The 229,950-nt window shown below is 69.5% G+C and carries 221 protein-coding genes and 6 pseudogenes (2 of these 227 only partly in view); 139 read left to right on the forward strand and 88 right to left on the reverse strand.

What is annotated here, in order from left to right; genetic code table 11:
- Positions 1–1,781, forward strand: the 3' portion of a protein-coding gene (glgX, locus tag BLU81_RS02430) for a glycogen debranching protein GlgX (RefSeq protein WP_231954055.1). It extends 343 nt beyond the left edge of the window; 1,781 of the gene's 2,124 nt are visible here — the last part of the coding sequence; the start codon falls outside the window, past its left edge; its stop codon occupies positions 1,779–1,781.
- Here the strand turns inward: glgX and BLU81_RS02435 are convergent.
- Positions 1,778–2,137, reverse strand: a complete 360-nt coding sequence (locus BLU81_RS02435) for a MerR family transcriptional regulator (protein ID WP_092541206.1) — start codon at positions 2,135–2,137, stop codon at positions 1,778–1,780. The two genes, glgX and BLU81_RS02435, sit on opposite strands and share 4 nt — an antisense overlap.
- 76 nt (positions 2,138–2,213) lie before the next feature.
- On the opposite strand from BLU81_RS02435, the gene BLU81_RS02440 reads away from it, so the two are divergent.
- The 5 genes from BLU81_RS02440 (at position 2,214) to BLU81_RS02460 (ending at position 6,370) form a co-directional block, all read left to right on the forward strand.
- A complete protein-coding gene (locus tag BLU81_RS02440) occupies positions 2,214–3,248 on the forward strand; it encodes a glycoside hydrolase family 32 protein (RefSeq protein WP_092541208.1) in 1,035 nt (344 codons plus the stop codon).
- A 23-nt stretch (positions 3,249–3,271) separates the two neighbouring features.
- A complete protein-coding gene (locus BLU81_RS02445) occupies positions 3,272–3,646 on the forward strand; it encodes a ChaB family protein (protein ID WP_092541210.1) in 375 nt (124 codons plus the stop codon).
- Complete coding sequence (locus BLU81_RS02450; RefSeq protein WP_092541212.1) at positions 3,639–4,055, forward strand: DUF1810 domain-containing protein; 417 nt, start codon at positions 3,639–3,641, stop codon at positions 4,053–4,055. Before BLU81_RS02445 ends, BLU81_RS02450 begins: the two co-directional genes overlap by 8 nt.
- Positions 4,056–4,093: 38 nt before the next feature.
- Positions 4,094–5,566 carry a D-alanyl-D-alanine carboxypeptidase/D-alanyl-D-alanine endopeptidase gene (gene dacB / locus BLU81_RS02455; protein ID WP_092541214.1) on the forward strand — a complete coding sequence of 491 codons (1,473 nt, stop codon included), beginning with the start codon at positions 4,094–4,096 and terminating at the stop codon, positions 5,564–5,566.
- Positions 5,567–5,656: 90 nt separating this feature from the next.
- Positions 5,657–6,370, forward strand: coding sequence for a copper homeostasis protein CutC (locus BLU81_RS02460; protein WP_092541216.1), 714 nt, complete (start codon positions 5,657–5,659; stop codon positions 6,368–6,370).
- A 32-nt stretch (positions 6,371–6,402) separates the two neighbouring features.
- On the opposite strand, the gene BLU81_RS02465 is transcribed toward BLU81_RS02460, so the two are convergent.
- Complete coding sequence (locus BLU81_RS02465; protein ID WP_092541218.1) at positions 6,403–7,056, reverse strand: HNH endonuclease family protein; 654 nt, start codon at positions 7,054–7,056, stop codon at positions 6,403–6,405.
- A gap of 365 nt (positions 7,057–7,421) precedes the next feature.
- Here BLU81_RS02465 and BLU81_RS02470 point away from each other — a divergent pair, with 365 nt between their 5' ends.
- From BLU81_RS02470 to BLU81_RS02480, 3 genes are read left to right on the forward strand one after another with little or no spacing between them, the layout of a single operon-like run.
- The gene (locus BLU81_RS02470) at positions 7,422–7,925 is read left to right on the forward strand and encodes a Panacea domain-containing protein (RefSeq protein ID WP_092541220.1); all 504 of its coding nucleotides are present in this window, start codon (positions 7,422–7,424) and stop codon (positions 7,923–7,925) included.
- Between the two features lie 7 nt (positions 7,926–7,932).
- Complete coding sequence (locus BLU81_RS02475) at positions 7,933–8,391, forward strand: hypothetical protein (protein ID WP_092541222.1); 459 nt, start codon at positions 7,933–7,935, stop codon at positions 8,389–8,391.
- A gap of 22 nt (positions 8,392–8,413) precedes the next feature.
- The gene (locus tag BLU81_RS02480; protein ID WP_092541224.1) at positions 8,414–9,379 is read left to right on the forward strand and encodes an aldo/keto reductase; all 966 of its coding nucleotides are present in this window, start codon (positions 8,414–8,416) and stop codon (positions 9,377–9,379) included.
- Here the strand turns inward: BLU81_RS02480 and BLU81_RS02485 are convergent.
- Positions 9,376–9,891 (reverse strand): GGDEF domain-containing protein, encoded by a 516-nt coding sequence (locus BLU81_RS02485; RefSeq protein ID WP_157751124.1) that lies wholly within the window; start codon positions 9,889–9,891, stop codon positions 9,376–9,378. The two genes, BLU81_RS02480 and BLU81_RS02485, sit on opposite strands and share 4 nt — an antisense overlap.
- Before the next feature lie 94 nt (positions 9,892–9,985).
- Between BLU81_RS02485 and BLU81_RS02490 the strand changes: the two genes are divergently transcribed.
- Positions 9,986–11,167 carry an acyl-CoA dehydrogenase family protein gene (locus BLU81_RS02490; protein ID WP_092541228.1) on the forward strand — a complete coding sequence of 394 codons (1,182 nt, stop codon included), beginning with the start codon at positions 9,986–9,988 and terminating at the stop codon, positions 11,165–11,167.
- Between the two features lie 128 nt (positions 11,168–11,295).
- Here the strand turns inward: BLU81_RS02490 and BLU81_RS02495 are convergent, their stop codons facing one another.
- The 14 genes from BLU81_RS02495 to BLU81_RS02560 form a co-directional block, all read right to left on the reverse strand.
- A complete protein-coding gene (locus BLU81_RS02495; protein WP_092541230.1) occupies positions 11,296–13,455 on the reverse strand; it encodes an MMPL family transporter in 2,160 nt (719 codons plus the stop codon).
- 120 nt (positions 13,456–13,575) lie between these two features.
- A complete protein-coding gene (locus BLU81_RS02500; protein ID WP_092541232.1) occupies positions 13,576–14,724 on the reverse strand; it encodes a sensor histidine kinase in 1,149 nt (382 codons plus the stop codon).
- Positions 14,717–15,400 (reverse strand): response regulator, encoded by a 684-nt coding sequence (locus tag BLU81_RS02505; RefSeq protein ID WP_092541234.1) that lies wholly within the window; start codon positions 15,398–15,400, stop codon positions 14,717–14,719. The genes BLU81_RS02500 and BLU81_RS02505 overlap by 8 nt, the downstream gene beginning before the upstream one ends.
- Positions 15,401–15,629: 229 nt before the next feature.
- Positions 15,630–16,286, reverse strand: a complete 657-nt coding sequence (locus BLU81_RS02510; RefSeq protein ID WP_092541236.1) for a GNAT family N-acetyltransferase — start codon at positions 16,284–16,286, stop codon at positions 15,630–15,632.
- A gap of 81 nt (positions 16,287–16,367) precedes the next feature.
- On the reverse strand, positions 16,368–19,448 hold the full coding sequence (locus BLU81_RS02515; RefSeq protein ID WP_092541238.1) for a putative bifunctional diguanylate cyclase/phosphodiesterase: 3,081 nt from the start codon (positions 19,446–19,448) through the stop codon (positions 16,368–16,370).
- A gap of 81 nt (positions 19,449–19,529) precedes the next feature.
- Positions 19,530–20,438 (reverse strand): 5'-3' exonuclease, encoded by a 909-nt coding sequence (locus tag BLU81_RS02520; protein WP_092541240.1) that lies wholly within the window; start codon positions 20,436–20,438, stop codon positions 19,530–19,532.
- Between the two features lie 21 nt (positions 20,439–20,459).
- Positions 20,460–20,930 carry an anthrone oxygenase family protein gene (locus BLU81_RS02525; RefSeq protein WP_092541242.1) on the reverse strand — a complete coding sequence of 157 codons (471 nt, stop codon included), beginning with the start codon at positions 20,928–20,930 and terminating at the stop codon, positions 20,460–20,462.
- Positions 20,931–21,025: 95 nt separating this feature from the next.
- The gene (metK, locus tag BLU81_RS02530) at positions 21,026–22,156 is read right to left on the reverse strand and encodes a methionine adenosyltransferase (RefSeq protein ID WP_092541244.1); all 1,131 of its coding nucleotides are present in this window, start codon (positions 22,154–22,156) and stop codon (positions 21,026–21,028) included.
- Positions 22,156–23,643, reverse strand: a complete 1,488-nt coding sequence (locus tag BLU81_RS02535; RefSeq protein ID WP_092541246.1) for a multicopper oxidase family protein — start codon at positions 23,641–23,643, stop codon at positions 22,156–22,158. Before BLU81_RS02535 ends, metK begins: the two co-directional genes overlap by 1 nt.
- Positions 23,640–24,398: a thioesterase II family protein gene (locus BLU81_RS02540; protein ID WP_092541248.1), complete on the reverse strand. Its 759-nt coding sequence runs from the start codon at positions 24,396–24,398 to the stop codon at positions 23,640–23,642. Before BLU81_RS02540 ends, BLU81_RS02535 begins: the two co-directional genes overlap by 4 nt.
- A gap of 11 nt (positions 24,399–24,409) precedes the next feature.
- Positions 24,410–25,225 (reverse strand): alpha/beta fold hydrolase, encoded by an 816-nt coding sequence (locus BLU81_RS02545; RefSeq protein WP_197686101.1) that lies wholly within the window; start codon positions 25,223–25,225, stop codon positions 24,410–24,412.
- Entirely contained in the window at positions 25,222–25,713 is a 492-nt protein-coding gene (locus BLU81_RS02550) for an SRPBCC family protein (protein WP_197686102.1), read from the reverse strand. Before BLU81_RS02550 ends, BLU81_RS02545 begins: the two co-directional genes overlap by 4 nt.
- Before the next feature lies 1 nt (position 25,714).
- Positions 25,715–27,226 carry a flavin-containing monooxygenase gene (locus BLU81_RS02555; protein ID WP_092541250.1) on the reverse strand — a complete coding sequence of 504 codons (1,512 nt, stop codon included), beginning with the start codon at positions 27,224–27,226 and terminating at the stop codon, positions 25,715–25,717.
- A 10-nt stretch (positions 27,227–27,236) separates the two neighbouring features.
- A complete protein-coding gene (locus BLU81_RS02560; RefSeq protein WP_092541251.1) occupies positions 27,237–28,121 on the reverse strand; it encodes a class I SAM-dependent methyltransferase in 885 nt (294 codons plus the stop codon).
- A 161-nt stretch (positions 28,122–28,282) separates the two neighbouring features.
- Here BLU81_RS02560 and BLU81_RS02565 point away from each other — a divergent pair, with 161 nt between their 5' ends.
- The 4 genes from BLU81_RS02565 to BLU81_RS02580 all read left to right on the forward strand — a co-directional run bounded on the left by BLU81_RS02565 (position 28,283) and on the right by BLU81_RS02580 (position 31,535).
- On the forward strand, positions 28,283–28,537 hold the full coding sequence (locus tag BLU81_RS02565; RefSeq protein WP_092541252.1) for a hypothetical protein: 255 nt from the start codon (positions 28,283–28,285) through the stop codon (positions 28,535–28,537).
- 2 nt (positions 28,538–28,539) lie between these two features.
- Complete coding sequence (locus BLU81_RS02570; RefSeq protein WP_092541253.1) at positions 28,540–29,526, forward strand: 3-oxoacyl-ACP synthase III family protein; 987 nt, start codon at positions 28,540–28,542, stop codon at positions 29,524–29,526.
- A complete protein-coding gene (locus BLU81_RS02575) occupies positions 29,523–30,263 on the forward strand; it encodes a 3-oxoacyl-ACP reductase family protein (protein ID WP_092541254.1) in 741 nt (246 codons plus the stop codon). The genes BLU81_RS02570 and BLU81_RS02575 overlap by 4 nt, the downstream gene beginning before the upstream one ends.
- A 129-nt stretch (positions 30,264–30,392) precedes the next feature.
- On the forward strand, positions 30,393–31,535 hold the full coding sequence (locus BLU81_RS02580; RefSeq protein WP_092541255.1) for an ATP-binding protein: 1,143 nt from the start codon (positions 30,393–30,395) through the stop codon (positions 31,533–31,535).
- Between the two features lie 193 nt (positions 31,536–31,728).
- On the opposite strand, the gene BLU81_RS02585 is transcribed toward BLU81_RS02580, so the two are convergent.
- Entirely contained in the window at positions 31,729–35,091 is a 3,363-nt protein-coding gene (locus BLU81_RS02585; RefSeq protein ID WP_092541256.1) for a BTAD domain-containing putative transcriptional regulator, read from the reverse strand.
- A gap of 282 nt (positions 35,092–35,373) precedes the next feature.
- Here BLU81_RS02585 and BLU81_RS02590 point away from each other — a divergent pair, with 282 nt between their 5' ends.
- The 14 genes from BLU81_RS02590 (at position 35,374) to BLU81_RS02655 (ending at position 47,337) form a co-directional block, all read left to right on the forward strand.
- A complete protein-coding gene (locus BLU81_RS02590; RefSeq protein ID WP_092541257.1) occupies positions 35,374–36,597 on the forward strand; it encodes an aminotransferase class I/II-fold pyridoxal phosphate-dependent enzyme in 1,224 nt (407 codons plus the stop codon).
- The gene (locus tag BLU81_RS02595) at positions 36,594–37,826 is read left to right on the forward strand and encodes a beta-ketoacyl-[acyl-carrier-protein] synthase family protein (protein WP_197686103.1); all 1,233 of its coding nucleotides are present in this window, start codon (positions 36,594–36,596) and stop codon (positions 37,824–37,826) included. Before BLU81_RS02590 ends, BLU81_RS02595 begins: the two co-directional genes overlap by 4 nt.
- Complete coding sequence (locus tag BLU81_RS02600) at positions 37,823–38,650, forward strand: MaoC/PaaZ C-terminal domain-containing protein (RefSeq protein ID WP_092541258.1); 828 nt, start codon at positions 37,823–37,825, stop codon at positions 38,648–38,650. The genes BLU81_RS02595 and BLU81_RS02600 overlap by 4 nt, the downstream gene beginning before the upstream one ends.
- Entirely contained in the window at positions 38,643–40,115 is a 1,473-nt protein-coding gene (locus tag BLU81_RS02605; protein ID WP_092556503.1) for an AMP-binding protein, read from the forward strand. The genes BLU81_RS02600 and BLU81_RS02605 overlap by 8 nt, the downstream gene beginning before the upstream one ends.
- The gene (locus tag BLU81_RS02610) at positions 40,112–40,375 is read left to right on the forward strand and encodes an acyl carrier protein (RefSeq protein WP_092541259.1); all 264 of its coding nucleotides are present in this window, start codon (positions 40,112–40,114) and stop codon (positions 40,373–40,375) included. The genes BLU81_RS02605 and BLU81_RS02610 overlap by 4 nt, the downstream gene beginning before the upstream one ends.
- 4 nt (positions 40,376–40,379) lie before the next feature.
- Entirely contained in the window at positions 40,380–41,375 is a 996-nt protein-coding gene (locus BLU81_RS02615) for a hypothetical protein (protein ID WP_092541260.1), read from the forward strand.
- On the forward strand, positions 41,368–42,171 hold the full coding sequence (gene trpA, locus BLU81_RS02620; RefSeq protein ID WP_092541261.1) for a tryptophan synthase subunit alpha: 804 nt from the start codon (positions 41,368–41,370) through the stop codon (positions 42,169–42,171). The genes BLU81_RS02615 and trpA overlap by 8 nt, the downstream gene beginning before the upstream one ends.
- Positions 42,168–42,542, forward strand: coding sequence for an ectoine synthase (locus BLU81_RS02625; protein WP_092541262.1), 375 nt, complete (start codon positions 42,168–42,170; stop codon positions 42,540–42,542). Before trpA ends, BLU81_RS02625 begins: the two co-directional genes overlap by 4 nt.
- Positions 42,543–42,563: 21 nt before the next feature.
- Entirely contained in the window at positions 42,564–43,703 is a 1,140-nt protein-coding gene (locus BLU81_RS02630) for an acyl-CoA dehydrogenase family protein (RefSeq protein ID WP_092541263.1), read from the forward strand.
- Positions 43,700–44,392 (forward strand): phosphoribosylanthranilate isomerase, encoded by a 693-nt coding sequence (locus BLU81_RS02635; RefSeq protein WP_197686104.1) that lies wholly within the window; start codon positions 43,700–43,702, stop codon positions 44,390–44,392. Before BLU81_RS02630 ends, BLU81_RS02635 begins: the two co-directional genes overlap by 4 nt.
- Positions 44,393–44,395: 3 nt before the next feature.
- Positions 44,396–45,082, forward strand: a complete 687-nt coding sequence (locus tag BLU81_RS02640) for a beta/alpha barrel domain-containing protein (RefSeq protein ID WP_092541264.1) — start codon at positions 44,396–44,398, stop codon at positions 45,080–45,082.
- Positions 45,083–45,255: 173 nt separating this feature from the next.
- Positions 45,256–45,912, forward strand: coding sequence for a hemerythrin domain-containing protein (locus BLU81_RS02645; RefSeq protein ID WP_157751126.1), 657 nt, complete (start codon positions 45,256–45,258; stop codon positions 45,910–45,912).
- 45 nt (positions 45,913–45,957) lie between these two features.
- The gene (locus BLU81_RS02650; RefSeq protein ID WP_092541266.1) at positions 45,958–46,722 is read left to right on the forward strand and encodes an ATP-binding cassette domain-containing protein; all 765 of its coding nucleotides are present in this window, start codon (positions 45,958–45,960) and stop codon (positions 46,720–46,722) included.
- A gap of 21 nt (positions 46,723–46,743) precedes the next feature.
- The gene (locus BLU81_RS02655) at positions 46,744–47,337 is read left to right on the forward strand and encodes an anthrone oxygenase family protein (RefSeq protein ID WP_092541267.1); all 594 of its coding nucleotides are present in this window, start codon (positions 46,744–46,746) and stop codon (positions 47,335–47,337) included.
- On the opposite strand, the gene BLU81_RS02660 is transcribed toward BLU81_RS02655, so the two are convergent.
- Both BLU81_RS02660 and BLU81_RS02665 read right to left on the reverse strand, forming a co-directional pair.
- Positions 47,292–47,981 carry a 4'-phosphopantetheinyl transferase family protein gene (locus BLU81_RS02660; protein WP_172890485.1) on the reverse strand — a complete coding sequence of 230 codons (690 nt, stop codon included), beginning with the start codon at positions 47,979–47,981 and terminating at the stop codon, positions 47,292–47,294. The two genes, BLU81_RS02655 and BLU81_RS02660, sit on opposite strands and share 46 nt — an antisense overlap.
- 2 nt (positions 47,982–47,983) lie before the next feature.
- Positions 47,984–48,481, reverse strand: a complete 498-nt coding sequence (locus tag BLU81_RS02665; protein WP_092541268.1) for an anthrone oxygenase family protein — start codon at positions 48,479–48,481, stop codon at positions 47,984–47,986.
- Between the two features lie 137 nt (positions 48,482–48,618).
- Here BLU81_RS02665 and BLU81_RS02670 point away from each other — a divergent pair.
- Together BLU81_RS02670 and BLU81_RS02675 are read left to right on the forward strand one after the other, a co-directional pair.
- Positions 48,619–49,539: pseudogene (locus BLU81_RS02670) on the forward strand (AraC family transcriptional regulator); the annotation flags it as partial.
- 226 nt (positions 49,540–49,765) lie between these two features.
- A complete protein-coding gene (locus tag BLU81_RS02675) occupies positions 49,766–50,149 on the forward strand; it encodes an HPF/RaiA family ribosome-associated protein (protein WP_092541270.1) in 384 nt (127 codons plus the stop codon).
- Positions 50,150–50,313: 164 nt separating this feature from the next.
- Here the strand turns inward: BLU81_RS02675 and BLU81_RS02680 are convergent, their stop codons facing one another.
- On the reverse strand, positions 50,314–50,952 hold the full coding sequence (locus BLU81_RS02680) for a class I SAM-dependent methyltransferase (RefSeq protein ID WP_092541271.1): 639 nt from the start codon (positions 50,950–50,952) through the stop codon (positions 50,314–50,316).
- A gap of 86 nt (positions 50,953–51,038) precedes the next feature.
- Here BLU81_RS02680 and BLU81_RS02685 point away from each other — a divergent pair, with 86 nt between their 5' ends.
- Positions 51,039–52,181 carry an acyl-CoA dehydrogenase family protein gene (locus BLU81_RS02685; RefSeq protein ID WP_092541272.1) on the forward strand — a complete coding sequence of 381 codons (1,143 nt, stop codon included), beginning with the start codon at positions 51,039–51,041 and terminating at the stop codon, positions 52,179–52,181.
- A gap of 53 nt (positions 52,182–52,234) precedes the next feature.
- The gene (locus BLU81_RS02690; RefSeq protein ID WP_092541273.1) at positions 52,235–52,690 is read left to right on the forward strand and encodes an Lrp/AsnC family transcriptional regulator; all 456 of its coding nucleotides are present in this window, start codon (positions 52,235–52,237) and stop codon (positions 52,688–52,690) included.
- A gap of 7 nt (positions 52,691–52,697) precedes the next feature.
- Here the strand turns inward: BLU81_RS02690 and BLU81_RS02695 are convergent, their stop codons facing one another.
- Positions 52,698–53,462 (reverse strand): phytanoyl-CoA dioxygenase family protein, encoded by a 765-nt coding sequence (locus BLU81_RS02695; RefSeq protein ID WP_092541274.1) that lies wholly within the window; start codon positions 53,460–53,462, stop codon positions 52,698–52,700.
- Between the two features lie 715 nt (positions 53,463–54,177).
- Between BLU81_RS02695 and BLU81_RS02700 the strand changes: the two genes are divergently transcribed.
- A complete protein-coding gene (locus BLU81_RS02700; RefSeq protein ID WP_092556509.1) occupies positions 54,178–55,074 on the forward strand; it encodes an AraC family transcriptional regulator in 897 nt (298 codons plus the stop codon).
- Between the two features lie 365 nt (positions 55,075–55,439).
- Here BLU81_RS02700 and BLU81_RS02705 read toward each other — a convergent pair whose 3' ends face one another.
- Positions 55,440–56,645, reverse strand: a complete 1,206-nt coding sequence (locus BLU81_RS02705) for a pyridoxal phosphate-dependent aminotransferase (RefSeq protein WP_092541275.1) — start codon at positions 56,643–56,645, stop codon at positions 55,440–55,442.
- A gap of 107 nt (positions 56,646–56,752) precedes the next feature.
- Positions 56,753–57,424: a class I SAM-dependent methyltransferase gene (locus tag BLU81_RS02710; protein ID WP_231954058.1), complete on the reverse strand. Its 672-nt coding sequence runs from the start codon at positions 57,422–57,424 to the stop codon at positions 56,753–56,755.
- 144 nt (positions 57,425–57,568) lie between these two features.
- Between BLU81_RS02710 and BLU81_RS02715 the strand changes: the two genes are divergently transcribed.
- Positions 57,569–57,760, forward strand: coding sequence for a CsbD family protein (locus tag BLU81_RS02715; RefSeq protein WP_092541277.1), 192 nt, complete (start codon positions 57,569–57,571; stop codon positions 57,758–57,760).
- 112 nt (positions 57,761–57,872) lie between these two features.
- Here BLU81_RS02715 and BLU81_RS02720 read toward each other — a convergent pair whose 3' ends face one another.
- Positions 57,873–59,225, reverse strand: a complete 1,353-nt coding sequence (locus BLU81_RS02720) for a KamA family radical SAM protein (RefSeq protein ID WP_092541278.1) — start codon at positions 59,223–59,225, stop codon at positions 57,873–57,875.
- A 163-nt stretch (positions 59,226–59,388) separates the two neighbouring features.
- Between BLU81_RS02720 and BLU81_RS02725 the strand changes: the two genes are divergently transcribed.
- The 4 genes from BLU81_RS02725 to BLU81_RS02740 all read left to right on the forward strand — a co-directional run bounded on the left by BLU81_RS02725 (position 59,389) and on the right by BLU81_RS02740 (position 64,459).
- The gene (locus tag BLU81_RS02725) at positions 59,389–60,927 is read left to right on the forward strand and encodes an amidohydrolase (protein WP_092556511.1); all 1,539 of its coding nucleotides are present in this window, start codon (positions 59,389–59,391) and stop codon (positions 60,925–60,927) included.
- Positions 60,928–61,491: 564 nt separating this feature from the next.
- Positions 61,492–63,099 (forward strand): apolipoprotein N-acyltransferase, encoded by a 1,608-nt coding sequence (gene lnt, locus BLU81_RS02730; protein ID WP_092556513.1) that lies wholly within the window; start codon positions 61,492–61,494, stop codon positions 63,097–63,099.
- Positions 63,096–63,884, forward strand: coding sequence for a polyprenol monophosphomannose synthase (locus BLU81_RS02735; protein ID WP_092541280.1), 789 nt, complete (start codon positions 63,096–63,098; stop codon positions 63,882–63,884). Before lnt ends, BLU81_RS02735 begins: the two co-directional genes overlap by 4 nt.
- A 62-nt stretch (positions 63,885–63,946) precedes the next feature.
- Positions 63,947–64,459 carry an FxsA family protein gene (locus BLU81_RS02740; protein WP_092541282.1) on the forward strand — a complete coding sequence of 171 codons (513 nt, stop codon included), beginning with the start codon at positions 63,947–63,949 and terminating at the stop codon, positions 64,457–64,459.
- 285 nt (positions 64,460–64,744) lie between these two features.
- Here the strand turns inward: BLU81_RS02740 and BLU81_RS02745 are convergent, their stop codons facing one another.
- From BLU81_RS02745 to BLU81_RS02760, 4 genes are all read right to left on the reverse strand, one after another.
- Complete coding sequence (locus BLU81_RS02745) at positions 64,745–65,083, reverse strand: RNA polymerase-binding protein RbpA (RefSeq protein ID WP_045741810.1); 339 nt, start codon at positions 65,081–65,083, stop codon at positions 64,745–64,747.
- A 613-nt stretch (positions 65,084–65,696) separates the two neighbouring features.
- Positions 65,697–66,824, reverse strand: coding sequence for a coiled-coil domain-containing protein (locus tag BLU81_RS02750; RefSeq protein ID WP_092541284.1), 1,128 nt, complete (start codon positions 66,822–66,824; stop codon positions 65,697–65,699).
- A gap of 68 nt (positions 66,825–66,892) precedes the next feature.
- Positions 66,893–67,624 (reverse strand): hypothetical protein, encoded by a 732-nt coding sequence (locus tag BLU81_RS02755; RefSeq protein ID WP_157751128.1) that lies wholly within the window; start codon positions 67,622–67,624, stop codon positions 66,893–66,895.
- A 279-nt stretch (positions 67,625–67,903) separates the two neighbouring features.
- Entirely contained in the window at positions 67,904–68,479 is a 576-nt protein-coding gene (locus tag BLU81_RS02760; protein WP_269460979.1) for an ADP-ribosyltransferase, read from the reverse strand.
- 108 nt (positions 68,480–68,587) lie between these two features.
- On the opposite strand from BLU81_RS02760, the gene BLU81_RS02765 reads away from it, so the two are divergent.
- Positions 68,588–69,391: an SDR family oxidoreductase gene (locus BLU81_RS02765; RefSeq protein ID WP_092541288.1), complete on the forward strand. Its 804-nt coding sequence runs from the start codon at positions 68,588–68,590 to the stop codon at positions 69,389–69,391.
- Here the strand turns inward: BLU81_RS02765 and BLU81_RS02770 are convergent.
- Positions 69,381–69,779, reverse strand: coding sequence for a DoxX family protein (locus tag BLU81_RS02770; RefSeq protein ID WP_092541290.1), 399 nt, complete (start codon positions 69,777–69,779; stop codon positions 69,381–69,383). The genes BLU81_RS02765 and BLU81_RS02770 overlap by 11 nt on opposite strands.
- 19 nt (positions 69,780–69,798) lie before the next feature.
- Positions 69,799–71,010, reverse strand: a complete 1,212-nt coding sequence (locus BLU81_RS02775) for an SGNH/GDSL hydrolase family protein (protein WP_197686105.1) — start codon at positions 71,008–71,010, stop codon at positions 69,799–69,801.
- Positions 71,011–71,164: 154 nt separating this feature from the next.
- Here BLU81_RS02775 and BLU81_RS02780 point away from each other — a divergent pair, with 154 nt between their 5' ends.
- Positions 71,165–71,698, forward strand: a complete 534-nt coding sequence (locus BLU81_RS02780) for a hypothetical protein (protein ID WP_092556519.1) — start codon at positions 71,165–71,167, stop codon at positions 71,696–71,698.
- Positions 71,699–71,909: 211 nt separating this feature from the next.
- Here BLU81_RS02780 and BLU81_RS02785 read toward each other — a convergent pair whose 3' ends face one another.
- Genes BLU81_RS02785 through BLU81_RS02795 form a run of 3 tightly spaced genes read right to left on the reverse strand, consistent with a single transcriptional unit; the run spans position 71,910 to position 75,401 of the window.
- Positions 71,910–73,973 carry a sensor histidine kinase gene (locus tag BLU81_RS02785; RefSeq protein WP_092541292.1) on the reverse strand — a complete coding sequence of 688 codons (2,064 nt, stop codon included), beginning with the start codon at positions 73,971–73,973 and terminating at the stop codon, positions 71,910–71,912.
- 25 nt (positions 73,974–73,998) lie between these two features.
- Positions 73,999–74,664: a cache domain-containing protein gene (locus tag BLU81_RS02790; protein ID WP_157751130.1), complete on the reverse strand. Its 666-nt coding sequence runs from the start codon at positions 74,662–74,664 to the stop codon at positions 73,999–74,001.
- A gap of 11 nt (positions 74,665–74,675) precedes the next feature.
- Positions 74,676–75,401, reverse strand: a complete 726-nt coding sequence (locus BLU81_RS02795; protein WP_092541296.1) for a FadR/GntR family transcriptional regulator — start codon at positions 75,399–75,401, stop codon at positions 74,676–74,678.
- A gap of 107 nt (positions 75,402–75,508) precedes the next feature.
- On the opposite strand from BLU81_RS02795, the gene BLU81_RS02800 reads away from it, so the two are divergent.
- The 14 genes from BLU81_RS02800 (at position 75,509) to BLU81_RS02865 (ending at position 93,736) form a co-directional block, all read left to right on the forward strand.
- Complete coding sequence (locus tag BLU81_RS02800) at positions 75,509–76,528, forward strand: ABC transporter ATP-binding protein (RefSeq protein ID WP_231954060.1); 1,020 nt, start codon at positions 75,509–75,511, stop codon at positions 76,526–76,528.
- A 13-nt stretch (positions 76,529–76,541) separates the two neighbouring features.
- Positions 76,542–77,738 (forward strand): ABC transporter substrate-binding protein, encoded by a 1,197-nt coding sequence (locus tag BLU81_RS02805; protein WP_092541300.1) that lies wholly within the window; start codon positions 76,542–76,544, stop codon positions 77,736–77,738.
- An 8-nt stretch (positions 77,739–77,746) separates the two neighbouring features.
- Positions 77,747–78,604: an ABC transporter permease gene (locus tag BLU81_RS02810; RefSeq protein WP_231954065.1), complete on the forward strand. Its 858-nt coding sequence runs from the start codon at positions 77,747–77,749 to the stop codon at positions 78,602–78,604.
- Positions 78,601–79,416, forward strand: coding sequence for an ABC transporter permease (locus BLU81_RS02815; RefSeq protein WP_197686106.1), 816 nt, complete (start codon positions 78,601–78,603; stop codon positions 79,414–79,416). The genes BLU81_RS02810 and BLU81_RS02815 overlap by 4 nt, the downstream gene beginning before the upstream one ends.
- Positions 79,417–79,453: 37 nt before the next feature.
- Entirely contained in the window at positions 79,454–81,451 is a 1,998-nt protein-coding gene (locus BLU81_RS02820) for a hypothetical protein (RefSeq protein ID WP_092541301.1), read from the forward strand.
- A gap of 156 nt (positions 81,452–81,607) precedes the next feature.
- Positions 81,608–84,517 (forward strand): M36 family metallopeptidase, encoded by a 2,910-nt coding sequence (locus BLU81_RS02825; protein WP_092541303.1) that lies wholly within the window; start codon positions 81,608–81,610, stop codon positions 84,515–84,517.
- Positions 84,518–84,747: 230 nt separating this feature from the next.
- On the forward strand, positions 84,748–86,223 hold the full coding sequence (locus tag BLU81_RS02830) for a sensor histidine kinase (RefSeq protein ID WP_092541305.1): 1,476 nt from the start codon (positions 84,748–84,750) through the stop codon (positions 86,221–86,223).
- A gap of 361 nt (positions 86,224–86,584) precedes the next feature.
- Positions 86,585–87,199 (forward strand): PilZ domain-containing protein, encoded by a 615-nt coding sequence (locus BLU81_RS02835; RefSeq protein WP_092541307.1) that lies wholly within the window; start codon positions 86,585–86,587, stop codon positions 87,197–87,199.
- Between the two features lie 221 nt (positions 87,200–87,420).
- The gene (locus BLU81_RS02840) at positions 87,421–89,640 is read left to right on the forward strand and encodes a putative bifunctional diguanylate cyclase/phosphodiesterase (RefSeq protein ID WP_231954067.1); all 2,220 of its coding nucleotides are present in this window, start codon (positions 87,421–87,423) and stop codon (positions 89,638–89,640) included.
- Between the two features lie 194 nt (positions 89,641–89,834).
- On the forward strand, positions 89,835–90,770 hold the full coding sequence (locus BLU81_RS50185) for a hypothetical protein (protein ID WP_092541309.1): 936 nt from the start codon (positions 89,835–89,837) through the stop codon (positions 90,768–90,770).
- The gene (locus BLU81_RS02850; RefSeq protein WP_197686107.1) at positions 90,767–92,380 is read left to right on the forward strand and encodes a M16 family metallopeptidase; all 1,614 of its coding nucleotides are present in this window, start codon (positions 90,767–90,769) and stop codon (positions 92,378–92,380) included. Before BLU81_RS50185 ends, BLU81_RS02850 begins: the two co-directional genes overlap by 4 nt.
- A complete protein-coding gene (locus tag BLU81_RS02855) occupies positions 92,377–92,781 on the forward strand; it encodes a RidA family protein (RefSeq protein ID WP_092541311.1) in 405 nt (134 codons plus the stop codon). Before BLU81_RS02850 ends, BLU81_RS02855 begins: the two co-directional genes overlap by 4 nt.
- Positions 92,782–92,785: 4 nt before the next feature.
- Positions 92,786–93,073, forward strand: coding sequence for a hypothetical protein (locus tag BLU81_RS02860; protein ID WP_092541313.1), 288 nt, complete (start codon positions 92,786–92,788; stop codon positions 93,071–93,073).
- A gap of 60 nt (positions 93,074–93,133) precedes the next feature.
- Positions 93,134–93,736, forward strand: coding sequence for a dihydrofolate reductase family protein (locus tag BLU81_RS02865; RefSeq protein ID WP_092541315.1), 603 nt, complete (start codon positions 93,134–93,136; stop codon positions 93,734–93,736).
- Between the two features lies 1 nt (position 93,737).
- On the opposite strand, the gene BLU81_RS02870 is transcribed toward BLU81_RS02865, so the two are convergent.
- On the reverse strand, positions 93,738–94,223 hold the full coding sequence (locus tag BLU81_RS02870; RefSeq protein ID WP_092541317.1) for a hypothetical protein: 486 nt from the start codon (positions 94,221–94,223) through the stop codon (positions 93,738–93,740).
- Positions 94,224–94,369: 146 nt separating this feature from the next.
- Between BLU81_RS02870 and BLU81_RS02875 the strand changes: the two genes are divergently transcribed.
- Genes BLU81_RS02875 through BLU81_RS02890 form a run of 4 tightly spaced genes read left to right on the forward strand, consistent with a single transcriptional unit; the run spans position 94,370 to position 97,516 of the window.
- Positions 94,370–95,278: a helix-turn-helix domain-containing protein gene (locus tag BLU81_RS02875; RefSeq protein ID WP_092541318.1), complete on the forward strand. Its 909-nt coding sequence runs from the start codon at positions 94,370–94,372 to the stop codon at positions 95,276–95,278.
- Positions 95,279–95,338: 60 nt separating this feature from the next.
- Positions 95,339–95,989, forward strand: a complete 651-nt coding sequence (locus tag BLU81_RS02880) for a hypothetical protein (RefSeq protein ID WP_092541320.1) — start codon at positions 95,339–95,341, stop codon at positions 95,987–95,989.
- A gap of 31 nt (positions 95,990–96,020) precedes the next feature.
- On the forward strand, positions 96,021–96,539 hold the full coding sequence (locus tag BLU81_RS02885) for an RNA polymerase sigma factor (protein WP_092541322.1): 519 nt from the start codon (positions 96,021–96,023) through the stop codon (positions 96,537–96,539).
- Positions 96,536–97,516, forward strand: a complete 981-nt coding sequence (locus BLU81_RS02890; RefSeq protein ID WP_092541324.1) for a CU044_5270 family protein — start codon at positions 96,536–96,538, stop codon at positions 97,514–97,516. The genes BLU81_RS02885 and BLU81_RS02890 overlap by 4 nt, the downstream gene beginning before the upstream one ends.
- 75 nt (positions 97,517–97,591) lie before the next feature.
- Here BLU81_RS02890 and ctaD read toward each other — a convergent pair whose 3' ends face one another.
- Positions 97,592–99,349, reverse strand: a complete 1,758-nt coding sequence (ctaD, locus tag BLU81_RS02895; RefSeq protein ID WP_092541326.1) for an aa3-type cytochrome oxidase subunit I — start codon at positions 99,347–99,349, stop codon at positions 97,592–97,594.
- A 125-nt stretch (positions 99,350–99,474) separates the two neighbouring features.
- On the opposite strand from ctaD, the gene BLU81_RS02900 reads away from it, so the two are divergent.
- Entirely contained in the window at positions 99,475–99,729 is a 255-nt protein-coding gene (locus BLU81_RS02900; protein ID WP_157751132.1) for a DUF3040 domain-containing protein, read from the forward strand.
- Here BLU81_RS02900 and BLU81_RS02905 read toward each other — a convergent pair.
- Positions 99,671–100,840 carry a helix-turn-helix domain-containing protein gene (locus BLU81_RS02905; protein ID WP_157751134.1) on the reverse strand — a complete coding sequence of 390 codons (1,170 nt, stop codon included), beginning with the start codon at positions 100,838–100,840 and terminating at the stop codon, positions 99,671–99,673. The genes BLU81_RS02900 and BLU81_RS02905 overlap by 59 nt on opposite strands.
- Positions 100,841–100,929: 89 nt before the next feature.
- On the opposite strand from BLU81_RS02905, the gene BLU81_RS02910 reads away from it, so the two are divergent.
- A complete protein-coding gene (locus BLU81_RS02910; protein ID WP_092541332.1) occupies positions 100,930–103,575 on the forward strand; it encodes an ATP-binding protein in 2,646 nt (881 codons plus the stop codon).
- A 5-nt stretch (positions 103,576–103,580) separates the two neighbouring features.
- Here the strand turns inward: BLU81_RS02910 and BLU81_RS02915 are convergent, their stop codons facing one another.
- The 3 genes from BLU81_RS02915 to BLU81_RS02925 all read right to left on the reverse strand — a co-directional run bounded on the left by BLU81_RS02915 (position 103,581) and on the right by BLU81_RS02925 (position 107,761).
- Complete coding sequence (locus BLU81_RS02915; RefSeq protein ID WP_092541334.1) at positions 103,581–104,372, reverse strand: alpha/beta hydrolase; 792 nt, start codon at positions 104,370–104,372, stop codon at positions 103,581–103,583.
- Positions 104,373–104,440: 68 nt separating this feature from the next.
- The gene (locus tag BLU81_RS02920; protein WP_092541336.1) at positions 104,441–106,237 is read right to left on the reverse strand and encodes an ATP-binding protein; all 1,797 of its coding nucleotides are present in this window, start codon (positions 106,235–106,237) and stop codon (positions 104,441–104,443) included.
- Between the two features lie 54 nt (positions 106,238–106,291).
- Positions 106,292–107,761: an MFS transporter gene (locus tag BLU81_RS02925; RefSeq protein WP_092541338.1), complete on the reverse strand. Its 1,470-nt coding sequence runs from the start codon at positions 107,759–107,761 to the stop codon at positions 106,292–106,294.
- A 138-nt stretch (positions 107,762–107,899) separates the two neighbouring features.
- Here BLU81_RS02925 and BLU81_RS51380 point away from each other — a divergent pair, with 138 nt between their 5' ends.
- The 3 genes from BLU81_RS51380 (at position 107,900) to pip (ending at position 110,826) form a co-directional block, all read left to right on the forward strand.
- On the forward strand, positions 107,900–108,499 hold the full coding sequence (locus tag BLU81_RS51380; RefSeq protein WP_269460980.1) for a TetR/AcrR family transcriptional regulator: 600 nt from the start codon (positions 107,900–107,902) through the stop codon (positions 108,497–108,499).
- A gap of 118 nt (positions 108,500–108,617) precedes the next feature.
- On the forward strand, positions 108,618–109,775 hold the full coding sequence (locus tag BLU81_RS02935) for an endonuclease (RefSeq protein ID WP_231954076.1): 1,158 nt from the start codon (positions 108,618–108,620) through the stop codon (positions 109,773–109,775).
- Between the two features lie 115 nt (positions 109,776–109,890).
- Complete coding sequence (gene pip / locus BLU81_RS02940; protein WP_092541342.1) at positions 109,891–110,826, forward strand: prolyl aminopeptidase; 936 nt, start codon at positions 109,891–109,893, stop codon at positions 110,824–110,826.
- Here the strand turns inward: pip and BLU81_RS02945 are convergent.
- Together BLU81_RS02945 and BLU81_RS02950 are read right to left on the reverse strand one after the other, a co-directional pair.
- Positions 110,753–112,528: a HAMP domain-containing sensor histidine kinase gene (locus BLU81_RS02945; protein WP_092541344.1), complete on the reverse strand. Its 1,776-nt coding sequence runs from the start codon at positions 112,526–112,528 to the stop codon at positions 110,753–110,755. The genes pip and BLU81_RS02945 overlap by 74 nt on opposite strands.
- Entirely contained in the window at positions 112,525–113,202 is a 678-nt protein-coding gene (locus BLU81_RS02950; RefSeq protein WP_092541346.1) for a response regulator transcription factor, read from the reverse strand. Before BLU81_RS02950 ends, BLU81_RS02945 begins: the two co-directional genes overlap by 4 nt.
- Before the next feature lie 101 nt (positions 113,203–113,303).
- On the opposite strand from BLU81_RS02950, the gene BLU81_RS02955 reads away from it, so the two are divergent.
- From BLU81_RS02955 to BLU81_RS02975, 5 genes are all read left to right on the forward strand, one after another.
- On the forward strand, positions 113,304–114,326 hold the full coding sequence (locus tag BLU81_RS02955; RefSeq protein WP_092541348.1) for an HlyD family efflux transporter periplasmic adaptor subunit: 1,023 nt from the start codon (positions 113,304–113,306) through the stop codon (positions 114,324–114,326).
- A complete protein-coding gene (locus BLU81_RS02960; protein WP_092541350.1) occupies positions 114,323–115,003 on the forward strand; it encodes an ABC transporter ATP-binding protein in 681 nt (226 codons plus the stop codon). The genes BLU81_RS02955 and BLU81_RS02960 overlap by 4 nt, the downstream gene beginning before the upstream one ends.
- Entirely contained in the window at positions 115,000–116,178 is a 1,179-nt protein-coding gene (locus BLU81_RS02965) for an ABC transporter permease (protein ID WP_092541352.1), read from the forward strand. The genes BLU81_RS02960 and BLU81_RS02965 overlap by 4 nt, the downstream gene beginning before the upstream one ends.
- 12 nt (positions 116,179–116,190) lie before the next feature.
- Positions 116,191–116,751, forward strand: coding sequence for a hypothetical protein (locus BLU81_RS02970; protein ID WP_092541354.1), 561 nt, complete (start codon positions 116,191–116,193; stop codon positions 116,749–116,751).
- A gap of 186 nt (positions 116,752–116,937) precedes the next feature.
- On the forward strand, positions 116,938–119,001 hold the full coding sequence (locus tag BLU81_RS02975) for a transglycosylase domain-containing protein (RefSeq protein ID WP_092541356.1): 2,064 nt from the start codon (positions 116,938–116,940) through the stop codon (positions 118,999–119,001).
- Positions 119,002–119,004: 3 nt separating this feature from the next.
- Here the strand turns inward: BLU81_RS02975 and BLU81_RS02980 are convergent, their stop codons facing one another.
- The 5 genes from BLU81_RS02980 to BLU81_RS03000 form a co-directional block, all read right to left on the reverse strand.
- Entirely contained in the window at positions 119,005–120,384 is a 1,380-nt protein-coding gene (locus BLU81_RS02980) for an MFS transporter (RefSeq protein ID WP_092541358.1), read from the reverse strand.
- A gap of 69 nt (positions 120,385–120,453) precedes the next feature.
- Positions 120,454–120,942 carry a MarR family winged helix-turn-helix transcriptional regulator gene (locus BLU81_RS02985; RefSeq protein WP_092541360.1) on the reverse strand — a complete coding sequence of 163 codons (489 nt, stop codon included), beginning with the start codon at positions 120,940–120,942 and terminating at the stop codon, positions 120,454–120,456.
- 95 nt (positions 120,943–121,037) lie between these two features.
- On the reverse strand, positions 121,038–121,520 hold the full coding sequence (locus BLU81_RS47555) for a hypothetical protein (protein WP_157751136.1): 483 nt from the start codon (positions 121,518–121,520) through the stop codon (positions 121,038–121,040).
- On the reverse strand, positions 121,517–122,176 hold the full coding sequence (locus tag BLU81_RS02995) for a hypothetical protein (RefSeq protein ID WP_157751138.1): 660 nt from the start codon (positions 122,174–122,176) through the stop codon (positions 121,517–121,519). The genes BLU81_RS47555 and BLU81_RS02995 overlap by 4 nt, the downstream gene beginning before the upstream one ends.
- Positions 122,177–122,245: 69 nt before the next feature.
- The gene (locus BLU81_RS03000; protein WP_092541366.1) at positions 122,246–122,887 is read right to left on the reverse strand and encodes a hypothetical protein; all 642 of its coding nucleotides are present in this window, start codon (positions 122,885–122,887) and stop codon (positions 122,246–122,248) included.
- Between the two features lie 410 nt (positions 122,888–123,297).
- Here BLU81_RS03000 and BLU81_RS03005 point away from each other — a divergent pair.
- The 5 genes and pseudogenes from BLU81_RS03005 to BLU81_RS51385 form a co-directional block, all read left to right on the forward strand.
- A pseudogene (locus tag BLU81_RS03005) lies at positions 123,298–123,657 on the forward strand (ATP-binding cassette domain-containing protein); the annotation flags it as partial.
- 10 nt (positions 123,658–123,667) lie between these two features.
- Positions 123,668–124,660: a hypothetical protein gene (locus tag BLU81_RS03010; RefSeq protein WP_092541368.1), complete on the forward strand. Its 993-nt coding sequence runs from the start codon at positions 123,668–123,670 to the stop codon at positions 124,658–124,660.
- Positions 124,642–124,914, forward strand: a complete 273-nt coding sequence (locus BLU81_RS03015) for a hypothetical protein (protein ID WP_092541370.1) — start codon at positions 124,642–124,644, stop codon at positions 124,912–124,914. The genes BLU81_RS03010 and BLU81_RS03015 overlap by 19 nt, the downstream gene beginning before the upstream one ends.
- On the forward strand, positions 124,911–125,375 hold the full coding sequence (gene rraA, locus BLU81_RS03020) for a ribonuclease E activity regulator RraA (RefSeq protein ID WP_092541372.1): 465 nt from the start codon (positions 124,911–124,913) through the stop codon (positions 125,373–125,375). Before BLU81_RS03015 ends, rraA begins: the two co-directional genes overlap by 4 nt.
- A gap of 94 nt (positions 125,376–125,469) precedes the next feature.
- Entirely contained in the window at positions 125,470–128,673 is a 3,204-nt protein-coding gene (locus tag BLU81_RS51385; RefSeq protein ID WP_269460981.1) for a DUF4132 domain-containing protein, read from the forward strand.
- On the opposite strand, the gene BLU81_RS51390 is transcribed toward BLU81_RS51385, so the two are convergent.
- The gene (locus tag BLU81_RS51390; RefSeq protein ID WP_092541374.1) at positions 128,663–130,126 is read right to left on the reverse strand and encodes a GGDEF domain-containing protein; all 1,464 of its coding nucleotides are present in this window, start codon (positions 130,124–130,126) and stop codon (positions 128,663–128,665) included. The genes BLU81_RS51385 and BLU81_RS51390 overlap by 11 nt on opposite strands.
- A 102-nt stretch (positions 130,127–130,228) precedes the next feature.
- On the opposite strand from BLU81_RS51390, the gene BLU81_RS03035 reads away from it, so the two are divergent.
- Complete coding sequence (locus tag BLU81_RS03035) at positions 130,229–131,839, forward strand: ATP-binding protein (RefSeq protein ID WP_231954079.1); 1,611 nt, start codon at positions 130,229–130,231, stop codon at positions 131,837–131,839.
- On the opposite strand, the gene BLU81_RS03040 is transcribed toward BLU81_RS03035, so the two are convergent.
- From BLU81_RS03040 to BLU81_RS51395, 4 genes are read right to left on the reverse strand one after another with little or no spacing between them, the layout of a single operon-like run.
- Complete coding sequence (locus tag BLU81_RS03040) at positions 131,823–132,395, reverse strand: alpha/beta fold hydrolase (RefSeq protein WP_092541378.1); 573 nt, start codon at positions 132,393–132,395, stop codon at positions 131,823–131,825. The genes BLU81_RS03035 and BLU81_RS03040 overlap by 17 nt on opposite strands.
- A 51-nt stretch (positions 132,396–132,446) precedes the next feature.
- Positions 132,447–132,764 (reverse strand): hypothetical protein, encoded by a 318-nt coding sequence (locus tag BLU81_RS03045; protein ID WP_157751140.1) that lies wholly within the window; start codon positions 132,762–132,764, stop codon positions 132,447–132,449.
- Positions 132,765–132,773: 9 nt separating this feature from the next.
- Positions 132,774–132,926: a hypothetical protein gene (locus BLU81_RS50205; protein WP_231954080.1), complete on the reverse strand. Its 153-nt coding sequence runs from the start codon at positions 132,924–132,926 to the stop codon at positions 132,774–132,776.
- Positions 132,927–132,936: 10 nt separating this feature from the next.
- The gene (locus BLU81_RS51395) at positions 132,937–133,062 is read right to left on the reverse strand and encodes a hypothetical protein (protein WP_269460982.1); all 126 of its coding nucleotides are present in this window, start codon (positions 133,060–133,062) and stop codon (positions 132,937–132,939) included.
- A gap of 319 nt (positions 133,063–133,381) precedes the next feature.
- On the opposite strand from BLU81_RS51395, the gene BLU81_RS03055 reads away from it, so the two are divergent.
- Together BLU81_RS03055 and BLU81_RS03060 are read left to right on the forward strand one after the other, a co-directional pair.
- Positions 133,382–136,045, forward strand: a complete 2,664-nt coding sequence (locus tag BLU81_RS03055) for an EAL domain-containing protein (protein WP_092541382.1) — start codon at positions 133,382–133,384, stop codon at positions 136,043–136,045.
- A gap of 13 nt (positions 136,046–136,058) precedes the next feature.
- Positions 136,059–136,373: a GNAT family N-acetyltransferase gene (locus BLU81_RS03060; protein WP_331717477.1), complete on the forward strand. Its 315-nt coding sequence runs from the start codon at positions 136,059–136,061 to the stop codon at positions 136,371–136,373.
- Here the strand turns inward: BLU81_RS03060 and BLU81_RS03065 are convergent.
- Positions 136,366–136,866 (reverse strand): hypothetical protein, encoded by a 501-nt coding sequence (locus BLU81_RS03065; RefSeq protein WP_092541386.1) that lies wholly within the window; start codon positions 136,864–136,866, stop codon positions 136,366–136,368. The two genes, BLU81_RS03060 and BLU81_RS03065, sit on opposite strands and share 8 nt — an antisense overlap.
- Positions 136,867–137,027: 161 nt before the next feature.
- Between BLU81_RS03065 and BLU81_RS03070 the strand changes: the two genes are divergently transcribed.
- Positions 137,028–138,539, forward strand: a complete 1,512-nt coding sequence (locus BLU81_RS03070; RefSeq protein WP_092541388.1) for a diguanylate cyclase domain-containing protein — start codon at positions 137,028–137,030, stop codon at positions 138,537–138,539.
- Here the strand turns inward: BLU81_RS03070 and BLU81_RS03075 are convergent.
- Both BLU81_RS03075 and BLU81_RS03080 read right to left on the reverse strand, forming a co-directional pair.
- On the reverse strand, positions 138,536–138,973 hold the full coding sequence (locus tag BLU81_RS03075; RefSeq protein ID WP_157751142.1) for an FCD domain-containing protein: 438 nt from the start codon (positions 138,971–138,973) through the stop codon (positions 138,536–138,538). The genes BLU81_RS03070 and BLU81_RS03075 overlap by 4 nt on opposite strands.
- 26 nt (positions 138,974–138,999) lie before the next feature.
- Entirely contained in the window at positions 139,000–139,731 is a 732-nt protein-coding gene (locus tag BLU81_RS03080; RefSeq protein WP_092556531.1) for a GntR family transcriptional regulator, read from the reverse strand.
- 252 nt (positions 139,732–139,983) lie between these two features.
- Here BLU81_RS03080 and BLU81_RS03085 point away from each other — a divergent pair, with 252 nt between their 5' ends.
- The 10 genes from BLU81_RS03085 (at position 139,984) to BLU81_RS03130 (ending at position 155,305) form a co-directional block, all read left to right on the forward strand.
- Positions 139,984–140,859: a TIM barrel protein gene (locus BLU81_RS03085; protein ID WP_092541392.1), complete on the forward strand. Its 876-nt coding sequence runs from the start codon at positions 139,984–139,986 to the stop codon at positions 140,857–140,859.
- Entirely contained in the window at positions 140,859–141,902 is a 1,044-nt protein-coding gene (locus BLU81_RS03090) for a Gfo/Idh/MocA family protein (protein ID WP_092541394.1), read from the forward strand. The genes BLU81_RS03085 and BLU81_RS03090 overlap by 1 nt, the downstream gene beginning before the upstream one ends.
- Before the next feature lie 66 nt (positions 141,903–141,968).
- The gene (locus BLU81_RS03095; protein WP_092541396.1) at positions 141,969–143,618 is read left to right on the forward strand and encodes a hypothetical protein; all 1,650 of its coding nucleotides are present in this window, start codon (positions 141,969–141,971) and stop codon (positions 143,616–143,618) included.
- 139 nt (positions 143,619–143,757) lie between these two features.
- Positions 143,758–145,044: an ABC transporter substrate-binding protein gene (locus BLU81_RS03100; RefSeq protein WP_092541398.1), complete on the forward strand. Its 1,287-nt coding sequence runs from the start codon at positions 143,758–143,760 to the stop codon at positions 145,042–145,044.
- Positions 145,045–145,106: 62 nt separating this feature from the next.
- Positions 145,107–146,012, forward strand: a complete 906-nt coding sequence (locus tag BLU81_RS03105) for a carbohydrate ABC transporter permease (protein WP_092541400.1) — start codon at positions 145,107–145,109, stop codon at positions 146,010–146,012.
- A gap of 1 nt (position 146,013) precedes the next feature.
- Positions 146,014–146,892 carry a carbohydrate ABC transporter permease gene (locus tag BLU81_RS03110; protein ID WP_092541402.1) on the forward strand — a complete coding sequence of 293 codons (879 nt, stop codon included), beginning with the start codon at positions 146,014–146,016 and terminating at the stop codon, positions 146,890–146,892.
- 11 nt (positions 146,893–146,903) lie between these two features.
- Positions 146,904–148,595, forward strand: a complete 1,692-nt coding sequence (locus BLU81_RS03115) for a phosphatase PAP2 family protein (RefSeq protein ID WP_092541404.1) — start codon at positions 146,904–146,906, stop codon at positions 148,593–148,595.
- The gene (locus BLU81_RS03120; protein WP_092541406.1) at positions 148,592–149,791 is read left to right on the forward strand and encodes a Gfo/Idh/MocA family protein; all 1,200 of its coding nucleotides are present in this window, start codon (positions 148,592–148,594) and stop codon (positions 149,789–149,791) included. The genes BLU81_RS03115 and BLU81_RS03120 overlap by 4 nt, the downstream gene beginning before the upstream one ends.
- A 4-nt stretch (positions 149,792–149,795) precedes the next feature.
- The gene (locus BLU81_RS03125; RefSeq protein ID WP_092541408.1) at positions 149,796–154,253 is read left to right on the forward strand and encodes a glycoside hydrolase family 38 N-terminal domain-containing protein; all 4,458 of its coding nucleotides are present in this window, start codon (positions 149,796–149,798) and stop codon (positions 154,251–154,253) included.
- A 236-nt stretch (positions 154,254–154,489) separates the two neighbouring features.
- Positions 154,490–155,305: a hypothetical protein gene (locus BLU81_RS03130; protein ID WP_197686109.1), complete on the forward strand. Its 816-nt coding sequence runs from the start codon at positions 154,490–154,492 to the stop codon at positions 155,303–155,305.
- Between the two features lie 25 nt (positions 155,306–155,330).
- Here BLU81_RS03130 and BLU81_RS51400 read toward each other — a convergent pair whose 3' ends face one another.
- Positions 155,331–155,453, reverse strand: a complete 123-nt coding sequence (locus tag BLU81_RS51400) for a hypothetical protein (RefSeq protein WP_269460983.1) — start codon at positions 155,451–155,453, stop codon at positions 155,331–155,333.
- A 411-nt stretch (positions 155,454–155,864) separates the two neighbouring features.
- On the opposite strand from BLU81_RS51400, the gene BLU81_RS03135 reads away from it, so the two are divergent.
- The 3 genes from BLU81_RS03135 (at position 155,865) to BLU81_RS03145 (ending at position 158,088) form a co-directional block, all read left to right on the forward strand.
- A complete protein-coding gene (locus BLU81_RS03135; protein ID WP_092541410.1) occupies positions 155,865–156,776 on the forward strand; it encodes an SPFH domain-containing protein in 912 nt (303 codons plus the stop codon).
- Between the two features lie 50 nt (positions 156,777–156,826).
- The gene (locus tag BLU81_RS50210) at positions 156,827–157,162 is read left to right on the forward strand and encodes a hypothetical protein (RefSeq protein ID WP_172890468.1); all 336 of its coding nucleotides are present in this window, start codon (positions 156,827–156,829) and stop codon (positions 157,160–157,162) included.
- Between the two features lie 77 nt (positions 157,163–157,239).
- Entirely contained in the window at positions 157,240–158,088 is an 849-nt protein-coding gene (locus tag BLU81_RS03145; RefSeq protein WP_092541412.1) for a GOLPH3/VPS74 family protein, read from the forward strand.
- Positions 158,089–158,379: 291 nt separating this feature from the next.
- Here BLU81_RS03145 and BLU81_RS51910 read toward each other — a convergent pair whose 3' ends face one another.
- Positions 158,380–158,682, reverse strand: coding sequence for a GNAT family N-acetyltransferase (locus BLU81_RS51910; protein ID WP_092541414.1), 303 nt, complete (start codon positions 158,680–158,682; stop codon positions 158,380–158,382).
- Between the two features lie 330 nt (positions 158,683–159,012).
- On the opposite strand from BLU81_RS51910, the gene BLU81_RS03160 reads away from it, so the two are divergent.
- On the forward strand, positions 159,013–159,432 hold the full coding sequence (locus BLU81_RS03160) for a hypothetical protein (RefSeq protein WP_092541416.1): 420 nt from the start codon (positions 159,013–159,015) through the stop codon (positions 159,430–159,432).
- Positions 159,433–159,545: 113 nt separating this feature from the next.
- Here BLU81_RS03160 and BLU81_RS03165 read toward each other — a convergent pair whose 3' ends face one another.
- Positions 159,546–159,860 (reverse strand): hypothetical protein, encoded by a 315-nt coding sequence (locus BLU81_RS03165; protein WP_092541418.1) that lies wholly within the window; start codon positions 159,858–159,860, stop codon positions 159,546–159,548.
- 105 nt (positions 159,861–159,965) lie between these two features.
- On the opposite strand from BLU81_RS03165, the pseudogene BLU81_RS51915 reads away from it, so the two are divergent.
- A pseudogene (locus BLU81_RS51915) lies at positions 159,966–160,184 on the forward strand (helix-turn-helix domain-containing protein); the annotation flags it as partial.
- 10 nt (positions 160,185–160,194) lie between these two features.
- Here BLU81_RS51915 and BLU81_RS50215 read toward each other — a convergent pair.
- From BLU81_RS50215 to BLU81_RS03200, 7 genes and pseudogenes are all read right to left on the reverse strand, one after another.
- On the reverse strand, positions 160,195–160,539 hold the full coding sequence (locus BLU81_RS50215) for a hypothetical protein (protein ID WP_231954081.1): 345 nt from the start codon (positions 160,537–160,539) through the stop codon (positions 160,195–160,197).
- A gap of 146 nt (positions 160,540–160,685) precedes the next feature.
- Positions 160,686–161,504, reverse strand: a pseudogene (locus BLU81_RS03175) (IS5 family transposase); the annotation flags it as partial.
- Positions 161,501–161,701, reverse strand: coding sequence for a hypothetical protein (locus BLU81_RS03180; protein WP_092541424.1), 201 nt, complete (start codon positions 161,699–161,701; stop codon positions 161,501–161,503). The pseudogene BLU81_RS03175 and the gene BLU81_RS03180, both read right to left, overlap by 4 nt.
- Positions 161,698–162,102 carry a hypothetical protein gene (locus tag BLU81_RS03185; RefSeq protein ID WP_092541426.1) on the reverse strand — a complete coding sequence of 135 codons (405 nt, stop codon included), beginning with the start codon at positions 162,100–162,102 and terminating at the stop codon, positions 161,698–161,700. The genes BLU81_RS03180 and BLU81_RS03185 overlap by 4 nt, the downstream gene beginning before the upstream one ends.
- Before the next feature lie 10 nt (positions 162,103–162,112).
- On the reverse strand, positions 162,113–162,493 hold the full coding sequence (locus tag BLU81_RS03190; RefSeq protein WP_307833792.1) for a DUF6192 family protein: 381 nt from the start codon (positions 162,491–162,493) through the stop codon (positions 162,113–162,115).
- A complete protein-coding gene (locus BLU81_RS03195; RefSeq protein WP_092541430.1) occupies positions 162,445–163,605 on the reverse strand; it encodes a serine hydrolase domain-containing protein in 1,161 nt (386 codons plus the stop codon). Before BLU81_RS03195 ends, BLU81_RS03190 begins: the two co-directional genes overlap by 49 nt.
- Before the next feature lie 179 nt (positions 163,606–163,784).
- On the reverse strand, positions 163,785–164,120 hold the full coding sequence (locus BLU81_RS03200) for a hypothetical protein (RefSeq protein ID WP_092541432.1): 336 nt from the start codon (positions 164,118–164,120) through the stop codon (positions 163,785–163,787).
- Between the two features lie 152 nt (positions 164,121–164,272).
- Here BLU81_RS03200 and BLU81_RS03205 point away from each other — a divergent pair, with 152 nt between their 5' ends.
- The 4 genes from BLU81_RS03205 to BLU81_RS03220 are packed head-to-tail and all read left to right on the forward strand — an operon-like array spanning position 164,273 to position 167,092.
- Positions 164,273–164,683: a hypothetical protein gene (locus BLU81_RS03205; RefSeq protein ID WP_092541434.1), complete on the forward strand. Its 411-nt coding sequence runs from the start codon at positions 164,273–164,275 to the stop codon at positions 164,681–164,683.
- A 9-nt stretch (positions 164,684–164,692) separates the two neighbouring features.
- On the forward strand, positions 164,693–165,733 hold the full coding sequence (locus tag BLU81_RS03210) for a hypothetical protein (protein WP_092541436.1): 1,041 nt from the start codon (positions 164,693–164,695) through the stop codon (positions 165,731–165,733).
- 22 nt (positions 165,734–165,755) lie between these two features.
- Entirely contained in the window at positions 165,756–166,292 is a 537-nt protein-coding gene (locus BLU81_RS03215) for a hypothetical protein (RefSeq protein WP_157751150.1), read from the forward strand.
- 53 nt (positions 166,293–166,345) lie between these two features.
- Positions 166,346–167,092, forward strand: a complete 747-nt coding sequence (locus tag BLU81_RS03220; protein ID WP_157751153.1) for a hypothetical protein — start codon at positions 166,346–166,348, stop codon at positions 167,090–167,092.
- On the opposite strand, the gene BLU81_RS03225 is transcribed toward BLU81_RS03220, so the two are convergent.
- On the reverse strand, positions 167,093–167,704 hold the full coding sequence (locus tag BLU81_RS03225) for a TetR/AcrR family transcriptional regulator (RefSeq protein ID WP_092541442.1): 612 nt from the start codon (positions 167,702–167,704) through the stop codon (positions 167,093–167,095).
- A 41-nt stretch (positions 167,705–167,745) separates the two neighbouring features.
- Here BLU81_RS03225 and BLU81_RS03230 point away from each other — a divergent pair, with 41 nt between their 5' ends.
- On the forward strand, positions 167,746–168,615 hold the full coding sequence (locus BLU81_RS03230) for an alpha/beta hydrolase family esterase (RefSeq protein ID WP_231954082.1): 870 nt from the start codon (positions 167,746–167,748) through the stop codon (positions 168,613–168,615).
- 16 nt (positions 168,616–168,631) lie between these two features.
- Positions 168,632–168,853 (forward strand): helix-turn-helix transcriptional regulator, encoded by a 222-nt coding sequence (locus BLU81_RS03235; protein WP_231954083.1) that lies wholly within the window; start codon positions 168,632–168,634, stop codon positions 168,851–168,853.
- Between the two features lie 12 nt (positions 168,854–168,865).
- On the opposite strand, the gene BLU81_RS03240 is transcribed toward BLU81_RS03235, so the two are convergent.
- From BLU81_RS03240 to BLU81_RS03250, 3 genes are all read right to left on the reverse strand, one after another.
- Complete coding sequence (locus BLU81_RS03240; protein ID WP_157751154.1) at positions 168,866–169,396, reverse strand: hypothetical protein; 531 nt, start codon at positions 169,394–169,396, stop codon at positions 168,866–168,868.
- 117 nt (positions 169,397–169,513) lie between these two features.
- Positions 169,514–170,437 (reverse strand): cation diffusion facilitator family transporter, encoded by a 924-nt coding sequence (locus tag BLU81_RS03245; RefSeq protein WP_092541445.1) that lies wholly within the window; start codon positions 170,435–170,437, stop codon positions 169,514–169,516.
- Between the two features lie 363 nt (positions 170,438–170,800).
- On the reverse strand, positions 170,801–171,451 hold the full coding sequence (locus BLU81_RS03250; RefSeq protein WP_092541447.1) for a hypothetical protein: 651 nt from the start codon (positions 171,449–171,451) through the stop codon (positions 170,801–170,803).
- A 187-nt stretch (positions 171,452–171,638) separates the two neighbouring features.
- Between BLU81_RS03250 and BLU81_RS03255 the strand changes: the two genes are divergently transcribed.
- From BLU81_RS03255 to BLU81_RS03275, 5 genes are all read left to right on the forward strand, one after another.
- Positions 171,639–172,310: a TetR/AcrR family transcriptional regulator gene (locus tag BLU81_RS03255; protein WP_092541449.1), complete on the forward strand. Its 672-nt coding sequence runs from the start codon at positions 171,639–171,641 to the stop codon at positions 172,308–172,310.
- Positions 172,311–172,481: 171 nt separating this feature from the next.
- The gene (locus tag BLU81_RS03260) at positions 172,482–173,084 is read left to right on the forward strand and encodes a DUF6230 family protein (protein ID WP_092541451.1); all 603 of its coding nucleotides are present in this window, start codon (positions 172,482–172,484) and stop codon (positions 173,082–173,084) included.
- A complete protein-coding gene (locus tag BLU81_RS03265; protein WP_092541453.1) occupies positions 173,074–173,493 on the forward strand; it encodes a DUF6114 domain-containing protein in 420 nt (139 codons plus the stop codon). Before BLU81_RS03260 ends, BLU81_RS03265 begins: the two co-directional genes overlap by 11 nt.
- Positions 173,494–173,664: 171 nt before the next feature.
- Positions 173,665–174,039, forward strand: coding sequence for a hypothetical protein (locus BLU81_RS03270; RefSeq protein WP_092556537.1), 375 nt, complete (start codon positions 173,665–173,667; stop codon positions 174,037–174,039).
- Between the two features lie 163 nt (positions 174,040–174,202).
- On the forward strand, positions 174,203–174,634 hold the full coding sequence (locus tag BLU81_RS03275; RefSeq protein WP_231954089.1) for a roadblock/LC7 domain-containing protein: 432 nt from the start codon (positions 174,203–174,205) through the stop codon (positions 174,632–174,634).
- Here the strand turns inward: BLU81_RS03275 and BLU81_RS03280 are convergent.
- Positions 174,631–175,617: a phosphatidylinositol-specific phospholipase C gene (locus BLU81_RS03280; protein WP_092541457.1), complete on the reverse strand. Its 987-nt coding sequence runs from the start codon at positions 175,615–175,617 to the stop codon at positions 174,631–174,633. The two genes, BLU81_RS03275 and BLU81_RS03280, sit on opposite strands and share 4 nt — an antisense overlap.
- A gap of 148 nt (positions 175,618–175,765) precedes the next feature.
- On the opposite strand from BLU81_RS03280, the gene BLU81_RS03285 reads away from it, so the two are divergent.
- Together BLU81_RS03285 and BLU81_RS03290 are read left to right on the forward strand one after the other, a co-directional pair.
- Positions 175,766–178,030, forward strand: a complete 2,265-nt coding sequence (locus BLU81_RS03285; RefSeq protein WP_092541459.1) for a M4 family metallopeptidase — start codon at positions 175,766–175,768, stop codon at positions 178,028–178,030.
- Between the two features lie 211 nt (positions 178,031–178,241).
- The gene (locus tag BLU81_RS03290; protein ID WP_092541461.1) at positions 178,242–179,075 is read left to right on the forward strand and encodes a hypothetical protein; all 834 of its coding nucleotides are present in this window, start codon (positions 178,242–178,244) and stop codon (positions 179,073–179,075) included.
- 59 nt (positions 179,076–179,134) lie between these two features.
- Here BLU81_RS03290 and BLU81_RS03295 read toward each other — a convergent pair whose 3' ends face one another.
- On the reverse strand, positions 179,135–180,655 hold the full coding sequence (locus BLU81_RS03295; protein WP_157751155.1) for an MFS transporter: 1,521 nt from the start codon (positions 180,653–180,655) through the stop codon (positions 179,135–179,137).
- Between the two features lie 576 nt (positions 180,656–181,231).
- On the opposite strand from BLU81_RS03295, the gene BLU81_RS03300 reads away from it, so the two are divergent.
- Positions 181,232–182,173 carry a S1 family peptidase gene (locus tag BLU81_RS03300; protein WP_157751156.1) on the forward strand — a complete coding sequence of 314 codons (942 nt, stop codon included), beginning with the start codon at positions 181,232–181,234 and terminating at the stop codon, positions 182,171–182,173.
- An 82-nt stretch (positions 182,174–182,255) separates the two neighbouring features.
- The gene (locus tag BLU81_RS03305; RefSeq protein WP_092541468.1) at positions 182,256–182,819 is read left to right on the forward strand and encodes a VanZ family protein; all 564 of its coding nucleotides are present in this window, start codon (positions 182,256–182,258) and stop codon (positions 182,817–182,819) included.
- 171 nt (positions 182,820–182,990) lie between these two features.
- Here BLU81_RS03305 and BLU81_RS03310 read toward each other — a convergent pair whose 3' ends face one another.
- Positions 182,991–183,896, reverse strand: a complete 906-nt coding sequence (locus BLU81_RS03310; protein ID WP_092541470.1) for an NADP-dependent oxidoreductase — start codon at positions 183,894–183,896, stop codon at positions 182,991–182,993.
- A gap of 230 nt (positions 183,897–184,126) precedes the next feature.
- Between BLU81_RS03310 and BLU81_RS03315 the strand changes: the two genes are divergently transcribed.
- The 5 genes from BLU81_RS03315 (at position 184,127) to BLU81_RS03335 (ending at position 189,991) form a co-directional block, all read left to right on the forward strand.
- Positions 184,127–184,594, forward strand: coding sequence for a MarR family winged helix-turn-helix transcriptional regulator (locus BLU81_RS03315; RefSeq protein ID WP_231954091.1), 468 nt, complete (start codon positions 184,127–184,129; stop codon positions 184,592–184,594).
- Positions 184,595–184,791: 197 nt separating this feature from the next.
- Positions 184,792–185,904 (forward strand): RCC1 domain-containing protein, encoded by a 1,113-nt coding sequence (locus BLU81_RS03320; protein ID WP_231954092.1) that lies wholly within the window; start codon positions 184,792–184,794, stop codon positions 185,902–185,904.
- A gap of 117 nt (positions 185,905–186,021) precedes the next feature.
- The gene (locus tag BLU81_RS03325; protein WP_092541474.1) at positions 186,022–186,597 is read left to right on the forward strand and encodes a PadR family transcriptional regulator; all 576 of its coding nucleotides are present in this window, start codon (positions 186,022–186,024) and stop codon (positions 186,595–186,597) included.
- On the forward strand, positions 186,594–187,313 hold the full coding sequence (locus tag BLU81_RS03330; RefSeq protein ID WP_092541476.1) for an ABC transporter ATP-binding protein: 720 nt from the start codon (positions 186,594–186,596) through the stop codon (positions 187,311–187,313). The genes BLU81_RS03325 and BLU81_RS03330 overlap by 4 nt, the downstream gene beginning before the upstream one ends.
- Positions 187,314–187,315: 2 nt before the next feature.
- A complete protein-coding gene (locus BLU81_RS03335) occupies positions 187,316–189,991 on the forward strand; it encodes an ABC transporter permease (RefSeq protein WP_092541478.1) in 2,676 nt (891 codons plus the stop codon).
- Here BLU81_RS03335 and BLU81_RS03340 read toward each other — a convergent pair.
- Positions 189,984–190,280, reverse strand: a complete 297-nt coding sequence (locus tag BLU81_RS03340; RefSeq protein WP_092541480.1) for a hypothetical protein — start codon at positions 190,278–190,280, stop codon at positions 189,984–189,986. The genes BLU81_RS03335 and BLU81_RS03340 overlap by 8 nt on opposite strands.
- Positions 190,281–190,450: 170 nt before the next feature.
- On the opposite strand from BLU81_RS03340, the gene BLU81_RS03345 reads away from it, so the two are divergent.
- The gene (locus BLU81_RS03345; protein WP_157751160.1) at positions 190,451–191,590 is read left to right on the forward strand and encodes an Ig-like domain-containing protein; all 1,140 of its coding nucleotides are present in this window, start codon (positions 190,451–190,453) and stop codon (positions 191,588–191,590) included.
- Positions 191,591–191,755: 165 nt separating this feature from the next.
- Here BLU81_RS03345 and BLU81_RS03350 read toward each other — a convergent pair whose 3' ends face one another.
- Positions 191,756–192,913: a cytochrome P450 gene (locus BLU81_RS03350; protein WP_092541484.1), complete on the reverse strand. Its 1,158-nt coding sequence runs from the start codon at positions 192,911–192,913 to the stop codon at positions 191,756–191,758.
- 190 nt (positions 192,914–193,103) lie between these two features.
- Between BLU81_RS03350 and BLU81_RS03355 the strand changes: the two genes are divergently transcribed.
- Positions 193,104–194,087 carry an SEC-C domain-containing protein gene (locus BLU81_RS03355; protein WP_092541486.1) on the forward strand — a complete coding sequence of 328 codons (984 nt, stop codon included), beginning with the start codon at positions 193,104–193,106 and terminating at the stop codon, positions 194,085–194,087.
- 69 nt (positions 194,088–194,156) lie between these two features.
- Here BLU81_RS03355 and BLU81_RS03360 read toward each other — a convergent pair whose 3' ends face one another.
- Positions 194,157–194,531 (reverse strand): hypothetical protein, encoded by a 375-nt coding sequence (locus BLU81_RS03360; protein ID WP_092541488.1) that lies wholly within the window; start codon positions 194,529–194,531, stop codon positions 194,157–194,159.
- Positions 194,532–194,649: 118 nt separating this feature from the next.
- On the reverse strand, positions 194,650–195,186 hold the full coding sequence (locus BLU81_RS03365; protein WP_157751162.1) for a hypothetical protein: 537 nt from the start codon (positions 195,184–195,186) through the stop codon (positions 194,650–194,652).
- A gap of 271 nt (positions 195,187–195,457) precedes the next feature.
- Between BLU81_RS03365 and BLU81_RS03370 the strand changes: the two genes are divergently transcribed.
- The 4 genes and pseudogenes from BLU81_RS03370 to BLU81_RS50230 all read left to right on the forward strand — a co-directional run bounded on the left by BLU81_RS03370 (position 195,458) and on the right by BLU81_RS50230 (position 197,139).
- Positions 195,458–195,859, forward strand: coding sequence for a hypothetical protein (locus tag BLU81_RS03370; protein WP_231954093.1), 402 nt, complete (start codon positions 195,458–195,460; stop codon positions 195,857–195,859).
- A gap of 137 nt (positions 195,860–195,996) precedes the next feature.
- Positions 195,997–196,239 (forward strand): hypothetical protein, encoded by a 243-nt coding sequence (locus tag BLU81_RS50220; protein WP_231954094.1) that lies wholly within the window; start codon positions 195,997–195,999, stop codon positions 196,237–196,239.
- A 1-nt stretch (position 196,240) separates the two neighbouring features.
- Positions 196,241–196,743, forward strand: a pseudogene (locus BLU81_RS50225) (diguanylate cyclase domain-containing protein).
- Between the two features lie 51 nt (positions 196,744–196,794).
- Complete coding sequence (locus BLU81_RS50230; protein WP_231954095.1) at positions 196,795–197,139, forward strand: EAL domain-containing protein; 345 nt, start codon at positions 196,795–196,797, stop codon at positions 197,137–197,139.
- Positions 197,140–197,200: 61 nt separating this feature from the next.
- Here BLU81_RS50230 and BLU81_RS03380 read toward each other — a convergent pair whose 3' ends face one another.
- Positions 197,201–198,067, reverse strand: coding sequence for a hypothetical protein (locus BLU81_RS03380; protein ID WP_231954096.1), 867 nt, complete (start codon positions 198,065–198,067; stop codon positions 197,201–197,203).
- 156 nt (positions 198,068–198,223) lie between these two features.
- Positions 198,224–198,541, reverse strand: coding sequence for a hypothetical protein (locus BLU81_RS03385; RefSeq protein ID WP_092541497.1), 318 nt, complete (start codon positions 198,539–198,541; stop codon positions 198,224–198,226).
- Positions 198,542–198,806: 265 nt separating this feature from the next.
- Here BLU81_RS03385 and BLU81_RS03390 point away from each other — a divergent pair, with 265 nt between their 5' ends.
- A complete protein-coding gene (locus tag BLU81_RS03390) occupies positions 198,807–199,748 on the forward strand; it encodes an alpha/beta hydrolase (protein WP_092541499.1) in 942 nt (313 codons plus the stop codon).
- Here the strand turns inward: BLU81_RS03390 and BLU81_RS03395 are convergent.
- Positions 199,736–200,461 (reverse strand): alpha/beta fold hydrolase, encoded by a 726-nt coding sequence (locus tag BLU81_RS03395; protein ID WP_092541501.1) that lies wholly within the window; start codon positions 200,459–200,461, stop codon positions 199,736–199,738. The genes BLU81_RS03390 and BLU81_RS03395 overlap by 13 nt on opposite strands.
- A 145-nt stretch (positions 200,462–200,606) precedes the next feature.
- On the opposite strand from BLU81_RS03395, the gene BLU81_RS03400 reads away from it, so the two are divergent.
- Genes BLU81_RS03400 through BLU81_RS03415 form a run of 4 tightly spaced genes read left to right on the forward strand, consistent with a single transcriptional unit; the run spans position 200,607 to position 204,008 of the window.
- Positions 200,607–201,506, forward strand: a complete 900-nt coding sequence (locus BLU81_RS03400; RefSeq protein WP_231954097.1) for an ABC transporter ATP-binding protein — start codon at positions 200,607–200,609, stop codon at positions 201,504–201,506.
- Positions 201,503–202,237: an ABC transporter permease subunit gene (locus BLU81_RS03405; RefSeq protein ID WP_092541503.1), complete on the forward strand. Its 735-nt coding sequence runs from the start codon at positions 201,503–201,505 to the stop codon at positions 202,235–202,237. The genes BLU81_RS03400 and BLU81_RS03405 overlap by 4 nt, the downstream gene beginning before the upstream one ends.
- Positions 202,238–202,240: 3 nt before the next feature.
- Positions 202,241–203,365: a sensor histidine kinase gene (locus BLU81_RS03410; RefSeq protein WP_092541505.1), complete on the forward strand. Its 1,125-nt coding sequence runs from the start codon at positions 202,241–202,243 to the stop codon at positions 203,363–203,365.
- Positions 203,358–204,008 carry a response regulator gene (locus BLU81_RS03415; RefSeq protein WP_092541507.1) on the forward strand — a complete coding sequence of 217 codons (651 nt, stop codon included), beginning with the start codon at positions 203,358–203,360 and terminating at the stop codon, positions 204,006–204,008. Before BLU81_RS03410 ends, BLU81_RS03415 begins: the two co-directional genes overlap by 8 nt.
- Here BLU81_RS03415 and BLU81_RS03420 read toward each other — a convergent pair whose 3' ends face one another.
- Positions 204,009–204,980 carry an aldo/keto reductase gene (locus tag BLU81_RS03420; RefSeq protein WP_092556543.1) on the reverse strand — a complete coding sequence of 324 codons (972 nt, stop codon included), beginning with the start codon at positions 204,978–204,980 and terminating at the stop codon, positions 204,009–204,011. It lies immediately after the preceding gene.
- Positions 204,981–205,044: 64 nt separating this feature from the next.
- Between BLU81_RS03420 and BLU81_RS03425 the strand changes: the two genes are divergently transcribed.
- Positions 205,045–206,037 (forward strand): ArsR/SmtB family transcription factor, encoded by a 993-nt coding sequence (locus BLU81_RS03425; protein ID WP_157751164.1) that lies wholly within the window; start codon positions 205,045–205,047, stop codon positions 206,035–206,037.
- On the opposite strand, the gene BLU81_RS03430 is transcribed toward BLU81_RS03425, so the two are convergent.
- A complete protein-coding gene (locus BLU81_RS03430) occupies positions 205,997–206,848 on the reverse strand; it encodes a sugar nucleotide-binding protein (RefSeq protein ID WP_092556547.1) in 852 nt (283 codons plus the stop codon). The genes BLU81_RS03425 and BLU81_RS03430 overlap by 41 nt on opposite strands.
- A gap of 5 nt (positions 206,849–206,853) precedes the next feature.
- Positions 206,854–207,492, reverse strand: coding sequence for a formylglycine-generating enzyme family protein (locus BLU81_RS03435; protein ID WP_092541509.1), 639 nt, complete (start codon positions 207,490–207,492; stop codon positions 206,854–206,856).
- Between the two features lie 129 nt (positions 207,493–207,621).
- Between BLU81_RS03435 and BLU81_RS03440 the strand changes: the two genes are divergently transcribed.
- From BLU81_RS03440 to BLU81_RS03455, 4 genes are all read left to right on the forward strand, one after another.
- Complete coding sequence (locus BLU81_RS03440) at positions 207,622–208,197, forward strand: hypothetical protein (protein WP_092541511.1); 576 nt, start codon at positions 207,622–207,624, stop codon at positions 208,195–208,197.
- 119 nt (positions 208,198–208,316) lie between these two features.
- A complete protein-coding gene (locus BLU81_RS03445) occupies positions 208,317–209,933 on the forward strand; it encodes a lysyl oxidase family protein (protein WP_092541513.1) in 1,617 nt (538 codons plus the stop codon).
- Between the two features lie 100 nt (positions 209,934–210,033).
- Positions 210,034–211,731, forward strand: a complete 1,698-nt coding sequence (locus BLU81_RS03450) for an ABC transporter ATP-binding protein (protein ID WP_197686110.1) — start codon at positions 210,034–210,036, stop codon at positions 211,729–211,731.
- On the forward strand, positions 211,728–213,455 hold the full coding sequence (locus BLU81_RS03455; protein ID WP_092541515.1) for an ABC transporter ATP-binding protein: 1,728 nt from the start codon (positions 211,728–211,730) through the stop codon (positions 213,453–213,455). The genes BLU81_RS03450 and BLU81_RS03455 overlap by 4 nt, the downstream gene beginning before the upstream one ends.
- On the opposite strand, the gene BLU81_RS03460 is transcribed toward BLU81_RS03455, so the two are convergent.
- On the reverse strand, positions 213,452–214,039 hold the full coding sequence (locus BLU81_RS03460; RefSeq protein WP_157751166.1) for a hypothetical protein: 588 nt from the start codon (positions 214,037–214,039) through the stop codon (positions 213,452–213,454). The two genes, BLU81_RS03455 and BLU81_RS03460, sit on opposite strands and share 4 nt — an antisense overlap.
- 33 nt (positions 214,040–214,072) lie before the next feature.
- Here BLU81_RS03460 and BLU81_RS03465 point away from each other — a divergent pair, with 33 nt between their 5' ends.
- From BLU81_RS03465 to BLU81_RS03475, 3 genes are all read left to right on the forward strand, one after another.
- Complete coding sequence (locus BLU81_RS03465) at positions 214,073–214,480, forward strand: DUF4440 domain-containing protein (protein WP_092556551.1); 408 nt, start codon at positions 214,073–214,075, stop codon at positions 214,478–214,480.
- 324 nt (positions 214,481–214,804) lie between these two features.
- A complete protein-coding gene (locus BLU81_RS03470) occupies positions 214,805–215,434 on the forward strand; it encodes a hypothetical protein (RefSeq protein ID WP_092541519.1) in 630 nt (209 codons plus the stop codon).
- Position 215,435: 1 nt separating this feature from the next.
- Positions 215,436–216,338, forward strand: a complete 903-nt coding sequence (locus BLU81_RS03475; RefSeq protein ID WP_092541521.1) for a hypothetical protein — start codon at positions 215,436–215,438, stop codon at positions 216,336–216,338.
- Here BLU81_RS03475 and BLU81_RS03480 read toward each other — a convergent pair.
- Together BLU81_RS03480 and BLU81_RS03485 are read right to left on the reverse strand one after the other, a co-directional pair.
- Positions 216,335–216,829 carry a DUF6650 family protein gene (locus BLU81_RS03480; protein ID WP_092541523.1) on the reverse strand — a complete coding sequence of 165 codons (495 nt, stop codon included), beginning with the start codon at positions 216,827–216,829 and terminating at the stop codon, positions 216,335–216,337. The genes BLU81_RS03475 and BLU81_RS03480 overlap by 4 nt on opposite strands.
- Positions 216,830–216,848: 19 nt before the next feature.
- Positions 216,849–217,439: a hypothetical protein gene (locus BLU81_RS03485; protein ID WP_157751168.1), complete on the reverse strand. Its 591-nt coding sequence runs from the start codon at positions 217,437–217,439 to the stop codon at positions 216,849–216,851.
- Between the two features lie 97 nt (positions 217,440–217,536).
- On the opposite strand from BLU81_RS03485, the gene BLU81_RS03490 reads away from it, so the two are divergent.
- Positions 217,537–217,710: a hypothetical protein gene (locus tag BLU81_RS03490; protein ID WP_157751170.1), complete on the forward strand. Its 174-nt coding sequence runs from the start codon at positions 217,537–217,539 to the stop codon at positions 217,708–217,710.
- 321 nt (positions 217,711–218,031) lie between these two features.
- Here BLU81_RS03490 and BLU81_RS03495 read toward each other — a convergent pair.
- Positions 218,032–218,842: pseudogene (locus BLU81_RS03495) on the reverse strand (IS5 family transposase).
- Between the two features lie 448 nt (positions 218,843–219,290).
- Here BLU81_RS03495 and BLU81_RS03500 point away from each other — a divergent pair.
- Genes BLU81_RS03500 through BLU81_RS03530 form a run of 7 tightly spaced genes read left to right on the forward strand, consistent with a single transcriptional unit; the run spans position 219,291 to position 226,570 of the window.
- Positions 219,291–219,608 (forward strand): hypothetical protein, encoded by a 318-nt coding sequence (locus BLU81_RS03500; protein WP_092541529.1) that lies wholly within the window; start codon positions 219,291–219,293, stop codon positions 219,606–219,608.
- Positions 219,609–220,709 (forward strand): aKG-HExxH-type peptide beta-hydroxylase, encoded by a 1,101-nt coding sequence (locus BLU81_RS03505; protein ID WP_092541531.1) that lies wholly within the window; start codon positions 219,609–219,611, stop codon positions 220,707–220,709. It begins immediately after the preceding gene.
- Positions 220,699–221,856, forward strand: a complete 1,158-nt coding sequence (locus BLU81_RS03510) for a hypothetical protein (protein ID WP_092541533.1) — start codon at positions 220,699–220,701, stop codon at positions 221,854–221,856. Before BLU81_RS03505 ends, BLU81_RS03510 begins: the two co-directional genes overlap by 11 nt.
- Positions 221,853–223,037, forward strand: a complete 1,185-nt coding sequence (locus BLU81_RS03515) for a radical SAM protein (RefSeq protein WP_092541535.1) — start codon at positions 221,853–221,855, stop codon at positions 223,035–223,037. The genes BLU81_RS03510 and BLU81_RS03515 overlap by 4 nt, the downstream gene beginning before the upstream one ends.
- The gene (locus BLU81_RS03520) at positions 223,034–224,212 is read left to right on the forward strand and encodes an aKG-HExxH-type peptide beta-hydroxylase (RefSeq protein ID WP_092541537.1); all 1,179 of its coding nucleotides are present in this window, start codon (positions 223,034–223,036) and stop codon (positions 224,210–224,212) included. Before BLU81_RS03515 ends, BLU81_RS03520 begins: the two co-directional genes overlap by 4 nt.
- On the forward strand, positions 224,202–225,515 hold the full coding sequence (locus tag BLU81_RS03525; RefSeq protein ID WP_197686111.1) for a YcaO-like family protein: 1,314 nt from the start codon (positions 224,202–224,204) through the stop codon (positions 225,513–225,515). Before BLU81_RS03520 ends, BLU81_RS03525 begins: the two co-directional genes overlap by 11 nt.
- 11 nt (positions 225,516–225,526) lie before the next feature.
- Positions 225,527–226,570, forward strand: a complete 1,044-nt coding sequence (locus BLU81_RS03530) for a TfuA-like protein (protein ID WP_197686112.1) — start codon at positions 225,527–225,529, stop codon at positions 226,568–226,570.
- Between the two features lie 692 nt (positions 226,571–227,262).
- Here BLU81_RS03530 and BLU81_RS03535 read toward each other — a convergent pair.
- Positions 227,263–228,411, reverse strand: coding sequence for an IS630 family transposase (locus BLU81_RS03535; protein ID WP_092541541.1), 1,149 nt, complete (start codon positions 228,409–228,411; stop codon positions 227,263–227,265).
- Between the two features lie 638 nt (positions 228,412–229,049).
- On the reverse strand, positions 229,050–229,950 hold the 3' portion of the coding sequence (locus BLU81_RS03540) for an NACHT domain-containing protein (RefSeq protein ID WP_157751172.1). The gene runs 1,082 nt beyond the window's last position; 901 of the gene's 1,983 nt are visible here — the last part of the coding sequence; its start codon lies beyond the right edge, outside the window; it ends in the stop codon at positions 229,050–229,052.

A 229,950-nucleotide genomic window follows, 5' to 3' on the forward strand; every position in this document is an offset into this window, starting at 1 on the left:
TCTCGTACGACTTCGGTGATCCGGAGTCCTTCAACGACCTCGATTCGGCGCCGTTCTCGCCGCGTTCCGTCGTCATCAATCCGTATTTCGACTGGGGCAACGACCGGCCGCTGAAGATCCCGATGTGGGAGACGGTGATCTACGAGGCGCACGTCAAAGGCATGACGATCCAACACCCGGACATTCCCGATGACGTACGGGGAACGTACTCCGGCCTGGCTCATCCCGCGATGATCAAGTATTTGAAGGAACTCGGGATCACCGCCGTCGAGTTGATGCCGGTGCACCAGTTCGTCCACGACAGTGGGCTGATCGAGCGCGGGCTGACCAACTACTGGGGCTACAACACGATCGGCTTCTTCGCCCCGCACAACGGCTATTCCTCGTTCGGCGGCACCGGCGGGCAGGTGCAGGAGTTCAAGGCCATGGTGAAAGCCCTGCACGCGGCGGACATCGAGGTCATTCTCGACGTGGTCTACAACCACACCGCCGAAGGCAACCACCTGGGGCCGACGCTGTCGTTCCGGGGTATCGACAATCCGGCCTACTACCGGCTGGTCGACGAGGACAAGCGCTACTACTACGACACCACCGGCACCGGTAACAGCCTCAACGTGCGCCATCACGAGTCCCTGCGGCTGATCATGGATTCGCTGCGGTACTGGGTGACCGAGATGCACGTCGACGGTTTCCGGTTCGACCTGGCCGCCGCCCTGGCCCGTGAATTCCACGAGGTGGACCGGTTGGCCGCCTTCTTCGACCTGGTCAATCAGGACCCGGTGGTCTCCCAGGTCAAGCTGATCGCCGAACCGTGGGATGTCGGCGACGGCGGTTACCAGGTCGGTGGCTTCCCGCCGAACTGGACCGAGTGGAACGGCAAATACCGCGACTCGGTGCGCGATTTCTGGCGTGGTGAACCGTCCAGTCTGGGCGAGTTCGCGTCCCGTTTCACCGGCAGTTCCGACCTCTATCAGGACGACGGCCGGCGGCCCATCGCGTCGATCAACTTCGTGACCGCGCACGATGGTTTCACCCTGCACGATCTGGTGTCGTACAACGAGAAACGTAACGACGCCAACGGTGAGGGGAACCGCGACGGCGAGTCCCACAACCGGTCGTGGAACTGCGGTGTCGAAGGCGAGACCGAGGATCCGGACGTCATCGTGCTGCGGGAGCGCCAGAAACGGAACTTCCTGGCCACGCTGCTGCTCAGCCAGGGCGTCCCGATGATCGCGCACGGTGACGAACTGGGCCGCACCCAGCACGGCAACAACAACGTCTACTGCCAGGACGGCGACATCTCCTGGGTCGACTGGATCGACGCACGCAACGAGGACGTGCTCACCGGCTTCACCCGCCGGCTGCTGAAACTGCGTGCCGACCACCCGATCTTCCGGCGCCGGCGGTTCTTCACCGGCGACCCGGCCGGCGACTCGAAACTGCCCGACATCGCCTGGCTGCGCCGCGACGGCGGGATCATGACCGACGCGGACTGGAACACCCGCAGCGGCATGACGATGACCGTCTTCCTCAACGGCCACGGCATTCCGGAACGCGGCGCCCTCGGCGAGGAGATCAAGGACGATTCGTTCCTGCTGCTGTTCAACCCGCTCGACGAGGACGTGGCCTTCACCCTGCCCGACCGCGATTACGGCCGGACCTGGGAGATCGCCGCCAACACCGCCGACCCGCTGCTGGCGGTCCGCCGCAAAACCGCCCGCGCCGGTACGTCAGTGCATGTCACCCGGCACAGCCTGGTCGTCATGCGCTGCCGTTACTAGCTCAACGACCGGTACCACGCGATCTTCTCGCGCACCCGCCGCTGCTCGTGCCGCAGCTGCTCGACCTTGGCGTCGATCTCCCGATCGTGCTCCTCGAGCAGCTCGGCACGGCGGCCGGCCGCGTCGTCCCCGTCGTCGGCCAGCAGTTCGGCGAACCGCCGCAACCGGGCGATCGGCATGCCCGAGTCCCGCAGGCACCGCAGCAGCCCCAGCCGGGACAGGTCGTCGTCGGAGAACACCCGCCGGCCACCCGAGGTGCGCCGGATGCCGTGCATCAGACCGATCTTCTCGTAGTAGCGGATCGTGTCGATGCTGACGCCGAGCCGCTCCGCCGTCTCCCCCGGTGTGTAAGGCACGACGCCAGATTAGCCGCTCACCATATCGGCATTCGTCCCTACTGGTGCGGCATCGCGGTCGATGGGAGGCTGAGGCATGGAACTAGCGCCACGGCCCCGTCTGCACTTCACCCCGCGTACCGGGCGTGTCGGTGACCTCTTCGGTGTGCTCGCGGTGGACGGGCGTCATCACGTCTTCTACGAACTCGACATCGCCGGTGAGGGCACCGCCTGGGGCTGGGCGATCTCCGACGACCTGGTCATCTGGACCGAGCAGGGTGTCGTCCCGGCTCCCGGCGACGCCCGCTGCGGCACGGTGGTGGCCGGGCCGGTCATCTTCTACACCCGCGGCGACGGCCAGATCACCCGGGCCGTGCCCGAGCCCGGTTTCGCCGGCTGGCGGCAGGACGTGCCCGGCCCGCTGATCACCACCCCACCGTCCGGCGTCACCGACATGTGCGACCCGGCCGTCTGGTGGGCCGGCAGCGGCTGGCGGATGCTGCTCAGCGGCCGGTTGCGCGACGGTTCCGCGGCGGTCCTGCAATACCACTCGGCCGACCTGCTGAACTGGTCGTACGACGGGGTCCTCATCGCCAAGGAACAGGCCACCTGGGGTTGCCCGCGGCTGTTCCCACTGGACGGCTCCTGGGTCCTGATGGTGACCACCGGCGACGAGGTGGCGTACGGGATCGGCGACTACGACGGCCTGCACTTCACCGCCCGCACCTGGGGCACCTTCGGCCGCGGCTCACTCGGGCCCGCCGTCACCTTCGTCGACGCGGCCGGCCGGCGCTGCCTGCTCGCCCGCCTCGGCGACGACCTGGCCTGGTCCGGCGCGCTCAGCCTGCCGTGGGTCCTCTCGGTCCGCGACGAGCGGCTGATCGTCACCCCGCACCCCAACCTGGACCCGTACCTGATCAGCGGCGCCACCGGCCTGACCGCCGCCGGGGGCGAGGTCCGCGACCACGGCGACCTGATCCTGCGGATGCCCACCGGCGGCGAGACCACCCTGTTCACCGACGCCGACATCGTCGAGGTGACCGTCGAGGGCGTGAGCGGCCTCGGTGTGGCCCGCCGTACCAGCCCCGCCGCGCCCGGCGTCCGGTTCGCGCGCTTCGGCGGTTTGAGCTGACCGGTGCCGGGAATCCCGCGGGTATGCCCGGACGCGACGAGCTACCCGACACCCTGAAAAGGTCCCCGGCGAAGGCGCAGCGCACCTTCGTCAAGACCCACGACTCGGCGGTCGAACAGTACGGCGAGGGCGAACGCGCCCACCGCACCGCGCTGTCGGCGGTCAAGCACTCGTTCGAGAAGGTCGGCGATCACTGGGAGCCCAAGCCGGAGAAGGGGCCCAGCGACGACGGCGGAGACGACGCCAAAGGCGGTGTGGACGCCAACGCGACCAAGGAACACCTGATGGACGTGGCGCGCAAGCTGGACGTCGCCGGCCGGTCGACGATGACAAAACCGGAACTGGTGGAAGCCGTTCAGAAAGCCAACGACCGGGAGACCCGAAAAGCCCGTGAATGACCTCGATCGATTCGTACGGGCCCAGGACGGCGTCTTCGACCGCGCTCTCGCCGAATTGACGGCCGGGCGTAAACGTACCCACTGGATGTGGTTCGTCTTTCCGCAGTTGGACGGGCTGGGCGCCAGCGCCAACGCGCAGCGGTACGGCATCCGGGACCTCGCCGAGGCGCGCGACTATCTGGCTCATCCGGTCCTCGGGCCCCGTCTGACACAGTGCGCCGAGGCGTTGCTGGCGCACCGGGGGCTCACCGCCGGGGAGATCCTGGGGTACCCCGACGATCTGAAGCTGCGTTCGTCGATGACCCTGTTCGCGCGTGCCGCCGCCGAGCCGGGGGTGTTCGAGCAGGTCCTGGCGATGTACTACGACGACAAGGACGAGCTGACACTCCACCTGCTGGGCCGGCGATAAACGACGGCGCGCGAGAATTCCGGTGGTAGAAAGTCCTGATGCGTCTTGGCCGGGTTCTCGTGGCGGTGCTCGCCGGAACGCTGCTCGTCGTGCCCGCGCCCGCCGTGGCGGCGACCGGCACCCCGAGCGCGGCGCTCGGGAGCGAGCTCGACCGGATCCTCGCGGCTGACGGGCTGGCCGGGGCCACCGTCGCCGTGGACGTGCGGGACGCCGGCAGCGGGGCAGTGCTCTACCAGCGCAATCCCGAGGTTAGGGTGCTGCCGGCCTCCAACCAGAAACTGCTCACCGCAGCGGCCGCGCTGGAGGTGCTCGGGCCCGGATACCGGTTCCGGACCGCCGTCCGGGCCCTCGGGGGAGACCTCTACCTGCAGGGGCGGGGTGACCCGACGATGACCTACCAGCGGTACGACCAGCTCGCCGCGGCCGTCGCACGGGCGGGAACCCGGCGGTTCGCGGGGCGGCTGATCGCTGACGACACCTGGTTCGACCGGGTGCCGCTGGGGCTCGACTGGTCCTGGTCCGACGAGACCTATGACTACACGGCTCCGATCTCGGGGCTCACGTTCGCCGCGAACACCCGGTTCGACACGGCCGCGGTCGAGGTCCGGTACAAGGGCGTGGCCGGTAAGCGGCCGGTGGTGACGGTCTGGCCGCCGACGAAGAGCGTTCGAGTGGGCAACCGGGCCGTCACCCGGGGAAGCGGGGACTCGGTCGACGCGGTGCGGGTGCACGGCACCAGGAACGTCACCGTGAGTGGTGCGGTGGCCGCCGGACGGTCCGGCACGACCATGGTCGCCGTGCCCGACCCGACCGCCACAGCGGCCGGCATCTTTCGGGCGGCGTTGCGGCGACACGGCGTGCGGGTTGCCGGGCGTACCAGCAAGGGGGTGGTCCCCGGGAAAGCCCGCAACGTGGCCGCTCTCGCCTCGCCACCGCTGACCGAGATCCTCCGGCCCCTCCTGAAACTCTCCAACAACGGGCACGCTGAGATCCTGGTCAAAGCCATGTCGCGGGCCACCGTCCCGGCAAAACCGGGCAACTGGCCGGCCGGGCTGACCGCCGCCACCGCCGCCCTCAGGCGTCTCGGCGTCGACACCCGGCTGCTGACGATGAGTGACGGATCCGGGCTGAGCCGGCGGAACTGGATGACCGTCCGTCAAGTGACCACGCTGCTGCGGGCGGCGCGCGGCCGCACCTGGTTTCCGGCCTTCCGCACGGCTCTGCCGGTCGCCGGCAACCCGGACCTGATGATCGGCGGTACGCTCCGTAACCGGATGCGCGGCACCCCGGCCGCCGGGAACGTGCGGGCCAAGACCGGCTCGCTGACCGGCGTCAACGCGCTCTCCGGCTACCTCACCGACGTGGGCGGCCGCGATCTGGTCTTCGCCGCGATCATCAACGGTTCCGTCACCAGCGCCACCGGCACTCTCGACAGCGTCGCCGTCACCCTCGCGGCGAGCCGGACGGCCGCTACCGTCGTGCCGTCCGCCCGGACACCGGCCCGCCTCTGACGTGCGGCGCTGGCCCTACGCTCAGGACATGTCGACGCCCCCTGCCTGCTCCACATCCGTTGTTCCCGCCCTGACGGCGGGAAGGCTTCGATGATCGCCTTCGAACTGGCCGTCCAGGACGACCACGGCATCGACGTCGCCGCTCGCCTCGGTGTGGACCGTGTCGAACTGTGCAGTGCTCTGCCGCTCGGCGGTGTCACCCCGTCGCTCGGGCTGATCGAGGCCGCGGCCGGTGCCGTCCCGGTGCACGTGCTGGTCCGGCCCCGGCCCGGCGGTTTCGCGTACAGCGCTGCCGAAGTCGTCACGACGATTCGCGACGTGCGCCACGCGATCGCCGCAGGTGCCGCCGGAGTGGTGATCGGTGGCCTGCGGGACGGGCGCGTCGACGCGGATCTCGTCGAACGGGCGGTGTCCGCCGCCGACGGTGCCACCGTGACGTTCCACCGGGCGTTCGACATGCTGGCCGATCCGGTGCAGGCAGTCGAGGAGTTGATCGGGCTCGGGGTCCACCGCATTCTCACCGCCGGATGTCCGACGGTGGTCGCCGACGGTCTGCCCGGTCTGCGGCGGCTGGTCGACGCCGCGGCCGGCCGACTGGAGATCCAGGCCGGTGGCGGAGTGCGGCCGGAACTCATTCCGGCGCTGGTCGCCACCGGGGTTCCGGCCGTGCACGCCTCGGCGAAAGTCATCGTTCAGGACAGTGGCGGGCTCACCCTGGGTAGCGCCGCGAAGGGATCGGAAACCGGGCGGGAAACCACCGGCGAACAGATCGTGCTGCGGATCATCGAGGCGTTACGGGGATAGGGCGCCGCGTCCTGCGGCGCCCCATCACTTCGTCAGCTGGAGCAGGTGCTGAGGGACGTCTGGAGCGCGGTCTTCTCGGCCGACTGCAGAGTCAGTGCCCAGTAGTACTTCACCGCGATCCACATCTTGGCGTACGTGCAGCGGTACGAAGTGACCGACGGCTGCCACGTCGACGGGTCCTGGTCGCTCTTCGACTGATTCACGTTGTCGGTGACCGCGATCAGCTGCGGGCGGGTCAGGTCGTTGGCGAACGTCTGCCGTTTCGCGGTGGTCCAGGCGCTGGCGCCGGAACGCCACGCCTCGGCCAGCGGCACCACGTGGTCGATGTCGACGTCACTCGCGGCGGTCCAGGTGGCACCGTCGTACGGCGAGAACCAGGACCCGGAGGTCGCGGCACACGCCGAACTGGTGACCACGCTCGTACCGTCCCGCTTCAGGACGGTCTCGCGCGTGTTGCAGGTGCCACTGATCGTGATCCAGTGCGGGAAGAGGTCGCGATCGTACGTGCTGGCGTTCGCCTCGGCGGCCACCGTCAGCGAGTTCAGGTAGGTCTGGGCGGTGGCCTTCGTCGGGATGCCGGTGGGTGCGGCCTGGGCGGGGGAGACCAGCAGGCCGAGCGAGAGCAGGCCGGCGGTGAGCCCGGCGACCAGCGATCGGGGAGAGAGGGGACGGGGGAAGAGGCGCATGACGGCTCCTTAGGTCGTCCGATTCGGACAACACAGATCTACGGCAGCCAAACGTCTCAAGATGATGACACCCGTGAATTTCTCGTGTCCGAACAAACAAGAACAAACCGCCCGCAGAAACACTTCGTTAACAGAACCCGACCGGGTGATCGTCGGCTCAGGCGAGAAGAGTCGACAACCGGACATCGGCGTCACACGGGCGGGGACTCCCGCCTTCGGTACGGCGACGCGACACTGTCGGCCGAGAAAGTGAATCGCATCGACCAGTCGGCGTGCCGCTGAGCAAGGGACGGAAAATGTCATACCGCATCGCTGGACTGCTGGCACGGAATCCTAAACGAATGCGCAGGTCAGGAGGTTTTCCCGTGGCTACCGCACATGACGTCGCCGCATACATCCTGTCCAGACTCGGCCCGACTTCGGCGATGAAACTGCAGAAACTCGTCTACTACAGCCAGTCCTGGCATCTTGTCTGGGACGACCGGCCGTTGTTCCCCGAGCGCATCGAAGCTTGGGCGAACGGCCCAGTGGTGCCCGACCTCTATGACCGGCACCGTGGCCAGTTCGAGGTGACGGTCATCGAGGGTGGCGATCCGGATCGGCTCAGTCCTGGCGAGCGGGAGACCGTCGATATCGTTCTCGGTGCCTACGGCGGTTTGGACGGGCGGAAGCTCTCCCACCTCACCCACGCGGAGAGCCCGTGGCGGGACGCCCGCCACGGGCTCGCGCCGACGGCTCGATCCAACGCCATGATCACCGAGGCTGCCCTGGTCGAGTACTACGGGGCACTCGATGCCGCTGAGGATGCCACCTCCGTCGGCGACCTGAGATGGGAAGGCTGGGACAGCCCGGCACCGACTGCCATCTGATCCGCACATGGGGCTCAAGAAGGTCCGTACGCAGGCGTCCAAGCAACTCTCCGGCGGACAGAGGATTCCCCGCACCGGCGCTGACGACCGTACGGTCGACGACCGGTACCCGTTGTTCTCTTTCCGGTACGCCGACCGTTCTCACTGCGGTTCGTGGTCGTGGTTGAAAGTCGGCGACCACCTGCAGTTGCACGACTTTCTGTGCGAGATGAGCAGGCTGTCCTGGCGGGAGATTCGTGCGCAGATGTCGGGCGGGCATCGGAAACACCATAGCCAGGGCATCGTGACGTTGGAGAAGGCTCAGCAGCGAATCCTTCAGCTGCATCTGGACGAAGTGATCGGCGACGAGCTGTTCCGGTTCCGTCTCGAAGGCGCCGTTCGCCTCTGGGGATTCCTGGACGAGGCGGTCTTTCATGTCCTGTGGTGGGACGCCGGCCATCAGGTTTATGTGCCCCGGAGACGGTAGGGGGTGTCGATAGGGTTCGTGGATGGACTATGTGCGGCTGGGTGGGACCGGGGTCAAGGTTTCGCGGATCTGTCTCGGGATGATGACCTATGGGTCGCAAGGCTGGCGGGACTGGGTGATCGACGAGCAGGCGGCGGCGCCGATCGTGCGGCGGGCCGTGGAGCAGGGGATCACCTTCTTCGACACCGCTGACATGTATTCGGTCGGTGGCAGTGAGGAGATCACTGGGCGGTTGTTGCGGTCGTTCTTCGCCGGCCGTGGTGACTATGTGCTGGCTACCAAGGTGTTCTTCCCGGTCGGTGACGGGCCGAACGATCGAGGGCTGTCCCGTAAACACATCATGGCGTCGATCGACGCGTCGTTGCGGCGGCTCGGTACCGACCATGTGGATCTCTATCAGATTCACCGCTGGGATCGGGAGACACCGATCGAGGAGACCATGGAGGCGTTGCACGACGTGGTCAAGGCCGGCAAGGCGCGCTATCTCGGCGCGTCCAGCATGCACGCCTGGCAGTTCGCGAAAGCGCAGTTCACCGCGGAACGGCACGGGTGGACGAAGTTCGTGTCGATGCAGCCGCAGTACAACCTCGCCTACCGGGAGGAGGAGCGGGAGATGCTGCCGTTCTGTCAGGACTCGGGGGTCGGGGTGATCCCGTGGAGTCCTCTCGCTCGCGGGGTGCTGGCACGCGGTCGGGCCGCCGAGTCGGTGCGGGCGCGGACCGACCAGATGATGGCCCGGCTGTCGAACGAGGAGGACTTCGCGGTCGCCGACGTGGTCGCGGACGTAGCGAAAGCCCGGGACACGTCGCCGGCCCGGGTGGCACTCGCCTGGCTGCTGTCGAAGCCGGTGGTGACCGCCCCGATCATCGGCGCGTCGAAGCAGTCGCATGTCGACGACGCGGTGGCCGCTGTCGATCTGAAACTGACCGACGCGGAGATCGCCGCGCTGGAGGCGCCGTACCGGCCACACGCGCTGATCGGCTTCTAAGCGGCGGCGGAGAGACCGGGATCGGGGGAGTCCTGCCAGATCGCCCAGCGGGTGTCGGGGCCGAGGGATTTCGCCTTGTGCATGGCGAGTTCGGCGCGGTGCATCAGTTCGTCGTGGGTGCGGGCGGCGGGTCCGGAGACGGTCACTCCGATGGCGGCGGCGAGCGTGACGAGACGGCCGTCGATCAGGATCGGGCCGAGTTCGGCGGCCAGGCGCCCGCTCACCTCGTACGCCGCCTCCGGGGTGTTGATCTCCGGCAGCAGGACCGCGAAACCAGCGCCGTCCAGCCGGGCCGGGAGGGCGCCCGGCGGCAGGCAGCGGCGCAGCACCGACGCGAACTCCACCAGCAGCCGGTCGTCGACGTCGCCGTTCAAGTCGATGACCAGCACCGCGGTCCGCCGGCCGCGAGCAAGACCGCGAGCGAGGGCCCGGTGCGAGTGGCGTTCGAAGCGAGCCCGGATCGCCAGCCGGGTGAGCCGGTCGGTGCGCCGGAGCAGGCAGATCAGGCGCACGAGGCCTCCAACGACGATCGACAGGGCGGAACGCCGGTGCAGATCGGGCGCGCACGGCCCGACTTGAGAAACCGGCGAAACATAGGATCGGCGGATGGCCGTACCCCAGACCCACGACGCGGCGATCGCCGCCGCCCATCAGCTCGCCGACCTGCTCGAACCGGGCGACATCCAGCGGGACCGCGACGGCGCGGACGTGATCCCGCACGAGGCGCTCGCGGCTCTCGACGCCTCCGGGCTGCTCGGTGTCACCGTGCCGGCCGCGGACGGCGGCCCGGGATTGGGACCGCGCACGCTCGCCGAGGTGACCCGGATTCTGGCGATGGCGGATCCGGCGATCGCCCAGATCCCGCAGGGCCATTTCCTGATGGTCGACGTGCTCGCGGTGCACGGCGGTGCCGAGGCGCGCAAGCGGATCCTCACCGACGTGCTGGCCGGACGGCGGTTGGGCAACGGTCTCGCCGAGCGCGGCGGCAAACACGCGCAGGACCTGACGACGCGGATCACCGGCGGTCGGTTGGACGGTGTCAAGTACTACACGACAGGTGCCCTGACCAGCGCCTGGATCGCGGTCAGCGCTCTCGACGAGAACAACCGGCTGGTTCTGGCCCTGGTACCGCGAGACGCCGAGGGCGTCGCAGTGGGTACCGACTGGGACATGATCGGGCAGCGGGCGACGATCTCCGGCACCGCCACTTTCACGAGTGTGCCGGTGGAGCCGGGGCTGCGGATCGACTACGCGGGCGTCTTCGAGGTGCCGCAGCAACTCGGCGCGCGGGCCCAGCTGGTGCACACTGCGATCGAGGTGGGCATCGCCGGGGCCGCGCTGCGCGACGCCCGCCGGTATCTTCGGGACAAGGCGCGACCGTCGTCCGAGGCGGTGCGGCGCGGTGCCACGGCGGCCACCGACGACCCGCACGTGCGGCACCGTTACGGCCGTCTCGCGACGAAGGTTCGTGCTGCTGAGGCCCTACTCGACTCGGCCGCCCGTACCCTCGCGGAAGTGGGTTTGATCCCCGCCGGCCCGGACGCCGCGGCGCGTGGCTCCCTCGCGGTGGCCGCCGCGAAGGCGTTCGGCACCGAGGTCGCGCTGGAGGCCGGCTCGGAGCTGTTCACCCTCTGCGGCACCAGCTCGGCCGCCGCGAAATACGACCTGGACCGGCATTGGCGCAACGCCCGAACCCACAGCGTCCACGACCCGATCGACTACAAATACGCCCACATCGCAGCCTTCGAACTCGCCGACGAACAACCCCCCAACCACGGACAACTCTGACGTACGCCCGACAAAACGGTCCCGTGACCTCCGCGCAAGGAGGTCCCGGGCCCGGCCCGACGGCGCGACCGCCGGGCCGAATGCGATGGCCCGGGTGGACGCGAACCGCGTCCACCCGGGGGAGAAGGTCAGAACCGGGTGCCGACCGGTTCGGGGGCCGCCGGGACGGGTTCGGCGGCCACCGGCTGGGCGGGGCCTTCGACCGACAGGTTCGGGGTGAGCTTGTCGGCCCAGCGGGGGTACCACCAGTTGCGGTCGCCGACCAGGCGCATCAGGGCCGGGATCAGGGTCAGGCGGACCACGAAGGCGTCGATCAGGACCGCGATGCCCAGGCCGATGCCGATCGCGGAGACGATGCGCTGCGGGGTGAAGCCGAAGGATGCGAAGACGAAGAGCATGATGCCGGCGGCGGCGCCGATGACCTGCGCGGTCTCGGCGAGGCCGGTGCGGATCGAGTGCCGGTTGTCGTGGGTGTGGGCGTGCTCCTCGTGCATCCGGCTGACCAGGAACACCTGGTAGTCCATCGACAGGCCGAACATGACGCCGACGATGATGACCGGGACGAAGTACATGATCGGAGCGGCGCCGCCGACACCCAGCAACTCGGTGCCCCAGCCGAACTGGAAGATCGCGGTGATCGCGCCGAGACCGACGAGCAGGGTGGCCAGGTTGGTGAGGGCGCCCATCAGCGGGACCACGATGCTGCGGAAGGCGATCGCCAGCAGCAGGAAGCCGAGCAGAGCGACCAGTCCGAGGTAGAGCGGCAGTTTGCCGAGCAGGGCGTCGGACAGGTCGATACTGGTGGCGGTGGTGCCGCCGACGTACACCTGAAGGTTGCTGCCGGTCTCCGCACCGGGGATGACGTCGTCGCGCAACTGCTGGACCAGGTCGGCGGTCTGTTCGGTCTGGGCGCTGGTGCCGGGCACGACCGTGGCGAGCATGACGGTGGCGCCGGTCTCGGCGGGCGCTGCGCTGACCGCGGCCACGTTCGCCACCGCGGGCAGGTCCTTGACCAGCCGCTGGAACGCGGTTGCGGAGGCGGCGTCCGGCGTCCGGGCGACGAGCAGCAGCGTGGCGTCGTAGCCGGCGCCGAAGGCCGGAGTCATCATGTCGTAGTAGGCGCGGGTGGCGGTGCCCGCCGGATCCGAACTGGCGTCCGAGTCACCGACACGCAGCGACAACACCGGCGCGGCCAGGGTGCCGATCACCAGCAGCGCGCCCGCGGCGGCCAGTACCGGGGACCGGTCGATCAGGGCGGCCCAGCGGCCCGCGAGCCGAGGGCGGTGGGTGGCCGGCAGGTGGCCCTCGGCGATGGCGGCGCGCTGCCTGCGGGACAGGACCCTGGTGCCGAGCATCGCCAGCAGGGCCGGGAGCAGGGTGAGCGCGGTCAGGACGGTGAACAGCACGGACACCGCGGCGGCCTGAGCCATGCCGGTGAGGATGCTGAGGTCGACCACGAACATGCCGAGCAGCGCGACGATGACCGTGATCCCGGCGAAGACGACCGCCCGGCCGGAGGTGTTGACAGCGGTGGCGACACTCTCCCGGACGGTGGCGCCGGCCAGCAGGGCCTTGCGGTACCGGTTGACGATGAACAGCGCGTAGTCGATGCCGACACCCAGGCCGATCAGGGCGCCCATGGTGAGGCTGGTGGCGGACAGGTCGACGACGTGCGCGCCGAGCACGACCACCAGCAGGGAGGCACCGACGCCGACCAGGCCGGTCAGGATCGGCAGCACCGCCGCCCACATCGACCGGAACATCAACAACAGGATGATCAGCGCGGCGAGCACACCGATGGCCTCGGTCCCGTGGGACGGCTCGGGCTGTTCGCTGAACGCGGTGCCGCCGCCCTCCACGTCCAGGCCGTCCTTGTCGTAGCCGCGGGCGGCGTCGGCGACCGCGGTGGCGTCGGCGTCCGCGGTGAGCACGACCCGGGCGTACGCGGTGTTCGCGGCCTTGTTCGTCTGGCCCTCGCTCACCGCCTGAACGCCGGGCATGGCCTTGATCTCGGCGAGCATCGCGGTGACCGTGGTCCGCACCGAAGCGGCGTCGACAGCCGTGCCGGTGGTCTTCCAGACGATCGTTCCGGAGGTCGCGGACTCGCCGTCGCCGCCTTCACCGAGAATCGCGTAGGCGGTGGACGACTCGCTGTCGGGCAGTTCCACAGCGTCGGAGAAGGCCGTTCCCTTGACTCCGGCGAGACCGGCCAGGGCGAGCAGACCGACGATCCAGATCCACAGGACGGCTTTGCGCCGGCTGGTGCACCAGTGTGCGAGAGCGGACAAGGGACTACCTCTTTCCACGAGTGGCTGACCCGTAAAGAGTCGCGTTTCCGCTGCTCCAGGTCGTCCACCCAGCGCGGTGGTCGGTTACCGCATCCGATGTACCGCCGCTGCGGTACCCGCTCAGGAGCGCTCCAGCGGAAGATCGGCCTCGACGACGAACCGGCCGTCGCCGTCCATCCGCGCGGTCAGGGTTCCGCCCACCGCGCCGGCGCGTTCCCGCATGCCGATCAGGCCGTGCCCGGTGCCGGCGCCCCGGTGACCGGGCCGGGCCGGGTTGACCACGGCGATCCGCAGCCGGGTGTCGTCGTAGGCGAGATACACCTCGGCGTGCCGCACGGTGCCGTGTTTCCCGGCGTTGGTCAGGGCCTCCTGCACGATCCGGTACGCGGAGACGTCCGCCGACCCGGTCAGCGGCCGGGGCGTCCCGTCCCGGTGCACGGTCACGTCGAAACCGGACGCGCGGAACGAACCGACCAGCCCGTCGAGATCGGTCAGAGTCGGTGTCGGCTGCCGGCTCTGCGGTGTCTCGTCGTCGGAACGCAGCAACCCGACCGTGCAGCGCAACTCGTCCAGGGCGACCCGGCTGGTCTCGCGGATCCCGGCCAGCGCCAGTTGGGCCCGGTCCGGATGTGACCGCATCAGATGATGGGCGACCCCGGCCTGGGCGTTGACCAGAGTGATGTGGTGGGCGACCACATCGTGCAGGTCCCGGGCGATCCGGACCCGCTCCTCCCGGACCTGCCGCCGAGCTTCCTGCTCACGGGTGAGTTCGGCCTGGACCGCCCGCTGCCGGACCTCGGCCAGCAACTCCCGCCGGTTGCGGCTCGCGTCCCCGACGGCGGCGGCGATCACGGCGTAGTTGAGCGGCAGCAGGTTCTCCAGGGCCCACACACTGCCGGGCTGCCAGGGCACCGCGGACGCGGTCATCGCCGCCGCCGCACCGAGCGCCGCGGCCACCACGATCCGGCGCGGCCGCAACGTCGCCAGGGTGTAGAGGGCGACGATGCCGGCCGCGTCGGCGACCACCACGTGCCCGGCGGTCAGCGGCAGCAGACTCCCGGCGAGGATCGTCACCACGGTCACCGCCAGGGGGTACCGCAGCCGGAAGAACAACGACATCGTCCCGTGCAACGCGATGATCAGCTGCCACGTGGTCGGCGCGACCAGCGTCCCGTCCTGATGCGAGATCTGCGCCATCATCACCAGCGTGGTGAACAGCGGCGGAACCCAGATCCGCCAGGCACCCCGCCCTGGCGAGGTGTCACCCACCGGCCAGGCCGTTCTCGTACGCGAACACCACGAGCTGGGCCCGATCCCGTGAACCGGTCTTCATCATCGCCCGGTTGACATGGGTCTTCGCGGTCGAACTGCTGATGAACAGCCGCACCCCGATCTCGTCGTTGGACAGTCCGGCCGCGACGAGCACGGTGATCTCCCGCTCCCGGGGTGTCAGATCGGCCAGCGCCTCCGGCCGATGCGAGGACGCCGCCTGCGCCTGCGGGCCCGGCGCCGGTGACTGGGCCAGGAACCGCTCGATCAGCGCGGTGGTGGCGCTGGGGGAGAGCAGCGACTCACCGGCGGCGACCGTCCGTACCGCCTGCAGCAGATCCTCCGGGTTGACGCCCTTGCCCAGGAAACCGCTGGCCCCGGCGTGCAACGCGGAGACCACGAACTCGTCGGTCTCGAACGTGGTCAGGATCAGCACCCGCACCCCGGCCAGATCGTCGTCGCCGGTGATGCGCCGGGTCGCCTCGATGCCGTCCATCTCCGGCATCCGGATGTCCATCAGCACCAGATCGGCCCTGGTCCGCCGGGCCAGATCGACCGCCTCGGCACCGTTGGCCGCCTCACCGACCACCTCGATGTCCGGCTCGGCGTCCAGCAGCAGCCGGAACGTGGCACGCAGCAGCGCCTGGTCGTCGGCGAGGAGGATGCGGATCGTCACAGGGTCAGTCTCCGGTTCGGCCGCGCGCGGGTAAGCATCATGCGAGGCCATCGTGGCAGCTCGACGGGCCTCCGGTCGTCAGCTCAGCGCGGTGATCGCCGTACCGCACCCGCGGTATCTTTCAACCATTCTTCGGTACGGACAGCAGAACGGTCCCGTGCCCACCGCGCGAGGTGGTCACGGGACCGGGCCTACGGCGCGACTGCCGGGCCGAATGCGGTGGTGCGGGTCAGATCCGGTACGACGCGAACGTCACGTCGGCGTTGTGGGTGAAACCGAGCCGCCCGTACAACCGGATGGCGTTGTCGTTGTCGTGCACCGCGTGCAGGAACGGCAGTTCACCGCGGGCCAGGATGCCGGCCGCCACCGCGAGGGTGAGCCGGGCGGCGAGGCCCTTGCCGCGCCACGCCGGGTCGGTGCAGACCGCGCTCACCTCGGTCCAGCCGGGCATCCGGAACCGTTCGCCGGCCATCGCGACCAGCCGGCCGTCCGGGTCCCGGATGCCGAGGTAACGGCCCAGGTCGACGGTGCGTTTCAGGAACGGGCCGGGCTGGGCGCGCGCGACCAGCTCCAGCATCTCGGGCACGTCCTTCTCGGTGAGCGGGACGGCCTCGGGGTCCTGGACACCGGACATGCTCTGGCCGATCATCTGCACGCCGTGCGTCACCGTCTCGGCCCGCCAGCCGGCGAGAGGGGTGATCGACGGGCCGGTGAGCACGGCGAAGTCGGTGAGCGTGGCCAGGTCACGCCAGGCGGACGGGTCGGCCGGGTCGCTCAGCGCGGCGAACGGGGCGATCTCGGGCAGGTATCGGGCGGCGTTGCCCGCGGCCTCGGCGAAACACGCCTGCGGCCCGGTGAGGGCGGCCCACACGGGGTTGTTCAGCACCCCTTGGAGACTGCCCTCTCCCGGCCGCCCGCGCCAGTGGATAACCGTCGAACCACCCGCTCACCGCGCTGTCGGATATCGTCACACCACCTGGCGCTGCGGCTGTTCCTGCTGCTCGGCGGGGTACGGCTCGTACTGCTCGGTCATGGCCGGCACGTCACCGGGCCACAGCGGCTTGGCGAAGTGGTAACCCTGGCCGTAGCGGCAGCCCATCGCGTCCAGCGCGGCCCGCTGGCCGGCCTCCTCGATACCCTCGGCCACCACGGCCAGGTCGAGGTTGTGCGACAGGGTGACGATCGCGTCGACGAGCGCGTGCTGCTGACGGCTGTGCAGGATGTCGTCGATGAACGACTTGTCCAGCTTCAGCACGTCCACCGGCATCTGCCGCAGGTAACTCAGCGACGAGTAACCGGTGCCGAAGTCGTCGATCGCGATCCGCACACCCATCGCCCGCAGCGCCTTCAGGTCGGCGAGCACCTTGTCGGCGTCCTTGAGCACCAGACTCTCGGTGATCTCCAGCAGCAGCCACTCCGGCCGGGCCCCACTGGCGGCCAGCGCCGAACGGACCTGGTCGCCGAAGTCGGCACTGCGGAACTGGCGCACCGACACGTTGACACTGACGTACCGCAGCGTGGTGTCCGGGTTTTCGGTCTTCCACTGCGTGAACTGCCGCAGCGCCTCCCGCAGCACCCAGTCGCCGATGCCGACGATCGCACCGCTCTCCTCGGCGGCCTCCACGAAGTGGTACGGCCCGAGCAGCCCCCGCGACGGGTGCTGCCAGCGGACCAGCGCCTCCACTCCGGTGATCTTCTGGTCGATGAGTTCCACGATCGGCTGGAACTGGAGCACGAACTGCTCCTGCTCGATCGCCTCGTACAGGGCCGTGCGCATCTCCAGGCGCTGCATCATCGCGGTGTGCAGGTCGCTCTGGTAGCGCTGCCAGCCGCCCTTGCCGTTGCCCTTGGCCAGGTAGAGCGCCAGATCGGCGTGCCGCAGCAGCTCGGTGGCGTTGTCGGCGTCGCGGTTGGTGGCGATGCCGACGCTGGACCGGGCACTGATCACGTGCGTGCCCCCGGCACCGTCGGACACCTCGACCGGCTCGGCGAGGGCCTCCACCAGTGCGGCGGCCACCCGTTCGGCGGCGTCCACCGAGTTGCTCTGCTCGACCAGGACGGCGAACTCGTCGCCACCCATCCGGGCCGCGGTGCTGCCGGCGCCGATGATCTCGGTGATCCGTTCGGCCACGTGCAGCAGCAGCTGGTCGCCGACCATGTGGCCGAGGGTGTCGTTCACCTCCTTGAAGTCGTCCAGGTCGACGAAGAGCACTCCCAAGGTGGCGCCGTCCCGTTCGGCCACGCAGAACGCCTGTTCCAGCCGGTCCCGGAACAGCACCCGGTTGGCCAGCCCGGTCAGCGCGTCGTGGAACGCCTGGTGGGTGAGGTCCTTCTCCAGCCCGCGCCGTTCGGTCACGTCCCGTAGCGTCACGACCAGTCCGGCCACCGTCGGGTCGTCGCGCAGGTCCCGCAGGTCGCATTCGATCTCGACGGTGCGGCCACCGGCCCGGATCGCGGTCAGCTCGATGTCGTCCATGTCGCCGGCCCCGGCCTGGACCCGGAACAGCACCTCGCGCAGCGCCTCCTGCGAACTGCCGGCGATCAGCGCCGACATCTCCGAGCCGGTCGGGTCGGTCCCGAACAGCGACTCCGCCGACGGGGTGGCGTAGCGGATCACCCCGTCGGCGCCGACGATCAGGATCACGTCGGCGGCACTCTGGATCAGCGTCCGGAACCAGGCCTCACCCTCGGCGCGGCTCACCTCGGCGGTCAGCGCGATCCGCTCCAGCACCACGGCGATCTGCGTGCCGAGGGTCTGGAACGCGGGCAGCAGCAGGCGCAGCACCCGGTCCGGGGCGCCGATCGCCAGGCGGGCGACCCGGTCCCCGGTGAGCGGGTGGGTGGCGTAGAGGACGTTGAGGTAGCCACCGGACCGCAGGCCGTCGGGCAGTTCGGCGGTGGGGATCAGCCGGATCGACGACCGGGCCGTCCCACCGGCGTCCGCCGGTTCCGGCAGGTGCAGGTGGAACTGCTGGCCGGGCGGCATCAGCCGGGCGATGCCGTCGCTGACCGCCTTGAACACCTCGCGCTCGTTCGTCGTCGCGAACAGCAGCGCGCTCGCCTCCCGCAGCGCCCGTTCCAGGCTGCTGGCCTGCCGCTGCGACCGCGCCAGGTCGGCGACCCGGGCCAGGACCATCAGGAACATCAGCGCCGCGGAACCGGCGATCACCGGGGCGTCGACCACCCCGCCGCGGGCGATCTCCACCTCCCGGCCCTGGGCGTACTCCAGAGCCAGGACGGCCGGCGCGATCAGGGCGGCCGAGCTGAGCCAGAACAGCCGGTGGCTGTCCATGCTCGTGTCGGTGCTCTGGACGGGTTCGGACAGCTCCCGCATCGCCGGGCGCAGCGCGGCGTAACCCATCGCCGAGTAGAAGACGATCCAGCCCAGGTCGACCGGGCCGCCCAGGTTCCACGCCTGGTTGAGCTGCGACTGTCCGTAGAAGACGTCGGAGACCAGCAGGCCGACCATGGCCACCCCGAGCGGGCCGACCGAACCGATCTGCTTGCCCGAGCCGGTGAACATCCGCAGGATCACGGCCAGCACCAGCACGTCACCGAGCGGATAGCCGATCGAGACCAGCTTCTCCAGCGTCGACAGGTGCTCGGCCCGGGTGAACGGGGCGATCCAGTACACCCAGGCCAGCAGGCCCAGGCCGACCGTCGGGACCAGCGCGTCCAGCAGGGCCGCCCGGTTCGTGCCGCCGCCGTTACGGGCCCGGACCAGCATCAGCAGGCCGGCCGTCAGCAGCGGGTAGAAGACCAGGTAGAAGAAGTCCGCCAGACCCGGGAAACCGGGCTGTTCGCCACGGGCCAGGACCAGGTTGTACCAGCTGTCACCGGTGGTGAAACACGCGATGGCGAGGCTGATCAACAACCACGGCAGCTTCCGGGCCGGCTTGTTGATCCACACGCCGGCCAGCACCGCGAGGGCGCAGGAGTAACCCAGCGCCGCCCAGCTGTACAGGTGCGCGTCCGGGAGGGCGTAGTAGACGCCGGTGATGATCAGCGTCCAGACGCCGAAGCACGCGCGAACCACTCGCGTCGACAATGCGTACTCCGTTCACCGGGTGGACTGATTCCGACCGGCTGTATCGGAGCCGCCACCGGCGACCTGAGGAGAAGTGACCGGCTACATCGCCAGCGCGTCCACCAGACGACGGGCGGAACCGGCCAGATTCCACCGCTCGGCCAGGGCCAGCAGCGCGTCCGGGTCCCGGGGAGCGCCCGGCAGCACCGGGTCGAACTCCGGCAGCGGGACGTCGACGGCGACCTTGCACACCGGCAGCGCCCGGGCCAGGTAGTCCCGCGAGACGTCCAGTTTCGTACGGACCCCCGGCGCGAACCCGGCGTCCGGATCGTCGAGCGCGGCCAGGATCTCCTCGACCCCGCCGTACCGCTCGATCAGCCGGGCCGCGGTCTTCTCGCCCACCCCGGCGACGCCCGGCAGGCCGTCGCTCGGGTCGCCGCGCATCGCCGCGAAGTCCGCGTACCAGCGGGCCGGCACCCCGTACTTCGCCGTCACCAGGGCCTCGTCGGCGTCCTCCAGTTTCGCCACCCCGCGCCCGCAGTAGAGCAGCCGCGTCCGGCGGGCGTCGTCGACCAGCTGGAACAGGTCACGGTCGCCGGAGACCACCTCGACCGGCGCCGGCTGCCCCACGGCGAGGGTGCCCAGCACGTCGTCGGCCTCGTAACCGGGCACCCCGAACGCCGGGATGCCGATCGCGGCCAGCACGTCGAGCAGCACCGGAACCTGCTTCTCCAGCGACGCCGGCACCTCCTCGACGTCACCGTGCGCGACCCGGTGCTGCTTGTACGATGGCACCAGCTTCACCCGCCACGCCGGTCGCCAGTCCGCGTCCAGCGCACAGACCAGCCGGTCCGGGCGCCGGGTGCGGATCAACTGGGCCAGCATGTCGAGGAAGCCGCGGATCGCGTTGACCGGCTCCCCGGCCTCGGTCTGCGCGGCCTTCTCCGGAATCCCGTGGAAGGCGCGGAAGTACAGGCTCGGGGCGTCAACTGCCAGCAGTGGTCGGCTCACCGCCCCACCCTAGACGGCCGGTCAGGTGGTGCGGTGCAGGGCGCGGGTCAGGCAGGCCAGCGCGACGGTGGTGAGGGCGGTGCGCCCGATGTTGCCGCCGGCCCAGCGCTTCTCGAAGGCGGCCCGTGAACCGCCCGCGTCGAGCCGCCGGTTCAGCGGCACGTGGTGTCGCGCGGTCACGGCCAGCACCGCGCCGTACCCGATCGTCCCGGCCAGGGCCCAGCCGGCGGCCTTGCGGTTGCCGGCCCGCCAGTGCAGCACGGCCGCGGTGGCCGGGAGCGCCAGCGAGCCGAAGTAGGTGGCGGCGAAGACCGGGTTCTCGATCGCCCGGTTGATGTGACGCATCGACGACACGAACGTGTCGTCGTCGGCCTGCGCCAGCCCCGGCATCACCGCGACGTCGAAGGCGTAGAACAACCCGGCCATCAGCCCGGTCGACACGGTGGCGGCACTGAGGGCGGCGTCGGCCCGGCGGTCCCTGACTTCGGACATGGTGACCCTCTCGGCAGGTGGTGGTGAGGAAGAGTCAAACACGTATGTAATCGGGTGATCCATATCTGAAAGGCTCACCCTGATGTGCGGGAGTCTCATCCGGCCAGACGCCGCAGCTCCTCGGCCCGGTCGGTGTTCTCCCACGTGAAATCCCGGCCGAAGTGCCCGTAGGCGGCGGTCCGCTGATAGATCGGGCGCAGCAGGTCCAGGTCCCGGATGATCGCGGCCGGGCGCAGGTCGAACACCTCCTGGACGGCCTTCTCGATCCGTTCGGCCGGAACCGTCTCGGTGCCGAAGGTCTCCACGAACAGCGACACCGGGTGCGCCTTGCCGATCGCATAGGCGACCTGCACCTCACAGCGTTCAGCGAGACCGGCCGCGACCACGTTCTTGGCGACCCAGCGCATGGCGTACGCCGCCGAACGGTCGACCTTCGACGGGTCCTTGCCGGAGAACGCGCCACCACCGTGCCGGGCGTAACCACCGTAGGTGTCGATGATGATCTTGCGGCCGGTCAGCCCGGCGTCACCCATCGGCCCGCCGATCTCGAACCGGCCGGTCGGGTTGACCAGCAGCCGGTAACCCTCGGTGTCCAGACCGGCCAGTTCCGGGGTGATCACGTGCTCCCGGATGTCCGGCGTGAGCAGCCCGTCGAGGGAGATCCCGGCGGCGTGCTGGGAGGAGATCACCACCGTGTCGAGGCGAACGGGGCGCGTCCCGTCGTACTCGATGGTGACCTGGGTCTTGCCGTCCGGCCGCAGGTAGGGGACCGTGCCGTCCTTGCGGACCGCCGCCAGCCGGCGGGCGAGGCGGTGCGCGAGGGCGATCGGCAGCGGCATCAACTCAGGTGTCTCCGAGCAGGCGAAGCCGAACATCATCCCCTGGTCGCCGGCCCCCTCGGCGTCCACACCCAGGGCGATGTCCGGCGACTGGCCGCCGATCGAGACGTTCACCCCGCAGGACGCGCCGTCGAAACCCTTCTGCGACGAGTCGTAGCCGATGCCCAGGACGGTGTCCCGCACGATCTTCGGAATGTCCGCGTAGGCGCGGGTGGTGACCTCGCCCGCCACGTGCACCTGACCGGTGGTGATCAGGGTCTCCACCGCGACCCGGCTGCGCGGGTCCTCGGCCAGCAGCGCGTCCAGGATCCCGTCGCTGATCTGATCGGCGATCTTGTCCGGGTGGCCTTCGGTGACCGACTCGGATGTGAACAGGCGACGTGCCATCAGGGCCCTCCAGGGTGGTGACGGGTGGCGGCGAACTTCTCCCGGCCGGGGCCGACGACCAGGAACTGGCCCATCATTCCCTCGTCCTCGTGCCGCAGGACATGACAGTGGTACATGTACGGGGTGTTCTCGTCGGCGTTGCCGGCGAACGTGACGAGCAGCCGGAAACGGACGTCCATCGGCAGGTTGAGGGTGTCCTTCCAGCCGGACAGTTCCGGTGGTGGTGGCTCGCCGTCGACGTCGAGCACCCGGAAACGCTGGCCGTGCAGGTGGAAGACGTGCGGCATGAGGTGGGTGCTGTGGACGGTCCAGATCTCCCGGGTGCCGGCGGTGGCGATCAGGTCTACCCGGTGCATGTCCATGTTCTTGTCGTTGATGGTCCGCTGGTAGAACTCGAACGACCGCTCATGGGCGACCTTGCTCGTATCCGGTGGCGGCAGATCCGACAGAACCGCCGGCAACGGGGTGCTCGGTGTCAGCGTGGCCGCCGCCCGCAGTTCCAGGACGTCGAACGAGTCCATGCCGCCCTCGAACCGCCGCACCAGGATGTTCTCGTCCGGCGCCGGTGAGCGGCTGCGCAGTACGAGGCGCTCACCGGGGCGCATCGGCACCACGATGTCGGCACGTTCGCCGGGCGCCAGCCGGATGCCGGTGCGCGGCACCGGCGCGGCGAGCATCCCGCCGTCGGTGCTGATCACGTGGAACCCGCGGTCGCCGGCGAAACCGAAGTCGTACTGCCGGCCGTTCGATCCGTTCAGCAGGCGCAACCGGACCAGACTGGTGCGGACCTCCCGGTACGGGCCGATCGTGCCGTTGACCAGCAGAGTGTCGCCGAGCACGCCGACGTCGCTGCTGAAGTCGGGCCGGGTGCCGAACTGGCCGTCCCACCCGAACCGCCGATCCTGGACGATCACCGGGAGGTCGTCGACCCCGTACTCGTGGGGCAGTGCCGCGGTCCGCGGATCGTCGTCGTCGATCAGGAACATTCCGGCGAGTCCCCGCAGGACCTGCTCCTCGGTGTGGCCGTCCGGGTGCGGGTGGTACCAGAGGGTCGCGGCCGGCTGGTCGACCGTCCACCGCATGTCCGCCGTGCGGCCGGGCCGGATCGGCCGGTGCGGGCCGCCGTCCACCGCAGCCGGCAGGATCGCGCCGTGCCAGTGCACGGTGCTGTCCTGGTCCAGGTCGTTGCGGACCCGGACCCGGATCTTCTCGCCGCTGCGCACCCGCAGGGTCGGGCCCAGATAGCTGCCGTTGTAACCGGCGGTCCGGGTCTCGCCGTGACCGAAATCGGTCACCCCGCTGTCGGCTCGCAGGTCGAAGACCCGGAACCCGTTCTCCACCCGCGACGGTGCGAGCGGCGGGATCGCCAGCTCCCGGTCGAAGGCGACCGCCCCGACCGTCGACAGTGGCGGCCGGTCCAGGTACCAGACGCATCCGCCGGCGATCAGGGCCAGCACCAGCCAGCCCGTCAGCAGTCCGCGTCTCACCGGACCCCGGCCCGGAGCAGCCCGGCCGCCGCCAGGTCGGACCGGACCGCGTCCATCACTACGGCCGGGGCACCCTGGTGATAGAAGTGGCCGCCGTCGAACATCCGCAGCCGGAACTCACCGGTGGTCGCCTCCCGCCACCGGTCCACCTGCTCCTCGGTGGCGACCGGATCCTGCCGGCCGTGGTAGGCGACCACCGGGCCGGACAGTTCCGGCCCCGGCCCGGCCCGGTACGTCTCGGTCAGTGCGTAGTCGGCGCGCAACATCGGGACGAACGACTCCAGCAGCCGGCGCCGCAACCCGGTGGCGGCAGCGGTGCCGCCCAGCGCGATCAGATGATCGATGAACTGCCCGGTCGGCAGCAGATGCAGCGACGACTGCCGGGGGTGCCGCGGGGCCTGCCGTCCGGAGGCCAGCAGCACCGACGGTTCCGGACGGCCCTCGGCGATCAACTGCCGGGCCGTCTCGTAGGCCAGCAGTGCGCCCAGGCTGTGCCCGAAGAACGCGAACGGCCGGTCCAGGTACGGCCCGAGAGCCGCGGTCAGCTCCCGTACCAGCGGGCCGAGACTGGTCCGCGGCTCCTCCCGCAGCCGCGACTCCCGGCCCGGCAGCACGATCGAACAGACCTGCACGTGCGGGGCGAGCGCCTCGCGCCACGGGAGGAAGAACCGGGACCCGCCACCGGCATGTGCGAAACAGAACAGCCGGGTGGCGCCATCGCCGGGCAGCAACCCGGAGATCCAGCGACTCGACACCGCCGTCCCCCTCAGCCCAGTCCGGTGACGGCGCGCACGATGTGCTCGGGGCGTTCCAGCGGCAGCATGTGCCCGGCCCCGGGGATCTGCTCGAAACGGGCGGTCGGCAGGGTCCGGGACAGTTGTTCGCCGTACGCCGGGGCCACGATCTTGTCGTGTTCTCCGGCCAGCACCACCGCCGGCACGGTGACCGACTCCAGCCCGGCCCGCAGGTCCATCCCGCAGGACACCCGGAAGAAGTCGCGGCGCACCGCCGGTTGCACGGCCGCGAACAGTTCCCGGTTCTGCTCGGCGAGCGCCCGGTCACTGCCGGGGGCGAGCATCCCGCCGAGCATCCGGCGGCCCAGCCCCGGACGGCGCAGCGCCCAGGAGAACACCGGATTACCCATCATCCGCAGCTCACCGGCCGGGGTGTCCTGGCCGTACGCGGCGGTCCCGGCCAGTACCAGCCCGCGCAGCCGCTGCCCGGCCACCACCGGATCGGCGCCCGCGTACGCCAGCGCCGTGTACCCGCCCCCGGAGTGCCCGGCCAGGATCGCCCCGTCCGCGTCGAAACGGTCCAGCACCTGGGCCAGGTCGGCACGCAGCCGGTCGATCCCGATGCCGTCCCGGCCGGTCGTGGAACCGCCGTGCCCCCGCTGGTCGTAACTGACCACCCGGTACCCGAGCCCGGTCAGCCGGGAGGCCACCCGGTCCCAGACCGAACGGGCCCCGCCCCAGCCGTGCACCAGGACCACCGTGCGGCCCGCGCCCTCGGTCACGGACGTGGCCAGATGGGCGCCGTCGTCGGTCCGCATCCGCTCGGCGGTGCCGGTCCGGCCGGTCACCGACCGCTCCGGACCACGCTCGGCGTGCTGCCGACCAGGGTGCCCAGCGCGGCGAACGCGGCCGCGGTGGCTTTGGTGTGCTCGGCGCCGATGTCGGCCAGCTTGGCGAGATGCCGGACCCAGCCGGCCGGGCGGGCGGCGAACCGCATCGTGATCAGGGTGCCGCCGTCCGGCAACTGCTCCAGCAGGAACTCGCTGGTGCCGCGGAACGCCCCGTCGACGTACTCACCGGCCAGCCGCCGGCCCGGCTCGACCGCGACGGTCCGCGAGGTGAACCGCAGCTTCGGCCCGCCCTTGTCGACACCCTTGGGGTGCACGGTCACGTGGGTCTCGCCACCGGCACGCTCCGGCGGGACGGCCCCGGCCTGGAACGTGTTCGCCGGTACCCAGAAGGCGCGGGCGCCGTGCAACTCCGCGATCAGCGCCGCCCAGACCTGCTCCGGGGCGGCGTCGATCACCGCTTCGTTGATGATGTCGTAGCCCGGCACGTCAGTGTCCTCCCGCGTTCTCGAGGAGCCGCTCGGTGCCCGTGGACGCGGCGATCTGGTAGGAGGCCAGGTCGAACCGGCGGGTGTTGCGCCGGAACCGCCAGGTGTAGGTGGGGAAGATCGACGAGTTGCGGCCGCTGGCGTCGGTGTACCAGTTGGTGCAGCCACCGGCCGGGCTCCACACCGTGCCGTCCATGACACCGTCCAGCCAGGTGTTGTACTCCCGCTGCGCCTCGGGGCGGACCTCGACACTGGCCAGCCCGCGGTCCTTCATCTGGGCCAGGGCGTCGATGACGTACGCCAGCTGCGCCTCGATCATCACGGTCTGCGACGAGTGGCCGAGGGTGGTGTTCGGGCCGAGCATCAGGAACAGGTTCGGGAACCCGGTGACGGTGGTGCCGCGGTACCCGGCCATCCCGTCGCTCCACGCCTCGCTGAGCTTGACCCCGTCGGCGCCGCGGATCCGGCGGGCGATCGGCCGGTCGGTGGCCCGGAACCCGGTGCCCAGGATGATCGCGTCCACCTCCCGCTCGGTGCCGTCGGACCCGACGATCGCGCCGCCGGCCACCTTGGCGATGCCGTCGGTGACGATGTCGACGTTGGGCTGCTGGATGGCCGGGTACCAGGTGTCGGAGAACAGCAGCCGCTTGCAGCCGACCGAGTAGTCCGGAGTCAGCCGGGCCCGCAGCGCCGGATCGGTGACCTGCTTGGCCAGGTTCTTCTCGGCCATCCCCCGGATCGTCTTGTCGGCGCGCGCCGGAGCCGACATCAGGAAGGCCACGATCTCGCGGCCCCACATGTTGAAGCCGCGCCGGAACTTCTGGTAGCCGGGCACACCACGCCGGCGGCGCAGTTCGGCCGGGCTGATCTCCAGGTTCGGTTTCGGGCCCACCCACGGTGCGGTCCGCTGGTAGAGGTCGAGCCGGCCGGCCACCTTCTGGATCTCCGGCACGAACTGGATCGCCGAGGCGCCGGTGCCGATCACCGCGACCCGCTTGCCGGCCAGCGGATAGTCGTGGTTCCAGTTCGACGAGTGGAAGACCTCACCGGTGAACGAGTCCAGGCCGGGCACGTCCGGGATGGCTGGGTCACTGAGGTAACCGCTGCCGGCGACCAGCACCTGCGCGGTGTACTCGCCCTGGCTGGTCTCGATGTGCCAGCGCCGGGTGAGCCGGTCCCAGCGGGCGTCGATCAGCTCGTGCTCGAACCGCAGGTGCGGGGTCAGTTCGAACTTCTCGACGCAGTTCCGCAGGTAGTCCAGGACCTCCGTCTGGGTGGCGAAGGTGGTCCTCCACTCGGCGCTCGGGGCGAACGAATACGAGTAGAGCAGCGCCATCACGTCACAGGCGCAGCCCGGGTACGTGTTGTCCCGCCACGTCCCGCCGATCGCGGCGGCCCGCTCGAAGACCAGGAAGTCGTCCTCGCCCTCCTGCTTGAGCCGGATCGCCATGCCGAGACCGGAGAAGCCGGTGCCGATGACCGCGACGCGCAGGTGCCTGATCGTCTGTCCCATGCCGGCCCCCTCAGCCACGCCGCGTCAGGACGATGCGGAAGTTGTTGAAGTACTCGTCCTCGAGCGTGTAGGCGAAGATGTCCAGGTAACGCTCGAAGCGGCGGACCACGTCCTCGCCGTCCAGAGCGACCGCCTCGTCGCGCCGCTCCGCCAGCTGCTCCAGCCACACCCGGCAGGCGATGCTGAACGACGCGCGCTCGTTGCGGATCTCGACCACGTCGAACAGGCCCTCCATCGCGGAGGTCAGCTCGCTCAGGTGCGGGATGTGGCAGCCGGCGAACTCCTCACGCTGCAGGAACTTCAGGTCGGCGAGCAGCGCCCGGTTCAGCGGCAACGCCTCGGCGGTCATCGCGTGCAGGACGAATCCCGCACCCGGCCGCAGCAGCGAGTGCACCTTGGTGAAGAAGTCCTGGTAGCGCCGGGTCCGATCACGGGGCGACAGGCTGGAGTGGACGAAGTGCTCGATCGCGTTGATGCAGAAGGCGGCGTCGTACGGCGTCTCGGTCTCGTGGTCCTCCCAGCTCTCCACCTTGATGTCGATCTTGGGGTTGCCGAGCGCCCGCACGTACTCCTGCTGGGTCCGGCTCAACGTCACGCCGACGCCGCGCCCGACCCCGTGCACCGTGGTCGCCCGGTCCAGCATGGTGCCCCAGCCGGAGCCGATGTCCAGCACACTCGCCGTCCCGGCGGCGCCGGCCAGCTCGACGAACGCGTCCAGCTTGCGCCGCTGCGCCTCGTCGTGGACGGCCCGCTGGTCCTCACCGTCGTTCCAGTAACCGCCGGAGTACATCATCTCCGGGCCCAGGATGATCCGGTACAGCTCGTTGCTGACCTCGTAGTGGTGGCGGATCGCGTCCACCTCGGGATTCAGGGCTGGGGTGTCGACTGCCGTCATGGCCGATCCTCTTCCGTCACGGGTGCGGGCCGTCTGAGGTAAACCGCCCGGCGCAAGCCCGGCGCAACACGGTGTTCTTGCGCATCTGTTGCGCCCGGCCCGTTAGCTGCTGACCGGGCAAGCACACCGCGTTGTCCGCCGAACGAGGAGGAACGATTCCGATGGAGATCCCCACCGTTGAGGACCTGGCCACCCAGCTCCAGGCCGTCTCCGGCGCCAAGGTCGTCGACGCGGACGCGGCACTGCAGCGGATCGCCGACGTCGATTCGCTGGACCTGATGGAGTGGCTGTACGGGTTCCAGGAGCAGTACCCGCACATCCCGGCGGACGAGTCCCTGTTCAAGGACATGGACGAGACCACCACCCTGCGTACCGTGCACGGCCGGATCCTGGCGCTCGTCCCGCAGCAGGTGTAGGCGTGAGCGGCTTCGCAATCACCGGCTGGGGGATGGCGGTACCCGATCAGGTCCGCTCCAGCGTGGAACTGGCCGAACACTTCGGTGTCGACGAGGACTGGATCGTCAGCCGCTGCGGCATCCGGGAGCGGCGGATCGTCGGTCCCGGTGAGACCACCGCGAGTCTCGCGGTGCTGGCCGGCCGGCGCGCACTGGCCAAGGCCGGCCTGACCGGGGCGGACATCGCCCACCTGATCGTGGCGACCGCGACCCCCGAGCAGCCGTCCCCGGCCACCTCGGCGTTCGTCCACCACGAGCTGGGCATCGAGGGCAGCGCCCACGACGTGAACGCGGAATGCTCCGGTTTCGTCTACGGGCTGATGACCGCGGCCGCGTGGATGGCCCTCGACCCGCGGCCGATCCTGGTGATCGGCTCGGACACCCACTCACTCACCGTCGACCCCGACGACCGGGACCTCAGCATCCTGGTCGGCGACGGCGCCGGTGCCGTGGTCCTGACACCCAGCCCGACGACCTGGCTGCAGGCCTGGAACCTGGGCGCCGACGGTTCGTGCACCGGCAGCCTCAAGGTGCCGGCCGGCGGGAGCCGGATGCCGACGACCAAGCAGACGGTCCGCGACGGCCTGCACTTCGCCCGGATCAAGGGCAACGAGATCTACCTGAACGCGGTCCGGTTCTCGGTGCGCTCGGTCCGGGCGACCCTCGCCTCCGCGAAACGCGAGGCCGATGACGTCGACCACTTCGTGCCGCACCAGGCGAACATCCGGATCATCAACTCGATCATGGCGCACACCGGGCTGAAACCCGAACGCCTGGTCACCAACCTGGAGCGGTACGGCAACACCGCGTCGGGCTCGGTGCCGATCGCCCTCACCGAGGCCCTGGACGCCGGCCGGATCAACGACGGCGACCGGGTCCTGCTGGCCGGGTTCGGCGCCGGGATGACGTGGGGTTCCATGCTCCTCGACTGGGGTGGGGTCACGAGATGAGCGGCAACCGGCCGGAATCCCCGGTCGCCCTGGTGACCGGCGCGTCCGGTGGCCTGGGCCAGGCACTGGCCCTGGAACTGGACGCGCTCGGCTGCCGGGTCGCGATCCACTACAACAGGTCGGCGCAGGATGCCCTGGCGCTGCGCGACAAACTGCACAACGACGCCGTCGTGGTCACCGGCGACGTCGGCTCCTGGGACGCGGTGCAGGCCATGCATCAGGAGATCAGCGAACGGCTCGGCCCGGTCGACGTGCTGGTCAACAACGCGGCGATCCGGCTCGACCAGCTGATGGCGATGCAGGCGGTGCCGGACTGGACCAGCGTCATCCAGACCAACCTGATCGGTACGTTCCACACCAGCCGGGTGAGCGTGCCCGGCATGCTGCGCCGCCGCTGGGGACGGATCGTCAACATCGTGTCCCCGTCGGGACTGATCGCGTCGCCCGGCCAGACCGCGTACTCGGCGTCGAAGGCCGGTGTCATCGGCTTCACCCGGACCCTGGCCGCCGAATGTGGCCGCCGCGGGGTCACGGTGAACGCGCTGTCGCCCGGTTTCATGCTGACGAACATGACCAGCAACCTGTCCGAACAGGTCGTGGACGGCATGCGGACCAAGTCGCCGGTGCCCGGGTTCGTCTCTCCCGAGGAGGTGGCCCGGAGCCTCGGGTTCATCCTGGGCAGCGACTACCTCACCGGCCAGGTGATCAGCATCGACGGTGGCATCTCCACCACCTGAGGACCCGCCGCGGCCTTCTGACCCCCGTGGGAGGGCCGCGGCGTTCTCGGCTGATCGTGCGAACCCCGCATTCGATAGATGGATGCTAATTTCCCTGGACGTGGCAGTGCGGCATTCTCGGAGGCTCGATTGACCGGCGTCGGCGTTACCTCGACCACCTTCCTGTCCGAGCTCGGCCCGTCCGGCGACACCATCGAGTGCGAGCGGGTTCAGGAGATCGTCTTCGGGCACGGCGGGGCGGGCATCGGTGACGGCCCGGTCCCCGGCCGGCGCGGACCCCGGATCGAGGCCGACTTCGCCAGCGCGTACGACGCGGCCCGCGCGGCCGTCGCCGTCGTCACCGCGGCGGCCGGCCGGCACAGCCGGGAAGCGCCCCGGATCGTGCTCTCCGGTCCCGAGCCCGGCCGCCGAGTGCCGGCCGACCGCTGGCTGCCCGCCCGGGTGCTGGAGATCGCCGACCCCGGCCAGATCATCGTCACCGCGCCGACCGCGGTCGTGGTCGGCCCCGGCCTGCCCGGCTCGACCGTCCTGGTGCACCGCGGGCACCTGCCGGCCGGCGACGGCCGCGGCACCCAGCGGCTCTACGAACTCCGGCTCGCCGCCGACGACCGGCAGGCCAACCTGGACTGGGCGCGCCGGGCCGTCGACGGGACCAGCATCGCGCTGGACCTGTCCGGGCTCACCGCCACCTGGCGACAGGCCGCTGCCGGTGATGCCCGGCTGATCCTGCTGTCCGGCCCGCGCGAGTCGCACCGCGACGCGGTCGCCGCCGAGCTGGCGTTACGGCTGCACAGCGCCGGTGCGCAGGTGCTCTACGGCAGCTGGCATCCGGAGGCGCACGCCCTCGGCGGGGCGTTCCTGGAAGCACTCGGCGTCTACGCCGACGGCTGTGACACCGAGCGGCTGCGCGCCGAACTGCAGGGCTGCGCCGGTGCGGTGAGCGGCCTGCTGCCCGATGTGGCCGCCCGGCTGGGCCGCCGCCGGGACCACTCGGAGATGTCGCCCGTCGTGCAGGCTGGGGACGTGGTCGAACACTGGATCCGGGCGATCTCCTGCCGGCGGCCCACCCTGCTGGTGCTCGACGACGCCCACCTGGCCGGCACCGCGGGCCTGCAGCAGCTGTGCGACGTCTGGTACGCCTGCCGCCGCAGCCCGCTGATGGTGCTGGTGTCCGCGATGGACGAGGGCCGCGACCGCGGTTCAGTCGTCGACCGGGTCATCGGCCTCGCCGTAGCCACCGAACCGAAGGCCTTCAGCCACATCCGCCTCTGACCCCAGGTTCTGCGTGGTGAGTTGGGGTTCGATTCGCACCCCAACTCACCACGCGCCCGTAGCCCCGGATCTGCGTGGTTACTTGAGGTTCGATTCGCACCCCAACTCTCCACGCGTCTGTGGCCCCGGATCTTCGTGGTTACTTAGGGTTCGAATCGAACCCTAAGTTGCCACACAGGAACGGCACTCGGGTCTAGACGGCGAGGGCCGGGCGGCGGAGGCTCACCGTTGCCAGGGTCTGTGCCGCCTCGCGGCGGAACGCCTCGGCATGCCGCCGGTCCGCCGGCCGGCCCCGGCCCTCCAGCGCCCGCGCCATCGACTGCTGCGCGAGGGCGATCCACGGTTTGGCGCCCCGCTCGGTGAGCTGGACCAGCGCGACCGTGAGGTGCCGCTCGGCGGCCGGCCAGTCACCGGTCAGCACCGCCAGGCGGCCCAGATGCAGCGAGACCGGGCCGGCGAAGCTGCGGTAGCCGACACCGCATTTATAACTGGTGTACGGCGTTAGCAACGCCCGCATCGCCTCGGCCGTGTACGGGTCCCCGAGTTCGACGGCGCCCATCGCCAGGATCCCCAGCACGTGCGGCAGATCGTCGCCCTCCGGCAGCGGCAGCGCTCCGGTGGCCAGCGCCCGGATGGTCAGATGCGGCATGCCCCGCTCGCCCCCGACGATCGTGGTCAGGGAGTGCTCCACGGCGGCCAGGCCCCGGGCGAAGCTCTCGTCCCAGGTCGGCCAGCAGCCGGCGCGCAGCCAGCGGGCGATCAGCAGTTGCCGGGCGGCCACCGTGCCCGGCGCCGGGTCCACTCCGGGAAACGGTTCCCGCACCGGACGTACCATCCGTGCCGCGGCCAAGGCGTCGACGAACCGTCCCTGACTCACCGCCTCAGCCACCAGATGCTCGCCGAAAAGCGCCGAGCCGACCGCTGAACCGGCCGCCGCGTCGGCGCCGAGCCGGGTCGCCGCGCCCAGGGCCGCCAGGGCCGCCAGCCGGGCCGGTTCCGTGCCGGCCAGGTCGGCCGCCATGGCCGCATGGTGGGCGGCCAGCAGCTGTGCGGACGGGTCCCCGGCGGCGACCGCCAGGTCCAGCATCTCCAGCGCGAGTTCGTGCCGCCCGGCCAGATGGTCCGGCCCGGTCAGTTCGCCCAGCCGTCGCCCCATCGCGTCCAGCGCGGCCCGGGTTGCCGAGGGCCGGCCGTGCACGGGCGCGCCGAGCCGGGCCCGCCGGCAGAGCAGCCGGCCGTACAGCACCGGTTCGAGGTCGCCGGCCCGGTCGCGGACCAGCGAGTCGAGCAGCGCGATCACCTCGCTCCGCAGCCGGGGACGGGCCATGACGGCCTCGGACAGGCCGAGCACCGCGCGGGCAGCCATCGCGGCGTTCCCCCGGTGCAGGGACCGGATGGCGCCGTCGAGCAGGTTCTGTTCGCCCGCGGTGTCCCCGGCGGTGAGTTGCGCGAGACCGAGATTGATCAGTGCTTCGGCGAACAGGTCGGGTTCGCCGGCCGGCACGTGCCCGAGGGCCTGCCGGTGCAGGCGGACGGCCTCCTCGGCGGAGCCCTGGTCGGCGACCGCGGCGGCGGCCCGCCAGCCCCACCGGACCGCCCGGGCGTCCCCGGCCGGCGCCGCGCCGTGTGCCCGGTGGTGGGCCAGTTGCATGCTGTACCCGGCCAGTGTGCCGGCCCGGCGGCTCTCGATGGCGTCCGCCAGCCGGGTGTGCAGTTCGTTGCGGCGCGCCGGCGCGGACGACAGGTAGACGGCACGCCGCAGCACGTCCTGGACGAACCGGTACAGCCGCCCCCGGTAACCGGGCCGGGCGTCCGGCGCCTCGGCGATCCAGCCGTGCGCGACGGCCTCGGTCAGCGCGTCGAACGCCTGTGCCGGGCCGAGCCCGGCGGCCTCGGCGACCAGGTCGAGTTCGAAGACCGGCCCGGCCGTGGCGGCCGGGCGGAGCAGGACGCGGGCCGCGTCGCCGAGTTGTTCGAGCCGGGCGGCGGTGAACTCCAGCACGGTCGGCGGCAGGTCGTCGGCGTGCCCGCCGCGCGGCCGGCGCAACAGTTCCAGCAGCAGGTACGGGTTGCCCGCGGTGTCCGCGATGAGCTGCTTCGGGGTGGGCAGGCCGGTGGCGTCCGGCACCGCGGTGCGCATCAGCCGCAGCACCTCGGAGTCGTCCAGCCCGCCCAGCATCACCCGGCGCATCACGCAGTTGACGTCGGCGTCGCTGAGCGCTTGGACGACCCGGGCGGTGACCGGCGAGGGTGTGCACGCGGTGCCGAGCACCAGCAGCGGCAGCGCGCGGTCCTCGCACAGCAGCCGGCTGAACAGGGTCATCGAGTCGTGGTCGATCGCCTCCAGGTTCTCCAGCAGGAGCAGCACCGGCTGGTCCCGGCTGATCGCACTGAACCCGTCGACGATCGCCGCGGCCAGGGTGGCCCGGTGGACGGGGCCGGGCCGGGTCGCGTCCGCCACCGTGTTCAGCGCCGCGCGGGCCGCCACGTTCAGGCCGGGGGAGCCGTCGTCCCCGGAGGCCGACACCAGGGCGCTCAGAGCATCCACGTACGGCTGGTAGGGAATGTTGCTGTTGGGGTTGCACCGTCCGAAAATGACCATCCCGCCGGCGCGCGCCACGGTCTTCGCCGCCTTGCCGAGGAACCGGCTCTTCCCGATACCTGCCGGGCCCTCCACCAGGATGACCCGGGCCTGGCCCTGGACCGCAGCGGCCCAGGACTCGGCGACGGTGTCCAACTCGGCGGCCCGGCCGACGAACGGGATGGTGTCACCGATCCGCCCGGAGGTCTCCGGGCGCTGGACGGTGCCGCCGGTGCCCAGCAGTTCGACGTAGGCGACCTGGGTCTCCGGCGCCGGATCGACCCCGAGTTCGTCGGCGAGCATCCGCCGGAGCCGGTGGTAGGCGCCCAGGGCTTCGGCCCGGTTGCCGGCGGCGGCGTGCGCGGTCATCCGGCACCGGTGAGCGCTCTCGCGCAGCGGCGCCTCCCGCACCGCCTCGTCCGCGAACCGCAGCGCCTCGCGGTAGTCGCCGAGCGCGGCCGCGGCGAGACTTGCCGTCTCCAGCCCGGAGACCAGGAAACCGTGCAGCCGCTCCCGGATCGAGACGACCCATTCGCCCTCGTGGCCGGGAAGGAACGGACTGCTCAGCCAGCTGATCGCGAGCCCGGCGGCATGCCGGGCCTCCGGATAGGCCCCGGCGGAGAACGCCCGGTCCGCCTCCCGGATCGCCTCCTCGGCCCGTTCCAGGTCCACGGTGGCCTCCACCGGCAGGCGCAGCAGATAGCGCCCACCCTGGGCCACGACCGGAGGCGTCTCGTCGCAGTCGCCGCCGCTCACGAAGGCCCGGACCCGGCTGACCACGCTGCGCAGCGCGGAGGCCCAGGTGTCCGGCAGGCCGTCCGGCCAGACCGTGTCGGCGAGCTGGTCCCGGCCGGTGCCGCTGGCCCGCTCGATGATGAGCCGGGCGAACGCGACCTGCGCCTGGGCACTGGCCAGTTGCCGGGGCGCCGCCCCGAGGCTCTCAATCATCACGGTTCCGACCAGCTTGATCATCATCAGAAGTCCCCGTTCGACATGATCAGAGATAGCCATCCGGACCCGAGCAGCACGCATCGATGTTTTTCGGGGAACCGGGAAATGAGCGCGGCGATGCGCTCAGGAGTGGGGCATGATCGCGCTCCGATCGGAGAATAGCGACTGTCCATAGACGGCGGTCAAGGTCGAACCGGAACCGGTACCGAATTTCTGGCCGTTCGGCTGGCTCGTCGCCCTCGTGTTGCGCCCGGCTTGCGCTTCTCCCCGTAGAACTTCGCCAGACCCGACGCGGAGGAGACGCAGATGATCGTGTCCGAGGGATGGCAGCGCCTTGAGCCGAAACTGAACGCCATCCGGACCAGGCTGAGCGCACTCGAGTACGAGCCCGATCGCCGCCACAGCTTCCTGCCGTTCACGCCGGAGCCGGACAGCCCCTATGTCGGTTTCGAGGGCTCCCGGTACCTGATGATGTCGGGCTACAGCTACCTCGGGCTGGCCGGTGACCCGCGGGTCAAGGAGGCGGCCAAAGTGGCGGTCGACCAGTACGGCACCGGGGCCCACGGAGTACGCGCCCTGGCCGGATCCCTGCCGCTGCACGAGGAACTGGAGGCCGCGGTCGCCCGCTTCCTGGGGCGCGAGGCGGCGATGGTGTTCGGCTCCGGCTACGCCGCCAACGTCGGCACGGTCGGCGCCCTGGTCGGCCCGGGCGACACCGTCCTGATCGACAAACTCGACCATGCCAGCATCGTGGACGGCTGCCAGCTCAGCGGCGCCACCGTCACCCGGTTCCGGCACAACGACCCGGAGCACCTGGACCGCCGGCTCACCGACGCCAAGGGCACCGGGCTGAAGCTGGTCATCGTGGACAGTGTCTACTCGATGGACGGCGACGTCGCGCCACTACCCGAGCTGCGTAAGGTCTGCGACGCCCACGGCGCGCTGCTGATGGTCGACGAGGCACACGCCCTCGGGGTCATCGGCGCCACCGGCCGGGGCATCGAGGAGCACTTCGGCGACAACACCCTGGTCGACGTCAAACTCGGCACCCTCTCCAAGGCGATCCCGGCGACCGGCGGCTGGGTGGCCGGGCCGCAGGCGCTCATCGACCATCTGCGGTTCAACGCCCGGCCGTTCCTGTTCTCCGCCGCCCTCGCCCCGGCGCAGGCCGGTGCGGCCCTGGAGTCGCTGCGCGTGCTGGACCTCGAACCGCACCGGGTCACCCACATCCAGCGCGAGTCGGCCCGGCTGCGGCAGACGCTGAACGCGGCCGGCATCGACACCGGCACCAGCGAGACCGCCGTCATCCCGATCATCGCCGGGTCCGACGAGAAGGCGTACGACCTGGCCACCGCCTGCCGCAAAGCCGGCGTGATCGGCCTGCCGGTGGTCTCTCCGGCAGTGCCGAACACCCAGGCCCGGCTCCGGATCGCGGTGACCGCCCGGCACTCGGCCGAGGACCTCGACGTCGCCGCTGCCGGGTTCCTGGAGGCCGCCCACGCCATCGGCCTGATCCCGAGCCTGCCGTGACCACCGGGTCTCCCGAGGTGGTCGTCACCGGGATGGGCGTGGTCAGCCCGGCCGGCTGCGAACTCGCCGAGTTCTGGCCGGTCCTGCTGGCCGGGCAGTCGCTGGCCGCCCCGGTCACCGGGTTCGACACCACCCGGCACAAGGCGCGCATCGGCTGCCCGGTGGCCGGCTTCGACCAGAACCGGCACCTAGGCGCGAAACAGGCCCGGCGGATGGACCCGTTCGCCCGGTACGCGCTGGCCGCGGCCCTGAGCGCGTACGCCGACGCCGGTGCGCCCGAGGTGGACGGCGCCCGTACCGCCGTGGTGGTCGGTAACGCCGTGGGCGGGCGCACCGTCAGCGACCAGGAGAGCCGCAACTTCACCGAACACGGCCCGTCCCGGGTCAACCCGCTGATGCCGCTGATGACGATGCCGAACGCGGCGGCCGCCCTGATCGCCATGCGCCTGGGCTGGCGGGGACCGGCGACCACCATCGCCACCACCTGTGCCAGCGGGGCCGACGCGATCGGCCACGCCACGCTGCTGCTGCGGACCGGGCAGGCCGACGTGGTGCTGGCCGGCGGTGCCGAGGCCACGCTCACCCCGGTCACCCTGGCCGCGTTCGGCAACCTGGGCGCGGTCTCGGCCCGCAACGACGATCCGGCCGCCGCGGCCCGGCCGTTCGACGTGGACCGGGACGGTTTCGTGATGGGTGAGGGCGCCGCCTTCGTCGTCCTGGAACGGCTCGCCGACGCCCGGGCCCGCGGCGCCGTCCGGCACGCGGTGGTCAGCGGTTACGCCTCCGGGTCGGACGCCTACCACCTGTCCATGCCGCGGGCCGACGGCGCGGGCGCGGCCACCGTGATGGCCGCCGCGATCGCCGCCGCCGGACTGCGGCCGGACGACATCGGCCACGTCAACGCGCACGGCACGTCGACACCGCACAACGACCGGGCCGAAGCCCGCGCCCTGCACACCGTGTTCGGCGCGACACCACCGCCGGTCACCTCGCTCAAGGGCACCATCGGCCACCTGATCGGCGCGGCCGGTGCGATCGAGTTCGTCGCCACCGTGCTCGCCCTGCGGCACGGCCTGGTCCCCCCGACCGCCAATCATCAGAAGACGGAGCCTGGCATGGATCTCGACGTGGTCGCCGCAGAGGCGCGGGCGGTGCCGCCGGGGCCGGCACTGAGCAACTCCTTCGGGTTCGGCGGGCACAACGCCGCACTCGTGGTGAGTCCGGCATGAGCGCGCTGCTCGCCGAGGCCGGTGCCCTGGCCGCGTACCGGCGTGCGGTACGCGCGACGCTGGAGCCCGCCACGATCGCCGGCCCGTCCCCGGTGCACCCGTTCGTCCTGACCTCCCCGGAGTTCGCCCGGACCACCCGGCGGATCACCGGGGCGGACCCGAGCCAGGTGCACATCAGCCAGGAGTTCACGGTGCACCGCCTGCTCCGCGACGACGAGAAGGTCAGCAGTTCGCTGGAGGTCACCGGCGCCCGCCGGGAGGCCCGCGGGATCCGGGTGGCGATGCGCACCGAGATCCGCGACGCGGACGGCGGCCCGGTCTGCGCCATGGTCACCACGGTCCTGCTGACCGGCGTCACCGAGCCGGAACCGTTCGGTGAGATGCCGCCGCTGGCCGCGCCAGCCGGCCGGAACGTGGCCTCCACCGGCTCGCCGGCCGGCACCGGCCGGGCCGAACCGGTGACCCGGACCGTGTCGCTGAGCCGGGCCGACGTCGCCGGATACGCGGAGGTCTCCGGCGACCGCAACCCGATCCACCTGGACGACGAGGCGGCCCGCGCCGCCGGGTTCGACTCGGTGATCGCGCACGGGATGAGTGTGGTGGCCCTGGTCACCGAACTCGCCGTCGACCTGTTCGCCGGTGGCGACCCGGCCCGGGTCCGCGGCCTCGGCTGCCGGTTCTCCTCCCCGGTGCGGCCCGGCGAGCCGGTCGAGGTCTCGTTCCGGCCGGACGAGAGCGGCTCGGTGGTGGCGTTCACCTGCGCGACACCGCGGGGGATCGCCCTCAAGGGCGGTTGGATCACCCTGGGTGACGGCGATGCCTGACCATCCGGCGGTGGCCACCGCGTTCCTCGGGCACGCCCGCCGGGCACCGGACGCACCGGCACTGGTCTGGGCGGATCGCGAGATCGGCTACCGGGAACTCGCCGACCTGGCCTACGGACAGCGGCCACTGCTGGACCGGCTCGCTCCGGGCGAACCGGCCGGCATCCTGACGCCGAAGTCACCCGGTGGCCTGGCCCTGATCCTGGCCTGCCTGCTCACCGGACGGCGGTTCCTGCTGCCGTCCCCGTCGCTCGCCGCGGACACCCTGGACACGCTGTTCGCCCAGGCCGGCTGCCGGACGATCCTGCGCGAGGCGGACCTGCGGGGCCCGGCGGCCGGGGGACCGGAGCATGCCTGGCCGGCCGTCGACCGGGACTCGGCCGGCTTCATGCTGACCACCTCCGGGTCGACCGGCCTGCCGAAGATCGTGCCGCTGCCGCACCGGTCCGTCGACGCGTTCGCGGCCTGGGCCGGCGCGGCCTTCGGCATCGGGCCGGGGCGTTCGGTGTTCAGTTACGCGCCGCTCAACTTCGACCTGTGCCTGCTCGACATCTGGACCACCCTGGCGCACGGCGGCCGGGTGGTACTGGCCGACACCGAACGGGCGGCGCACGGCGGCTACCTGCGGGAGTTGCTGCGGCGGTATCCGGTGGACGTGATCCAGGGCGTGCCGATGCTCTACGACCTGCTGCTCGACACCGGTGCGGGCGCGTTCGCACGCGTCCGGCACGTGCTGTTCACCGGCGACGTGATCGGGGAGCGGACACTCGCCGCACTGCCGGGACTGTTTCCGGGCGCGCGCCTGCACAACGTCTACGGCTGCACCGAGACCAACGACAGCCTGATCGCCGAGGTGCCGCCCGGTCACACCGTGCCGGTGCCGCTCGGCGTGCCGCTGCCGGGGGTGGACATCCTGATCCTCGACGAGGACGGCCGTCCGGTCGACGGGCCGGGAACCGGCGAGCTGTATGTCACCACGCCGTTCCAGAGTGCCGGTTACCTGGACGCGGCCCGGAACGTGGGCCGGTTCACCGGACATCCGCTCGGAGCCGACGCCCGGTCCTGGTTCCGCAGTGGCGACCTGGTCCAGCGGCAGCCGGACGGCACGGTCACGCTGGTCGGGCGGACCGACTTCCAGATCAAGATCCGCGGTACGGCGATCAACACCGCCGAGGTCGAGTCGGTGCTGCGCGGATGTGTCGGTGTGCTGGACGCGGCCGTGCTGACCCGTACCGATCCGGTGTCCGGCCGGCAACTGGCCGCCGTGGTGACCCGCGCGCCGGGCAGCACCGTCAACAGCCTGGTGGTCCGCCGGCACTGTGCCGCGAACCTGCCGAAGGCCGCCGTCCCGTCGACGCTGCGGATCGTCGACGAACCCCTGCCCCGGACCTCGACCGGAAAGCTGGACCGCTCCGCCGCCGAGGAACTGCTCACCCCTGCACCGATATCCGGAAGGACGTCATGAACAACATCGCAACGATCCGGCAGTTCGTCATCGAGGAGTTCCTCCCGGACGTGCCCGCCGACCAGCTGACCGACGACCTCGACCTGATGGAGAGCGGCGTCGTCGACAGCCTGGGCGTGCTCAAGCTGATCGCCTGGGTGGAGGACCGCTTCGAACTGGTCGTCGACGACACCGCCCTCGACCCGGACAACTTCCGGTCGGTCGACGCCATCGACGCCTTCATCGCCCGTTCCGGGGTTCCCGCGGCCGGGGGGCGCTGACACCGTGCACCCGACCGTCGAGCTGCTGCTGCAGCGGCGTACCGAGGTGGACCGCGCGTCGTGGCACGCCCTCTGGGACGCCCTGCACGAGCGGCGCCTGGACCGGGCCGACGCGCTGGCCATGCTGGGTTCGCTGGCCGGCGCGCTGCCCGGCCCGGCTTCGCTGTCGGCGCTGCTGGAGTCGTTCGCCGACCGGCGTCCCACCTCCCCGCAGCGGCGTCCCGGCACGGTCAACGTGGTGGGCACCGGCGGCGGGCCGGGCACCTTCAACATCTCCACCGCCGCCGCCTTCACCGCGGCGGCCACCGGGGTGCCGGTGGTGAAGTCCGGTTCCCGGGCCTACACCGGAGTGCTCGGATCGATCGATCTGCTGGAGCGCCTCGGCATCCGCCCGGCCGCGTCGTACGACCAGCTCTCGGTCTCTCTCGACCGGTTCGGGCTGGCGTTCGCCGGCGGCTTCGTCTACCCGGCCGAACTGACCCGGCTGGCCCGGCTCATCCTGCCCACCGGGTTGCGGCCGTTCGGCCGTTTCCTCAACACGCTCGGCCCGTTCCTGGCTGATCTCCCGGTCACCGCCCAGGTCACCGGAGTCTCCGACCGGACCCTGCTGCCCCTGCTCCGGGACCTCGCCGCCACCGTGCGGGACCGGCGGATCTGGCTGTTCGGCAACGACGCCGGCGCCGACGAGCTGCTGCCGTTCGCGGTCAACGAGATCCACCCGAACTCCGGTACGGCGCCGCCGTTCCCGGCGCCGGTCGCGGGTGGACTCGGGGATCTGCGGCCGGGGGCCGATCCGGCCGGTGCGGCGGCCCGGTTCCTGGAGGTCGTCTCCGGTGCCGCCGGTGACACCGCGATCCGGACGGTGGCCTGGAACGCGGCGGCCCTGGCCCTGGCCGGTGGGCACGCCACCGACTGGGCACCGGCCGTCACCGAGGCCGAGAAGGCGCTGCGCGAGGGCGCGGTGCTGGCCCTGGTCCTGCGGATGCGGACCGATGGCTGAGTTCTTCGACGGCGGTTCCGGCCTGGCCCTGTTCCTGAACGCCGGTGATCCGCCGCTGGACGTGCTGCGCGACGTCGTCCTCGCCCTCGACGAGGCCGGGGTCGCCTGCCTGGAACTGGCCGTGCCGTTCCCCGGTTCGGTGACCGACGGGCCGGTGGTCCGGCGCTCGGCGCAGCGGGCCCTGCGCGACGGCGTCGACCTGGACGCGGTGCTGACCTTCGTCACCGGTGTGCGGCCCGCGCTGCGGCGGATGCGGATCGCGCTGCTGGCGGACTGGAGCCACAGCCTGAAAGGGCGTTCCCTGCCGGTGACGATCGAACGGATCGCGGCGTCCGGCGCCGACGGGGTGCTGCTGCACGCCCTGCCACCGCGCCTGCGGCCGGCCTACTACGAGTCGGCGCGGGCCGCCGGGCTCCCGGTCGTCACCACCTGTTACCACGGCACCTCCCGTCCGGAGGTGCTGGCCGAGGCGGCCGCGGAGGCTTCCGCGTACGTCTACCTCGTCGCCCACTACGGCCGCAGCGGCACCGCGCCGGCGGCCGGATACGGCGACCTGAGTGTGTCCGTCGCAGCGTTGCGTACGGGTACCACGGCACCGATAGCCGTCGGCTTCGGTGTCCGGACGCCCCAGGACGTGGCGGCCGTACGCGCCACCGGTGCCGACGGTGTGATCGTCGGCAGTGCCGGTGTCGCCCGGGTCGAAACGGCTCTGGCCGAGGGACGGGACGTCGTCACCGTGCTGCGGGACTTCGTCCACCACCTCGATCCGCTCACTACGAACAGGAGTCCCGCGTGATCATCCGTCACCTGGAGAACGTCAAGACCGTCGAATGGGGCAACGGCGTCAGCCGCCGTTTCCTGGTGGAGAGCGACCGGATCGGCTACACCATCACCGACACGGTGGTCCGGGCCGGCACCAAGTCGCTGCTGGAGTACCGCAACCACCTCGAGTCCTGCTACTGCATCGAGGGCTCCGGCGAGGTCGTCGACATGGACGGCAACTCCCACCCGATCGTGCCGGGCACGCTCTACTCGCTCAACGAACACGACGCGCACTACCTGGTGGCGGGCCCGCACGAGGACCTCCGCCTGGTCTGTGTGTTCACGCCCGCCCTGCGTGGCGACGAGGTGCACGACCTCGACGGCAGCAGCTCCAGCCACTACTGACGCACTCACCCCGGGGTCATCATGATCGAATGGAACGACGACCAGGTCGCCCTCCGCGACGGCCTGAGCCGCTGGAACGACGCCCTCAGCTCCGGACACGTCGAAGGTGACGCGGCCGGGACGTTCCACTGGGACAAGTGGAAGCTCATCCGGGAGACCGGCATCCTGGGCCTGCCGTTCGGGGCCCGCTGGGACGGTCTGGACCAGGACCTGCTCACCACGATGTACGTGCTGGAGGGCCTCGGCGAAGGCTGCCGCGACGGTGGCCTGAACTTCTCCGTGACCACCAGCCTGGCCAGTGTCGGCGTTCCCCTGCAGAAGTTCGGCCGCCCGGAACTGCGCGACAGGTTCCTGCCACGGATCTGTTCCGGCGAGTCGATCGGAGCCCACGCCATCACCGAGGCGGACGGTGGCTCCGATGCCCTGAAGATGCGAACCCGGGCCGAACGCGACGGCGACCATTTCGTCCTCCATGGCGCCAAGACGTTCGTCAGCAACGGCCCGATCGCAGACCTGATCATGGTTTATGCCCGCTCCCACCCCGAGGGTGGTGCTCTGGGGGTGACCGCGTTCCTGCTGGAACGGGACACTCCCGGTCTGAGCGTGGGCGGTCCCATCCACAAGATGGGACTGCGCACGTCGCCACTGAGCGAGATCTTCCTGGACGGCTGCCGCGTCCCGGCGGCCAACGTGGTCGGTCGCGTCGGCGGCGGATTCCTGGTCCTCGACCACGTGATGAAACGGGAGATCCTGTTCTCCTTCATCGTCAACGCCGGTGAGATGGCCCATCGACTGCGGCGCTGCGTCGAGTACGCCCGCACCCGCATCCAGTTCGGTAAACCGATCGGCGCCAACCAGCAGATCGCCAACAAGATCGTGGACATGAAGATCCGCCTGGAGACCGCCCGCAAGTGGCTCTACGACACCGCCGTCGAGCTCGAACGTGGCCAGGACGTCACCGCCGGCATCGCGATCGCGAAACTGCTCACCAGCCAGGCCAATCTCGACTCCGGACTCGACGCGGTCCAGATCTTCGGCGGCAACGGCTACATGGCGGAGTACGGGTTGGAGAAGGACCTGCGCAACGCCGTCGCGGGGACCATCTACTCCGGCACCAACGAGATCCAGTACAACCGCATCGCCTCGACGTTGGGGTTGTGACCGGCCGGCGAGGCGCCCTGCTGAAAGTATGCGGCGCCACCTCCGCGACCGAGGTCCGGCTGCTGGCCGAGGCCGGGGCCGACTACGTCGGGCTCTGGTTCGGCGTGACCGGCGGCCCGGCCGATCTCACAGTGGACGAGCTGGTGACGCTGGCCGGGGAAGCCCGCGCCGCGGGGATCCACCCGGTGCTCGTCACCTTCCTCGGCGCGGTCGACGCCCTGCACGAGGCGATCACCCGGTCCGGGATCCGGCACCTGCAACTACACGCCTACCAGGCGCCGGGGGCGGTGGCCGCGCTGCGCCGCGCCCACGACGGCCTGAGCGTCCTCAAGGTGCTGCACCTGCGGGACGGGCAGTGCCTGGAGGAGCGTTTCATCGGCGCCTACCAGCGGGCCGGGACGACGATGTTCCTGCTCGACAAGACCACCGCCACCGGCCGGGTCGGCAGCACCGGACACCGGCTGGACCCGGCCGAGGTGCGGGCGCTGATGCCCCGGCTGTCGGTGCCCTTCCTGCTGGCCGGTGGGGTCTCCGCGGACAGCGGCGGCTACCACGACCTGATCGGTGGCCCCAGCCTGCACGGTGTCGACGTCGACACCGGCGCCCGCGACCCGCTCGGCGGTTTCGACTCCGGGCGGATCAGTTCGATCGCCCGGGCCTGGCAACCCTTTCCCGACCCGCTGAGGTGACCCTTGTCCGGATTCCTGTCCGCGCTGTTGTCCGCCGAACTTCCGCTGATCATGGAGATCAAGCCGCGTGATCCGGACGGCACCGATCTGCTGGGCGGACGCAGCGCGGCGGAGGTCGTGGACACCTACGAGCGGGCCGGCGCGCCATGCCTGTCGGTGGTCACCGGGCACTGGTTCGGCGGTTCGGCGGACCTGCTGCGGGAGGTGACCCGGCGTACCGGGAAACCGGTCCTGCAGAAGGATTTCATCACCCGTCGGGAGCAGCTGGCCACCGCCCGGGATCTGGGCGCGTCGGCGGTGCTGCTGACCGCCGGCCTGCTGCCGTCGGCCGTCCTGGCCCGGATGGTCACCGCGGCGCTCGCCGCCGGCCTCACCCCGTTCGTCGAGGTCACCACCGAGCGGGAGATCGCCGCGGTTCCGCACGCCGGCGAGTGCGTGCTGGCGGTCAACAACAAGGACATCAAGGTCCGCGAGCGCGGTACGGCCGACCTCACCCGCAGCGCCGTGCTCCTGCCGGCGCTGCTGGCCGCCGGGACCCGCTGCCCGGTCAGCGCGAGCGGGATCCGGGACGCCACGGTGGCCGCCGGACTGCTCGGCCAGGGGTTCGCCGGGCTGCTGATCGGCACGTCCCTGCTTCGTAGCACCGACGTCACCGCCTGGGCCGACGAGGTGCGCCGGCTGAGACGCTGACGCATCCGGTTGAGCCCGACAACTATGGACCGTCCATCACTGGCTGGCTGTAATGGTCACATGACGCTCGGCGTTCCCTCCGGTCGTCCGGGCAGTGTCCCCCGCCTGCCCGGACGTGGTCGCCTCGGCCGGGCCGTCCGGTTTCCCCCGTCGTCCCAGCCAAGGAGTCGCACGTGCACCCAGCCATGTCCAGTGAGAACGGTGTCCACACGCTACCGGAGCATCTGCAGGCGTTCGCGCTGATGCACGTGGGGATGCGCCGTGACGCCAGAAGGCTGGTGGACGCGGCACCGAACGTGACACCGGGCACCGCGTCCGCGCTGAACTCCTGGTGGCGGCAGCTGCACGACGTCATCGACTGGCACCACCGCAGTGAGGACGACGTGCTCTGGCCGTCACTGCGGGCCCTGGTGCCGGAGTTCGGCGCCATCGAGCGGGAGATGCTGCACGACCACTCCGCGCTGGAGGAGTCGATGGCCCAGGTCTCGGCGAACATGCGCCGGTCGACCGGGATGGCCGCGCTGGCGCCCGCCGCACACCGGTTCCATCAGATCCTGGTCGACCACCTGCGGCACGAGGAGGCCGCGATCTTCCCGGTGCTGGCCGGCAACCTGACCATCGCGCAGTACACCTCCATCGAACAGCGCATCATCGGCTCCGCACCGCCCCGGGTCATGTCGTACCTGCAGCCGTGGATGTTCGACGAGGCCGACCCGTCGGTGACCCGGCAGGTCGGCGCCGGCATCCCGACACCACTGCGGCTGCTCGGCAACACCCTGCTGCGCATCCGCTACCAGCGGACGGTCGATCCCGTCCTGGCGCTGCGCTGACCTTGTCCGGGTCGCCAGCCGTCACCGTCACCATCGGGGGTTCTCATGTCGCTGGACACAACCATGGACGTGCTGCCGGGCGGAGCCCGCGGCCACCGCAACATTCCACCCGACATCGCCGCGGAGATCCTGCTGCGCCCGGCCGCCCGGGACCGGGTGGTCCGCTGCCGCGGGCTGTCCTACCGGGCCGAGGGGCAGACCCTCGTCGACGGTGTCTCGTTCGACATCCACGTCGGTGAGGCCTTCGGCCTGTTCGGCACCGACGCCGCCGCCCGCTCGGCGATCGTCGCCATGGTGTGCGGCCTGCTCGAATCCGGCACCGGTTCGGTTCATCTGTTCGACCGTCCGATCGAGCGGATCGAACCGGCCGCGCTACCGGCCACCGTCGGTTACGTCGCCCGCAGCGCCGTCGTCCTCAGCTCCGGCACCCTCGGCGAGAACCTGGCGCTGTGGGCCCGGATCGGCGGCCTGCCCGAGAGCGAGCACCAACTGCGCATCGCCGGGGCCCTGGCCCTGGTCGGGCTGACCACCCGGCGCGACGACCCGGTGTCCCGCTGCACCGGCGGCACCCTGCGCGAACTCAGCGTCGCGGCGGCCCTGCTGCACCAGCCGCGGCTGCTCGTCCTCGACGAACCTGGCGCCGGGCTCACCCCGCGTGGCCGGACCCGCCTCGGCGCCACCCTGGCGGGACTGCGGGACAGCGGCGTGGCCCTGCTCTGCTCCGGGCCGGCCGCGTCGGACTTCCCCGCCCTCTGCCGGTCGGCGGCCTACCTCGAGAACGGCCGGCTGTCTCTGCAACCGGCTGCTTGACCCATCCTGTGAAAGGTCGTCATGTCCTACCCTCCGTATGCTCGGCCGCACCCCGCCGTACCCCCGCAGGCCGGCCCGTCCCCGGCGAAGCCGGCCGGTTCACGCCCGGTGACCGTGACGCTGATCGCCGGCCTGATCTGCATGGGCCTGATGGCCGGGCTCTTCTTCGGCTTCACCGTCTCGGTCATGCCGGGGCTGGCCGCCGGCGACGATCTGACCTTCGTCACGGCGATGCAGAACATCAACGACAAGATCGAGAACGGGCTGTTCGGCCTGGTCTTCACCGGGGCCTTCGCCTTCCCGGTGATCGCCGCCGTGCAACTGCTGCGCCGCCGCCGGTGGGCCGCCGCGATCTGGACCGCGGCGGCCGCGTTCGCCTACCTGCTGGTGCTCGGCCTGACCATGGCGGTGGAGATCCCGCTCAACGAGACCCTGGCGGCGGCCGGGGATCCGAGCCGGATCGCCGACCCGGCCCGGGTGCGCCACGACTTCGCGACCGTGTGGGTGCCGGTGAACGATCTGCGGACCGTTCTCAACCTGGCCGGCCTGGCGCTGCTGGCGCCGGCGCTCTACCTGCACGGCAAGACGTCGGCCGGCGCACCGGGACGTGGCTGAACGCCGGCGGGCACGGCGACCGTGGCCAACAGGAGATCATCGTGAACACCCCAGCGACCGCTGCACATCCGGGGCTCACCCGGCTGTGCGGCGACCGGCACGGCGGTGAACCGGCCGTCCGGTTCGATCGTCACCACCGCGTCCCGGAAACCCAGCCATCGGCCGGTGAGCGGGAACCACGCCTTGTAGAAGGCTTCCTTGGCACAGAACAACAGACGATCCCACGGCAGATCAGCGCGTACGGCGGTGAGTCGCGCGAGATCGTCACGTTCCGCTGCGGAAGTGATCAAACCGAGCACCCCGTCCGGGAGAGCACCGGCCGGTTCCGCGTCGATGCCCAGCGAAGCGGTGGCCGTGCTCTCGGCGACCGCCGCGCCCCGGAAGCCCCGGCAGTGGGTCAGGCTGCCGACGATCCCCGCGGGCCAGCGGGGTGCACCGCCCGGCCCGCGCACGATTGCCACCGGCGGACGGCCGAGTTCGGCCAGGGCCCGGCGGGCACACATCCGCACGGTGGCGTACTCGCGGCGGCGCTCCGCGGTGGAACCGGCGACGAGCACCAGCTCCTCCGGGAACAGCGGGGCGGGTGTGCCGTCGTCGAACGCGACGGCACACCGCACCCCGGGCGGCAGGAGATCGGCGAGCACGCTCAGATCTGCCCGTACGCGATCAGCGACCAGACGATCGCGGCGAATGCCCCCGTGCAGGTGAGAGTGCGCTGGTGGTGGGCGCGGACCCAGCGGTCGAAGAACTCGCCACGGACCCGCTGGGGGTCGGCGATCCCACGGGCCGGGCCGGCCGCCGCCAGTCGATTGTTGAGCGGGATGTTCACCCCGAAGGTGATCGCCATCGTGGCCAGGTACAGCACGAGCCCGATCACCAGCGGCACCCACACCGCGGTGTGCCCGGCGCTGAACTGCTGGAACGCGGCGACGCCGGTCGCGATCAGCGCCCCGGTGAACAACAGGCCGAACAGCGGGTTCTGGATGGCGACGTTGATCCGTTGCATGACGTCGATGACCGTGTGGTCGTCGGCCCGTCGTAGAGCCGGCATCACGGAGCCCGCGTACCCGTAGAACAGCCCGGCCATCAGTCCCAGCGAGATGGCGGCGATGAACAGGGTCGTGGTCCGTACCGGGTCGGTCATAGCCGTTTGCTCCCTTTTCGAGCGTCGTCTGGTCGGTTCCATTCAATCGGAACTGAGCTGGACTCGACATGGTCAAGAGGCTCTCATTCATGTTTCATCGTCTAGCTGCCGGTTCCTGTAGCCGATACGCTGCCACTATGGACACGCTCACCGGACTGCTGGACGAACCCCGCGCCCGGGGAGCCTTCCTGCTCCGGTCGGTGCTCGACCCGCCGTGGTGCCTGCGGATCCAGGACGAGGCGCCGCTCTCCCTGGTCACGCTGGTGCGCGGGTCGGCCTGGATCACCCCGAAGGACAGCGCCCCGGTCCGCATCGCCCCCGGCGACGTCGCCGTCATCCGCGGCCCCGACCCGTACACGGTGGCCGACGGCCCGCACACCCCCGTGCAGATCGTCATCCACCCCGGCCAGCGGTGCACCACGGTGGACGGTGTCGACCAGAGCGAGGTGATGGAGCTGGGCGTGCGCACCTGGGGTGACAGCCTCGACGGCGAGACCATCATGATCAGCGGTACCTACCAGATGCACAGCGAGATCAGCACCCGGCTGCTGCGGGCCCTGCCCACCCTGCTGCTGCGCCCGGCCGCCGACGGTGACAGCACCCTGGTCAGCCTGCTCAGCCAGGAGATGACCCGGACCGGCCCCGCCCAGGAGTTGGTGCTGGACCGGATCCTCGACCTGCTGCTGATCTCGGTGCTGCGCAGCTGGCTGGCCTCCTCGGACACCAGCGTGCCCGGCTGGCACCACGCGCAGAGCGACCAGGTCGTCGGCCCCGCCCTGCGGATGCTCCACGACGACCCGGCCCGTCAGTGGACGGTCGCCTCCCTGGCCACCCGGGCCGGGGTGTCCCGGGCCTCGCTGGCCCGCCGCTTCACCGACCTGGTCGGGGAACCGCCGATGACCTACCTGACCCGCTGGCGGCTCACCCTGGCCGCCGACATGCTCCGGCGCAGCGACGCCACCATCGGCACGGTCGCCCGGCAGGTCGGTTACGGCAGTGCGTTCGCCCTGAGCGCGGCCTTCAAACGAGAGCGCGGCCTGAGCCCGCAGGAGCACCGGCGCCGCACCGACGTCGCCCGGCGGCCCACTGATCCGCCACTCGCACCGCTGCCACTCGCGCCGCTGCCCGAGGCGCATCCCCGGGTGGTCTGGCTCAATGCGGCAGCGGTCCCCGTCGCCTCAGCTCTTTCGGCGACCGGGTCGTAGCGAGCGCCATCGATTTCGATTCGTTCTGATCAGGTTGGGTATGTGGTCTCTGACCGTTTCACCGGACAGAGGAGATCAGATGAGTGCCGTCGCCAACCCGGCCACCATCGCGGAATGTCTGCGCATGGGGGCCGGATTCTCGCAGGGTGACCGGAACTGGATCGAAGAGCTGCTCGGCACCCTGGACACCCGGCTCGCCTCGTTCCACGCCGACTCCACCGCCCTGGAGATCTCGGTCAAGGACCGCACCTCCCCGGGCCAGAAGGTGACCCTGGAGTGCTGGGTCAGCGGCGGCGACAAGGTGGTGACGACGTCCTCCGAGGATGATCTGCACGCGGCCGTGATGGATTGCCGCGACGACCTCCGGCGGCGGCTCAACGACGCCAAGACCCGCCAGGAGCCCCGGCACAACCGGCACCTGCGCGATGTGCCCCAGCCGGCCCCGGTCGACCTGCCGGGCTAGACCAGTCAGACCCGAAACCTGGCGTGCCCCGGGGCACGCCAGGTTTCTCCGTCTCTAACTCGTGGACTCCGCCTTCCCGGATGACGTTGCCGAATACCGAAACCACCGGCTCCGCCGCGAACATCACCGTGATCCCGTCATCGGTGACCCTGATCCGCTGCGTGTCAGCCATGCCGGTCACCTTTGCGCACCAGCACCTGCAGCGCCTGCGCGGTGTTCCCGTTCATCGTCGCGACCTCGACACGGCGTTCGGCCACCGGCTGAAATGGGTCGAACAGCCCACGGAGATGTTCCGGCGAATGATGCCGGCAGACCGCACCGTCTCCGGTGGTGAACACACCGTAGGGGGAGCCCCCGGCGTATCGCCGCAGATGGCGTTCATCGGTCTGCAGCAACAGATCACTGATGTAGATCAGCCCACCGGGCGCCAGTACCCGGTCGAGTTCAGCGACCACGGCCCGCTGCTCGTCGTCCCCCGGAACACAGGTGAGCACCGCGAACAGCACGATGACGTCGAAACTCCCGGCCGCCGCGTCCAGTCCGGGCGGCGCCGCGATCAGGCTGAGATCGAGGCCCGGCCGCAGCTTCCGCCCGCGCTCGATCAGGGCGGCGGAGACGTCCACCCCGGAGACCCGGGTGAAGCCGGCGTCCGCCAGAATCGCGGTGACCCGCCCGTAGCCGCACCCGTAATCCAGCACCCGGGCGTCCCGCCTGGTCCCGGCCATCCAGGAAAGATCCACCGGGTGGGTGAACTCCTTGGCCGCGCCGATCGTGTTCCAATATTGCCGGGCAGGATGATCCATGCGGCAACACGGTAATCCTGCCCGGCGACCAGTCCGGACCCCGATCGGCACCTCCCCATCGGGTGAACGATCGTTAGGCTGGGGTCATGAGCGTTGACCGACTGCTTCCCACCCCTGAAGCACACGACCTGCTCGACCTCACCACCGACCTCGCCGGGCGGGAACTCGCCGGCAAGGTCGACGACTTCGAGGCGCGCGGCGAGTTCCCCCGCGAGGTGCTGCGGACACTGGGCCGTTCCGGGCTGCTCGGGCTGCCCTATCCGGAGGCCGACGGTGGCGCCGGTCAACCGTACGAGGTCTATGTCCAAGTCCTGGAGATCCTGGCGGGCACCTGGCTGGGCATCGCCGAAGCGGTCAGCGTGCACACCCTGTCGTGTTTCCCGGTGGCCGGGTTCGGCACTCCGGAGCAGCGCAAGATGCTGCCCGACATGCTCGGCGGAGAGCTGCTGGGGGCCTACGCGCTCTCCGAACCGCACGGCGGCAGCGACGCGGCGGGCCTGACCACCCGCGCGGTCGCCGACGGTGACGACTACGTGCTCAACGGCACGAAAGCCTGGATCACCCACGGCGGAAAAGCCGACTTCTACAACATCTTCTGCCGTACGGGTGGGGCCGGCGCCCGAGGCATCTCCTGCGTGCTCGCCGACGCCTCCACGCCGGGTCTGCTGCCGCAGGCGCCTGAGCGGCTGATGGGCCTGCGCTCGTCGGCACCGGCGCAGATCGTCCTGGAGGACGCCCGGGTTCCGAGAGATCGCCTGGTCGGTGGGGAGAACGAGGGTTTCGGCATCGCGATGCAGGCGCTCGACGCGGGCCGTCTCGGCATCGCCGCCTGCGCGGTCGGCCTGGCCCAGTCCGCGGTCGACTACGCGACCGCCTACGCCCGGGAGCGCGAGCAGTTCGGGAAGCCGATCGCGTCGTTCCAGGGCCTCGGGTTCATGCTCGCCGACATGGCCACCCAGGTGTCCGCGGCTCGGGCGCTGCTGCTGAACGCGGCCCGGCTCAAGGACGCCGGGCGCCCGTTCACGATCGAGGCGGCGAAGGCGAAACTGTTCGCCACCGACATGGCGATGAAGGTCACCACCGACGCGGTGCAGGTGCTCGGGGGGTACGGGTACTCCGCCGACCACCCGGTGGAGCGCTGGTTCCGGGAGGCGAAGGTGCTGCAGATCGTCGAGGGCACGAACCAGATCCAGCGGTTGGTGATCGCCCGTTCGATGACGAAGGGCTGAGACGACGCCGTCCGCGGGCGGAGCCGGGTCTTCAGGTGCAGTAATGTGGCGCCGTGGAAGAGATCGACCGGGCTGTCGTGTCGGCCCTGACCGCGGACGGCCGGTTGTCGTATACGGACTTGGCCGAGCGGGTGGGCCTGAGTGTCTCCGCCGTGCACCAGCGCGTTCGCCGTCTCGAACAGCGCGGGGTGATCGACGGTTACACGGCCCGGGTGTCGTACGAGGCCTTGGGCCTGCCGTTGACCGCGTTCGTGGCGATCCGCCCGTTCGACCCCTCCCAGCCCGACGACGCGCCCGAGCGGCTCGCCCATCTGGCCGAGATCGACTCGTGTTATTCGGTGGCGGGGGAGGACTTCTACCTTCTTCTGGTACGGGTGCAGAGCCCCGCCGATCTGGAACGCCTGTTGCAGGACATCCGGACGGCGGCGAACGTGACGACCCGGACGACAGTGGTGCTGTCCACGCCGTACGAGCACCGCCCACCCCGGATCGCCACCCCCGCCGAGTAATCGTTGTTCAGGCAAGCCCGCGGCGGATCGTGATCTCCACGGGGGAGTAGTCGCCGTCGGCCCGCTCCAGTTCGTACGGCGCGTCCGGCATCAGCGGTGGCTGGGCCATGAAACGCGGCCGCACCCCGTGATGTGGTTGCGCCGCGTGCACCAGGAACGGGTGGCACAGGAACACGTCGCCAGGCGAACCGGTGGCGAGGGCTTCCGGCCGGTGATCGGAAGCCGCCACCAGATCGGGGGCGAGCTTCAGCCCGCTCGCGCCGTCCTCCCCGTACCCGGCCAGCACCTTCGGCACGTCCAGGTGCGAACCGACCCGGATCCGGGTCGGGGCGTCCGCCACACCGACCTCACTGAACAGGAACAGCATCAACAGGGCACGCCCCCGCGAGCGAAGATTGGTGAAGTACCAGCTCTCGCCCTCCGGCAGGTAGCTGCCCTCGATGTGCCAGCCCGCGTCGTCCGGTTCCGTCTCGTGCGGGAACCGTAGCGGGAAGGAGCCCAGCGAGTACCGTGGCCGCCACCGTCCCGGCCCGGCGAGCAGGTCGTAGGCGTGGTGCAGGTACGGCGAGTTGGGCGCGGCCGCGAACGGTCCCTGCCCCATCTCGGCCACCCAGTGCACCGGTTTCGTCCACGTCGCCGGATCGTCCGGGTCACAGCCGGTCTCCCGCCAGAGCAACCGAGCACCGTCCGCGGCGACACGCGGCGCGACGGCACCCGCCAGTTTCACGAACCCGTCCCGAACAAACCGAGCTGTCAGAGTGGCGTCATCCATGCCGCCAGCGTGCCCGGCCCGGTTCCGGCGCGCCCGACATCTTCCGCGCCGCTTCCATCGGGCGCGCCGGCCCACCACATGATCTTCGTAAGCGGTGCGGTTTTCGGGTGGTTGCTTCTCCGGTTGGCGGGTTCGGCGGTTCGGCGGTTCGGCACAAACTTCTTCTTACACTTTTCTGCGTGGGTGCGAGAAAATTTAGGTATGACTCAGCCAACGTTGTTCAGCGTTGCGGGAATGCGTGGCCGGGCCAAGTAGAGGAACTATTGCCCCGACCGTGACGAGTTTCGTCGTGACCATGAAAAGCGGCGTTCCTGCGGGCTTCAGCGCCGCCGCGCCGAGAAGCTTCGCCGCATTCGTGAACGCGACTCCATCGCCTTATCCAGCGACGATCGAGAGTGGTCGGCTTCTCTCACACCGAAGTCTCCGCCGACATCGAATCGGCCTTTCCGGGCGCCTCACGGTGGCTTCGAACGGTGCTACCGCCCCCGATGGTGGGCTGTCCTGCGCGGTCAATCAGTCGCGCGGCCCATCGGGCGCCGCCCCGACGCCCGATCTCAGGAGAATAAGTCGTTCAGGCCGGGCTCGGCGTCGGACGGAAATCCTGAAATGCGCGGCAGCGGAGAATCGCACCCTGAGCGGCCACACGGAAAGAGCGCGCGGGAGGTTTCCGGCGCTGCTGGTGGCCTGCTGATGGCTGCGGTGGAGAGGGGGCATGGTGATCTCGGTGCTGAATCGGCTTGTGGAGATCGTCGAGGAGGGGCTGACCGGGGACTTCGACGTCACGGCGGTGGCGCGGGGGCTGGGTACTACCGAGTATCACCTTCGCCGGATGTTCTCCTCGTTGGCGGGCATGCCGCTGTCGGAGTATGTGCGTCGTCGTCGGATGACCGTTGCCGCCGCCGATGTCGTTCAGGGTGAGGTGGACCTGTTGACGGTTGCCGTTCGGCACGGGTACGGGTCGGTGGAGGCCTTCGGGCGGGCGTTTCGGGCGGTGCACGGGGCTGGGCCCGGGGAAGTGCGCCGGGATGGAGGGCCGCTGCGGAGTCAGCCTCGGCTCGGGTTTCGGCTTACCGTTGACGGGAGCGAGCGGATGGATGCCCGGATCGCCGACCGGCCCGGGTTTCGGCTCGTCGGGTTCGCCGTTCGGGTTCCGCTGGTTCACCGAGGGGTCAACCCGCACATTCGGCGGCATGTCGCGGCGCTTCCGGCGGCGGAGCACGTTCGGTTGAAGGCCCTCGGTGACACTGTGCCGGGTGGTCTGCTCGCGGTCAGCGACGACCTTGATCCGGACCGGGCCGAGGGCAGTGAGCTGACCTATCTGCACGGGGTCGCGGTGTTGCCGGGCACGCCGGTCCCCGAAGAGTTCGACGTCATCGAAGTCCCGGCCGGACGGTGGGTGGTCGTCCGGGCCGCCGGGCCGCATCCGCAGAGCCTGCAGAAAGTCTGGGCCGCGACCGCGACCGAGTGGTTCCCGTCGAATCCGTGGCGTCAGCGGCCCGGTCCGGAGATCGTCGCGGTGCTCGATCGGGGCGCCGATCTCAGCACCGCGACCTGTGAGCTCTGGCTGCCCGTCGAACCGGCTCCGCTGACCCCCACCTCCGGCCCGCCGTGACGACCGGTGACCGCTACGCCCGGCCCACCGGCCCGCCGTGACGACCAGTGACCGCTACGCCCGGCCCACCGGCCCGCCGTGACGACCGGTGACCGCTACGCCCGGCCCTTGGACCCGGCGTGACGGCGGTGGCTGCCGTGTTCGGTGTGCCGGGCTGGCGTGACGGTCGGTGGCCGCTGCGTTGAGCTCGCCGGACTTGTGTGACGGCCGGTGACTGCCGGGTTTGGCCTGTCGGGTCGGTGCGGCGGGCGGTGGGCACCGCATTCGGCCCGGCGGTCGCGGGGTGGCCTTGCGCCGGGGCCGCCTCGCGGGGTGGAGGCGGTCGGCGTTTGGTGGAACGTACCGGAAAAGGGCTTGAAAGGGTTTTACTGGCGGTATGTCGAGAGGAAATCGCTGAAGCGGCCGATCGCCTCGTCCAGGACGTCTACGGGGGCCAGGAAGACGAAGCGGACGTGGTCGGAAGTGTCGATGTTGAAGCCGCTACCATGGGACAGGAGCAGGTGTTTCGACTCCAGCAGATCGATGATCAGGCGCTCGTCGTCGCGGATCTTGTGGATCTCTGGGTTCAGGCGGGCGAACAGGTAGAGGGCTCCGTCGGGGCGGAAGCACTCGACGCCGGGGATCGCCGTCAGGGAGCGCCACGCGTGTTCGCGCTGGTCGTAGAGGCGGCCGCCGGGGCGGACCAACGGCTCGATGCTCTGGTAGCCGCCCAGCGCTGTCTGGATGGCGTGCTGGGCCGGCACGTTGGGGCACAGGCGCATGTTGGCCAGCAGCTGGAGGCCTTCCAGATAGTCGGTGTCCTGCAGGCCGAAACCGGTGATCGCCAGCCAGCCGGAGCGGAAGCCGGCGGCGCGGTGGGTTTTCGACAGGCCGCCCATGCTGATCATCGGGACGTCGGGGGCGATCGCGGCGGCGGTGTGGTGGACCGCCTCGTCGTAGATGATCTTGTCGTAGATCTCGTCGGCGAAGACCAGCAGGCCGTGGCGGCGGGCCAGGTTCAGCATGCCCTCGAGGACCTCGCGGGAGTAGACCGCGCCGGTCGGGTTGTTCGGGTTGATGATCACCATGGCTCGGGTGTTCGCGGTGATCCGGGACGCCAGGTGTTCCAGGTCGGGCTGCCAGCCGTTGCTCTCGTCGCAGCGGTAGTGCACCGCCCGGCCGCCACACAGGGTCACCGCGCCGGTCCACAGCGGGTAGTCCGGGGCCGGGACCAGCACCTCGTCGCCGTTGTCGAGCAGCGCCTGCAGCGACATCACGATCAGCTCGGAGACGCCGTTGCCGAGCATCACGTCTTCCGGCTGGACTTCGGTGACGCCCTGGAGCTGGTACTTCTGGGCGACAGCGACCCGCGCCGAGTAGATGCCGCGCGCGTCGCTGTAACCCTGCGCGGCGTTCAGATTGTGGACCATGTCGGCGACGATCGGTGTCGGCGTGGCGAGGCCCCAGGGCGCCGGATTGCCGATGTTCAGCTTGATGATCTTGTGACCGGCGTCCTCCAGCTCCGTTGCCCGGCGCAGGACCGGCCCGCGAATGTCGTATCGGACAGCCTTGAGCCGTTGCGCCTGCTTCACCAGGACACTCTCCCTATCGGTCGACGGTCGTGTCCGCCGAAGCGTAGCTACTCACCCTTGTTTCCCAGCAGTCCAATTCCCGCCCTATGGTCTGCTGAGCAGCAGGCTCAGGGGCGGGTCAGCGCGGTGGCCGACAGGCATTCGGTGACGTAGGGCAGCGCGTGCGAGCCACGACCGAGCAGGGCCGGATGGGTGGCGAGCAACTGGCGGACCTGGGCCAGGACGGCGGCGCGTTCGTCGGCCGGCAGCAGGACGATGTTGCTGCGGCCGGTGACCAGTTCGATCAGCTGGTCCGGGCGCAGCGGGTGGGTCCACCCGAAGGTGGCGCGGTCGGCGGGGCCGAACGGCGGGCCGAGCCGGGGATGGCGGCGGGCGTCGGGGCTGCCGATGATCTCGCCGAGGCGGGCGGCCCAGTCGACGCGGTCGTCGCGGGCGTTCCAGATCAGGGCCAGCCGGCCGCCGGGCCGCAGCACCCGGACCACCTCGGGTAGTGCCCGCTCCGGGTCGGCCCAGTGCCAGCTCTCGCCGGCCACCACGACGTCGGCGGAGCCGGCCGGCAGCGGGATCTGTTCGGTGCCGCCGACGTGGGTGACCACCTCGGGCAGGGCGCGGCGCAGTTCGGTGAGCATCGCGGCGGACGGGTCCACCGCCACCACGTCCAGGCCGCGGGCCCGCAGCCGCCGGGTGAGCCGCCCGGTTCCGGCGCCGAGCTCGACGACCCGCGGCGTGCTGTCGGGCAGCAGCCAGTCGAGAGCCTCGGCCGGGTACCGGTCATCCACGGGCGTGATCCTAACCCGCTTTGTCCTAGGACGCTTTAGCGGGTGTGTTGTGGAGCAGGTGTTTCAAAGGATCTCGGTCGGGGCAACCTCTGATGCGTAAGCAAGAACGCGGCACCGCAGCACTGGACCAAGGAGGACGGGCGCATGAGCATCACCGACAAGGTCAAGAACAAGGCCGAGGAACTGACCGGCAAGGCCAAGCAGAGCGTCGGCCAGGCGACCGACAACGAGCGCCTCATCGCCGAGGGCAAGGCCCAGGAGACCGCGGCGCACGCCAAGCAGGCCGGTGAGCACGTCAAGGACGCCGGCAAGGACGTTCGCGACACCTTCAGCTAGCCGGCGGCCCGCCGGGGGTCTCAGCGGCCGTAAGGGCGGCCGAGGGCATCAGGTTCACCGGCGGCTTCGCGGGCGATGGAAAGGCGGGACCCGGTTCGGGTCCCGCCTTTCATCATTGCTGCTGCTTGCGCCACCACGCCTGGCCGGACTCCGGGAGGGAGTCGATCGGGTCGTAGTAGGCGAACTGCTTACCGAGGGCGTCGCTGTCGTCGGCCTCGATGGAGGTGCGGTAGTTCTTGGTCCAGTACGAGATGCCGTGCTCACGGTCGTAGTCGGCGATCATGTGGACCCATCGTTTGCCGACGAACGGCACGTCACAGACGATGCGGGGCGTCGCGTACCCGGGTAGGTAGCCCATCATGTCGTGCTGCAGCTGCTGGGCCTGCCAGACCGGGACCCGCCAGTGCTCCGCGTTGGGGATCATGTCGCACATGTAGAAGTAGTAGGGCAGGATGCCGGCCTCACCCTGCAGCGCGAAGCACAGATCGAGCAGTTCGGTGACCCCGGCGTTGACGCCGCGCATCAGGACGCCCTGGTTGCGGACGTCGCGGACCCCCACTTCCAGGAGGGTACGAACCGCGCGGGCCACCGTGGGCGTCAGCGAGTTCACGTGGTTGACGTGGGTGTGCACGGCCAGGTTGACGCCGCGCCGTTCGGCGGTGACGGCGACCCGGTGCATGCCCTCGACCACGTCGTCCTGCAGCCAGTGCTGGGGGAGCCCGGCCAGGGCCTTGGTGGCGAGCCGGATGTCGCGGACGGTCGGCACCGACAGCAGGCCCATCAGGTACTGCTCGAGTTGTTTCCACGGGACGTTCGCGACGTCACCTCCGGAGACGACCACATCTCGTACACCCGGGTGGGTCTTGAGGTAGGCCAGGTGCGCCTCGTAGCGGTCGGCCGGCTTCTGCAGCAGTTTGAGTTTGGCGACCGTGGGGGTGCTGTTGCCGACCAGGTCCATCCGGGTGCAGTGCCCGCAATACTGCGGGCAGGTGGAGAGCAGCTCGGCGAGCACCTTGGTCGGGTAACGGTGGGTGAGGCCCTCGGCGACCCACATGTCGTGCTCGTGCAGGGAGTCGCGGGCGGCGTGCGGGTGGGACGGCCAGTCGGCGCGCCGGTCGGAGGCGACCGGGAGCATGTAACGGCGGATCGGGTCGGCGTGGAACGCGGCCGTGTCCGGAACCCGGTCCGGGACCATCGTGTTGATCATCTGGGGTGGCAGCAGCATCGACATGGTGGCCAGCTGCCTCTGGTCGGTCTCCAGGTCGGTGTAGAAGCTCTCGTCGACCAGGTCGCCGAGCACGGCGCGGAGCTGCCGGGCGTTCTTGACGCAGTTGACCCGCTGCCACTGGGCGGACTGCCACTGAGCGGCGGTGACGTCGCGCCAGCCGGGGAACCGGGTCCAGTCCGGCTCGGTCAGCTCGCGCCGCCGGTATTCATACGGCTGGCCTGCGTCGGGTTCTCCCACCGGATCCTCCTGATGTTGGACTGCGGCCCAAGCTACCGGAGAATATCCGGTCCAGGTAGCGATCAAACGTAAAATCTGCGGTCAATCGGCTCTTGATCGCGATTGTTTCATGTGGTGAGGTGGGTGTGGAGGACATGTGCCGGAGAGCGGCAGACTGACCGGCATGACGAAGACTCCCTCGGTCCGCTACCTGAACGGACGCTTCTACTCGGCCGCGGACCCGCGCGCCACGGCGATGGTCACCGGCGGTGCCACGATCACGTGGCTCGGTGACGGCGCCGACGCCCCGGCCGCCGACGTCACCGTCGATCTGGGCGGTGCGCTGGTGACCCCGGCGTTCGTGGACGCGCACCTGCACGCCACCGACACCGGGCTGGCGTTCGACGGGCTGGACCTGTCGCCGGTGCGGTCGCCGGGGGAGCTGCTGGAGCGGGTGGCCGAGTTCGCGGCGACCCGGCCGGCCGACGCGGTGGTGCACGGGCACGGCTGGGACGAGTCGACGTGGGCGGATCAGACGCCACCGTCCGCGGAGCTGCTGGACCGGGCGGCGGGCGGCCGGCGGGTCTATCTGTCGCAGGCGTCGGTGCATTCGGCGCTGGCCTCGTCGGCGCTGCTGCCGGTCGCGCGCGGGGTGCACGGCCACGACGAGTCCGGGTGGGTGCGGGAGGCGGCACATCATGCCGTACGGGAGATCGCGCTCGGGTCCCTGACCCCCGCGCAGCGGGAGTCGGCGCAGCGGACGGCTCTGTCGCGGGCGGCGGCGCTGGGGATCGCGGCGGTGCACGAGTGCGGTGGGCCGGGCACGTCCAGTGAGGAGGACTTCACGTCGGTGCTGGCGTTGTCCGGGCGAGGGTTGCCGCGGGTGTTCGGGTACTGGGGTGAGCTGGGCGGGATCGAACGGGCCCGGGACCTGGGGGCGCACGGGGCGGCCGGGGATCTGTACGCGGACGGGGCGCTGGGTTCGCGGACGGCGTCGGTCCGCTCGCCCTATCTGGACGGTGACCACGGTTGCGGTGAGGCGTTCGTGACCGCCCAGCAGGCCGCAGATCATCTGCTGGACTGTGTACGGGCCGGGTTCCAGGGTGGTTTCCACGCGATCGGGGACGCCGCGATCGCGACGGTTCTGGACGGGTTCGCGCTGGCCGCCAAGACGGTCGGGGTGGACCGGTTGCGGGAGGGGCACCACCGGATCGAGCACGTCGAGCTGATCGACAAGACGATGATCGCGCGGATGGTGGAGTTCGGGGTGATCGCCTCGGTGCAGCCGGTGTTCGACGCGCTGTGGGGCGGGACGGACCGGATGTACGCGCAGCGCCTCGGGGTGGACCGGGCGCTGGCCAGCAATCCGATCGGGGCGATGCACGCGACCGGGGTGGCGCTGGCGTTCGGTTCGGATTCGCCGGTGACCGCGCTGGATCCGTGGGCGATGGTGGTGGCGGCGGCGGCCCCGCGCAATCCCCGGTTCCGGATGAGTGTGCGGTCGGCGTTCGCGGCGAGCAGTGCCGGTGGCTGGCGAGCGGCCGGAGTGGAGGGTGCGGGCACGCTGAAGCCGGGTGCGGCGGCGACGTTCGCGGTGTGGGAGACGCCGGGCGGGGTGTCCGGCGGGTTGCCGGTGCTGCTGCCGGACGTCGACGACGTGCTGCCGGAGCGGCCGGTGTGTGTGCGTACCGTGCTGGACGGCGGCACGATCTTCCAGAGGTGACGTAAACCTCGCCGGGCTACCGGGGTGATGGTGGCCGTCGATGCCGGGTGTGCCGGGCCGGTGTGGTCCGGGTGAGCCGGTGTCGAGGTCGGGGCCGGATATGCATCGGTCTGTTCCGGTGTCTCGAGATGTCGTGGGAATGACCTGATCGGGTACGGGACGTGACACGCCCGTGGATGCGACACGCCGCGACACGGGGGACCCGGTTGACAGGCGGGCGGGGGATCGACGTACCGTCGTCCAGTTCCTGGTTCCATGTTTCGCTCTCCGGTCCACTGGCCGCAGTCCTCGCTGGGGTCGCGCGTTCAGCCAGGTCCAGGGGACGGGAGTGTGCGGGGTGGTGCGGGCCGTCGCGGCGGCCCCTGAAGGTGATCAGGCCATGGCCAGTAGACAACGGCGCGGCGCGGGCATCCGGCACGCGACGCGCCGGTCCGAAGGTCATGGCGAACTCACCGGATTGCACTGCTCATGGACAGGGGTGGAGCACCCGAGGGGCGTGGTCGAACCGTGACCGCGCCCCTCCGTCGTCGCAGCTCGCGGGCGGGTAGCCTGCCACGCGTGGAAATGACTCTGCCCCCGTCGGCGCTGGCCGAACCGGGTCCGTCCCCGGCCGGCGGGCCGCGCCGTCCTCTCCGGTTGCCGGTGGCCGCGGCTCTCGCCGTCGCCGCGGGTGCCGCTCTGCTGCTGGCGCTGCCGCCGTTCGACCTGTGGTGGCTCTCCCCGGCCGGAGTGGCCCTGTTGTCGGCCGCGGTGCACCGGCGACGGTTGCGGGCCGGGTTCGGGCTCGGCATGCTCGCAGGGCTGGTGCTGTTCGTGCCGCTGCTGCAGTGGACGACGATCGGTGCCGGGTGGCTGCCGTGGATCATCCTGTCGGTGCTCCAGGCGGCCTACCTCGGGCTGGCCGGGCTGGCCGGGGCGTGGGTCTCGCCGTTGGTGGACCGGTGGCGGGTGTTGTGGCCGCTGCTGGCCGGGCTGATCTGGACCAGCCAGGAGTTCCTGCGGGGCCGGACCCCGTTCGGGGGATTCCCGTGGGGGCGCATCGCGTTCAGTCAAGGCGATTCACCCACACTGCGACTTGCCGCGTACGGGGGAGCACCCCTCGTCACGTTCGCCGTCACGGTGGCCGGAGGCGCCCTGGTGGCGCTGTTCTGGCGCCGGTCGGGGATGCTGGCCGCAGCCGGGTTCGCCGCCGTGGTGGCGGTGCTGCTGGGTGCCCCGGCGGCGCTGCCGCTGACCGCGACCGGTGGGCCGGCCACGACGGTCGCGATCGTGCAGGGCAACGTGCCCCGGCTGGGGCTGGAGTTCAACGCCCAGCGGCGGGCCGTGCTCGACAACCACGTGACGGCCACCGTCCAGTTGGCCGCCGATGTGGCCGCCGGGCGGCAGAAGCAGCCGTCGCTGGTGGTGTGGCCGGAGAACTCCAGCGACATCGACCCGTTGCGCAACAGTGACGCCGCGCAGCAGATCCAGTACGCCGCGGACACCGTCAAGGCGCCGATCCTGGTCGGTACCCTGCAGCGCACCGACACCCCTGGCGACAACTACAACGTCGGCATCCTGTGGAACCCCGGCACCGGCCCCGACCTGGCCCAGCAGTACGCGAAGCGGCATCCGGTGCCGTTCGCCGAGTACATGCCGCTGCGGTCGATCGCGGGTCTGGTCAGCGACCGGGCGAACCTGGTCAGCAACATGCTGCCGGGTGACCATCCGGGTGTCATCGCCACCGGTGCGGTGGTCGTCGGGGACGTGATCTGCTTCGAGGTCGCCTACGACGGTCTCGTCAAGGACGTCATCGACGGCGGTGCGCAGATCCTCGCGGTGCAGACCAACAACGCCACGTTCAACGAGGCCGAAGCGTTGCAGCAGCTGTCGATGGTGCAGCTCAGGGCGGTGGAGCACGGTCGTGAGGGGCTGATGGTGTCGACCGTCGGCGTGTCCGCTTTCGTCGATGCTGAGGGCACCGTGCATGGTTCGACCGGTTTTAACACGGCTGCGGTGGTGGTGCGTGACATGAATCTGGACGGACCGCGTACGCTGGCGACCCGTTTGGGTAATCGGCCCGAGATGGTGCTCGTGCTTGCTACGGTCGGCGCCCTCATCGGTGCGCTCCCCCTGCGCCGCCGGCGGGACGTAATCGACGGGGACAGTGTGAAGGTTTCGGAGGAACAGTGAGCGAGGCGGAAGGTTACCCGGGAGTGGGGCGGGTCCTCGTGATCATTCCCACCTACAACGAGTCGGACAACATCCGGTTGATCACCGAGCGGACCCGGACATCGGTCCCGTCGGTGGACATCCTGATCGCCGACGACAACTCCCCGGACGGCACCGGAGCCATCGCCGACGAACTCGCCGAGGCCGACGATCACGTCTTCGTCCTGCACCGGGCCGGCAAGGAGGGCCTCGGAGCCGCCTACAAGGCCGGTTTCCAGTGGGCCAAGGACAAGGGCTACGACGTCGTCGTCGAGATGGACGCGGACGGCTCGCACGCGCCGGAGGAGCTGACCCGGCTGCTGGACGCGCTCACCGGCCACGACGCGGTGATCGGGACCCGCTACATCCCCGGCGGTACGGTGCACAACTGGCCGATGCGACGGCTGCTGCTGTCACGCGGCGGCAACCTGTACATCCGGATGGCGCTCGGGATGCCGTTCAAGGACGCGACCGCCGGATACCGGGCATACCGGATCGGTGTTCTCGACAAGATCGATGTCGCGACGATCGCGTCAACCGGCTATTCGTTCCAGGTCGAGATGACCTGGCGGGCGTACAAGCAGGGTTTCCGGATCATCGAGGTGCCGATCACGTTCACCGAACGCGAAATCGGCGTCTCCAAGATGAGCGGCAACATCTTCAAGGAACAACTGCTCAGGGTCACCCTGTGGGGCGTGCAGCACCGCAAGGACAGCCTGCTGGGGCTGCTCAACCGCAAGCCGCGACAGGGCAACACCTGGCCGTGAGGTGTCATGCTTGACGGAGCCCGTCGTGAGACGGGCTCGTGACACCCTCGGAGGTTCTTTCGATGCGCCGAAGCAGACTGGCCTATCTTCCGTTCGTCTTCCCGCTGCTGGCGTTCGCGGAGTTCCTGACTTTCGTGTCGGTGGCGCACGCCATCGGCTTCGGCTGGGCCATCCTGGTCCTGGCCGTCTCCAGCCTTGCCGGGCTCGCTCTGCTGCGCCGGGAGGGCATCCGCGGCTGGCGGGCCTTCCAGGAGGCCAGCCGGGCCGGCCGCCCGCCCGGTGCCGGCGTCAGCAACTCGCTGATCGGTCTGTTCGGTGCGCTGTTACTGGCCATCCCCGGTTTCGTCACCGGTGTGGCGGGTCTGCTGCTGCTCGTGCCGCCGGGCCGCACTCTGGCCCGTCGTGGCGTCGAGCGTCTCGCTGAGCGCCGTCTCGGCGGTGCCGCCACCAGCGACCTGTTCGGCCCCCGCAAGGTGCGGGTGCACCAGTCCGGCCCGGTGACCGTCGTCGTCGACGACGCTCCACCGCCGCCCCGCCCGGCGGCCGGCGCCATCGAGGGCGAGATCGTCCGCTGACCCGGTTTCCTCCGGTCTGGTTTCCTTCGGTCCCGGTGACGACACCGTCGCTGATCCGGTTCCGCTGCTCCCGGTGGGCGACAACCGGGAGCACGGCCTTTGCCTGCGGTTCCGGCGCGTGACAGCCGGGAAGATGGCCGTTCGCCGTGGTTCCGGCGCGTGACACTGGGGCCATGTTCGACGAGATCTTCCCCATCCTGACCACCCCGGATCTGGAACGGCCTTCCGTGAACGACGAAAGGCCGCCCCCACGCCGAGCGTGGGGGCGGCCTTTCGGTTCGGTTCTCAGCGGCCTCGGCGGGTGCGGACCTCCTGCAGCCGCTCGTTGAGAATGTCCTCGAGTTCGGCGATCGAACGCCGCTCGAGCAGCATGTCCCAGTGGGTGCGCGGCGGCTTCGCCTTCTTCTGCTCCGGCTCGCTGCCATCGACCAGTCGGGCGACGCTGCCGTCGAACTTGCACTCCCAGGTGGTGGGCACCTCGGCGTCGACGGCGAACGGCACCTCGAACTGGTGACCCTTCGCGCACAGGAACTCGCGGGTCTGCCGGGGCGCCAGCTCGGTGTTACGGTCGGACTCGTAGCTGACTGCGCCAAGACGGCTGCCACGCAGCATGCGTTCGCCCATGATCGGCTTTCCCCTCGCTCGTGGTGCTGCTCTCGTTGGTGTAACGAAAGTGGCGGCCGCTGGATTCCTCCAGCCGGGATCCCTGACGGCCGCCGAAAGTCTGTCCGCACCGCCGGTGTCGACGGTGTTAACGCTATGAGCGTAACCGGCCACTCACCCCACCCCGCAAACCGAGATGGCGTCAGAGTGGACCTTGGTCCACTTTATGGTTCTTTGACGCTTCTGTGGGTGGTGCGATGTCGATCACTCGACCGGATTCACTCTTAATTTACGGAACCTTGGGTTACCTGGCGATCCGCTTACTGTAGTGATCGGCTACAACAGGGCCTCCTGAAGTGTTACCGGAACATCGCGAACCGCCCGGCGAACGTGAGAATGGTCACCCGTCAACCCCTTCGTTTCGTGCCCAAACTGGTTACCCCGAACCTCGGCGTGCACACCAGCCGGTTCCGAAACACCGCCACCACCCACTCACCCGTTCCAGCGACCGTCATCCGGGTGACGCCGCCGGGCGCGAGCGACGTGGGCGGGCGGCGTGGGGCGGTCGGGCGGCCGCTTCGGTGTGGTGACTTCGGGTGCGAACCGAACCCGAAGTCACCACGCTGAAGTGGGGTCAGCTGTTCTCGGAGGCGGCGGGCTGGGCCGGGGCGGCCGGGCGGGCCTTGCCCAGGTTGGCCAGGGCCGCCGCCAAGTCGCTGACCTGTGAGGTCAACTGGGCGACCCGTTGCTGCGCGGCGTCGGCGTCGGCCCGGGCCGACGACAGGCGGCGCTCCAGATCGGACTGCTCCCGGGCGGCGCGCTCCACCGCACGTTCCAGATCCTCGGCGGTCCGGCGCAGACCGTCGCGTTCCGCCGACACCGCCGACAGCGACTCCTGCGCGGACTTCACCTCGGCCAGCACCCGGCGCACCTGGCCGGCCGCCTCGTCACGCTCCCGGTCGGCCGTCTCCGCCCGTTTCCGGTCCCGGAGCGCCTCCTCCGACAGGCGCTCCGACTCCGCGCGAGCCGCCGTCAGCTCCTCGCGGGCCTGACGCTGGGCCTGCTCGGTCGCGCTCCGGAAGTCCTTCGCGTCCTGCAGAGCCGTCTTCAGGTCCCGGTCCGAGGCGTCCCGCTGACCCCGTACGTCAAGAAGCTCCTTGCGGGCTGTGTCCCGCTCCCGCCCGGCGGCGTCCCGTTCGGCCTCGGCCCGCTCGCGCAGCGCGACGGCCGTGGTGGCGGCCCGGACCGCCTCGTCGCGGGCCACCGACGCCTCCTGCGCCCGTCGCCCGGACTCCTCGGCGTTGCGCTGCGCGTCCTGCGCCTGAAGTTGTGCCTCGTCGCGTTCGGCGGTGGCCGCCGACGCGAGCTGCTGCGCCGCCGACGCCGCCTTCGCGGCCTGGTCGGCATCCCGGCGGGCGTCGTCACGTTCCGCGTGCGCGGCCGCCACCTGGCCGGAGGTCTCCGCCCGGACTTCGGCGACCTGCCGTTCCACTCCGGCCGGGGACATCTCCGAATGCAGGGCCTCGCTCAACGACCCGACCAGCTGATCGAGCCGGTCGACGGCCTCCCAGGTCCGCGCCACCTGCCCGGCCAGTCCCGGCGACGAACGGTGTCGCATCCGCACGTTGCGCGACGCCCGCTGGCATTCACCGTCGTTGTCACGGCAGTAGCGGAACGGCCGCCCGGCGGAGGCCCGCTGAGGCACGGGGCGCCCACAATGGGCGCAGGGACGGTTCTCGGTGTCGTTCTCCTGCACAGTCATAGCGCCCCCACCTTAGAACCGTGGCGCCCCGCCCTCCAGCAACGACACCGGCGGTTGATCAGAGTTCGTCAGGCGGTCCGCTGCACCCAGCTCGCGACGGCGGTGGTGGCGGTGGCCGGCGGCTGCTCCGGAAGCAGATGGTGGCGCTGGGCGGCGGCCTGCCCGGACGCGAGGGACACCTCACGGCGCAGGCTGTCCCGGGTGGCGGCGGCCAGGCGGGCGTCGTGCTGGGCGGACTCCTCCGCGTCCACGGCCTGCCGGTACAGGTGGTAGCGGACGGCGGCGATCGCCCGGTGCAGCACCAGCTCCTGCTCGACCGGATGCAACCGCGGGTTCCAGCCGCCCTCACCGGCGGACAGGTCGGTGGCCACCGTCGCCGGAAGGTCGCCGCGCTCGACCGCCTCGGCGACCGCCCGGTGCAGGAAACGCTCGCGGGCGGCGAACTCGGTGGTGGTGCGCAGGGTGTCCGGAGTCCGGAAGGCGGCGGCCGCCCGGGTCTTGTCCAGCTGGCGGTCGGCTTCCTGCCAGGCCAGCCAGGCGGCCTCGGCGTGTTCCTCGGAGTGCTGCCGGAACTCCTGCCAGCGCTCGGCGGCCTCGTCGGCCCGGCTCGCGGCGACCCGCACCTCGTCGGCCCAGCGCTGTGCCTCGACCGCCGCGAGATGACGCCGTTCGCGTTCCTCGTGGGCGTGCCGCACGGCCGGGATCCGCTGCAGGATCCGGATCAGCTGCTGACCGGCCACCAGCAGCAGAGCGGACAGGCGGGCCCACAGGGTGGCCGCAGGTGTCATCGGTGCGCTCACGGTCGGTGAATCCCCACTCGCTCGGCCTCTTCGCTGAGCGGGGGCGTGTCTCCGCTGAGCGAGGCGATTTCGACCGTACCCGCCGAGGTGGGCACCAGCATCGGTCGCAGAGCGTGATGTTCGCTGCAGTCGGCGGGTTGATTTCGGAGCGTTCGGACAATTGTGTGCGCAGGCCATTTCCCGTGCCACGGATGGCGAAAGGGTAAGCCGGGCGATCGGAATTCCGGTTACTGCCTGTGATGCGGGCCCGCTACTGAGGGCGGGCCCGCACGGGCGGGATCAGTGCCAGGGTTTGTAGTTCGGGTTGCTCAGGCAGTCGTTCATGACTTCGGTCTTGGTGGTCTTGTCGACGGGGCAGACACCGATCACGTACTCGCTGCGGATACCGCCGGGGAACGCGACTTCGAGCTGGTCGGCGTACTTGTGGGTGTCCCCGATGGTCTTGTTGACGTCGATGCCGCCGGGCGCGTCGATGTAGTAGTTCCAGCCGGACTTGTACCAGGACTTGTAGAGATCGTGGTCGTAGGTGGTGGAGACGTACGGCGACGGCTGGTTGACCAGGACGTACTGCTTCACGTCGTACTGCCCGCCGGTCACGTCCTTGGCGGAGAAACCGGTGGCGAAGATGACGTCGGGAGTGCGGCTGTCGCTGCGGTAGAGGGTGCCGCAGTTCTGCCGCCACACCGGCGCCGGGGTGATCCGGTCGAGCTTGACGTTCGCCGGATCGGTGGCGGCCCGCACCTTGTCGTCGACGATCGGGCACGACGGAGCGGCCGAAGCCTGCACCGGCGTGGTCAAACCGGCGAGCGCGGTGCCGAATACGATCGCGGCCGCGGCGAGACGCCGTCGGAACATGTGGTTGATCATGTGGTGCACGATGTCGGCCCGGCCCACTACCAGGGCGGATAGTCACACGATCGTCGCGTGTCCACCCGTACCGGAAAATGTCTTAAGGTTTCGGGCATGGATCGCACTGCGTTGGTCACCGGAGCGTCGTCGGGTATCGGCAGATCGACGGCGGCCGCTCTCGTGGCCCGCGGTTACCGGGTGCTCGGGACCAGCCGCGATCCGGCGGCACTCAAGCCGGAGCAACGTGCCGACGGGGTGGAGTACCTGGCTCTGGACCTCACCGACGACGCGTCGATCGAGAGCCTCGCGCCGGAGCTGGCCGGGGTGGACGTGCTGGTCAACAACGCGGGCGAGAGCCAGTCCGGTCCGATCGAGGAGTTGCCGGGCGAAGCACTGCGGCGGCTGTTCCAGATCAACGTGTTCGGGCCGGTGCGGCTGACCCAGTTGGTGCTGCCGGGGATGCGCGAGCGCGGGCGGGGCCGGGTCGTGATGGTCGGGTCGATGCTGGCGTCGTTCCCGCTGGCCTACCGGTCGGCCTATGTCGCCTCGAAAGCCGCGATCAAAGGTTTCAGCAACGGGGCCCGGCACGAGCTGAGCCCGTTCGGGGTGTGGCTGACCACCGTCGAACCGGGGTCGATCGCCACCGGCATCAGCGAGCGGCGCACCGAGTACAGCGCCGGGAACTCCCCGTACCGCGACGATCTCGCGACGATGCTGGCCGCCCTGAACCGCAACGAACGCGACGGCATCACCGCCGAACGGGTCGCCGCGACCATCGTGTCCGCGATCGAGGCGCCCCGCCCGAAAGCCCGTTACGCGGTCGGCAGCAACGCTCCGCTGGTGTTCGGGCTGCGGCGCCTGCTGCCCGGCGGTCTCGTCGAGAAGATCATGCACCGCAAATACGGCCTCAGTCGGTAGATTTCTTCGGCGGCAGCGTCGCGGCCAGCGCCCAGATCACCAGCAGCGGCTGGAAGAACAATCGCGCCAGCCGGGCGCCGTCGGTGTTCAGGCCGAAGCCGTCCTTGTGTTCCAGCCACTGGGCGACGTTGCCCGGGAAGATCACCACGAAGAACAGCGCCACGATCACCCCGAGCCATCGGCGGGCCGGTTGCCGCCACACGGCCAGCAGTGCCACCCCGAGACTGATCTCCACGATGCCGGAGGCGATCACCACCAGGTCGGCGCCGATCGGGAACCAGTCCGGCACCTGCGCCTGGAACTCCTGCCGGGCCACGGTCAGATGAGTGATCCCGGCGAAAGTCAGAACGGCGCCGAGAACGCCCTGTGCTACCTCTTTGAGACCCATGGGTGCAGAGCATGCCCGATCAACCGGCGAACCACGACAGGTCGGCGGCGTCGGCGATCGCCCGCATGCCCGCCGGCGACGGATGTAGATGGTCACCGGAGTCGAAGCCAGCCCGGAACCGGGCCGGCGCGGCCGGATCGTGGGTGGCCCGATCCTGATCCAGAACGAAATCACAGCCGCTGCCGCCGGAACGGAGGAAGGCGTTGATCTCGGCACGGCCCGATTCGCCTTGCGGCGACCAATAACCGGCACCCTGGTACGGCGTCAACGTCGAGCAGATCACCCGTACCCCCGCCGAGTGAGCCCGGGCCGTCAACTGCCGCAACGTGGCGATCAACCGGGACGCCGGAGGTGGATCGGCCGCACCCAGATCGTTCAGCGCGTCGTCGGAGATGATCACCCACCGGACACCCGGCCGGCTCAGCACGTCCCGTTCGAACCGGTTCACGCCACTCTCACCCCGGCCGTCCGCGGTGAACCGGTTGCCGCTGATGCCCACGTTGAGCACCCCGACCCGGTGCCCGGCCTGCCGCAGCCGGTCGGACAACAGGTCGGGCCAGCGCTCGTTGGCACCGGACCGTGTCCCCAGGCCGTCGGTGATCGACGCCCCGAACGCGACGACCGCCCCACCGTCACCGCGCACGTCCAGACCGGACAGGAAGAACCAGCTGGTCTCGGTACGAACCCCGGACAGTCTCGCCGCCGACACCTGCTCTCCGGCGGCGACGTAGTTGTGCTGTACCGCGATCCCGTGCCGGGTACTCGGGCCGGTCGCCGACGGCAGCCAGGCGCTGATCGCCACATCACCGTCCACCGGCACGTCGAAGGACACCTTGTCACTGACCGCCGTCGTACCCACCGGAATCGTGACCGACGTCCGGCCACCGAACGTCACCGCCCGGTCGGTCGCCGGATCGATCACACCACCGGAGACGGGCCGGGCCAGGCGCACCGCCCCGACCATCAGCGGCCGGGTCCCGAACTCGTTCGTCAACCGCACCCGCGCGGTGTCACCGCCGATGCTGGTGTGCACGATCTGCCGCAGCGTGTGCTTGCCGAACGACCGGCCGCCGCTCTCGACCGCGGTCGCCCAGGTGCCGGCCCACGGTCGTTCGTCCGGTTCCTGTTTCGCCGGAGCCGCGGAAAGCGACGGTCCCGGCTCCGGTGACGGTGGCAGCGGAGCCGTGCATCCGGCGGTGAGCAGCACCGATAGCCATGCCGCCCGCCGCATGATCTCCCCGTTCCGTCGTGGTGCGCCGATCCTGTCATCGGTGCCTGCCGTCGGCCGAACCCCGGCGTGAACCTGTGGTCAACTCGACATCGGTGTGGGCTGGTCGAGACGATGTTCAATGGGCGGACAGGGATGGGAACCCGAGAGGAAGACGATGACCGCGATCGTGGGATTGGCCCGGGGCGATGCCGTCTACATCGGCGGCGACAGTGCGGGAACATCCGGTTGGAACCTTTCCGTCCGCGCCGATCCCAAAGTGTTCCGTAACAAGCAGTATCTGTTCGGGTTCACCAGTTCGTTCCGGATGGGACAGCTGATCCGCTATTCCCTTGACCTCCCCACGCCCAAGGGCGACCTGGACCGCTTCATGGTCACGAAATTCATCGACGGCCTGCGGGACTGCCTCAAATCCGGCGGATACGCCCGCAAGGAGGAGGAACAGGAACTCGGCGGCACGTTCCTGGTCGGCGTCCGCGGCCGGCTCTACACGATCCAGGACGACTACCAGGTCGGATCGGCCGCCGACGGTTACGCGGCCGTCGGCTGCGGCGACCAGATCGCCCTCGGCGCCCTCTACGCTACGGCCGGCCGCGGCGTGCGCCCCAAAGCCCGGGTCCGCCTGGCGTTGTCGGCAGCGGAACGGTTCAGCGCCGGCGTGCGAGGCCCGTTCACCTGCAAAAAGCTTTGATTTCGTACGAGCGGCGCAAAGCCCTGTGACGTCCCCGCGAGGCAGGCGACCGGCCAGGCCACCTCGCGACCGCCGGGCCGAATGCGGTGGTCGGCACCTTCGGGCCCGCGGCCGGTCCATCGCATTCGGCCCGGCGGTCGCGGGGCGGCCTTGAGGTTCGCCTGCCTTGCGGGGACGGGGCGGGGCTGTGGGGTGGCGTACCGGAAAGGGTTTAGCCGATTTTGATCGGGGTTGCGGGTTTGGTGGAGGTCGGCAGGGCTGGGCTGGGGGAGCACGGCAGGGAGAGGACGAAGACGGCGCCGCGGGGCTGGTTGGGCTGGTAGGTGATGGTGGCGCCGGAGGCTTCGGCCAGGCGGGCGACCAGGTAGAGGCCCAGGCCGGTGCCGGATTTGGTGGTGGCCACGCCGGTTTCGGCTCGGGTGAAGCGTTCGAACAGGTGCGGGATGAAAGCGGCGGGTACGCCCTCGCCGTGGTCGCTGATCTTCACCTGGACCCGGTCGTGGTCGTGTTTCACCGCGATCTGGATGGGCGGGGCGCCGTATTTGACGGCGTTCGCCAGCAGGTTGCCGAGCAGTAGTGCCAGGTGGACCGGGTCGGCGTAGGCGAACACCCGGTCGGGGCCGGTGACGGTGGCGGTGTTCGTCGGGTCGGCGGAGTCCTGGGCGGCCACCGCCTGGCGGGCCACGAGGGCCACGTCGAGGCGGGCGGGGCGGGCGTTGAGTGCCCCGGAGTCCATCTGGGCGAGCGTGAGGATCTCGCTGACCAGCTGTTCGGCGCGGTGGCCGGCCGAGGTCATCCGGCGTAGGTAGTGCCGGCGGGTCTCGTCCTCCATGTCGGTCCAGTCCTCGGCGAGCATCTCGCCGGCCGACACGATGGTGGTGAGTGGCTGGCGTACGTCGTGGCTGAGCATCGCCATGAAGTCGCCCATCTGCTCGTTGGCGTTCTCCAGGCGGGCGGCGTGCTGCTGGAGTTCGGCGGCGTCGTCGCGGCGGGCGCGTTCCAGCATGCGGCGTTCGGTCACGTCGACGATCTGGGTGGCGAAGTACTGGGCCCGGCCCGCCTGGTCGTGCAGCAGACTCGCGGTGATGATCACTTCGACGGAGCGGCCGTCGGCGTGCAGGTACCGCTTCTCCATGTCGAAGCCGTCGGTACGCCCGGACAGGCAGTCCTGGATCAGGTGCAGGCAGCCGGGCAGGTCCTCGGGGTGGGTGAGGGTGGCGAAGTTCACGCCGACCAGGTCCGACTCGGGGCGGCCGAGCATGACGCAGAGAGCCGGGTTGACCCGGAAGAACCGGCCGTCGAGGTCGGCCATGGCCATGCCGATGCGGGAGTTGTCGAACAGTTTGCGGAACCGTTGTTCGCTGTAGCCCAGTTGGTGGCGGCTGCGGCGGGCCCGGACGGTGGCCACGACCACGAGCAGGCCGACGACCGAGGCGGTGATCAGTGCGGCCCGGCCGGCGGCGCGGCTGTCGGCGGTGGAGGCGTACAGCACGTTCTCGGTGGTCGAGGCGGACAGTCGCCACGGGGTGCCGGGGATCGGCTGGGACGTGTACTGCCACCATTCGCCGTTCTCGCGGTAGCGGCCCCGGCCGGCGCGCGACATCGCGGCGGACAGGTCGGTCTCGTCCGCTGCGAACATGGTCACGCCCTCCGGGTGTGCGTGGTTGGCGGCGACGACGACTCCGGCAGAGTCCACCAGATGGATCTTCACGCCGGTCAGCTGGATGGCGCTGGACAGGTAGGCGGAGAGCGGGCTGTGATCCGAGACGGCCACCGCGCCGGAGAAGACCCGCAACCCGAACCGGGTGCTGAACGGCACGGCGATCGCGACCACCGGCACACCCTGTGCGGCCGACGGCACCATCGGCGACACCGCGGCCCGGCCTTCCCGGACCGCGGTCCGCAGATGCGCGTAACGGTCGGCGAGTCGCTGCCCCTCGACTGCCGGGTTCGCTGGGACGACCTGCAGCACCCGGCCTCCGGCGTCGAGCAGGACGGCGGCCGGGTAACCGAAGCCGCCGACGGTGCGGGTGAAGTCCCGGGAGTCCACGACCTGGTCGCTGAGGAAGGCTTTGGCCTGTTCCCGCTGCCGGGCGATCAGGTCGTCGACGAACGAGGTGACGAACTCGGCGGCCAGGTCGGCGCGAAGATGGTAGCGCTGGATCACGGCCTTCTTGGTGCTGTGTTCCACCCACCACAGGACGCCGGTGCCTACACACGTCAGTACCAGCCACACCGCTAGCGGCGCGGCCAGGAGGCGCCACCCCGTCCGCATGTTTCCGACTATGGCATGACTTGGGTTATGGCCAGGTCAGGACCGTCAAAGGCAGGGTGCCGCACGGTGTCAGGCTGACCCCGCCGGGCAAGGTCATCGGGGTCTGCCGGATCAGCGCGTCGCGGATCTGCGCGTCCCGGATCAGCGAACCCGCCAGATGCTGGGCGGTGGTGCCGGCGACCACCCGGCCGTGCGTGTTGACCAGGGCGGTGGGGCTGCCGACGGTGCGCAGCGCCGGGCGCAGGGCGCGTTCGAAATCGGCCACGAAGACGTCCGCCCCGGCTATCCCGGCAAAAGCGCCGTCGTCGTCGTGGATCGGCTCGGTGAACGTCAGGGCGTACTGCTCGGCGCAGACGTAGTCGACGTAGGGCCCGGTGACGTGACGGCGGCCGGTCTCGCGGGGGATCGTGAACCACTGTTGCCGCTGGACGTCGACATAGGTGTCACTGGTGGGGTCGAGGTCCAGTTCCAGCCGGGTGGGGCCGGGTCCCATCCACCACTCCAGCTCGTTTCCGGTGGTGATCACGCCGGCACCGGAGATCAGGCCGCTCACCGCCGCGATCACCCGCGGCCGCAACCCGGACAGATCGCTGAGAGAGGTCGCGGTGCGCAGCTCGCTGACGACGGCGAACGTGCTCTCGGCGAGATCGGTGACGTGTTCGGCCAGGGCTGTCGTTACATGGATCGCCACGGATCCCGCCTTCACTGCTCGATCAGCGTCAGGTGCAGGGTGACCAGCCGCTCGACGGCCCTCTCCAGGTGATCCTCGGTCAACTTCCGGGCCAGGTCACCGTCGCCCGCCGCGATGGCCGCCGTGATCCCGCGATGGTCCGCGTGCGGATCATATGCGTTATCGCCGTCGGGCAGAACCGGCGACCAGAGCAGCGTTCCGAGCTCGGTCGCGAACCGGATCTCCTCGCGGGCCAGCCGGGCACTCTGCGCGACCGCCGCGACCTCCAGGTGGTAGGCCCGCTCCATCCGGTGCAGCGGCCCGGAGGCGTCGGCGTCCACCTCTTCGATGCGCAGGATGTCGTCGGCGTCGGCACGCTGGGCGGCCAGCCGGGCCGCGGCTCCGGCGATCGCGGCGTAGTGGTCGGCGGTGTCCCGCACGGTGGGCAGGCTCAGCTCGGTCAGCCTGGTGCGCAGATCGTCTTTCGCGGCCGGTGTACGCACGAAACTGCCGCCGCCCCGGCCACGCCGGGTCTCCACCAGGTTCTGCTGGCGCAACGCGACAAGAGCCTCCCGCACGGTCACCCGGGAGACCCCGAACTGGGCCGCCAGGTCGGCTTCGCTGGGGAGCTGCTGGGCGTCGGTGAGCAGCCCGAACGTGATGGCGTCGGTGAGCCGGCGGACCACTGTCTCGGCGCGGCTGTGCGGGTCCAGCGGTGCGAACACCACGGATCGCGCGCTGGCTCGGTCCGTCCCCATGCCGGTGATTGTTCCGTACGGCTGTTAACAGAGCGGTTACCGGGCTGTCTTGACCTTTAAAGTCTGACGCCATACCTTTTCGCTAAATCGCTCTCAGGGAGTTCCCAGTGACCGCTGTTTCCGTCCCGGCGATCCGGCTCGCCGGGCTTCGCAAGTCGTTCGGCGCCGTCGACGCGGTGGCCGGCATCGACCTGGAGATCGCCGACGGTGAGTTCTTCTCCATGCTCGGGCCGTCCGGCTCCGGCAAGACCACCGTGCTGCGGATGATCGCCGGATTCGAACTGCCCACCGCCGGAACCGTCCACCTCGGCGACCGCGACGTGACCCGCCTCGCCCCGTTCGAACGCGACGTCAACACGGTCTTCCAGGACTACGCGCTGTTCCCGCACATGACCGTGCAGGAGAACGTCGAATACGGCCTCAAAGTGCGGGGAGTCCCTCGCTCCGCACGCCGAGCCCAGGCCGCCGAAGCGCTGGAATCCGTGCGCCTCGACGGATTCGGCGGTCGCCGGCCGGCCGCCATGTCCGGCGGTCAGCGGCAGCGCGTCGCCTTGGCCCGTGCACTGGTCAACCGGCCCAAAGTGCTGCTGCTCGACGAACCGCTCGGCGCCCTCGACCTGAAACTGCGCGAACAGATGCAGGTCGAACTCAAGGCCATCCAGCGTGAGGTCGGCATCACCTTCGTCTTCGTCACCCACGACCAGGACGAGGCGCTCACCATGAGCGACCGGGTCGCGGTCTTCGAAGCGGGGCGGGTCGCCCAGGTCGGCACACCGGCCGAGGTGTACGAGCGGCCGGCCAGCTCGTTCGTCGCCGGCTTCGTCGGTACGTCCAACGTCTTCACCGGTGACGTCGCCACGGCTCTCTTCAAGCGGCAGGGCACCTTCTCGGTACGTCCGGAGAAGGTCGACCTCACGGCGGATTCCGGAGCCCCCGGTGTCGTCGCCGAGGTCGTTTACGCGGGTGCCGTCACTCGGTACGTGGTCGACCTCGACGCGGGCAGCCGTGCCGTGGTCGTCTCGCAGAACCGCCACAACGGCGCGCCGCTGGTGACCCGAGGTGATCGGGTCCATCTGAGCTGGCGTGACGAGCACGTCGTCGAGATTCCATCTGTCGTTCAGTCGTGAATGGAGACCGCGCATGCGAAGCGGAAGAATAGTGATGGCGGCCCTGGCCGCGGGTGTGCTGACACTGGCCGGCTGTGGCGGCGGCTCCGCATCGACCGGTTCCGGTCCCGGCGGCCTCACCGTCCCGAAGATCGACGAACTGGCCGCGCTCGGGGCCGGTGAGGGACAGGTCAACGTCGTCTCGTGGGCCGGTTACGTCGAGGACGGATCCACCGACAAGACCGTCGACTGGGTCACCGGGTTCGAGAAGGAGACCGGCTGCCAGGTCAACAACAAGATCGCCGGTACGTCCGACGAGATGGTCACGCTGATGAAGACCGGCGAGTACGACGTGGTGTCCGCCTCCGGTGACGCCTCGTTGCGCCTGATCTACGGCGGTGACGTCGCCCCGGTCAACACCGACCTGATCGTCAACTACAAAGACGTCTTCGACGGCCTCAAGAACAAGCAGTGGAACTCGGTCGACGGCGCCTCCTACGGCGTCCCGCACGGCCGCGGCGCCAACCTGCTGATGTACCGCACCGACACGGTCACCCCGGCCCCCACCTCGTGGAGCGCTGTCTTCGACCCGGCGTCCCCGTACCAGGGCAAGATCACCGCCTACGACTCGCCGATCTATATCGCGGACGCGGCGCTGTACCTGATGAAGACCAGACCCGACCTCAAGATCACTAATCCGTACGCCCTCGACGACACGCAGTTCCAGGCGGCCGTCGACCTGCTCAAGCAGCAGAACAAGCTGATCGGCGAGTACTGGTCCGACTACACCAAAGAAGTGCAGGCGTTCAAGGCCGGCAACTCCGTGATCGGCACCACCTGGCAGGTCATCCAGAACCTCACCAAGGCCGACGGCGCGCCCGTCGAGGCGATCCTGCCCAGCGAAGGCGCCACCGGCTGGTCCGACACCTGGATGATCGCGGCCAAGGCCAAGCACCCGAACTGCTCCTACCTGTGGATGAACCACATCATCTCGCCGCAGGCCAACGCCGGAGTCGCCGAATGGTTCGGTGAGGCCCCGTCGAACAAACTGTCCTGCGCGCTCACCGCCGACAAGAACCACTGCGCCACCTTCCACGCCGACGACGAGGACTACTTCAAGCAGGTCTGGTACTGGACCACGCCCCTCGCCCAGTGCGTCGACGGCCGGACCGACGTGACCTGCAAGGACTATGCGGCCTGGACCCAGGCCTGGACCACCATCAAGGGATAGCGGTAATCGTGTCCACTCTCGGTTCGTACCTGCACCGGCACCCGCGCCTGCGCCTGGCCGGCCTGCTCTCCGCCCCACTGCTCTGGCTGGTCGTCGCCTACCTCGGCGCGCTCGCAGTACTGCTGGTGTCAGCGTTCTGGACCGTGAACGGATTCACCGGGGACGTGGTCCGGGAGTTCTCCCTGGCGAACTTCCGGACCCTGATCACCGAGGAGGTCTACCGCAACGTCGCCCTGCGCAGCCTCGGCGTCGCCACCGCCGTCACGGTGATCTGCGTGGTGATCGCCGTGCCGATGGCCTTCTTCATGGCCAAGGTCGCTTCGCCGCGATCCCGGCACTGGCTGGTCATCGCGATCCTCACCCCACTGTGGGCCAGTTACCTGGTCAAGGCCTACGCGTGGCGGATCCTGCTGGCCAACGGCGGCCCCGTCGACTCGTTGCTCGGCGGCCCCGGATCAGGCCCCGGCTACGGGCTGGTCGCCACCGTCATCGTGCTGTCGTACCTGTGGCTGCCCTACATGATCCTGCCGATCTACGCCGGACTGGAACGCCTGCCCGACTCCCTGCTGGAAGCCTCCGCCGACCTGGGCGCCCGCGCCGGCCGGACCTTCCGCTCGGTGGTCCTGCCGACCCTGGTCCCGTCGGTCTTCGCCGGCTCGATCTTCACCTTCTCGCTGTCGCTGGGCGACTACATCACCGTCCAGATCGTCGGCGGCAAATCCCAGCTGATCGGCAACCTCGTCTACGCCAACATCGGCGCCGCCAACAACCTCCCCTTCGCCGCCGCCATCGCCACCGTGCCCGTCCTGATCATGGTCATCTACCTGCTGGCGGTCCGCCGCTCCGGCGCCCTGGAGGAGCTGTGACCCTCTCCGCACCCGCCCGCTGGGCGTTGCGCGCCGCGATGGCCCTCGGGCTCACCTTCATCTACGTTCCGCTCCTGCTGGTCCTGGTCAACTCGTTCAACGGCGACCGCACCTTCGCCTGGCCCCCGCACGACTGGACCACCCGCTGGTGGGGCGCCGCCTGGGCGAACGAAGGCGCCCGCCAAGCCCTGCTCACCTCGGTCGAAGCCGGCCTCGGCGCCACCGCGATCGCCCTGGTCCTCGGCACGATGGTCGCGTTCGCCGTCCAGCGCTTCCAGTTCTTCGGCCGCGACACCGTCTCCCTGCTGATCATCCTGCCGATCGCGCTGCCCGGCATCGTCACCGGCATCGCCCTGGACAGCGCCTGGCGCTCCGTCATGGGCGACCTCGGCATCGGCAAAGGCCTCTTCTCGGTAGTGGTGGGTCACGCCACCTTCTGCGTGGTCACCGTCTACAACAACGTGCTGGCCCGGCTGCGCCGCACCGGCACCAACCTGGAGGAGGCCTCCGCCGACCTGGGCGCCGGACCCTGGCAGACCTTCCGCTACATCACGTTCCCGATGATCCGCTCCGCGCTGCTGGCCGGGGGTCTGCTGGCGTTCGCCCTCTCCTTCGACGAGATCATCGTGACCACCTTCACCGCCGGTCCCGGCGTCACCACCCTGCCCATCTGGATCTTCAACAACCTGTTCCGCCCCAACCAGGCCCCGGTCGTCAACGTGGTGGCAGCCGTCCTGATCGTGCTGTCCGTCCTGCCGGTCTGGCTGGCCCAGCGCCTCGCCGGCCCCGCAACCGGCACCGGGCGCACCTGACCAGCGGTTTCTTGATCATGTCGGCTACCCTCGCGCGGTGTCCTCCGCCCCCACCGCCCACGTCTCGCTCGGCCCGATCGGCAACATCGCCGTCGGCTGGTCCCTGGCGATCCTGCACCGGCGCCGGTTGCTCGCCGTACTGCTTCCGCTGTTCACCGTGGCACTGCTCAGCCTGTTCCTGCTCGACCTGGTCCTGGGCCGCGACGCGACGGTGATCATCGACGGCGCCCTGATCGTCGCGGGCACCGAGACACTGGGGCAGGCGAAACTGGGCGTGACCGCCGTGTTCTGGCTGGTGGGCCTCACTGCGGGCACCGCGACCATCGCCGGTGCGGAGCGGGGAGAGCCGATCCGCCCGTGGTCGGCGATCCTGGCCGCCGTCCGGCGATTGCCGGTGCTGGCGGTCGCCGTGGCCGCGGTGGTGGGTGGAACGTTTCTACTGCTCAGCGCAGTGGCCCTGCCGGCATTGCTCCTTGTCCTCGGCGTGCTGACGGTCGCGGCGGTGCTCGGCACATGTCTGTTGATCAACCTGATCGCTTCCGGCGGCATGGGGCGCACGTCGACGCGCGGGCGGGTGGGGAGCACCGCCGGCTCGTTCGTGCTGGGGGGCGTGCTGGTGCCGTTGGTCGCGGCGTGGCTGCTGAACACCCCGGTCTCCGCGATCCACCCGGCTGTGGTCGGGCCGATCGGCGCGGTTCTACTCGCCGGAGTGCTGATGGCCCAGGCGGGCATCCTGGCCCACATCGGCCTCCTGTCGCCGACCCCGTCTGTACCGGCTTCGTCCGGACCCGCTTTGTCTGAATCCGCCTCGTCTGAACCTGCTTCTCCCGAGTCCACCTCTCCCGAGTCCACCGCTGATCAGCGGGCTGAACTGCCGGAACCGGGGCGGCGGCCCTGGCTTGCCGGGGCGGCGGCGGTCATCGCGCTGGTCACGCCGGTCGTCTTCGCGGCGGTCAACCCGTTCGGGGCGCTGACCGTGAGGTCACACACCAGTGTGCCCGGCGGAGTGTCCGCGATCGCCTGGCCGGCCGGTAGTCATCCGGTGATCGCGACCATCTCCGGGGTCCGGTTCTGCGACGACGACGTGTGCGCCGCGTACGCCGAACGCGACGGCGGGCCGACCGTCTGGGACGGATACGGCACCGCCACCATCAGTGCGGACGGCACCTCCGTACTCAAAGCCGCCCTGACCGGCGGCCCGGACACCGGCGGGCCCTTCGTCAACTTCACCGTGTGCACCCACCGGGGATGCCCCGAGCAGTGGTTCCCGGTCCGGGCCTCGGCCAAGGAACCGGCGTTCGGCTGGTCCGATCTCGCCGTCGCGATCGCACCCGACCAGGCCCTCTGGTTCGGGCTGGCGACGATCCCGGTCAAGGACGAGAGCCGGTACGACATCACCCTCATCCGCTGCCCCGACACCAGTTGCAGCAAGCCGGAACGGCACCGGGCCGGATCCGTCGAACGCGACCCCGAGGACACTCTCGCCGGCCGTCAGCGCAACCTGCTGTCGATCGGCGCCGACGGCCGGCCGTCGATGGTCATCCGGACCGGCACGACCGCCAGTCTGGTGACCTGCGACCCGGTCACCTGCGCGAACCCGCGCACCACGTCGACCTTCGCGGGCCCGAACAGCACCGCCTGGGCCGCACTTCCCGGCCGGCCCGGACAGGTGATCGCCTTCGACCCGGGCCGCCTGCAGATCGGCGAGCAGACGGTGCCGCTGGAGGGCAGCGAGATCGCAGCGTGGTCCGGAGCCGTTGCCGACGGTGGTTCCGTGGTCGACGGTGGTTCCGTGGTCTACGTCACCGCGGCCGAGGCGACGGACCCGCCCGGACTGCACATCACGATCAGCAGTGGGGACGAACCGGAGCAGCCCGGCTACTGGCGACAGATCCTGTGGCGCTGCGCCCAGAACGGCTGCACCCGCCAGGTCCTGGACTCGATGGCGGACGCGCTCGGCCGGGAGGCCATGACCGTCTCGGCGGACGGCCGGATCCTGATCGTGCGCCAGGACCGGATCCTGCTACTCGACTGACGCCCGTTCTTTTGATTGACTTCGATGGCGTTCTGCTGCCGTACCCCAAAATGATCGACGCATCTCGATTTTGTGGCCGTTTGGCCCATGCCGTGGACCGGCGCCGGTGCGGTCGGATGCGAAGGACCGGTAACGACCGTCCTTTAAGGAGGTACCGTGCGCACACCATCCCGTGCGTTGGCGGGCACCACCACTGCACTCGTCGCAGCCGTGCTCGTCCTCGCCCCCGGTGCCGGTGGCAGCGCGGCACCAGGCACCCCGGCTTCGGCCGGGCCCGCAGAGGTGCACGGCGACCACGACCACGCAGACACCATCGACAACCGCAAGGGCCGCACCGCGCCCACCTCGAAGCAGCGGACCCTCGCCGCCGACAGCAGCGCCTCCGCCCGATGGAACATCTTCGGCACCCCGGCCAGCCTCACCGCGACCAGCGAACCGCTCGCGTCCGGTCTGCCGGCCGAACCGGTGGCGGCAGCCCGGGCATACGTCGCGGGCAACCGTGACGTCCTCGGCATCACCGCCGCAGCGGCCGAATCCCTCCAGGTCCTCACCACCCAGAAAGCCGGCGAGGGCAGCATCGTCCTGTTCCGCCAGAAGTTCGGTGACCTCGAAGCCGGACGCGACGGCCTGCTGTCGGTGGGCATCCGCGACGGCAAGGTCTGGTATTTGAGCTCCTCACTCGCCCGCGACGCCGCCGCCCCGGAACCCGCCACCCTGACCGCCGCCGACGCCGAGCGTATCGCCGCCGCGAACGCGGAGATCACCGAACCCATCCTGCTGGGTACGAGACTGGTCGCGATCCCGACCCCCGACCAGGGCGCCCGCGCGGCCTACCAGGTGGCCCTCGGCGCCGGCCTGACCAGCGCCGACCCGGTCGCGTACACGACCTGGGTCGACGCCCGCAACGGCGGCATCCTGGTCCGGGAGAACATCGTCGACCACGACGCCGACAACCCGGAATGGGACGTCTTCCCCAACTCGCCGCGCACCGACTACTCGTCCCGCGACACCCGGCAGCGTTTCTGCTGGACCCCGCAGCGCGGTTGCGACGAGGCCGTCTCCGGTCCCGCGTCCCCGGCGGCGTGGGACGTCGACCCGGCCACCGGCGCGCCCAGCAACACCACCAAGGGCAACAATTCGTTCGCCGTGCACAACTGGTTCTCCAACGACGCGTTCTCGGTCGGCACCGAACTGGCCACGCCCAGCCCGACCCGGGACTACACCTACCCGTGGACCAACCAGTGGTACCGGGAGAAGTGCGCGCCGACCACCTTCGACACGCCGGCCCGTAACGACATCGACGCGGCCCGGGCCAACCTGTTCGTACAGCACAACCGGATGCACGACTGGTCGTACCTGCTCGGCTTCACCGAAGCCACCTGGAACATGGAAGGCGACGGCGCCGACCCGGAACAGGGCAACGCACAGGCCGGAGGGGTCAGCGGCGGCCCGCCGGACTTCCTGGCCCGCAACAACGCCAACCAGATCACCCCGCCCGACGGGCAGGCGCCGATCACCAACATGTACCTGTGGCAGCCGATCGCCGGCGCCTTCTACGGCGCGTGCGCCGACGGCGACTACGACATGTCGGTCATCGGCCACGAGTACACACACGCCATCACCAACCGCATGATCGCCGGTCCGGACGCCGGCCTCAGCTCCCCGCAGGGCATGAGCGAGAGCTGGTCCGACCTGCTCGCCGTCGAATACCTGGCCGAGCACGGTTACGCCCCGAAGGGCGCCCGCGGCTTCACCGTCGGCGAGTACGTCACCAGCGACCCGGTCGCCGGTATCCGCAACTACAACATGAGCAACAACCGGCTCAACTACAGCTCGGTCGACTACGACTTCGTCGGGCTGCAGGTGCACGCCTCCGGTGAGGTGTGGAGCGCCACCAACTACGACATCCGGGCCGCGTTCCTCAAACGGTACGGCGCCGGCACTCCCGCCCTGCAGAAAGCCTGTGCCCAGGGCAAGAAGGCCGTCACCGCCTGCCCCGGCAACCGCCGTTGGATCCAGCTGGTCTTCGACTCGTTCCTGCTGATGGCCAACAGCGCCAACAGCCAGGTCGACGCCCGCGACGCGCTGATCGGCGCCGACCTGGTCCGCTTCGGCGGCGCCAACCAGGACCTGCTGTGGAACGCGTTCGCCAAACGCGGCCTCGGCGAGGGAGCCGTCAGCAACGGGGCCGGCGACGCCAACCCGACCCCCAGCTTCAGCTCCCCGCACGCCAAGGAGGCTGCGGTCACCTTCCGTCCGGTCGACGAGACCGGCACGGCGGTAGCCGGCGCGAAACTGTACGTCGGCGACTACCAGGCCCGCGCCGTAGCGGTGGCGGACACCGACCCGGCCACCACACTGCCCGACACGGTCAGCCTGGTAGCCGGCTCCTACACCTTCATAGCCCAAGCCCCCGGGTACGGGCACGCGCGGGTCACCCCGAAGTCGCTCAAAGCCGGCAAGACCACGAAGCTGACCGTCAAGTTGCCGCGCAACGTCGCCTCCGGCACCAGCGGCGCGACGGCCACCGGCGACGGCGTCAACCTGGCCAGACTGATCGACGACGACGAGGCCAGCAACTGGGCCTCGCTAGGCAGCGCGGTAGCCGGCAAGGGCGTCACCGTCGACCTGTCCGGCGACAAGCAGAGGGTCCGCCGAGTCCAGGTCAGCGCCCTGCTACGCCCGGCGATCACCGGTGACGTGGACGCCGGGACCCAGAACCGCTACACGGCACTGCGCCAGTTCAAGGTCTTGGCCTGTACGGCCTCGGCCACCGTGACCTGCTCGGCCCCGGCCGACTTCCGGCCGATCTACACCAGCCGCCGGGACGCGTTCCAGGCCGGCGCTCCGAGGCCCCGAGCCCCGCAGCTGATCGTGAAATCCTTCGACATCCCCGACACCACAGCCACCCACCTGCGCATCGAGGCGGTCACCAACCAGTGCACCGGAGCCCCCGACTACGCCGGTGAACAGGACGCGGACCCTCGGGCCAACACGGACTGCGCCACGGCCAGCCCGCAGGCCCTGAACGTCCGCATCGCCGAGTTCCAGGCCTTCACCCGCTGACCCGACACTGACGAGCAGGGCGCCCCGGCGAACGCCGGGGCGCCCTCCGTGGCATCAGGCGAAAGGTGAGAAGCTCGATCGACACGTCTGCATCTCCGTACGCCGGGCGCGGTGCCGCGGGTACCGTACTCGATCGGAGCGACCGAGGGCCGGGGTGAGATCACCCGGGATGGATCAGTCGTGATCCGCGACGTTCTCGCTGTAGTAGGTCGCTGGACGGGAGTGCTCTGGTGTCTCAGTCCGCCGAGACGGTCAGTGAAGCCCACGAACAGGGTCGTCGTCTGCGGGTGCTGTTCGACAACCTGCCGGCGTTGAGTGCCTATTGGGATCGAGACCTGCGTAACGTCATCGCCAATCGGTCCTACATCGAATGGTTCGGACATGCCCCGGAACAGATGGTCGGAATGCATATCCGGGATGTGTTGGGCGAGACCCTGTACGCGAAGAACCTGCCCTACATCGAAGGTGTCCTGGCGGGCCGTGAGCAGTGCTTCAAACGCACGATCGTGGACACCAGCGGTGCGGCCCGGCCCACCCGGGCCTACTACGTACCGGACGTCGTCCACGGACGGGTGGCCGGCTTCTTCGTCCTGGTCACCGACGTCGCTCCGCTGCTGGAGGCCGAGCGGGATCTGGCCGAGGCGCAGCGGCTGGCCGAGCTGGGCAGCTGGCAGCTGGACGTGCTGGCCGGAACGGTGACCTGGTCGGCGGAGATGTACCAGATCCACGGCGTCGATCCCGAGTCCTTCCCGATCAGCATGGACCGCTATCTGGACATGGTGCATCCCGGCGACCGGGACCGGCTGACGGACGTCTTCCGTACCGCCGTCGCCACCGGAACCGGATACGAGGTCGACTACCGCCTGATCCGGCCGGACTCCCAGGTCCGGGACATGCACGGTCGCGGACTCCCGCAAACCGATGACAACGGCAGGGTGGTACGCCTGCGCGGCACCACTCAGGATGTCTCCACTACTCGCCGGGCCGCCCGGGAGCTGCGCCGCATCAATCGGGAACTCAGCGACGCCAACCAGCTGCAGGCCGACATGATCGGCATGCTCGGCCACGACGTACGCCAACCACTGACAAACCTTCTCGCCCATCTCACCGAACTCACCGACGCATGGGACGACACCGATGAGCGCACCAGGAGGGCCGATCTGAACCGCGCCACGGCGGCCGCTCACCGCCTGGCCACCCTCGTCGACGACATCCTGACCATGGCACGGCTCGACGCCGGCGCCATCGTCTGCCAGCCCCGTACCCTTCTGCTGGCCACCGCCGTCCAGGAGGTCGCAGGCCAGATACCTGAGGACATCGCGGTCGACATCGACCTTGATCGGTACGTCGACATCGACCCCTTCCACCTCCGTCAGATCCTCACCAACCTGATCGGCAACGCCGTCAAGTTCGGCCGGCCGCCGTTCGGTGTCACCGCGGCCACCACCGAGAACGAGACCACTGTCAGCGTGTACGACTACGGCGAAGGCGTCCCCGACGAATTCGTTCCCCACCTGTTCGAACGATTCGCCCGCGCCACGGCCGGCATCGCCACCCGCAGACCGGGCACCGGTCTCGGTCTCTACCTGGTCCGCCGGCTGGCAGAGACCAACGGCGGCACCCTCACCTACCGCCACCACAAGCCCCAGGGAGCGTGCTTCACCCTCACCCTCCGGCTCGCTCCCCACACCGGTTCCTCTCGGTAGCACCGCCGGTGAGAAACCCGCGGTGATGAGCTGTGGACGGTGCCCGGTGATCCCTCCCGGTGCTGGACGCTCGCCCGCCACCACGAGACCGAGGGGACCGGCGCCCCGACGACGTCCGGTCCTGCCGGGAGTATCGGTCAGCGGCTGGTCCAGCGGACCGGAGTGACGGTGCCGATCGGATCGGCGAAGCGACCCGGTCAGGGATCGGGTGCCGGCAGTGGTCGTGTACATCGGGACGGCGCACACCCCGGCCTACCCTGGCGTGCTGACCTGCACCTGGGGGGTGGTTCGCGACGGTACTGTCTAGGTCGGGAGGGTTCGACCGGACCGCGATTCGCACGCCCAGAAGGATCTGACGATTATGGTCAATACCTCGGAAGAGCCTCGTCCGTGGACCGTTCCCACCGCCAGCGCGTCGCTCGGCGGTGGCACGGCCCGGAACTGCCGGGTTTCGCGGGAGAGCGACGGCACGCTCCGGCTGAGCCTCACCGGCTTCGCCATGGTCGGTGTCGACGTGGTCCTGACCTGGACGCAGAACGGCAACGGCTTCAGTATCGTGGGCACAGTAGTGCCGCCGCCTCCCGGTGGCATGCCCGGCGTGTACATGCGGGTGGACACGGCAGTCGGCGCCGTCGACCGGCGACGCTTCCGGCGCGTCTCGGTGCAGGTGCCGGTCGTGGTGATCCTGCCCTCGGGCCGGATGTTTCCCGGCCTGGCAAGCGACCTGTCGCTGGGCGGGGCGCGAGTCATCGTCGATCTAGAAGTCGACGACCTCGGTGAGGAGACGCTGATCCACCTGGCCGAGGGACTGGCCCCCGGCCAGTCGGTCACCCTGGAAGTGTTACTGCCAGACGGCTCCGCGGAATTGCACTGTCAGGTGGGCGGCAGCGAAGAACTCGGAGACGTCCGCCTGCTGTTCGTGGACATGCACGCCGAGGTCCGCGACCGGCTCGACGCCTTTCAGAAGACCCAGTGACTTCAGGTCCGCTGGATACTCCGCCCAGCCCTCAGCATCGTCTGACGCATCACCACTCTTGCAGAGAGTGATCGGCACATGCCATCTCCGCATACCCGCTGAATGTTTACGCGGTCCGTTTGTCTGCCGATGTGAAGGTCATGGGAGAACCGGTCGATCGGCCCCCGGTCACATCGCGGGTGGCAATCTGGGGGTGTGGGATTCTTCTGATCCCTATCCTGGTGCAGAGTGTCACGGGATGGGGCGCCGACCACGCGTTGCTGATCAATGATCTGACCCGAATCCCTGTCACACTGCTGACTGCGGTGCTGAGTCTGCGGCTGCTGCGCGGAACTTCCCTGAGCCCGCGGCGGTATCGCGCCTGGCGATGGCTGGGGGCGGGCTTCGTCTGCCAGTTCGCCGCCCACATGGCATCCCTGATCCATACGATCCTGCGCCAGCCGCCCGACTATCCCAACGCGGCCGACTATCTGTACGCGATCGCGATCCCCTGTTCGGTCGTCGGCCTGCTGTTGCTCGCCAGTGCCCCGCGCAGCCGCGCCGAACGCATGAAGATGCTGATCGACTCGATCACCGTGCTGGTCGGAGCCTCCATGGCGATCTGGTACCTGGAGATCGCGCCGATCATGCAGATACCCGGCGCCGATCTCGAGATGCTGGTGTTCTCCGCCGCCGTCCCGGTTCTCGACCTGGTACTGATCTTCGCGCTGGTCGTTCTGGTCATGCGCCGCGCGACAGCCGCCACCCCGGTGCGGCTGCTGGCGGCATCAGCCGCTCTCAAAGTGCTGGCCGACACCTCCTACACCATCACCTACGTGCAGTTCGGCATCGCCCTCGCCCCGGGGACGTGGCCCTTTCTGTTGTGGGCCGCGGCGGACCTCCTCGCGCTGCTGGCCGTCCACCACCAGGCGCGCGAGCGGGACGAACCGCTCCCCGACGGGCACCACCCCAAGCGCTTGGTCAGCTGGCTCCCGTACGGTGCGATCGTCCTCGCCTACGGTCTGCTCGCCTTCGTCGGGCGTCACCAATCGCTGTATTCCCTCGGCGGGATGATCCTGGGTGCCATCGTCCTCACCGCCCTGGTGATCGGCCGACAGATCCTCGCCCAGCACGACAACCGCCGGCTGGCCGTCACCGACCCGCTCACCAAACTGTCCAACCGCGCGCTCCTCACCGACCGTCTGGCCGATATGATCCGGCAGCCGGTCAGCAAGAGCCGGCACAGCGCGTTGCTGCTCATCGACCTAGACCGCTTCAAGCCGATCAACGACACGCACGGGCACGAGGCCGGGGACGCCGTCCTCGTGGCGGTGGGTTCGGTGCTGCGCTCGGTCATCCGTTCCGGCGATACCGCGGGCCGGTTGGGCGGCGACGAGTTCGCCCTGCTGCTGCCCGATCTGCCCAGCCGGGCCATGGCCGAAAGCATCGCCCAGCGACTGATCGAAGCCCTGCGCACACCGGTTGTCTTCGGCGAGGTGCTGCTCAGCGTCGAAGCGAGCATCGGCGTGGCATTCCGCGATGAAACGGTCACCAGCCCCGAACAGTTGATCGCCAACGCAGACACCGCGATGTACGCGATCAAGCGCTCGGGTCGTGGAGATTACCGGATCTACCACGCGGACATGGATGTCCGGTCCCGCGACAACGAACTGCGGCATGCTCTGGATCGCCATGAGTTCATCGTTCACTACCAGCCGATAGTCTCCTTGACGGGAAGCTCCGACAACGGGGTCGAGGCACTGGTGCGCTGGAACCACCCGGATCGGGGTCTTCTGCCGCCGGCCGCCTTCCTCACGGCGGCCGAGGACACCGGCGCCTTGATCCCGATCGGAGAATGGGTCCTGCGTGAGTCCTGCGGACAGATGGTCCGGTGGCAGCGACAGAATCCGCTGACGGCTCCGTCCTGGCTGAGCGTCAACCTCTCTGCGAGCCAGGTCAGGCACCCCGGGCTGGCCGACATGTTCCGCGCCGTGCTGGACGACACCGCCTTCCCGGCCGCCCGGCTGATGGTGGAGCTACCCGAGAACAGCCTTCTGGAGCCCGACGAGCGAACCGCGGCGAACCTGCAGGCTCTGCACGCTCTCGGTGTCAGACTCGCCGTCGACAACTTCGGAATCGGCCACTCAGCCATCGGCTACTTCAAGTCCGTGCCGCTGAGCGTAATCAAGCTCGACAGAACGCTGGTGGCGCGTATCGATGTCGATCCGGACTCACACGACGTCATCGAAGCCCTCATGAGGCTGGCCTCAGCATTCAAACTGCACTCTGTGGCCTCGGGGGTGGAAAACGCCGGCCAGGCCGATCGTCTGGTCAGGATGGGGTGCGGCTACGGACAGGGCTACCACCTAGGGCGGCCGATGACGGCCGAAACCATTACCGGGCTGCTGGCCGCGAGCGCCTATCCTTCTTCACCGGCAGAGGCGACGATCGTCAACGGGTAACCGGCGACGATCGGTGGCTGTCCGTACTGGGTGGCGTTGCCGATCAGGCCTCGGCACGGCCGTTCTGGAGCTGCGTCATCGGCGAATAGCGTATTACCCATCGGAGATGGGGTGCATGAGCCGATTCAGGAGTGCACCCGGCCCGCCACCGGGCTTCACCCCGTACCGCAACCGGATCTTCCGACTGTTCCCCCGTGCCCAGTGTTACTGATGACGTCGTCCTCGACCCTGCCGTCGCCCACCCCGAACTGGGCTTTCTCCGCGCCAAGCTGGCGGAGGGAGACTGGTGGTCCTGCCGTCCCGTGTTGGACGCCGCCGCCCCGGACGCCCGCACCTGGCTGCTGCGGGCCGCCTGTGACGTACCGGGCATCGCCGACATGCTGCGGTACGTGCTCCTGGTCAACCCGCAGGACAGCACCGCCGCGGCCCTGCTCGGCATGCACCTGACCGATGTCGGTTGGCAGATCCGGACCGGAGCCCGCGCGAACGATGTCAGCGACGCCCAGTTCGAGGCCTTCCACGACTGGCTGGCCAAGGCGGAGATCGTGCTGATCGAGGGGACCGCCCGCTGCCCGCAGGATCCGGCGCTGTGGTCGGCCCGTCTGACCGCCGCCCGCGGGCTGTCGCTGGGCCTGTCCGAGGCGAAACGCCGGTACGCCCGGCTGGCCGCCGTCGACCCGCACCACCTGCCCGGGCAGTTGCAGTACCTGCAGCAGATCTGCCCGAAATGGGGTGGCGACTGGGATCTACTGCACTCGTGGGCGACCGAGCAGATGCTGGCCGCGCCACCCGGCGCACCGCAGGGCGTGCTGGTGGCGACCGCGCACCTGGAACACTGGCTGGAGTTACCGGACGACAGTCCATACCTGACCGGCACGGTGGTTCGTGAGGCCGTTTACCAGGCTGCCCACCGGTCGATCTGGCACGACGGGTTCCGCCGCGATCCCGGCTGGGTGCCGCTGGTCAGCACCTTCGCGATGCTGTTCGCTCTGATGGCGGATCAGCCGGCCGCCGCGGCCACGTTCGCGATGACGGGGCGGCTGGCGAGCGAACATCCGTGGATGATGATCGGTGATCCGGTCACCGAGATCCGTAAGTACCGTCGCAAGGCCCAGTCAGGAGCGCGATGATCCACCAGTTCGAGGTCGACGGCGTACCGGCGATCTTCTCGCCGTCGACCGGACCGACCCGGGCCGGTCTGGTCTTCCGCGTCGGGTTCGCCGACGAGACGCTGCCCCGGGCCGGCATCACCCACCTGCTCGAGCATCTCGCCCTGCACCGGATCGGGCGGGAGTACCACTCCAACGGCACCACCACCGTCGAGCACACCTCGTTCCACATGCAGGGCTCGAACGGGGACGTGGTCGCGTTCCTCACCGGGGTCTGCGCGGCTCTGACCGACCTGCCGATGGACCGGATGCCGGTGGAGAAGGATCTGCTGCGCGCCGAGGCCGCGCGCCGCCGCCCGTCGGTGTACGAGCGGATGGCGCTGTGGCGGCACGGCGCCGTCGACTACGGCGTCTCCGGGTACCCCGAGACGGGTCTCGCCGCGATCACCGAAAACGATCTCCGGGAGTGGGCAGCACGGTATTTCACCAGGGACAACGCGGTTCTCTGGGTGACCGGCCCGGCCGTTCCGGAGGGTCTGCGGCTGGCGTTGCCGGCCGGGCAGCGCCGCCCGTGCCCGCAGCCGTCGTCGGCGCTGCCGGTGACCCCGGCCTGGTTCGGCGGCACCGGGGACGCCGTCGCCTGGAGCACGGTGGTGCCGCACAGCCCGGCCGCGGAGGTCTTCGCCGACCTGCTGGAGCGGTCGATGTTCCGTGACCTGCGCACCGTCGGCGGCATCTCCTACACCGCGGCGACCAGCATGCAGCGGATGGGACCCAACACCATGATCCTCGGGTACGCCGACGCCGTCCCGGACTCCCACCAGGCAGTGCTCGGCGGCATGATCGACGTGCTGGCCGCGTTCGGGGCGGGCCGCATCGACCGGGGTGACCTGGCCCTGTCGATCCGCCCGGACATCGAGGAGGACCTGCCGGAACAGGCGCTGAACGTGCTCGCCGGCCGGCCGGTCCAGTCCGCTGAGCAGCGGGCCGCCCAGATCGCCGCGGTCACGGCCGACGACATCGTGGCGGTCGCGCGGACGGCGTACGCCGCAGGGCTGTTGATGGTCCCGGACGGCACCAGCGCGCAGTGGGCCGGATACGTGACCGCCCCGCTCTGGTCGGAGGAGACGGTCAGCGGTACGGCGTATCCCGCGCGCACCCGCCGCAAGGCGCGCCTGATCGTCGCGCCCGACGGGGTGAGCCTGGTCGCCGGGGAGCAGCCGATCACCGTACGATTCGCCGCCTGTGCCCTGTATCGGGCCTGGCCGGACGGGGCGCGACAGCTGATCGGCCACGACGCGATCGCCGTGCACATCGAACCGGAGCTGTTCCGCAACGGCGTGAAGGCGATCGCCGAGTTGGACGCGCGGGTACCGGCCGGGTTGCGTGTCGACGAGCCGCCCCGCAGCCCGGAGGCCGTCCCGGTCGTCCGGCTGCGTGACCGGCTGCCCCGATTCGAGCGTTTCCACCTGATGGTCGCGCTGCTGATCGCCTACGTGATCACGGTGACCGGGCTGGTCCTCTGGCAGGAGAAGTACTACATCCAGCTGATCATGCACGTGACGTTCGCGGCCCTGGCGTTCCGCAACCTGCGCAACCGCCGCGCCCAGACACAGAGGAGATCCACGTGATCGACAAGTTCAACCCGGCGACCGTGCACGAGCCGTCCGGCTACAGCCACGTGACGATCTCGTCGGCCGGGCGACTCGCGCACCTGGCCGGTCAGTGTCCGCTCGACCTGTCCGGGAAGGTCGTCGGCCTGCCCGGCGACCATCACGCGCAGACCGCCCAGGTGATCACCAACTGCCTCGCCGTCTTGGAGGCGGCCGGTGCGAAACCCGGCGATGTGGTGCGCTCGATCGTCTACGTGGTCAGCCCGGACAGCGGCGTCCTGTCCGCGGTCTGGGACCAGCTGATGGAGTCGCCGCTGGCCGAGTCCTTCACCAGCGCGAGCACCCTGCTCGGCGTCGCCTCCCTGGGCTACCGGGGCCAGCTGATCGAGATCGATCTGACCGCCGCTCTGCGATCTTGAATTCGTGGAAGACGACGTACTGACATTCCAGGCGCCGACCGACCGTCGCCTGGTCCGCTGGGCGGTCGAACGGAAGATCCGGTTCATCATGCTCGGCGCCAGCGCGGCCTTCTTGCCCGTGGCGGCACTTCTCGTAGCGGCCGGTCCCGGCGCCGCCGCCATCGGCGTGCTGATAGGCGCGGTTGTCGTGGCGCTGGTGATGCCCGGCCAGGCGGCCACCGGAGCGATGGCCCGGGTCACCGAGAACGAGCGGGCGCACCTTCTCCGGCTGTTCCGGTCCCAGGAGCGATGAGTTTGCGACGATGCAGTGGTCTACCCCGGGTAAGCACGCTGATCTGAAAGGGACATCACCATGGCCAAGGTCGTCTCCACACTGTTCATCTCCGCCGACGGGGTCGCCGAGATCGACCCGGACTGGCACTTCCCCTACTTCGACGAGAACATGGGGCGGTCCGTCGCCGAGGACTACGACACCGCCAACGTGCTCCTGATCGGGCGGGGGACGTACGACAGTTTCGCCGGTGCCTGGCCCGACCGGGAAGCCGCCGGCGGTGACGACGCGCCGTTCGCCAAGCAGATCGGTGACCTCCGCAAGATCGTCGTGTCCCGGCAGGACTTGGAGTTCACCTGGCGCAACAGCGAACTGATCGGTGGCGAACTCGCGGCGTCGGTGGCCGCCCTCAAAGCCGACCCGGCGATCAAGGGCATCCTCATCCCCGGTTCCATCGGGGTGGTCCAGCAGTTGCTCGCCGCCGGTCTGGTCGACGAGCTGCGGCTGCTGATCCACCCGGTCGCCGCCCGCAAGGGCCGCAAGCTGTTCGACGACGGCGACAGCCCCTACCACCTGACGGTGACGGCCACCGAGGTCTTCCCGACCGGTGTGATCCGGGTGATCTACGCCCCCGGCGAGGGCCCGGCCCCGGCCGGTTACGCCGACGCCGTCAAGCAGCTGTAGCTCAGTCCGCGTCGTTCGCCGGGTGACCCACGATCACCCGCAACTCCTGGCCGAAGGTGGCGACGTCGGTGCGGAAGTTCTCCTTCTGCTGGCGCACGATCTTCCAGTACAGATAGCCGAGCGCCGCCCCGCCGGGGATGCCGATGAACACCAGCGGCTGCCAGATGCCCTCGAACAGGAACTGGGCGAACGTGCACAAGGGCAGGAACACCGCCGGGAACCCCATCAGGAACGGCCAGAGGATCTCGGGCCGAGGCTTGTGGATCACGGCGGTGAGCACCGGCCCGCTGCCGTCGTCGGTGACCTGCCCGTCCACGCGAGCCTTGGAGGACGGGTAGACGGCGCGGGCCGTGAATCGCCCGTCGTCGCCGATGTCGACAGTCACCGAGTGGTACTCGAGCTCCTGTTCCTCCCGGATCTGCGCGACGGCTCCGGCGACGGTTCCCGCCTCCGGAACCCGGATGGTCAGCTCGTGCTTGCGGCCCATGGTGTCTCTCCCCTGCTCGCCACCACAAGATCCACACGGTACTGACTCCCGGCGTACGGATCCAACCGTGCCGATCACCGGGTTCGTCGCAGTCTCGCCTGTCGGCACTTGACCTTCCAGCGGCTGGAAGGTCCAGGATTCCTCCCATGGACGACGCACCCGAACTGCTCACGATCGGCCGGCTCGCCCGTCGCACCGGCCTTCCGGTGCGCACGCTGCGCTTCTGGTCGGACGCGGGAGCGATTCCGCCGGTGGCCCGTTCGGCCGCCGGCTACCGGTTGTACGACGCCGCCGCAGTGGCCCGGGCCGGCCTGGTCCGGACGTTGCGGGAGCTGGGTCTGCCGCTCGACGACGTGTGCCGGGTGCTCGACGGCCGGGCCACGGTGGCCGCGGTCGCCGCAGCGCAGGTGACGGCGATCGACGCCCGGATCCGCTCCCTCAAGGTCAGCCGGGCCGTGTTGTCCACCGTGGCGAAACGCGATTCCACCGCAGAGGAGACAGCACTGATGAACCGTTTGGCGCGGCTGTCGGCCGCCGAACGCCTCCAGATCATCGATGATTTCAAAGCCGAGGTGTTCGGCCGTCTCGACCTCGAACCGGGACAGCGCGACAGGATGCGCGACCTGCGTATCGAACTTCCCGACGATCCCACCCCCGACCAGGTGGACGCCTGGATCGAGCTGGCCGAACTGGTCCAGGACCGGGAGTTCCAGACCCGGATGCGCGTGTTCCTGGAGCTGGCGACCCCTGCACCCGGTCAGCCCGAACCGCCCGGCGCCAGCATCTGGTGGGCCAGACAGGTCGTCGAGATCGTCGCGAAGGCCAGACACGACGGAACCCGCCCCGACTCTCCGGCCGCGTCCGACCTGATCACAGGCATGTTCAACGGCTCCGATCCGGCCGCCGTGCTGGCATGTCTGGAGGCCGGCATCGAGGCGGGCGCGGAGAGATACCGCTGCCTGGTCTCCCGAGTCCGCGGCCAGTACAGCGCCCCGGACGCCACCGACGACCTCCACTGGCTGGCAACCGCTCTTCGCACGGCCGCCGGCCGGTAGCCGCGGGGGAGTTCGCGGGGATGGGCGGACCCGGGGCCCGGACCTTGGGATGCTCGACAGGTGCGTGACTGGCCGGTTCTTGTCGTCGTCCTGGCACTGGTGGCGGGATGTGGCACGGCGCCCGAGGTGCCGTCCCCGGTGGTGCCGTCGATCAGCGCCTCCGGGGAGCAGGAGAGCAGCGACGGGTGGGAGATCACCGTTTACTACACGGCGGTGGAGGAGTTTCACGACGGGGTGGCGACCGCGGTCACCGGGTGCCTGGTGCTGGACTGTTCGGGTGGGGACGACGACCTGGGGGACTATCCGGCCGACTTCGTGCAGGCTGTGCACGACGAGGGGACCGGGCTGACTCGGTCGGGGCGGTACCTGAACTGGTCGTACGACGTCGGCTACTGGCTGGACTCGGTGGCTCGGGCCAGTGACGGGGGTGTGCTGGAGCCGTTCGTGACGGCGGCGGCCGATTCGGATGTGCTGGCGCCGGGGACTGATTTCCGGATCTCGGGGTGTGGGCGGCTCGAGGACGGGACGGCGCCACCGGTGGCGGTGTGTGGCCGGTTGTCGGCGGCGGGCTGGCACATCAGTGACGAGTTCACGCCGGGGCTCGGTGGGGCCCGGCACATCGACGCCTACATCGGGCCGGAGACAGGACCCGATTTCACCGACTCCGAGTGGTATCTCACCCTGGTCGGCGCGACTTTGGCGATCTCGTGAACACGGGTGGCGGCAACTGGCAATACGTTGCATGAACGTGGAGTGGTTCACCGGGCTCTTCGATGAGCATGCGCCGGGGCTGTGGCGGTTCCTGGCCCGTCAGGTGGACGCCGTGCAGGCCGAGGATCTGGTGGCGGAGACGTTTCTGACCGCGTGGACGGCTCGTGAGCAGTACCGGGCGGAACGGGGCAGCGGCCGGGCCTGGCTCTACGGCATCGCCGTCAACCTGTTGCGCCGGCATCACCGGGTGCAGGCCCAGCAGTCGCGGATGTCGTTGCGGCTGGTCGGGCGGTCCCGGTTCGACGAGGGGGCCGGGGAGAGGGAGCGGGTCGAGGAGCGTCTCGATGCCCGTACCAGAGTCGCTGGTCTTGCCTCTGCCATCGCGGCCCTCGCCGACGGTGACCGGGAGGTCCTCCTGTTGAACAGCCTCGCCGGGTTCGACACCCGGGAGATCGCCGCCGCCCTCGGTGTCCCGGAGGGCACCGTCCGGTCCCGGCTGCACCGGGTGCGGCGTGACCTGCGCGAAGCCGACCTGGAAGGAACGTCATGACCGACGACCTGGACGTGGCCATCAACGATCTCTATCCGGTGCCGGAGGGCGGGATCAAAAGCTTGCGGCGGGTACGGGCCCGCGTGGTCCCGCAACCACGCCGCCTCCTCCGGTGGCCGTATTCGGCAGCGGCGGCGGTGGTTCTGGCGGTGGCGGTGATCGTGGTCGTGGTGCGAGGTGGTGCCCCGGACGGCGCGATGGTCGAGGTGGCGCAGACGTTGAACACCGCCGCCGACGCCCAGATCCGCACGGTGGACGAGCCGGTGCCGGCCGGGAAGTACCGCTACATCGCCACGCACGCGATGGACACCGGTTGGGGTCCCGCGCCGACGCTGTTCGGCAGCCGGGTCGAGACCTGGGTGCCCGCCGACCCGTCGGGGGTGTGGTTCCGGCGGGTCGGCGACACCGGCGAACGCATCCCGCTGACGGGATCCACCGCGGCCGGCGGGCCGGGAGTCACCGACGAGCGACTGAGCGGACCGTGCGGGCGATTCCGGCCTGGCGAAGGCGACGGCGACATGTGCCTGAGCGAGGGCAGTTGGCAGGTACCCACCGCCGTGTTCATCGCCGGTCTTCCCCGTGACCCGGAGCATCTCTTCGACCGGTTGCGGAGCGACACCGACGGCCACGGTTCCGATGGGGACCAGGAGGTTCTCGTGTACGCGGCGGACGCCCTGCGCAGTGGTCTGCTTCCGGCCGATCTGCGGGCCGCGATCTACCGGGCGCTGACCCGGCTGTCCGCCCTGAAGATCACCGAGCGGGCCGCGACTCTCGACGGTCACACCGGAACGGCCTTGGGTGTCACGGGCGCCGGCCAGCGGCAGGAGATCGTCATCGACCCGGAGACGGGTGTCTTCATCGGCGAGCGGAAGCGGCTCAGCGAGGAGACGGAGGGGGTGAAGGCGGGCACGATGGTCGGTTCGAGCACGGTCATCTACGGCATCGCCGACGAGCCCTGGCAGCGGCCGGCGAACTGAGGGCGGCGAGCCCAGCCGGCAGCCGGGTTACTGAAACGGGCCGCCCCGGGAAGGGCGGCCCGTTGTCGGGAAGTGTCAGCGGTCGCGGTCGGTGGAGATGTCCTCGTGGTAGGTGGCGCCGCCGTCGGACTCCTTACGGAGCGGGCGGGCGCCGCCTTCGGGTGGGCCGGCCAGGGACTGTTCGCCGGCGGCCAGGTGTGGGAACTTGACGTCGAAGGCGGGCCGTTCGGAGCGGATCCGGGGCATGTGGTCGAAGTTGCGCAGCGGCGGCGGGGTGGTGGTGGCCCATTCCAGGGAGTTGCCGTAGCCCCACGGGTCGGGTTCGGAGGTGACCTTGCCGACCTTGTACGACTTCCACACGTTGTAGAGGAACGGCAGGGTGGCGAGGCCGAGGACGAACGAGCCGATGCTGGAGATGGTGTTCCACAGGGTGAAGCCGTCGCTGGGCAGGTAGTCGATGTAGCGGCGGGGCATGCCCTTGGCGCCGACCCAGTGCTGCACCAGGAAAGTGCCGTGGAAACCGATCATGGTGAGCCAGAAGTGCAGTTTGGCGAGTTTCTCGTCGAGCATCCGGCCGAACATCTTCGGGAACCAGAAGTAGATGCCGGCGAACACCGCGAACACGATCGTGCCGAAGAGCACGTAGTGGAAGTGCGCGATCACGAAGTACGAGTCGGAGACGTGGAAGTCGATCGGCGGGGCCGCGAGCAGCACGCCGGAGAGACCACCGAACAGGAACGTCACCATGAAGCCGACGGCCCACAGCATCGGGGATTCGAAGCTGATCTGGCCGCGCCACATGGTGCCGATCCAGACGAAGAACTTCATGCCGGTCGGTACGGCGATCATGAAGCTGAGGAAGCTGAAGAACGGCAGCAGCACCTGGCCGGTGACGAACAGGTGGTGGGCCCAGACACTCATCGACAGGGCACCGATCAGCAGGGTGGCCGCGACCAGGCCCTTGTAGCCGAACACCGGCTTGCGGCTGAACACCGGGACGACCTCGGTGATGATGCCGAAGAACGGGAGGGCGATGACGTACACCTCGGGGTGCCCGAAGAACCAGAACAGGTGCTGCCACAGCATCGGGCCGCCGGTCTCCACGTCGAAGACGTGCGCGCCCAGGACGCGGTCGGCGGCCAGGGCGAAGAGGGCGGCCGCCAGGAACGGGAAGATCAGGATCACCAGGAGGCTGGTGACCAGCATGTTCCAGGTGAGGATCGGCATCCGGAACATGGTCATGCCGGGGGCCCGCAGGGTCAGGATCGTGGTGATCAGGTTGACCGCGCCGAGGATCGAGCCGAGACCACCGATGGCCAGGCCGACCACCCAGGCGTTGCCGCCCATGCCGGGGGAGTGCAGGCTGTCGCTGAGCGGGGCGTAGGCGAACCAGCCGAAGTCGGCGGCACCGCCGGGCATGATGAAGCCGCTCATCGCGGTCAGTGTGCCGAACAGGTAGAGCCAGTAGGCGAACGCGTTGAGCCGTGGGAACGCGACGTCGGGTGCGCCGATCTGGATCGGCACGATGTAATTGGCGAACGCGAACACGATCGGGGTGGCGAAGAACAGCAGCATCGCCGTGCCGTGCATGGTGAAGAGCTGGTTGTACTGTTCGGGCGACAGGATCTGCATGCCCGGCCGGGCCAGTTCGGCGCGTAGGAGCAGGGCCATGATCCCACCGACGATGTAGAACGCGATCGACGTGATCAGGTACATGATCCCGATCTGTTTCGCGTCGGTGGTCCGCAGGATCCGGGTCAGGGCGGTGCCTTTCACCTGCCGCCGGACCGGATGGGGGCGGACCGGTACCGGCCTCGGTGCGGTGGTGGTCATGCGCTCAGCACCTCTGCTTCACATATGGAGAACTCCTGCTCACTCTCCGTTATAGGCTGCTAGCGCAGTAAATCGGGTCAGTTCAGCTTTTATCGTGAATTTCGGGTATGGAGGAGGTGTATCGCATGCTCGAGGAACGGGATCGCCGTGCCCTGGCCGACATCGAGCAGCGATTGGCCGTCGAGGACCCCGATTTCGTACGCCGGATGGATGGTGCCGTCCGACTCCCGCTGATCCCGGTGCTGTGCATGACGGTGTTCCTGACCCTGCCGTTCGTGGCACTGTTCCTGGGACCCGCCGCCGCCCTGATCACCGTGGACCTCACCGCCCTGCTGGTGATCCTGCTCCTGGCGGTCCGCCGGGCCCGCCGCCGGCGATGAACAGTCCGCCGGGTGCGCGGTCGGCGGTGAGCGGTGCGCCGGGCCCGCCGCCATTGGTCTCGCGGGCGGCGATGAGGGAGACGAGGGCGGATCCGGTGCGGAGGGCGTGACGTTCGGCGGGCGACGACGTGGCGTACGCCTCGGCGAGCACCCGCTCCACCGACAGATCCCCGGCGGTCAGCGTGGCCAGCCGCCGGTCCGCGTCGGCGAGCCGCACCGCCAGGTCGCCGATCGTCCAGCCGGGCCGGGTCACCAGGCGGTTCCCGGCGGCCCGCAGCGCCAGCGGCAGATGCTCACAGAAACCGGCCACCCGGTGCACGTCCGGATGATCGGCTGGAGCCCCGGTGATGGTGGCGAGCAGCCGGACCGCGTCGTGCGGCGGCAGTGGCCCGAGCGGAACCCGCCGAATCCCGCCGAGGCCCGGCAGCGCCCGGCGGCTGGTGATCACGACCGGGCATCCCACCTCTTGCAGCAGCGGCCCGACCTGCGTCTCCGCGGTGACGTCGTCGAGTACCAGCAGGTCACAGGGCATACCGATCCGGCGTACCCGGGCCAGCACGTCGCCCGCCGCCAGGTCCCGGCAGTCGATGAAACCCGGCCGCCCGCCGAGACGCCCGGCCGCGTGCACCGCGACGGCCGTCTTCCCGGCACCGGGCGGCCCGTGCACCACGGTCACCGCGCCCGGCCGATGCCCGCCAGACAACAGAGCCGGTCCGCCGGATGACAGGGCCGGTCCGCCGGACAACAGAGCCGGTCCACCGGACAGCGAGGCAAGCCCGGCGGGCGGCAGGGCAATCCCGCCGGACAGCAGGGCCAGCTCGTCGTGGCGGCCGGTGAAGTCGGGCAGGTCGCGGGGGAGGGCGCCGGCACCGGTGCCGCGCGTGCGGGCCGACCGGGCGGCGGCGGACAGTGCGGCCCGGCCGGTGGTGTCCAGGCCCAGGGCGCCGGCGAGAGCGTCTAGGGTGCGGGCCTGCGGAGCCGCGCTGAACCCGCGTTCCATGTCGCTGATCGCCCGTACGCTGACGCCCGATTTCACGGCCAGTTCGCGCTGGGTCATCCGGGCCTCGCGCCGATGACGGTGGAGCAGAGCGGCGAACTGTGCGGCGGTCACCAGGACAGCATTCCGGCGCGTCACCCGGCCTGGCTTGAGTCGAACGACTGGTTAACAGGTCTGCGGTAATCGCCTGGCAGGATGCACGGATGCGCGCGGGGGAGAAGCTGTTCGGCCGGGCCGGCGAAGTGGCGCGACTCGATCGGATCCTGGGCCGGGCCGCAGCGGCCCGGGGCAGTGCCCTGGTGATCCGGGGCGAGCCGGGGATCGGCAAGACCGCCCTGCTGGAGTGGGTGACCGACGCCGCCGGGCAGCGCGACATGCGAGTGCTGACGGCCGCCGGTGTGGAGAACGAGTCGCGACTGCCGTACGCCGCCCTGCATCAACTGCTCTATCCGCTGGCCGCCGTCAACCCGGTGCTGCACGCCGCCTTCGGCATCGCCGAGGGCCGTCCCGATCTGTACGCGGTGGCCCTCGCCGCCCTGGAAGTGCTCGCCGACGCGGCCGCCGTCCGCCCGATCGTGCTGGTCATCGACGACCTGCACTGGCTCGACTCGGCAAGCGCGGACGTGCTCGCGTTTGTCGGGCGGCGGGTCGGCAGCGACGCGATCCTCGCTGTCGGCGCCACCCGGACCGTTGCCGTCGACGATCCACAGCGTCGCTCCGGCATCCCGGAGTTGATGCTGGACCGGCTCACCGGCGCGGACTCGGCGGCCCTGCTGGACACGCACGCGCCACAACTGTCGCCGGCGGTACGGGACCGGTTCCTGGCCGAGGCGGCCGGCAATCCCCTGGCGCTGGTGGAGTTGCCGAGGAGCCCGGCACCGTCGGCCGGGGCGCCGACCGCCGCCCTGCCCCTGAACAGCCGGCTCGAAGCGACGTTCGCGGCTCGGGCGAGTGAGTTGGGCGTACCGGAAAGCGCCCTGCTGTTGATTCTGGCCGCGGATGCGGCGTGTGACGCCCGGCGCCTGCTCGCGGCGGCGACCGAGGCCGCCGGGGAACCGGTGACGTTGCGCGACGCTCAGCGGGCGATCGACACCGGGCTGATCGAGGCGGCCGGTAACGGGTTCCGGTTCCGGCATCCGCTGGTGCGGTCGGCGATCTACCAGCGGGCCCCGCTCGCCGCGCGCCTCGACGCTCACCGGTGCCTGGCCGCGCGGCTCACCGATTTCCCGGACCGGCGGCTGTGGCACCTGGCGTCGGCGACCCTCGGCCCGGACGCCGACCTCGCCGCCGACCTGGAACGGCACGCCGAACAGGCCCGGCAGCGTGGCGCGATCATGTCGGCGGTGGCCGCCCTGCACCGGGCCGCAGAACTGACCGAACGCCCGGAGCAGGCCACCGCGCTGGTGCTGCGGGCCGCCGAGCTGGCCAGTGAGATCGGGGCCCGGCACGAGGTGGAACGGCTGCTGGCGGCGACCGACCTGTCCGCACTGGGCCCGGCCGAGCGGGCCCGGCTCGCCAACGTGCACGAGGTGGTGCGGTTCCAGCGGTTCACCGATCCGGCCGGGCGGGTGCGGGAACTGACCGATTTCGCCGAGGCGGCCGGTAACCCCGAACTGCGTGTCCAACTGCTGTGGCGGGCCGCGTCACGCTGCTTCTTCCAGGCCACCGGACCGGACACGGCCGCCGCGCGGGCCCGGATCGCGGCTCTGGTGGACACCGACGACCCGATCGCCTTGGCGGTTCTCGCCTACACGGTGCCGGAGGAACGCGGCGCTGAGGTCCTGGAGCGGTTGCAGAAGGCGGCCGACGCCGGTGGCGGGCCGGACGTGCTGCGGTTCCTCGGCAGTGCGGCCCTGGTGCTCGGCGACTTCGCCCGCAGTTCGGCGTGGCTGGACTCGGCGGCCGCCGACGCCCGCGCGCAAGGCCGGATGGCGGTGCTGGCCCGGCTGCTGACCAGCGCCAACTGGGGGCGGCTGTGGCTGGGCGGCTGGGATCAGGCGAGCGCCGAACTGACCGAGTCGCGGGCGCTGGTCGAGGACACCGGCGAGGTGTTCTACGCGGTCGCGTCCCAGACCAGCACCGGCGCGGTGGCGGCCATGCGCGGTGACCTGGACGAGGCGGAGCGGCTGCTCGACGCGGTCGCCACCAGCCCGCTCGCCGCGGGGATGAGCTACATCCAGATCGCGCGGGTCCAGGCCCGCGGTCTGGTCCATCTCTTCCGGGGGGAGATTCCGGAGGCGTACGCCGTTCTGGCGCGCACGTTCGATCCGGTCTCGCCCACCTATCACCGGTACATGCGCTGGTGGCTGGTACCCGAGCTGTTGGACGCGGCCCTGGCTGCCCAGCGCGTCGACGAGGCCCGTGCCCTGATCAGCGGCATGCCCGACGTGCCGGCCACGATGATGGCGGTGGCCGCCGAATACGCGGCGGTGATCCTGGACGGCGCCCCGATCGGCGCGCGGACCGCGCAGTGGCCGCTGTACCGGGCCCGTCTGCAACTGCATCAGGGCCGCCTCGAACGCCGCCGCCACCGGATCGCCGAGGCCCGTGATCTGCTACGGGCGGCCCGGGACACCTTCGACACCCTCGGCGCGGTCCCGTGGGCCGAGATGGCCCGCGCCGAACTGCGGGCAGCCGGTGAACTCAGTGGCCGCCGGGTGTCGTCGGCCCGGGAGAACCTGTCGCCGCAGGAACTGCAGATCGCCACGCTGGCGGCGCAAGGTCTGACCAACCGGCAGATCGCCGAGCGGCTGTTCCTGTCACACCGCACGGTCGGCTCGCACCTCTACCGCGTCTACCCGAAACTGGGGGTGACCCGGCGATCCCAGCTCGCCGGGGCCCTCGCCTGACCGTTCTAGATGTGCCGCTGGGCCCATTCCAGGGCGTGGTCGGCGACCGCCTCCCAGCCGGGCTCACCGCAGGTCCAGTGTGACCGGTCCGGGAACTCGTGGTACTCGGTGATCGTGCCCGGTGCCTTGTAGTGGGCGGCGTTGGACTTGTTCACGGCCGGCGGCATGATGTGGTCCTTGCCGCCGCCGATGAACAGCAGCGGCGCCCGGTCGGCGTTGTGGTAGTCGACCCAGGTCTCCTGCTTACCCGGCTTGAAGTTGGCGATCAGTCCGTACGCCCAGATCCAGGACCCCGGTGCCGGGATCGCGTACCGGTCGTACACCGCGCGGGCCTCGTCCTCCGGCAGCGTGTTGGTGAACGCGTAGTGGAACTGCTCGGCGGTGAACCCGGCCGGCGCGTGCCGCGTCGACGGCTTGCCCAGGATCGGGAACAGCGACTTGAGCTGTGACGGCGGCGTGACCAGGATGCCCTCCGGTGGCGCCGAGTCGATCACCACACCGGCCGCGCCGTGCCCGCGGTCCAGCAGCAGCTGGGTGAGGGTGCCGCCGAACGAGTGACCGATGATGATCGGCTTCTCCGGCAGCGCGGTGATGACCTTCTCCAGGTGGGCGACCGTCTCCGGCACGGTCAGCTCGGCGATCACGGCCGGGTCGGCCCGCAGCGCCTCCACCTCCACCTCGAACCCCGGGTAGGCGGGGGCGATCACGGTGTGACCTTTGGCCTTCAGATAGGGGATCCACTGCTCCCAGCTGCGCGGGGTGACCCACAGGCCGTGGACCAGGACGATCGTGCTCATGTTTGTGCTCCTCGGTAGCCGCTGGGGTTCAGCCAAACAGCGGCCACCGGGCAACACCATGCAGAACGTCAGGCAGAACCGCCGAGCAGCTCGCTGGCCTCCCGCAACAGCTCCCGCGCGCGTTCGCTGTCGCCGGTGGCCGCGCACGCCCAGCCGAGCACCATCGCCGCCTGCCCCCGCAGCTGGGCGTCGTCGGCCAGGGGCCAGGCGGTCTCGGCGGCGTCCCGGCATTCGGCCCAGCGACCGGCGTCGCCCAGCGCCCGGGCGAGACGGATCGACACGGTGACCCGGGCGAGACGGCGTGAGCCGGGCGACAGTGGACGACGCTCCAGTTCGTCCAGCGCCCGGCGGTACTGCTCGACCGCCTCGCTGCTGCGGCCCCGGCTCTCGTGCAGGACGCCGAGGGTGACCATGGTGTCCACGTACCCGTCGTGGTCGCCGTACGCCTCGGTCGACACCAGCGACCAGTGGCACAGCCCGTCGGCCACCGCCGCCACCCGCTGATGGTCGCCGGCCTCCGCGGCCTCCCGCAACGCCGCCTGCCAGCCCGGCATCTCGCTGCGCAGCCAATCCCCGGCCTGCTGGGAGACGCTGCGCGCGGCCGCGATCGTGGTGTTCAGGTACCACCGGTGCAGCCGCTGCCGGACCGCCGCCCGCAGCTCGGCCGGTTCCTCGGCGCGCAGCCGGGTCCCGGCGAACAGCCGCAGCAGGTCGTGCAGCCGGTACCGGTCGAAGCCGTCCGGCCGGACCAGGCCCCGTTCGACCAGATCCTCCAGGATGTCCTCGGCATCATAGGGATCGCATTCGGCCGGCACCGCCAGGGTGGCCGCCGAGAACGAGCCGGGCACCAGATGCGCGATCCGCCGGAACAGCAGCCGGGACGGTTCCGGCAGCCGCCGGTACGACACCGCGAACGCGGTCTCCACCCCGACCCCGCCCGGTGTGAGAGCCGACAGCCGGCGGTCCGCGTCGGTGAGACGCTCGGCGAGGTGGGCCATCGAGCCGCCGGTCTGCCCGGCGATGCGCAGGGCCAGCGGCAGATGACCGCACAGGTCCGCGACCCGGGCCACCTGCTCGTCGGTTCCCGAGCCCGGCCCGGCCACCTCGCGCAGCAGCTGCGCGGACTCGGCCGGGTCGAACGGGTCCAGGGCGATCCGCAACACCGCCTCCAGGCCGCCGAGCGACTGGCGGCTGGTGACCAGGACGAGGCTGTGGCCGGTGGCGGGCAGCAGTGGCCGTACCTGCGCCTCGTCGGCCGCGTCGTCCAGGATGATCAGGCAGCGGCGCTGCCGCAGTGCGTCGCGCAGTTGCCCGGTCCGGTCCGCGGCGTCCGCGGCGATCTGCCGCGGGCTGACCGCCAGGGCCCGGAGCAGGGTGTTCTGCAGGTCGGCGACGGTGGCCGGCTCGCCGTCGGTGCCGCGCAGATCCAGGTGGAACCGGCCGTCCGGAAAGAGATCCGGATGGTGTTCGGCCAGCCGCAGCGCGAGGGCGCTCTTGCCCACTCCGGGTGGCCCGTGCACGACGGCGACCGGGGTGCGGCCCGCGGCGTGGGCGGCGATGCGGTCGATCGGTTCGCGGCGGCCGACGAAGAGACGGTCGGCGCGCGGCAGGTCGGCGGGCCGGCGCCGTCGCGCGGGCTGCGCCTCGCGGGCCTCCCGGGCTTGTTTCGCGAGGGCCGGCAGCGACGCGGCGTCCGGGTGGGCGAGGGCGGCGACGAGCGCGTCGACCGTACGGGGCCAGGGTGCCCGGCTCAGCCCGCGTTCCATGTCACTGACCGCCCGGACGCTCACTCCCGAGGACTCGGCCAGCCCTTCCAGGGTCAGTCCCGCCGCGATGCGCAGCTCCCGGAGCCGTTGACCGAACACCCGCTCACAGTAATGCCGGGCCCGTGATGATCACGGACCCGGCCACTGTGGATCTCAGGCGTTGCTGCGGTGCAGGACGTGGATCTCCTCCGGCTCGTCCGGGACGTCGGTGACGCCCGCCGAGACCGCCTGCTCGTGCCGCTTGTGCGCCGACGGCAGGGCCAGAGCGGCGAGGACCGCGAGGACGGCGACCCCGGCACACACCCAGAACCCGTAGGTGAACGCGTCGTCGGTGGGCATCCCCTGCGGGGTGGTGTGGGAGGTGATGACCGCCGCCACCACGGCCGTGCCGATGCTGCTGCCGATGGTCCGGGCGATCGCGTTGACGCCGGTCGCCTCACCGGTCTGGGTCGGCGGGACACTCTCGATGATGGCGTTGGACATCGCGGCGAACGCGAAGCCGATGCCCGCACCGGTCAGGATGCCGGACGTCAGGATCTGCCAGATCGCGCCGTGGCCGATGGCCGGCAGGGTGAACGCGGCGACCACCAGGACGGCGCCCATGAACATCGGCAGCTTCGGGCCGAACTTGCGGTTCAGCATGCCGGAGATCGGGCCGCACACCACCATCATGATCACGGTCGGGAGCAGGAACAGGCCGGCCTGCGAGACCGACTTGCCGAACCCGTACCCGGTCGCCTCAGGCAGTTGAAGCAGAGTCGGGATCAGCAGGAACGTGCCGAACATCGCGAAGCCGAGGATCAGCGCCACCAGGTCGGTGGCCCACACGCCGCGGATCCGCATCAGCTTCATGTCGATCAGTGGTTCCTTGACCCGCAGCTCGACCAGCACGAACACCACCAGGCCGACGACACCGAGGGCGATCAGGCCGATCGTCTCCGGGTCGCTCCAGCCCCAGGACTGGCCCTTGCTGATCGCCATCAGCAGCGACACCAGGGAGATGGACAGGATGGTCGCGCCGAGGACGTCCAGCTTGCCGGGGGTGCGGACCGGTGATTCCTTCATCCCGAAGATCGCGCCGAGCAGGGCGATCACCACCAGGACCAGCGGCAGCCAGAACAGCCAGTGCCAGGAGAGGTGCTCGACGATCGGGCCGGCCGCCACGATGCCGATGCCGGCGCCGATACCGAAGATGGCCGAGACCAGGCCGACCGTGGTGGCGACCCGCTCGCGGGGCAGCTCGTCGCGGATCATGCCGATCGACAGCGGCATCATCGCGCCGCCGGCGCCCTGCAGGATCCGGCCGATGATCAGCACCGGGAGGCTGGTGGCCAGCGCCGAGACGATCGCGCCGACGGCCAGGATCGACAGCACGATGATCAGGATCTTGCGCTTGCCGACCATGTCGCCGAGGCGGCCGAGGATCGGCGTCATGACCGAGGCCGACAGCAGGTAGGCGGTGACGATCCAGCTGACGTCGCTGGTCGACACGTTCAGTTCGCGCCCGATCGTGGAGAGTGCGGGCGAGACCAGCGACTGGAGCACCGCGAACGCCAGGCCGCCCAGTGCCAGGTAGAGCACCAGCAGGCTGCCGCCCCGGGTCTTTTCATTGGTAGCGGTCATGTCGTCCTCGACCCTAGAAGTAAACGATTGCTGACTTATTATGGTCCTCGGGCTCGGCAAGTAAACGGTTGTTTACGTCACACCGGATCGGGTGACTCGGTCGCTACCGTGGATCACCGCGTACGAGAGGATGGCCCGGTGAGCAACGACCCGCCCGTGAAGCGCCGCCGAGACGCCGCGCAGACCCGTCAAGACCTGATCGACGTCGCCCGGCACCGGTTCGCCCACGACGGCTACGCGGCCACCACCGTGCGCGACATCGCCGACCAGGCCGGTGTCAACGTGGCCCTGATCAGCCGCTATTTCGCCTCCAAGGAGGGGCTGTTCGAGGCCTGTCTGACCAGCGCCGTCACCGACGTGCGTAAGAACGCCGAGGATCAGGCGGCCGGTGCGGAGGGCTTCGCGGCACGACTGGCGGGCCATCTCACCGACCCGGCCGGCGACGACCGGCTGCGCACCGGCCTGCTCCTGCTGATCCGCACCTCCGGGGACGAGCGGGTCGAGGAGTTGCGCAGTTCCTTTCTGCGGATGGTGAGCGAGAAACTGCTGGCCGGCGCGGGACATCCGATCACCGATGAGGTCGGCGTGCTGCGCGCTCAGATGTTGCTCGCGGCGATCCTCGGCCTCGTCCTGCTGCGCTCCACCACCGGGATGAAGCCGCTGAACTCGGCCTCCGCCGACGAGCTGCAGGGACCGATCGCCGACCTGGTGGCCGCGTTGCTGAACCCGCGCGTATGACCGAAATGGTATGACCCTCGCGGGACCCGGTGGCCCACACTGAAACCTGTCTATACAGGCAGGCGAACGGAGCCCCCCCATGCCCGGTCCCACCCGACGTCATCGGCGAATCGTCGCCTTGACCATACCCCCGCTTGTCGGCCTGCTGGCCGGATTCATCGCCGTCCTCACCACGCCGACGGCGGCCTCGGCGGCATCCCTCACGGTCGCGCAGGCGATCAGTAATCAGACCGGTTCCAGCGGCACCGTCACCGGTTACATCGTCGGTGAGCCGACCGCCGCCAGCACCGTCAAGTTCAGCAGCTTCACCGGCGACACCGCCCTCGCCATCGCCGACAGCGCGTCCACGACCGCCACCGGCAGCATGCTGTACGTCCAGATCACCAGCTCCTACCGATCGTCGTTCGGGCTGCTCACCAACCCGTCGCTGATCGGCAAACAGCTGACCGTGACCGGGACGCTCACGCCGTACTTCACGCCGCACGCGGGCCTCAAGTCGCCGACCGCCATGACTCTCGGGGCCGGATCGACCACCAGCCCCACCGCGACGTCCACGGCCACCGCGACCCCGACCGCGTCCAGCACCACGGACACGTACTACGCCAACGCGATCGGCAAGACCGGCTCCAGCCTGAAGTCGTCGCTGCACACCATCATCTCCACCGGCGTGACCAAGCTGTCGTACGACGGTGTATGGGAAGCCCTCAAGGTCACCGACCAGGACCCGTCGAACTCGTCGAACGTGCGGCTGTTCTACTCCAACATCAGCCGCTCCAAGACCCTCAACGGCGGCGACAGCGGCGACTGGAACCGGGAACACGTGTGGGCGCAGTCGCACGGCGACTTCGGCACCACCGCCGGCCCCGGCACCGACCTGCACCACCTGCGTCCCGAAGACGTCGCGGTCAACGCCCTGCGCGGCAACCTCGACTTCGACAACGGCGGCAGCGCGGCCTCCGGCGCCTCCGGCAACTACTACGACTCCGACTCGTGGGAACCCCGCACGGCGGTCAAGGGCGACGTCGCCCGGATGCTGTTCTACATGGCGGTCCGCTACTCCGGTGACGACGCGTTCGCCGACCTCGAGGTCAACAACGTGACCGGCAACGGCAGCGTCCCCTACATGGGCAAGCTGTCCACCCTGATCGCCTGGCACAACGCCGACCCGCCGGACACCGCCGAGAAGGCCCGTAACCAGACGATCTACGCCAGCTACCAGAAGAACCGCAACCCGTTCATCGACCACCCCGAGTGGGTCGCCTCAGTCTTCGGCTGACCTCTCCCGGAACACGCGGCCACCGCCTACCCCCCAAGGCGGTGGCCGCGCCTTTTCCGGCCGACGGCAGGCCCGGAACGCAGGCACGGCCGGCGGCGCTGACTAGGCTCGGGGCGTGGCTGATCGGGTGAACGACCGGGGGTTTCTCGACGTCGGGGATGGGCATCGGGTCTACTGGGAGGACTGGGGGAACCCGGCGGGGATTCCCGTCATCGTTCTGCACGGTGGGCCGGGGGCCGGTTTCAGCAACTCGCACAAGGCGCTGTTCGACCCGGAGCGGCATCATGTGGTCTTCCACGATCAGCGTGGGTGCGGGCGGAGCACCCCCTTCGGCGAGCTTCGGCACAACACCACCGCGGACCTGATCGGGGACGTCGAGGCGCTGCGGCGGCACTTCGGCTGGGCGGACGCCCACGTGGCCGGTGGTTCGTGGGGGTCGACGCTGGGGCTGCTGTACGCGCTGGCGCATCCCGGGCGGGTGCGCAGTCTGCTGCTCTGGAGCATCTATCTCGCGCGGAAGTTCGACGACTACTGGGTGATGGACGGGCCGCCGCGGTTCTTTCTGCCGGCCGAATGGGAGCGGTTCATCAGTCTGGTGCCCGAGCGGCACCGGGGCGATTCGGCGGCGATCATGAGGTATTACGCCGACCGGATCAACGACGAGGACCAGACGATCGCCCGGCGGTACGCGATGGAGTGGACGCTCTGGGAGGCGGCCCTGACGTCGCTGATCTACGACCCGGCCCGCAACGAGCGGCAGGCTTCGGCCGATCCGGGCGTCGTCGCCGTCGCGCGTATCGAGGCGCACTACTTCACGCAGGGCTGTTTCCTTCCGGAGAACCACCTCCTCGCCGAGGTGCACGCCCTGTCGAAGCTGCCCTGCACCGTGGTACAGGGCAGATTCGACATGTGCACGCCGCCGGTGGCCGCGCACGAGCTGGCCCGGGCGTACGGCGCCGGGCTGGATCTTCAATGGGTCAACGCCGGTCATCTGCGCACCGACCCGGAGATGTTCTCCGCGCTCCGCCGGGCCGTGCACGCGCTCCGCTGATCCGCACGGCGAAGGTGCTGCCCACGCCCGGTTCGCTGGTGACGGTGACGTCGCCGTCGTGGGCCTGGGCCAGCCGGCGGGCGATCGACAGGCCGAGGCCGCTGCCGCCGGTGGCGCGGGCACGGGCCCGGTCGGCACGCCAGAACCGGTCGAAGACGTGCGACAGGTCAGCCGCGGCGATGCCCTCGCCGGTGTCCGTGACGGTGACCACCAGATCGCCGCCGGTCACACCGGCACGCACGTCGACCCGGCCGCCGTCCGGGGTGTGCCGGAGCGCGTTGGTCAGCAGGTTGCCGATGATCTGCCGGAACCGGACCGGGTCGACGCCGGCCACCGGGTCGCCGTCGACGGTCAGGGTGACGGGTACGCCGGGCCGGCGATGGGCGTCACACACCTGCGCGAGGAGATCGCCGACGGCGTGCCCGGCCCGGTTCAGGGTCAGGGTGCCGTTGTCGGCGTCGGCCAGATCGGACAGGTCGTCGACGATGTGCTGGAGCAGCCCGGCCTCCTCCAGCAACAGGCGGAGCAGGTCCTGGTCCAGGTCGGCGAGGCCGTCCTGCCCGGCGGTCAGCCAGTTGCGGATGTTGGTGAGCGGGCTGCGCAGTTCGTGGGCGATGTCGTCGACCATGGTGCGCCGCAGGCGTTCGCTGTGTTCGCTGCGGGCGGCCAGATCGTTGAAGGCGCCGGCGAGGCGGCCGATCTCGTCGTTGCCGGTGATCGCCACCGGGACCGGGCGGTCGGTCGAGCCGTCGGCGGCCGCGGTCAGCGTGCGCAGCGGCCGGATCAGGCGCATCCCGACCAGCAGGGTCGCGGCGATCGCGGTGCACAGCACGAACACGGTGACTCCGGCGATCCGCGCGGTGCTGCCGGGGGAGAGGTCGAACGGCGACACCGGTGGCCGGGCGGGGCTGCTGAGGTAGAGGCGGGCCGGTGCGGCGACGAACGGGCGCAGCTGTTCCCGCCGTCCCCAGTCCACACAGTTCTGCACGTCCCGGCTGTTGGCGATGCTCGTCGGGTCGCGGAAGTACCAGGTGAAGTCGGCGTCGTAGAACTGGATCTCCACCAGGTGCAGCGCTTTCAGGCATCCGTTGACCCGCTGGTGCAGTTGGTCCAGGGCGGCGCGTTCGGTGCGGGTCGGCACCTCCTCGCGGAACCGGCAGTCCCGTTGAGCCCGCACCTTCCCGACGGTCATCCGGACCTCCGAGCGCCCCGACGGTCTGCGCTCCAGCGTCGCGCCGATGCCCTGAGCCCGCAGACAGGCCAGGCGGTTCTCGGCGAGGGCGCGCTGCGCGGCACGTTCCTTCTCGGAAAGCCGGTACGGGCCGACCGCGCGCGGATCGATCGGGTCGCCGATCGGGTCCAGCACCGCGTCCGGCCGGTCGGGCAGCGGGGTGCCCGGATGGCTGGCGGCGATCAGCGTGCCGTCCCCGGTGGTGAGGGTGATCCGCCGGCCGGTACCGGCGGCCAGGTCGCGCAGCACCGGTTCCACACCGGACCAGCCGGGGTGGGTGGCGGCGTGCCCGAGCAGGGTGTCATGGATCCGGAAGTCACCGGCGAGGGTCTGACCGTGTTCCTGCCGCACGGCACGGGTGGCGGTCTTCGCGGCCAGCCACGCCGCCGCGCCGACGGCCAGGACCACGATCAAGATCGAGGTGCCGAGCAGCCGTACGATCAGACTGCGGTGCGCCGGGACACGGCTCATCCGAGCGCGCCGTCTACCAGCTTGTACCCGACCCCGTGCACCGTCACCAGGAAGCCCGGGTCCAGCTTGCGCCGCAGGTTGCTCACGTGCATGTCGATGCCCCGGTCGGTGGCGTTGCGGTCCAGCCCGCTGATGCGCTCGACGAGCTGACGGCGGCTGAACACCCGGCCCGGTTCGGCGGCGAGCACGGCCAGGATCGCGAACTCGCCCCGCGTACAGGAAATCGTGGTGTCGTTGATCTTGACGGTGTGACCGGCGGTGTCGACGGTGAGCGCACCCACCCGCAGCCCGGTCTCGGCGGGCGGCCTGGCCGCGGCCCGGCGCAGCAGCGATCGCACCCGGGCGACCAGTTCACGCGGATCGTAGGGTTTGGTCAGGTAGTCGTCCGCGCCCAGCTCCAGCCCCTGCACCCGGTCGTCGGCACTCGACCGGGCGGTGAGCATCAGGATCGGCAGATCGTGATCGACCCGCAGCACCCGGCACACGTCCCGGCCGTCGATCTCCGGCATCAGCACGTCGAGGACCAGCAGGTCCGGCATCCGCTGCCGGACCGCGGTGATCGCGGCCCGGCCGTCGGTGACCACCACCGGATCCCAGCCGGCCGCCTGCAGATAACGACGGACGATCTCGGCCTGCCGGGGATCGTCCTCGGCGATCAGGATTCGCTCGGGCACCGCACGACTGTAGGTCGCCCGGTCACGCCGATCCCGGAATCTGACAGTCCCTCGACAATTCGCTGACCGGTCGGCGACGATCCGTCGGCAGGGTAGGGCTCATGGGACGACAGTGGATACTCGTCGCCGCGATGACGCTGGCGCTGGCCGGCTGTTCCGCGTCCGACGGCACACCGGTGCAGGTCACGCCCTCGGTGGCGACAGCGGAGGTCGAACGCACCGACCTGTCGACCGCCCGGATCATGCCGGGCACGCTCGGGTACGGCATGTCCCGGACCATCCGGGCCTCCGCCGGGACGGTGACGTGGCTGCCGAAGACCGGGGCGACGATGCGCCGCGGCCAGCCGTTGTACCGCAACGACGACAAACCGGTACTCGTCATGTACGGCACGACACCGTTGTTCCGCCCGATCGAAGGTGCCGGCCTGACCGGCCGTGACGTCCGGGTGGTCGTGGACAACCTGCGCGCTCTCGGCTATCAGGTGGGTGATCAGCCGGGCCGGATCCGGCCCGGCGACGCGGTCCTGACCACAGCGGTGGTCGAGGCGGTCAAACGGTGGCAGCTCGACACCGGCTGCCCGGTGACCGGCGTGGTCACCCCGGCCGACGTGGTGGTGCTGCCCGGGGCGGTCCGGGTCGGCCAGGTCACCGCCCAGCTCGGCGAACCGGCGGCGGACGGCGTCCTGATCGTCACCGGCCGGCGCAAGGCGATCACTGTTCCGGTCCGGGCCGACGACCTGGGTTCGATCAAGGCGGGAGCCGCGGTACAGGTGGAACTGCCCAGCGGCGGCACCGTGCCCGGCACGGTCAGCGGCGTCGACCGGGACGTCACCGCACCGGAGGGCGAGGTGCCCGCCGTCGACGTGACCGTGACCATCAAGAACACCAAGGCGGTCCGGGCCCTGGACTCGGCCCCGGTGCAGGTGTCGTTCACCGGCGAGGTCCGGGCGGGTGTGCTCGCGGTTCCGGTCGCGGCACTGCTCGCGCTGCGGGAGGGCGGTCACGCCGTACAGATCGCCGGTGGGCCGCTGGTCGCGGTGGAGACCGGCATGTTCGCCATGGGCCTGGTCGAGATCAGCGGCGACGGCCTGACCGAGGGCGTCCGGGTGGTGACCGCGTCATGACGGCTCCCGTTCTGGCCGTCCGAGAGGCGAGCATGGTGTACGGCGGAACCGTGACCGCCCTCGACCGGGTCACGCTGACCGTGCACGCCGGTGAACTGCTCGCCATCGTGGGCGCCTCCGGCTCCGGCAAGTCCACCCTGCTCAACCTGATGGGCACCCTGGACCGGCCGACCAGTGGCACAGTGATCGTGCGGGGCCACGACGTCCGTACCCTCTCCGATCGCGGGTTGTCCGCTCTTCGCGGGCGCAGCCTGGGCTTCGTCTTCCAGCAGTTCCACCTCACCGACGGTTTCACCGCGACCGAGAACGTGTCCACCGGCCTGCTCTACGCGGGAGTGCCCCGGCGCCGGCGGCGTGCCGTCGCCCGGGAGGCACTCGACCGGGTCGGCCTCGGTCACCGGCTGGAACACCGCCCGGATCAGCTGTCCGGCGGCGAACGGCAGCGGGTGGCGATCGCCCGCGCGCTGGCCACCGGCCCGGCCCTGGTGCTGGCCGACGAACCGACCGGGGCGCTGGACACCGTGACCGGCCGGACCGTGCTCGACCTGCTGATCCGGCTCAACACCGAAGGCACCACGATCGTGGTGATCACCCATGACCGGGACATCGCCGCGGCCCTGCCCCGGCGCGTCGAACTGCGTGACGGCCGGGTCGTCGCCGATGTGCGGCAGCCGTGAAAGCCGTCCGGTTGTCGCTGCTCGACCTGCTCTCCCTCGGGCTGGTCGGCCTGCGGGTCCGCCGGGCGCGGGCCGTCCTGTCCGCCCTCGGCATCGCGATCGGCATCGCCACCACAGTCGTGGTGATGGGCATCCCCGCCTCCAGCGAACAGGCCCTGATGCGGGAACTGGAGCGGCTCGGCACCGACCTGTTGCAGGCCAGTTCGTTACCGGACCAGGACCCGCCGGTCGCCCTCGATTCGCACGCCGCCGAGATGGCCCGGCGGATCGGCCCGGTCACCGGTGCCGCCGCGATGGCCAACACCCGGGCCACCATCGCCCGCAACGAGCGGACCGACAACTCGGCGGCCACCACGGTACTCGCCACCCAGCCGGGCATTCTGGAGCTGCTCGGCGGCACGGTCCGGACCGGCCGCTGGTTCGACGTCACCACGGAGACCTTCCCCGCGGTGGTGCTCGGTGCCGAGGCCGCCGAACGCCTCGGCGTCGTCGACACCGCCGGCGGCCCGCAGATCTACATCGGCCGGCGTTGGTTCACCGTCACCGGAGTCCTCGCCCCGATCCCGCTGGCCCCCGAGATCGACCGCTCGGCCCTGGTCGGCTGGCCGGCCGCCGAACGGGAACTGGGTTTCGACGGGCTGCCGACCGTGCTGTACGTGCGCGGTCACGACGCGGCCGTCGAAACCGTCCGCGAGGTGCTGCCGGCCACCGTGCTGCCCAGCCGGCCCGGCATGGTCCGGGTCACCCGGCCGTCAGACGCGCTCGCCGCCAAACGCGCGTCCGAGAACACCTTCAGCGCCCTGTTCCTCGGCATGGCCGGGGTGGCTCTGCTGGTCGGCGCCGTCGGCGTCGCCAACACCATGGTCATCTCGGTGCTGGAACGCCGCCGCGAGATCGGCCTGCGTCGGGCCCTCGGCGCCCACCGCGGTCAGATCCGCGCCCAGTTCCTCACCGAGTCCGCCGTCCTGTCGCTGTTCGGAGGACTCACCGGAACCCTGATCGGCGTGGCCGTGACGGTCGGTTACGCCCTGCACCAGAACTGGCCGCCGGTCATCCCACCGGCCGCTCTCGGCGCCGGCACCGGCGGTGCCCTGCTCATCGGCATGCTCGCCGGCGTCTACCCGTCGATGCGGGCCGCGCGCCTGACCCCCACCGAGGCTCTCGCCTCCTCCTGAAAGGACCTTCCCGTGCGTACGATAATCGCCCTCGCCCTGACGGCGCTCCTGCTCGCCGGCTGTTCCGGCCCACCCGCGGAGACCGCCGCCCCGGACGTCGCGTCGCTGCAGAATCCCAGCAGCGCGCCCGCCGGAACCGGGACCACCTCAGCACCGGTCATCCGGCCCGACTCCACATCGGCGGACGTGCAGCGGATGCAACAGCCGTGGATGCGGTGCCTGAAGGGGAACGGCATCCCGATGCGGACCACCGAGGACGGCCTGCTCGACATCGACGCCACCGGCAACAGCAAGGGCACCAACGGCCGGATCATGGCGGCCGAACCGGCGATCGAGAAGGCTTGCGGGAAGCTGCGGCCGGTACTGGCCCCGGAGCTGGACGAGGACCGGAACCCGTACTGGGCCGACGACGACGAGAACTACCACAAGTGCCTGGTCGAAGCCGGCTACGACTACATCGAGAAGGACGGCGAGTGGGTTCCCGGCCCGAGCTGGTACACCAGCGACAAACCGCCGAACGAGGCGGTCGAACTGGGCTGCCAGGCGAAGGCCTTCGACGGCCGGAAAGGCTGACCCGTCCTTGTCCGTCGGCGTGGCCTCCCGGCGGTCCGGGCGCCGTCCGGGGAAGTGACCACATGTGACGGATTTCGCTATCACTGCATGTGGGTGATCCGGCTGGGTACCTTGGCTTGAGTGACTGTCGGCCAGCCCCCCGAAAAATCTGAATCCCGTCCCCTGCGCAGCGTCTCGGTGCTGCTCATGTGCGGGTTGTTCGCCGCCCTGACGGTCGCGGCCGCCGCCTTCCCGGCGGTCGCGATAGCGGGCCTGGCCGCCAAGGCGGGCGCCGAGGAGCTCGGTGAGATGCCGTCCGAGCTGGTCGTGCAGACGTCGCCACAGGTCTCGCGGATCTACGCGTCCAACGGCAAGACCCAGATCGCGATCATGTACGACGAGTTCCGTAGCGACGTGCCGCTCACCAAGATCTCGCAGAACATGCAGGACGCCATCATCGCCGCCGAGGACCACAAGTTCTACGAGCACAACGGTGTCGACCTCAAGGGGGTGGCCCGGGCGTTCGTCAGCAACAACCAGGGCGGCAGCAAACAGGGCGCCTCCACCCTGACGATGCAGTACGTGCGGATGGCCATCGCCTACTCCGCCACCAACCCGCAGGAGGTGGTGGACGCGACGAAGGACACCGCCTCGCGCAAGGTCAGCGAGATGAAGTACGCGCTGCAGGTCGAGAAGGAACTGACCAAGCAGGAGATCCTGGTCCGCTACCTGAACATGGCGCCGTTCGGCAACGGCGCCTACGGGATCAACGCGGCCAGCCAGGTCTACTTCGGTAAGAAACCGGCGGACCTGACGGTGGCCGAGGCGGCGCTGCTGGCCGGCATGGTGAAGGCGCCCAGCGCGTTCGACCCGACGACCGAGACCGGTTACCCACAGGCCCTGGACCGGCGTGACTACATCATCACCAACATGCTGGACCTGAAGATGATCACCGCGGCCGAGGCTACCGCCGCCGCCAAGGTCAAGCTGAAGAAGACCACCCAGCGCCCGACCAGCGGTTGTGTGTCGGTGGCGAAGAACCACTGGGGCTTCTTCTGCGACTACTTCTACCGGTGGTGGCTGAGCCAGGACGCCTTCGGCGCGACGTCGTACGACCGGGAGCGTCTCCTCAAGGAGGGCGGCTACCGCATCGTCACCACGCTCGACATCGAGGCGCAGTCCGACGCCCGCAAGGAGATCACCAGCCGGCAGAGCGACAGCAACCCGAACGCGCTGATGCTGGCCGCCGTCGAACCGGGCACCGGGGCGGTGCGGGCCCTCGCCGCCAACCGCAAATTCAAGATCGATAACGCCGACGACCCGCAGAACAAGCTGTCGTCGAACCCGAAGCAGGCCGCCGAGGGCATCCGCGGTACCTTCCCGAACACCACGAACCCGATCATCACCGGCAGCGCCGACGTCCCCGGTTACCAGGCCGGTTCGGTGTTCAAGGTGTTCACCATGATCGCCGCTCTGGAAGCCGGGATGGGCCTGGACACCACGATCAACTCGCCGGCCAAGTACAAGTCGCAGTACCCGGACTCGTCCTCGTCCGGCTGCGGCGGCTACTACTGCCCGAGCAACGCCGGCGCCAGCGAAGCCGGCAACTTCAACATGTGGACCGGGTTCGGCAAGTCGGTGAACACCTACTTCATCCCGCTGCAGGAGCGGGTCGGCGCCGACAAGGTGGTCGACGCGGCCGAGCGGTTCGGCATCCAGTTCCGCTCGTCCGACGACGCCAAGAGGGCCGCCAAGGAGGTCGCCAACGAGTGGGGCGCCTTCAGCCTCGGCGTCTCGGCGTCCACCCCACTGGACATCGCCAACGCGTACGCCACGCTGGCCGCCGACGGCAAATACTGCGCACCCACCCCGATCCAGCAGATCACCACCGCCGACGGCACCGCCATCGACACCGGGAAATCCGTCTGTGTCCGGGCCACCAGCAAGGACGTGGCGCGTAAGGCCCTCGACGCGGCCCGCTGCCCGGTCGGCGACCGGGCCCAGCTCGGCAGCTGCGCCGGAGCGACGGCGCCGCAGGTGCGCGGCATCGTCGGGCACCCGGTCTTCGGCAAGACCGGCACCACCGACAACGACAAGACCGCCGCACTGGTGGTCGGTACCCGGTCGCTGGTCGTCGCCGGCTACCTGGCGAACCCGGACTGGGCCGGCCACACCGACCGGATGTCGCACAGCATCGTCAACCCGGCGGTCTACGAAACACTTGCCGACTACATGGACGACAAGAAGGTCCAGGAGTTCCCGACCCCCTGACCGTCAGACCGAGGCCTTCTCGGGGGCGGTGGGCTGCCGCAGTACCACGGCCCCCACCAGGAAGGCGGCGGTCAACAGGGCCGCTGAGGCGGCGAAGGCCAGCCGGTAACCGCCGGTCAGCGCCGCCGCCTCGGCCGCACCTGTCGCGAGCAGGTGCTCGGTGCGGGAGGCCGCCAGGGTGGCCAGCACCGCCACCCCGATCGCCATGCCGACCTGCTGGGTGGTGTTGAACAGCCCGGACGCCAGGCCCGCGTCGCTCTCCTCAGCGCCGGACATGCCCAGGTTCGCCAGTGACGGCAGCACCAGGCCGCCACCGGAGATCAGCAGCATCACCGGCAACAGGTCGGGCACATACGAGGCCTGCACCGGGATCCGGGCCAGCCAGCCCATCGCGGCGATCAGCATGACGAGCCCGGCCAACAGGGTGGCCCGGGGCCCGAACCGCTCACTGAGACGCGCCGACACGAACAACGAGACGACGCCGATGCCGACGGCAGCCGGGAGCATCGCGAGGCCGGTGTCCAGCGCGCCGTAGCCGAGGACCTGCTGCGTGTAGAGCGCCACCAGCACCTGGAAGGCGAACATCCCGGCGAGGGCCAGCATCTGCGCCAGGTTGGCGCCGGAGACGTTGCGGGAGCGCAGGATCCGCAGCGGCATCAGCGGTGTGCCGGCGGTGGCCTGCCGCACGAAGAAGAGCACCAGCAGGACCACCGACACACTGCCGAGCAGCAGGGTGTGCTGATCGGTGACGATCGTGTAGATGCCCAGCATCAGGCCGGAGGTGACCAGCAGCGCGCCGAGCACGTCGGCGCCCGCGGCGAGCCCGGCACCCCGATCGCGGGGGAGTGCGACGAGGGCGAGCGCGACGGTGGCCACGCCGATCGGCACGTTGATGAAGAAGATCCACGGCCAGCTCAGCGTGTCGGTGAGCACGCCACCGAGGACCTGGCCGATGGAGGCTCCGGCGGCTCCGGTGAAGCTGAACACCGCGATGGCCCGGGCACGTTCGCCCGGCTCGGTGAAGATCGTGACGAGGATGCCGAGGACCACGGCCGCGGCGAGCGCGCTGCCGACACCCTGCAGGAACCGGGCCGCGATCAGGGTGGCCGGGTTGCCGGCGAGGCCCGCCAGCAGCGAGGCGGCGGTGAAGACGACGGTGCCGGCGAGGAACATGGTGCGGCGGCCGATCAGATCACCGAGCCGCCCGGCGAGCAGCAGCAGGCCGCCGAACGGGATCAGGTAGGCGTTCACCATCCAGCTCAGTTCGGCCGGGGCGAAGCCCACGTCCTGTTGGATGGCCGGCATCGCCACGGTGACGATGCTGCCGTCGAGGACGGTCATCAGCCCGGTGGCGGAGAGCACGGCGAGAGCGAGTAGGCGCATGGAGGTTCCTCCCTGGGTCACAGGAAGGAACGTAACAGATAGTCTCGTTGTAGACGATCCTTGTCGGATCTAGTTGGCACGCTCTCGCGCCCGGCGAGCCGGCCGGTCACCCTCCGCGGGCGCCGCCAGATGGCCGGTGGCCAGGAGATTCAGCGCTCGTACGAGTACCTCGCGCTCGTTCGTCGGCAGCGACCCCAGCGCCTCCCGATGCACCCCGTCCACGATCTGCTGACTGCGGCCCGCGGCCTCAGCCCCCTCGGCGGTCACCGAGATGATCCGTGCCCGCCGGTCGGTGCTGGACGGCCGGCGAACCGCGAGACCCGCCTTCTCCAGGGCGTCCACGGTCACCACCATCGTCGTCTTGTCCATGTCCCCGAGCTCGGCGAGCTGAATCTGAGTCCGCTCCTCCTCCAGCGCGTGCACCAGCACACAGTGCATCCGCGCGGTCAGCCCGATCTCCCCCAGCGCCGCCGCGATCCGGGTCCGCAGCACATGGCTGGTGTGGTCCAGCAGAAACGACAGGTCGGTCTCGTTGCGGGTGGGCGCCATCGCGGTCATGCCCCCAGGATAATTTCCACACAGACGATCCGCGAAGGACCGGCCGGGTCCGCGACGCCACTGCCGCCGCTCACTTGACGCTCCGTAGTGCGGTGTTACGACGTGCCGCGCACCGAGAAAGACTGAGGCCCAGCCGAACCGGCGCGCATGAGACCCAGCGTGACAGGCGGAAGTCCCAGCCGGACCGTCAATGTCTGAACGGCTTCTCGGACGAAGGGGATGATCGAGATGATCGCCGTCTTCTTCGCGAACTCGTGTATCAGTTCGGGGCTGATACTGATGCCGGTCTCTGGATCGGTGAAAGTGAATTCCTGAATGAGCGTCAAGCCCAGATCGGCGACCGGCTTGCTGGTGGGTGACCGCAGTGTCGTGTCGAAATCCCAGCGCAATTGCAGAGTCTCCGAATCATTGCGAAATTCCACGCTGAAATCCGGATAAAGGTCGCCGACCGCATTGGCTTGATAGTCATGGAGTTCGCCATGCCATCGGATGACACGGATGTCCAGTAATTCGATACCGCGAATGACGTCCCAGAGTGCGTCATCGGTATCCAGCGGCGGATTTGTTATATCGGTCATTCGATGCCGCCGCTCAGCGAACGGCGTTCATGCCAGCCCATCGCGGTTCCGTAATCGACCTTGACGGGAATACGGCCTGATCTTGTGCCGGTCGCGCTGGTCTGGCCGGCGTGATTCAAGCGCGGAACCCGAAGCTTTCCCTTGCTGGTGTGCTGCCATTCCCGGTCGGCCGGGCCGAGGACCCGATGCAACGCGGCATTGATCTCCGCCACCTGCGTGGCGGATGGGGTCTCCTCGTCGTCGTGCAAGCCGAAATGACGCAGCCAGTCACTGACGGTTGCCCACTGCCACAACCGCATGGAACCACGCTCGCCACCACCGGCCGAGCCGACCGGGGCGGGGAAACCGCCGGGTCCGCGCTTACCGTCGACCCACAGCCGGACGGCCTCCCGGGTCACCCCGACCCGTTTGGCGATGTCGGAGACGCCGACCAGGTCCTGGTCGACATCGAGGACCCGGGCACCGGTCAGATGCGCGAAGATCTGCCGAGCGGCCTGCACGGCCTCGCCGACCGGGCACGCGGAGGTGTGCAGCACTGCCAGAGTCCGGCCGTCGACCTCGAGCCAGGTGAGGTGCCCCAGGCGTTCGGTGGTCACGTCGCAGGTGATGTCGTCGTCGAGATCCACGCCTGTGACACGCAGGGCAATCCGGTACACGATGACCTCCCGGTGCGCAGCTGTCTCCGAATGCTATAGCCATCGTTGGCAAGCGCCAACACCGTACGCCTATGTTTGACTTAGGTGCAGCTTAACTTGGGTGATCCGACCCTTCACGGTGACAACTCGGCCCTTTAGGGCGACCAGTTTCGGATCTTCCTGGTTCGGGATCCGGGCGGCGACCCCGCTCGCTTCGGTGACGCGTTCCTCAGCGCCCGCGGTATAGGTGGTCGCTGTTCCGTCGGCACCGGAAACCTCCATCCCGGCAATCCAGCTACCGTGCGTCAACCTTCGTGCTTCCTCATCGAACTGCTGTGCTAGATCCATTACGCGTTCGACCTCGGCCGCGTTCACCTCGGCTTCGGTGAGGAGTTCCTGTGCCCGCAGCCATGCTTTCTGCGAGTCGTGCCGACGGGCCTCGCCTTCGATCAGGCCCTCGGCCGCATTCAGCAGTTTGTCGGCGCCGTCCAGTAGCCGGTGTGCGTGATTGAGGTCGGAAGACTGGTCGGCGAAATGGTGCGGGCAATCCCGGACCGCTCGCCGGAAATCCTTACCGTGATTCTCCGGGCGCTCCGGTGTGGTGTTGATGATGACTTTGCAGACGGCGCTGCCGCGGTCCGCGCGTCTGCAGAATGCCCGCCCATAGCCGTGACCGCGAGTCTGGCGCAAGTGCCAGCCGGCCGAACGGGCGACCTCGACGGCATCCCGCACGGGCTGATACTGATGCCTCGGCCACTGAACCTCCGGTCCGTACCAGAGGTCATCCCCACTGGGTGGCGCCACGCGTCCGACCTCGTCTCGGAAATGAAAGCGGATCCGTCGTAAGCCGAGGGCTCATGGTCGTCCAGTCTAGACCCGTGGTTCGCTGCGATGCATGTTGCGCATCGAAAGACCGGGTGATGGAAACGACACCCAGTTGGCCGGACTCACCATTGGTGATCATGATCGGTCAGCCTGGTTGGTGATCACTGGAAACTATTAATTTTACTGGTGGTACGTCGGGTCGCCGGCTTCCCGGCCATCTCCGGAATTGCGGCAATGGAGTGGCTTGCAGATTACCTAGAGTGAGGAGGGCTTCGGGGTTGACACCGACGCTGCGTCAGGGCTCGATGATGGCCGGCATGAGCACTTCAACCCCGGCTGTGATCCGGGTTCGCGGCGTACGGAAAGCGTTCGATGAAGTGCAGGTCCTGCGTGGTGTGGACCTCGACGTCGCGGGTGGCAGCATCTTCGCTCTGCTCGGGTCGAACGGGGCGGGTAAGACCACCCTCGTCCGGATCCTGTCCACCCTGCTGCGGGCGGATGCCGGGACCGCTGTGGTCAACGGTTTCGACGTGGCCGGGCAGGCCGCCGACGTCCGGGCGTCGATCAGCCTGACCGGGCAGTTCGCGGCGGTCGACGAGATCCTCACCGGGCGGGAGAACCTCGTGCTGGTCGCCCGGCTGCGGCACCTGACGGGTTCCGGCCCGATCGCGGACGATCACCGGTGCGGTGCTGGTGGCCGTCGCGCTTGCCGGAATCGCCGGAGTGCTGGTCCGGCAGCAGCAGGTCACCGACCAGGAGGCGGCTGCCCGGACGATCACCGCGGTCGCCCGGGAGCACCGCGACGACGACGTCACCCTGGTCGTCGAACTCCCCGACGGCACCCGATGGAGCACCCCGGTTCTCTACGCCGGCGACTACCCGATCGGCGATCCGGTGGAGTTGCTGGTCGACGACGAGGGACTACGTCAACTGCGCAGCGAGCCGTACGACATCAGCCTGCTCCTGATCCCCCTGGTCCTGGTGGCCGGAGCCGGTGTCGCGCTGACGTCCCGGGCGGTGGCCCGGCAGCGGACGTTGCGGCGGTTCTTCGACGGGCCGCAGCCGGCCCGCCCGGTTCGCGCGCTGGACAACGACGGTTTCGTGTACGTGCTGATCCCCGGCCCGCACGGGCAGGCCGAACAACTCGGTGTCGAGCATTTCGGGAGTACCGGCGGCGATCCGGGCGACGACCACGGCACCGACCCGCGACTGCGGACCCGGCCGGCCATTCTGTACGGCAGCCCTCGTCCCGGATCCTGGTGCGCGGTGGAACTCGACGGGTACGTCTACGTGCCGAGGGCGCCGGTCGACGAGATGGACCTGGTCCCGTACGACAATGATCGTGGTCTGCCGGCCTGGCTCGACGATGACGGTGAGCCCGCCGCCGACCGCGACGACCTGCTTCCCCGCGACGCTGACCCGGCGACCGTCAGCGAATTCACCCCGGTCTCCGGATCCTCTCGGGGGCGGATGCTGCGGGCCGGTGCCAGCGGCGCTTTTCTCGGCTCCTCGATCGTCTTCGCGATCGGCGCATGGGTCCCGAAGGAGGCGTTCCTGGTGGCCGGCGCCGTCGGGCTGCTTCTCGGTCTGGAAGGCGGCTGGCGGCGGTATCTGCGGCCCCGGATGCGATGGAACACCGGCGGGGTGTCGGCAGTGACCCCATGGGGCACCACCGTCTGACCTGGACCCCGGAGTCCGGCATCGACGCCGGTGGCGACGGTGAGGTGACCGTGACCGACGGCCGGGACTCGTTCACGATACCGGTGCCCAGCGGCGCCTCCCACGACCCGGACCAGCTGATCGCCGCGCTCCGGCATGCCCGCCGGACCGCGCTGGACACCCGTGCACCCGCTGGCCCGCCCGAGGTGACGATCCCGGCCCGGCTCGGCCGGCCGTTGTTAGGCTCTACCCCGGATCAAGGAGAAGACAGATGACGAGCACGGCCGACCTTTATGACCAGCATGGCGAGAGTCTGGGTTCCTGCGACACCCAATTGCGGCAGTACGGGGGAGTGACGGTCTTCGAAGGTCCCGCCGTCACGGTCTCCTGCTTCCAGGACAACGCCCTGCTCAAGTCGGTCCTCACCGAACCCGGCGCCGGCCGGGTGCTGGTCGTCGACGGTGGTGGTTCGGTGCACACCGCGCTGCTGGGCGACATCATCGGTGGTCTCGCCGTCGACAACGGCTGGGCCGGCGTCATCATCAACGGCGCGGTCCGTGACGTGGCCGCCCTGCGGGCACTGCCGGTCGGCATCAAGGCAGTCGGCTCCAACCCGCGCAAGAGCACCAAGACCGGTGCCGGCTCCCGGGACGTCGTCCTGGAGTTCGGTGGATGCCGGTTCACCCCGGGCGCCGTGGTGGTCAGCGACGACGACGGTGTGGTGGTCCTGCCCTGACCGTAGGGTGGTGGTTCTGCTCGGACCGCTGGCCGGAGCTGTTCTCATCCGCGGGCGCCGATTCTTGTCGTACCCCGGCGGTAGGTTTCGCGGCGTGGAAGACACGGGGAACTTGACGTCTCCGGAGGACACGTTCGTCCTGCCGGAGGCCTGGCGGAAACATCTGCATCCGCGTCGGGGCGGCGCCGGGGTGCGGCCGTTCGTGGCCGATCCGAAGGCCCGCGCCCGGGTGGAGCAGATGCTCGCCGCACGACCGGCCACGGTGGACGTCGTCACCCCGGCGGCTGCCGCTGTGGTTGCGGCGAGCGCGGCGCGGGGCCGGGACGACCGGGTCGCCCTGGCCGATGTGTGGATCACCGACCACGGGCTCCGGTTCGCGGCGCTCGCCGCTGTCGAGACGGCCTCCCTGCAGATCATCGCCGGACTGCCGCTGCTGCTGCGGGTCCGGGCGGCGCTCGCGTCCGCGCCGGAGGAGGAGTTCGAGCAGGTCGTCGCCGCGCTGACGCCCTATCGTGCCGGGTCGGCGTTCGCCCGCGCCGCCTGCTCGGTGCTGACCGTCCATCCGGACTGGCTGGCGGAGGACGTGGCCGACGCGCTGTCCACCGGCGATTCCACCCGGACGGACATGCTGCTCTACGCCGTGGACACGCCGGCGCAGGCGGACCAGCTAGCTCGCCAGGCTCATTTCGAGCACTGGGGAGCCGACCACGATCTCGTGGTCACCTTCGCCGACGGCGCCGGCGCTGCCGCCGGGCCCGGGTTGTTGCACTGGCTCGACGCGATTTGGGGCACCGATCAGTGCATTCTCGCGATGCTGGCCGCGTTGCCGGGCGACGACGCCATGCGCGGGCTGCTGGCCCGGTCCGGGTCGCGCGGTGTGCGGTCGGCTCTGCGGGAGTCGGCCGAGCGCTTCCCGGCACGGGCCATGCGGCTCCTCGCCGAGGCGAACGACGAACTGCTGCGTGTGCACGTGGTCAAGCACCTCGACCTGGTCGACCAGGTCCTGCCGCTGTTGAGCCCGGCGGCTGCCGGTCGGGTGCGGGCCGTCGTGGAGGCCTCGGCCGATGTGGTGACCGCTCCACCGTCCGCGGTGCCGCCGGTGCTCGCCGAGCCGCCGTGGCAGAACCGTAAGAAGGCCGCCAAGCCGCCGGTCGTCGCCGGTCTGACCTGCACCGACGAGGCGGCGGCCGACTGGCTCGCGGGGGAGCGGGAGGAGTGGGCGGAGACCGCGCGGTCGCACTACGTCGCTCCGGAGATCGGCTGGCCCGCCCTGGCGGAGAAAGTGATCAATGGCACCAGCCAGTGGTATGAGGCGGGCCAGTTGTTCACCCAAGGGCCGGAAGAGGTCGCTCGCGAGGCGTTCGCCCGATGGCGGCCGCGCACCGACTACATGGCACCGCACTGGATGCGGGGCGCGGCCGGCCGTCTCGGGACCGATGTGCTGCCCGTGCTGCTGACCTTCGCGCGGGCGACCCCCGGCGACTACGGCCCGCTGCTGATGCCGTTCACCTCGCCCGAGGTCGCGCTGCTGATGGCGGACTGGTCGGCGCGCCTCAAGTCGGTGCGCCGACTCGCCCAGCGCTGGCTGACGCGGCATCCCGAGGCGGCGGCGCGGGCTTTGATCCCGGCGGCGCTGGGTAAGGCCGGGACCGCCCGGCGGCAGGCCGAACGGGCACTGCTCCTGCTGCACGGAAGCGGGCACACCGAGCAGGTCCGGGTAGCCGCCACCGGATACGGTCCGGAGGCCGCCGCCGGGGTGGAGGCACTGTTCGCCGCCGACCCGCTGGCGGCGCTGCCGACCCGGATGCCGCCGCCGCCGGGGTGGGCCGCGCCCGGGGTGCTCCCGCCGGTGCGGTTGCGGGACGGCTCCGGGGCGCTGCCTGCCGAGGCCGTCACCAACCTGGTCCTGATGCTGATGATCTCCCGGCCCGACGAGCCGTACGCGGGGCTGGATCTCGTCCGGGACGCCGTCGACCCGGCGGGGCTCGCCGGGTTCGGCTGGGCGTTGTTCCAGTTGTGGCAGACCGCCGGGGGTAACTCCAAGGAGAGCTGGGTGTTCGACGCGGTCACGCAGACCGGGGATGACGAGACGGTTCGCCGGTTCACCCCACTGGTGCTGGCCTGGCCCAGTGAGGGCCTGCCCGCTCGCGCGATCACCGGGCTGTCCGTGCTGGTCGGCATCGGTTCCGACCAGGCGCTGCTGCACCTGCACCGGATCTCGCAGCGGGCCAGGTCCACCACCCTGCGCAAAGCCGCCGCGGCGCGGATCGCCGAGGTCGCGGAAGGTCTCGGGCTCACCGCTGAGCAGTTGGCAGACCGGCTCGTCCCCGACTTCGGGCTGGACGCCGACGGCAGTCTGCGGCTGGATTACGGGCCGCGGCAGTTCGTGGTCGGGTTCGACGAGCAGTTGCGGCCGTTTGTCGCCGAGGCCGGTGGGAAACGGCTCAAGGCGCTGCCCAAACCGGGTGTCCGGGACGACACGGAGTTGGGTGAGGAGGCTTACCGGCGGTTCGCCGCCCTGAAGAAGGACGTGCGGAAGATCTCGGCCGAGCAGGTTCGGCGCCTGGAACAGGCCATGATCGACGGCCGGCGGTGGACCGGGGCGGAGTTCCGGCGGCTGTTCGTCGACCATCCGCTGATGTGGCACATCGGCCGGCGTCTGGTCTGGGCGAGATTCGAGGCAACTGAAGAGGCGACCGGAGAGGCGACCGGCGACGCGGCCCGGGACGGTGGCGGCGCCGTGGCCGGGTCGCTGCGGATCGCCGAGGACCGCAGTTTCGCGGACGCCGACGACGAACCGGTCGAGCTCGGGGACGACGATCTGGTCGGCGTCGCGCATCCGGTGCATCTGGGCGCCGAGGGGGCCCGGTGGGCCGAGGTGTTCACCGACTACGAGATCCTGCAGCCGTTCCCGCAGCTTGGGCGGCCGGTGTTCACCCTCACCGAGGCGGAGCGCGGGGCCGGTCGGCTGGACCGGTTCGAAGGCGTCACGGTGGCGACCACCAAGGTGCTCCTGCTGGACCGGCGCGGCTGGGTCCGGCAGGAAGCGGCGTACGCCGGGACCTCGCCCGGCTTCGACCGCCCGGCCGGCCGGGGCCAGGTCCTGACCGTTCACCTCGATCCGGGGATCGTCGGGCAGGTCGGGTTCTACGACCAGCAGAAACTGGTCGCGGTCTTCCTGCACGACGGCACCGTCAGCGGGTGGTCCCTCGACGACAGGGACCTCCGGACACTCGGCGGCCTCGACCCGGTCATGGCCTCGGAGATCCTGCGCGACCTGACCGACGTCACCGAGTGACCGCCACCGCCGCGCGGGTGCGGGCCTTGGCCCGGTACATCGCCTCGTCGGCCCGGCGCAGAACCGTGGCGGTGTCGTCGGTGTCGGAGTCGCGGGAGGCCGTGCCGATGCTGGCGCCGATGGTCACCGGGTGGCCGTCGATGAGGAACGGGGCAATCATCCGCGCGGACAGGCGGGATTGCAGGTGTTCGGCGTCGTCGGTGGTGGTGCCGGGAGCGAGCAGGATCGCGAACTCGTCGCCGCCCAGGCGGGCCACCAGGTCGGTGTTGCGGGTCTCGGCGCGCAGCCGGTGCACCACCTCCACCAGCAGGGTGTCACCGGCCGCGTGGCCGAACCGGTCGTTGACCGGTTTGAAGCCGTCCAGGTCCAGGTAGAGCACGGTGAACGGGCCGGTGGCGCGGGCTTCGGTGCGTTCCAGGAACAGGGCGCGGTTGGCGGCCCCGGTCAGCGGATCGTGATAGGCCAGGTGGCGGAGTTGTTCCTCGCTGCGGCGTAGTTCCGCCACCACCCGGTGCAGGTCACGGCTGAGAGCCGAGTTGTCCCGCAACGCGACCAGTTGCCGGGCCAGGACCAGCAGGATCACCGTGCCGAGGACGATCGCGGTGAAGGAGTCCAGGCGGCCACCGGTGGCGAGGCGTTCGACGGTGGCCAGCACGGCGACGGCCATCGGCAGGTACGGCAGCCACAGCAGGATCGGCAGCGGCGCGGTGGCCGCGGCCGGTCGTTGTGCCGGTGCGTAGGCGGCGGCCAGCGCGAACATCACGAACCCGGCCACCCAGCCGCTGTCCACCGGATGCCCGCACGTGTAGGAGCTGTGCTGGTTGAGGTAGGCGAAACCCAGGTCGGCGGTGCTGAACGCGACCGCCCCGCCGACGATCAACGCGGCGCTACGGCGGCGGCTGGGTTCGGCGTGCGGCAGCAGGATCAGTGCCACCGCCCCGATCAGCACGTCACCGAGGGGGTAGGCCGCCGACACCGCTTTGGCCAGTGGGGTCAGGTTGCCGGCCTGATATACCGATTCCAGCACCAGCACCCAGCTCACCACCAGCAGCGAACCGGCGATCAGCAGCCCGTCGAGCACCACCCGCAGCAGGCCGCGGCGCACCCCCAGGAACGCGATCAGCGCCACCACCGTGCACGGGATCATCAGCAGGAAACCGAAGTCGCCGACGTTCGGGAACGGGGCGGTGACCTGGCGTACCGATACGTAGTAGGCCCATGTCGACTCGCCGAACGCCCAGCCGGTCACGCCGACCGCTAGCACCGCCCACGCGATCCGCGACCGCCCGGTGTTGCGCCGGGCGGTGACCAGCGCGCTTGCCGCCGCGGCCAGAGCCGCCAGGATCAGCACGGTCACGCTGAAATCGGTGGCCGTCTGGGAACCGGACGGCAACGCGCGCAGCACGAGGAAGTGCACGGCGACGAGGCCGACACCGGACATCAGGAGCCGCATGGTGCATCAGCTTCGAGGTGGCCGGGTGCGATCGGGTGGGTGTCCCGGTAGCAAATGTGGTGCAAACCGTCCGGCGGCGGCCGGCTTGCGGTACGAAGAGGCGTGATCCCGGCCAGCGTGTTCGAACAGCTTCTTGATGCGGCACCCGACGCGATGCTCGGTTCGGATGCTGCCGGCCGGATCGTCTTCGTCAACGCGCAGGCCGAGCGTCTGTTCGGGTACCGGCGTGAGGAACTGATCGGCAGCCTGATCGAGTGTCTGGTGCCCGATGACATCCGTGGTGGCCACCGGGGGTTGCGCAAGCGGTACACCGGTCATCCGGTGCACCGGGCGATGGGCGATGGGCAGCCGTTGCGGGCCCGTCGTAAGGACGGCACCGTCTTCCCGGCCGAGATCAGTCTCAGCGGCCTGCAGACCGACGCCGGCCTGTTCGTCTCCGCCGCGGTCCGGGACATCAGCGATCGTCTGGAGGCCGAGGCCGAACGGGCCCGGCTGCGCCAGGAGGCCGACCGCGCCCGCCTGCAGGACCAGTTGCAGCGCACCCAGCGCATCGAGAGTCTCGGCCAGCTCGCCGGCGGTGTCGCGCACGACTTCAACAATCTGCTCGCGGTGATCAGCAACTATGCGGCGTTCATCGGCGAGAACGCCAATGAGCGGCTTCCGGCCGGGTGTGACTGTGGTGAGGCCTGGGCCGAGGTGCACCGGGACACCGAGCAGATTCTGCGGGCCTCCCGTCGCGGCGGGGACCTGACCCGGCAGATGCTGGCGTTCGCCCGCAAGGAGGTGACCCGGCCGCAGGTGGTCCACCTGGACACGGTGGTGCAGAGCGTCGAGGAGATGCTGCGCCGGCTGATCGGCGAGCACATCACGTTGCGGGTGGTGCACGACGGCGGGTGCGGCCCGGTGCAGGCCGACCCCAGCCACCTGGAGCAGGTGCTGATGAACCTTGCGGTGAACGGCCGGGACGCGATGCCCTCGGGCGGTGTCCTGACCATCGAGACCGGTGCGGTGGCCGTCGGCGCGGAATGCGAGGTGCAGGGACCGCCGATCGAGCCCGGCGAGTACGTGCGGTTGAGTGTCAGCGACACCGGCACCGGCATGCCCCCGGACATCATCGACCGGATCTTCGAGCCGTTCTTCACCACCAAACCGACCGGCCAGGGCACCGGGCTGGGCCTGGCGATGGTCTACGGCATCATCACCGGGGCCGGTGGCGGTGTCCGCATCGAGTCACTGGAGGGCGCCGGAACCACCATCACGGTGCTCCTGCCGGTCACCGACCGCAGGCCCACCGAGGTCGGCACCCGGGCCACGCCGACCGAGGCCCCGCGCGGCGCCGGCGAGACGGTACTGCTCGTCGAGGACGAGCCGTCCCTGCGCCTGGTGTGTGAGCGGATGCTGGTGACCAGTGGCTATCTGGTGCTCGCGCCGGCTGACGTGACGGCCGCGATCCGGATCGCCGAGGACCATCCGGGCCAGATCCACCTGCTGCTCACCGACGTGGTGATGCCCACGATGCTGGGCACCGCGCTGGCCGAGAAGGTGACCGGGTGCCGGCCGCTGACCCGGGTGCTCTACATGTCCGGGTACGCGGCCGGGGTGCTGTCCAGCACACACGGCGTCCTCGATCCGGACATCGCCCTGATCGAGAAGCCGTTCACCCGGGCCGAACTGTTGAACGCCGTCCGGGCGGCGCTCACCGCACGTTTCTGAGCAGGGCCGCGAACGCCGCTGGATCCCGCAGATGCGGAAAACTGTCACCGAGGTCCACCTGCAGGGTCGCGGTGGTCTGCCGGGGGAGGAGCCGTTCCCGGTACGCGTCGGCGAGTTCCTGATCCGGCCGGGCCACGGCGAACTGCCGGTACGCCTCCGGCACGTCGTCGAGCCCCGCCCCGGCCACGGTGATCACCGAGTGGACGGCGTACTTCGCCGCGAACGTCTCGGCCACCCGCGCAGCCTCGGCATGCCCGACCAGGATCGGCGCCCGCCGTAGGTCGAGACGACTGAGCAGCATCGCCAGGTCGTGGGTGAGCCGGTCCAGGCAGTATTCGTCGCGGCGCGCCGAGTCACCGTGACCGGGCAGGTCGACGGCGACCGCGGTACACGAGCCGCCCAGGTCGGCGGCGACCGGCCACCACATGGTGCGGTCGTAGAACAGGCCGTGCAGCAGGACGACCGGGCGTCCGGAAGCGCCCCACCGGTCGTACACCAGCAGGTTCTTGGGGGTGCCGTAGGCGTGGGTGGTCCGTCGGTTCGGTTGGGGATGCACCTGTGTCGTCTCTCCGGTCTGCGGGGGATGTGTGCGGGAGCGAAGTCGCTCCTACACCCGCAGAACACCCGGAAGACGCAGATCGACGTGGGCTATCAGTGAGCAGACCGGTAGTGGCGGAGCCGGGACGCTCGCGCCGGCGGACGTGGTGCCGGGCTCCGCGAGCCGCCCGCGCGACGCCACCGGGGACATCGTGCCGGGGTCGCGGCGATGCTCGTGCACCGGCACGGCGTCGGAATCCACACAGGTCGCGACGGTGAAGTGGCCGTCGGTGTGATGGTGGTGATCGGCCGGGAAGAGCACCGCCGTCACGATCATCAGGATCACGAACAGAAAGGACCGGCGCATTCGGTACGAGTACCCAGTCACGCCCCCAGCCTATCCGGCGGTCGTGGCCATCCGCCCGCGTCGATGGTGGGACAACTCGCCGTGACACTCGTCGCCCGGATGACCCAGCCAGAACGCGATCCCGAGCGGCACGGCGGTGAGCGCGTCCGCCACGTTGTGCAGCGTGTCCCCGAGCAGAGCCACCGACCCGGATCTACACCACGATCCCGGCCTGGACGGCAGCGGTCACCCCGAGCACGGCGAGCGAGATCCAGAGCGCCCGCATCCCGTCCCGCGACGCTTCGAGCGCCCCGTCCACTTTGTCCGCACTCTCACGCACGCATGCGCCAACGTTGCAGATGCCACTGACCTGCACGAACAAGATCCCAGCGACGACCCCGTCCCAGCAGTTGCCACCCGGTGGCAGGCTGTCGGACGGCAAGTTGCCGTGTTCGATCAAATATCGTCAGTGCGCGACAACTATGCGTCGCTCACCCTGGTTCGGGAAGATCGCGCTCGGTACGGTCAGCCGACGGGTCCGGCGAAGAGGTCGAGGCGAACAAGCCCTCGACCCGGTCGCCGGCACCCCGATGGTCGTCTCGGCCACCGGCTAGTCACGCGTTGCCGATAGATCGATTCCGCTCCGTAAGATGTGCGGCATGGTTGGACTCCGCTCGGTGCGTCCATCAACGTACGTCGCTGTCGGCGCGGCCTGGGCCATCGCTGTGGTGCTCCTGCTGCCATTGACCGTCGCCGGTGGACTGCTGGCCGCCGCCGCGGCCGTTCCCGGCACGGCGATGCTGTGGGCGGCGTGGCGAGGTGCCGTCGCCGGCCCGCGGTTCCGGGCCGCGCTGCTCGGCACCGGCCTGCTCCTCACCGGTGTCACCGGTGCGGCCGCCGCCGTCGTCACAGTCGTCATGCCGGCCGCCACCACCGACGGTGTCCCGGTCGCCGCGCATCTCTACCTGGTCACCCTGATCCTCACCGTTCTGGTGACGCTGCCTGCGCTGCTGCGGCCTCAGCAGCACCGCGATCCGCTCGGCCGACTGCGGGTCTGGCTGGACACCGTCGGAGTGTCGGCCTGCCTGATCCTGCCGACCTGGGTGCTGATCCTCAGTGACGGCTACCTGCGGGGTGCCTCGGCGATCGCGGCCTTCCTCGGCGCGGTCGCCACCGCTCTGGCCGCGGTCGCCGGGGTGCACTCGGTCCGGCACCGGGCCGCGCTGCGCTGGACCGGCCCCGGCGTCGCGCTGTCTCTGATCTGTCTCATCGCCCTGGTCATCGGCGCGGACAACCCGGCCAACCCCAACTCGGCGCCGGCCGCCCTGGCGGCGGGCGCCGCGATGAACGTCGCCGCCTGGGCGATCTGGTGGGGCAGTGTCCGGGTCGATCCCGACGCGGGGCCGCTCCCGGCCGTGGGCAGCGAGCCCGCCGCCGGTTTCCCGCTGTTCACCCTGCCGGTGCTGGGCGCCGCGATAGCGGTGGTGGCCCGGTTGCTGCACGGTGGCGACCTGGACGCCACGGCCATCGCGCTGTGTGTGACCGCCCTGCTCGCGGTGGCGACCCGGGAGTTCGTCGCGGCCATCGCCCTGCGCCGGCACGCCGACCACCTGACCCACCACGGCAATCGGCTGCGCAGCCTGATGTTCGGCTCGTCCGACGTGGCGATGGTGCTCGACAGTGGTCTGGCGGTGCGCTGGCAGTCGCCCGCCGCGGCCCGGCACTTCGGGCTGTCCGATCAGGGCGTGCTGGGCCGCCCGATCACCGCTCTGGTCGACCCGGAGCAGGCCGGCGCCCTTGAAGGGTTCCTGACCGACCGGCTCGGCGGCGAGGAGTCTGACGAGTCCTTCTCCGCCGTCGTCCTGGACGGCCTGGGGCGCCGACGGGACACCGCGTGGACCGCCGGCGGCGCCGACCCGGCCATCCCCGGGCGAAGCCTGGTGATCCACATCCGGGACGTCAGCGACCAGCGGGAACTCGAACAGGCCCTCCAACAGGCGACCCACCTGGACCCGCTGACCGGGCTGGCGAACATTCACGGGCTGCGGCACGCCGGGCGGCCGGCCGCCGACGGGGGCGCGCTGATCAAAGTGGAACTGCGGGGCCTCACCGCGATCGCCGACGTGCACGGCACCGACCGGGCCGAGGCGGTGCTGGTCGAGGCGGCCCGCCGGGTCCAGGCCCGGATCGGTGCCACCGACGTGCCCGCCCGGATCGGCGACGCCCAGCTCGCGGTGATCACCCGCAACGGGGCGCTCCGCGCGCACGTGCTGGCCAGCCTCCTGGTGACCGAGCTGACCGTGCCGTACGAGGTGGACGGTGTCAGCGCCCACCTGCAGGTCTGGGCCGGGATCGGCGAACTCGCCCCGGACACCGACATCGACGAGGTGATGCGGCGGGCTGCACTCGGCCTGCGGGTGGCGCGCACCCGGCCACCCGGCGGCGTCGATTGGTACGACGAAGCCGTCGAGGAGCAACTGGTCCGCCGGTCGACCCTGGAGCAGGACCTGCCGACCGCCCGGGACCGCAACGAGCTGGAACTGCTCTTCCAGCCGGTGTTCGAACTCGCCGGCCGGCGGCCCGTCGGGGTCGAGGTGATCCTCAGCTGGCGGCATCCGTCCCTGGGCCGGTTGCCCGCCGCCGAGCTGCTGGCCCTGGCCGACGACCTCGGCGTGCTCGGCGACCTGCGGATCTGGGCACTGAACCGGATGTGCCGGCACGCGGCCGCCTGGCGGGAGCAGCATCATCCGCTGTGGTTCTCGTTCGGTGTCCGTCCCGGCGAGCTGGGGGAGGAGTCGTTCCACACCGGGCTGGAGACCGTCCTGGCGACGCACCGGCTGCCCCGGTCGGCGCTGGTCGTCGAGATCAGTGAGAACGACCTGCACCACGGTCCGGAATCCGATGCGCTCCTCGCCGACCACCTGCGGAACCTGCGGACGAGCGACATCCGCACCGCGGTCGGCCACTTCGGCGCCGGGCCCACCTCGCTCAGCCGGTTGCGCATCCTGCCGGTCGACCTGCTGAAGGTGGACCGCAAGGTGTTCAGCCAGGATGACGGGGCTCCCGCGTCGGTCGGCGTGATCATGGAGGTCGCGGTCACGCTCGGCCGCCGGCTCGGCATGGACGTCGTCGCCCACGGCCTGTCCACCGAGGCGGACCTGGCGACCGTGCTCGCCACCGGTTGCCGCCTCGGCCAGGGCGACCAGCTGGCCCGCCCGATGCCCGCCGAACACCTGGAAGCCCTGATCGAACGTTTCCGGGACGCTCCCGCACCGGACGCGCCGATGGCGGTCCGGCTGGTGCAGCGCCGCCCCGTCGACTGAGAGCGGGACGTGGTTGGATGGGCCGGTGACGATCACGGTGGTGGAGAATCCCGAGCGGGGTCGCTTCGAGGCCCGGGACGAGGCGGGGGAGCTGGCCGGTGTGATCACCTACCAGGTGACCGGCCCGATCGTCGCCTTCACCCACACCGAGGTCGATCCGCGGTTCGAGCGGCAGGAGATCGGGGACGCCCTGGCCCGTGCCGTGATGGACGACGCCCGCGGGCGGAACCGGACGGTCGTGCCGATGTGCCCGCTGCTGAGTGAGTGGCTGGACGGGCACAAGGAGTACGACAAGCTGGTGGCCCGCTCGACCCGCCGGATCAAATAGCCCGGCGCCGCACCACCGCGAGCACGCCCAGGACCAGCGCCAGCAAGGTCAGGGCCGCGACACCCAGCATCAGGTCCGTCCGGGTGCGCAGGTCGTGGACCAGCGGGGGAGTGCCGACCGACAGCCCGGCCGGGCTCGCGGCGGTGCACGTCCAGATGTGCTCGCCGGCCGGCTCGGCGGTCAGCAGGGCGACACCAAACCGGTCGCGGGTGGTGAAGTCCTGGAACATCCGGGTGTTCCCCCAGGACGTCGGCCCGGCGGTGCTGGACGCCTGGCAGTGGACGTCGACGTCCGCGGTCGCCCACACCATCCGCGGTGAGCCGTCGAAGACGATGGTCGCCGGCTTGCCGGACTCGATGGGCTCGCCGACGTCGCCGGGACCGACCAGGCCCATCAGCAGGCCGGACAGGACGACGGCTCCGGCCGCGGCGATCGCGGCCCCGGTGGCGAGCAGCGCCCGACCCGGGAAGGACGCCGTCGCAGAGGGTTGCATGGATGCATTATGCCGGGCCGTCCCGTTCCTGAGGTATCAGCGAAAGACGCACGCGTACCGGTCCGGTGGCGACCTGGTTGCGGAAGTGGCCGGACTGCTGCGGCCCCGCCGGTCCTTGCCGATGATGACCTCAGCGACCTGACGAGGGGGAGGCGGCGCACGTGACGCAGGCTCTGTTGAACCGCGCGGAACCGGGTGAACCGGTGGACGTGTCGGTCCTGCGCGCTGGTGAGCCGGGATCGGGGACCGAGGCCGCACCGGACCCCGCCCGCCAGGCGAGACTCGTCCGGATCTGGTGGATGTGGCTGGCCGGCGGGCTGCTCTTCTGTTCCGGTCAGCTGTTCACCACCCCGACCGGCCCGGTCGGCGGGCTGATGGCACTGGTCATGCCGATCCTCTTCGCCGCCGGTATCGCGGCCGGGGTGTGGCTGAACCGTCCCCGGCCGAGCTGGCCGTGGCTGATGCTGGCCGGCGCCGGCCTGATCACGGTTCTCGGTTACGTCTTCTACCTGGCCGGTGCCATCCCGATCGCCTTCCCGATCTTCATGGCGATCTACCCGGTCGAGGCGGCGGCTCTGCTCTTCATCGTGCGCGGCGCCTCCTGGCGGCAGGACCGGGCCGGGATGCTCGACGCGCTGATGATCAGTGTCGGTCTCGGGCTGGCCTGCTGGCTTCTGGTGATCACCCCACTGCTCCGGATGCGAACCGAGATGATGGGGGACGTCTACGCCGCCCTGTTCCCGTTCGGTGACGTCCTGCTGCTGGGTGTACTGATCCGGTTCTTCACCGCGGTCGGGCAGCGCAACGCGGCGTTCTGGCAGCTCAGCATCTCGATCGTGCTGCAGGCCGTGACGCACATGTTCAGCCTGGTGGCGATGGTCTTCGTGATCGACGCGCCGGACCTGACCGCGGTCTCGTCGTTCGCCGCCATCCTGATGGCCGGCACCGCCATCCACCCGTCGATGCGGGTCCTCAGCGGCCGCCCGTTGCGCCCGGTGACCGACATGTCGCTCCGCCGCGTGATGCTGGTGAACCTGACCTGCATGGCCGCTCCGGCGCTGCTGCTGGCGCAGGGTTTCCTGCAGGACGGCAAGGTCGACTGGATCGCCGCCGGTACCGGCTGCATCCTGCTGTTCGCCCTGGTCACGCTCCGGATGGTGGACCTGGTCGGCCAGGTGCAGGACAAGGCCCGTCAGCTCGACGCGGTCGCCCACATCGACGCGCTGACCGCCCTGCCCAACCGCCGGGCCTGGGATCTGGAGCTGGAGCGCCGGATCGCCGCGGCCCGCCGGCACGGCACCCCGGTGGTCGTCGCGATCATCGACCTGGACTTCTTCAAGCGTTACAACGACGAATTCGGTCACCAGGGCGGCGACGAACTGCTCACCACTGCCGCTGGCGCCTGGCGGGACCAGCTGCGGCCGGAGGACCTGCTGGCCCGCTACGGGGGCGAGGAGTTCGGCGCGGTCTTCGATCATGCCCGGCTCGGCGACGCCGACCACATCATCGAGCGTCTCCAGGCAGCGACCCCGCTCGGTCAGACGTTCTCAGCCGGTGCCGCCCAGTGGAACGGTCACGAGTCGGCCGAAGAGCTTCTGGCCAGAGCAGACCTTGCCTTGTACGCCGCCAAACGCGCCGGCCGTGACCGGGTGTTCGTGTCGGCGACCCGCTAGAGCAGGCCCTGGTGCCGGGCCAGGTGACGGTCGAGCACCCGGGAGTAGCCGGCGAAGTCGTGCTCGCGCAGGCGGTCGCCGAGTTCCAGGTGTTCGGCGAACGAATCGGCCGGTTCCAGATCGGCGACCGTCAGCACCAACCGGGCCAGGCGCAGCTGGTGATCCCGCAGCGGCCCGAAGAGGCGCTCGGCGATCGGATTCCCGGAGAGCGCGACCACGTGGAAGTGAAAGTCGACGCCGGCCACCATGAACGTCGCCATGTCCCCGGCGGCCATCGCGGCGGCCTGGCGGTCGAGTGGTTCGCGCAGCTCGGCGGCGATCACGCCCGGATCGCGGCGCAGCGCGGTCACCCGAGCCGCGGCGGTCCGTTCCAGGGCCTCACGCACTTCGAGGACGTCGGTGACCTCGTCGACCTGCATGAGTCGTTCGGGCATGCCGAGCATCGTCGCACGCGCCGGGTTCACCGATTGAAGACGGTCACCTCGATGGCGTAGTGGTCGGCCCGGTACAGGTTGTCGGAGTATTCGACGGTCGCGCCGGTGCTGTCGAACGACGTGCGCTGCATGCTGATCAGCGGCGTGTGCGGGCCGATGTCCAGCAGCCGGGCCTGGGCGGGGGTCGCGGCTTTCGCGGTGATCCGCTGTTTGGCGACGGCGGGCCGGCCGTTCCACTCGCCCATCATCCGGTAGAGGCTGCGGGTGGCCAGGGAGTCGCCGTTGAGGTCGGCGAACCGGGGCGGCAGCCAGTTGCGCAGCACCGCCAGCGGCATGCCGTCGGCCAGGCGCAGCCGTTCGCAGTGCACCAGTTCCGCACCGGCGGCCAGGCCCAGCATCCGGGCCGCGTGCCGGTCGACGCAGTCGCGTTCGAAGTTCAGCACCCGGGTCTGCGGCTGTCGGCCGGCGGCGGCCAGGTCGTCGAACAGGCTGGTCAGGGCCACCCGGCGGCGCACCTGGACGTCGGTGACCCGCGTGCCGACTCCCCGTTTGCGGGTGAGCAGGCCCTTGTCGACGAGTTCCTCGATGGCCCGGCGGACGGTCGGGCGGGAGATGTCCAGGGAGTCGGCCAGCTCGATCTCGGTGGGGATGCGCTCCCCGGGGACCAGCTCGCCGCGGTCGATGGCCTCTTCCAGGCGGCGGCCGATCTGGAAGTAGATGGGGACGGGGCTGGTGCGGTCGATCTCAAGGGGCGGCATCGGCACGGTGGGAACCTCGCTCGCGGCGAACCTTATGTCAATCCAGTGCCCGCCTGGCGAGATGGGCGCCGAGCTGGCCACATAGAAGAAGGTTCATGGGCAGATGCGGAAGTTTGTCAGTGCGTTCAGAACAATGTCAAGACAAAGTCTTGACGTGATCGACATCGCGTCGGAAGCTGCTCACACGGGCCGCGGAAACCTTCGCGACACGCTGCTGTAACGCCTGCTCATCCCTGTAGGAGGAGACAAGTCATGACCGGCTTCGCGGAACGCGTCGGCGGCGCCCCGATCTCCTGGGGTGTCTGCGAGGCGCCCGGCTGGGGGCACGAGCTGCCCGCCGACCGGGTCCTCGCCGAGATGAGCGGGCTCGGGCTGCGCGCCACCGAGCTGGGTCCCACCGGCTACCTGGGTGAGACCCCGGCGGACGTGCGGGCCAACCTGGACCGCAACGGCCTGACCCTGATCGGCGGCTTCCTGCCGGTGCCGATGCACGTCTGCACCGCCGACGATCTGGCCGAGGCCGCCGCCGCGATGGACACCCTCGCGGCCGCCGGCGCCGAGGTGGTGGTGCTGGCCGCCCGGTCCACCGACGGCAGCTACGACCACAAGGTCCACCTGACCGACGCCGAGTGGCACACCCTGTTCGCCGCTCTGGAGACGCTGCAGCGGATGGCCGCCGAGCGTGGCCTGCGCTCCAGCCTGCACCCGCACGTCGGGACCGCGGTGGAGAGCCGGGAAGCGGTGCTGCGGGTGCTCGACGGCAGCGACGTGCCGATCTGCCTGGACACCGGCCACCTGCTGATCGGCGGCATGCAACCGGCCGAACTGCTCGAACTGGCCGCCGCCCGGATCTCGCACGTGCACCTCAAGGACGTGAACCTCGCGGTCGCGGCCACCGTCCAGGACGGCACCCGCGCCTACATCGACGGGGTACGCGCCGGTCTCTACACGCCGCTCGGCGCCGGTGACGTGGATGTCGCCGGGATCGTCAGCGCCCTCGAAGCCGCCGGTTACTCCGGCTGGTACGTCCTCGAACAGGACTGCGCCCTGGCCGGACCGTCGCCCGCGGGCGAGGGCCCGGTCGGCGACGTCCGTACCAGTGTCAAGTTCCTTTCGGAGGTTTCCTGATGACCACCCTGCACGAACCGGATCAGGCCGCGGACCGCACCGGAGTGCCCGCGGTGAAACGGATCGGGATCATCGGCACCGGCATCATGGGCACCGACCACGCCCGGCTGCTGACCGAGGCGGTCTCCGGCGCGATCGTGGCCGGAGTCTTCGACCTCGACGCCGAGCGGGCCGCCGGGGTCGCGGCGAGCAGCGGCGGAGCACGGGTGTTCGACGACCCGTACAGGCTGATCGCCGACTCCGGCATCGACGCGGTGCTGATCGCCTCCTCGGACGCCACCCACGAGGACTTCGTGCTGGCCTGCATCGCCGCCGGCAAGCCGGTGCTGTGCGAGAAGCCGCTCGCGCCGACGGTCGAGGGCTGCGCCCGGATCCTGGAGGCCGAGACCGCGTACGGCAGCCGGCTGATCACCGTCGGGTTCATGCGCCGTTACGACCCCGGTTACACCGACCTGAAGACGGTGCTCAAGGACGGGGCGGTGGGCGCGCCGCTGATGCTGCACAACGTGCACCGCAACCCGGCCGCGGTGCCCGGCCTGCCCGATTCGGCGGTGATCACCAACTCGGCGGTGCACGAGCTGGACGTCACCCGCTGGCTGTTCGACGAGGAGATCGTCGAGGTGGCCGTGCACCGGCCGCGGCGCACCGCGCAGGGCGGCGGTACCCAGGACCCGCAGTTCCTGATCCTCACCACCGCGTCCGGGGTGCTGTCCGACGTCGAGATCTTCGTGAACGCCCGGTACGGCTACGAGGTGCGCTGCGAGCTGGTCGCCGAGGGCGGCACCGTCACCCTCGACGCCCCGCCGCCGACCTCGCTGCGCCGGGGTGGCCTGCACGCCCGGGAACTGCCCGGCGACTGGCGGCCCCGATTCGCCGAGGCGTACCGTCTGGAATTGCAGGACTGGATCGACGGCAGCGGTGGCGGGGCGACCGCCTGGGATGGTTTCGCGGCCACTTTCGTCGCGCAGGCCTGTGTGGCCGCACTGGAAAGCGGAGAGCGGCATTCGGTGAATCTCCCGCCGGTTCCGTCGCTGTATCGCTGACGGCCTTTCGGGGTCACCCAAAAATGCGGCATCCCGTTTATCAACGTCATTAGGAAAGAGCCTGACTTGACCGATCCGGATCCTGTCTTCCATACCCGTGTCCGTACCGCTCTGGACCGGGAGGTCGACGGGATTCTCGGTGAGGACGCCGGCCGGTGGCGCCAGATGCAGCACCGCCGGCTCGCCGAGCGGGTCAAAACGCTGGCCGCCGGCTGGCGCCTGACCGGCGATCCGGCCTTGCTCGTGCCCGCGCGGGAGCTGATCGGGCTGCTGCGCGGGCTGCAGAACCCCAGCGGACTGTTCCGCGGTGGCGACAACGTCGACTCACCGCCGGACTCCGCGTTCAGCGTCAACGATCTGGCCGACGCCGCCCAGCTGCTGGGCGACCAGCAGGAAGACCTCGCCGACCTGCTGGAATCGATGACACCGGCACTGGTCAAGGGCGGTGTGCACACCCCGAACCACCGATGGGAGCTGTCCGCCGCGCTGGCCCGGCTGCACCGTCTGGACCCGCGGCCGGAGCTGGCCGCCCGGGTGGAGCAGTGGCTGGCCGAGGGCGTCGACATCGAGGACGGCCTGTGGTCCGAGCGCAGTCCCAACTATGCCGCGCACGTCTCGAACCCGTCGCTGCTGACCATCGCGGACGTCTTCGACCGGCCGGATCTGGCCGCCGCGGTGGAGCAGAACCTGACCGCCACGCTCGACCTGCTGCTGCCGGACGGCACCGTGGAGACGGTGCTGTCCCGCCGTCAGGACCAGCGCTGGCCGGTGCCGCTGCAGCCCTACCTGCTGCCGTTGCGGCTGCTCGCCGTGCGGCGCGGGCGCGGCGACCTGGCCTGGGCCGCGGGTCTCGCCCTGGAGCAGGGCATCGCATCGGCAGGCACCGCCGCCACCGCGCTGCTGCTGACCCCGGAGGTGGGGCGGCTACTCCCGCCCCCGCAGGCTCCGCCGGCTGTCCGAGGCCGGCACTTCACCGCCGCGGGCACCCTGGTGGCGCACGGCCCGGCCCGTACCGCGGTGGTGTTCGGCGGTTCCGATCACGCCCGGCACCAGCGGATCCGGTCCGGGCTGGCCAACTCACCGACCTTCCTGCGCCTGTACGCCGGCCGCGCGGTCCTGGACAGCGCCCGGTTGTCGCGGACGTTCTTCGGCCTGGGCCCGTTCCGGTCCGCCGGCCTGACCGTGGACGGCGACACCGCGGTCCTGGGCGAGGCCGTGTCGGCGGGCTACTACCAGCCCCTTTCCGTCACCGACCGTGATGATCAGGGCCGATATACCGTCGGTGACGACGGGCGCTTCAGTGCCGCCATGGACTTCGCCCAGCGAGCCAGTGACCGGGTCACGCTGACCACCGGGATCCGGGTGACGCTGACCGAGACCGGTGCCGATCTGGACGTGGACGTGTCCGGAGCCGTGGTGGACTGGTCTCTGGAACTGGCGTTCCGCCCGGGCGGGACCATGTCCGGCGCGGCGGCGCTCGGTGACGACCGGTGGCAACTGGAGTCGGGCACGGCCACCTACCGGGTGGCGGGTGACGCACTGAGCGTCACCGTGTTCGAGTCCCCGGAGACGCCTGCGGAGGCTGCTCCGGGCTATCACCCGGGGGAGGAGTACGAGTTTCTCGGCGGCACCGATGCGATCGGTGGAGTTCGCCTCTACGTGACCGGAAAAGCCCCGTCCCGGCTACGCCTGCGGATCGCTGCCTCCGTCAATTAGGAAACATGCCGACTAGTGCTGTCGAAAATGGGGCACAAGTCGATAACACCTAAGCTGTGAAACCACTGGTCGTTGACGAGGTAAGCGCTTTCCTCTAACGTCTCCCGCCACGGGAAGACATTTCATCGAGGAGATAGTCATGGGCATTTCGGCATTCGCCCGGAAGGGCCGGCTCAGCACACTCGCAGTGGGTGTCGTCGCCACTCTGGCGCTCAGCGCCTGCGGTTCCGGCTCCGACGGCGGGGACGGCGACGTCAAGAGCATCACCTTCTGGTACTCGACCAACGCCCAGGACAAGGGCTACGCCGACCTGGCCGCCGAGTTCGAGGCCAAAGAGGGCATCAAGGTCGAGATCGTCAACATCCCGAACGACGGGTACAAGGACAAGCTGAAGCAGGCCGCCCAGGCGGACGCCCTGCCGGACACCGCCAGCGTCCCGGCCCTCGACCCGCTCTGGGTCAACCAGGTGCAGGACCTCTCGTCGATCGCGAACGCCGAAGCGAACAAGATCAACAAGGACTTCATCGTCGTCCAGGACAGCAAGGTCCTGGCGATCCCCTCGGACGTCACTGCCGCCGGGCTCTACATCAACAAGAGCCTGTTCGACAAGGCGAAGGTCACCTACCCCACCGACCCGGCCAGCACCTGGACCTGGGACGAGTTCCTCGCCGCCACCGCCAAGGTGAAGGCCGCCACCAGCGCGAAGTACGAGCTGGTCTACGACAACTCGCCGGCCCGCATCCGCTCCTGGATCTACACCCGCGGCGGCAAGGGCTTCCAGCTCGACGCGGACAACAAGTACGCCACCCCGGACGCCACCACCGTCTCGGCGCTGACCGACTTCGCCAAGATCAACGATGACAAGGTCATGCCGAAGTCGGTGTGGACCTCCGGCGCCGACCCGAGCGCCCTGTTCAAGAGCGGCCAGGTCGTCGCGTACTACTCCGGCGTCTGGCAGGTCGCCGACTTCGCCGACGGCATCACCGACTTCGACTGGGTCAGCGCCCCGACCCCGGCCCAGCCGGTGCACGCCACCGACATCAACCTCGGTGGCCTGGTGACCGCGTTCAACGGTGACAAGGCCGAGGCCGCCAAGAAGTGGGTCGACTTCCTCTTCCAGCCGGCCAACTACACCAAGCTCGCGCAGAGCAACGGCTACCTGCCGATCGAGCAGGGCCTGGACCTGAAGTACCCGTTCGAGAAGCAGGCCGCGCTGGACGCCTTCGCCCTCTACAACAAGGAGATCGCGCTGGCCGACCCGATCTCGGCCTCCGGCCAGGCGAACCAGACCAAGCTCCTGCTGGCCGGCAAGCCCGCCGCCGAGGACCCCACCAAGGTCGAGATGGCCAAGTTCATCAACGGTGAGCAGGACGTCAACACCACCGTGAAGAACATCGTCGACGGCTGGAACGTGCAGCTCAACTGACCGACCATGGCGTGCGGCCCACCCCGCGGGGTGGGCCGCATCCGCAGGAAAGAGAGTGCACCATGGTCGACACCGCGGTGGCCCAGCCCCGGAAGCGGCGGAAGCTGAACAGCTACGTCGGGGCACCTCTGCTCTTCATCATTGTCAACCTGATCCTGTTCTGCCTGTTCTTCGTCTGGCCCGCGGTGATCGGCCTGGGCTACTCGTTCACCAGCTACACCGGCATCGGTGACGCTCAGTTCGTCGGCGTGGACAACTACACCCGCCTGATGGACGACCCGGCGTTCTGGGCGGCCTTGTGGCGCAGCGTGATCTACACCGCCACCGTCGTCCCGCTCAGCGTCGTTGCCGCTCTCGGCACGGCATACCTGCTGGTCAGCCCGTACACCAAGGGCAAGGGGATCGCCCGGACGGTGTTCTTCCTGCCCTGGCTGATCTCCCCGATCATCGCCGGTGTCATCTGGCGCTGGCTGTTCGGCGAGAACTTCGGTCTGGTCAACTTCATCATCACCGAGCTGGGCTTCGACCCGGTTCCGTGGCAGTCCAACGCCGATCTCTCGCTGATGGTGGTGATCATCGCCGCGACCTGGGGCAGCACCGCGTTCAACATGCTGCTGTTCGTCGCCGCGCTGAAGAACGTGCCGGTCTCGTACTACGAGGCGGCCGACCTGGACGGTGCCGGCGCCTGGCAGAAGTTCCGGTCGATCACCCTGCCGGCCATCGCGCCGACCACGTTCATCGTGGTGCTGCTCAGCACGCTGCACGCGATGAAGGAGTACAGCCTGATCGTCGCGGTCAACGCGGGCGGGCCGGGCACCGCCAACAACCTGATCGTCCAGTACATCTACCAGACCGGATTCCGGAAGGCACAGATCGGCTACGCCAGCGCGGCGTCGTTCGTACTGCTGCTGATCCTGATGATCGTCGCCCTCGTCCAGCTGCTGGCCAACCGCAAGAAGGAGAGCTGACATGCCCCCGGCACTGCGCTCACCTAAGCAGGGCAACAACAAAAAGCCCGGCAGCCGTACGGGTGACCTCGCTCGCAAGATCAGCTCCAGTGCGGTGCTCTGGCTGCTGGTAGTGGTCTACGGCTTCCCGACGCTCTGGTTCGTGATGAGCTCGTTCAAGCCGGCCGGCGAGTTGTTCTCCTATCCGCTGACGTTCTTCCCGAGCCGGTTCACCCTGGACGGCTACTCAGAGGCCTTGACGAAGTTCGACTTCACCGGCTACTTCGTGAACACCTTGATCGTGGCGGTCGGCGCCACCCTGCTCACCGTCGTGGCGAGCGCCGCCGCCGGTTATGCCCTGGCCAAGTACCAGAGCTGGTGGCTGAAGATCTTCGCGGTCTGCATCCTCGCCACCACCATGCTGCCCGGTGAGACCATCCTCGCGCCGCTCTTCGTGGTGGTCCGGGACCTCGGTCTGTACAACAACCTGGCCGGCGTGATCGTCCCCGCGGTCATCACCGCGACCGGCACGTTCATGTTCCGCCAGTTCTTCGTGACGGTGCCGAACGACCTCCTCGAGGCCGCCCGTATCGACGGCTCCGGTGAGATCTCCACCTTCATCCGGATCATGCTGCCGCTGGCCAAGCCGATCATCATGACCCTGGCGATCTTCTCGTTCCAGTGGCGCTGGAACGACTACCTCTGGCCGTTGATCATCCTCAACGACCCGAACCAGTTCACCCTCCAGATCGGCGTCGCCAGCATCATCGGCGCGCAGAACATCAACTGGTCAGTCCTGCTCGGTGCCTCCGTGATGTCCATGATCCCCCTCGTCGCGATCTATCTGATCTTCCAGAAGTACGTGATGAGTGCGGACATGAACGCCGGCCTTAAAGACTGAGGACCCCCCCCATGCCGTTGAGTCGCCGTACCCTTCTCACCGTCACCGCCGCCGGTTTCGCCGCCCCCTGGCTGAGCCGGGCCGCCGTCGCCGCCGCGCTTCCCGCCTTCGTCGACGACTACCAGTCGAACCTCACCACCAACCTGACCAGCGAGACCAACGCCGCCGTACGCATCCTGTCCGGCATCGGCGCCTACTGGCAGACCGGCACCGCCTGGAACAACGGCACCGCCCTGAACCAGGCAGTGCTCCGCGCCAACGTGCGCTTCTGTGAGACCCGCACCGCCTCCCGGACCGCCGCCGAGGGCGCCCGGGCGTTCGTCGTCGACCGCCAGCACCAGAGTTACGCAGTGATCGCCGGTCTCGGCCCGTGGGCCGCCGCCTACCGGACCGCCGCCCTCGCGGTCACCGGTATCACCGAGGCTCCCGCCACCACGCCGGCCACCACGGTCAGCGACTTCGTCCCGGCGGGGGCCCCGGCCGGCTCCACCAACGGCGCCGGCTCGCCGACCTCGTCGCTCGGGCAGATCGTCACCCTGGTCAACACGGTCCGCGGCAACTGGTCGTCGTCCAACCCGAGCAAGTTCGCCGTCCAATACCCGCGCCCCTGGCGGATGACCACCGACAGCACGGTCGTCGACACCGGCGCCGTCGACGAGTTCGGCTACCCGGTCTACCAGTCCAAGGTCGTCGTGGTGCCGCAACTGCTGCGCCAGCGCGGTCTCACCCCGGCTGACGACGGCGGTTTCCCCAGCGGCCACACCAACGCGCTGTTCCTGGCCGCGCTGTCGTTCGCCTACGCCTTCCCGGAGCGCTACCAGGAACTGCTGACCACGGCGTTCGACCTGGCCGACACCCGGATCACGGCCGGCATGCACTCGCCGCTGGACGTGGTCAGCGGCCGGATCCTGGCCACCGCGCTCGCTGCCGCGATCTTGAACGACCCGGCCAACGCGGGACTCAAGGCGGCAGCCCGGGCCCAGGCCGCGGCATTCCTCACCGCCACTTCCCCGGACCCGGCTGATGGGTACGCCGACCGGGCCGCCAACCGCAAGTCGATCCTCCCGCGGCTCACCTACATCCTCCCGCGCACCGGCCCGGACAAGCCGCTGACCGTGCCGAAGGGCGCCGAAGTGCTGCTGGAGACCCGCCAGCCGTACCTGACCGCCGCCCAGCGCCGCGCCGTCCTGCGATCCACGGCCCTGCCCGCCGGATACGCGCTGCTCGACGGCCCGGAGCAGTGGGGACGCCTGGACCTGTTCAAGGCGGCCGACGGTTACGGCACGTTCGAGACCGACGTGGACGTCACGATCGACGGACTCTCTGACTCCTGGCGCAATGACATCTCCGGCCCGGGTGGCCTGACGCTGCGCGGCACCGGCACCCTGACGCTGACCGGCGCGAACACCTTCCGGGGCGGAGTGCGGCTGCTCGGCGGCACGCTTGTCGCGTCGCGTTCCGCGGTGGCTTGCGGCGACCTGGCGATCAGCGGCGGCACCCTGCGCACCGGCCGGATCCAGGCGAAGACCGTCGCCATCGGTGCCGGCAGCGGCCTGGTGGTCGACGCCGCCAAACCCGGCCTGTTCACCGTCCTCGACGCCAAGCGTGTGACCGGCCGATTCGCCACCGTCACCGCGCCCGGCTTCCAGGCCGAGGCCGTCTACACCCGTAGCGCCGTCCAGGTCCGGGTCAGCCGGAGATGACCGATCCACAGGTAGCCCCGGCCGCCCCGCTCGGGGACGTCAGTGTCCCGCGGGTGGTGTTGGCCGGGGCGCACGGCCACGGACGCGGCCACCTGGAGAACCTCGCCCGGCTGCACGCGGCCGGGCGGGTCCGGTTCGTGGGCGTCGCCGACCCGCGCGCGCTCTGTCTCGAGGAGCAGGCCCTCGCCGGGGACGGCGCCTGGGCCCCCGACCTGCGCACTCTCCTCGGCACGGTCACTCCCGACGTGGTGGTGATCTGCACCCCCGTGCACACGCACACCGAACTCGCCGAGACCGCGCTGCGGGCCGGTGCGCACGTGCTGCTGGAGAAGCCGGTCGCGCCGACCCTGGCCGACTTCGAGCACCTGGTGGCCGTACAGCGGGAGACCGGTCTGGCGGTTCAGGTCGGTTTCCAGGCGAACGGCTCGGGCGCGGTCACCGAACTCCGGCGGCGCATCGCCGCCGGGGACCTCGGCGAGATCCGGGGGATCGGGGCGACCGGGCTCTGGTGGCGCGGCGAGGCGTACTGGAACCGGGCCGCCTGGGCCGGGCGCCGCCGCCTGGACGGGCGGGAGGTCAACGACGGGGCGCTCACCAACCCGTTCGCGCACGCGATCGCCATCGCCCTGGTTCTCGACGGTTCCGGTGGGGGAGATCCGGTCCGCCGGGTCGAGCTGGACACCTACCGCACCCGGGCGCCGGAGTCGCACGACACCGCGAGCGTGCGGATCCTGACCGCCCGGGGCACTCCGGTGACGGTGGCCGCGACCCTCTGCGCGGAACCGGAGAGCGAACCGGTCGTCACCGTGCACGGCAGCCTTGACAGCGTCGAACTGCACTACACCGAGGACCTGCTGATCAGTGCGGAGGGCGCCACCCGGCACACCCGCACCGACCTGCTGGAGAACCTCCTCGATCACCTCGCCGACCGGTCCGTCGAGCTGCTGGTGCCGCTGGCCGGGTGCCTGGCGTTCACCCAGGTCGTCGAAGCGGTCCGGCACAGCCCCGACCCGCTGCCGGTGGCGCAGGAAGACCTCGTCGATCTGATCGATCTGACCCGGCGGGCCGCGGCCGGGGGCAGTCTGTACAGCGAGCTCGGCGCGGACTGGGCGCGAGCTACACCGTTCACGTGGACACCCGCGTCCTCGACCCTCTCGTCCTCGGCCCCGTCGTCCTCGGCTCTGGAAGGCAACTGAACCAATGCGGATCACCGCGATCGAAGGCACCGATCTGTTCCTCGGGACGGAGGCGGCACCCCGGCAGGTCGTCCGGGTCACCGTCGCCGCCGACTCGGCGACAAGCCCGTTGCTGGTACGCGTCGAGGGCCCCACCGTCCGTACCCCCGAACCGGTGTTGATCTCCGCCCTTGCCGCCGGTGACGAGGTGACCGTGGAAGTCGGCGTGCGCGTGGCCGCCCCCGCGACCGCCGGCTCACTCCACCGGGTCACCGCGGTCGCCGGGGAGGCCGTGCTCGACGGGCAGATCCGGGCCGCCGACACCGGCTGGACCATGTGGATGGTGTCGCACTTCCACTACGACCCGGTGTGGTGGAACACCCAGCGCGGCTTCACCGAAGTGTGGCAGCAACTGCCCGACGTGCCGAAGGCCGACAAACTGCGCCCCGCGTTCGTACGTACCGCCTTCGACCTGGTCCGCATCCACATCGACGCGGCCCGCCTCGACGACGACTACCGCTTCGTCCTCGCCGAGATCGACTACCTGAAACCGTACTGGGACGTCTACCCCGAAGACCGCGACGACCTGCGCCGGATGCTGCGTGAGGGCCGGGTCGAGCTGGTCGGCGGCATGTACAACGAACCCAACACCAACCTCACCCACCCCGAGTCGACGATCCGCAACACCGCCCTGGGCGTGGAATACCAGCGCGACGTACTGGGCGGCGACCCGCAGTCGGCGTGGATGCTCGACGTGTTCGGGCACGACCCGGCGTTCCCCGGCTTGATGGCCGACGCCGGGCTGACCTCCGGCTCCTGGGCCCGCGGGCCGTTCCACCACATCGGGCCACGCCGGCACACCGGCGACATGGAACGGATGCAGTTCCCCAGCGAATTCGAGTGGATCTCACCGTCCGGGCGCGGATTGCTGACGTCCTACATGGCCAACCACTACGTGGCCGGGTGGGACGTGGAACGCAAGGAGACCCTGGAAGAGGCGCTGGCCGAGGCTTACAACCAGTACCGCGAGCTGCGAAAGGTAGCCGCCACCCGCAACGTGATGCTGCCGGTGGGCCACGACCACAACATCCCGTCCAAGTGGTGCACCGAGATCCACCGCGAATGGCCCAAGCGCTACGTGTGGCCCCGCTTCCAGATGGGCCTGCCCCGAGACTTCTTCAACGCGGTCCGCACCGACATGTCCCGAACCGTCGCAGCCATCCCGCTCAGCCGCTCCACCTCTTCCACCTCGCCCACGTCTTCCGTCTCCGCCTCGCCTGTCGCCTTCAGTTCAGCCGTCTCGTCTGGCCCGGCGGCCTCGTCTGGTCCGGCCGGATCGGCCGGTTTCTCGCCGCAGACCCGGGACATGAACCCGGTCTACACCGGCAAGGATGTCTCCTACATCGACACCAAGCAGGCACAGCGGGCCATCGAGACGATCGTCTTGGACGCCGAACGCCTGGGCACCCTCGCCGGACTCCTCGGCACCGGCTATCCGGCGGTAGCGCTCGACAAGGCCTGGAAGCTGCTCGCCTACGGGGCACACCACGACGCCGTCACCGGGACCGAGTCCGATCAGGTCTACCTCGACCTCCTAGCCGGCTGGCGCGAGGCCTACGAACTGGGCACCACCTCCCGCCAAGCCGCCGTCACCGGTCTCGCTGCCGCCGCCGACACCAGCGGCGACGGCCAGGCCGTGCTGGTAGCCAACAGCCTGTCCTGGGACCGCGGCGGTGTAGTGCGCCTGAACCTGGACTTCCCGTCCCCGGGACCGTCGGCAATCTCCCTCAGCGCGCCGGACCTCGCTCATGGTCTGCCGGACGTCTCCCTCGGCGGGCCGCCCGTCTCTCTCGGTGTCCCGGCCGTCGTCGAGGCGTTCACGTCGCATCCCGACGGCAGCCTCGCCTCGGTCAGTCTGTCGGCTCTTGCCCAGGCGGTGCCGTCCCTGGGTTACCAGGTCTGGCACGCCACGGCGGGCGGCGCCGCGCCGGTCACCGGATGGCTTCCGGCTTCCGGCGAGCCGGTGATCGCCAACGAGCACTTCCGGGTACGGGCGGATCCCGCTCGCGGGGGCGCCCTGACCAGCATCGTCGATCTGCGCAGCGGCCGTGAGCTGCTGCGTGACGGCGGGCTCGGCGGGCAGATGGTGCTCCAGGAGGAGTATGCCGACCACCCGTACTGGGGCGAGGGCCCCTGGCACCTGCTGCCCAAGGGCCCGGGCGTCAATGCTGATTCCGCCACCGTCCATGTTGAGCACAGCGCCGTCGGCAGCAGGTTGATCAGCGTTGCTCATATTGACGAGTTGACGATCACCCGTGAAGTCGTGTTGTTCCACGGATCAACACGAGTCGAGTTCCGTACACACGTGGACGGGTCGATCGGCCAGGACCGTCTGCTCCGCGTACGGTTCGACCTCGACCTGCCCGGCGCCCTGCCCGTGTCGGAGGTGGGCTTCGCGGCCATCGGCCGGTCCTTCGGCTACCCCGAACTGGACACCGCCGAGAACCTGTGGACCCTGGACAACCCCGCACACACCTGGGCCGGCCTGTCGTCCACCGCCCGGCTCCGTTTCGACGGCGGCGCCCAGGTAGCCATCGGGGTAGCCGAGGTGATCGGCGACGGAGATCTGCGGGACGTGGTGGTCGCACTGGTCCAGCAGGGTGTCACGTCGACGGCCACGGTGCCGGACGGCCAGCGATACGGTTCGCTCGACGCCGACTCCAACCTGCCCGATGTGCGCATCGTGATCGGCGGCAACTCGTTCGCGGATGCGGTACTAGCCTCGGCCGGAGACTCCTACGTTTCGGCGCTCGCCGCTGACGGCCTGGTGTTCGTGCCCGCACTGCCCGCCGCCTCGGAGACGGACCTTCGCGGCCCACGGGACCTGCCGGTCCTGATCGTCGGCTCAGCGCAGTCGTTGATCACGGACCTGGACGACGCCGTCATCGACGTACCGCAAAGCTTCGAATCTGATTTCTCCGATTTTTCGGTAGCACTGGTGAACCAGGGCACGCCCGGTTTTGTGATCAGCCGCGACGGATCGCTCTACCTGAACCTGATGCGCGCCTGCACCGGCTGGCCCAGCGGCGTCTGGATCGACGGCCCCCGCCGAACCGTCCCCGACGGCTCCGGCTTCCAGCTGCAACATTGGACCCACACGTTCCGTTACAGCCTGGTGGCGGGCGAGGGCGACTGGCGCCGCGCCGGTTTCGTCCAGGCCGGCCAGGAGACCAACCACCCACTGCTGGCCACTGCGGTCCCCGCGACCCCCGGCACCCTGCCCTCATCAGCGTCCCTGGGCGAGGTGTCGCCACCCTCGGTGGTGCTGGCCGCACTGAAACCCCAAGGCGACAAGATCACCACCCGGGTGTACGAATCCAGCGGCACCCACACCCAGGCCCGAATCCGCCTCCACGGCGGCCTTCACACCCCAACCCGAACCAACGTCCTCGGCACCCCCCTACCGACAGCGCCACCCAGCCCTCCACTCTCCGACGCCCCGCCCGGCCGTCCGGCATCCGACGCCCTACCCGGCGCGTCGTCCTCCGCTGCTCCGGGCGACGTCCCGTCCTCTGCCGCCCATGACGGCGTGTCATCGGTTCGTACTGGCGAGTCGCCATCCGCAGTTCTTGTCAGCGAGCCGCCGTCTGCCGCTCTTGCCGCCGAGCCGCTGCCCGCGGACAGCCACGGCGTGACCGCTGACGACGGTGACGTCATCGTGGACATCGACCCGGCCGACATCGTCACGGTGGCGTCCCGGCCCGGATCGGTGCTCACCGTCGTCCGTTCGGTGGAGCCGGTCCAGCCGATCTTCACCCGCTACTGGATGCACAACAAGGGCCCCGCCCCGCTGGGCGGCTTGCCGGTCACGGTGCACATCTCCGCCTCCGGCCCGTCCGCCCGCCTGACGGTGAGCACCAGCACCGAGGCCGCGTCCGGCGAGGTCACCCTGGACATCCCGCCGGGCCTGACCGTCACCCCGGCCGGCCCCTACCGCTACGACCTGAAAGCCGGCGATCACCAGCAGTTCGACCTGGAACTGTCCGGCACCGCCGAGGGCGGCCATCACCTGGTAGCCCGAATCCAGGACCCGTACGGTCAACTCCTGGAAGACGCGGTGACACTGTCCCCCGTAGAGATCCTGGCCGACCTGTCCCCGTCCGCCCTGGCGGTAGCCCCCGGCGACTCCGACGTCCTGAAGCTGACCCTGCAAAACCCCGGCAAGGGCCCACTACGAGGCGAGGTCCAGCTACTGTCCCCATTCGGCACCTGGGGTGACATCGGCGACGAACTGTCCGTCCAGCCATGGATCCAGGGCTACGACCTACCGCCGGGAGCATCCACCACCGTTGAGTTCACCGTCCGAGCAGCCCCCACGGCCCGCCCGGACAGCGCTTGGTGGGCGCTGGCCAGAGTCACCGCTCTGGGCGAGGTCGTCTACACCGACTCCATCCCTCTGACGATCAAGGTCCCCCGAGCCTGAGCCGACGCCCCATCGTGGCCCCCACCTCGCAAGGTGGGGGCCACGATGGCGGGCGCTCGACCGATGCGCGCTTCCGACCGAGTAGAGTGCCTCCACATCCACAGCGATGTCGAGTGCTTCTGGAGGCGCTCCTCTCGCATTTGCTCGCCTCGTATTGCCACCGCTTCGGGCCTCACAGCTTCCTGCGGCACGGGAAGCAAAGGGCGGTCGTCATTCACAGTCCTTAGGATGCGGCCGTGACGATCATCCTCAAGCTGCTGCTGGCTCCGGCGTTGGTGGTCGCGGCCTCCCTGGCTGGACGACGGTGGGGGCAGCAGGTGTCGGGCACGCTGGTGGCCCTGCCGATCGTTGCCGGGCCGATCCTGCTGATCACCTGCCTGGAGCAAGGGACCGACTTCGGATCCCAGGCGGCGGGCGCCGCTCTGCTGGGTCTGGTGACGTTGGCGTGGTTCGCTCTGATCTTCGCGTGGTTGTCGCGGTGGTTCGGCTGGGTGCCCACGGTGCTGATTTCCTGGGCGTCCTGCCTGCTGCTGGATCTCGCTCTCGCACAGATACCGCTCGGACCTGGGTGGGGCCTTCTGGTGGTCCTCGTAGCGGCGTGGATCGTGACTCGGCTGCTGCCCGCCGACACCGTCGGTAACGCGAACCGCATCGACTGGCCGTGGTGGGACCTGCCCGCTCGGGCCGCGGCGACGGCCGTGCTGGTGTGGACCGTGACCACTGCGGCCGACGCCGCCGGGCCAGGCCTGACCGGCGTGCTTGCGCCATTCCCGATCGCGACCAGCGTCGTCGCCGCGTTCGCGCTGGCACAGTTCGGCCATCCGAGCGCGGTCCGAGTGGCCCACGGTGTTCCTCGCGGGCTTCTCGGCTTCTCAGTCTTCTGCTTCCTGGTGGCCACGTTGGTCGTGCCGCTCGGCACCGGTACCGCGTTCGGGATTGCTCTGGTCGCCACCCTCACGATTCAGGTGGGATGGCGGGCAGTCACCACGCGTCGTGCATCATCGACACACACGCCGGAGGAGCCACTCGGTGCGCCGACGCCACACCGGTAGAGCATCACGCGGCTCGCTTCGGCGATCAGAGTCCGGCTGGGGTAGGGAACGCCTTCATTTCGTCGTAGGGCTGGCGGGTAGTCAGTCGTTCGAGGTTGATGCATTCGGCGTCGAGGATGGCGAGCAGTGCAAGCGCTGCGGTTCCCATTGCTTCCTCCACGGTCGGTGCTTGCCGTAGGGAACGATAGGCGTCATGGAGCAGACCACCCAGTGGCAGCGCGACGGCGCCGCCTATGCAGAGAGCTCACGGCTCAAGGTCTGTACTGGCGTCAGCGTGCTGCCGAACTGCGGCGACGGCTGGAAACCCCGTGTCACGGCTCGTCAAGGGCCTATTAGACCTCCGATGCAGGCCTCTCGCCTTCCCGGCCCTTGGCTCCGGCGGTGCCGGCGAGGTGGTGGCCTCGTTGAAGAGTTGCCCCTCGCTTCCCCTGGCGTTCATCCGCTTTCCGGACCTCCTCCGGCCTCCCCGCCCTCCCACTTTCCGGCCTCCACGGCCCCCCTCTTGGAAAAGTGATATCACATTGCTATTCTTGAGCCATCGCCAATCAGGGAGGCTCATATGTCGGACTATCTGGACCTGCCCGCACCGCAGGTTCGTGAGCGCATCGCCCGGGGAGTTTCGGGCTGGCCGGTGCTCGGTGGAGCCGTGGCGGTGCTGCTGGCCAGCGCCGGTGGTTTCATCGTCGGGCTGCAGCAGCAAGGGGATGCGGCGATCCTCAGTTTCACCGGGGTCAGTTTCGTGTTCGGGCTGGCGGCCCTCATCGTGCTGGCCGGGCTCACTCCGGTCGCGCCGGGTGAGGCCCGGGTTCTGCAGTTGCTCGGGCGTTACACCGGGACGGTCCGCACCGACGGGCTGCGCTGGGTAAACCCGCTCACCAACCGCCGCCGGGTCTCGACCCGGATCCGGAACCACGAGACCGACGTGCTGAAGGTCAACGACGCGGACGGCAACCCGATCGAGATCGCCTCGGTCGTGGTGTGGCAGGTGGAGGACACCGCGCGGGCCGTGTTCGAGGTCGACGACTTCATCGAGTTCGTCGCCATTCAGACCGAGACCGCCGTGCGGCACATCGCCAACAGCTACTCCTACGATTCGCACGACACCGACCGGATGTCGCTGCGGGACAACGCCGACGAGATCACCGCCCGGCTGTCCGAGGAGATCGGGGTGCGGGTCGCCGCCGCCGGTGTGAAGATCGTCGAGTCGAGGCTGACCCGTTTGGCGTACGCGCCGGAGATCGCCCACGCCATGCTCCGCCGTCAGCAGGCGAACGCGATCGTCGCGGCCCGGTCCCGGATCGTCGAGGGCGCGGTCGGCATGGTGGAGATGGCACTGTCCCGACTAGCCGACAACCACATCGTCGACCTGGACGAGGAGCGCAAGGCCGCGATGGTCAGCAACCTCCTGGTCGTCCTCTGCGGCGACCGGGACGCCCAGCCCGTGGTCAACGCGGGCACGCTGTACTCGTAGGCCCGATGGCTACCGAACGGAAGAAGCTCCTACTCCGGCTGGATCCCGCCGTGCACGACGCCCTGGCACGGTGGGCCGGCGACGAGCTACGCAGCACAAACGCCCAAATCGAGTACCTGCTGCGCAAAGCCCTAGCCGACGCCGCCCGCCTCCCCGGCAGCGTCGGCCGGATGCGAGGCCCCGGCCGCCCCCCAGCCGATCCCGATCCCGATCCCGATCCCGATCCCGATCCCGATCAGCCCGATCCCAATCTCGAGCCGTTCGCACCCGATCCTGCGGTGCCTGATCCCGCACCGCCTGATCCGCCGTCCGATCCCGCACCGTCCGATCCCGCACCGTCCGATCCCGCACCGTCCGATCCCGCACCGTCCGATCCCGAGTACTGACCGTCCGATCCTGATTCCGGTCCGCCCGATCTCGAAAATGCCTCAACCGCCCTATCCCGAACCCGAGGAGGATCGAGATGACAGTGCCCGGCAGCCTTGCCCAGCGCATTTACCTCTTGGCTTACGACCCGGGAAAGGGCCGGGTGGGTGTGTTCACCGAGTTGGGCGCCATGGTGCGGGCGGCCGCTCTCGCCGACCTGTACCTCAAAGGCCACCTCGCCGACGTACGAGGCCGGGCCACCATCACTGGCCGGGCCACCGCTGAGGGCCACCCGGCCGTGAACGGCAAGCCGGCTGTGAGCAGCAAGCCGCCTTTCAACGGCAAACCGGCGGTAAGCGGCCATTCGGCTGCGGGCAGCAAATCGGCTCTCAGCGGCAGACCGGCTGCGGGCGGCAAACCGGCTCTCGGCGGCAGACCGGCGGGGAGCAGTAGACCTCCGGCTAATGATCGGTCGGCTGTCGGCGGTCGACCGGTTTTCGGTGATCCGGTGCTCGCCGGGCTGATCGAGGAGATCGCCGCGTCGAAACCGCGCAAGTGGCAGCACTGGATCGACAAGCGACAGCGACCCACTGTCGCCACAGTTCGCCGGCAGTTGGCGGAGGGCGGCTGGGTCCGGTTGGAATCGTACAAAATCGTCGGTTTGATTCCTGCGACGAAGGTGACCCTCCGCAACCCGCGCGTTCGCAAAGAACTCGTCAGCCGGGTCAGGGAGGCTTTACGGGCGCCGGTCGGCCGGGTCGATCCGGCCGACGGCGCGTTGGTGACCATCGTGGCGGCGGGGAAGCTGGACATCGTCCTCGACCGTAAGGCCCGGCGCGACAGCAAACGCCGCCTCCAGGACCTCGCCGACCTGAACGGCCCGATCGGCCCGGCCCTGCACAAGTCGATCCAGGCCTCAGCCTCCGGTTCCGAGGGCGGCGGCTAGCTCTCGGGCGCGCCGTCACGGGGGCGGTCGCGTCCGGAGACGTCCAGACGTCCTCTGGCCCGGCAGATTGCTGAGGTAGTCGACGAGCGGCCCGCCCGGCGCGGTGTTCCTAATCCCTTAGTGGCTGTCTCGCAACCTGTTTCCGCAGCTAGCGCCAATATTGGGCTGTAGAGGTCCCTCTCCGCCGTTCGTATCGCCATCACAGTGATGCCGATCCGAACGCGGCATCGCGGAGGTGACCCCTCCTAGACCCGGTACGCGGATCTGCCGAATCCCGTGCGGTTTGTTAGATCAGGCCTCACCAGTGAGCGATGGGTCGGCGGTTTTGCGCATGAGCCGAGACTGTCCGACCTGATCCGTGAAGCCCCACCGGCGATAGAACGGGATCAGATCCGGCTGACACACCAGCTCGACGCTCCTGACGTCTGCGACCCATGGATGCGCGAGTGCCGCGTCCATGATCGTCGAGCCAACGCCCGCCCCGCGAACGTCGGACGCCACGATGACGTCGAGGATGATGGCTAAGTGGTCCGAGCCGTAAATCCTTCGGGGGTCATGCGGCCAGGGCCTGTTGCGGCAGCCTGGTGGTCGCAGCCGCCGGGTTGCCGGGGGATCTGCTCCATGCGTGGACCGGGGTGTGGATCAGGCCAGATGCGCCAGAGCGCCGCCCCGCTGGTATTCGTGGTTGACCCCGCATCATGCGGGCGACACCGGGTGCCAGGGTGGGATGGCAGCGGCAGCGGGCCCGGATGCCGGTCTTCTCGTCGCTGGAGGTCACGTACTCGTCCGCGCCGAGTGGAATGCCCTGGTGGATGCGGGCGTAAAGGTCGAGGACCCGGCTGGCCCCGACGGTGAAGTCCGGGTCACGGATGAAGATCCACCCGACAGATTAGACTGAGCCTAATCGATCGACAGGGGGCGCAGGTGACCGAGACGACGGATCTTCCCGGACGACTCGTCCGCGATGAACGCCACTGGGCTTTCGGCGATCCGCGTCCGCAGGCGCCGTGGGTGCCGCCGCACCGGCTCCGGGTGTGGGAGTTCGCCTCGGGCAAGCTGCTGGCGATGGTGACCGACAACGGGGGGTACACCGAGAAGAACACGGCCAGGCTCCTGGAGCGGATCCGCGAGGACCACCCGGGCCGGGCCGTGGAGATCATCGCGTACGAGCCGGGCGGAGCCATGATGTTCTGCGGGTACACCAGAATGATCACGGAAGGGCCGGAAGCGCCACATTGGGCACTCATCCCGGTCACCGAATACGACGCCCTGGTCGCACGCCTCGAACCGCCGTTCGAGATCGACGATGAGGAGGCCGAGGGCTCCTTCTTCGGAACGGGATGAGGGCTTGACGCGGCAGACGCTGTATCCCGTCCGGGCGCACCTCACCGGCGTACTCACCAAGTGCTTGAAGGCGTAAGTACTTCGGGGGTTGACGGTCGGTGATCTGGGTGCGGTCAGCCGGTGATGGGGCTGATGAGGACGTCGCAGACGAAGTCGAGGGCTTCTTCGGTGGTGCCGCTGAACCAGTACTGGTCTTCGTAGCTGTTGTTGCCGGCCCTGTAGGTGGCGAGGCTCCAGCGGTGGGCGGATCCGGTGTAACGCAGTCGCATCAGCGGCAGCTGTTCTCCGCCGGTCAGCTCAACGGTGACGTAGGCGAACTGGCCGTGGTAGCGCACGTGCACTGCGGCCAGTTGCGGCCAGTTCTCCCTGGCCCTAGCCCGCAGTCGCTGTGGCAGGGACGTCTTGGTCGAGGCGGGAATGACCGGCATAGGTCCACATCCTGCCCCTGTGGCGTGTCCTGACGGCTTGTGGCATGCCGGACCGGCATTCCCGACCGGCCCCTGAACGAGATCGCCTTCGATGGAAGCTGGCCGGTGCCCGCGCCTCACACACGCCTGATCACCCTGACCACCGCCGAACGCCGCAAGCTCACGACTCTGGCCTGCTCCCACACCGCCGGATACCAGCAGGTCATCCGGGCCCGGATCGTCTGCGATGCGGCCCGCGGAGACTCCAACGCCGCGATCGCCCGCCGGCACGGTCTGACCGTCGACACCGTGCGCCGCCGGCGGGGCCGGTTCGCCGGCGAAGGCGTGCCGGGACTCACCGACCCCGGCCGGGACGGCCGACCAGGTTCACACCGGTCCAGGTCGCCGAGGTCAAAGCACTGGCCTGCCAGCTCCCTGCCGAGACCGGCACACCCTTGTCGAAGTGGAGCTGCGCCGACCTGGCAGCCGAAGCCGTCGACCGGGCCCGCGTCTTCTCCCATCGCAACGCGAAGACCGGGATCGTCCCGTCCGTAACCACGACATCGGAACCGGCGAGAATCCCGCGGATCTCGGTCTCCGTGCGGTGCGCCGCCCACCATGCCGAGGCGAACAACTCCATCAACTGCGGCACCTGAGCGGCCTCGGCGCTATACGAGACCTCATGCGACGAGGCGGTCACCGCGTCAGCCTTCCAGGTCCTCCGGGGATCCGCATCTGGCCGCGGTCCTAGAGCAATGAAACAAGGAGCCGCGATCTGCGCGTCTTCGGATGTCCAGCTGATCAGGCGGCGATGAGCTTGGGTAGGGCAGCCCGCCGGCCATCCGCACGGGTGATCCTGCGGGTCATCAGGGTGATGTTTGCCCAGGTGATGTGGGCTTCGGAATGCTCCGGGAGGCGTTCGTAGTCGCGGGCGTTGCGGCGGGCGCGCATCAGCCAGGACAGTGAGCGCTCGACGATCCACCGGCGGGGCAGCACCTTGAATCCGACCTGGTTCGCGGGCTTCTTCACGACCTTGAAGGTGAGGTCAAGCTCGTTGCGGGCCCAGTCGGTCAGGCCGGTGTAGGCGTTGTCGGCCCACATCAGGGTCAGCTCCGGATTGTTTTTGCGCAGCTCAGGCAGCATTTCGCGGGCGGCGTCGCGGTCGGTGACGTCCGCCGCGGTCACCTTCACCGTCATCAACAGGCCTTTCGTGTCGACGATCAGGTGGCGCTTCCTCCCGTTGATCAGCTTCGCGCCGTCGAATCCGCGGGTGTCTCGGCTGACGGTCTCGGCGGCTTTCACGCTTTGGGAGTCCATGATGGCGGTGACCGGGCGGGGGCACCGGCCGGCGTCGACGCGGATGCGGCGGCGCAGCTGGTCGCGGAGGTATTCGAGCACGCCTGCTTTGGCCCAGCGGGCGAAGAACCCGTAGACGGTTTTCCAGGGCGGGAAGTCGCTGGGCAGGGCTCGCCACTTGCAGCCGTTGTCGACCAGGTACCGGATCGCGTCCACGATCTCGCGGCGCGGGTGCGCCTCCGGATGCCCACCCGATGGTGTGGTGCTGGCCGGCGGCGGCAGCAGCGGTTCGAGGAGCTTCCACTCGGCGTCGGTGGTGTCCGACGGGTAGCGCCGCCGCCGGGGCAGGACCGTGATCGTGGCGTTCATTCGCCACGTGCCAGCAGCTCAAGCGCGGTTTTGACGCTGGTGAGCTGGCCCAGCACCAGCTGAGCCCACTCGTCGTCAGGATGGCCCTTCAGATGCGGGATGATCACGGTGTCCAGCAGCTGGGTGATCCGCAGCATCTCCTCGCGTACGTAGCCGCGTTCGTAGGTGGTCCAGTCCGCTCCTTCGATGGTCGTCATGCGCCGCGGACGAGCAGACCGAGCGCGGACTTGACGCCAGTGAGCTGCCCGAGCACCAGCTGGACCCACTCGTCGTCGGGAAGCCGTTGAGCGTGCGGGATGACCGTGCTGCTCAGCAGCCGCGCGATCCGGGTCAGCTCGGTGCGCACGCAGGCCCGCTCGTAGGCGATCCAGTCGGCCGGCTCGGTCGACAGCTGGTAGCCGTCCCGGCGGGTCCAGGTCAGCGGGGTCAGGTTCTCCGCCGCCAAGACCTCACGCACGAACCGCAGCCCGGACTGGACCTGATACTGGCTCAGCTCGGTCGCGGTCACCAACTGCCGGGTGCTCAGCCCGGCCGGGCGGGCTTCCATCAACGCGACCCGGACCAGATCACCGGCGACATTCGCGGGCACCCGTCCCATGACCGGCGGCCTACTCGCCGCGCAGGAGGCGGGCCAGGCCCTCCTCCGGGGTGACCTGACCGGTGGCCACCGCGCCCTCGATCCAGTCCGCGGCAGCCCGGACCCGGGCCACGTTGCGCTGCACCGTCGCCTTCTCGTCATCGCTGTAGTTCTGCCCGCGCAAGCCGGGCACGATCCGGCCTGCGGACGCGACGAACTGCGCGCACGCCCCGACCAGGTCCAGGAACTCGGCGGTGTGCTGAACCTGCTGCAGCGCGGGCGTGCGCTGCCGCACGATCTCCGCTCCTTGCCGGGACTGGTCGACCTGGGCACGGTTGACCTGGTGACGGGCCGTGCTGTCGGTCATCGCCCGCGCGGCGACCTCCGGCCGGCGCAGCAGATTCGTGGCGATCTGCGAGGCGACTTCCTGAGCCCGAGCGCCAGCTCCGTCAGCTGCCGTCCCCCGCCCGGGGTCTCCGGCTGCCGTCCGTCGGCGATCGCGGCCAGCCCGCGCATGATGTCGTAGTTGTCCTCGTAGAGCGAGGCGCTGTTGAGCAGCACGGCGAAGCCGGAACCGGAGGCCGGGTCAAAGGCTTGGACAGCCGTGTACGTGAACAGGTTGCCCGAATGCATCAGCAGCTCACGGCCGTCGACCTCCTGCACGCCCCAGCCCATCGCGTAGTCGCCGCCCGGCCACGGCCGGTGCAGGGTGGCGAGACTCTCCGGCGTGAGGATCCGGGGCCCCTGCCCGGTCTGGCTGATCAGCCAGCGGCCCATGTCGGCGGCGGTGGTGACGACCCCACCGCCGCCACCGTCACGGAACCCCGGCAACTCGCCCCGCGACACCCAGGCGCCGTAGATCGAGTTGTATCCGTCCGCGGGCCGCGCCCCGACCGAGCTGGCGGTCATCCCGAGCGGCTCGAAGATCCGTTCCCGGACGGCGTCGGCGAAGGGCCGGCCATCGACGACCTCGACCAGCCGGGCGGCCACGTCGAAGTTGACGTTGCAATACTCCCAGTGGGTTCCCGGTTCGGCGGCCAGCCCGCCGTCCCGCAGCGCTGCCACGTATCCGGTGAGGTCGGCTGCCCGCTGAGTCGCGCGGATGTCCAGCGTCCGGTCGGACAGGCCCGAGGTCTGGTTCAGCAGGTGCCGGACAGTGACCGTCGCGGCTCGCTGATCGGCCAACCGGAACTCCGGCAGATAGCTCACGACGGGCTGGTCCAGCACCACTCGACCCTCGTCCACCAGGGTCATCACCGTGGCCGCGGTGACCGACTTGCTCAGCGACGCCACCCGCATCGGCGTGTCCGCGGTGACCGCTCGGCCGGTTGACTCGTGCCCGAGCCCGGTCGCGTGGACGATCCGGTCGCCCCGGGTGACCACCGCCGACATGCCCGGCAGCCCGGTCGCGGCGAGGGCCTCGCGGAGGTAGGTGCCGAAGTCCTGCCCCGCACCCCACGCGGGCGGCCCGGCGGCGAGCACGACGAGAGCCAGGGCGAGAGCCGCCAGAAGTGGTTTTCGCATGGAACGAACCTAGGGATCGACGCCTGCCGAAACCTCTGGCGATCGTCGTGAACAACCCCCGACGAAAGTCGTAGTCAGGTCGCTTGGGGCGAGAGCGCCGGGTCACGTCGCGGTGCGGCTGCAGCACGGACGAAACGGCAGAGCGCCGTGGGTGTTCCGGGTAGCACCTGAGATCCGTGCTACGGCTGGGGGCCGGGGGAGGGCTGGCAGGCTCGTAGGGGCAGTGCTGCCAGCTGGGCCGACGGGTTCCAGCCGGGTGGGCGGGCCGACGGTACCGACCACGGGTGTCCGGCCTCGGTCCAGATGCGGCGGGAACGGCGGCAGGCGGCCAGGGTCGCGTCCTGGTAACCGAACTCGCTGCCGCAGCAGTCGCACATCTCGAAGCTGGCGAGGGTGCCGTCCGGGCCCCATGGCCAGTCCTCGGCCGGAAGTGGCCGGTGGTCGAGACCGCACACCAGGCAGAGTGACGGGCAGTCCGGCCGTGTCGCCGGATCCGGTGCGTTTTCGGAAGTCACCGGACCACCCTGCCAGATACATGATCCAGCTCGGTACAAGTGATCATCGCTAAGCGCTTTCATTCAATTCGTAGATCAACAATTCTTGCTATTCTGCGACTGGGTTGTACATCCTCAATGGACATTTGTTAGTCGCGGGGGATTGGGCGATCATGAGCGATGAGGTGCAGGGTGTGGCGTTCGGTGGTCCGCTGGAACGGCTGCGCCAGGCCGCCCGCGTCGACCTGCCGCGCCTGGCGGATGAGTACGCGCAGATCCGCAACGCGTGCGAGACCACGACGAGCTACGACGACCGGCTCGACCGGCCGGGCTACTTCGGTTCGCCGATGCTCAAGAACAGCTGGACCCAGTTGCGCGACGTCGTGTGGTCCGCGGCCGGGGAGACCAGCGACAACCTCTGGGAACTGTCCCGGGGTCTCGACGCGGCGCTTGCCAGGTTCGTTCACGAGGACACCACCGCGGCCGCCGAAATGCTCAAGATCCGGAACCAGGTGGAAGGCGACAGGTCCACCGGCAACGACGAGTGGACGGCAGGACACGACGACGGCCACTACCCGAGGTAGGTCTGCACGGTGTCGGATTTCCCGGAGAGCCTCGAAGTCGCGATCAACAATCTCATCAACACGCTCGTCTACAAACTCATCGTGCTGGAGACCGATACCGACGCCCGCGAGGAGTTCATGAGGTCCACCGGGGTCCCTTACGTCAGCGACGTGACGGTCCAGGACTACGCCAGGCAGAAGGCCGACGAGATCTGGGGACCCTACAAGGATCTTCCGGCGCCGTCCTCGCTCGACGGGATCATCGAAACCCTGACCGGAGCACACAACCAGCTCACCACCACCGGCGTGACGGAGATCTACGACGCCGAGGACTTCAGCCTCGGCGCGTTGGTGCCGGGATTCATGGCGGACTTCCGGATCAACCAGGCCGGCTGGCGTGGTGCGACCATCGACGCCGTCCGCAGCGGTTACCTCGATCGATGGGGCCGGATGGTGTTTCTCCAGGCCAACACCATCGCCCTACTCCTGCTGGTACTCAGGGCGTATCAGGAACAGCTCACGCGGGCGCAGAGCGACGTCGTCGCTCTCGTCAACGTCGCTGAGGAAGTCCTGTCCTCCTACACCGCGGACTCGGTGTGTGGATCCGCTGTCAGCAAGAACCTCTCTTTCAACATCGCCATCGGCGTTCTGAGTGTCCTGTCAGCGGCTACCGGTATCGCCGGGTTGGCCCTCACCTCCATCGTCGCGGCTTTCGGGGCGGCCGGGCTCAGCGTGGCCAAGGACAGCTACGAGCCGATCGAGCCCAAGGAAGGCGCGCAGATCGGGGGTGACAGCGTCACCCAGATCTGGGAGAGCATCATCCGGCGGACCGAGGATCTCCGCATGGAGTTCTGCACGTCAGAGCAGCAGTTGCACGACATCATCGCCGGGTTCCACCGGGACGTCATCGGTGCGAACATCGGCGTCGGGTTGTCCCGGGAAGGGAATGCGCGGGCATTGCCGGCGATGGAGCTCTTCCGGTCGAAACCGTTGGGCTCCGGCACCGGGAACCTGAGGAGGCCGTCCGTGACGTGGTCCGGTCCTGATCCGGCCCATTCCCCGGAATGGTGATCCCTATCGGAGGGGGAGGACGGTGGCAGCCATCGCGGATGATCTCAATGCCATTGTCGTGACGGCGGCTTCACCCGATCGGCGCATCGAAGGACGGGTGGAGTCGATGCATTACATAACCATGCGATTTCGGTACGACAGTTACGAGCAGCACTATCGGCACCGTGACGCGGAATCGCTGGCCCATCAGTTGGGGCGTGGGGCAACATTGATGGCCGCGGCCTATCAGAAGGCGCGGCGGGAGGTCATGCTCGCGCATGGTTTCGAGTGGTACAGCACGCTGCGCCCACCGTTTGCGTCCCGGCATCGTGAGTACCTCGAGCGGGGTGCGCGACTCGCCGCGTATGGCAACTCACCGGAGCGGGAGATCCAGGTGGCGACCGTCGGTCTTCTCGACTTCGACGTCAGCATCGCGCCCGATGTGCTGTACCGGAACGGGGAACGGGAGTTCCTGCGGCTCGCCGACAGTGCGTTGACGGACCTCCAAGCCGACTACCGGCGGGTGCATGCGGAACTGCGGCACGAACTGTACGGGAAGTGTAAGGACAGGCAATGGTGAATCACTCGCGTCGGCGCCTTCTTTCGGCGGCGCTCGGTGCGGCCGGGATCGTCTTGACCTCCGCCTGCACCGATCCGCCCGAGAGCACCGTTGTGCCGGTGCCGTCGTCGAGTCTCGACCCGGCGGTGCTGCGGGATGACGTCCATGCCGGAATCACGGTCGAGGATCGTGGGTTCGCCACCTTTCCGGTACGGAACGGCGACGCCAAGAGACGCATCGTAGGCGCGGCCGGAGTCTTCCGGAACGTGACGGACGAGCCGATGAGAATCCATGTCCGTTTCCGATTCGTGGATGCCGCGGGGCGGGGATGGCGATCCGAGACGCTCAACGATTGGGAGGCGATCGTCAACATCGGATATGCCATCTTGCCGGCACGTCAGACCATCGAGATCGGGGGCGTCCTGCAGGTCGACGCGGAGTCGGCTGACAGGGTGGCGGGGATTGTGATGTACGTGCTCGAGGACGCGTTGCCGCCCAAACCGTTCGTGCTGCTGCCGGCGAGGGTCACCGAGTTGAAGCCCGCGCCGGCGTCGAAGGACGAATGGGACTACGTGTCGTTCGAGGTGGACAATCCCGGGCTCACGATCCGGGAGCCGGACTACGGCATGGTGTACCGGTCCGCCGAGGGGCGACTGATCGGGGGATGGTTCGGCAGCCATGCCCTCTGGTCGGACATCGATACGGCGCTGCCGGAGGGGGAGTCCGAGAGGTACCGCCAGGGGACGAGCCGGCACACGATGCCCACCTGGCTTCCGCCGGGTATCAAGCCGGATCGGGTGACCATGTATGTCTGGCGGTGATCAGCCGCGTAGTCCGGCCAGGACGATGTCCAGGTAGGTGCGGGTCAGCGGTGCCCGTTCGTCGGGGGTGGCGTGAACCGTGGCGGCGAAGACGACGCCGCACATCAGGCGGACCACGTCCTCGCGGGTGATGTCGGCGCGGATGACCCGGGCGGCTCGGGCCCGGTCCAGCAGGTGGCCGGTTGACGTGTGCAGGCGCGTCACCAGTTCGGTGGTCTCCGGGAGGGCGTGGGATGACGCCGCGAACACCGGCTGCACCGACGCGTCGGTGAGCTGGGCGTCGATGCCCGCCGTCAGGAAATCGGCGAACGCCTGCCACGGGTCGTCCTCGGGGTGGGCCCGGTCGGCGGCTTCGGCCAGCCGGGTGAGCGCGGGCTGGGCGACCGTCTCCAGCAGTGCCTCGGGGACCGGGAAGTGCCGGTAGACCGTGGCCACCCCGATCGATGCGGCACGCGCGACGTCGTTGAGCCGCAGTGGCACGTCGTCGTCCACGAAACGGCGGGCGGTGTCGACGATGTGCTGCCAGTTCCGGGCGGCATCCTTGCGCTGCGGAGTAGCCGGAGTAGCCGCAGCAGTCGGGACGTGCCGCGGAAGACCTGGGGAATCTGTCACGTGACCAGCGTAACCGGATAGTCGATCCGGATCGTGCTACGTTGAAACGGATAGCTGATCCGTTTAACTCCTGGGAGTGCCTGGTGCAGACCATCGACGTGGGCGGACGTGTCCGTACCTTTACGCTTGTCACCCCGCCCGGTGGTGAATTCGCCCGCCTGTTGCTCGTCTTTCACGGCTCGACTCAGCGCGGTGAGGTGTTCCGGAAGTTCACCGGAAACGCGTTCGACGAGATCGCCGGGACCGCGGTCGCCTACCTCGACGGCTTTCGTGGCAACTGGAACGACGCCCGGAAAGGCAGCCGCTTCCCGGCGCGCGTGCACGACATCGACGACGTCGCGTTCGCCGAGGCGGTGGTGAAGAGGGTCGCCGATGGGCGGGAGACGTATGCGGCCGGTTATTCCAACGGCGGCGGCATGGTGATCCGGCTGCTGCACGAGCGGCCGGATCTGATCGCCGGTGCCGCGATCGTCGCCGCGCAGCAGCCGATGCCGGACAACCTCCTGGTCCCGGGGCTGCCGGTGGTGCCGAAGCCGGTGGTGATCTTCCACGGGACGAAGGACCGGATCGTGCCGTATCAGGGTGGGGAGATGGCGCATTGGGCACAGCTCGCGTTCCGGGTGGGTGGCGGGATGCTCTCCGCGCCGGAGACCGCCGCCTACTTCGCCGGGCGCAACGGCATCACCACCGCACCGGTCGAGACCGCGCTGCCGCGTCGGAGTGGCCCGCCGGTGACCAGGATCGATCACCGGCAGGACGGGTGCGCGCCGGTGACGCTTTACGCGGTTCACGGTGGCGGTCATACAGTTCCGGGGCCGAAAGCGTCACCCGTATTGATGGGCCGCACTGCCACGGACGTGTTAACCGTACCCGCAATGGTGGATTTCTTCGCTTTTACGGTGTTGTCATAAAGCTATAGTCATGTGTATGGGTAGCAAAGCTGTCTACTACTTCATGGGTGCGCACGAGGTCCGGGTCCGGCTCGGCGGCATCAGCCGTCAGCGCGTCCACCAGCTCACCACTCGTGCCGATTTCCCGACCCCGATCGCCGATCTGATGCAGGGCAAGGTGTGGCTGGCGTCCGACGTGGAGCAATGGATCAAGACGCGCCCGTCCCGCCGTCACGACGTAGCCGACGAGGCGCCATGAGGGGGCACCCGGTCAGGTGGCGGCGACCTGAGCGCCGGTGACCGTGGCGTCCGGCGACCAGATCGCGAAGACGTCACCGTCGTGGGTGGCGGTCACGACCTGTCCGGTCGTCAGGGTCGCCTGGATCGTGGTCGCGTCGGTCGGCACGTGTCCGAGCAGCAGGTTCGCCTTGAGCGTGGAGTCGGACGAGTCGAAGAGGCGGAGCTGATCGTCGGGGCCGTCGCTCATCCGGACGGCGGCCACCGCGTCGACCCCGGTGGGCCCGCTGCGGCAGACGCTGATCCAGTTGTCGGGCTCGGAGACGTACACCCGCAGTAGCTCGTCGCCCTTGGTCATCTCGAAACGCTGAGCCGGTTGCGCGCTGGACGTCGGATTCAGCTCGGTGTAGAGCTGTCGGCACTCGGCCACGATCGCCTCGGGGGTCGGCGGCGCGGGATCGCCGTCCTGCCGGTTGACCGCCATGATCGACAGCAGGAGCAGCAGGGCACCCCCGGCGATGGTGGTCGTGCGTGTCCGCGGGTCGGCCCCGAGCGAGATTGCCACGGCCGTACGGTACCCGCCCTTGATCACGTTCTGCTATCACCGGCCGGTCCGGCCGGCCAGGGCCCCGCGGTGCCAGGCGGGACCCGATGGAACCGGACAGGCCGCGCGGGGCAAGGCTCAGGTGTGGGTGGCGTGTTCGTGGCCGGCGTGGGCGGCCGGCTCCAACTGGAACGTCGAGTGCTCGACGTCGAAGTGCCCGGTCAGGCACTCCTGGAGGGCGTCCAGCAACTGCGGAGCGTGGCCGTCGTGGAAGCAGGAGTCGTCCACGACGACGTGGGCGGTCAGTACCGGCAGGCCCGAGGTGACCGTGTGTACGTGCAGGTCGTGCACGGTGTGGACGTGGTCCAGCTCGGTGATGTGGGTGCGGATCGCGTCCAGGTCGACGTCGGCGGGGGCCGCCTCCAGCAGCACGTGGGCCGCCTCCCGCAGCAGGGTGACGGCGCGCGGCGCGATGATCAGGCCGATCAGGATGGAGACGATCGCGTCGGCCCGGGTGAAACCGGTGAACGCGATGATCGCGGCCGCGACCAGGACACCGACCGAGGTGACGGTGTCGGTGGCGACTTCGAGGAACGCGCCGCGCATGTTGAGGCTGTCCGCGCGGGCCCGGTAGAGCAGGGCCACACCGATCAGGTTGCCGATCAGGCCGATGACACCGAAGACGGCCATGCCGCCGGGGGCGACGTCGGCCGGTTCGATGAGGCGGCGAACCCCTTCGATGAAGACGTAGACGCCCATGCCGGCGAGCACGAGCCCGTTGACGGCGGCGGCCAGGATCTCGGCGCGGGCCCAGCCGAAGGTGCGCCGGCCGGCGGCGGGCCGGGCCGCGAGGAGGGTGGCGCCCAGGGCCAGGGCGACGCCGCCCGCGTCGGCGAGCACGTGTCCCGCGTCGGCCAGCAGCGCCAGGCTGCCGGTGAGCACCGCGCCGGCGATCTCGACGAGGAAGATGACTATCGAGATGCCGAGGGCGGCGGTGAGGATGCCCCGATGCCGTCCGGTGGCGGTCACCGGCCCGTGGTCGTGGCCATGTCCGTGTCCCATGTTTCTGCCTCTCCGAGTTCCGCCGCCACCAGATCCATGCTCATATGCGTACAACACCATATGTCATGGGAGCGTGCCGCGGTCAGGAGAATCAGCTCACACCACCGCCAGCCGCAGAAGACCACCCGGCGGGACGGTTTTGTGCTGGAGAGGCACCGAACGCCGCTGCCCGGCCGAGCCGGCCGACGAGTACGTGCGCAAGGGCGGCACTGCGGAGGACGCCGACGGTCGGCGTGGGCCAGCGGCGGGCCGGTGACCACACCGAACCGCCGCTGGTGACACTGGGCCAGGACGTGTCGTTCCTCGGCCACCGGTCCGGCGACTTCAGTCCGCCGACGTGGTGGCCTACCTGTCGGGCAGCGGTCAGTTCACGAAGACCGGGGCGGCCGCGGCGTCGGAGACCGGCGCGTAACGGGCGCTGAAGGCCACCGAGGCCGAGCAGAGCGACGAACCGCTGCTGCGGGTGAACACCTGGCCGGCGAACGCGATCGAGTTGGCGCTGTTGTCCGACGTACCGGAAATGGTGTTGTTGTTGGCCTGGAAGACGCAGGTCACGGTGCCGAGCAGGGTGCGCAGCACCAGAGTGGCCTGGATCGGGGCGCCGGTGGCGCCGGTGACGACCACGGTGCCGTCGCTGTTGATGGCGGTGGCGAAGGGCTGGTTGTTGATCGTCAGGCTGTTGACGCCCAGCACTCCGAGGATGCCGCTGACCGTGCAGCCGGACAGCGACAGGGTGGATCCGGCGGTGGCGCTGCCGGGGGCCGCCGGGTTGTCCGAGACGACCGAGCTGATCGCGGACGTCGTGCAGGTCATGCCGCTGGTGGCGCTCGCGGCGAAGGTGGCAGTGGTGCCGGTGGCCAGTGCGGACGAGATGGTGGCGCCGGCCGGGACCGCGGTGCCGGCCAGACTGCCGGTGGTCAGCACGGTGGCGTCGTCGGCGAGTGCGGGGGATGCGGAGAGCAGGGTGGCGAGGGCCGCGGCGGTTACGGTGGCGGCGAGCCGGACTGTGCGCATGGGGGGATGCCTTCCGGGAGAGGAGTGGTGCTGGTCGTCCCGGTTCGTCCGCAGTGGACCGGGAAGCGGCGGGGCTGATACTGGAGACCGCCGTGAACACCATCGAGATCCGTGTCGTTCGGCATCAAAAACCTGCCGAAGTTATAAACCTGGCTGTTCGGACGTGTCAAGACATCGAAGGATAGCGATGATTGATCAGGATGGTCCGCTACCCGGCGCCCGGACCGGCCGGGATCCGGCGCGGGCGATCAAGCGCGGGCCGCGCCGGGTGCCGGCCGAGGTGGTGGCCGCCATGCAGCGGGAACGCCTCTACGACGCGCTCGTGCACACCGTCGCGGAGAAGGGCTACGTCAATGCGACGGTGAGCGACATCTGTGCCGCCGCGGGCGTCACCCGGCCGGCGTTCTATGCACTCTTCGCCGGAAAGGACGACGCGTTCCTGGCCACCTACCGGTACGGCACCGGGGTGCTGATGCGGTTGATGGAGAAGGCGTACGAGGCGGCTCCCGACTGGCGGGCCGGGGCGCGGGCCGCACTCGGGGTGCTGCTGGACGTGCTGGCCGGGGTGCCGGCGTTCGCGGCGATGGCGATCGTCGAGATCGACGCGGTCGGGCCGCTGGGGCGCCGGGAGCGGGCCGAGCTGCTGGGCCGGTTCGCGCGGTTCTTCGCCGAGGCTCCGGGGCGGCCGTTGCCCGCGGAGCTGATCGCCACTGTGGTGGGTGGCGTCTATTCGACGATCTACCGGTACGCCGCGGAGGGCCGGGTGACCGAGCTGCCGTCCGAGTTGCCGGTGCTGAGCTTCTTCATGATGGCCCCGTTCCTGGGGCGCGCGGATGCGCTGGGGGAACTCGGGAGCTAGTCGGATACCCGCGGGGTTTTTCACTTTCCGCAATGTCGGCGAGCGGCCTTGACCGCCGACATTACCGGGGCGTAACTTTCCCGAAATCATCGAGATCAGTCGATCACGACGGCCGGGTACGCATCCGCAGTGCGTCCCGGTCGCACCCCCCAGACCAATCGGGAGAACCGTATGGGCATCACCGTCGGCCACACCCGCTGGCGCCGCTTCGGCGTCATGATGGGCATCGTCATAGCGCTCGCCGCCGCCCTGGTCCTGCTGACCGCCAAGGGTGTGCTCGCGGTGTCGTTCGCGATCTCCGGAATGCCGTTCACCATCACCTCGCCGCGACTGCACGGCCTCGGTTTCGAACAGTTCGCGGTCCTCGACGAGATGGCCCCGGACAGTCCCAACGCCGGCTCCGACGGCGGTCAGAAGGTCCTCATCGTCTCGGCGATCAACACCGCCGAGCTCTACGGTCTCTGTCAGGCCATCAGCCTCGGCGGCACCAACCTGGTGATCCGGGCCGGCAGCGAGCAGAACCCGGTGACCGCCGAGCGTCTGGTCGTCGACTCCGACCTGATCCAGGGCAACGCCGAGTTCAGCAAGATCGATATCGGTCAGGACGCCAGCACGCTGACCAGGGTGCCCGGTGTCACCGGCGGACTCGGTGTCTTCGGCCAGCAGGCCGAGGAGGTCACGATCCGCAACCTGCGGCAGAACAACTACGCCACCACCGCCGTGACCTTCCGCCTGCCGAACCTGTGGATGGGATTCGACGAACGTGGCTGCTGACACCCCGGCCCGCGCCGGCCGGTCCCGCGCGAGATGGCGGGACTGGCGGCGCTCCCGCCCGTTCTGGGCCGGCCTGCTGGTCGTGCTCGGCGGCCTGGAGACGGTGCTGACCGTCTGGGCGCCGCTGCCGGTGGTGCTGAAAGTCGGGATGCAGAATTTCCTGGGGTTTCTCATCCCCGTTCTGATCGTCCTTTGTGGTCTTCTCATCTGGTTCAATCCCGCCCAGCGGATGTTCTATTCATTGGTGACTGTCGTGCTTTCTTTGAGCTCTTGGCTCACCTCGAACATGGGCGGTTTCGTCATCGGTCTGCTGTTCGGCCTGATCGGCGGTTCCCTGGCTTTTGCGTGGAACGTCGACGACAGTTACCCGGTGTCCGATTCCTACCCGAACATTCCGGACCAGGACTGATGGCCCACCTGGGATTGGCCGAACGGTGTCCCGAGAAACGATCTTAAGTTCGTGTTCTGCGTCTTAGGTTCCAGTTGGTCCGCCATGGCAACTTTCCTGTGTCAGTGTTGGCGCTTGTAGGCAGTTGAATTGCGGCTGCCGTCGACCTGCGCAGGAAACGTGGAGGATTTCGTGGCGAACATCGAAACCGCTCTCAAAGAGGCGATGGCCCTCGAGGGCGCCGTCGGCGTCGCGCTCGTCGACTACACCAGTGGCCTGACCCTCGGCTACATGGGTGGCGACGGCGTCATGGACATGACCATGGCGGCCGCCGGTAACACGGACGTGGTCCGCGCCAAGATGCGCACCCTGGAGCTGCTCGGCCTCCAGGACGGCATCGAGGACATCCTGATCACCCTCGACACGCAGTACCACCTGATCCGGCTGCTCCGTGGCCGCCGCAGTGGCGACGCGCTCTTCCTCTACCTCGCGCTGAACAAGAACCGCGCGAACCTGGGCCTGGCTCGTCACCAGCTGCGCAAGATCGAGAGCGACCTCGACGTTTGAAACACCCCGGCCCCCAGCGGGCCGTTCGTGGGTCGTAGCGCCGTGACGCCCCATGCTCTCGCTCTTCCCCCGGCCGGCGCCGGGGTGTCTCCACGGAAGGAACCATATGACGACCCCTGACGGCGCCCAACCAGCTTGGTTGACGCCTCGGCACGCAGCTCCGGTGAGTGCGAGGGTCGCCCAGTCGGATCCGGTGCTGGATCCGCAACGCCCGCTCCGGATGGAGCTGGCCGCTCTGCGGCATCAGGTCGCCGGTGTCACCTCCTGCATCATCGCCGGGGTCGACGGTCTGCTCGTCCTGTTCGACTCGCGGTCCGACCACGAACCGCACGACGTCGCGGCGATGGCGGCCGCCGCTCACGGCATCAGCCGGACCTGTGGCAGCGCGCTGAATCAGGGCGGGTTCCAGGAGGTCACGATCCGCAACCAGAACGGATGCCTCGCGGTCTACGGCGTCGGTGATCTCTCGTTGCTGGCCGTGGTCGGCGACGGCACGGTCAACGTGGCACGTCTGCACCTCGAGGCGCGGCCGGTGCTCGGCCGTCTGGCCGCGCTCCTCGAGGGCGACAGCAGGAACCGCAACTTCACCCGCTAGTTGTACGCCAGGATCTTGTTGATCAGCCCGCCACCGGGGAAGTCGAGCATCACCACCCCGGTGCGGGACAGCGAGGTCGCGTTCAGCCGGCCCAGCAGGTAGGGATTGACCCCCTGCTCCCACAGGGCCCCGCCGGCCACCCAGTAGGGCGGGGCCAGGGCACCCGAGCCGCTGGTGAAGTTGACGTAGATCTTCGTGGCGTCCCCGCTGTTCGTGGTGGTCAGGAAGTTGTTCACGGCGTCCCGTTTGGCACCGATCGCGGCGAACGTCGGCACGCTGTACTCGTCCTGCACATACGCCGACGAGCCGTCGTTCCAGCCGGAGAACTGCGCCAGCCCGTAACTGTCGAACCGCCCGCCGCGCGGGCCGTTCAGCACCGCGAGGACGACCTTGCCGCGGACCGTGCCGAGGGTGGGCACGGCCGCCGCGGAGGTCCTGGTCACCGACGGGGCCCAGAACAGTCCGGGGCGCGCGGCCACGTACGAGTCGAAGATGTCGGTGAAGCTCTTCTGCCCGGTCGCGTCGACACAGGAGCCGGTCTCGCCGGTGCACTCCTGCTTGAGGCGCAGCAGGACCGTCTCGCCGGGGTGCGCGCCGAGGAACGATCCCAGCCGGCTGAGCACGTCGTCGAAGTTCGCCTGCTGGTACGTCACCCCGTGATGGATCGTGAAGGTGTTCCCGTCGTTGACCCGGGCCCGCACGTCGATCGCCCGGATGCCGGCGTCCAGCTGCGCGGTCAGGGTGGCGGCGCTGTTGCCGTAGTTCTCCTGGGTCTGGGTGTAGTCACCGCCGTGGATGGACAGGGTCTCGTGGGTTCCCGGGATGGACAGCGAGGCGAGGCTGCGGCCGTCGGCCAGCCCGGCCATCCAGTTCTGATTGCTCGCGGAGCTCAGTGTCCGGTAGGAGATGTCGGCGGCGAGGGCCGGCTGCGGGACCAGAAGTAGCGCGGCGGTGAGGCCGGCGGCGGCGAGAGCACGCTTCATGGCGCGGAAATATATCGCTTTATTTACATAAACGGAAGATGTCACGTCCGCGATATGACTCTGAAGATATAGATGCTCTTCTCTCTTTCCCCTCAATAATCGATTCACACGTTGCCATACGTGGATTTCTGGTTCGGGGAGGAACCGAGTGAAGAAACCCTTCGCGCTGGCCGGCATCACCGTGCTGGTCGGCAGTACCCTTGTGGCCACCGCCGCGAGTAGTTCAGCCGCGCCGACGGCGCCCGTCGCGCCGCCGTCCGAAGCCCAGGCCGTCAGCCGGGCCGACGGACACCTCAAGGCCCGCCCCGCCGACATCGAGGCCGCGGCCGGAGACTCGTACTCCGCCTACCGCACCCTGGTCGACGCCGACGGCGGAGCCCACGTCCGCTACACCCGTGAATACCAGGGCCTGCGGGTCTACGGCGGCGACTTCGTCGTGCACACCCAGCCGGGCGGCGCCTACGACGGCGCCTCGAACGGCCTGAGCGCCCCGCTGAACATCGCCGTCACCCCGAAGGTCACCGCCGCGAAGGCCGCCAAGGCCGCGAAATCCGCGTTCGAGGGCGAGATCACCGGCTCGGAGACTCCCGAACTGTTCGTCGACGCCAGCACCGGCACCGGCGTGCTCGCCTGGGAGACCGTCGTCAAGGGCTGGGCCCCGGACAAGCAGACCCCGTCGGTCCTGCACGTCATCACCGACGCCCAGACCGGCGCCTACATCGGCGAGTTCGACGACATCGAGACCGTCGCCGGCACCGGCGCCAGCGTCTACTCCGGCACCGTCGCGGTCGACACCACGCTGTCCGGCTCCACGTACAGCATGATCGACCCGTCGCACGGCAACGGCCGCACCTGCGACATGAACAACGGCACCAGCACCTGTACGACGTTCACCGACGCCGACAACGCCTGGGGCACCGGCGCCACCTCGAACCGTCAGTCGGCCGCCGTCGACGCCCACTTCGGCGCCGCGAAGACGTTCGACTACTTCAAGAACGTGCACGGCCGTAACGGCATCTTCGGCACCGGTGCGGGCGTCCCGTCCCGCGTCCACTACGGAAGCGCGTACGTCAACGCCTTCTGGGACGGCGCCCAGATGACCTACGGCGACGGTTCGGGCAACACCCGCCCGCTCGTCTCCCTCGACGTGGCCGGCCACGAGATGGCACACGGCGTCACCGAGAACGTGGTCTCCGGCGGCCTGACGTACTCCGGCGAGTCCGGCGGTCTCAACGAGGCCACCAGCGACATCTTCGGCTCGATGGTCGAGTTCTACGCCAACACCTCCGCTGACCCGGGCGACTACCAGGTCGGCGAGAAGATCAACATCAACGGCAACGGCACGCCGCTGCGCTACATGTACAACCCGACCCTCGACGGCTCGTCGCACGGCTGCTGGGCGTCCAACACCAACAGCATCGACGTGCACTACTCGTCCGGCCCGGGCAACCACTTCTTCTTCAACCTCGCCGAGGGCACCGGCGCCACCTCGTACGGCACCTCGCCGGTCTGTGGCTCGGCCCCCGCGGTGACCGGCATCGGCCGCGACAAGGCCGGCGCCATCTGGTACCGGGCTCTGGACGCCTACTTCACCTCCAACACCCGCTACTACCTGGCCTCCAACCTGGCCAACACGTCCCGCGCCTACACCCTGCGGGCCGCCACCGACCTGTACGGTTCCTGCTCCACCGAGTACAAGGCCGTCCAGGCCGCCTGGACCGCGGTCAACGTGGCCGGCAGCGACACCGCCTGCTCCACCGGCAACGACTTCTCGCTGACCAGCACCCCGTCCAGCGCGTCGGTCAACCCGGGTTCGTCGGCCACCGCCACCATCGCCACCGCCGTCACCAGCGGTAGCGCCCAGACGGTCGCCCTGACCGCCTCGGGCCTGCCGTCCGGTGTCACCGCCAGCTTCAGCCCGTCGTCGGTCACCGCCGGCGCCAGCTCCACGCTGACCCTGGCCACCACCACCGCGGCCGCCCCCGGCACCTACTCGATCACGGTCACCGGCACCGGCACCGCGGCCACCAAGACCGCCACGTTCTCGCTGACGATCAACGGCGCCGCGGGTACCTGCTCCGGCACCAACGCCACCGACGTGACGATCTCGGACAATGCCACGGTCAACTCGCCGATCACCATCAGCGGCTGCGCCCGCAACGCCTCGGCGACCAGCACCGTCGAGATCCACATCGTCCACACCTACATCGGTGACCTGGTCGTCTCCCTGGTCGCGCCGGACGGCACCGTCTACGCCCTGCGCAGCCGCACCGGTGGCAGCACCGACAACATCGACACCACGTACACCACCAACCTGTCCTCCGAGGTCGCGAACGGCACCTGGAACCTCCGGGTCCAGGACGCGGCGTCCGCCGACACCGGCTACATCAACAGCTGGACGCTGACCCTCTAAACCCCGCGACGCTCACGGTTTGGCCCTCACCTTCAGGCGAGGGCCAAACCCCTTTTTCCGGTACGGGAGGGCAAGGAACCGTGCCCACCGCGCGAGTCAGGCGGCCCGGCACGGTCACCCCGCGACCGCCGGGCGGAAGCGATCCGTCCAGGTTCGACCGGCAGCGCGTAGTGTTCGGATCGCTCAGATCCGGCGCGAGATCGGGGGCACGATGTCCAGCATCACGAAGACCGTCGCAGCGACGATCGTCAGCGGACTCGTGGCCATCGGCGGTTTCGCCGTCTTCAACGACCCCGGCGACCCCGAACCCTTCTGCGAAACCAAGATCATGCGACCCGGCGACACCTGCGTGGTGACCACCCGGGCCAGGCAGGACATCCGCACGTACGAACGGCAGGTCGAAGCCTTGCGCTCCACCCGCCGCAACCGTGGCCTGGTGGCCGGGGTCGCCGGCGCGATCGCCTTCGCCGGTGCCGCCGGCTATCTGACGCTCCTGATCGGAGCCCGCCGCGAGAAGACCCGCGAGGCGGCCCGCCCCCACCTGGGACTGCGGAGGAAGCTCGCGGAGGAGAACGGCTGGCGCTTCGCGGCCGACGACCCGTCGATCGCCCAGGTGTTCCCGGCCGCCGCCCGCAAAGGCAGAACCGAACACCGTTTCACCGAGGTCGTGCGCGGCGACCTGGACGGTGTCCGCTTCGAAGCCTTCGACCACGGCTACCAGGTGTACGACAAGAAGAAGGGCGTGCTCGACGCCCAGGACACCGTCCTGCTGTTCCACCACCCCGGCCTGATGCTGAACGACGTCTCGGTCTTCACCGACCAGGTCTTCCCGTACGCCGCCGCGAACCTGATCCTGACCCGCCGCCTACAGGACGCGATGAGACATCACGCCATCACCCACTTCACCCTCTACCAGGGAACCGTCGTGGTGACGCGCCCCCTGTTCCGAGACCACACCACCGCCGAACTGCACGACCTGCTCCGCGCGACCCGAGCCTTGCTGAACGAGTTTCCCACCACGGCCCTGGACCGAACCCGAACCTGAACCACCTCCCAGACACAGCCGCCGCCTCCCGGCTCAATCGTTCGCGGCGTCTCCCGGGCTCAATCGTTCGCGGGCGGCGGAAGGTCTCGGCCCAGGCGGGACAGCGGCGACATGGCCATCAGAATCGGCGACAGCATCATCCCGGCGGCCGCTGCCAGAAGGGTGGCGCGCAGTCCCCACCGCCCCGCGAGAAACCCGCCCAGCAGGGACCCGAACGGTGCCAGTCCCAGCCCGGCAAAGTTGATGGTCGCGGCGACACGCCCCTGCAGCCCGTCCGGGGTGACCGCCTGACGAACCGCCATGAGAGTGACGTTGACCAGCTGCCCGAAGACCCCGAACCCGAAGTTGACCGCCACGAGCAGCGGCAACGTCACCACGGGCGACCCGTGCAGCGCGGGCACGAACAACATCACGCCATCACCGACCACCGACGAGGCCACCAGCACCACGCCGTAGCCGAACCGCCCCGGCAGACGCCCGGCGAGCACCGAACCAAGCAGCGCACCAGGTCCCATCGCCGCGACCGCCACCCCGACGGCCGCTCCGGACAACAACAGTTCCCGAGGCAGAAAGATCAGGTAGGCGGTCATCAGAGCCGCAAACGAGAACTGAAACGCACCCGAGGCAAGACACACCGCCCGCAGCGACCCGTCAGCGACAACGAACCGAATCCCTTCCCGAATCCGCCCACCCCAGACGAAGCCCTTCGCCCTCAAACCAGCCTTTCCCCAGTCGGAACCGCCTGCCCTCGCACAGGCCTCGCCCCGCACGGTGTCCTGCGCTCCCGCGTCGCCTTCACCCCATGTGGAGCATTTCGTCTCCGCGTTCGTCTCCGCGTTCGTCTCCGCGTTCGTCTCCGCGTTCGTCTCCGCTCTCGCTTCCGGATTCGCTTCATCCCTTGTCGGGGCCACCGTCTCCGCGCCGACCGGCCCTGGGCGGGGACCTTCGCCTTCACGACGATCCTGCCGCCGCAACCGAAGCGCACTGCCCGGGCATGGTGGCGGCTGCTGACGCTGGATGCGGGCGATCGACAGCGCCGACAATACGAAGAACAGAACACTGATCGCGGCGGCGATCGGCCCCGACAGCACGGACACCAGCGTTCCGCCGAGAGCGGGCCCGCCGATCTGGGCCGCCGACCGGCTGCCCTCGATCGCGCTGTTACCGCGCAGGAGCCGATCGCGGGGAAGGACACGCACCAGACAGGCGTGATAGGCCACGTCGAAGAACACGGACATCGCCCCGACCGCACCAGCGATCACCAGCAGAATCGGCATACCGAGCCCATCGGAGAGAGCAGCCACCACCACGACGGCCACTGCCAGGGCTCGAACGAGATCTGCCAGAACCATCACCGTGCGGGCCCGCCAGCGATCCACCCAGGCACCCGCCAGGAGCGACAGCAACAGAACCGGTGCCTGACCCACCGCACGGAGGGTCCCGAGCTGCCCGGCATCAGCATCGAGGGCGAGAACGGCGATCAGCGGCAGGATCACCAGACAGGCGTGCTCGCCCAACTGGGAGAAGGTCTGTCCGACCCAGAGCCAACGAAAGTCGATCTCACGCCACAGGTTCGGCAACGCGAGCGTCCCGGATACGGGTGACGCGGATGCGTGTGACGCAGGCGGGGGCGGCGCGGGCGTGGACGGCGCGGATGGTGTGGGTGCGGATGTGGGGGGCCTGGACGCGGATGGCTCGGATGTGGACGGCACGGAGCACCCCTCGGGGTTGCCGGGAGACATGGCCCGCCACGGGTTCAGGCGGGGAATGCTCGCTGTGCCGCGCTATCCAGAGCAGCACGCGATGACTGGCCGATCACGGCCGGAATGTCAACGCGCGCTCGAACGACCGGGCATCTCTCAACTCCTCATGGTTCCGCATTCAGGATCCGTCCGGAAACGGTACCGCTTCTCGCGGCCCGGGTCGCGTGGATATTCGGGGCGCGAACCACACCACGGAGCAACCAGGGAAGTGCCGAGCCGACCCGCCGAGAGACGCCGACCATCACCGCCGGCACCCCGGTCACCGGAACCACCGTCCGGTCGGTGAGCCGCTGTGCACTCCGCTGAACTGGCACGAACCCGTGATCACCCCTGGGTGCGGGTGCTCCTACGCTGGCCAACGTCAAGATCACCATGCACTTTGGAGACACCACTTTGTCCACCCGCACCCTTGCGCTCCTGCTCGCCGGAGCCGGCCTGACTCTGAGTGCCGCCGCCTGCACCAGCGGCACCACCACACCGGCAGCCACCACCACGCCGAGCAACACGCCGTCCGCCGCGGCCACCATCCCGGCCGCGGTGACGCAGGTTCGACTCGCCGCCGATGGCGAGTACCCGTTCCAGGTGGCGTTGCTGAACCTGAAGGCCGACGACGACGCCGGGGAACCCGTCGGCGACGACCTGGCCCGGCTCACCTGCGGCGGCAGCCTGCTCGACGAACGCCACGTCCTGACCGCCGGTCACTGCTTCGACGTCGAGGCAGAGAACCCGCCCGACCCGCTGAAAGACTTCCAGGTCGTGGTCGGCCGCACCACCCTCACCAGTCGGCAAGGGCAGGTCCGCCGGATCACCGAGGTCCAGGTGCACCCCCGATACAGCACACGTCCGCTCAGGTACGACGTCGCCGTACTCACCCTCGACCAGCCGGTAACGGGCATCACACCGGTCGTGCTGGTGCCGCCGGGCGACACGTCCCTGCAGCATGACGGCAGTCTGGCGACCTTCACCGGGTGGGGTTCGCTGAAGCCGCAGCGGGACGGGGACGCCGTCGAGCTGTCCTTCACGGACCAGATGAAGCAGGCCGGCGTGCCGCTGCTGGCCGACGACGCTTGTCAGTCGGCCTACCAGCGGCCCACCGATCATGCTGCGCCGGACCTGCAAGTGTCGCTGTGTACCAGCACCGCTGACCAGATCGGGCACTGCAACGGCGACAGCGGAGGCCCGCTGTTCGTCACCGACGAGGGCCGGGTCGTCCAGCTGGGGGTCGTCAGCTTCTCGCCGGGATGCGGCGATCCCCGCTATCCGAGCGTCTACGCCCGACTGAGCAACAGCGACATCAACGACTTCATCCGAGAAGCCGCCGGTTCAGCCGGGTAACCGATCCATTCTGCTTGCCTTCCACGACTCAACGGGCGGCATGGGGCGGACAGCGTTCACGGACGGGGGGAAGTGGGGCGGCATGCTCGGGACCTGGCACGGCTGGTTCGGGACGATCGGTGGTGTCGTCGTCATCACCGCGACGGCGCTACCCGTGGCTGGTCTGCTGGTCTGGGCACTGGCCCGCCGCCGGGGAATCGGCCCGGGCGTGTGGCGGAGGTCGCTGGCCGAGGTCGGCGTCGTTTACGGGACGGCGCCGTGGCTCTGGATGATTCTGCTGCCGAACAACGGGCTGGTCGAGGGCCGCGCGAGGGTGAACCTGGTGCCGTTGCGGGACCTGATCGAGGTCCTGGACGGGGGAGCGTCGACGGCGACGCTGCAGATCGTCGGCAATCTGCTGGTGTTCGCGGCGTTCGGGTTCTTCGGGCCGATCCGGTTCGCGATGTTGGCGTCGGTGCCGCGGATTCTGGCGCTGGCGGCGGCCGCTTCGATCTTGGTCGAGACGCTGCAGTTCGTGCTGCGGCTGGACCGGGTGTCGTCGGTGGACGACGTGCTGCTCAACGCCGCGGGCGCCGGGCTGGCCGCACTGGCGTCCCACCGTTGGTGGCTCCGGCCGACGTCCCCGGCCGAGCAGCGGCTCCGGTAAGGAGCGGCCCCGGAGGGCGCCAGCCCCGGGAATGAGCCGGACCAAGAAGGCGCCGGACCGGATCCGGTGGACAACGGAGCAGGGAATGCGGCGCGCGGCCCCGGCCTGAGAGAAGGTCGGAGCCGCGAGGCGGGGTGAGCTGCCGCTGCGCCCGATATGTGGAGGGCGCGCCTACAGGGTTACGACGATCTTGCCCTGGGTGCGGCCCTTCTCGGCGTACGTGTGCGCCTCGGCGATCTTCTCCAGCGGGAACGTCTCGGCGACGTGCGGCGTGTAGGCGCCGTTCGCGCCGTGGGTTGCGCCTTCGGTGAGGAGGGCGGAGTCGTTCTCGGCGGAGATGTGCCGGACGCCGAGGTTTCCGGCGTTGAGGTGGTCGGCGACCGTGACGACCCGGGAGGCGTCGCCGGCGATGGCCACCAGGTCGGGCAGCGAGCCGGACCCGACGGCGTCGAGGACGGCGTCGACACCTCCGGGGGCGAGGGCGGCGACCCGGTCGGCGAGTCCGGGGCCGTAGGTGGTGGGTACCGCCCCGATCGACCGCAGGTAGTCGTGTTTCCCGACGCTCGCGGTGCCGATGACGGTGGCGCCCCGGGCGGCGGCGATGGACACGGCGGCACTGCCGACGCCGCCGGCCGCGCCTTCGACCAGCAGGGTCTTGCCGGTCAGGTCGCCGAGGGCGTTGAGTGCGCCGGCCGAGGTGGCGATGGCGAGTCCGGCGCCGGCGGCCTGCTCCAGGGTCCAGGTGGTGGGTACCGGCGCCCAGGCGGTCAGCACGAAGTGTTCGGCACTGGCACCGAAGAGGCCGCCGAGCCCGAACACTGTGTCACCGACGGTGACTCCGGTGACGCCTTCGCCGATTTCGTCGACGGTGCCGGCGGCGTCCCGGCCGGGGATTTCGGGGAGTTCGGCGGGGAAGTAGTCACGCAGCGCGCCGGCGCGGGCTTTCCAGTCGATCGGGTTGACGCTGGCGGCGGCGACCCGGATGCGGATCTCGCCAGGGCCGGCGTGCGGTTCCGGGATGTCGTCGACGACGAGCACGTCGGCGGGCCCGTACTCGTGGAAGCGGGCTGCTCGCATGATGACTCCTCAAACGATTGATTGCTGTGGAAACTAACTTAGGGTCGATCATTTTCCGCGGCAAGCGTTCGGAACATCACTTTCCGCGGAAACTCTCCGGGTGTTACGGTTCGCGGACGGGAGCAGCGCGAGGCAGGCAGTACGAGGCAAGCGGCGCGAGGCGTGCGGCACGAAGAGTGCGGCACGAAAAGCGCGGTACGAAAAGCGCGGTACGAAGAGAGTGGTGCAGGGTGCAGGAGCAGCACGAACTCGGCCCGGCCGAGATGGCGACCTGGTCCTCCCTGATGGCTGTGGTGCTCTGGCTGCCCGGCGCTCTCGACGGCGCCCTGAAGACGCAGGGCTTGAGTCACCACGAGTTCCAGATCCTCTGGTGGTTGTCACTGAGTGAAACCGGCACCTGCACCATGGGCGATCTGGCCGGCAACGCGAGTGTCACCCCCTCGCACCTGTCCCGCATCGCCGCCCGCCTGGAGTCCCGGGGTTGGATCGTCCGCCGCCCGGACCCGTCCGACGCCCGTTTCACACTCGCCTCACTCACCGAGGAGGGCGGCCGGAAGGTCGCCGAATGCACTCCCGGTTACTACGCTACGGTGCGTGAGCATCTCTTCAGCCGGTTGAGCCCGGATCAGGCGCAGCAACTCGGTGTGATCACCGGGCAGATCCTGCACTCGCTCAATCCGGCGTGCGGCCCGCGCTGACGGTTCAGGGGTCACGTCGAACCACGTCCGGCGAAGGTTCGCGGACGACACTCTGATGTAACGACTCTGTTCAATCTCTGATGTCGGTGGTATTAACTTTATAAACCGCATTGGGAGCGCTCCCAGGGAAGCAGGGGTGGCACATGTTTCGAGTCGGCTGGCGTCGTGCGTGGCGAACCGGGATCGCACTGGCAGCGATGATCACCGGAACTGTGGTGATCGCGGCCACCGGAGCGCCTGGTCCGGCGTTCGCGGCCGCCGGGTCGGCGGCCACCGTCGCGACCGGGTATTCGCACACCTGCGCGATCCCGGCCGGTGGATCGCTGTGGTGCTGGGGTGGCAACGGCCGCGGCCAGGTCGGCGACGGCACCACCACGGCCAGGATCGCGCCGGTACGAGTCGGCACCGCCACCGACTGGACCGCCCTGGAAGCCGGCACCTCGTACACCTGTGGTCTCCGCACCGGCGGTGGCCTGTGGTGCTGGGGCGCCAACACCCGTGGGCAGCTCGGCGACGGCACCACCACGCATCGCTCGGCCCCGGTCCGTGTCGGCACCGGGACCTGGACCACGGTCAGCGCCAACGACGGCCACACCTGTGCCGTCCGCACCGACGGCACTCTGTGGTGCTGGGGTCTCAACCGGTTCGGCCAGCTCGGCACCACTCCCGACGTCGTCTACCAGACCGCGGTCCCGGTCCAGGTCGGCACGGTCAACACCTGGAAGAGCGTCACCACCGGGTACGCCCACACCTGCGCCACCCGCACCGACAACACCCTGTGGTGCTGGGGCGACAGCACGAGCGGCCAGCTCGGTCTCGGCATCCTCAGTTACCGCACCGCTCCCGAGCAGGTCGGCACCGCCGCCTGGGCGAGCGTGACCGCCGGGTACACGTTCACCTGCGGCACCCGCACCGACGGCACGCTGTGGTGCTGGGGCGAGAACGGTTACGGCCAGCTCGGCCAGGCCGGCATCTACCAGACCACTCCCGTCCAGGCCGGCACCGCGACCACCTGGACCAGGGTCGCCGCCGGTGACAACACGGCGTGCGCCGCCCGTACCGACGGCAGCCTGTGGTGCTGGGGCAACAACATGGCCGGTCAGGTCGGCGACGGCACCACGGTCAACCGTTACGCCCCGACTCGGGTCGGCGCCGCCACCACGTGGACCGCCGACTTCGCCTTGAGTTACCACAGCTGCGGTACCCGTACCGACGGCTCGGTCTGGTGTTGGGGTAACAACGCCTCCAGCCAGCTGGGCGACGGCACCACCACCGACCGCCCCACCCCGGCCGCGGTCACCATCGCCTGACCCCTCCGCGAGACCGTTGCGGTGTGGTGACTCGGGGTGCGATTCGCACCCCGAGTCACCACACGATTCGGAGCGCGAGGTTGCGGGGCGCATACTCGGTATGCATACTCCGTATCCATGTCCATTCGCAATAGTCTGCTGGCTCTCCTCGAGCGCGGCCCGATGCACGGCTATCAGTTGCGGGCCGCGTTCGAGGCGAGTGTCGGCGGCACCTGGTCGCTGAACATCGGGCAGGTCTACACCACCCTGTCCCGGCTCGAACGCGACGACTTGGTGGCCGCACTGCCGGAGAACGACGAAGGGCAGCGGCCGTACGAGATCACCGCCGCCGGCCGGGCCGAGCTGACCCGATGGTTCGCCACCCCGATCGAGCGCAGCGACCGGCCCCGTGACGAACTGGCGATCAAACTGGCCCTCGCGATGACCACCCCCGGCGTCGACCTGACCGCGGTCGTGCAGACCCAGCGGGTGGCGGGGATCCGGGCACTCCAGGAGTACACCCGGCTCAAAGCGCGCGGCGGCGGCGACCCCGGGGATCCGTCCTGGCTACTCGTACTGGAAGCAATGATCTTCCAAGGTGAGGCGGAGATCCGCTGGCTGGACTTCTGCGAGGCGACGATCCTGCGGAAACGCGCGGCACCCGTGGTTCGCGCCGACGTGCCGGCCGACCGGCACGCGGAGGCCGGCGCGTGACGGCCGTGCTGGAGTTCCGCGACGTCCACCGGACCCACGGCGACGGTGAGGCGACCGTGCACGCCCTGCGCGGTGTCACCCTGACCGTCCGGCCCGGCGAACTGGTCGCCGTGATGGGACCGTCCGGATCCGGCAAGTCGACCCTGCTCAACCTGGCCGGCGGCCTCGACCGGCCGAGTGCCGGGGACGTGCTCGTCGACGGGACCGACCTGGAGAAGCTGTCGCACCGGAAGCTGTCCGAGGTGCGCCGCCGGACCGTCGGCTACGTCTTCCAGGACTTCAACCTGCTGCCCAGCCTGACCGCGGTGGAGAACGTGGCCCTGCCCCTGGAACTCGACGGCCGGAGCATCCGCCAGGCCCGGCGCGCCGCCCTCGCCGCCCTCGGCGACGTCGGTCTCGGTGACCTGGCCCGCCGATTCCCGGACGAGATGTCCGGCGGCCAGCAGCAGCGGGTCGCGATCGCCCGCGCCCTGGTCGGCGACCGGCGCCTGGTACTGGCCGACGAACCGACCGGCGCCCTCGACTCGCAGACCGGCGAGCTGGTGCTGCGGGTGCTGCGCGACCGGGTGGACGCCGGAGCGGCCGGCCTGCTGGTCACCCACGAGGCCCGGCACGCCGGCTGGGCCGACCGGGTGATCTTCCTGCGGGACGGTTCCCTGATCGACACGTCCGGCCCGCTCGGCTCGGTCACGGATCTGCTGGAGCCGACGTCGTGAGGATGCCGTTTCTCGGTTCGTGGCGGACGGCGCTGCGTGTCGCCCGGCGCGAGATGACCCGTACCAAAGGTCGGTCTGCCCTGGTCATCGCCATGATCGCGGTGCCGGTGTGCGGGCTCGGCTACACCGCCGCCTCCTACGACATGTTCACCCTGACGGGCCAGGAGAAGGCCACCCGGATCCTGGGGCAGGCCGACGCGATCGTGTGGCCGCTGATGCCCGACCCGATCGTGCAGGACGCGCCCGGTGACAACTGGCGGCTGGCGGAGAACGAGGAGCAATCCGCGCCCTTCTCCGCCCTGACCGAGCAGCAGGTGCTGGCCCTGCTCCCGGACGGGACCAGGGTCGTGCCGATCCACCAGACCTCCCTCGATCTGCTGACCGCGACCGGTGGCCTGGTCGACGCCGAGATCTCCGAGTTGGACCTGACCGACCCGATCCATCGGGGCGCGGCCGAAATCGTGGACGGCCGGGCACCCGCGGCACCGGGCGAGGTGGCGATGTCGCGGGCTGCGCGGGAACGGTTCGGCGACACCGTCCGCACCCCGGACGGCAGCCGCACCTGGACTCGCGTCGGCACCGTGGAGGTCCCGGCGGACCTGGGCGAAGTGCTGATGGTCGGCCCTGGAGGCTTGCCCGAGTCGTCGGGAATGCCATCCTGGCTGGCCGACACCCCGGACCCGGTCCTCTGGTCCGACGTACGGGAACTCAACCGTTCCGGAATCATGGTCACCTCGCGGGCCGTACTGCTCGATCCGCCTGACCCGGTCGAGGTGCCCCTCCAGTCGTTCGATTCGGCGGCGCTGTCCCTCGTACCCGTGGTGGTCGGTCTGGCGATTCTGGAGATCGTGCTGCTGGCCGGTCCGGCCTTCGCCGTCGGCGCGCGGCGGCGGCAGCGCTCGCTCGCACTGGTCGCCGCCAACGGCGGTACCCGGTCCCACCTGCGGCGCATCGTGCTCGCCGACGGTGTCCTGCTCGGTCTGGCCGGCGCGGCCATCGGACTGGTGTTCGCCGTGATCCTCGCCGTTCTGGCCCGTCCGTTCGCCGAGGAACTACTGGTAGGGGCGCGGGCCGGGGGCTACCGGTTCGATCCGCCGACGCTCGCCGGCATCGTCGTCCTGGCGATGGTCACCGGGCTGCTGGCGGCGTCCGTCCCGGCGTTCACCGCCGCCCGCGCCGACGTGGTGACCGCGCTGACCGGCCGCCGTGGGGTGATCCGGTCCCGGCGCCGCTGGGTGGTGACCGGCCTGGCGCTGGCCGCGGGTGGCGTCGCGATCACCGTCACCGGAGTGCGGCGGGTGGACGTACGGATGATCGTCGCAGGGCTGGCCGTCGTCCAGATCGGCCTGGTGCTGTGCACGCCCGCCCTGGTCGGGCTGGTCGCGAAACTCGGCGGGCTGCTGCCGCCGGCACCCCGGATCGCGCTGCGCGACACCGCCCGCAACCGTGCCTCGTCGGCTCCGGCGGTCGCCGCGGTGATGGCCGCCGTCGCCGGAACCGTCACCATCGGCGTCTACCTGACCAGCGCCGACGACAAGGCTCGACAGGACTACCAGCAACTGTTGCCGATGGGCTATGTCGCCGCCAACTACGGGCTCGGCAGTGACAGTTACACCGCCCGGACCCCGGAGCTGGTCCGGGCTGCCCTTGGCGAGGCGCTGCCCGGCGCGGCTCTGACCGAGATCTCCGCGACGGTCTGCCGCTACGACCGCACCTCCACCGGCTGCCAGCTCGTCCCGGTCCGCACCGCCGCGCAGACCTGCCCCGGCGAGGAGAATCCCCCGGCCACCCCGGCCGAGGTCGACGCGATGGCCGCGGATCCGCGGTGCGCCGGATCCCACATCAGTCAGGGTCTCGCCTATTCGCTCTTCCTCTCGATGGTCGGTGACCGGGACACCGTCGCCGCGCTGACCGGTGCGTCCGGCTCTGTCCTGGACGAGGCCGCGGCCGTGTTGGACCGCGGTGGCGTGGTGGTCAAGGACCCGTACCTGATCGACGACGGGATGGTCACCATCGCCGTCAGCGATCCGGAACAGACCACGTCACGGACCTTCACCGCCCCCGGCTTCCTGCTCGACGACGCCGTCTATCCCGGCGGTCCCGTCATGTCGCGGGCAGCGGCCGAGAAGGCCGGTTTCGACGTGGCGGCGATCGGGCTGGTCGCCGCGACCACCGCCCCGCCATCGACCGGAACCATCGACGGCCTGAACGCGGCCCTGTCCGCCGCGGGCAGCCGCAGCCCGGTGGTGGAGGCCGGCCCGACCGTTGAGGAAGGCCCGATGCTGTACCTGCTCGCTGCCGCGTCCGCCCTGATCACCCTGGGTGCGGCCGCTGTGGCGACCGGGCTGGCGGCGGCCGACGGCCGGGCCGACCTGTCGACGCTCGCCGCGGTCGGGGCATCACCCGGGATCCGGCGGTTGTTGTCGATCAGCCAGTCGGGGGTGATCGCCGGCTTGGGGTCGTTGCTGGGCATCCTGGCCGGTGTCGGTTCGGGATTCGCGGTTCTGACGGCGACTAACCTGAGCCGCACGACCGAGTGGCCGGCCCCGACCCCGTACCCGCTGTCCGTACCGTGGCTGAATCTGCTCTTGATCTTGATGGTTCCGCTGGTGGCGATGCTCGGCGCGGGTCTGCTGACCCGGGCCCGCCTCCCGATCGAACGGCGTCGCCCTACTTGAGGGTGAGCAACGTCAGCGCGAGTCTGGCCACACCGGTCAGCTCGGTGCGGCCCGCTCCGAGTTCGGAGCGGGCCGACAGCCCCTGCCGGAGCGTCTGAACGAACTCCGCGAGCACCACCGGATCCGTCGTCGCCGGCAGGTCGCCTTCCCGAACCGCGCGCTCGACACGGGCTCGGAGTCGCGCCTCGTCGGAGAGTTGCAGATCGGCGGCGTACGACCGGACGTCCAGGGTGGTGGGACGCGTCCGCCATGACCGCGCTCCGCGACAGTGCACGAACTCGGCCGGCAAGGTCGCTCCGGCGCACCTGGAAGCCTCCGACCAGCTCGCGGCCCTCGTGAACCGGCTCCGGAAGTCCCCCGGTCTCGGTGGCGAAGCCGCCGTGGCGTCCTGATCTGCGCACGCGGACATCGAGATCAACGACTATGCTGGCCGCGTTTGTTGATCAACGGGGGAGTCTCATGCGTGCAATCCTGGTGCCCGGCGTCCTGGCCGGTGTCATTCTCTCTACCGTCGCCTCTCCTGTTCAAGCTGCTCAGATTCCCTGGTGGGATGCCATCAGCGCACCAGGCGAGTACAGCACTGTGCACGGTGTCACCCCGGTCACGTTCGCCGCGGATCCGGACCTGGCGGCGGTGCAGCTCGACGGTGGACCGGTGACGGCCCTCGACGGTGACGGACCGTGGACGACGACCGTCGATCTGTCACGGCGGCCGTCCGGGTCGCAGAGTTTCACTGTCTGGTTGACCTATCGCGACGGTAGTCGCGCGGTGGTTTCCTGGACCGTCGTCGTCGACAACGACCGTCCGGTCATTCAGGACGGAACGAAGCAGCTGCTTTTCAACAGCGACGTCTCCTTCGAACCGACGGTCAGCGACACCAGTGACCGGGTCCGTGTCGACCTGCTGGTCGACGGGAAGGTCGAGGCTTCGGATCCGTACGCTCCGTACTATCTGCCTCTCGCCGTCTACGGGCGGCGCAACGGCAGTCACCGGCTCACGCTGCGGGCCACCGACCCGTTCGGCCAGAGCAGCGAGATCAACCGTACGGTCGTGGTCGACACGATCGGACCTTCGGTGACCGGGCTGACGCCGGCTCACCGGTCGTTCGTGCGTGGCACCTTCACCGTCAAGGCCACCAAGGTCAGCGATGCCTACGGAGTGGCGTACGCCGAGCTTTACGTCGACGGAAAGTTCAAAGGCCGGGACACCACCGCGCCGTACGGCGTGAAGGTCACCACCAAGGACGCGTCCTGGTACCGGTGGAACGTCGTCGACAAGGCCGGCAACATCACCAGCATCGAACGCCACATCTTCGTCGACACTCAGGCCCCCACGATCCGGAAGCTCAAGGCGCCGAAGAACAAGGCCCGCGTCTATGGCAAAGTGACCGTCACCCTGCAGCCCGAAGACGACTTCGGCACGGTGCCCCGTGCTGAGTTGCTGGTCAACGGCAAAGTCGTGGCCAAGGCGACGAAGTTCCCCTACCGCCTGACCGTCGACACGCGCCGCCAGAAGAAGACGATGAAGGTGCAGATCCGCGTCTACGACAAGGCCGGCAACACCACGACGACCAAGACCCGCATCTGGAAACGACGCTGAACCCGCGCCTGACCGAGCCATTGATGAGGCCGGAAACCTTGATCGAAGAAATACCGCGGTGGGCCGGGGCGAGCGGGCCCACCGCGTGCCGGTCACGTTAGGCCAGTGCGGTGATGAGCTGGGCTTTCGCGACCAGTTTGTGACCCTCTCGCGTCGACGGGAAAGTCACGACCAGCTGACCGGGACCTCCTCCAAGCCGCCGACCAGCAGCCCCTCGCGGCGGCGCAGTTCGTCGACCGGGACCGCCAGGGCCAGGGTGGGCAGACGGTCCAGCAGCACCGACAGCACGGTGCGCAACTCCACCCGGGCCAGGGACTGGCCGAGGCAGGCGTGGTAGCCGGCGCCGAACGTCAGGTGCGGGTTGGGGGAGCGGGTCAGGTCCATCTCGTCGGGTTCGGTGAAGACTCGCTCGTCCCGGTTGGCGGAGGGCATCGAGGACAACACCGTGGTGCCGGGTTCGACCACCGTGCCGGCGATCTCGACCTGTTCGGTGACCAGGCGGTGGGTGCCGAACCCGAGGTTCGCGTCGAAGCGCAGCACCTCCTCGACGGCGGTCGGCACCAGGTTCGGGTCGGCGAGCAGCTGTTCCCAGCGTTCGCGGCGGGCCAGCAGCATCGCGAGCATCTTGCCGATCATGTTGGCGGTGGTCTCGTGGCCGGCCACCAGCAGCGCCTGGCCGGTGAAGATCAGCTCTTCCTCGGACAGCCGGCCGTCCTCGCTGTCCACGACCGTGACCAGCTCGGAGAGCAGATCGTCGCCAGGGGCGGACCGCTTGCCTCGTACGTGGGCGCGCATGTAGTCCCACAGCTCGCGGCCGGACTGCTGCACCTCTTCGGCGGGGAACCGGGTCAGGTTGAGGAAACGGTCCGACCAGTGGGCGAATCGTTCCCGGTCGGTGGCCGGCACCCCGAGCAGGTCACAGATGACGTAGACCGGAAGCGGGAAGCCGAGCATCGTACGCAGATCGGCCGGAGACCCGCTTTTGATCATCTCGTCGGTCAGCTCGTGCGCGATCCGGGTGATGCCGGGCTCCAGCGCCGTCATCCGCCGGGCGGTGAACGACCGGGTCAGCAGCCGCCGCCAGCGCAGATGGGCGGCGTCGTCGGCGAGGAAGCCGCCCATCGTGCCGCCGCCCGCGGGGGTGTTCCGCACGAAGCGGCGGTCGGTGATCGTGGTGCGCACGTCGTCGTACCTGGTCAGCAGTAACGCCTCGCCGCCGGAGGCGGTCCGGACGTGTGCCACCGGGCACGTCGCACGTAGTTCCTGCCACTCCGAGGGCGGGTCGACCGCGGTCGGGGGCGTGAACGGGTACTCGAGAACCATGTCGTCTCCCTGAGGTAAACGCCTGATTACTTAGTACCGTACGAGTAGGGCGTTCAGGTAGCAAGCGGTCAAAATGATCAGCGGGTGTCCGGCCGCTGACATCGAGATCGGTGGACGCCGCGGGAAAGACACGGGCTGAAGTGACATTGATCTACGGCTGGAATAGGGCGCGCCACAGTACCGTGACGGCGTGCCCACCAAAACAGACCTGACCAGTGCAGACCTCAGCGGGATCCGGCAGTCCGCCCTGGGTGCGGCCGATCCGCTGGGCGTGGCCGCCGAACTGGCCGCCGCGGCCGACGCCGGACACCTCGCCGACCCGCAGGACGCCGGATACGCTCTCGCTCTCGCCGCCGAGATCGCCGAGAGCCGGTCGAAACTCGACGCCGCGCTGCGCTACGCCGACCAGGCAGTCACCGCCTACGGCACGCGCGACGACAGCCCGGCCTCCTCGGCCCAGGCGCTGCGGGCCCGGATCCTGTTCCGGTCCGGCCGCGCCGACGACGCGCTGGCCGCGCTCGAGCCGCTGCGCCCGGCCCTGACGAAGTATTCGGACGCCGCCGCTTACGTCGGTGCCGCCCTCGCGGCCGGAGGAAAGAACCGGGTCGCCGAACAGTGGCTGACCGAAGCGGTCCGGGCCGTCCTCGACGAGCGCGCCGCCGCCGGCCAGAGCACCGACCCGGTCAGCGCCGACGACGCCGGACTGCTGTTCTTCCTGCTCCAGCAGCGGCACCGCACCCGGCACACCCTGGGCCTGTCGCACGACACCTACGACAACCTGGCGGACCGCCTCGAGACGCGGCTGGCCCGGACCCCGCCCGCCGGTGCGGACGACGACCTGCTCTTCTGGCCGGAGGCCGAGTTCGCCACGGTGGTCACCCGCTGGCCGGCGCTGACCGGGACCTACGGCGCGACCTGGGACGAGCACCGTGCCCGGCTGGAGCAGCGGCTCACCCGCCAGGGCGGCACCCCGTCCCTGCTGCCCGGCGTGGCCGACGACCTGGCCCGGTTCGCCGGTATCGGCGGTACTGCCGACGCGAACGCCCGCAACGGTTACGCCCGCAGCCTGGCCGCCGGCACCGGTCTGATCGCCTGGCCGCCGGCCCGCAACGACGCCTGCTGGTGCGGTTCCGGCGCCAAGTACAAGAAGTGCTGCTTGCCCCGCTCCCGGTGAGACGAAAAACCGAGGGCGCGTGACCGGTGTACGGTCACGCGCCCTCGGTTTTCGAGCCGGTCTACAGCTTTACAGCGGTCGATCGGTGGACGCGCCGAACTCGGTGGTCGGGGTCGTCGTGCGCGTCCGGGACGACGTGGTCGCCGGAGCCAGTGGCTTGGTGACCTCGGCCCGGGGCGTGGGAGCCGGAGTCGGCGGCGTCGTCGTCGCGGAGTAGGGGGCCGGGGTGGGGCGGGTGGACTCGGCCGCCGAGTGCAGCTTCGCGTTCACCTTGTCGGTGCCGGTTCCGATCAGGGCCTTCGCCTTCTCCTGCGCCTCCACGAACCGCGGGTGCGCGGCGGCCTTACGGGCGGACGCGGCGATGCTCTCGTACTTCTCGCGGCCTGCACGGCTGCCCAGCACGTAACCCACGGCGACACCGGCGGCGAGCTTGAGGATTCCCATGAACGGTCACTCCGATCCGTTGAACTTCTGATGGCTCACCGGCGATGAGTTGCCCAATCGGGCTCCGCCGAAACCGGTGTCAGCTCTCCGGGTGGCGATCCGGCCCCACAGTGGCACGTCACTCGCCCCCCTCGCCGCCCTCTCCGCCCGAGCTGTAGTCGCGATCGTGACCGGGTGACCGGAGCATGTGCACCGCCGACGGTTCCGCAAGTTCCACCCCATCGGCCTGCCGAGACGTCGGTGGCGTGTTGATGCCGGTGGCCGCCGAGGTCGCGACCCCGGCACCGCCGAACGTGATCAGGAACAGCGCGACGACCCAGCCGGTGCCGGCCACCGGCCCCACCGCGTTCAAGGTGACGAAGGCGGTCAGCCCGACCACGATCCCCAGTGCCAGCGCGAGCCACCGGAACTTCTTCGCCCGGCGGACCTCAGCTCGGTAGTTGTCCAGGAGGGCGGCGCTCGCCACCACGCAGTCCACGGATCCACCGCACGTGCCGCAGACGATCGGGACGGTGTCCTTGCCCTCGGCCGGCCGGTCCACCGCCAGCGGATGCAGTGCGAACCATCTCTCGACGTACTGCGGCGGTTCCTCCACTGCCTCTGGTCGCTTCTCCAGTAGGTGACCTAGCTGCCAGGCGGGCCGATTGTCGTCCATGGACGGATGGTAATTTTCGCGCGCGAGGATCGTGATCTTTGTTTACGGCTTCCGGCGGGGTGTTGTTCCGGGTGGTTAGGACATGTTCAGGTTTAACCCGGGAAAGCACTCCTGGCAGGGTTCGGGCCGGTTTCCGGGCAATATGGGAGCGTTTCCATCGTGTTGCGCGAAATTAGTTATTTAATATGGCGAAATATAGCAACAGTTTGTCGGGAGTCGATGGGGTTATTGCCTGCGCTGACCGTTTCCGAAGGTAACGAAGGAGATCAGCGTGACCCCCAAGAGAGTCGCAGCAACCGCATTCGCCATGACCCTCACCGGTACGGCCGCAGTGATCGGGCTGACCGCCACACCCGCCGCGGCCGCGGCCGAGCCGTGTGTGCAGAAGGTGGCGGTCGTCAACAACGGCGGCTTCGTGATCAACTTCCAGCTCACCACCCGTGACGGACAGGTCTCCGCGCCGACCGACGACTACCCGATCAACCAGTGGCGCCTGGTGGACCTGGTCTCCACCCCGTTCGCCGAGGGTGTCGACGTACGCCCGCTGGTGCATGCTGAGGCCGGCAACGACGTGCTGGGCAACGTCTTCGTCTCCTACTGCGCCAACGGCCAGACCGCGACCTACACCGCCAGCGGCACCACGCTCAACTACTCGGTCACCCTGCTGACCTGACAGCCGGAGTAAACGCCGGAACGGCCGGAGTAGACGCCGGACGAAATAGCGAATACGCCGGGCCCCGCTTCGACACACGAGGCGGGGCCCAACGGCTAAGTGGGACGGGTGGGTTGCCGATCGGGTGGGTGTGAACCGTGCGCTCGCGGACGAGCACCACGCCCCTGAGCGTCCCGTCGTCGATCGAGCGGGCCGGGCGGCCGTTGCTACAGTTCGTGAACTCGTTCTTCCCGGTGATCGACGTGGTGCTGATCGGGCTGGTCGCCCAGATGGCCCTGGCGGGCAGTTCCCGGCGTCCGTCGATGTGGCTGTTCACCGTCGGCGCGGTGATGCTGTTCAGCGGGGATCTGCTCTACAGCATCCGGGACGGCCACCCATGACGTGCTCACCGATCTGCCCAACCGGGAACTGCTCAGTGACACCATCGCGTCCTGGGGTGGGCAGGCCGACGCCGGTGGGCAGGAGATCAGTCTGCTCTTCATCGACCTGGACCGGTTCGAGATGATCAAAGATCACTGGGGTCACCAGGTCGGCGACGAGCTGTTGTGCGCTGTCGCGCGCGGCTCGGCTCCCACGTACGCAGCAGTGATCTGGTCTGCCGGATCGGTGGGGACGAGTTCGTGATCGCCCTCGCCAGCCCGTCGCACAGCATTCTCGCCGAGTCGGTGGCCGCCCGGATCCTGGCGCTGTTCGAGCGGCCGTTCGAGCTGTCGGTCGGTGGGGTGGTGATGTCCGCGTCGATCGGGCTGGCGAAAGCCGGCGGCAGCGCGGAGGCCCTGGAGCTGATCCGGGACGCCGACACCGCGATGTACAAGGCGAAAGGCAAGGGCCGCAACGCGTACGCCGTCTTCGACCCGGCGACCGGGAACTGCACATGTCGGTGAACGTGTCGGTCCGTCAGCTGCGCGACCGGGCGCTGGCCGGGGGTCCGCGACGTGCTCGCGAGCACGGGGCTGCCGCCGTCCGCGCTGTGGCTGGAGATCACCGAGCCGGGCGTGATGGAGGACCTCGAGACCGCTCTGGAGACCCTGAACGAACTGCACCGGATCGGCGTCGTGATGGCCGTCGACGACTTCGGCACCGGCTATTCGTCGCTGAGTTACCTCAACCGGCTGCCGGTCGGCATCGTCGAGCTCGACCGTTCGTTCGTCTCCGACGTCGGACAGCACGGGACCAACGAATCGATCGTACGGGCGGTGCTGGCGATGGCGGGCGCCCTCGGCCTGCGGGTGGTTGCCGAGGGGGCGGAGACCGAACTGCAGCGCGACTGGCTGCGGTAACAGGGCTGCGGCCTGGCTCAGGGCTGGTTGTTCGGCAAGCCGCTGCGGGCCGTGGAGACGGTCATCGGGCCGACTCGTACAAGCGGTGCATCGACCGGATCGCCGACCTGATCTCCTGCAGGTGGCGGCCGGGACTGAACGGTTCGCCCCGCATCCCCGGCGCGAGCCGATCCTGATCGAGGCCGACGGTCTCGACGTGACATCCGGCGATGCCGCTGAGGATCCGCACGGCGTCGCCATGCTGGAACGGCACGTAGATCGGCGTCGTCACGATGAGCACTGTCGAACCCGGCTGGACGCGCAACCGGTCGGCCCAGAACTCGTAGGTGTCGGCGGTGTTCGCCCGGTGCCCCGACGCCGGTGCCGCCAGCACATGCACCGGTGTCCGTCCAGCGGGCTCGTAGGTGTCGTGCCGCCACGACTCCGGCGCCGGTGGCCCCTCCGAACCGCGCCGGGTCGACGGCGTGGCCAGCCCGAAAGCCTCCCGGACACCCAGGTCCAGCGCGTCCACCTCGTAACGGTCCCCGTCGGCGCCCAGCCGCGCCAGCTCGGCCGGGTTCAGGGGCCGGAAACTCCCCAGCGCGGCGACCTCACCGACGGTGAGCCCACCGGCGATCACCAGGGCGGCGTACGCGGTGCGCTGCAGACACGCCGCGGTCAGCCCGCCGAGCACCAGCAGATGGTCGTAACCGTCCCGCGCCGGGGCTCGTGGCACCACCAGTCCGAGAGCCCGCGCCGAGTCCAAGACCAGTGCGTTCAGTTCGGGCGCCCCGTCCCAGTCGCGTGCCTCGAAACGCTCGGCGCCGTTCCGGAAGTCCCAGTGCAGCGCGGAGAACTCGTCGAGCCATTCGAGCAGCGGTCCGGTCGCGAGGTCCGGCAGCACCCCACCGAACGCAGCGACCAGCGCCCGCATCGGCGCCGAGGTCACCCAGCGATGAATACCTGCCGAATCGGACGGAACCTCACACATCGCAGCAGACTACGGGGTCAGTTCGGCGCGCTCTCGGGGCGGTCGGGGAGCAGGAGCAGGGCGATCATGTGCCGGCGGATGTGACACCGGGGCCCGGGTCACCTCCGCCGGGGATCAGTAGAGCGACGAGAACTCGAATCCGAGCGCGGTCAGGACCGTAGTCAGGACCAGGGCGATGCCCATCGCGGTGGCGATGAAGACCGTCAAGCCGACCATGATCGCGGTGGTGGCCCCGCCGACGCCGAGCAGATCCTCGCGCAGGATCTTGCCGCGGTCGACATGGGTCCATTCGATCGGCGGGAGTACCGAGCGTCCCGCCGTGGTCGGCGAAGCCACCCCCGAGGTCGCCTCGTCACGTTTCGTACCGACGCGGAAACCGTTCGACGAGTCGTTCTGTCCGGAATCCTGGACCGGTGTAGTCGCCTGCACCATGATGTCGCCTCCTTGGCCACAGCCAGCGCGATATTTGTCCTTCTCATCGGCCGCCGAACGCCGTCGATGAGGAGAAAGCCGGATGGTGAAAGTGGCGCCCGCACCGGGTGGGCCCGCCAAGCCCTGGTTGTCTCGTCTTCCCGAGCCCCTGACGACCGCGTTCTGCTCGCCGGAGCGGGACGGAAACCATCGAGCTGATTTGAACCGGACGCCCTTCGTGTCGTCTCAGTACTGAAGGGTTTCGATCGACAGGTTTGAGGCGGCGATGGGTAAGCGATGGATTCTGGTGGCGTCACTGGTGACGCCGGTCGTTCTGGCGGTGGCCGCGGTCTACGCGTGGCCGCTGGGGGAGGAGCGGCTGCAGGCGACCGCCCCGGTGGTGCTGGACTTCGCGGCGGCCACCGCCCAGGCTGAGCGGGTGGCCGCCGCGGACGTCGCGGATCCGCGGGTGCTGCCGCAGTGCCGGACGATCGTGCGGACCCACGGTGCCCGCGCGGCCCGGGCGGTTCTGCTCCTGCACGGCTACACCGACTGCACGAAGCAGATGGACGGTCTCGCCGACCACCTGTTCGAACAGGGCTACAACGTGTACGCCCCACGCGCGCCGCGGCACGGATTCGTGCTGGGCGAAGCCGATCCGGGGCTGTCCGCGACCGAACTCGTCGAGTACGCCGACCAGTCGATGAACATCGCGGCCGGCCTGGGTGAGGAGTCCGGGGTGATCGGCATCTCCGGCGGTGGGGTGCTGGCGACCTGGCTCGCGGAGCACCGCCCGGACACGGTCGCCCGGCTGCTGGTGTTGTCGCCGTTCTACCGGCCGTCGGCGAGCCAGGCCCCGTCCTTGGCGATCAAGCCGCTCACGGTGCTGTTCGGGCACCGGCTGCTCCCGGACCGGACCGTGTCCGGCACCGGGCAGACGTTGTCCGGCCTGGCCCAGTACCTCCGGATCACCGGGAACATCGACGACGAAGCGGTCAACGAGAGGCTGCGCACGGTCGCGGTGGTGGTGTCCGACGGCGACGACCAGATCGACCGCGAGGTCGCCGTGCGCATGCCCGCCCGGCTGGCCGAGGCCAACGGGGTCACCCTCGGTGAACAGGTGCTGGACGCCAGCATCGGGCACGACGTGGTGGAGGCCACCGCACCGGGGGTAGCCGGCCGGACCGGTGAGCTGTACGCCGCGTACCAGAGCCTTTACGAAAACTGAAAGTGTTCCGTCAGCAGGGCGGCCACCTCGGCCGGGCGTTCCAGGACGGTCCAGTGGTTGCAGTCGAGTTCGGCGACCCGGGTGGCGCGGGTCAGTTCACCGAGTTCCCGGCCGAACTCGGCCGGTACCGCCGGGTCGCGGGTGCCCCAGAAGACCAGGGCGGGACTGGTCAGACCGGCCAGCCCCGGTTCCCAGTCGGCGCCGACGGTGACCGCGGACCGGTACAGGCGCAGGATGCTGTCGCGCATCACCGGGTCCATCCGGGCGACCGCCTCGCGGGCGAGGTCCGCCGGGACGTCGAAGCCGTCGTGCAGCGTCCCGGCGAACGCGGCCTCGTCGAGCGTGGCCATGAACTGGTCGCCGACGATCGGATCCTGCCAGATCTTCGCGACGGTGTGCCAGTCGTAGCGGGCGCTGATCGGGCCGTTGCCGCCGGCCCAGGTCCGGACCAGATCCGGCCGCAGCGACGCGACCCGGGCGGTGAGCATGCAACCCCAGCCGTGCCCGACCAGGTCGACCGGTTCGCCGAGCGCTTCGATGCGTTCGGTGAGCCACCGTACGTACTCCTCCTTGGTGCTCGTGAAGTTGTCGGGTCTCGGCGAGCCGAAGCCGGGCAGGTCCCAGGCCAGGACGTCGGTGCGGCGCAGGTGCCGCAGAACTCCGGCCCACAGCCGGTGTGTGTCGGGGACGCCGTGAATCAGAACGACGGGCATCGTCGTGCTCCTCTCCGTCAACAGGTACAACGAGGCAGCGATCTTGCGGTTCGCCGGGCCGGGCGGTGCGTGGTACCCAGGTACCAGGAGCGGCCCGTACCGCGGTCCGATGTGGGTGCCGCCGCCCGTCCGTAGCGTCGTTCCCGTGATTGAAGTTCATCAACTGACCAAGTCGTACGGGCCGGTCAAGGCCGTCGAAGACGTGTCGTTCCGGCTGGAGGCCGGGGTCGTCAACGGCTTCGTCGGCCCCAACGGCGCCGGCAAGTCCACCACCATGCGGATGATGGTCGGGCTGGACCGGCCCACCTCCGGGCACTGCCTGATCGGCGGCCGCCCCTACACCGCCCTCGACGCCCCGCTGCGGCAGGTCGGCGCCCTGCTCGACCCGGAGGCGATCCATCCCGGTCGCAGCGGCCGTAACCACTTGCGGGTCCTGGCCCGCACCCACGGCATCAGCGCCCGCCGCGCCGACGAGGTCCTGGAGATGGTCGGCCTCACCAGTGCCGCCGACCGCCGGATCCGCGGCTACTCGCTCGGCATGCGGCAGCGTCTCGGCCTGGCCGCCGCCTTGCTCGGCGACCCGGCGGCGCTGCTGCTCGACGAACCCGCCAACGGCCTCGACCCGGACGGCATCATCTGGATCCGGACGCTGCTGCGTTCGCTCGCCCGCGAGGGCCGGGCGGTCCTGGTGTCCAGCCACCTGATGGGCGAACTGGCCCAGACCGCCGACCGCCTGATCGTTCTCGGCCATGGCCGGGTGCTCGCCGACGCCACCGTCGCCGAGTTGGTGTCCCGCAACGCGACACGTGTCGTGCAGGTGCGCACCGACCGCCCCGACGAGCTGGAGAAGCTCGTCCGGGGCCGGGACTCCGCGGTGGCCCGCCGCCCCGACGGCGGCCTGGAGATCACCGGGATGGCCGCCGACGACGTGGCCGTGCTGGCCCACCGCGACGGGATCCTGCTGTACGAGATCACCACTGTCCCGGCCTCGCTGGAGGACGCCTATCTGAGCTTGACCAGCGGTTTCACTGGAGGAACCCGATGAACCTGTTCGCTGCCGAGTGGCTGAAGATCCGTACCCTCCGCTCGTTCTGGATCTGCTCGGTCCTCGGGATGGTCCTCGGTGTCGCCGGGGCCGTGTTGCAGGGGCTGGCCTTCTCCGACCCCGACCTCGCCAAGGGCGTGACCGCCCGTGATGCCCTGACCGACGTGCTCGGGTCCGGCTCGGCGGTGCTGCAGATCGCGATCGTGGTGCTGTCGGTGCTGGTGCTCAGTTCCGAGTACAGCGGCGGCGCCATCCGGGTGACCTTCGTGGCCACTCCCTGGCGGCTGCGCGTGATGGCCGCGAAAGCCCTGGTCGTCACGGCCATCGCGACCGTTTTGGCCAGCCTTTCCCTGACCCTGGGGTACGCCGCCGCCGTCCCGTTCCTGCACCAGGGCGACGTGGCCGGAACATCGTTGGGCATAATGCTGAGCCTGCTCGGTGTGGAGATCGGATACTGCGTGCTGGTGGCCCTGTTCGCGTTCGCGGTGACGCTCGCCGTCCGTAACACGGCCGCCGCCGTCACCATCACCCTCGGCGTGGTCCTGCTGTCGACAGTGGTGCTGACCCTGCTCGACCTGATGCTGCGCACCGACCTGACCAGCGTGTCGTTCTCGGTCGTCGCCTCCGGAGTGCTGACTGACCCGCTGTCCCGAGCCCTGCCGGCCGTCGTCGCGTGGCTGGCGGTCCCCGCGGTGCTCGGCGGCCTGGCCCTGACCCGCCGGGACGCCTGAGCCGTGCCGATCGGACGCCTGCGGGTACCGCGCGACCAGTGGGGTACCAGCATCATCGTGGTGTTGTGCCTGATCGTGGGGCTCTACTCCAACCTGGTGCGGTGGGGTCCGAGTAATGCCGAGTGGCTTCAACTGGGCCTGAACACGGCCGTGGCCCTGTCGCTGATCTGGCGCCGCACCCACCCGTGGTGGGTGCTGGCGGTGGTGGTCGCCGGGGACACCCTGTCCGAGGACACTCAGATGCTGGCCATGGCGGTGGTGACGTACTCGCTCGCGGTCTACCGCCCGCTGGCCACCGCGATCATCGGCGTCGTCGCCGCGTTGACCGTGATCGGGTTCGAGGCGCACCACCGGGACAGCGAGTACGGCGTGGAGAGTTTCGCCAGCTTCTACCTGATCCTCACGGTGGTTCCGCTGCTGGTCGGGGCGAACGTGGCCGCCCGCCGCCGCTACGTGGGGGAACTGGTCGACCGGGCCGCCCGCCTGGCCCGGGAGAAGGAGCAGGAGGGTGAGCTGGCGGCGGCCCGGGAACGCGCCCGGATCGCCCACGACATGCACGACATCGTCGCCCACAACCTGACCATCATGGTCCGCCTCGCCGACGGGGCTCTGGCGGTCGCCGACTCCGATCCGCAACGGTCACGGAGAGCCGTGGAGCGGTCGGCGAACCTGGGTCGCGAGGCGATGAAGGACATGCGCCGCCTGTTGGGGGTGCTCCGCGACGGCAGCACTGACACACCCGGTGACCTGGAGAGCCTGGTGGAGACGTTCCGGATCGCCGGTCTGCCGGTGATCCTGCGCCGTCGCGGCACCGACTCGATCTCGCCCGGCCTGCGACTGGTGGTGTTCCGCAGCGTGCAGGAGTCACTGACGAACGCGCTGCGGTACGCCGAGAACCCCACCGAGGTCCTGGTCGATGTGGACTACACCGCCGACCCGATCCGCGTCGAGGTCACCGACGACGGCCGGGGCACCGTCCCGGCGCCGTCGATCGGCAGTGAACAGGGCCTGAAAGCTCTCCGCGAGCGGGCCGCCCTCTACCATGGCTCGGTCGAGTCCGGCCCCCGGCATCCCGGCTGGTCCGTCCGTGTCAGCCTGCCCAACCCCGCCGAAGGAACCGATGAGTGAGATAACGCTGCTGCTCGTGGACGATCAGGAACTCATCCGCGAGGGCATGGCGATGGTTCTCGGTGCCGCCCCCGGCCTGCGGGTCGTCGGCGAGGCCGGGGACGGCCGGGCCGGGGCGCTGCGGGCCCGGGACCTGCGCCCGGACGTGGTGCTGATGGACGTCCAGATGCCGATCATGGACGGTATCGAGGCGACCCGGGACATCGTGGCCAACTGCCCCGGCACCCGGGTCCTGATCCTGACCACGTTCGACATGGACGAGTACGCCTTCAGCGGTCTCCGGGCCGGTGCCAGCGGTTTCCTGTTGAAGGACGCGCCGTCCGCCGACCTGGTGCGCGCGGTCCGCACGATCGCCGGCGGGCAAGCCGTGGTGTCCCCCCGAATCACCAGGACTCTCCTCGACCACTACCAGGGTGGCCGCGCGCCCGACCCGTCCGCCGGCTCCGTCCTCACCACCCTCACCGACCGGGAGCGCGAGGTCCTGCTCGCGATCGGTCAGGGCCTGTCCAATCCGGAGATCGCCGGCACCCTGTTCCTGTCCGAGTCCACGGTGAAGACGCATGTCGGCCGGGTCCTGGCCAAACTCGGCGCCCGGGACCGCGTGCAGGCGGTGATCTGGGCGCACACCCACGGCCTGATCTGATCACCAGGCCCAGGCCTCCGGGCCGGGACCGCCGTTGCCGATCGGCGGGAAGATCTCCTCCAGGGTCGCCAGGGTGGCGTCGCCGAGCGGCTCGGCCAGCGCGGCGATCGGCAGGTCGAGCTGTTCCGGGGTGCGCGGGCCGAGGATCGGGGCGGTCACTCCGGGCCGGGACAGCAGCCAGCCGATGGCGACCTCGGTGGGTTCCCGGCCCAGTTCGGCGCAGAACTGTTCGAACCGCTCGATCGCGGCACGGTGCGGTTCGACCCGTTCGGGGGCGTGCAGCACGGCCCGGCCGGGTACGCCGTCGCGCTGTTTGCGGAGCGCACCGGAGAGTGCGCCGAAGTGCAGCGGGGAGTACGGCAGGATGCCGATGCCCAGTTCAGCGGCGGCCGGCAGCACCTCCAGTTCGACATGCCGGGTGACCAGGTTGTACCGGCACTGTTCCGAGACGATGCCCAGGAAATGCCGGCTGTCCGCGGCGGCCTGGGCGCGGGCCAGGTGCCAGCCGGCGAAGTTCGACGATCCGACATACCTGACCTTGCCTTGCAGCACGAGGGTCTCCATCGCCTGCCAGATCTCCGCCCAGGGCGTGGTGCGTTCGATGTGGTGCATCTGGAACAGGTCGATCCAGTCGGTGCGCAGCCGGGTGAGCGAGGCCTCGCAGGAGGCGATGATGTGCCGGGCGGACAGGCCGCGGTCGTTGGGCCGGTCGGACATCGGCGCGTAGACCTTGGTGGCCAGCACGATGTCGTCACGGCGGCCGGTCTTCTCCAGCCAGCTTCCGATGAACCGTTCGCTGAGCCCGTCGCCCCCGTACATGTTCGCGGTGTCGACGAAGTTGAGGCCGAGGTCGGCGGCGCGGTCGAGAATCGCGTGACTCGCCTGCTCGTCGGTCTGCCAGCCGAAGTTCATGGTGCCGACGCACAGCCGGCTGACGGTCAGGCCGGTCCGGCCCAGGCGGGTGTATTCCATGTCACGGCACAGTAGACACGGGTGCCGTCGACGGCGATCGGTTCGACCGTGCTCGAATGGTCCGGTGATCGCATGGGAGTTCGGCAGCGCCGACCTGGCCGGTCTGCGGTTCGCGCACTCACCCTTGGCCGAAGTGGTGGCCAGCGCGTTCGTCCTGCGCAACGGCGGGCACGGCGGTCTGCAGGCGTCGTGGCGGTCCCGGGTGCTTGCGTCACTGCCGCGCTGGCCCACTTTCCGGGCGGTTCTGTTCGGCCCGCACGGGCACTCGCCGGACTTCCTGACGCCGCCACCGCGTACCGCCCGGCCGACCCTCGCCGAGGAACTCGCCGCGATGGCCGCCAGCCCGCTCGACGAGGTCGCCGCCCAGGTGTCCGCGGCCTGGGCCGGGCACGACCAGCCACCGGAGATCCGTGATCCGCGGACCCTGCTGGCACTGTTGGTGCCCGAGATCCGGGCGTACTTCGAGGTCGCGATCGTCCCGCTCTGGCCGCGCCTACGGGCGGCGGCCGACGCGGAGATCGCCGGGGCGGCCCGGACCATGGCCGATCACAGTGCCCGGGCGATGATGGCCCGGCTGCACCCGAAACTGGACTGGACCGGTTCCGCGCTGCTTCTTCGCTACCCGGGCAAGCAGGGGCAGTGGACTCTCGACGGCCATCACCTGACCCTGCTGCCGACCGGTTTCGCCGGCGCCGAGGTGTTCGCGATGCCGGACTCGCCGGCCGGCCGCACCCTCTGGTACGCGCCGGGCGGGCACGGCAACATCTGGCTGCCGACCGCACCGAACGCCCCGCTGGCCGCGCTTCTCGGGCCCAGCCGGGCCGCGGTGCTGGCCCTGGTCAGCGCGCCGTACAGCACCGGCGAGGTGGCGCACCAGCTGGGCCTGGCCGCCGGAACCGCCTCCTACCACCTGACGACGTTACGGGACACCGGCCTGGTGACCGCGGTTCGCGCCGGACGCCGGCTGCTTTACCAGCGCACGGCCCTGGGAGACCAGCTCGTGCAGGATTCGAGACTCACCACGCCGGCGCGGCGGTCGCCAGCGGGGAGTGCGTGAGGAACTCCCGGGCGCCCCGCAGCCTGGTCCGCAGCCGGGACTGGGTCACCGTGCAGTCCAGCAGCACTTCGAGGGGTCCTGGTGGGCCGGTCTGCGCCCGGAGCCCGCTCGGCAGCACCACACCGTCGAGGCCGTCCCGGTGGGCGATCAGCAGACCCAGCTCGTGCCGGCTGACCGCGTCGGCGCCCGCGACGTGGTGCACGCCCGCGTGACCGGACCGGGCGAGTTCCAGCAGCGCGGCCGCGAGATCGCTGACGTGGACCGGGCACCGCACGTCGTCGGTGAACAGCACACCCGCCGTGGCCCCGGACGCGAGCGCGTGCACGAACTTCTCGTGCAGGGAATCCCCGCCTCCGATGATCAGTGAGGTGCGGGCGACGACAGCACCCGGATCGATCCCCCGGACCGCGGTCTCGGCCGCTGCCTTGGCCGCCCCGTACGGTGTGGTGGGATCGGGCGGGCGGCTCTCGTCGTAGCGCCCGGCCAGCCCGGAGAAGACCGCGTCGCTGGACACGTGCACCAGGCGGGCACCGACCGAGGCCGCCGCGGCGGCGACGTGGGCCGCACCGTCCGCGGTGGTCACCCAGTCGGTCTGCTGGAAAGCGGCGTTGACGACCACCGCGGGCCGGCACCGCCGGACCAGGGCCAGCACGTCGTTACGGTTGCGGACATCCAGCGGCTCCCAGGCGATCCCGGGAACACCGCCACCACGATGGTGGAACGTCGCACCGACCCGGGCACCCGCGCGCCGTGCCTGCCGGGTCACCTCGCGGCCCAGGAGCCCACTGCCGCCGATCACCAGGATATCCATCACGGTCAGCTTAGACAGGGCCCTCCACCGGACCGTGCGAGGCGGAAGCCCACGTCGTCGACCTGGTACGACGGGTGGCTGCGGCGCCGCACCGACGCGCGGCAGCTCCACTGCTCGTCGAACCAGCCCCCGCCGCGCAGTACCCGGTAGGTACCGTAGACCTCCGGGTCGTAGACGTCCCAGCACCAGTCCCACGCGTTGCCCAGCATGTCGTACAGGCCCCAGGCGTTCGGCTGCCTGCCGCCCACCTCGTGGATCCGGTCCTGCGAGTTGCCGCGGTACCAGGCGATCTCGTCCAGTTCGCCGTACCGCGGTCCGGTGGTGCCCGCCCGGCACGCGAACTCCCACTCCGCCTCGGTCGGCAGCCGGAACCCGTCCGCGCTGCGATCCCAGTCGACACCGTCGCCGTCGTCATGGATCCGGTAGGCCGGTTCCAGCCCGTCCCGCTCCGACCTGGTGTTGCAGAACCGGATCGCGTCCCACCAGGAGACCTCGGTGACCGGCAACCGGTCCCCGCCCACCGGGGCGAACTCGGCCCGGGTGACGGGGAACGCGCTGATCCGGAACGGCTCGACCTCGACCGGCCAGGTCCGCTGCGTTCGCCGGTCCGACAGTGTCACCAGTCCCGCGCCGACCTCGATCACCCGCCAACCGTATCCGTCTCTGCCTTTCGACCGATACCGCGGTCACGCCCGGCGTAGTACCCAGGTACCACCGACGCCTAGAACCGTGGTCCGATGTGGGTCCCGGCCGGAATCCGTAGCGTTTCCCCCGTGATCGAGGAACGCACGGAGGACACGGCCATGGTGACGTTCGAGCAGTGGGAGTTGTCGGCCCGGTTCGCCTTGGCCGACCGGGGGATCGGCTACTACGGGTCGGAGCCGATCATCGCGGACGTGCGGGCGCACTGCCTGGCCACCGGGCAGTCGCCGGGGGAGGCGTTCGGCGATCCGCGGCAGTTCGCGGCGGCCACGGTTCGCGGCCGGATGCAGCGGCCCAGCGCCTACCTGAGCGGTCAGCTGTTCCTGCTGTCGCTGGGCGGGATCGCGGTGGCGGTGCTGTTCGCGATGGTCGACTGGAGTCTCGACATCCCGGTCAGCGTCGCCGGCCTGACCGGTGCGGCGTTGCTGATCGTCGCGTCGTTCGCCGCGTGGGGTGTGCCGCAGGCGCTGCGGGCCGCCGGCCGGCCGGGCCTGGCCGGTGCCAGCCACCTGCTCGCCGCCGGGCTGGGCGCCGCCGCGGTCGTGACCTTCCTGACCCTGTCGCACGAGCGCCTGATCGGTCTCCCGGTTCCGGTTGTCATCGCCGTGGCCGCCGGGGCTCTCGTCCTGTCGACCCGGCGGAGATGACTACCTACCGGGTTAGTGCCAGGACTCAAGACTTCACAGGCATCTCACAGCCGTTGGCGTGAGATGGCCTCTGACGGGCCGGTTCCGAGACCGGACAGCGAAAATCCTGGGGGGATTTCATGATTGACGTGCAGGGTGGGCAGCGGCGGCGAAGGCGCTGGCCGGTGATCGGTGTCGCGGTGGGGGCACTGGTGCTCACCGGAGCCGGGGTGGGGGCCGCGGAGGCTGCGGCCACTCCGCCGTCGCTGACGTTCGTGGCGGCCGCGAAGACGGTCACCGCGGAACGGTACGACGACGGTGAGGGCGTCTACCTGTCGCTGGACCTCGGGCTGCACGTGATCGCCGGCAAGGATCCGTTCGAGGTGCGGGCCACCCGGACCGCGTACAACAAGGCGATCGTGGCGACCCGGACCGTCAAGAAGAACGGGAAGTCCGTCAAGGTCAAACTGCCCGCGGGCACGGTCAAGGACTTCAACGGCCTGAAGAACTTCACCACCATCACGATCGCCGACAAGTCCGGCAAGACGGTCGCCAAGTACTCGACCACGTTCTGTGGCAACTCCTGGAGTTCCGCGCGGACCCGCCGGGACGCGCCGGCCACCACCCCGTACCCGACCCGCTGCGGTGGTGAGAACCCGTTCACGCTCGGTTCGGTCTGGGGTGTGCAGGCCGGCTGGAACTCGCCGATCGCCGACCAGCCGACGTCCGGGACCGGGCTGTCGAAGCTGACGGCCGGCAAGTACACGGCCACCGCCACGATCGCCGCGAAATACCGCAAGATGTTCGCGATTCCGGCGGCCAAGGCCACTGCCAAGGTCAACGTCACGGTCGTCGACCTCAAAATCGACGACGAGAAGCTTGCCGCGGTACGAGCGGAGGACGCCAAAGAGGATCCGGGGCTGACGGTCCAGTCCGCCGGGGCGCACCACGCCCACGCGGCCGAGGGCGACGCGTCACGTCAGGTGTCGTCGTACCTGCCTGAGTTCCGGGCCGCCGCCGCCCGCCCCACCACGCTGGCCGCCGCTCCGAAGACCGGTCCGAAGCCGGACCTGCGGTCGCTGCCGGCCTGGGGCATCTCGGTGTCCGCTGGCGTCAACGAGAAGACCGGCAAGCCGGACGGCAAGTGGTATGTGAACTTCGGCGCCACGGTCTGGAACGCGGGCACGTCCCCGCTGGTGGTGGACGGTTTCCGGCGCACCGGCACCGGCCTGATGGACGCCTATCAGTACTACTTCGACGCCAAGGGCAAGCAGGTCGGCTCCCGTCCGGCGGGCACCCTGCAGTGGGACCCGAGGGAGGGGCACAAGCACTGGCACTTCACCGACTTCGCGCAGTACAACCTGCTGAAGGCGGACAAGAAGTTCGCGGTCCGCAGTGGCAAGGAAGCGTTCTGCCTGGCCAACACGGATGCCGTCGACTACACGATCCCGAGCGCGAAGTGGCGCCCGGACAACACGTCCCTGGAGACGTCGTGCGGCGCGAACACCGTGGTCGCAGTCCGCGAGGTCCTCGACGTGGGCAACGGTGACACGTACAGCCAGGACCGCCCGGGTCAGTCCTTCGACATCACCAACCTGCCGAACGGCACCTACTACATCCAGGTGCTGGCCAACCCGTCGAAGAAGCTGTCCGAGCTGAACCTGAAGAACAACACCGCCCTCCGCAAGATCGTCATCGGCGGCACCGCCAAGAAGCGCACGGTGAGTGTCCCGAAGGTCTACGGCATCATCGGCTGATCTGAGCCGGCAATCAGGGGCGGCCGCTGGGGCGGCTCGCCCCTGATTGCCATCGAAGGTTAGGCTTCCCTTATTTGATCTTCGGTTGGGGAGAACTCAGGTGGGCAGCAGTGCCAAGCCCGGCAACGCGATTCTGCGGCGGGCGGTAGCCCGCAACGGCCTCCACCTCTGGACCGGTACCGGGCTCGCCGGGATCTATCAGATCTGTGCCGCGCTCGTGCCGGTGCTCATCGGGGTGATCGTGGACCGGGCCGTCAGTACCGGTGACCCGTGGGCGCTGAGCGTCTGGATCGGTGTGCTGGTGCTGAACTTCCTGGTGCTCGTGATCGCCTACCGGTACGGGGCCCGGCACCTGCAACGCGCCATCGCCGACGAGGGGCACCGGCTCCGGGTCGAGGTGGCCGCGAAGATCCTGCACCCGCGTGGGGTCAAGACCGACCGGCACGCCGGTGAACTGCTGTCGGTGTCGACCACCGACGCCGACTACACCTCCTTCTTCCTCGACCACATCCCGCGCATCACCAGCGCCCTGCTCGCCGTCGGCGTCAGCGCCGTCACCCTGCTGGTGATCTCGGCACCGCTCGGCCTGATCGTGCTGGCCGCCACCCCGGTCGTGCTGGCCGTGCTCAACAAGACCGGCCCGGTGATCGCCCGCCGCGTCGCCGACCAGCAGGAACAGGCCGGCCGGGCCACCTCGCTCGCCACCGACCTGGTCACCGGGCTGCGGCCGCTGCGCGGGTTCGGGGGACAGCAGGCCGCCGCCGAACGGTACCGGCAGGTCAGCCGCCGATCCCTGGACGCCACCCTGCGCGCGGCCCGTACCCAGAGCGCCTACCAGGGCGCCTCCACCACGCTGAGCATGCTGCTGGCCTGCGGGGTCGCCATCGCGGCCGGCTGGTTCGCGATGACCGGGCGGATCACCGTCGGCCAGTTCATCACGGTCATCGGGTCGGCCCAGTTCCTGATCGAACCGTTCGGCACGCTCGCCGTCGTGCCCAGTTGGGTGGCCGCGGCCCGCGCGTCGGCCGGCCGGGTCGCATCGGTGATCAATGCCGGACTGGTCCTGCCGGACGGTGCCGCCGACCTCTCCGCCGACCGCTGCGAACTGCGCCTCGACGGTGTCAGCTACGGCACCCTCAGCAAACTCGACCTGCACGTGCGGCCGGGGGAGTTCGTCGGTGTCGTCGCCGGACGGCCCACCGACGCCGAGGCGCTGATGCGGGTGCTCACGGTGCCGGACGCCTACGACGGTGCCATCCTGCTCGGCGGCCAACGGCTGGAGCAGGTGGAACGTACCCGAGCCCGCCGTTTGTTGCATGTGGAACCGCATCGCACCGATCTGTTCACCGGCACCCTCGCCTCCAACATCGACGTGCACGACGACGGCGCGGCCCGGCTCCCCGAGGCGTTGCGCGCCGCCGCCGCCGACGAGGTCGCCGACCTGCACCCGGAAGGTGCGGACGCGCCGGTCGCCGAACGAGGCGCGAACCTGTCCGGCGGCCAGCGCCAGCGGGTCGCCCTGGCCCGGGCCCTGCTCGCTCGGCCACCGCTGCTGGTCCTGCACGATCCGACGACCGCCGTCGACGCGGTCACCGAACACGCCATCGCCGACGGCATCCGCGCGCTGCGCCACGGGCCGGGCACCGGTTTCGGGACCCTGGTGCTGACCAGCAGCCCCGCGCTGCTGGCCGCCGCCGACCGGATCGTCGTCATCGGCGACGGCACGGTCACCGCCGAAGGCACCCACGCCGGCCTGATCGCGGGCGACGGCGACTACCGGCGGACGGTGCTGCGATGACGCTTCCGATCGCCGCACCGGCCGAGAGCCGGGCCTGGCTGAGCGCCGAACTCAAGTCCCGCGAACGGGCTGCCGGGATCACCCTGGCCGCCGGACTGGTGGCGGCCGGCGCGACCGTGGTCCCCGCGTACGCCCTCGGTCTGCTCGTCGACCGGATCCACGCCGGCGGTGACCCCACCGCCATCGTGGGAGTCGCCGTCACCATCGTGGTCGCCTCGATCGTGGCCGGCGCGGCGACCGCCTGCGGCAACTACCTGATCAGCCGCCTCGGCTCGAACATCCTCGCCGGTCTGCGGGAACGCACCGTCGCCACCGCGCTGCGGCTGCCCGCGCAGATCCTCGACCGGGCCGGCCGCGGCGACCTGCTGGCCCGTGTCGGCGCCGACATCGCAGCGATCGACCGGGCCGTCGCCGACGTGCTGCCCGGCATGATCTCGGCCCTGCTGCTCGCCGTCATCAGCATCGCCGCGATGCTCGGCATCGACTGGCGTCTCGGCCTGGCCGGTGCCGTCGCGGTGCCGCTCTACCTGCTCGGGCTGCGCTGGTACCTGCCGCGCGCCGCCCCGTCCTACGCCGCCGAACGGGTCGCGATCGCCGACCGGTCCCAGCTCTTCGTCGAGAGCATGCAGGGCGCCGGTACGGTCCACACCTACCGCCTGGAGGACCGGCACCTGCACGGTATCGCCGCCGCGTCCGCGCACGCCCGCGACATCTCGATCACGGTGTTCGCCCTCTACACCCGCTTCGTCGGGCGGATCAACCGGGCCGAGCTGACCGGCCTGTCCGCGGTTCTTCTCACCGGCTTCTTTCTGGTACGCCACACCTCGGTCACCGTGGGTGAGGTGTCCGCTGCCGCCCTGCTGTTCCACCGGCTGTTCGGGCCCCTGGCGATGCTGATGGTCACGTTCGACAAGGCCCAAGACGCGGGCGCCAGCCTGGCCCGGCTCGTCGGCGTCATCGGCATGGACGTCGAACACCGCTCGTCCACCACGGCACCGGCCGGCCGGGACCTGCGGCTCGACGGTGTCAGCTTCAGCTACGACGGCACCACCCCGGTCCTGGACGGTGTCGACCTGCGTGTCGAAGCCGGTGAGGTGGTGGCCCTGGTCGGATCCACCGGCGCCGGCAAGACCACCGCAGCCTCGCTGGCCGCCGGGATCCTGCGGCCCAGCGCGGGCAGTGCCACGATCGGCGGGGTGCCGGTCGCCGACCTGCCCGCCGACGTCATCGCGATCGTCAGCCAGGAGACACACGTGTTCGCCGGGACGCTCGCCGAAGACCTGCGGCTGGCCCGCCCCGGCGCCTCCGACGACGCGGTGATCGCGGCACTGACGAGCGTCGGCGCATACGGCTGGGTGCGGGAACTGCCCGAGGGTCTGGACACCGTCGTCGGTGACGGCGGGCATCAGCTGACCGCGGCCCGCGCGCAGCAGCTGGCGCTGGCCCGGGTGGTGCTGCTGGATCCCCCGGTGGTGGTGCTCGACGAGGCCACCGCGGAGGCCGGCAGTGCGGGCGCGCGGGACCTGGAGGAGGCTGCCACGGCCGCTCTGCGGGGGCGTACCGCGGTGGTGGTGGCCCATCGCCTCACCCAGGCGGCGGCCGCCGACCGGATCATCGTGATGGAACACGGCCGCATCGTCGAGAACGGCCCGCACACCGAACTGGTCGCCGGCGCCGGCCGCTACGCCCAGCTGTGGGCGGCCTGGTCAGCCCGCCGGACCTAACCGTGCCAGACCAGCCGGGCTTCGATCATGTCGACGGTGACCTGCCACGCCCCGGCGAGCCCGGCCCGGTCGAGCTGCTGCCACTGTTTGAGGTGGTTGCGGCGCGGCCGGCCACCGGCGGCTTTGCGCAGCGTGTCGTCGAGCTGGTCGAGCGCGGAACCGGCACCCAGGTACGGGAAGACCTCCTCCATGTCCAAAGCCAGCATCAGCTCGTTCGCGAGGACACCGGCCTTGACGATCAGGTCGGGCAGCCAGTGCTCCGGATCCATCTCCAGGTTGACCGGCGGGATACCCAGGTCGTACCGGTTCGTCTCCAGCAACGGCAGCCATGCCTGCGACATCCACGCCGACAGCCGCTGCCAGTCCGGGACCGCCCGCAGGTCGTGCGCCGGGGCGGAGAGCGCGAACGCGGTCGCCTGCTCCGGCCGGGGCATCAACGGCAGCCGCCCACCGGCACTGGCGAACACCGGATTGGTCCACCCATCGGCCTCCGGCACATGAACCCGCAGCGTGTAGCCGGTGCGATCACCAACGGTCACCTCGACCAGTTGAACCGGGAACGCGCTGGGCAACGTTTCTGTCACGCCCGGCAATATATCCAACGCTATCGTGCCGAGGTGACCGCCGCTGATCGCACCGCCATCGCCGACCTGGTGACGACCTTCTTCGCCACTTTCGTGTCCGGCCCGGACTCCGCCGCCCGTTTCGACCAGATCCATCGCGCGTTACTGCCGCAGGCCCTGATCATCCGGGCCGGCACCGAACCCGCGACATACGACGTCGAGTCCTTCCTCGCCCCGCGTCGAACCCTGCTGTCCAGCGGCGAGTTGACCGACTTCCGCGAATGGGAGGTCTCCGGCCGAACCGACGTCTTCGGCGACATCGCCCAGCATTCCTGCCGCTACGCCAAGGCCGGCACCCTCAACGGCGCCCCGTTCACCGGCGAGGGCACCAAGATCTTCCAATTCCTGCGTACGCCCGCCGGCTGGCGAATCAGCGCCGTCTCCTGGAGCGACGACACGTAGTTCCTCGTCCTACGCACTCGTAATGCGTAGGTTGTCGACTCCTGTCATCGTTAGCCAGTGGTTGAGCGTGACGGACCGGCGGGCATCGCTGCTTCAGCAGGCTGGCAGCTTTCGCAGAGGGCATAAAGTTCCGACGTGACCCGGCCGGGGGCAGGCGTCCGGCCGTACAGACCGGCAAGCCCGAACGAAGGGACCGACCGGCGGCTGGGCTACCACAAGCCTAGGTCGACGTGAAGTCTCAGCGGCTGCCCAGCCCCATGCGTCACGAACGCCTGGGCACGCCACTGGATGACTTTCACCGCGGCCATACATAGTATTCGTATCATGCTTGTGCAGTGGGGGATCAAGGGCCTGTGGCTTCCGGATGACGCTTCGGCGAAGCGGATCATCGACTCGCACGTTGGGATTATATCTAACTGGTGGTACGACGCGGGAACGATCTCTCAGGCAGACAAACCAAAGAAGTTGACCCCAGCTAATCTCGACATGCACGTCAACCACTTCAATTCCCCGGATCCCGCGGCCGCGGGGCGGCGGTTCTCGGAAGTTTCGCCGTTTATCTCGATCGCCTGCGGAACGGTCTCGAGGGACGTTGCGGCGAGGACGAACGAGTCGCATTCGGCGCTGGAGACCGCATTGCTCTACGGCACCCGCTTCGGGGCGGAGAATATCGGTTATCTCTACCGATGCTGGGTGATCGTCGGGCCCCGTGCCGCGGTCGAGGTGGAGGGCGTCGCCGAGGAAGTACGCGATCTAAACACCTATCGGCGCTATTTTGCATTTCAGAACGAGGGAGAGGTGACCGCTAAGGTGGTGATTCCGGTCAACCACATCCAGCAATGCGAGAAATGGATTTGGTATCGGGCGGCTAAGGAATTTCGCCTCGACTGGGTTCATTCGAACCCTGCCTTCACCAAGCCCGACACGCTGAGCAACGTTCGCGAGCTGATCTGAGATGTCCGAGGCGCACCTCAACGCACTCCAGCTTTCCGCCGAGCGCATCATCACGATGACGGACTTCTACGAGTCCTACGCCAATCTTGTACGTCGGCGAGAGGAGGCCAATTCCGATTCGCAGGCCGCCGCGCTCGAAACGGCATCGGCGCTGCGATCCGCCGGCCAGTGGGCGATGGTCCTGGACCTCGGGCGCGCCGTGGAGCTGCTGGTCGAGTCGGCCCAGATCTGGGATCAGCTGGGTCATGGTTTCGGCACCTATGTGCTTGCCGCTCTACGGCCGGGCGAACTGCGGCAGCAAATACGATCGCTACGACGAGACCAGTTGATCCAAGCGCTCATCGGACGTCGAGACGATACTCACTTCGACCGCGAGCGGCGGCCGCCGTCGAGGAACGAAGGAGCTGAGGCTGAGTGGGCCGACGCGGAAATCGCGTCCCCGCTGCTGCATCCCCAGCAGCAGGCGTATCTGCTACTGGCGCTGGCCGGCGACGCGGAGTCTGTGCAAATCCAGGGGTTCGCCGAGAGATCGGCGCACCGCCTCGGGGTGGTCCCGATCGGAGCCCTCGGGATGCCGTTGCGGATCTATTGGGATATCGCGATGCATCTGATGTCCGGTGAAGACACGGGGCTCGAGGTCATCGCGGGGCATCTGGAGTCGATGGCGGCTTCGTACGCGACCGCGATCAACTCGGCCATGGCGAACGAGCACCTGTGGTTTAACGCCGCCTCGCCGGTCGACGTGGGCGACATCGACATCGTCGCTATCGGCGCCCTGGCCGCTCGGCGCTTCGGCACGGACTCGCTGCGTGCCGCTATACTGAGGCGGGCTGAGCGGCACGACCCAGTGACTAGGGTGCCCCTCGAACTGGCCGTGGAGATGGCTGAGTACGTGACCGGCTAGGCGTACGAGGCGGGGATTAGGTCGGCTACCTGGTCTTCCACGTTGATGCCGTAGCGGACCGCGAGCAGACCGATGTTGTGCCCGGCCGTGTCGCGCAGACTCTTGAGTTTGAAGTATGCCTTGGGTTTCAGCACCCTTACCTCGTTCGGGCCGGACGGAATGATCAGCGCTTTGGCCTCGGCGTCGCCTATCTCGGCCGCACTGAGAAAGTCCCGGCAGGCGGCCCGGATGGGCTTCAAAAGTTCGGAGATGGTTTCCGGCAGCTCGCCGGTCGCTAGCGTGTCGCTGAGGCGTTGGCGGATCTGCGCGATCGACCCGATTAGCCGGTCGGTGACCTCCCGGTCTGGGTTCTCGTAGAGCGCCCTGCGGTCCTCCAAGAAGGCGATCAGCCCGCGGACCGTGTTCCTGTCCTGGTCAGAAGGCGTCATTGTGCGGTCGAATATCGGTGTGTCAAAACCGTCGAGCCGGGCCACGATCTCCTGGTACCGCATGGGTCTCCTCCAGGCCGAATCAATTGAACAGGGAGATGAGAGTAAGCGCGATGCCCAGTACGCCGAGCGTCACCGCGGTCAACGCGAGCCAGGGTCGGCAGTCCGGGCCGGACGAGCTACCGGAAAGCACACGCACCGGCGTGTCCCGGCCGGTGCGGCGCCACCGGAGTCCCGCTGCGTCTGTGAAGGCGACAGTGAGGGACAAGTCCCGGATGGTGGTCGCGGCGGCGACCGGGATGGGCTGATCAGCGATGAGTTCCCGGACCTGCGTGCCGATCAGCCCGTCGCTCTCCTGGGCGTCCCGCACGGTAGCCCCGGACGACGTTGTGACCTCGATTGTGACCTGGAAGATCGGCATCTCGCCGTGGTTGACCACCTCGCACTGCATGCTGGTAAGCATCTGGGTCGGTGCGCGGATTTCCACCACTCGGCCGAAGACGAGGCGCGCATGGGCGGCGTCGGCGTCGGCCTTTTCCTCTCGGCGAGTTCGAACCTCGTGTAGGTAGAGCAGGGCAGTGAACCACAGCGCCAGGACAGACACCAGTAGAGTGGCGACGTTTCCGACGCCCTGCATCCAATCGGTGACCTTTGGCGCTTCCTCAGCCAACACCCCAACAGACTACTGTGCACCTCGGTGCTGGCCTCTGACTCGCTGGAATTATGCGACTCGTGCGGCGAGCAGTTGGACACAGGAGATGGTCGGGCAGATGTATCTCGACGACCTGCCATGGGCCGACCGCAGCCCCAGCGAGCTGCGCGGCGAATCTATGAGCCTCGGCGCGTCGATCAGGCGGCTGTCCGGGTTGCCGTTCGACGTGGTCAACGGCCATCTCAGCCAGGCCATGAAGATCGCTCGGCGAGCCGACGCCGGCGTCGAGTAGTTGAGGCCGGAATCCTGGCCGCCCGGTTATGACTGACCATGCTCACCACATTGCGCCATGACGCATGATCGGGAGTCCATCTTGGAGACTGGTGGTGATCCGGCAACGGTCAACGGTACCCCCCCCGTTTACCCCCCGAAAACTTCTGCCAAAGGCCCACCGTGAGTGACAAGTGTTGATAGGCCCATGATCGCGTCTGTGCAGGTCAACAATAAATTTAGGCAACCGATGACAAGGTCTGGGCCGTGACTTTCGGTAAGCGTAGGTTGTCGACTCTTGTCATCGTTCGACATCACTCTCTCGAACAGGTATTTAAAGCTCCTAACCCGATCTCGGCTGGGTCCAGTCGATCAATCTGCGCCAGCAGATCAGGACGCAGGTGAGGCTGACGAAGCTGTCGTGGATGTCGAGGCGTCGTTCCCACCGCACGGCGAGCCGGCGGAACTGGTGCAGCAGGGCGAAGGTCTGCTCGACGACGTAACGCAACTTGCCAGGCCTTTGATGCCGGGGGTCTTGGGCTTGGGGGCGATCGGTTCGGCGCGTTAGCGGCTGGCCTGCCGGAAGGCTGCGCTGCTGTATCCCTTGTCGGCCAGCGGGACGTCGAAGCGGCGCCGTGGGCGGCCCGGCCGGCCGGCGATCGCGGGTAGCCGTCGAGCAGGTCAAGAGCGCGGCTGATGTCGGGCACGTTCGCGCCGCTGGTCAGCACATAGATCGGCGTGCCGTTACCGTCGCAGAGCAGGTGGTGCTTCGAGCCGGGCTTGCCGCGGTTGACCGGCGACGGACCGGTCCCGGCGCCCTCTTTTAGCGTCGATGTGACCACCGTCCATCGCCGCCCGTGACCAATCGATCCGGTTCGCCGCGTTCAACCCGGCCAGCAGGATCTGATGGACCTGGTCGAATACTCTCGCCTCGGTCCAGCGTTCCAGCCGCCGCCAGCAGGTCATGCCCGAACCGAACCCAAGTGCCTGCGGCAGATCCTGCCAGCCGATACCGGTGTACAGCACTAACAGGATGCCCTGCAGACACAGCCGGTCCGGCAGCGGCTTCTGCCCGGTGCCTTCTCTGGCCACGGCGGCAGGACCGGCTCGATCAACTTCCACAACTCGTCATTGATAGTCCACGGCTTGCTCACGACCGACGGAACGAGACTGATCTTCACCTCGCAGCGCTGATCAGCATCGATTCAGAAGATCGTGTAAGGAGCTTTAAGTCGATCCAGCCGATGACCGCCCGGCTCTGCGGGGGCGGCGGGGCCGTGTACGAGCAGGCGCTGAATCATTTTCGTGACCAACGGCCCGTGGCCGGTCGCGCCGGTCCGGGCCCGGACCGCAGAACTCATCGACGAGGCGGTGGAGCCGGTGGCGTGAGCGATCGACGACATCGGGCCGCAGTTCATCGGTCGTCGTGATGGCGTGCCTGTCCTGTCCTTCCCCTCGACGGGTTACACACTGACGGAACTTCCAAATTTAACCAGCAAAGGAGACAAATGATCTTATCGTCTGCCTTAAGAGTTCATGCTCCGGTGAAGCGGTCATGAGTCCAAAGCGTGTTCGCAAATTCGAGCCTCTGAGGAGACGAGCATGTCCGAGTTTAACCTCTCTCGCCTGGAAGACCTGGCTCCCGATGCCCGAAAGTCGGTCGAGGACGCGCTCAAACGCACTCTTGAGACGGAGCTCGCCCGCGCCGCCGCGGGCGAGCCGGGTGGCGAGGCGATGTCCTTCTCCCGGTCGAAGGGCTTCTTCTTCAGCCGTTCGAAGACCGGCGACACGCTGCGTGAAAGGGTCACCAATCCGTCCGAGCGCGCCATGCTCGAGAAGGTGGACTCCCTGGACGACGAGGCGTTCAGCAAGTTCGCCGAGCGGCTCACGACGCTGCGCGACATCAGCAAGGGCAAGTGAATGCGCGCCGCGCTCAGCCCACCGATCACCGGCACCGCGCCCGGCCCGTGGGCGTGGCGGGTGTCGGCCGACGGCTGGTTCGGCGAGATCGAGCGGCTCCTGACGGGGTGGGAGCCTGATCCCTCCCTCGGCTTCGACGGGGCGGTGCGCGCATGTCTTATCGACGCCGCCCGGCAGCGCCAGGAGTGGCTCTACCACCCGGTCGCGACGGCGGTCACCCTCGGCGAGCGGAGACCGGACCGCGATCTGCGGCTGGCTCTGTGGGCCGCCGGGCATCAACCGGACGGGGCGGACCTGGGCGCAGTGACCATTCCCCGTCCGGCTTGGGCCTGGGCCCCTGACGGCGGTCAGCAGGTAGAGGCCGGCCGCTACGAGTTGGTGCCGCTCGGACGACGGGTTCGGACGGCGCAATCGGTCCCAGCCGTCCCTGTCGCGCTCGATGTATGGATCGAAACCGTCGGTCTGCCGCTGCCGCCGGACACGGTCGCCTACGGGGAGTGGAGCTGGGCCCACCACCAGCCGCTGCCCTTCTCGGAACAGGCCGTCCTGCACCACGACATCATCGGCTTCCTGCGCGCCACGCGGGCACTCGCGGAACTGCACCCCGACTGCGCGGCTTGGCTGAGCGCGGTTACCAAGGTCGCGGTTCCGCTGCACGGCCGGCCGTGCAACAGGTTCCGCTCGGGCTCCTCGGCCGGTATTCCCGGCCTGATCTTCACCGACATCGACGGGCCGCTCACGCAATCGCTGGAAACGCTGGTACACGAATCGGCGCACCTGTGGTTCTGCCTCGCCGAGAGCGCCGGACCACTCATCGATCCAGCGCACACCCGGCGGTACGAGTCGCCGCTGCGACCGGATCTGAGACCGTTACGAGGGATCTTCCTGGCGTTCCACGCCCTGGCGTTCATGGCCGCCTTCTATCGCGACTGGGCCGAGGTCGCACCGGGCCGGGAAAACGCCCTGGCGGAGCTGGACGCGGTGCGGCCGTTACGGGACGACGCGATGGGCATGCTGGCCGGCGCGCGCGGCGCCCTTACCGACGCGGGCCTCCGCTTCTTCGAGACCACTATGGCGTCGGTGGTCGAACATGCCGAATGAGCCGGCGGCGGACGGCGTCATCGCGGCGCTGCCCGATATCCTGGCCTTCGTGCCCGGCCCGGGACTTATGGAGATTCGCCGCCGGTTCACGTCGCTGGCCGCCGACGCCCTGGGCCGTCGCGTCGCCGCCGTCATTGGCCGAGATTCGGCACGGGGCGCATCGTTGCGGGTCCGGCTCGCGGCTCTGCCGAGCGACGGCCTGCTTCGGCTGATCACCGTGCCCGAGACGATCCATCGGGTGCTGTGGCCCGAACTGTACGATGCGGACGAACTGGCCCGGTTCCTGCGCCTGGCGGTCGAGGCCGAACACGCTCGCGACGGCCGCGAGCATGAACTGACCCGGCCGACGTGGACGGCGCGGGGTGACGTGATGGTCGGCGGCGCGAACGACGCGGCCACGCTGGCGCTGAACGACTTTCCGCCTATCGTGCTCGGCGATCCGCAACGGCGGCGGCCGACCGCGGTCCTCGCTGGGGACGACGACAGCCTTGTGCCCGCCGACGCCCTTCGCCACGTGGCCGGGCAACTGCTTGAGGTGCGCCGGCGCATGCGTGACTGCGGTGACGAGATCTGGGCCTTTACCCGCGAGTTCACCTCCACCCTGGTCCTGCGAGCCGGAGGCGGCATGGGCGGGTCCTTCGGGTCGAGTTCGCCGGAACGCTATGTCGGCCGGTCGATTCTCTGGAACCCGCACGACCCGGAGGTCACGGTGGAGGACCTGGCCGAGGCGGTGGTGCACGAGGCCATCCACACCGTCATGGACTCGGCGGACGTCCTGTTGACCCGGGCCACACCGGCCGGCGTCCGGTGGATCGTCGAGCCCCGGCTGTACGACGGCGTTTCCCGAGCCGCGTCCGCCTGGACCGGTCGCGAGCTCGACGTGCCGACCTACGTTCACGCGTGCCTGGTCTGGTACGGCCTGCTGTGCTTCTGGACCCGCGCGATGGTCTCCGGGGCGTTTGACGCCACCACCGCCCGGCGGCGGATCATCCGGGCGGGAGGCCCGTTCATGAGGCGGTCCGCCCTCGAGCCGCTGCGGCCCTTCATGAGTGCCGTGCGCCCGGACGTCGCCGCGCTGCTCGAGGCCATCCAGGAGCGGGTGGCCGAAGAGTTCGCCGGCTTGAGCGCCGCGGCGGCCGCCCGGTGACCGCCGTCGGCCCCCTGCACGTCACCCTCAAAGTGGCGGCGCGCTGCAATCTGAACTGCGGCTACTGCTACGTCTACAACAAGGCCGATCAGTCCTGGCGTGACCAGCCCGCTGTGATGTCCGACGCGGTGGTCCGGGCCACTGCCGAACGCTTGCGAAGTCACTGCGAACGCTCGGAGCAGCCGACCCTGCGCCTGGTGTTCCACGGCGGTGAGCCGATGCTCGTCGGAGTGCGGCGCTTCGACCGCTGGTGTCGCATGCTGCGCGACGGCCTCGAGGACCTTGTCGAGGTCAAGTTCACCGTTCAGACCAACGGCATGCTTGTCGACGACGACTGGACCGAGACGTTCCTCCGGCATCGGGTCGTGGTCGGCGTCAGCGTGGACGGCCCGCCGGAGATCCATGACGCGTTCCGAGTCGACCATTCCGGGCGAGGCTCGTACGCCGCCGTCCGGAGCGGGATCGAGTGCCTCACCGCGGCGGGGCTGCCGGTGTCGGTTCTGAGCGTCGCCCAGTTCGGCGTCGACCCCGTGCGGACGTACCGCCACCTCGCCGGTCTCGGCGCCTGCCAGATCGAGTTCCTGTTGCCGGACCACACCCACGACAGCATCCCGGCCGTGCGCGCCAGGTTTGGGCCCACCCCCGGCGCCGACTTCCTGATCCCGATCTTCGACGACTGGTGGAGTTCCGGCACCATGGACCTCCGTCTGGGCCCGTTTGTGGCCATCTCCCGCGCGATCCTCGGCGGTCCGTGCGAAGTCGACTTCATCGGCAACAACCCCCTCGGATACCTCTTCGTCGAGCCGGACGGGTCGATCGAAGGGCTCGACGTCCTGCGGGTCTGCGGACCCGGCCTGGCGGCGACCGGGCGCAACGTGCTCACCGACGACTTCTCGGACGTGGCGGCAGCGAGTCCGATGCACCGCACCTTCGTGTTCGAGGGGCCGCCGCTGCCGTCCGGCTGCCGCGCCTGTCCCGAACAGAAGACCTGCGCGGGTGGCTACATCCCGCACCGGTACGCGGCGGGACGCGGCTTCGACAACCCGTCCGCGTGGTGCCCCGACCTGCTCAAGACGTTCACCCACATCCGCAACCGGCTCGGCGTCGGTCACCAGGAGACAACGCTCCGGCGGCAGGCTCTGACCGAGCTGGCGGCATCCACGAGAGGACCCGCCCGATGACAGTCGCCGCTCCACTGGACCTGCCGGTCGGTACCGGCTATCGGACCGAGGGCATTGCCGCGATGCCCGCGGTCCTGCAATGGGGATCAGGCAGTATTGAGGCCGCACGGGTCCATCGGGAATACGCGGTTCTCCTCGGCGACCGGCTCGGCACGATGCTCGCCGCCGCCCGCAGTCACCCACGCGCCCAGGCGCTGGGCGAAGGCCTTTCGGCACTGTCCAGCCGGGCGTGGCTGCGCGTGCTCACAGCGCCGCAGGTCAGCTATCGGCTCCTGTGGCCAGCACGCCACGAACCTGACGGGACCGTCGACTTCCTCGCCGACGCCGTCGAGGTAGAGCTCAGTCGCGAGCGGGCCGCACCAGCCCCCGGCACCGTATCCGGAGGGAAAACGGCATGGTCGGTGCTGGGTGACGGCTGGCGCGACGCCACCGGCCAGTTCGTGGCCGGACCGGCTCTGCCGGGTCTGCCGCCCCTCGATATAGGAAGCCCGCATGCGCTGGCTATCGACCTCGAAGGCGTCACGGATGAGGTCGTTCAGGCGCGGACTTCCCACCAGCCGGCTGAGATCGACCGGCTTCTTGCACAGCTCACGGACGTTCGCGACGCTCTCGCGACGAGCGCTCCCGATATCCTCGAGTTCGTTGTCGCGTTCACCAAGGTGCTGATTCTTCAGCCCGACCCGGAGGCGCCGACCTCATTCTCGACCGGTTCGTCCGCGCAGTACATCGGACGATCCGTCTTTGGCAACCCCGTGCTCGAGACCGTGGACAGCGTACTGCTCGCGGAAGGTCTCGTGCATGAGGCAATTCACTCCTATATGTACATGAATGAACGGCTTGAGCCCTGGGTCATCAATGCCGAGCTCTACGGACCGCAGTACCGCACCAGGTCGCCGTGGACCGGCCACCCGCTTCCGCTGCGTGCCTATCTCCAAGCTTGTTTCGTCTGGTACGGCCTGCTGAACCTCTGGGCTCGGTCGACGAGCCACACCGCCTTCGACGCGCAGCGCGTACGGCATCGGATGGCTCAGGCGGCACGCGGATTCCTCGCCGGCGATGTGCTGGCGCAGGTCGCCCCGTACCGTTGCGGCATCGTGCCCGAACTGTTGTCGACCATCGAGCAGATGCAGGCTGAGGTCGTGGCGGCCGCCGAGGCGGTCGGCGTTGGCAGCTGAGATCGTCCGGCCGGTGCCGGCCGGGCCGACCGAGGGACGACCGCGCCGATCGTGGCCCACGCCGTTGCTCGCCGGTGACGAGGCAGCCTGGAATGACATGCTGTCGACGCCGGTCCGCAAGCGTTTCTGGGACGGAACCCACCGGACCTGCCCGCCGGCACAGACACTGGAATGGGTCCGCCCGCACCTGGCCGCGATGGGAATCACCCGGATCGCCGACGTCACCGGCCTGGACCGCATCGGCGTACCCGTCGTCACGGTCTGCCGCCCCAATTCCCGATCGCTGACCGTCTCGCAAGGCAAGGGCATCGACCTGGACTCAGCGACCGCCTCCGGCGTGCTCGAGTCGATCGAACTGCACCACGCCGAACGGGTCATGCTTCCGCTGCTACTGGCGAGCCAAGCCGAACTGGGCCCGACCCGGGAAGTGGTCGAAGTCGCGGGCTTGCCGCGCGTCACCGACAGCCGCTTCCACCCGCATCTTCCACTGCTCTGGGTCGAGGGATACGACATCCTCACCAGCACCGTCCGTTGGGTTCCGTTCGAGGTCGTACATATCAGTGCGGTGGTACCGCCACCGGCCGGAAGCGGCTGTTTCGCGGCGACCTCGAACGGGCTGGCATCCGGCAACCACCTCCTCGAGGCGCTCGTGCACGCGCTTCTCGAAGTCGTGGAGCGCGACGCCACGGCGGTTTGGGGAGCGCGCGGCGAGGAGCATCGCATACGGACAGCGGTTGATCCCGCCACAATCGATCACCCGGTCAGCCGCTCTGTTCTTAACGCGTGTGCCACCGCCGGAGTCCAGGTAGCTGTGTTTGACACGACGTCCGACACGGGCATCCCTTCATTCCTCTGTGAGGTCAGAGAACACCAGTTTGACCCTCAGGGCAGGGGCGTGTTCACCGGCCTCGGCTGTCACCTCAACCGTGGAGTAGCGCTCTCGCGAGCGCTCACCGAGGCGCTCCAATCCCGCCTGACGCTGATCACCGGCTCGCGAGACGACCTTTCCCGCTCCGATTACGTTCTCGGCCCAGATGCGCCGACCTCCGAGATCCGGCCGTGGCGGTCTTTCCGCGCTGTGCCGGATCTACCCGAACTGCCGACCTTCAACGAGGACCTCGCACTGATCCTCCGACGACTCGAGAGCGTAGGCATCCGGCAGGTGATCGGCGTCGACCTGACGCGCCCGGAATTCGGCATCCCGGTCGTACGCGTCGTGGTTCCAGGACTGGAAGGCCCGGATGACGATCCCGCGTACGTACCGGGCCCGCGTGCCCGCAACGCCAAGGCAGGTCCCCGATGATCGTCGTTTTCTTGGGCCCCACCCTCACCGCGGCTGAGGCGCGAACCGAACTCGACGCGACCTACCTGCCACCCGCCGCGCAGGGCGACATATATCAGGCAGTACGCCGCGGAGCCACCGCCATCGGCCTGATTGACGGCTACTTCCGGCAGGTCCCGAGTGTTTGGCACAAGGAGATCCTGTGGGCAATCTCCGAAGGCGTCGCCGTGTACGGCAGCGCGAGCATGGGGGCCCTGCGCGCAGCCGAACTGTGGACCTTCGGAATGGTCGGAATCGGCGAGATTTTCAAGGCCTACCGCGACGGGCTGCTCAGCGACGACGACGAGGTCGCGCTGGTGCACCTGGAGGCCGAGGAGGACTTCCGGCCCGCGACAGTGGCGATGGTGGACATCCGAACGACGGTCGCCCTGGCCGAGCGGTCCGGCGTGATCGGTGCCAAAACCCATGCGGCACTGGTGGATGCCGCAAAGGTTCTGTGGTATCCCGACCGAACCTATCCCGGCATGATCCGGGCCGCGCGGGGTCGATGCGACGACGAGGAACTGGCGGCGTTCGAGCAATGGTGGAGGCCCCACCGGACGAGCCGCAAACGGGACGACGCCATCGCGATGCTCCGCCGGATCAAGTTCGACGCCGATCGTGAGCTGTGGCCGGACGCGCCGGCCTTCCACCTGGAACGGACCGCCCTGTTCGAGGATCTGATCCGGTCGGCCCGCGCGGGCAATGCTGCCGGGTCGACCGCGGCAGCCCGCCAACCAGATGAACGGGACCGCGACGCCGCCCTCGTCCGGGTCCTTGCCCTCGACGAGGCGCGTCGCCTTCAATACGAGATCGACGACGCTGGCCTTTACGACGCGGTCCTCAGATTCCGGGCCGAACGTGAGCTGATCGAGCCGAGCGATCTCAATCGATGGATGGCGGCGCGGGGAGTTGGTCGCGCCCGGCTTCTTCGCCTGGCCGCCGACGAAGCCCGCATCGCTTGGGTTCGCCGGGTGCTTGCATCTGAGGTGGACGCCATGTTGACCGATCACGCGGCGGTGGCTTCGAGGAAGTGAGTGATCCCGTCGTGGTGCCGGCGAGGGTGAGCCTTCACATCGGTCGTTGTGATAACTCGCGGTGGGCGGTGTATCTGCCGAAATACGTCCGTAGGTGATAGACCGGGCACGAGCCGGGAGCAGAGGGATCCGCTGCTGGACCGCGCTGTTATGTTGTAGGGCGCGGCGCCGCGCGCCTTCGACTCGGTCAGCAAGCCATCCGGTCGGTCGGCAGGTTGCGGCGGCGGCACCGACCGACGCGGTGATGACGTCCCGGCAAGGCAAGAGAGCCCCCCGGTAACCCCCCGAAAACCCCTGCGAACCGTCGACGATCAGTAGCAAAAATTGACTAGTCATTGATCGAGTTTCAGCAGCTCAATGCCAATATCTGATGACTAGTGACAAGCTAGTGCGCTGACCATGAACGTTTACCGGGTTGATCGTTTACCGGGTTGATATTGGATGTAAGGCGGAGGGAAGTCGTCGTAGCTTGTGCTGATGAGCAATCTGGGTGGTGGTCGGTACCGGTGGCGGACGCGGCTTCGCCGACATCTGCCGTGGTTCCTCGTTGATCGAGGCGTTGCGGGCAAAGGGACGGCCGACTGCGGCGATCATGAGTGGTACAACGCCGACGGCGTGGCTGAACGCTGTTACCACTGCACGGTTGGCTGCCGGCCCTACGACTCGGCGCATTTCGATACGACGGGCTGACCTCAAGCGGCGCGGGTCGGCGCGGGCCGGCCCCAGCGTTGGTGGCGTTCGCTGCGGACGCGGGCGCGTTCTTTTCGTTGGGCGGCGATGACGTCGGGGTGCCGGGCGTTGGCGTTACGCCAGCGCAGGTACGCCTGCATGTCGCGGGCCAGCACGACATGGTTCGGGTAGTCCGAGTTCGCCATGGTGAACATGCGTAGGGGCCCGAACTGCGCTTCGATCGGATCAGCCCACGAGGTGCTGGTCGGGGTGAGGCACAACTCGACCTTGTGCCGGGCCGCCCACCTGCGGATGGTCGGGGTCTTGTTCGCCGACAGGTTGTCCAGGATCACGTAGATCGGTGCCCCGTCCGGACGGGCGGCGCGGATCGTCTTGAGTGCGGAAAGGGTGTGATCGCCGCCTTTACGGCGACGCAGGATGCCCCACAGCTTGTCGTTGGCCAGGTCGTAGCAGCCATGCAGGTAGCGGATTCCGTGGGTGCGTTTGTAGGTGGCGCGGAGCCGGTCGGGGTGGTTGCGGGCGGCCCAGCAGGTCCCGTGGCAGGGGCGGATCGACAGGGGCCCGAACTGGTCGAACGCGAAACACCGTGGCAGGAACTTGGTGGTGACCTCTTCGATGCGGTCCAGTTTGGACTCGTAGTCCGGGTCGGTGGATTCCTTCCAGGTCCGGGTCCGCTGGAAGGTGATGTCGTGGCTTCCCAGGATCTGCCGTAGCCGTTCGCGGCGGATGCCGATCTGCCGCGCCGGTGCCTGTCGCCGGTCGTGGCGGCCGTAGCGTCCTTGCAGGTGGCCGGCGAGTTTGCGAATGCTGAAGTGGGTGAACGGCAGGCCGAGTTTCTTGGGGCGCGTACGGGCCGTGGCCAGGATGAACGCGACGTCGTCGTCACTGATGCGGCGGGGCGCCCCGCCCGCCCAGTGAGGGTCCAGCGCGGCGAGTCTTCGCTGGTTGAACGCGTGGATTACGTCGCGGACGGTGTCCTCGTCGGCGACGACGAGCCGGGCGATCGCCGGGACCGGCGTCCCGGACGACGACGCGAGGATCATCAGGCCGCGGCGGACACGGATGGATTCTTGGCGGCCCCGCCGGACCAGCCGTAGCAAGTACTGGCCCTCGTCCGGACTCAGCCGGCGGGCTCTGACAGGTACAGACATCACGCACCTCGACTCACCCCGTAGATCCAGGATGAGCCCGCCACGCCTCCGAACCCGGCATACGACCCGGCAAGTCGCCAACCCGGTCAAAGTTAGTGGTCAGCGCACTAGCGACCGTGACTTTCGGTAAGCGTAGGTTGTCGACTCTTGTCAACGTTGCGCAGCTGGCTCGAAGAGATCGGTCGCTAGAGTAAAGGCGTCTGGCTCTCCTGATGGAGGCGATGTACGTTTCCCACCGCAGACGCGACTGGTGATCTCGTAGTTACCTTGAGTAACGCGTATACAACGGCCGGTGACCCGCTCGCGTTCCGGCATACCTGACCGACCTCAGGGTCCGGCATGCTCTCCTGGAAGGAGCCGATCGGGGCGAAGCCCACCGTAAGGCCGAACGTGCGGGGTGCGTTTTCTTCTGAGTGACCTGCGAGATGGACGTCGATGGCAGTCCTTCGCGGCATCCGGTGACCGGTTGGTATGGGTTGGCTCTGGTCTTGTCGGTTGTCGAGCCGCGTTTAGACGCGGTTCGTGCGGCCCTTGCCATTAGCGCGGACAAGCGGGTGAGGATCTCCAAGGAGCGATGTCGCACGTCAGCCGGTTGATCACGGTCGGGATAGACAAGAATTCTTAGGTGCTGGCTCTGATCAGACCGGCACTGAACGATCGTCGGTGGCGGACTCTACGGGCGGTGGGTGAGCCAGGCGGTCACGTAACAGGGCGTGCCGGAACTGATAGACGCTGCCAGCGCGGCGGAGAACGCCGCGTTCTTGGGCATCGGCCAGGCTTCGGGAAAGTCGTAGTGGAAGTTTGCGGAGCGCGGCGAGAACGAGGGTTGCCACACAGAACTGGCCCCAGGCGCTCACCAGCACTGCAGCCAGGCCGGCGGCCAGCACGATCCCTGCGCTGGCGGCCCACAACATCGGTTCGGGCACTAGCAGAGCCGGTGTCGTCATGGCGGCGATGGCCCCGCCGATGGTCGCCGCCGAGGCGAGTGCCGCGTTGCGGTCCATCGCCAGCGATGCTGGTGGAGTCGTCGCCGAGGGGGCAGGTTCCGCGCTGCTCGCCAGCGCCGTGACCACACCGCCGGATATAGCGCAAATGATTGCCTTTAGAGGGCTCACGCCTCCGACTATTGGGACAGAAAACAGGACCGCACCTACCACGGCGAACGATCTCAGCACTCCCCGCGATGTCAGCCGCCGCGGATAGTGACGGTCCGTGAACAGCAACCTCGCGAATGACACCGTCATGCCGATTCCGGCTCCGATGGCAAACGCGTAGTACCCCGAGAAGTAGCCGCCCCAGCCAGACGCACCCAAGACCGATACTGCCAAAATCGGTGTAACCATGGCGGCCAGGATGACGTAGACGATGGAGATCACGTGGGCGGCAGGGGCCGGGCGGATATCGCTGATCCGCCACCACGCCAGATCGTGGAACCGATATTCCCTCAGATGGGTCGCGAGCGTCGACAGCCACCGGCGGGTGCTGTCGACCTGTCCCGGATAGGTGGCCGGGATCAGATGGTCCAACAGGTGCTGCTCG

This window comes from Actinoplanes derwentensis, assembly GCF_900104725.1.
In the GTDB taxonomy this organism is placed as follows: Bacteria; Actinomycetota; Actinomycetes; order Mycobacteriales; family Micromonosporaceae; genus Actinoplanes; species Actinoplanes derwentensis.

Coding starts and splice junctions, on each gene's coding strand:
- BLU81_RS03105 (WP_092541400.1), top strand. CDS start 145,107: ATGGTCGACACCGCGGTGGCCCAGCCCCGGAAGCGGCGGAAGCTGAAC.
- BLU81_RS51390 (WP_092541374.1), bottom strand. CDS start 130,126: ATGCGGCTCCTGATGTCCGGTGTCGGCCTCGTCGCCGTGCACTTCCTC.
- BLU81_RS03185 (WP_092541426.1), bottom strand. CDS start 162,102: ATGGGACGGGTGCCCGCGAATGTCGCCGGTGATCTGGTCCGGGTCGCG.
- BLU81_RS02875 (WP_092541318.1), top strand. CDS start 94,370: ATGGACGACGCACCCGAACTGCTCACGATCGGCCGGCTCGCCCGTCGC.
- dacB (WP_092541214.1), top strand. CDS start 4,094: ATGCGTCTTGGCCGGGTTCTCGTGGCGGTGCTCGCCGGAACGCTGCTC.
- BLU81_RS03115 (WP_092541404.1), top strand. CDS start 146,904: ATGCCGTTGAGTCGCCGTACCCTTCTCACCGTCACCGCCGCCGGTTTC.
- BLU81_RS02440 (WP_092541208.1), top strand. CDS start 2,214: ATGGAACTAGCGCCACGGCCCCGTCTGCACTTCACCCCGCGTACCGGG.
- BLU81_RS03015 (WP_092541370.1), top strand. CDS start 124,642: ATGGGGCACCACCGTCTGACCTGGACCCCGGAGTCCGGCATCGACGCC.
- BLU81_RS02775 (WP_197686105.1), bottom strand. CDS start 71,010: ATGCGGCGGGCGGCATGGCTATCGGTGCTGCTCACCGCCGGATGCACG.
- BLU81_RS03475 (WP_092541521.1), top strand. CDS start 215,436: ATGTCCGAGGCGCACCTCAACGCACTCCAGCTTTCCGCCGAGCGCATC.
- BLU81_RS02740 (WP_092541282.1), top strand. CDS start 63,947: ATGCGCCGAAGCAGACTGGCCTATCTTCCGTTCGTCTTCCCGCTGCTG.
- BLU81_RS51400 (WP_269460983.1), bottom strand. CDS start 155,453: ATGGGAACCGCAGCGCTTGCACTGCTCGCCATCCTCGACGCCGAATGC.
- BLU81_RS03455 (WP_092541515.1), top strand. CDS start 211,728: ATGACGCTTCCGATCGCCGCACCGGCCGAGAGCCGGGCCTGGCTGAGC.
- BLU81_RS02805 (WP_092541300.1), top strand. CDS start 76,542: ATGCGAAGCGGAAGAATAGTGATGGCGGCCCTGGCCGCGGGTGTGCTG.
- BLU81_RS03395 (WP_092541501.1), bottom strand. CDS start 200,461: ATGCCCGTCGTTCTGATTCACGGCGTCCCCGACACACACCGGCTGTGG.
- BLU81_RS02610 (WP_092541259.1), top strand. CDS start 40,112: ATGAACAACATCGCAACGATCCGGCAGTTCGTCATCGAGGAGTTCCTC.
- BLU81_RS03205 (WP_092541434.1), top strand. CDS start 164,273: ATGAGCGATGAGGTGCAGGGTGTGGCGTTCGGTGGTCCGCTGGAACGG.
- BLU81_RS03135 (WP_092541410.1), top strand. CDS start 155,865: ATGTCGGACTATCTGGACCTGCCCGCACCGCAGGTTCGTGAGCGCATC.
- BLU81_RS02765 (WP_092541288.1), top strand. CDS start 68,588: ATGGATCGCACTGCGTTGGTCACCGGAGCGTCGTCGGGTATCGGCAGA.
- BLU81_RS02795 (WP_092541296.1), bottom strand. CDS start 75,401: ATGGGGACGGACCGAGCCAGCGCGCGATCCGTGGTGTTCGCACCGCTG.
- BLU81_RS03445 (WP_092541513.1), top strand. CDS start 208,317: ATGATTGACGTGCAGGGTGGGCAGCGGCGGCGAAGGCGCTGGCCGGTG.
- BLU81_RS03110 (WP_092541402.1), top strand. CDS start 146,014: ATGCCCCCGGCACTGCGCTCACCTAAGCAGGGCAACAACAAAAAGCCC.
- BLU81_RS02650 (WP_092541266.1), top strand. CDS start 45,958: ATGTCGCTGGACACAACCATGGACGTGCTGCCGGGCGGAGCCCGCGGC.
- BLU81_RS03345 (WP_157751160.1), top strand. CDS start 190,451: ATGCGTGCAATCCTGGTGCCCGGCGTCCTGGCCGGTGTCATTCTCTCT.
- BLU81_RS02750 (WP_092541284.1), bottom strand. CDS start 66,824: ATGACTGTGCAGGAGAACGACACCGAGAACCGTCCCTGCGCCCATTGT.
- BLU81_RS03090 (WP_092541394.1), top strand. CDS start 140,859: ATGACCACCCTGCACGAACCGGATCAGGCCGCGGACCGCACCGGAGTG.
- BLU81_RS02910 (WP_092541332.1), top strand. CDS start 100,930: ATGCGCGCGGGGGAGAAGCTGTTCGGCCGGGCCGGCGAAGTGGCGCGA.
- BLU81_RS02865 (WP_092541315.1), top strand. CDS start 93,134: ATGGCCAAGGTCGTCTCCACACTGTTCATCTCCGCCGACGGGGTCGCC.
- BLU81_RS03075 (WP_157751142.1), bottom strand. CDS start 138,973: ATGCCCGAACGACTCATGCAGGTCGACGAGGTCACCGACGTCCTCGAA.
- lnt (WP_092556513.1), top strand. CDS start 61,492: ATGACTCTGCCCCCGTCGGCGCTGGCCGAACCGGGTCCGTCCCCGGCC.
- BLU81_RS02780 (WP_092556519.1), top strand. CDS start 71,165: ATGACCGCGATCGTGGGATTGGCCCGGGGCGATGCCGTCTACATCGGC.
- BLU81_RS03430 (WP_092556547.1), bottom strand. CDS start 206,848: ATGGATATCCTGGTGATCGGCGGCAGTGGGCTCCTGGGCCGCGAGGTG.
- BLU81_RS03280 (WP_092541457.1), bottom strand. CDS start 175,617: ATGAAGCGTGCTCTCGCCGCCGCCGGCCTCACCGCCGCGCTACTTCTG.
- BLU81_RS02900 (WP_157751132.1), top strand. CDS start 99,475: ATGCTCGAGGAACGGGATCGCCGTGCCCTGGCCGACATCGAGCAGCGA.
- ctaD (WP_092541326.1), bottom strand. CDS start 99,349: ATGACCACCACCGCACCGAGGCCGGTACCGGTCCGCCCCCATCCGGTC.
- BLU81_RS03255 (WP_092541449.1), top strand. CDS start 171,639: ATGATTGATCAGGATGGTCCGCTACCCGGCGCCCGGACCGGCCGGGAT.
- BLU81_RS03065 (WP_092541386.1), bottom strand. CDS start 136,866: ATGCAACCCTCTGCGACGGCGTCCTTCCCGGGTCGGGCGCTGCTCGCC.
- BLU81_RS02715 (WP_092541277.1), top strand. CDS start 57,569: ATGAGCATCACCGACAAGGTCAAGAACAAGGCCGAGGAACTGACCGGC.
- BLU81_RS03235 (WP_231954083.1), top strand. CDS start 168,632: ATGGGTAGCAAAGCTGTCTACTACTTCATGGGTGCGCACGAGGTCCGG.
- BLU81_RS03335 (WP_092541478.1), top strand. CDS start 187,316: ATGCCGTTTCTCGGTTCGTGGCGGACGGCGCTGCGTGTCGCCCGGCGC.
- BLU81_RS03100 (WP_092541398.1), top strand. CDS start 143,758: ATGGGCATTTCGGCATTCGCCCGGAAGGGCCGGCTCAGCACACTCGCA.
- BLU81_RS02465 (WP_092541218.1), bottom strand. CDS start 7,056: ATGCGCCTCTTCCCCCGTCCCCTCTCTCCCCGATCGCTGGTCGCCGGG.
- BLU81_RS03470 (WP_092541519.1), top strand. CDS start 214,805: ATGCTTGTGCAGTGGGGGATCAAGGGCCTGTGGCTTCCGGATGACGCT.
- BLU81_RS02975 (WP_092541356.1), top strand. CDS start 116,938: ATGTGCGGGTTGTTCGCCGCCCTGACGGTCGCGGCCGCCGCCTTCCCG.
- BLU81_RS03290 (WP_092541461.1), top strand. CDS start 178,242: ATGTCCAGCATCACGAAGACCGTCGCAGCGACGATCGTCAGCGGACTC.
- BLU81_RS03420 (WP_092556543.1), bottom strand. CDS start 204,980: ATGGAATACACCCGCCTGGGCCGGACCGGCCTGACCGTCAGCCGGCTG.
- BLU81_RS02575 (WP_092541254.1), top strand. CDS start 29,523: ATGAGCGGCAACCGGCCGGAATCCCCGGTCGCCCTGGTGACCGGCGCG.
- BLU81_RS02925 (WP_092541338.1), bottom strand. CDS start 107,761: ATGACCGCTACCAATGAAAAGACCCGGGGCGGCAGCCTGCTGGTGCTC.
- BLU81_RS03390 (WP_092541499.1), top strand. CDS start 198,807: ATGGGTAAGCGATGGATTCTGGTGGCGTCACTGGTGACGCCGGTCGTT.
- trpA (WP_092541261.1), top strand. CDS start 41,368: ATGGCTGAGTTCTTCGACGGCGGTTCCGGCCTGGCCCTGTTCCTGAAC.
- BLU81_RS03305 (WP_092541468.1), top strand. CDS start 182,256: ATGCTCGGGACCTGGCACGGCTGGTTCGGGACGATCGGTGGTGTCGTC.
- BLU81_RS02945 (WP_092541344.1), bottom strand. CDS start 112,528: ATGAGCCGTGTCCCGGCGCACCGCAGTCTGATCGTACGGCTGCTCGGC.
- BLU81_RS02490 (WP_092541228.1), top strand. CDS start 9,986: ATGGCCGTACCCCAGACCCACGACGCGGCGATCGCCGCCGCCCATCAG.
- BLU81_RS02460 (WP_092541216.1), top strand. CDS start 5,657: ATGATCGCCTTCGAACTGGCCGTCCAGGACGACCACGGCATCGACGTC.
- BLU81_RS02445 (WP_092541210.1), top strand. CDS start 3,272: ATGCCCGGACGCGACGAGCTACCCGACACCCTGAAAAGGTCCCCGGCG.
- BLU81_RS03180 (WP_092541424.1), bottom strand. CDS start 161,701: ATGACGACCATCGAAGGAGCGGACTGGACCACCTACGAACGCGGCTAC.
- BLU81_RS03415 (WP_092541507.1), top strand. CDS start 203,358: ATGAGTGAGATAACGCTGCTGCTCGTGGACGATCAGGAACTCATCCGC.
- BLU81_RS02585 (WP_092541256.1), bottom strand. CDS start 35,091: ATGATGATCAAGCTGGTCGGAACCGTGATGATTGAGAGCCTCGGGGCG.
- BLU81_RS03350 (WP_092541484.1), bottom strand. CDS start 192,913: ATGGTTCTCGAGTACCCGTTCACGCCCCCGACCGCGGTCGACCCGCCC.
- BLU81_RS03325 (WP_092541474.1), top strand. CDS start 186,022: ATGTCCATTCGCAATAGTCTGCTGGCTCTCCTCGAGCGCGGCCCGATG.
- metK (WP_092541244.1), bottom strand. CDS start 22,156: ATGGCACGTCGCCTGTTCACATCCGAGTCGGTCACCGAAGGCCACCCG.
- BLU81_RS02695 (WP_092541274.1), bottom strand. CDS start 53,462: ATGGATGACGCCACTCTGACAGCTCGGTTTGTTCGGGACGGGTTCGTG.
- BLU81_RS02760 (WP_269460979.1), bottom strand. CDS start 68,479: ATGTTCCGACGGCGTCTCGCCGCGGCCGCGATCGTATTCGGCACCGCG.
- BLU81_RS02745 (WP_045741810.1), bottom strand. CDS start 65,083: ATGGGCGAACGCATGCTGCGTGGCAGCCGTCTTGGCGCAGTCAGCTAC.
- BLU81_RS02525 (WP_092541242.1), bottom strand. CDS start 20,930: ATGTCCGAAGTCAGGGACCGCCGGGCCGACGCCGCCCTCAGTGCCGCC.
- BLU81_RS03500 (WP_092541529.1), top strand. CDS start 219,291: ATGTCCGAGTTTAACCTCTCTCGCCTGGAAGACCTGGCTCCCGATGCC.
- BLU81_RS03080 (WP_092556531.1), bottom strand. CDS start 139,731: ATGCCGCCCCTTGAGATCGACCGCACCAGCCCCGTCCCCATCTACTTC.
- BLU81_RS03320 (WP_231954092.1), top strand. CDS start 184,792: ATGATCACCGGAACTGTGGTGATCGCGGCCACCGGAGCGCCTGGTCCG.
- BLU81_RS03360 (WP_092541488.1), bottom strand. CDS start 194,531: ATGGGAATCCTCAAGCTCGCCGCCGGTGTCGCCGTGGGTTACGTGCTG.
- BLU81_RS02890 (WP_092541324.1), top strand. CDS start 96,536: ATGACCGACGACCTGGACGTGGCCATCAACGATCTCTATCCGGTGCCG.
- BLU81_RS02850 (WP_197686107.1), top strand. CDS start 90,767: ATGATCCACCAGTTCGAGGTCGACGGCGTACCGGCGATCTTCTCGCCG.
- BLU81_RS03055 (WP_092541382.1), top strand. CDS start 133,382: ATGGTTGGACTCCGCTCGGTGCGTCCATCAACGTACGTCGCTGTCGGC.
- BLU81_RS03260 (WP_092541451.1), top strand. CDS start 172,482: ATGGGCATCACCGTCGGCCACACCCGCTGGCGCCGCTTCGGCGTCATG.
- BLU81_RS03085 (WP_092541392.1), top strand. CDS start 139,984: ATGACCGGCTTCGCGGAACGCGTCGGCGGCGCCCCGATCTCCTGGGGT.
- BLU81_RS02885 (WP_092541322.1), top strand. CDS start 96,021: ATGAACGTGGAGTGGTTCACCGGGCTCTTCGATGAGCATGCGCCGGGG.
- BLU81_RS02870 (WP_092541317.1), bottom strand. CDS start 94,223: ATGGGCCGCAAGCACGAGCTGACCATCCGGGTTCCGGAGGCGGGAACC.
- BLU81_RS02980 (WP_092541358.1), bottom strand. CDS start 120,384: ATGCGCCTACTCGCTCTCGCCGTGCTCTCCGCCACCGGGCTGATGACC.
- BLU81_RS03165 (WP_092541418.1), bottom strand. CDS start 159,860: ATGCCGGTCATTCCCGCCTCGACCAAGACGTCCCTGCCACAGCGACTG.
- BLU81_RS02655 (WP_092541267.1), top strand. CDS start 46,744: ATGTCCTACCCTCCGTATGCTCGGCCGCACCCCGCCGTACCCCCGCAG.
- BLU81_RS47555 (WP_157751136.1), bottom strand. CDS start 121,520: ATGACCGATATAACAAATCCGCCGCTGGATACCGATGACGCACTCTGG.
- BLU81_RS03310 (WP_092541470.1), bottom strand. CDS start 183,896: ATGCGAGCAGCCCGCTTCCACGAGTACGGGCCCGCCGACGTGCTCGTC.
- BLU81_RS02680 (WP_092541271.1), bottom strand. CDS start 50,952: ATGGATCATCCTGCCCGGCAATATTGGAACACGATCGGCGCGGCCAAG.
- BLU81_RS02915 (WP_092541334.1), bottom strand. CDS start 104,372: ATGAGCACGATCGTCCTGGTCCACGGCCTGTGGGTCACCCCGCGCAGC.
- BLU81_RS03480 (WP_092541523.1), bottom strand. CDS start 216,829: ATGCGGTACCAGGAGATCGTGGCCCGGCTCGACGGTTTTGACACACCG.
- BLU81_RS03365 (WP_157751162.1), bottom strand. CDS start 195,186: ATGGACGACAATCGGCCCGCCTGGCAGCTAGGTCACCTACTGGAGAAG.
- BLU81_RS03510 (WP_092541533.1), top strand. CDS start 220,699: ATGCCGAATGAGCCGGCGGCGGACGGCGTCATCGCGGCGCTGCCCGAT.
- BLU81_RS02685 (WP_092541272.1), top strand. CDS start 51,039: ATGAGCGTTGACCGACTGCTTCCCACCCCTGAAGCACACGACCTGCTC.
- BLU81_RS02555 (WP_092541250.1), bottom strand. CDS start 27,226: ATGGGACAGACGATCAGGCACCTGCGCGTCGCGGTCATCGGCACCGGC.
- BLU81_RS02785 (WP_092541292.1), bottom strand. CDS start 73,973: ATGCGGACGGGGTGGCGCCTCCTGGCCGCGCCGCTAGCGGTGTGGCTG.
- BLU81_RS02960 (WP_092541350.1), top strand. CDS start 114,323: ATGACGGCTCCCGTTCTGGCCGTCCGAGAGGCGAGCATGGTGTACGGC.
- BLU81_RS03125 (WP_092541408.1), top strand. CDS start 149,796: ATGCGGATCACCGCGATCGAAGGCACCGATCTGTTCCTCGGGACGGAG.
- BLU81_RS02630 (WP_092541263.1), top strand. CDS start 42,564: ATGATCGAATGGAACGACGACCAGGTCGCCCTCCGCGACGGCCTGAGC.
- BLU81_RS02675 (WP_092541270.1), top strand. CDS start 49,766: ATGAGTGCCGTCGCCAACCCGGCCACCATCGCGGAATGTCTGCGCATG.
- BLU81_RS02600 (WP_092541258.1), top strand. CDS start 37,823: ATGAGCGCGCTGCTCGCCGAGGCCGGTGCCCTGGCCGCGTACCGGCGT.
- BLU81_RS02565 (WP_092541252.1), top strand. CDS start 28,283: ATGGAGATCCCCACCGTTGAGGACCTGGCCACCCAGCTCCAGGCCGTC.
- BLU81_RS02985 (WP_092541360.1), bottom strand. CDS start 120,942: ATGACCGCGATGGCGCCCACCCGCAACGAGACCGACCTGTCGTTTCTG.
- BLU81_RS03385 (WP_092541497.1), bottom strand. CDS start 198,541: ATGGTGCAGGCGACTACACCGGTCCAGGATTCCGGACAGAACGACTCG.
- BLU81_RS03490 (WP_157751170.1), top strand. CDS start 217,537: ATGTATCTCGACGACCTGCCATGGGCCGACCGCAGCCCCAGCGAGCTG.
- BLU81_RS02835 (WP_092541307.1), top strand. CDS start 86,585: ATGGTCAATACCTCGGAAGAGCCTCGTCCGTGGACCGTTCCCACCGCC.
- BLU81_RS02480 (WP_092541224.1), top strand. CDS start 8,414: ATGGACTATGTGCGGCTGGGTGGGACCGGGGTCAAGGTTTCGCGGATC.
- BLU81_RS03145 (WP_092541412.1), top strand. CDS start 157,240: ATGACAGTGCCCGGCAGCCTTGCCCAGCGCATTTACCTCTTGGCTTAC.
- BLU81_RS03250 (WP_092541447.1), bottom strand. CDS start 171,451: ATGCGCACAGTCCGGCTCGCCGCCACCGTAACCGCCGCGGCCCTCGCC.
- BLU81_RS02590 (WP_092541257.1), top strand. CDS start 35,374: ATGATCGTGTCCGAGGGATGGCAGCGCCTTGAGCCGAAACTGAACGCC.
- BLU81_RS02475 (WP_092541222.1), top strand. CDS start 7,933: ATGGGGCTCAAGAAGGTCCGTACGCAGGCGTCCAAGCAACTCTCCGGC.
- BLU81_RS03405 (WP_092541503.1), top strand. CDS start 201,503: ATGAACCTGTTCGCTGCCGAGTGGCTGAAGATCCGTACCCTCCGCTCG.
- BLU81_RS02725 (WP_092556511.1), top strand. CDS start 59,389: ATGACGAAGACTCCCTCGGTCCGCTACCTGAACGGACGCTTCTACTCG.
- BLU81_RS03520 (WP_092541537.1), top strand. CDS start 223,034: ATGACAGTCGCCGCTCCACTGGACCTGCCGGTCGGTACCGGCTATCGG.
- BLU81_RS02560 (WP_092541251.1), bottom strand. CDS start 28,121: ATGACGGCAGTCGACACCCCAGCCCTGAATCCCGAGGTGGACGCGATC.
- BLU81_RS02665 (WP_092541268.1), bottom strand. CDS start 48,481: ATGACCGACCCGGTACGGACCACGACCCTGTTCATCGCCGCCATCTCG.
- BLU81_RS02605 (WP_092556503.1), top strand. CDS start 38,643: ATGCCTGACCATCCGGCGGTGGCCACCGCGTTCCTCGGGCACGCCCGC.
- BLU81_RS02955 (WP_092541348.1), top strand. CDS start 113,304: ATGGGACGACAGTGGATACTCGTCGCCGCGATGACGCTGGCGCTGGCC.
- BLU81_RS03535 (WP_092541541.1), bottom strand. CDS start 228,411: ATGTCTGTACCTGTCAGAGCCCGCCGGCTGAGTCCGGACGAGGGCCAG.
- BLU81_RS02770 (WP_092541290.1), bottom strand. CDS start 69,779: ATGGGTCTCAAAGAGGTAGCACAGGGCGTTCTCGGCGCCGTTCTGACT.
- BLU81_RS03505 (WP_092541531.1), top strand. CDS start 219,609: ATGCGCGCCGCGCTCAGCCCACCGATCACCGGCACCGCGCCCGGCCCG.
- BLU81_RS03245 (WP_092541445.1), bottom strand. CDS start 170,437: ATGGGACACGGACATGGCCACGACCACGGGCCGGTGACCGCCACCGGA.
- BLU81_RS03195 (WP_092541430.1), bottom strand. CDS start 163,605: ATGCGAAAACCACTTCTGGCGGCTCTCGCCCTGGCTCTCGTCGTGCTC.
- rraA (WP_092541372.1), top strand. CDS start 124,911: ATGACGAGCACGGCCGACCTTTATGACCAGCATGGCGAGAGTCTGGGT.
- BLU81_RS03120 (WP_092541406.1), top strand. CDS start 148,592: ATGACCGATCCACAGGTAGCCCCGGCCGCCCCGCTCGGGGACGTCAGT.